Origin of the sequence: Azospirillum brasilense (assembly GCF_005222205.1) — a bacterium.
Taxonomy (GTDB): Bacteria; Pseudomonadota; Alphaproteobacteria; order Azospirillales; family Azospirillaceae; genus Azospirillum; species Azospirillum brasilense_G.
The window spans coordinates 1,238,773-1,422,500 of the sequence record NZ_CP032345.1; the positions used below are offsets into that span (position 1 = coordinate 1,238,773).

Genomic DNA, 183,728 nt, shown 5'->3' on the forward strand with positions numbered 1-183,728 from the left:
GGACGACGATTCCTGGTTCGCCGAGCCGGACGGCCTCGCCCGGACGGTGGCCTACATGGAGACGCACGCCGACGTGGCGGCGGTGGCCTGCAACATCGAGACGCGCGACGGGCTGGTCTATTTCCCGCCGCAGGCCGATCCCTTCGACGCGCCCTGGTACGTCGGCTGCGGCCATCTGCTGCGCCGCAGCGCGGTCGCCGCCACCGGCCTCTACATGCCGGAGCTGTACCGCCAGGGGGAGGAAAAGGACCGCTGCCTGCGGCTGATCGGTGCCGGCCACCGGGTGGTCGCCCTGCCCGGCGTCATGGTCTATCACGACAAGAGCGAGAAGGGCCGCAAGCCGGGGCTGGAACGCTTCTACAACCACCGCAACGACCTGATCCGCGAGATCGCCCGCTGCCCCGCCGGCCTGCTGCCCTGGCGCTTCGTACGGAGCTGGATCGGCAACAGCTGGAAGAACCTGCGCCACGGCCCGCGGCTGACCGACCTCAAGGTTCTGCTGGCCCTGCCGGAGATCCTCCGCATCGGCCTGAAGCACCGCGCCCCCGTCAGCGAGGACGCCTACCGCCGCTGGCTGCACCTGTCCAAGACGGCAGCACCCAATTCCCCTCCCCTGCAAAGCGGGGGAGGGTCAGGGAGGGGGCAAGTGCCCGTCAGCCGCACCTCCCCCTGAAAACACCCCCTACGCCGACGTCCGCGCCAGATGGTGCCCGATCGCCGTGCGCAGCTTGTTCAGGCGGCGCGGCAGCTTGCGCAGCTGGCGCAGCACGGCGGGCTGCGGCGGGTTGATCGGCTCGCTCAGCAGGTCGGGGGCCATGCGGCGGATCAGCTCCGCCTGATGCTGGCTGGAGCGGCGGACGTCCACCGGCATGGCCAGGGCGATCGCCAGGAAGTCCGCGCAGTTGCCGACCTGGAAGAGCTGCCGCCCGGTCAGGTCCACCCCCTGGTCGATGGCCGACAGCCAGCCGGCCACCCGCTGCTCCAGATAGAAGCGGTCGCGCAGGTCCATCGCACCACCCGGCAGGACGTCCGGCGTCCTGACCACCCAGGCCAGCCACTCGCGCAGCGCCTCGCAATGGGACGGCGGGTTGTAGAGCTTGCCGCGGAAGGCGTCGAAGATCCGGGCGGCGGTGTCCTCGCCGTCGGCGGCGAGCCCCGGCGGGATCTGGCCCCAGTAGAAGCAGCGCGCCACCTCGAAGACGCCGCCGTGCAGGACCACGGCGCCCTCCGGCACGCCGTCCCACGCGCCGTTGGCGTAGAACTCCCCGTCCATCGCCGCGGTGTGCCCGCCGGTGTGGGCGGCGTAGTCGCGCGCGCGCTGGGCGTCCAGCGGCGGACAGGGGATCAGGTGATGCTCAACCCCGGCCAGCCGGGCCAGCTTCGGCGGCAGCTTGCGGTCGCCCGGCGTCAGGTCGCGGTGATCGAAGGTGAAGGTGGCGAAGGGCACCTCGGCCTTCTGCGCCGCGGCCAGCAGCAGCCGCGTGTCGTAGCCGGCGGTGAGCTGGAGCATCAGCGGGCGGTTGCCGCCCTCCGGCCCCGACAGGGTGCGGTGCAGGTTGCGGATGGCGGTGACCAGGATGGATTCCATCCGCTCATAGGCGAGTGAATCAGAAAAGCCCGGCGGAATGGCCGGAAAGGGCCGGCGGAAGGTCAGGAAGCCCGGATCGTCCATCGGGCGGGCGGGGTCGAGCACCTGGGTCGGCAGCAGCCGGCGCACCCCCGCCAATCCGGAGCCGGGCAGCGGGTACCAGTCCAGCCCGGCCTCGTGGGCCAGCGGGCGGCGGAAGCTCGCCTCCTCGCCCAGCAGTTCGGCCATCACCCCGGCGCTGGAGGTGAGGGTGAGGGCGCCGTCCACCATCCCGTAGAAGCAGCCGAGCGTCCCGCCGGTGTCCAAGTGGACGGCCCGGTTGTTGAGCAGCAGCCAGCGTCCCGTCCAGGAGCGGCACAGCTCCGCGATGTCCCCGGCGCGCGACGCGGCCAGCGCCTCCGCCGGGTCGGGGCGCGCCGGGTCGGTCTGCACGGGAAGTCCCAGCAGGTGCCAGACCGTCTTGTCGGCGCCCAGCACGCGCCGGACCGGCAGGTCGGGACAATGGGACAGGACGAGCCCGCCGATGTCACGGCTCACCCAATCCGGACGGAGCGCGTGGGTGTTTCTGGACACGATGAATTGCCGCCGGTGCAGCATGCCGACTTCCCCCGGACCTTTCGCGAATGTCAGGGGGTAAACACGCCGCACGGCGGGGGAGGCAGGGCCCTACCCCTTTTCACCCTCCTTTGCGCCACCCTTCTTGCCTTTGCCCATCCGAACGGAGAATATTTCCCACGCTTGGGTGGCAGCGCGTGATTGACTCCGGGGGTCGGTACCTCTATACAGCGGGGCTCATTTTTTGCCCTGAGATCGAGGAGTATGGTGCCGTGAAACGCACGTTCCAGCCCAGCAAAATCGTGCGCAAGCGCCGGCATGGCTTCCGCGCCCGCATGGCGACCGTCGGTGGCCGCAAGGTGATTGCCCGCCGTCGCGCCAAGGGCCGCAGTGTCCTGAGCGCCTGATACGCATGGCGGCGCCGGACCCCAGGGTCGGGCGCCTGAAGCGGCGGCCGGAGTTTCTGGCCGTGGCCGGTACACGGCGCAAGCATGTGGCTCCCGGCCTTATCCTGCAGGTGCGCCGACACGACGAACGGCAGCGGCCCGCCCCTGGCGAGCCGCCGATTCGTCTTGGCCTGACGGCGAGCCGCAAAGTGGGGAACGCGGTCGTGCGCAATCGCGCACGCCGCCGCCTTCGCGAAGCGGCCCGCCAAATTCTGGTCGCCCACGCGGCCCCCGGTCACGATTTCGTGCTGGTGGCCCGCGCCGCGACGGCCGAACGGCCGTGGACGGAGCTTGTGGGCGATCTGATCGCGGCGCTGAAACGCCTCGGTCTATGGCGCGACGTCTCCAAGAGCGACGCGTCCGGAATCGAGGTGAATGGCGGGCCAAACGCCGTCACTCCCAACGGCGGGACCGGCAACGGTTCCGGCGGCGGGGAGGCCGGCGCGTGAGCCCGCTCGCCTATTTTCTGCGCGCGCTCGTGGTCGGCTATCAGTGGACCCTGTCACCCTTCATCGGGTGGCACTGCCGATTTCAGCCGACCTGTTCAAACTACGCGCTGGATGCGCTATCTAAGCACGGAGCGATCCGGGGCAGTTGGCTGACCGTCCGGAGGCTTCTGCGCTGCCATCCCTGGGGCGGGTGGGGATATGATCCCGTGCCCGAACCGGGGCGGTCCACCCGCTGTTCGCACGGGCCGGACGAAGCGGCGCATCGATGCAGCAATTCGCATGCCGGCCTGAAAACCGGCGTTCGGCCCCCTTCTTAACAGAAGGCCCACGGCAACCGGGATGCCATGACCGATCAACGCAACCTCATCCTCGCGATCGCTCTGTCGATCGCCATCCTCCTGGGATTCCAGTATTTCTACGATGGACCCCGGGTGAAGCAGCAGCAGGCTGCGCAGCAGGCCGCCCAGACGGAGCAGTCGGTCACTCCCGGCGCCGCGCCCGCTCCGGGCGCCGCTCCCGGTTCGGTGCCCGGTACGGCGGCTCCCGCCACGGTCCGCGACCGCGCCGGGCTGCTCGCCGAGCAGATGGCCGCCGGAACGCGCGTCAAGATCAACACGCCGTCGCTGCACGGATCGGTCAATCTGGTTGGGGGCCGCATCGACGACCTGACGCTGGCCGACTACCGCGTCACCCCCGATCCCAAGAGCCCGGAAATCGTCCTGCTGGCCCCCGCCGGCACGCCCGAGGCCTATTACGCCGAGTTCGGCTGGGTTCCGGAGGACAAGTCGCAGCCGGTGCCCGGCGCCGACACCCGCTGGACCGCCGCCGGCACCGCGCTGACGCCGGACCAGCCGCTGGTCCTGACCTGGGACAACGGCAAGGGCCTGGTGTTCGAGCGGACCATCGCGGTCGATCCGAACTTCATGTTCACGATCACCCAGAAGGTGCGCAACACCGGCTCCGCCCCGGTCAGCCTGCTGCCCTACAGCCTGGTCAGCCGCGCCGGCACGCCGCACACCGACGGCTACTACATCCTGCATGAAGGCCCGCTCGGCGTCTTCGACGGCAAGCTGAACGAGCACAAGTACGACGATCTGCGCAAGGCCGGCACCATCTCCGCCCAGTCGACCGGCGGCTGGATCGGCATCACCGACAAGTACTGGCTGGTCTCGCTGGTCCCCGACCAGAAGGCCCCGATCACCGCCCGCTTCGTCCACTCCGCCCCCGGCGCCGCCGACCGCTATCAGGTCGACACGCTCGGCAAGGCCGTGGAGGTCGCCCCCGGCGCCACCATCGAGCTGACCGACCGCCTGTTCGCCGGCGCCAAGCAGGTCCGCCTGCTGGACGAGTATTCGGACAAGCTGGGCATCGCCAACTTCGACCTGGCGATCGACTTCGGCTGGTTCTACTTCCTGACCAAGCCGTTCTTCTACGGGCTGGACCTGCTGGGCCGCCTGTTCGGTAACTTCGGCATCGCCATCCTGGTCTTCACCGTGATCGTCAAGGCGGCCTTCTTCCCGCTGGCCAACAAGTCCTATCACGCGATGGCCAAGATGAAGAAGCTGCAGCCCAAGATGATGGAGCTGCGCGACCGCTTCGGCGACGACAAGGTCCGCCTGAACCAGGAGATGATGGCGCTCTACAAGCGCGAGAAGGTCTCGCCGGTGTCGGGCTGCCTGCCGATCCTGATCCAGATCCCGGTCTTCTTCGCGCTGTACAAGGTGCTGTTCGTGACCATCGAAATGCGGCACGCGCCGTTCTTCGGCTGGATCCACGACCTGTCCGCGCCCGATCCGACCACCATCTTCAACCTGTTCGGTCTGATCCCGTGGCAGCCGCCGCACATCCTGATGCTGGGCCTGTGGCCGATCATCATGGGCATCACCATGTACTTCCAGCAGAAGCTGAACCCGGCACCGCCCGATCCGGTGCAGCAGAAGGTGTTCCAGTTCCTGCCGATCATCTTCACCTTCATGCTCGCCAGCTTCCCGGCTGGTCTGGTGATCTACTGGGCCTGGAACAACACCCTGTCCATCGCCCAGCAGTGGATCATCATGCGGCAGGACGGTGTGAAGGTGACCTGAGGGTCCTCTTCACCTGACACCCGGCTTCCCTGACTTCAGGGCATCGACCGCCGGCAAGCGCCTCCCTTGACGGGCGTTTGCCGGCGGTTATGTTTTGGGCCGGTCACGATCATCCGCATCCCGTGTCTTTCGAAAGCGCCGTCCATGACCTCTTCCAGCAGCTCCCCGATCTCCGGTTTCGACGAGGAGGCCCTGGAAGCGGGGCGGCTTCTGTTCGCCAAGGAATGCGATTTCATCTGGGGCGCCCAGACGGCGGAGCAGCTGCCGGAGGCCGACCTGCCGGAGGTCGCCTTCGCCGGGCGGTCCAACGTCGGCAAGTCCAGCCTCGTCAACGCGCTGACCGGGCGCAAGACGCTGGCCCGCACCTCCAACACGCCGGGCCGCACCCAGCAGCTCAACTTCTTCAATCTCGGCAACCGGCTGAAGCTGGTCGACATGCCCGGCTACGGCTACGCCAAGGAATCGAAGGAGAAGATCGAACTCTGGAACGACATGGTCCGCCGCTTCCTGCGCGGCCGCGTCACGCTGCGCCGGGCGCTGGTGCTGGTCGATTCGCGCCATGGGCTGAAGCCCAACGACGAGGAGATCATGACGATGCTCGATCAGGCGGCGGTGCCCTACGTCGTCGTCCTGACCAAGTCGGACAAGGTGCGGTCGCAGGAACTGGCCGAGGTGAGCAAGCGCACCGTGGCGGCGCTGAAGAAGCACCCCGCCGCCTTCCCGGAGATCCACGCCACCAGCTCCGAGAAGGGCCAGGGCATCGCGGAGCTGCGGGCCAGCCTCGCCCAGCTCGCCAGCCTGGGGTGACCCGATGGCCTTCGAGCTGACGCCGGCCCTGCTGTTCCTCATCCAGGCCATCCTGCTGATCGCCGGCCCGTTCCTGCTGTGGCGGTTGTCCGGCCTGAAGCATGTGGTTCCGATGGTGGTCATCCAGATCCTGTTCGGGATCGCGCTCGGCCCGTCGGTTCTCGGGCAGGCCGCGCCGGAACTCTGGCAGCCGCTGTTCGCCAAGGGGTCTCTGGCGCCGCTCTCAGGGCTGGCTCTGCTCGCCGTGGTCTTCTTCGCCTTCCTGACCGGGCTGCATCTCGATCTGGAGGAGTTCAAGGGGCGCGGGCGCGCCTTCGTCGGGATCAGCCTGTCGAGCATGATGGTGCCGACGCTGCTCGGCGGGGCGCTCGGCTGGTGGATCGTCGGCGCCTTTCCCGGGATGGCCGGGCCGAAGGCCGACCCGCTGCTGTTCGCCGCCGGCTTCGGCATCTGCGTCGGGGTGACCGCCCTGCCGGTGCTGGGCGCCATCCTGCGCGAGATGGGCCTGATCGGGGAGCGGGTCGGGCGGCTGGCGCTGGGCTATGCGGCGGTCAACGACGCGCTGCTGTGGATTCTCATCACCGCCGTGCTGGCCCTGGCGGCGGGGGGCAGCGGCGGCTTCGCCGGGGTGGCGTGGATCGCCGTCCTCGGCTTCGCCTATCTCGCCGCGACGGAGCTGTTCGCGCGTCCCCTGCTGACCCGGCTGATGAACCGCATCGCCCCGGACGGCGCGGTCGGCGACATGGTGGTGGTGGTCACCTGCGCCGCTCTGCTGGGCTCTGCCGCGGTGACGGAGCTGATCGGGCTGCACTACATCCTGGGCGCCTTCGTCGCCGGCACGGTCATGCCGCGGCGGCTGGCGGCGGCCATCCTGGACCGGCTGGAGCATTTCGCCACGCTGATCCTGCTGCCCTTCTTCTTCACCCTGACCGGTCTGAAGGTCAATCTCGACCTCGCCGCCGCGGCGCAATGGTGGGTCTTCGCGCTGGCGACGGTGGCGACCATCCTGGGCAAGGTGCTGGGCACCGCCCTGCCCGCCCGGCTGTCGGGCGAGAGCGCCGCCGATTCCTGGCGGCTCGGCACGCTGATGTCCTGCAAGGGGCTGATGGAGGTCATCGTCCTGACCATCCTGCTGGAGGCTGGGGTTCTGTCGGACGCCTGCTTCTCCGCCATGGTGCTGATGGCGGTGGTGGTCACCGCGCTGACCCAGCCGATGACCCTGCTGGCCGGGCGGATCGCCGGCCATCGGACGGGCCACGCCGGCACAGCCTGAACCCGTCAGGCGGGTTTCCTCAGCCGGGCTTGCGCACGTTCCCGGTCACCACCGGATCGGCGCCCGGCCCCTCGGATCCGGCCTTTCCACCCCCGCGCGCCTGCTCCTTCAGCGCCTTGTTAGCCTCCGTCACCTCCTGGGCGTCGGGGGAGCCGTAGATCTCCTCGGCCCGCCGGGCGGTCTCCTCCATCTCGGCCTTGTGGGCCTCGGTGAAGGGGTTGCGCGGCGTCGGCATGATGCGGTCGTTCATGGCGGGGTCCTTGCTGGCTCGTCCTGCTTTGGCGAACCGCCGGGCGCCGCAAGGGTTCCCGGACGCGGCACCTGCCTGAAAAAGCCCCCTAGGCACCCCCGGCGCTTTCCGTTAAAGAGTCGGCGGAATCTCACCCGACTGGCCCACCCCGACGAACGGCTCCATCCCGTGCAGAACACGACCCGCGACGAGTGGCTCGCCAAGGCCCGCACCCTGTCCGAAGCCCTGCCCTATATGCGCCGCTACGCCGGGCGCACCTTCGTCATCAAGTACGGCGGCCACGCCATGGGTGACGACAGCCTGGCGGAGAAGTTCGCCCGCGACATCGTCCTGCTGAAGCAGGTCGGCATCAACCCCGTGGTCGTGCACGGCGGCGGCCCGCAGATCGGACAGATGCTGCAGCGGCTGGCCATCAAGTCCAGCTTCATCGACGGCCTGCGCGTCACCGACAAGGAGACGGTCGAGGTGGTCGAGATGGTGCTGGCCGGCTCCATCAACAAGCAGATCGTCGCCGCCATCAACAACGCGGGCGGCCGCGCCGTCGGCCTGTCGGGCAAGGACGGCAGCCTGATCACCGCGCGCAAGCTGCGCCGCACCCAGCGCGACCCGGACAGCAACATCGAGAAGGTGCTGGACCTCGGCTTCGTCGGTGAGCCCTATCAGGTGAACCCGCAGATCATCACGTCGCTGGCCCAGTCGGACATCATCCCGGTCATCGCCCCCATCGGCTTCGACCGCAACGGCGACACCTACAACATCAACGCCGACACCGCGGCGGGCGCCGTCGCCTCGGCGCTGGGCGCCACCCGCTTCTTCCTGCTGACCGACGTCGCCGGCGTTCTGGACAAGAACAAGGAGCTGGTGCCGCGCCTGTCGCTGGATCAGGCGCGCGCCGCCATCGCCGACGGCACCGCCACCGGCGGCATGATCCCGAAGATCGAGACCTGCATCGACGCCGTCGAACAGGGTGTGGACGCCGCCGTCATCCTGGACGGCCGGGTGCCGCACGCCCTGCTGCTGGAGATCTTCACCGAGGGCGGGGCCGGCACGCTGATCGGCCGCGAGTGACCGCGTAAGCGAAGGGGACCCGCCATGTCCGACGTGCGCAAGGACCTGCTCCGCCAGATGAAGGCCATCCGCGAACGGATGGACCCGAAGCTCCTGGAGCGCGCCAAGCTGTCGGTCTTCGGCAAGGTCCCCTACGACCGCGACTCGGCGAAGGAAGCGGTCGGGCATTTCCTCGACTCCAAGGACGACGGCGGGGCCTTCCGGCGCAAGCTGGAGGCCGCGCTGCGCCAGGACGGCGCGCCCGTCGACCTTCCGGATGGGGACGCCGCGAGCGCCTCCTCTGGCACCGCTGAGGAGCCGCCCCAGCCGCGCAAGCCCCGCCGTTTCGGCCGCCTCCTCTAAAACCCAGGGGGCCGCCATGCTCCACGTCTTCGCCTGCGACGGTGACCGGCTGCGCTGGGCCCGTGAGGCCGAGGGCGTCCGCACCCCGCTGCCCGCCGAGGCCGTCTGGCTCGACCTGCAGAACCCGACCCCGGAGGAGCTGGCCCGCGCCGAGGCGCTGATGGGCATCACGCTGCCGACTCGGGAGCAGATGGCGGAGATCGAGGAATCGAGCCGCCTGCGCATCACCCCCGACGCCGTGCACATGACCGCGCTCGTCCTGATCTGGGCCGACACCGACCAGCCGCGCATCGTCCCGGTCAGCTTCGTCCTGGCCGGCGGACGGCTCGCCACCATCCACGCCGTCGACCCGCAGCCCTTCCTCGCCTTCCGCCGCCGCGTCACCCGCAACGGCGGCGCGGAGTTGACGGCCGAGGCGGTCCTCGCCGCCCTGCTGGACGGGGTGGTGGAGCGCACCGCCGCCGTCCTGCGCCGCGTCGGGCTGGAGCTGGACACCATGGGCAGCCGCGCCTTCCGCGGGCGCGCCCTGCCGGTCAAGGGCGAGCGGCGGAACGACGCCCGCACGCTGAAGCGCATCGGCCACACCGGCCACCTGATCGGCAAGGCGCATGTCAGCCTGTCGACGCTCAACCGCCTGCTGACCTTCCTGGCCCGCGGCGAGGGTTGGACCCCGGCCAAGCGGACCCGGCGCTGGGCGCGCGCCGCCCTGCAGGACGTGACGGGGCTCGGCGAGTACGCCCAGTTCCTCTCGGGGAAGGTCAGCCTGCTGCTGGACACCACGCTGGGCCGGATCAACGTGGAGCAGAACGAGATCATCAAGATCGTCTCGATCCTGACGGTCGCCCTGTTTCCGCCGACCCTGGTCGCCAGCATCTACGGCATGAATTTCGTCAACATGCCCGAGAAGAATTGGACCTTCGGCTACCCGCTGGCGGTGATGCTGATGATCCTGTCGGCGGCGCTGCCGATGATCTATTTCAAGCGGCGGCGCTGGCTGTAAGCGTCACCGCGCTCAGCCGGCATGGGGCGAGGCGGTCTCGCTACCCCGCGCGCCGCCCAGCTTCTCCCGCGTCTCGGAGAACTGCTTGCGGACCTCGACCCACTCCTTGAGGATTTTCCCCAGCGCGAAGACGAGCAGGCCGTGCGCGGTGGTGATTTCCACGCCGATCAGGTCCTCCAGCATGGTGTCGAACAGCTCCAGCAACGCGGTCAGCAGAAGGATCGCGGACAGGGCGATTTGAAGCAGCGAAGGGCAGCGGAAAAAGAGGGTCATCGGTTTCACCGGCAATCGGGCGGCATACGGCGAAATCTATGACACAAGCCGGAGGCGCTGGGGAGCGGGGTTGTGGCAGCCCCGCGTCTTAAACGACGGCGAGCACCAACGCCCAGCCGAGCACGACGAGGTTGACGGTCAACGTGACCGCCATGCCCGGCGCCCGCACATAGGGGTGGATCAGGTAGCCCGCCCAGAACAGCAGGCGGCCCAGCACGAACAGCGCGGTCGCCAGCCGGGCGAAGCCCAGGTCCGGCAGCGGCATCTGCGCGACCAGCGCGGCCAGGGCGGGCACGAAGATCAACGTCTGCTCCACCGTGTTGGTCAGCACGCGCTGGCTGACCCGGTAGAAGCGCGACTCGGCGTCGTCGATGGGGTTCAGGGCGGCGGAGCGGGCGCGGGCGACCAGCACACCGCCCACCGTCAGGAACAGCACCAGCGCCGGCCAGAGGGCGAGCCGCCCCCAGAAGGCCATGCGCGCCCCCGGATCGGCGATGCCGGGCGGCGGCGCGAACAGCGGCGGCAGCAGCCACAGGGCCAGCAGCGCCACGGCCACCGCCGCGAGGTTGACGGTGGCCGCCAGACGCAGAAGACGGGTCTTGGAGGGACGGGTCTCCGGGCCGGCGGCCATGGCGTCTTACCCCAGGCCCTTCTGGCCCATGTCGAGGAACTTCTGGCGGCGCTGGGCGCGGATCGCCTCGCCGTCCAGCCCGTCGAGATCGCCCAGCGACTCCTCGATGGCGTCGCCGAGCGCCTTGACGGTCTCCGCCGGGTCGCGGTGGGCGCCGCCGATCGGCTCGCTCACCACCCGGTCGATGACGCCGAGTTCCTTGAGGTCGTGGCTGATCAGGCGCAGCGCGACGGCGGCCTCACCGGCCATGTCGGGGTTGCGCCACAGGATCGACGCGCAGCCCTCCGGCGAGATGACGGAGTAGATGGCGTGCTCCAGCATCAGCACCCGGTCGGCCGTCGCGATGGCGATGGCGCCGCCCGAGCCGCCCTCGCCGATCACCGCGGCCACCATGGGCACGGACAGGCGCAGGCAGCGCTCGATGCTCTTGGCGATGGCCTCGGCCTGGCCGCGCTCCTCCGCCTGGACGCCGGGGAAGGCGCCGGCGGTGTCGACCAGCGAGACGACCGGCAGCGAGAAGCGGTCGGCGAGGTCCATCAGGCGCTGGGCCTTGCGGTAGCCCTCGGGCTTGGCCATGCCGAAGTTGTGGCGCACGCGCGTTTCGGTGTCGTGGCCCTTCTCCTGCCCGATCACCACGACCGAGCGGCCGCGGAAGCGGCCCAGCCCGCCGATGACCGCGCGGTCCTCGGCGAAGCCGCGGTCGCCGGCCAGCGGCGTGAAGTCGTCGATCAGCCCCTTCACATAGTCCAGACAGTGCGGACGGTTGGGGTGGCGGGCCACCTGCACCTTCTGCGCCGGGGTGAGCTTCGCGTAGGTCTGCCGGAGGAGCTTGTCGACCTTGGTCTGCAGCTTCGACACTTCGTCGGCGATGTTGATGTCGCCGGCGTTGGTCAGGTGGCGCAGTTCCTCGATCTTGCCTTCAAGCTCGGCGATCGGCTTTTCGAATTCCAGGAAGGTTTGCATGCCGGAAGGATCACGGACCGAATAGGATAGGACGCGGACGTCGCGGACCGGCCTTGGTACCACGGTGCGCGGCGGCGATGCCACAGCTTATCGCGCGAATCGCCGGCCAAAACTGACCAGAAGCACGCCCAGGACGATCACCGCCGCGCCGCCCCACACCCAGGGGGAATAGCGCTCGCCGAACAGCAGCGTCCCGGTGCCCAGCCCGACGGAGGTCGCCACGTAGCCGATCTGGCTGAGATAGACCGGCCCGGCGACGACCTGGAGGCGGAAATACAGCACGTAGGTCAGCGCCGTCACCGCGATCTGGAGCAGGGCCAGTCCGGGCGCGAGACCCAGCGCCGGCAGCTCCGCCACCGCCCCGGTGCCGAGCAACGCCAGCGCGACCCAGCCCGCCCCGCCCAGCATGGTGCCCGCGGCCAGCGCCACCGGCTGCCCGCCCGGCGGCCACGCCATGGTGCGGTAGACGTTGCCCGCCGCAACCGCCGCCGGCATGACGAAGGCCAGCGCCATCCAGCCCGCCAGTTCGGGCGAGGGCAGGCTGCCGCGCGGCCCGACAATCATCAGCGCCCCGACGAAGCCCAGCAGGATGCCCGCCACCCGGCCGCGGTCGGGCGTCTCGATCCGCACCGCCACGGCCATCAGCAGCGTCAGGATCGGCGGCAGCGTGTAGACCACCGCCGACAGCCCGGCCCCCAGCCAGGGCATGACGAAGAACAGCACCACGTTGGGCAGCGCCATCGACAGCAGCCCCGACACCGCGAAATAGCGCAGATACCGCCCGGTCAGGGGCATCGCCTGGCCTTTGACGCGCGCCAGCCCGGCCAGGATCACGCCGGCGCCCAGCATCATGGAGAAGGCCCAGGGCAGCGGCGGCACGCCGGCCGCCTGAGCGATCTTGGTGACCGGAAAGATCACCCCGATCAAGCCGCCGACCAGCAGCAGCAGCGCGAGCGACTCGGCCCCGCGCGAGGCCGGCGGGACGGTGGAGGGGGTGGACACGGGAACGGAACCTCTGGCTCAGGACGCGGGCAGGCCAGCGAACATGGCGAAGCCCCCGCCTTTTGCCAAGCCGGTCGGGCAGGCTGGTAACGCGCCTGAGTGTTGCCCCCGCCCCGGCCCCGGCCCTCCCCCGCTTCGCAGGGGAGGGAGATGATCGCGAAGCGGCGGCAGTCCCCTCCCCTGCGAGAGCGGGGGAGGGTTAGGGTGGGGGCCTCACGCCCCCTGCGCGACGATGCGGTCGTAGGCCGGCAGGGTCAGGAAATCCACGAAGTCGTTTCGCTCCACGAGGTCGCGCAGCATCACCGCGGCGTCCTCGTACAGGCCATGGTCGAACATGCGGTCGCCGACGCGGGCCTTCCAGGCGGCCAGCTCCTCGGCGATGGTCTCGTCCACCAGCTCCATGGTCACCGGGCGTCCGTCGTCCAGCGTGGCGCGATGGTGGACCCACTGCCAGAGCTGGGTGCGGCTGATCTCCGCGGTGGCGGCGTCCTCCATCAGGTTGAACAGCGGCACGCAGCCGACGCCGCGCAGCCACGACTCCAGATAGCCGATGGCGACGGCCACGTTGTTGCGCAGGCCGCGCTCCGTCTTCGGCCCCTCCGGGACGGCCAGCAGGTCGGCGGCGGTCACGCTGACGTCGGCGCGCTTGCGGTCGATCTGGTTGGGCTTGCGCATATAGGCGTCGAACACCTCCCGCGCGACGGGGACGAGGCCGGGATGGGCCACCCAGGTGCCGTCATGGCCGTTGGACACCTCCCGCTCCTTGTCGGCGCGGACCTTGGAGAAGGCGGTCTCGTTGGCCGCGGGGTCGTCCTTCACCGGGATGTAGGCGGCCATGCCGCCGATCGCCGGGGCGCCGCGGCGGTGGCAGGTCTTGACCGCCAGCAGGCTGTAGGATTGCAGGAAGGGCGTCGCCATCGTCACCTCCGCCCGGTCGGGCAGGACGGCGGCGGGGTCGTTGCGGAAGGTCTTGATGAAGCTGAAGATGTAGTCCCAGCGCCCGCAGTTCAGCCCGGCGGAATGGTCGCGCAGCTCGTAGAGGATCTCGTCCATCTCGAAGGCGGCGAGGATGGTCTCGACCAGCACGGTCGCCTTGATCGAGCCGTGCGGGATCTTGAGATAATCCTCGGCGACCGAGAACACCTCGTTCCACAGCCGCGCCTCGAAATGGCTCTCCAGCTTCGGCAGGTAGAAGTAGGGGCCGGAGCCGTGGGCCAGCAGCTCCTTCGCGTTGTGGAAGGCGTAGAGGGCGAAGTCGAACAGCGCGCCGGATACCGGTTCGCCGTCGAGCCGGACGTGCTTCTCCGCCAGATGCCAGCCGCGCGGACGGACCTTGAGGACGGCGGTCTTGTCGTTCAGCCGGTACTTCTTCCCCGACACCGGATCGTCGAAGGCGATGGTCCGGCGCACGGCGTCGCGCAGGTTCACCTGTCCCTCGATCAGGTTGGCCCAGGACGGGCAGCTCGAATCCTCGAAGTCCGCCATGAAGACCTTCGCGCCGGAATTCAGCGCGTTGATGATCATCTTGCGGTCCACCGGCCCGGTGATCTCCACCCGGCGGTCGAGCAGGTCGTGCGGCAGCGGCGCGATGGTCCAGTCGGCCTCGCGGATGGCCCGGGTCTCCGGCAGGAAATCCGGCTTGTGGCCCCGCTCGATCAGCGCCCGCCGCCTGGTCCGCACGTCGAGCAGGCGCAACCGCTCCGCCCCGAACCGCCCCTCCAGCTCCGCCAGGAAGGCCAGCGCCTCCGGCGTCAGGATCGTCTCGACGCCCGGCGTGATCGGACCCAGGATCTCAAGCCCGGAGATGGTCGTGGCCATGCGGTTCCCCCTGTTCGTCGCGAGAGCGGTCCGGCGCGGTCGCCAGCCAACCCCATTGGGACAAGGGCTATACCACAGCGGGAGAAGCCGCCATAGCCGGATTGGCATATTTTGAAAGGGACAACCCTTTTGCGCGCAACACTATTGCGTACGAACGGTTTTTCGCCGGGCCAGCGGGTGATGCTCGTGCACCACCTGTTTCAGCCGCTCCGACACCACGTGGGTGTAGATCTGGGTGGTGGCGATGTCGGCGTGGCCCAGCATCTTCTGGACCGAGCGCAGGTCCGCCCCGCGGTCGAGCAGATGCGTGGCGAAGGCGTGGCGCAGCACGTGGGGGCTGACCTTCTCCGGGTCGATGTTCGACTCGATGGCCAGCTCCTTGAGAAGCTGGGCGAAGCGCTGGCGCGTCAGATGGCCGTTGGTGGAGCTGCGCGACGGGAAGAGGAAGGCGATCGGCCCGCTCTCGCGCCCGGCCAGGATGAAGTGGCTGCGCCAGGGCAGATAGGCGCCCAGCGCGGCGGAGGCCGGTTCGGACAGCGGCACCATGCGCTCCTTCCCGCCCTTGCCGCGGACGATCAGCCCGCGCCCGTCGCGCAGGATGGCCGCCATCGGCAGGCCGACCAGCTCCGACACGCGCAGGCCGGTGGCGTAGAGCACCTCCAGCAGGGCGACCAGCCGCAGCCCTTCCGGCCCGCCGCGGGTCTGGGCGGAGTCGATCATGCGGGTGACCTCCTCCACCGTCAGGATCTTGGGCAGCGGGCGGCCCTGCTTGGGGCTGTCGAGCGCCGAGGCCGGGTCGTCCTCCCGCCGGCCTTCCGAGACCAGGAAGCGGTAGAACTGGCGCATCGCCGACAGGCGGCGGGCCAGCGTGCGCGGCGCCGGCTTCTGCCCGCCCTCCACATACTGGAAGGCGAGGTAGGCGCGCAGATCCTCCGTCCCCGCCTTCTCCAGCGGCTGCCCGCGCTGGGCCAGCCAGAGGGCGAGGTCGGCGAGGTCGCGCTCGTAGGCCATGCGGGTGTTGAGCGCCGCGCCGCGCTCCGCCGTCAGCATGTCCAGGAAGGCGTCGACGTGGGGCGAGGCCGCGATCGGGCGCGGTTTGCAGGGACGGCCGCGCCGCTTCGGCTTGGCTTGCGGAAGGAGTGTTTTGGGCATGGGACTCATCCGGCCAGGGCCGCGGCGGCTTCACGGGCGATGGCGCGGGCGTCGCCGTCAAGACCCACGGCGCGCAAGCCCGCCACCACGCGCGCCACCACCGCGGGCGGCGTGCCTGCCGGCCCGGCATTGCCGAGCAGCAGCAGGGCGGCCAGCGCCGTCTCGCCGACGCGCCGGTCGGCGGAGGCCTCGGCCAGCCGCTGCCACAGGGCGGGGTCAGCGGTGGGAGGACGGGCGTCCACGGGCGTGGGGGCCGTCTCCTCGGGGTCGGCGATCTTCCGCCACGCCTCCTCCGGCACGGCGACGCCCATTGCCTGGAGCAGGGCCAGCTGCCCGGCGACGCGGGCGCGGGCCTCCGGATCGGCGCCGTGCAGCGATTCGTCGAGCCAGCCGGCGAGGCCCAGCGCCCCGCCGCCCGGCGGCGGACCAAGAGCGATGACGGCGAGCGGCCACAGCCGCGCCACCTCCGCCGTGGGACGACTGCGCAGGGCGAGGTCGTACCAGCGCTTGCCCTTGTCGGCCCGGCCCAGCGCGAAGCAGAGCCGCGCGGCGGCGGGAGCCAGGGCCGCGGCGTCCGGAGTCGGCGACAGGGTGTCGAGCATGTCCGCCACCACCGCCCCCACCGGCCCGGCCAGCATCGGCGGGTCGAGAAGCTCCAGCGCCAGCCCGGCCAGCTCCACCCGCCGCCCGCCGCCCATGGCGGCGAGCATGGCCTGCTGGACCAGCGCGCGGGTGCGGGCGGTGCGGTCGCGCGCCGCGGCGTCCTTCAGCCGCAGCAGCTCGTCACCCTTGGCCGGGGCGGCGCGGTACGCCTCCTCAAGCCGCCGGGAATCGAGGAACAGGGCGGTGGCGGCGCGCTCCGCCGCGGTCACGCGGGTCGCCGGGTCGGTGCCGATGTTGGACGCCACGGCGGCCAGACGGGCCGGGTCGGTCAGCGACAGCACGTCGGGCGGCAGTCCGGCCTGGAGCGCCCGCAGGGCGGCCAGGGTCAGCGGGCTGGGGTCCCTCAGGCTGCGCAGCCGGGGCGCCGGGCCGCCGGCCATCGCCTCGGCCACCCGCAGGAAATCGGGGTCGCCGCCCGGCTGCTCGCGCAGCATGTCGAAGGCGAGGTCCTCGCCCGCCGGAGCAGCTCCGGCCTCGGTGGGCATTCCACCGCCGATCCGCCCGGCGCGCAGGCGGCAGAACAAGTCCACCCGTTGCCAATAGGGGCCGGAGAAGGGCTTGGCGCGCTCCGCCGCGGCAGCACAATCCAGCGGGCCGGCGAGCAATTCGGCGTCGGTCAGGGCGCGGGCGGCGGCCTCGTCGGCCGTCATCGCCTCGGGCAGCAGCGCGGCGAGGTCGGCGGCGCCCCGAGGGTCGCCCATGGCCGCCAGCTTCTCCACCCGCAGCGCGCCGAAGCGGCGCGCCGGCTCGGGCTCGCCCGGTGCGGCGGCGGGCGAGCCGCGGCTGAGCAGCAGGCGGCGCTGCAGCTCCTTCACGGCGGGCGACGGGGTGAGGGTGGGCAGTTCCGGCAGCAGGGCCAGCACCTCGGCGCGCGGGATGCCGCGCCAGGGGTCGTTGCCCAGCCCGGCGGCCCCCGCCAGGGGACCGGCGCCGTCGGGGTCCAGCGGCCCCAGCGTCTCCACCGCGATGGTCGAGGGCGGCGCCACGGTGGGCACCACGTCGAAGGACGGCGCGCGGTCGGGCGAAGTGAGCGGTAGCGGCGCGGCGGACGGTCCCGGCGACGCCAGCGGATCGTCCAGAACCCGTCCGCTCCCGGAGCCGACGTCGGGGACGGCCATCCTTTCCGGCGGCGGAAACAGGCGGATCGGCGGCCCGGAGGGCACGGCCTGGGCCAGCGCGGGCATGGCCGCACCCGTCAGGGCGCCGGTCAAAGCCAAGCCGAGAGAGGCCACGGCGAACATGGAAACGGCGCCGGCACCGGCCCGTCCGCCCCATGGCGGAGCGGCAAACCGGCGGCGGCGCCCGGCGGCGTCCCCGGCGTCAGCGGGGGAACCGCTCATCCGGAATGACCTTTTCCACCGTCTTGGACGGCGCCGGCATGTCCCAGGAGGCAAGGAAGGCCATGCCACCCCCGATGACGAAGAGGAACAGGACGAAAAGAACGGAGATAACGCGGCTCATGGCGATCGGAGTCGTGTTTCTGTGGAAGGAACGGCGGCGCTGTATCACGGTCTGCGTCCGTGCGGCTTGGGACAAGGGTGCGCTTTCATGCTAATCATCGCACACCGCCCGCACCGCTGGCCCGATGGCCGATGAACGCAGGACGTACCACTTTAGCCACGGGGGCGCCGCTGCGCAACATGCGCAGGCCCCTGCGACCGAATCGAACACCCGCCCTCCGGACCCATATCAGGTCCGGACCCGTATCAGGAAAGTCGACAGCGCCATGACCGCCCGCCCATCACCGCAGGGACAGCCGCCGGACCCGTCGAAGACCCTTCCGAGGACGGTGGTGCTGGTCGGCCTGATGGGCGCGGGGAAGAGCGCGATCGGGCGGCGGCTGGCCACGCGGCTGCACCTGCCCTTCACCGACGCCGACACGGAGATCGAGACGGCGGCGGGCTGCTCCATCGCGGAGATCTTCGCCCGCGACGGCGAGGCGGTGTTCCGCTCGGTGGAGCGGCGGATCATCACCCGGCTGCTGACCGAGCAGCCGGTGCACATCCTGGCGACCGGCGGCGGCGCCTTCATGGACCCGGAAACGCGGGCGGCCATCCGCGCCCACGGGGTGTCGATCTGGCTGCGCGCCGAGTTGGACGTGCTGCTGGCCCGCACGGCGCGGCGCACCCACCGCCCGCTGCTGAACGCCGGCAATCCGAAGGAGATCCTGAGCCGGCTGATGACCGCCCGCTACCCCGTCTATGCGGAGGCCGACCTGACGGTGATCAGCGACGAGCGCCCGCCGGAGGCGACCGTGGAACAGGTGATCGAGGCGCTGGAGGCGCATTTCGGCATCACCCTGCCCCACGCCTCGCATCACCACCATCACCGCCATCCGGCGCACCACCACCATGACAAGCCCTGATCCCGCCATGACCTCCTCAGACATGCCCACCGCCACCGACACCGTCCGCCTCGACCTCGGCCCGCGCAGCTACGACATCCTGGTCGGCGACCGGGTGCTCGACGGCGCCGGGCCGCGCATCGCCGCGATCACCGGGGGCAAGGCGCCCATCGTCGTCACCGACGAGAACGTCGCCCCGCGGCATCTGCCGACGCTGGAGCGCACGCTGCGCGCGGCCGGCATCGAGCCGACCCAGGCCATCGTCCTGCCGGCGGGCGAGAAGACCAAGGACATCGCCCATTTCGAGCGGCTGATGGACGCCGTCCTGGCGCGCGGGATCGAGCGGTCGGCGGTCCTGCTGGCGCTGGGCGGCGGAGTGATCGGCGACATCACCGGCTTCGCCGCCGCCTCGGCGCTGCGCGGCATCGACTTCATCCAGGTGCCGACCACGCTGCTGAGCCAGGTGGACAGCTCGGTCGGCGGCAAGACCGGCATCAACAGCCCGCACGGCAAGAACCTGATCGGCGCCTTCCACCAGCCGCGTCTGGTCATCGCCGACACCGCCACGCTGGACACGCTGCCGCGGCGCGAGGTTCTGGCCGGCTACGCCGAGGTGGTGAAGTACGGGCTGATCCGCCTGCCCGGCTTCTTCGCCTGGCTGGAGGAGAACGGCGAGCGGGTGGTCGCCGGCGACAGCGACGCCCGCCGCCACGCCGTCACGGAGAGCTGCCGGGCCAAGGCCGCCATCGTCGGCGCGGACGAGCGGGAGAGCGGCGACCGCGCCCTGCTCAACCTCGGCCACACCTTCGGCCACGCGCTGGAGGCGGCGACGGGCTTCGGCTCCCGCCTGCTGCACGGCGAGGCGGTGTCGATCGGGATGGTGCTGGCCTTCGACCTGTCGGTGCGGCTGGGGCTCTGCCCGGCGGCGGACGCCGAGAAGGCGCGCGCCCATCTGGCCCGCGTCGGCCTGCCGGTCCGCCCCACCGACATTCCCGGCGTGGAATGGGATGTCGACGGGCTGATCCTGTCCATGGCCAAGGACAAGAAGGTGAAGGACGGACGCATCGCCTTCGTGCTGGTGCGCGCGCTGGGCGACGCCTTCACCCAGCGCGACGTCGATCCGGCGGTGGTCCGGTCGCTACTGGAGGATGCCGTCGCCGGCTGATGCGGTGCACCATAATCCCTTGACCGTTGGGGTGGCAAACTGTCAGAGTTAACGACAGTTCCGATTCGCGTCCAAGATGCGAGGAAAAGCCGCCCCAAAAAGGGAGACTGGACATGCCGAACCGCAAGCTCATCCCCGACGTCATCAAGGACCAGCAGCTCGTCTGCCTGCCACCGGACGCCAGCGTCCGGGACGCCGCCGTTCTGATGGCGGAACGCCGCGTCGCCGCTCTTATGGTCACGCAGGACCGGCCGCAGGGGGGCCGCTCGCTCAAGGGCATCTTCACCGAGCGCGACCTCGCGTCCCGCGTCGTCGCCGCGGGACGGGACCCGGCTGCCACCCGGCTCTCCGAGGTCATGACCACCTCCCCCGATACGCTGGGGCCGGACGCCCACGCCTACGAGGCGCTGGACCTGATGGAGCGCCACCACTACCGCCATCTGCCGGTCACCGCCGACGGCGAATCGGACGGGACGGTGATGGGCATCGTCTCCATCCGCGACCTGTTCGCCGTGGTCCGTGCCCATCTGGAGGACGAGATCCGCGACCGCGAGGCCTTCATCTTCGGGTCGAACTACTCCGCCAGCGTTCCCCCGTAATCACGAGGCGCGTAATGCTGCAATGCGGCGAAGCCGGCTTGACCTGAACGCTGGCCCCACCGATATTCCCGGGTACGCCCCAACAACCCGGCCGTCCGAATTAGGCCGAACGTCAGAGAGTCCCATGCCGCTGTCCGAGCCCGCCGCACGCGAACCGATCCACACCCGGGAAGTCACCTGCCGGGGCTATCGGCGGACCGACGGGCTGTGGGATGTCGAAGGCCATCTGACCGATGTGAAGAGCTACGCCTTCCACACCGAACAGCGCGGCCAGATCCTGCCCGGCGACCCGGTGCACGGCATGTGGATCCGCCTGACGGTGGACAACGACCTGACCGTCCACGCGGTCGAGGCGGTGACGGAGAAGAGCCCCTACCGCACCTGCGGCTCCGTCACCCCCAATTTCCAGCGGCTGGTCGGGCTGAAGATCGGGCCGGGCTGGACCCGCGCGGTGAAGGAGCGGCTGGGCGGCATCCAGGGCTGCACCCATCTGGTGGAGCTTCTGGGGCCGATCGCCACCACCGCCTTCCAGACCATCTATCCCATCCTGGCACGCGAGCAGGCCGAGAAGGCCCGGGCGTCCGGCGGCGGCGAGGCGGGCAGCAAGGAGGACATGCTGCGCACCAAGCGCCCGGTGCTGCTGAACACCTGCCACATCTTCGACAGCAACGGCGAGGTCGTGCGGAAGAACTGGCCCGACCACTACACCGGCGACCGCCCGCGCGACGCCGCGGACTGAGGCGGCGGCGGACGCCGCGGCGGGAACGATCTGCCCGGGACAATGGCAAAGGGCGCGTCCGATGGACGCGCCCCTTTCTTTTCCCGAGTCGGGCTTCTCCCGAACCGGGGCGGTCAAGCCGTCACGCGTCCAGCGCGGACCGCAAGTTCTCACTGGGCCCGATCGGCTTCGCCGGCGGCGGCAGGGCGTCCGCCGTGGTTCCGGCCCCGCTCTCCGGATGCTCCAGCTCGTCCAGCGGCGGCAGGTCGAAAGGCGTGCCGACGAAGGGATCGCCGCCGCCATGCCCGGCTTTGACGTGGCCGTCCTCGGTGCAGGCCCGGCGGAAATAGGCCGCGATGAAGACGCGGACCGCCGAGGTCAGGGTGACCTCCGCGTTGTCCGCGCCCGGCCCGCGCCGCCGGATCTGCTCGTCCAGCCGGTCCTTGATCAGGGTGCAGAGGCCGTTGACCGTCAGGCCTTCGCGGCGGGCGATGTCCTCCAGAGCGTCCCACATGGTCGGCTCCAGACGCATGCTCGTGCGGCGCCCGGCAATCATGATGTTCATGCTCTTCAGCGGTTCCACACACGCGTTCGGATTGACTGTTAACCGCTTCTTCGGCCCGCGCTTCGCCATACGCCGCCCTCTCCACGAACCCGCCGGACGACGCGCGAAAAGTGCATCGCCCACGGCGCATTGATTGGTTGCATGCGCTGCACTCTACTAAATACAGCGAGAATTGCAACCACGGCAGCACTCCAATTATGTTTGAAGACGGAAAAGAACCTCTAGTAGTTGCACGCGTATGTATGCATTTGCAGGTGGCGCTTTTCCCTTGCTGCACGGGCGGCGGCACGGGGTTCTTGTCGGCGTTGCTGTCAGCGAGCCTCTTCCGGGGTCAGCGTGGTCAGGCCGAGAGCGTGAACGCGCTCCGCCATTTCTTGAGCGAGCAGGCCATAGACCAGCCGCTGGCGCTCCACGCGCGACTTTCCGGCGAAGGCGGCGGAGACGATGGTGACGTGGAAATGCGTCTCGCCTTCCGGGTGGGCGCCGCCATGGCCGGCGTGCCGACCGGAGTCGTCCTGGATGTCGAGCCGCTCGGGGGCCAGCGCGTCGGTCAGCTTCCGGCGCATGCGGGTGGCGTATTCCATGAGGGTCCTCATTGGGTCTGGGATGGTCGGGTTTGGGATTGAGGTGACGGCGCGGCACCGTTCCCGTCAAGCCGCCAATGCCGCAGACCGGCCATTTTCCACAGTTCGGCACCGCCCCCTTGCGTGCGCTTGCCAGAAAGGATGCCTCTTCCCATACTTCGCACATGAGCAAGCCACGCACCCGCTACGACTTCAGCCGCTACGACCAGCCGCGCACCGCCGTGCGCGCCTGCGATCATCCGGGCTGTGCCGGCGAGGGCGCGTACCGGGCGCCGAAGAGCCGCCGGCAGCTCAACGACTACTACTGGTTCTGCCTGGACCATGTGCGCGAATACAACCGCGCCTGGGACTATTACGCCGGCATGAAGCCCGAGCAGATCGAGGCCGAGGTCCGCCGCGACACCACGTGGCAGCGGCCGAGTTGGCCGCTCGGCTTCTGGGGGGTGCAGGAGAAGTTCCTGCGCGACCGCGCGATGCACGGCTTCAGCTTCGAGTTCGGGCGCGAGGCCGGCAAGGACCAGTCCGAGGAAAGCAAGCAGCGCCGGCAGGCCGCCCGCAGCGCGGAGGAGGAGGCGCTGGTCGTCCTCGACCTCGCCCCGCCGGTTGATTTCCCACGCATCAAGGCGCGCTACCGCGAGCTTGTGAAAATCCACCATCCCGACGCCAATGGCGGGGACAAGGTGGCCGAAGAAAAGTTGAAGGAGATCAATCAGGCCTACAACACGCTGAAAGCCTGCTATGGTGCGTAACCCCGACGGTTGGCCGGACCAGATTGGCCGGGCGGCCCCGACAACAGACACGTTGGAACGATAAGAACCTCCCATGCCTTCTCAAGGAGCCACCCAGGCCAGCTCGGCCCTGTTCGATCACGTTCCCGACATCACCCTGTCGGTGCGTCAAGTGTTCGGCATCGACAGCGACATGCAGGTGCCGGCCTTCAGCCAGCGCACGGAGCATGTGCCGGACATCGACGAAGCCTACCGCTTCGACCGCGACACGACGCTCGCGATCCTGGCGGGCTTCGCCTACAACCGTCGCGTCATGGTCCAGGGCTATCACGGGACCGGCAAGTCCACCCACATCGAACAGGTGGCCGCGCGCCTGAACTGGCCCTGCATCCGCATCAACCTGGACAGCCACATCAGCCGCATCGACCTGATGGGCAAGGACGCCATCGTCCTGCGCGACGGCGTCCAGGTGACGGAATACCGCGAAGGCATCCTGCCCTGGGCGCTGCAGCACGCCTGCGCGCTGGTCTTCGACGAGTATGACGCGGGCCGCCCCGACGTGATGTTCGTGATCCAGCGCGTGCTGGAGGTGGAAGGCAAGCTGACCCTGCTCGACCAGAACCGCGTCATCCGCCCGCACCCGGCCTTCCGCCTGTTCGCCACGGCGAACACCGTCGGGCTGGGCGACACCACCGGCCTCTACCACGGCACGCAGCAGATCAACCAGGGCCAGATGGACCGCTGGAACATCGTGGCGACGCTGAACTACCTGCCGGTGGACGCCGAGGTGAAGATCGTCGCCTCCAAGGTGCCGGAATATGACAGCGAGGCCGGCCGCAAGACCGTGGCGTCGATGGTGCGTCTGGCCGACCTCACCCGCGCCGGCTTCATCAACGGCGACATCTCCACCGTGATGAGCCCGCGCACGGTCATCACCTGGGCGCAGAACGCCAACATCTTCAACGACATCGCCTTCGCGTTCCGGATCACCTTCCTGAACAAGTGCGACGAGGTGGAGCGGCCGACCGTCGCCGAATACTACCAGCGCTGCTTCGGCACCGAGCTGCCGGAGACGGGGGTCCAGGCCAACCTGGTGTGACGGGGGGTGAAAAATCTGCCCGATTGCGGAGCACTGATTCTTCACGGATTACGCGGATTTGAACACGGATTTCATGGATGAGGGTTGTTCTGGACCAAAGGATTGAAGCCCTGACGGAGCGTGTCATTGGAGCCGGTTTCGAGGTCTTCAACACGCTCGGACAAGGTTTTGTCGAATCGGTCTATCAGAACGCCCTCGTTCATGAACTTCGCAGCCGCAGCCTGGACGTCGGGTTGGAGGTGCCATTTGGCATCTCCTATAAGGGCAGCTGCGTCGGGACCTACTTCGCGGACATCGTGGTCGAAGATCAGGTAATCGTCGAACTGAAGGTCGCCGAGGCCATCGGCCAGCCGCACATCAAGCAGGTGGTGAATTACCTGAGGGCCAGCCGGATGCCGGTCGGGCTTCTGCTGAATTTCGGCACACCAAGCCTGACGGTCCGGCGCGTCCTCCCATAAGAAGAATCCGTGTAATCCGTGCCAGAATCCGCGAAATCCGTGAAGTTTCCGCACTTCCCCAACTCTATCGACAGCCCGCCATGACCGACCGTGAAAACCCCGTCGAGGCCTTCAAGCGCTCCACCGCCGCCGCGGTGCGCGCCCTCTCCCGCCGGGCCGACGTGCAGGTGGGCTTCTCCACCGAGCCGCCCGGCGTCGCCGGACTGCGCGTGCGCATCCCCACCCCGGCGCGCGACCTGAACCCGCACGACGTCGCCACGCTGCGCGGCGCCGCGGACGCGGTGTCGCTGCGGCTGCGCTTCCACGACAACGCCATCCATCTCCAGCGCATGCCGCTGGGCGACAGCGCCCGCGCCGCCTACGACGCGCTGGAGCAGGCCCGCTGCGAGGCGCTGGGCGCCAGCCACATGCCCGGCGTGGCCGCCAACCTGGAGGCGGCGCTGGACGAGCGCTATCACAAGCAGGGCTTCGAGCGGCTGGAGGAGCGCGAGCAGGTCCCCCTGCCCGAGGTTCTGCGTCTGATCGCCCGCGAGGCGATGACCGGCGCCGCCCCGCCCCCCGCCGCCGAGCACGCGGTCAGCCTGTGGCGCGGCTGGATCGAGGAGCGGCTGGGCAAGGACCTGCACGGCCTCGCCGGCCACATGGCCGATCAGGACGCCTACGCCCGCGCCGTGCGCAAGCTGCTGACCGAGCTGGACATGGAGGTCGGCAACGACCCCGACGAGCCGCAGGAGCCGGAGGAGGACGAGCGCGACTCCGGCGAGAACGAGAACGAGCCGAACAAGGGCCAGACCCAGGGTGAGGACGACACCCAGAGCCAGGCCGAGTCGATGACCTCGCAGGAGACGCAGGAGTCCGACCAGGGCGAGCAGGCCGACGAGGGCACCGGCGAAGAAGGCGACACCGAGATGGGCCAGGGCGAAGGGGCGGAGGAGCCCGCCGGCCCCGGCCAGCCCTGGCGCCCGGAGGCGCGCGGCCGCAACGAGCCCGACCCCAACGCCTACAAGCCCTTCACCACCCGCTTCGACGAGGTGGTAGACGCCGCGGAGCTGTGCGATCCGGAGGAGCTGGCCCGGCTGCGCCACATGCTGGACCAGCAGCTCGTCCATCTCCAGGGGGTGATCTCCAAGCTGGCCAACCGCCTGCAGCGCCGCCTCCTGGCCAAGCAGCAGCGGTCGTGGGAGTTCGACCTGGACGACGGCATCCTCGACGCCGCCCGTCTCGCCCGCATCGTCGTGAACCCGGTCCTTCCCCTCTCCTTCAAGAAGGAGAAGGAGATGGACTTCCGCGACACGGTGGTGTCGCTGCTGATCGACAACTCCGGCTCGATGCGCGGGCGTCCGATCTCCATCGCCGCGATGAGCGCCGACATCCTGGCCCGCACGCTGGAGCGCTGCGCGGTGAAGGTGGAGGTGCTGGGCTTCACCACCCGCGCCTGGAAGGGCGGGCAGGCGCGCGAGCACTGGATCTCCTCGGGCAAGCCCGCCAACCCCGGCCGCCTGAACGACCTGCGCCACATTATCTACAAGGACGCCGACCAGCCCTGGCGCCGCGCCCGCAAGAATCTCGGCCTGATGCTGCGCGAAGGCATCCTGAAGGAGAACATCGACGGCGAGGCGCTGATGTGGGCGCACAACCGCCTGATCGGGCGGCCCGAGCAGCGGCGCATCCTGATGGTGATCTCCGACGGCGCGCCGGTGGACGATTCGACCCTGTCGGTCAACGCCGGCAACTATCTGGAGCGGCACCTGCGGCAGGTGATCGAGTACATCGAGACCCGCTCGCCGGTGGAGCTGGTGGCCATCGGCATCGGCCACGACGTGACCCGCTACTACCGCCGCGCCGTCACCATCGTGGACGCCGAGCAGCTGGGCGGCACCATGATGAACAAGCTGGCCGAGCTGTTCGACGAGGACGACCGACGGGGTCGCAGCGGCTGGCGCTGAGGCCGGCCCCCGGACCGGAAACGAAAACGGCGCGGATCACTCCGCGCCGTTTTTTCTTTAATGCCATCCGGTTCGTCCGGTCACTGCAGGCTGCGCTGCATCTCTTCGAAGTTGCGCGAGAAGCCGTTCAGCGGGAAGTCGATGTCGCGCTTGCCGGCGCGCAGGAAGTTCACGCGGACCAGAACCGTGGAGCCGTTGCGGAACTGGTCGACCACGCGACCCGACACGAAGTTCGGGAACATGCACATGTTCAGCGTGGCGATCTGCGTCTCGATGCGCGGCTGGCGGTCGACGCGGATGGCGCAATTGTCGATCATGCCCTGGCTGGTCGTCAGGAACAGGTGGTAGTCGTTGCCGGTCGGGATGACGCTCAGCGCCACGAAGCCGACCTCCTTGCCGTCGTCGAACAGCCGGTAGTTCATCAGCCGGCAGACCTTGGTGTCGGTCATGCGGTCGATCTCGCAGCGGCTGGTCCATGCGCCTTCCGGGCCATACTCGGCGGCGGATTTGGAGAAATCGACGGCGGAGGCCGGCGTGGCGGCCAGCGCGGACAGAAGCGCCGCACCAAAAGCGAAAAGACCTGTCCAACGCATCCTGACGCTCCCCATCTGTCGTCCCGATCGGCCGCTCAAACTTCCGCCCGGCGGCGGGTATCGCGAACGGATTATAGGCATACCCCAAAGACGAACAAGCCTTTACACCTTTGGTTGGCGTGTTGGTCCCGGATGATCGTCCCGCTCCGCATCCTTTCTGAATATTGAGAATCGTTATCGTTCACGCTTGACACCCCGTCCCCCGAATGGTCAAGTCGGCGCATGAGAACGCTTCGCAATTGCGGGCGCCAACAGGCAAGAATTCGGGAGTCACGAGGATGCACATCGGATCGCGCGGCGTCTTTGCCGCCACCTTCGCCGCCACGCTGCTGACCATGACGGGTCTCGCCAGCGCCGCCGAGGTGAACGTCTATTCCGCGCGCCATTACGATGTGGACAAGGACCTCTACGACGCCTTCACCAAGAAGACCGGCATCAAGATCAACGTCATCGAGGGCAAGGAAGAGGAGCTGATCGAGCGGATGAAGACCGAAGGCGGCAACAGCCCCGCCGACGTGTTCATCACCGTCGACGCCGGCCGCCTGTGGCGCGCCCAGGAGGCCGGCCTGCTCCAGCCGACCCGTTCCAAGGTCATGGAAGAGGCCATCCCGGCCCACCTGCGCGAGCCGGAAGGCCATTGGTTCGGCATTTCCAAGCGCGCCCGCATCCTGGTCTACAACAAGGCCTCGGTGAAGCCGGGCGAGATCAAGACCTACGAGGAGCTGGCCGATCCGAAGTGGAAGGACCGCGTCCTCGTCCGCTCCTCGACCAGCGTCTACAACCAGTCGCTCGTCGGCTCGCTGCTCGCCGCCCATGGCGAGAAGGCGACGGAGGATTGGGCCAAGGGCGTCGTCGCCAACATGGCGCGCAAGCCGCAGGGCGGCGACACCGACCAGATCAAGGGCGTGGCCGCCAACGAAGGCGACGTGGCCGTGACCAACACCTACTACTTCGCCCGCATCGCCTCCTCCACCAAGCCGGAAGACAAGGCCATCGCGGACAAGCTGGGCGTGATCTTCCCCAACCAGGACGGTCGCGGCACCCATGTGAACGTCTCCGGCGCCGGCGTCATGAAGAACGCGCCGAACAAGGAGCAGGCCATCCAGTTCCTGGAGTATCTGGTCAGCCCCGAGGCCCAGAAGATGTTCACGGAGAAGAACTACGAGTACCCGATCGTCGCCGGGGCCGAGACCGCGCCGGTGCTGGTCTCCTGGGGCAAGTTCAAGGAAGACCCGCTGAACGCCGCCGTCTACGGCAAGAACAACGCCGAAGCTCTGAAAATCATGGATCGCGCCGGCTGGAAGTAAGCCACCGTCCGGCGTAAAGAAAGGGCGCGTCCCAGCGGTGGAGACGCGCCCTTTTCATTTTTTGCGTTCAGAAAGTCAGAACATTCCTTCCTCGTAGTCGCGGTAGGCCTGCATCACCTCCTCGCGGCTGTTCATGACGAAGGGGCCGCCCCAGGCCACCGGCTCGCCGATCGGACGGCCGGAGAGCAGCAGGAAGCGCGCGCCGGAGGGGCCGGCGGTGATCTCCGCCCGGTCGCCCTCGCCCAGCACCAGCACCCGCGGCCCGCCCAGCCGGACCGAGCTGCCGGGCGCCACCACCGATCCCTCGAAGACCACCAGCGCCGCCGCATGGCCGGCGGGCACCGGTTCGGAGAAGGTGGCACCCGCCGGCAGATTGACGTCGAAGTAGCGGGCCTCCGTCGGGCCGCTGCGCACCGGGCCGGCGGTGCCGTTGCCGGTGGTGCCGGCGATCACCGTCACCGTGGTCCCGTCCTCCCGCGTCTCGACCGGGATACGGTCGGCGGCGAACTCCTGATAGGCGGGCTCCGACATCTTCAGCCGTCCCGGCAGGTTGATCCAGAGCTGGAAGCCCTTCATCAACCCTTCGGTCTGCTCCGGCATCTCGGAATGGATCACGCCGCGCCCGGCGGTCATCCACTGCACGCCGCCGGTCTCGATCACGCCCTCATGGCCGTGGTTGTCCCAGTGGCGCATGCGACCGGCCAGCATGTAGGTGACCGTCTCGAAACCGCGGTGCGGGTGGTCGGGGAAGCCGGCCAGATAGTCCTGCGGCGTGTCGGACCCAAAATAGTCCAGCATCAGGAAGGGGTCGAGCATGCGCAGGCGCGGCGTGCCGACCATGCGGGTCATGCGCACGCCGGCCCCGTCGGACGCCTCCATGCCTTCGACGGCGGTCAGGACGGGACGGACGGTTTCGGCGGTCATCGGACGCTCTCCTCAAGCAACATCGCTGAGAGAGAGGTATTCTTTCCAGGACGCCGGATAAAGCCCCACCGCCGCTCAACACTGTTGCGGCGGGGACAACAGCGTCATTCGTCCGTCTGGCCGGGGCGGGAGCGGCTGATGGACAGGCTGAGCAGGATCACCGGCACGATGCCGACCGCGACGATGGCCAGCGCCCCGGTGGCGGCCTCGGTCAGCCGCTCGTCGGAGGCCAGCGTGTAGACTCGCACGGCCAGCGTGTCGAAGTTGAAGGGCCGGACGATCATCGTCGCCGGCAACTCCTTCATCACGTCGACGAAGACCAGCAGGCCGGCGGTCAGCAGGCTGCCCCACATGATCGGCGCGTGCACCCGGATCAGCGTCCGCCCCGCCGTGTGGCCGAGCACGCGCGAGGCGAAATCCATTGTCGGGCGGATCTTGCCCAGGCTGGCCTCGATCGTGTTGAAGGACACCGCCAGGAAGCGCACCAGATAGGCGAACAGCACCGCCGCGATGGTGCCGCTCAGCAGCAGGCCGGTGGACACCCCGAAGGTCTGGCGCATGAAGGCGTCGACGGCGTTGTCGAGATGGGCGAAGGGAATCAGCACGCCGACCGCGATCACCGAGCCGGGAATGGCGTAGCCCATGGCGGCGACGCGCACCGCGCCCTTCAGCAGCGGCGTCGGGCGCAGCCGCTGCCCGTAGGCGAGGACCAGCGCCAGCGACACCGCCAGCACCGCGGCCAACGCCGCCAGCGTGAAGCTGTTGCGGGCCAGCGTCAGGAACACCGGCCCGAAAGCCTGATCCCCCGCGGTGACCGCCATGCGGACCAGCAGACCGGCGGGCAGCAGGAAGCCGAGCAGAAGCGGCAGCCCGCAGGCCGTCATGGCGGCCGCCGCGCGCCAGCCCTTCAGCTCATGCTTGGGCAGGCGGCGGTAACGGGTGGTGGTGTGGTGGTAGCGGGCCTGCCGGCGCGACCAGCGCTCCATCAACACCAGCACCAGGACGAACATCATCAGCACGGCGGCCAGCTGCGCCGCCGCCACCGGCTGTCCCATGGCGAACCACGTCCGGTAGATGCCGGTGACGAAGGTGTTGACCGCGAAATACTGCACCGTGCCGAAATCGGCCAGCACCTCCATCAGCACCAGCGCCAAACCGGCCACGATGCTGGGGCGGGCCAGCGGCAGCGCCACCGTGAAGAAGCTGCGCCACGGCCCGCGGCCGAGCGTACGGCTGACCTCCAGCACGCAGACGGACTGTTCCAGGAAGGCAGCGCGCGACAGCAGATAGACGTACGGGTAGAGCACCAGCGTCATCATCAGCGCGGCGCCTTCGAGCGTACGGATGTCCGGAAACCAGTAATCCCGCCGCGACCAGTGGAAAACCTCGCGCAGCGCGGTCTGCACCGGGCCGACGAACTGGAGCAGGTCGGTGTAGACGTACGCCATGACATAGGCCGGCACCGCCATCGGGAGCAGCAGCGCCCATTCCAGCGTACGGCTGCCGGGGAACCGGCACATGGTGACCAGCCAGGCGGTGCCCACCCCGATGACCAGCGTGCCCACCCCCACCCCGAAGACGAGGCGCACGGTGTTCAGCAGATACTCCGCCAGCACCGTGTCGACCAGATGCTGCCACACTCCGTCCGTCGGCACGAAGACGCGGCTCATCACCGCCAGCACCGGCAGGGCGACCAGCGCCGCGATCACCAGCGTCGCCAGCGTCCAACCGCTGAAACCGATGCGTTGCCAAAGGGAGGAATGGAAGCCGGCGGCCTGAACCGGGCCGCCCGGCGTCGGGCCGGGGGTTTGAAAGGTGTCCGTCGTCAAGGCCGGTTACGCCCATAGGGATGTGTCGAACGGGAGCCCTATGGTCTCACACTGTGCGAATAACTCGCAATGACAACATGCCGCATCCCTTTCCCGTGAGGGTATGACAGGGATGCGGCCGCCGTTTGTGGTTACTTGGTGCCGAACATGCGGTCGCCGGCGTCGCCCAGGCCGGGGACGATGTAGGCGTTCTCGTCGAGATGGCTGTCGAGCGAGGCGGTGAAGACCTTCACCCGCGGGTGGGCGGCGGCGAAGACGCGCATGCCCTCGGGCGCCGCGACCAGCGCCATGAAGCGGATGTTCTCGTCGTCCACGCCGTGGCGGTTCAGCACATCGCAGGCGTGGACGGCGGAATTGCCGGTCGCCAGCATCGGGTCCACCACGATGAACAGGCGGCCTTCCGCCTCCGGCAGCTTCACCAGATACTCGTGCGGCATCTTGGTGTCGTGGTCGCGGTAGAGGCCGATATGCCCCTCGCGCGCCGACGGCACCAGCTCGTGCAGGCCCTGGGCCATGCCGAGGCCGGCGCGCAGCACCGGCACGATGGCCAGCTTCTTGCCGGCGATGACCGGCGCGTCCATGGGCTGGAGCGGCGTGTCGATCCGCTCGGTCGTCAGGGGCAGGTCGCGGGTGATCTCATAGCCCATCAGCAGCGAAATCTCGCGCAGCAGGGTGCGGAAGCCGCCGGTGGAGCGTTCCTTGGCCCGCATCAGCGTCAGCTTGTGCTGGATCAGCGGGTGGTCGAGGATGAACAGATTGGGAAATTCGGTGTGGGTGCGCATGGATCTCGTGCCGCGGCCTGTCTAGACCCCGATCCTAACCCGGCGGACCCGCTTCGGCCAAGCCGCCCTTAAGCGATGCCGCCGGATGCGCCGCTCGGGAGACGATAATCAGCGGCGGTTGGGAAGCGCCGATCGCTCCGCCGCAACCTCCGGCTGGTCCAACCCATAGCGGACCACGCGGTTGCGGCCGCTGTTCTTCGCCTGATAGAGGGCGCGGTCGGCGCAGACCACCATCTCCTCCACCGGCAGATCCTCCCCGGCCTCGACCAGCCCGAAGGAAGCGGTGACCGCGATCCGCCGCCCGTCCGGCAGCGTCACCGGGGTCCGCGCCAGTTCGCCGCGCAGCCGCTCGATGACCCGGAAGCCCTCGGCGAGGCCGGTTTCCTTCAGGCAGATCAGGAACTCCTCCCCGCCCATGCGGAAGGCCTCGTCGAAGCTGCGGATACCCCGGCTGATGGCGGCGGCGGTGGCGGCCAGGACGCGGTCGCCGATGTCGTGGCCGTAGGTGTCGTTGATGCCCTTGAAGCGGTCGATGTCGCAGATGGCGACGCAAAAGGCCGGACCGTTGCGGCGGAAGCGGTTGTGCTCGCGCTCCAGCGCCTCCTGCATACCGCGGCGGGTGCGCAGGCCGGTCAGCGGGTCCAGCCCGCTCGCCGCCGCACCGAAGGCGCGTTCGACCCGGCGCAGATGCAGGACGAACTCCTCGAAACGGGCGATCACCCCCTCATAGTCGGCCTCGCTGGGGCTCTCGCCGTCGGCCGCCTTCAGCAGAAGCAGCTTGGCCTTGCGGTGCATCTGCTCGTGCAGGGTGACCAGCTTCTCCACGGCGGGCTGGTGGGCCAGATCGTCGGCGTTGACCGCCACGCACCACGCCGCGAAGGAGGCCGGGGCCGACACCCGCTCGCCCCCCTCCCCGCCGCGGAAGAACACGGCGCGGTGCCATTGCCCAATCCATCGCAAATGCTCGTCCAGGACGAGGCCGAGGCTGTCGGATGGCGAGCGTGTGTCGGACGAGTTGGTCATCGGGCTTGCAGGGCTTCCCTTCGGACACATCCACCGGTCGCGCCCGGGGGATGCCAACAGTATCGCACGAAGTCATAACCCGGGTCCGCAACCCGGTCGTGCGATTAAGTTGTGCCCATCCGCCAAAAGGGAAAGACCCCCGGCAACATCAAATTTTATTCAAATACCCCGCCGCGACGCGGTGTCACAGCCCGGCCACGCTGTCGAGGAAGCGGCGGATCAGCTCCGGGTCCTTGTGGCCGGGACGGTCCTCCACCCCCGACGACACGTCGAGCGCCGTGGCACCGGTGGTCCGCACGGCTTCCGCCGCGTTCTCCGGCTTCAGCCCGCCGGACAGCATCCAGGGCTTCGGCCAGCTCCGCCCGGCGAGCAGCGTCCAGTCGAAGGCGATGCCGTTGCCGCCCGGCAGCGCCGACACCTTGGCCGGCGGCTTGGCGTCGAACAGAAGCCGGTCGGCCACCTCGGCGGCCTCCAGAGCGGCGGCCAGATCCTCCGGCCCGCCGACCTTGATCGCCTTCATCACCGGGATGTTGAAGGCGGCCTTCACCTCGGCGATGCGGCGCGGCGTCTCCTTGCCGTGGAGCTGGATCAGGTCGAAGGGGACCTGGCTGACCACATGCTCCAGGAAGTCGTTTTCCGGATCGACGAACAGCCCGACCGTGCGCACGCCCGTGGGGACCAGCCGCGCCAGCTCCGCCGCCATGGACGGCGCGATGGAGCGCGGGCTCGGCGGGTAGAAGACGAAACCGACATAGCGCGCCCCGCCGGCCACGGCGGCGTGCAGCGACAGGGGCTCGGTGAGGCCACAGATCTTCACGCTAACGGGCATGGGGAAGGGTCCTTACAGTTCCGAAACGATGCGTCGGGCGGCGGCTTCGGGGTCGGCGTCGCCGGTGATCGGGCGGCCGATGACCAGATGGTCCGCCCCGGCGGCCAGCGCCTCGGCGGGGGTCATGACGCGCTTCTGGTCGTTGGCGGCGGCCCAGGCGGGGCGGATGCCCGGCACCATCAGGATGAAGTCCGGCCCGCAGGCCTCGCGGATCAGCGCCACCTCGGCGGGGGAGCACACCACACCGTCCACCCCCGACTCCTTGGCGAGCAGCGCCAGCCGCTTCACCTGATCGGCGACCGGGACGCTCTGCCCGACGGCCTGGAGGTCGGCGGCGTCCATGCTGGTCAGCACGGTGACGGCGAGGATCTTCGGACGGTCGGCGCCCGCGCTCGCCGCGGCGTCCGCCGCCGCGCGCATCATCGCCGGGCCGCCGGAGGTGTGGATGGTCAGGAAGGCGGGCTTCAGCGGCAGCGCCGCCCGGATTCCGCCCGCCACCGTGTTGGGGATGTCGTGCAGCTTGAGGTCGAGGAACAGCGGCGGGCCGTCTTCGCCGATCACCGCGCGGATGCCCGCCGGGCCGTGGGCGATGAAGAACTCCAGCCCCAGCTTGATCCCGCCGACCACCCCAGCGATCCGCCGGCCGAGGTCGCGGGCGGTGTCGAGGTCGGTCGTGTCGACGGCGCAGAAGATGCGCGAGGCGGGCGCGATGCTGGGCGTGCTCATGGAAAAACGGCTCTCCGAACCCTGGAAGGTGGTGATGGCGCGCAGCCTAACAAGGGCCGGCGGCAATCACCAGACTTCCGGGGCACGAAGTCGCCTTATCCCTCCCGCAGGCAACCCCACGGGAGGGTCGTGGGCCGCCTGAGGTCAGATCTTCCGGTCCGGGTCGCGGTCAAGTCCACGGTCCACCGGTCGGTCGCCGGGCATACGGTCGCGGTCCGAAGGAAGATCGGCCGGACGGTCGGCGCCGGTGCCGCGGGCGTCGTCGATCTCCACCTCGGTCCGGCGGACCGTGTCGGACACCGTCTGCGCGCGCTCCTCGGCCTCCTTGCGGATCACCACCTCCTCCCGGATCCGCGCGGTCTTTTCGACCACCGCTTCCTCGTCCGTCTCGCTCACTTCGATGGTGCGCTCCTGGAAGGCTTCGGGGGGCAGGTCGCTGACGGGTCGATCCACCGGGCGGCGTTCGACCGTCACCTTTTCATCGCGCAGGCGGACCTGTTCCTCCACCGGTGTCTCGGTCATGTAGCTGCGGACGCGGACGGACCCGCGTTCCACCTCCCGCTTGCCGACGTTCAGCTGTTCCTCGACCACGGGAATGCGCTGCTCCTCGCCCGATCCAACCGCGCCGGCATGGCGGGTGGTTTCGGTGCTGCGGGCCGTGTCGGTTTCGACCCGTCCCACCGTGCCTTCGGTGTTGACGTCACGCAGGGACGCCGCGGCGGCGCCCAAGCCGGAGCTGTAGCGCGTGCGCTCCTCGGTGGCCTGGGTGTGGTCGTAATCCGTGGCGGAGGCGTCGTAGCCGGTCCAGCCGGTCTCCCGATAACTCCGACCGCGGTCGGCGATGTCCACCGGGCCATGCTGCTCGATGATGGCCAAGGCCTCGTCGCATTGCGCGTCCTCGACGCGGCCGACCAGAAGAACGCCGCCGCGGCGTATGCCCTCCGCGAAAATCTCCGCGTCGTCCCGCGTCACTCCCATGCGAGTCAGCATCGACAGGCGCTTGTCGCGGGCGTTGAAGTTCAGGTCCTCCCCGAAATCGGCGGCGTGGCGCCAGCTTTCCAGCCGGCCCTCGGTGCCGGTTCCCAGATTGGCGCTGTCGGCGCCCATCATGGTGAAGTCCTGGCGCAGGTTCCGGGCCTGCAGCTCGCCAAGCACGCGTTCGGCGCTGGACAGATCGTCATACAGCGCGACGATGGTTTTCCTGTTCATCAGCCTACTCCTGTGGAGGCAATGTTTCGGACCGCTGCGCGTCGGCGCGCGCCGCGTCGTCCCTGGTGACGACAGCGTCTTCGGAGCGCAACGTCTCGGTGACGCGCTCGGTGCGCCGGGTCGTCTGTTTGCGAATGTGCAGTTCTTCTTTGAGGACCAGCCGTTTCGTCACGACCAGTTCTTCTTCGAGGATCGGAACGATCAGCACATCGCCCTCGTACCGCGGCTCCGGCGCGGCATCGACCGGGCGACCCACCGGAACGCGAAGGACCTCCACCGCCTCGCTGGAGAGATCCTGTTCCACGGCTTCCTCACGCTCGCGGACGACCGTGGTGATCCGCAAGCGGCCGGTTTCGACCGTGTGCTTTCCGACAGACAGGGTTTCCTCGTAAAGAGGGACGGCTTCCTCGGAGACGGCCCGCTCCGGCGGTGCGCGTTCCTGTGGCATGGCCGCCGCCTCGGCGCTCAGAGGAAGATGAACAGGGCGACGAGGATCACCAGCACGACGAGCGCGATGACCCACCAGTTCATCCCGGTCGAGCCAGCCGGCGCCGTCCGGTTCCCGTCCGTGTCATAGACACCCACTTTCCGCGGTTCATCGGCCATGGGGCTTACTCCCTGTCTGTGTGGATTGGGGCGGTTTGCCTTGGTTGCCCATTTCCAACAGGAGGGACACGGCGCCGTTCCGTGCGTCCGGTCAGCGCCCCGCGGCCCAGAGGGATAGGCCGGCTGCCCGTGCCGGATCGCCGATGGCGGCGGCCAGCGCCTCGCCCAGCGCCGGGGCGAACTTGAAGCCGTGGCCGGAGCAGGCGCTCATCAGCCAGCAGCGGGCGGACAGCGGCTCGACCACGAAGCGCTCGTCGTCGGTCACCGTGTAGAAGCAGGTCGCCGCGTTGGCGAGGCTGTAGCGGTGGCCGTCCGCCAGCACCCGGCGGGCGCGGTCCAGCACGTCGCGCGCCTCATCCGGATCGGGATCGCGGTCGGTGTCCGGGTCGCCGGCGCGCGAGAAGCGGTGGTCGCCCGCCTTCATCGTCGTGCCGGCCACCGGGGGCACGACATAAACCCCGCTCTCCCCGTCCGCGTCGATCAGCATCGGCGCCTTGGCCCAGACGCGGCGCAGGCCCTCCGGCGGCATCAGATAGGCCACGACCTGCCGCGACGGGGTCAGGCGCGCCGCCGTCTCCGGCAGCAGCTTGGTCACCCAGGCCCCGGCGGCGACCACCAGCGCGTCGGCGCCGATGGTCCGGCGGTCGGCGAGCGTCACGGTGGCGCGCTCCGCGTCGATGGCCGTCACGGGGGCACGCGCATGAACCGTCACCCCCAGCGCGTTCAGATGGTGGCTGAGCAGCTCCACGATGCGCCCGGCGAGCAGCACGCCGCCCGACTCCAGATGCAGACCCTCGGCCACGGCGTTGGCGTCGACCAGAGGGAACTCCGCAGCGATCTCCGCCGGGGTCAGGCGGCGGAAGGGATGGGCCAGCGACTCCAGCACATCAGCGCTGTCGGCCAGCCAGCGCCGCCCGTCCTCCGCCGAGGCGGTGCAGAGCGTGCCGCTGGGGACCAGCAGCCGCTCGCCCAGGTCGGCCCACAGCCGCTCCCACGCCTGGAAGGCGGTGTCGGCCATGCGGGCGTAGCCGGCGCTGGCGCCGTAGGCGTGGCGGAACAGCCGGTGCTGGTCGACGGAGCTGCCGAAGGGGTTGGGCACCTGGCCCTGGTCGAAGACCGCGACCTCGTGCCCGGCGCGGGCCAGCGCCCAGGCGGTGCACAGCCCCATGATGCCGGCGCCGACGACGGTGATGCGGAGAGTCATGATGGGAAAACGCCTCAGCGGATCGTGTCGTTGTGGATCACCATCTCCACCGCCAGCTGGGCGGCGCAGAGGTCTTCCAGCGCGGTGCCGACCGACTTGAACAGGGTGATCTGGTCGTAGAAGCGGCGCCCGGCGCGCTGGCCGCGGGTGAGATCGTAGAGGTCGCCGGCGATGTCCGCGTCGGTCAGGATGCCGGCCCTCATCGGCTGGACGATGTCCCCCGCCTCCGTGCAGGCCCCCTCGCGGGTGTCCACGAAGACGCGGGAGCGGCGGATGCAGTCGTCGTCGGCCTCGCGCATCTCCGGGGTGAAGCCGCCGACGAGGTCGAGATGGGCGCCCGGCTGAAGCCATTCGCCACGGATCAGCGGCTCCTTCGCCAGCGTGGCGCAGGAGATCACCTGGGCGCCGCGCACCGCCCCTTCCAGGTCGGCCGTGGCCTCGATGCGGAATTTCGGGCGGTGGAAGCGGCTGGCCACCTTCTTCGCCTTCTCGAGGCTGCGGCCCCAGACCAGCACATGCTTGATCGGCAGGACGGTGGAGAAGGCCTCGATCAGCTCGGGCGCCAGCGCCCCGGTGCCGACCATCAGCAGCCGCTCCGAGTCGGGCCGCGCAAGGTAGGAGGCGGCGAGGGCGGAGGCCGCGGCGGTGCGCCGCTTGGTCAGGGCGGTGCCGTCCAGAACCGCCTGGGGCATTCCCGTCTTGCCGTCCATCAGCAGGTAGAGGCCCTGCACCGCCGGCAGATCCTTCGCCCCGTTGTCGGGGAAGACGGTGACCACCTTGACGCCGATGGACTGGTTGACCTGCCAGGCCGGCATCAGCAGCAGCGTGCCGTCGCTCTGGCCGTAGGTCTCGACCGTGTGGTGGTGCCGCATCGGCACCTCGACCCCGGCGCGGAAGGTGTGCCGCATGCGCTCGATCAGCATGCGGAAGTGCAGGACGGATTTCAGCTCGGCTCCGGTGACGGTGCGCATCGGCGGCTCCCTCCACAGGTCCGGCAAAGCGGAACCCCCCTTCCGCCCCCCGGCCGGACGGGAGGCCGAAGGGGTTACCGGCGGGCGGTCAGTGGACCGTGGTCGCCGGCAGGGCGGCGCCGGACCCGGTCACCGCGGGCAGGCCGGCGGTGCCGGACAGCGGGCGGTTCATCTCGGCCAGACGCTTCTCCGCGGCGGCGGCGCGGGCCTGCGTCTCCTTCAGCTCGCGCTCCAGATAGGACACGCGGTCGGTCGAGCGGCGGGCGCGGCGGCGATGGCGGCGCTGGGCGTTCCAGGCGACAACGCCCCCGGCCAGGAAGCCGATCACCAGCGCCACCAGCGTGGCGAGGTAGACCGGCACCTCCAGCGTGAAGGGCAGCGGCCAGAGCGACAGCGTGACCAGGCCACGGTTGGAGATGGCGAACAGCACCGCGGCCAGCGCGATGGGAACGGCGATGATGAGGGCGATGAAACGCACGGGTGTGGTCCTCGTATCCATGATCGGGTGTCCGTGGTCTGGCGGGGCAACGCCGGGTCCGGGCCGATGATTCAGTGACGGGCTGTCAATGAACGGACATCATTCGTCGGTGTTCAAGCGCTCGCGCAACTGTTTTCCGGTCTTGAAGAAGGGGATCGCCTTCTCGCCCACCTCGACGGCCTCGCCCGTGCGCGGGTTGCGGCCGGTGCGGGCGTCGCGGCGCTTGACGGAGAAGGCGCCGAACCCGCGCAGCTCCACCCGGTCGCCGCGGGCGAGCGCTTCGGAGATCTCGTCGAAGATGGTGCCGACGATCTTTTCGATGTCGCGCTGGTACAGATGCGGATTGCGCTCCGCGAGCCGTTGAATCAGCTCCGATTTGGTCATGGCGATTCCGTTTCCCCCGGTTCGAGCGCCCTTGCACCGCGCTCCTTGACCTGCGCGCAAGCGTGCCACCGGGCCCTGAGACCGTCAAGCTAAGCCTTTCTGGCGGAACCCTTTTCCCGGCGACGCTTCGGCTTGCGCGGGCGGTGCCGGGAAAAAGGACTGAAATGTGATTAATCCGTCTTACGGATTGCCTTAGAGCACACCATTTCCGATGAGATGGTTGGCAACGGTCCCGGTCGCCGGACCCGGTTGGAGGTTCGCCATGACACACGCCCATCACACCGGCCCCTCCGACCCGCTGGCCGGCCTGCCCTACGCGGACCGCGTCCGCACCGTCACCACCGCCCAGGCGCTGGGCTGGCTGCGGGCGGGCTGGGCGGACCTGCGCGCGTCGGGCTGGGTCAGCCTCGCCTACGGCGCCCTGTTCGTCGCCATCGGATTCGCGCTGACCGGTGGGTTGGTCCTGGCCGGGATGGCCTATCTGATCGCGCCGATGATCGGCGCCTTCCTGCTGATCGCCCCGCTCCTGGCGCTCGGACTCTATCGGATTTCCAAGGACGTTGAGGAAGGGCGCCGGCCCAGCCTGTGGCGGGCGCTGACCGCGTGGCGGGCCAACCCCTACCACATCCTGACCGCCGGCCTGATCCTGATGCTCTATGTGATGATCTGGGCGCGGATGAACGTGGTGGCCTTCGCCCTGTTCTTCCCGCACGAGGCCATCGCGCTCGACCATTTCGTGGCGCAAATGTTCAGCCTCGACGGGCTGATCTTCACCGCCTTCATCACGGCGCTGGGCTTCGCCTTCGCCGCCTTCGCCTTCATCACCAACGTCACCGCCCTGCCGATGATGATGGACCGCCCGGTGGACGTCTTCGCCGCGGCGCTGGCCTCGGCCATGGCGGTGCTGCGCAACCCGCGCGTCATGGCTCTGTGGGCCGGGCTGATCGTTCTGGTGACCGGCGCCGGGCTGCTGACCGGCTTCCTCGGGCTGATCGTCGCCCTGCCCCTGGTCGGGCATGCGAGCTGGCACGCCTACCGCGACCTCATCAAGGAGGACGAGGAGGGGTGAGAGCGGTTTGAAAAAGGAAAAAGCCGCCGCGGGGTGACCGCGGCGGCTTTTTCTTTGGCGTAGGTGCGGGAGACGGGCCCCCTCCCCGACCCTCCCCCGCTTTCGCAGGGGAGGGGGAGAGAAATGCCTTACTCGTCGTTCTGCTGCTTGCGCTTCAGAGCCGCACCCAGGATGTCGCCCAGCGAGGCGCCCGAGTCGGACGAACCGTACTCGGCCATCGCCTGCTTCTCCTCCTCCATCTCGCGGGCCTTGATGGACAGCGAGATGCGGCGGGAGCCGCGGTCGATCTGGGTCACCTTCGCGTCGACCTTCTCGCCGACGGCGAAGCGGTCCGGACGCTGCTCCGAACGGTCGCGGGACAGGTCCGACTTGCGGATGAAGCCGGTGTAGCCCTCGCCGACCGTGACCTCGATGCCACCGTCGGTGACCTGGGTGACGGTGCAGGTGACGACCTCGTTCTTCTTCAGGCCGGCCGTGGCAGCCTCGAACGGATCGTTCGCGAGCTGCTTGATGCCGAGGGAGATGCGCTCCTTCTCGACGTCGACGTCCAGGACCTTGACCTTGACGCGGTCGCCCTTCTTGTACTCGGCGATGGCCTCCTCACCCGACTTGTTCCAGTCGAGGTCGGACATGTGGACCATGCCGTCGATGTCGCCCGGCAGACCGACGAACAGACCGAACTCGGTGATGTTCTTGACCTCGCCTTCCAGCTCCGTGCCCGGGCCGAACTTGTCGAGGAAGGTCTCCCACGGGTTGTCCAGGCACTGCTTGAGGCCCAGGCTGATGCGGCGCTTCTGCGGATCGACGTCCAGGACCATGACCTCGACTTCCTGCGAAGTCGACACGATCTTGCCCGGATGGACGTTCTTCTTCGTCCAGGACATCTCCGAGACGTGCACCAGGCCCTCGATCCCCGGCTCCAGCTCCACGAAGGCGCCGTAGTCGGTGATGTTGGTGACGCGACCCTTGAACCGCGAGCTGACCGGGTACTTGGCTTCCACGCCTTCCCACGGATCGGCTTCCAGCTGCTTCATGCCGAGGCTGATGCGCTGGGTCTCCGGGTTGAAGCGGATGACCTGGACCGTGACGGTCTGGCCGATCTGCAGGGCCTCGGACGGGTGGTTGATGCGGCGCCACGCGATGTCGGTGACGTGCAGCAGGCCGTCGACGCCACCCAGATCCACGAACGCGCCGTAGTCGGTGATGTTCTTGACCACACCCTGCAGAACCTGGCCTTCCTTGAGGTTGGCCACCAGCTCCGAACGGGCCTCGGCGCGGCTCTCTTCGAGCACGGCGCGACGCGACACGACGATGTTGCCGCGCGAGCGGTCCATCTTCAGGATCTGGAACGGCTGCGGGGTGCCCAGCAGCGGGGAGATGTCGCGGACCGGACGGATGTCCACCTGCGAACCCGGCAGGAACGCCACGGCGCCCGACAGGTCGACGGTGAAACCGCCCTTGACGCGGCCGAAGATGACGCCGGTGACGCGGGTCTGGTCCTGGAAGGACTTCTCCAGCAGCGCCCAGGCCTCTTCGCGCTTGGCCTTCTCACGCGACAGAACGGCTTCGCCGTTCTTGTCTTCCATGCGCTCCAGATACACCTCGACGGTGTCGCCCGCCTTCAGCTCGGGCGGCTGGCCGGCAACGGCGAATTCCTTCAGCGCGACGCGGCCTTCCGACTTCAGGCCGACGTCGATGGTGACCATGTCGTTCTCGACGGAGACGACGCGGCCCTTGACGACCGAGCCTTCGAGGGACTCGGCCGTGCCGAGCGACTCCTCGAGCAGAGCCGCAAAGCTTTCCTTCTCGCCGGTCCGGGCCATAGCTTGTGCCATTGAAACTCCTAAGGTTGGCCGAAAGCGATCCCGCCATGGTCCGTCCCGCGGCAAAACGGGCCGGCCCCCGATGGGACCACCGCGCCGGGCACCACGCCCGGCGACTTGGTTGACATATGTTCCTTTGGAGGGCCGAAGCGCCCGGACCCTGATGCTCAGACCTTGGGGCCGAAACCGGTTTTCGTTCCGATAAAGGCGGTCGCCGCTGCGAACGCCTGGTCGGCGTCGAGGGCGGAGGTATCAAGCACAAAAGCGTCGGCAGCCGGCAGGAGCGGTGCTACCGTCCTCTGGCTGTCGCGCGCGTCACGGGCCTTCATGTCCTCCAGGACGTCGGACGGTATAGCCGGAATCCCGCGTTCCCGCAACTCCTTGAGTCGCCGATCGGCCCGCACCTCCACCGAAGCGGTAACGAACAGCTTGGCATCAGCGTTCGGGCATACGACCGTTCCGACATCCCGCCCGTCCAGCACCGCCCCCGGCGCGCCGCCGGGCGGGGTTGCGGCGAACTGCCGCTGGAAATCGAGCAGGGCGGCCCGCACCGCCGGCACCGCCGCGACCTTGGAGGCCGCCTGCGCCGCCTCGTCGCTGCGCAGGGCCGGGTCGTTCAGGATGCCGTCGTCCGGCCGCAGCGCGCGGGCGGCCTGTGCCGCGGCCTCCGCGTCCGCCGGGTCGCCGCCGGCGCGCAGGACGCTGACGCCGACCGCGCGGTAGAGCGCCCCGGTGTCGAGATGCGCGAAGCCGTAGACTTGGGCGACCCGCTTGGACAGCGTGCCCTTGCCAGCCGCCGCAGGGCCGTCGATGGCGATCACCAGACCCATCGCCTCAAACCCCCGCGATCTTGGCGCCGACGCCGTTCATCAGGGCGACGAAGCCGGGGAAGCTGGTGTCGATGAAGGCGCCGTCGTCCACCTGCACCGGCTCGGCTGTGGCCATGCCCAGCACCAGGAAGCTCATGGCGATGCGGTGGTCCATGGCGGTGGCGACGGTGGCGCCGCCCTGCGGCGGCTTGCCGGTGCCGTAGACGGTCAGGCTGTCGTCGGCCCCGACCTCCACCTTCACGCCGCACTTGGTCAGTCCGTCGGCGACCATGGCGAGGCGGTCGCTCTCCTTCACGCGCAGCTCCTTGAGGCCGAGCATGACGGTGGTGCCCTCCGCGCAGGCGGCGGCGGCGGCGAGGATCGGGTACTCGTCGATCATGCTGGGCGCGCGGTCCGCCGGGACGACGATGCCCTTCAGCGGGCCGTGTTTCACCCGCAGGTCGGCCACCGGCTCGCCCGCCTCGTCGCGGCGGTTCTCGAAGGCGATGTTCGCGCCCATCTCGATCAGCGTGTCGTAGAGGCCGGTGCGGCGCGGGTTCATGCCGACGCCAGGAAGCAGCAGTTCCGAGCCGGGGCGCAGCAGCGCCGCGACCGCCGGGAAGGCGGCGGAGCTGGGGTCGGCCGGCACGACGATCTCGCGCCCGGTCAGCTCCGGCTGGCCGACGACGGACACGGCGAGCGCACCGTCCTCCATCCGCTCGGTCGTCACGGTGGCGCCGAAATGGCGCAGCATCAGCTCGGTGTGGTCGCGGGTCGGCTCCGCCTCGATCACGGTGGTGGTGCCGGCGGTGTTCAGACCGCAGAGGATGATCGCCGACTTCACCTGGGCGGAGGCCACCGGCAGGCGGTAGGTGATCGGCACGGTGCGGTCGCTGCCGACCACGGCCAGCGGCAGCCGTCCGCCGGAGCGTCCGACGAAGCGCGCCCCCATCTGCTCCAGCGGGCCGGTCACGCGGGCCATCGGCCGCTTGTTCAGCGAGGCGTCGCCGGTGAAGACGCAGGTGATCGGGTGCGACGCGACGAGGCCCATCAGCAGGCGCGCCGCCGTGCCGCTGTTGCCCATGTCGAGCACCTGCGCCGGTTCGCCCAGACCGCCCAGACCGACGCCGCGCACGCGCCACACGCCGTCCCCGCCGCGCTCCGCCTGGGCGCCGAGCAGACGCATGGCGGCGGCGGTGTTCAGCACGTCCTCCCCTTCCAGCAGGCCGTGGATGACGGTTTCGCCCACCGCAACGGCACCCAGCATCAGCGACCGGTGCGAAATCGACTTGTCGCCCGGCACGCGGATGGTGCCGGCCAGCGCGCCGGTGGAGGATGAGCGAAGCGGCTTCGCCTGCAGCATGGGAGGGCTCCCCAGACAAGAATGTGACCAGGGCGGAGTACCTAGCACAGCGGGCAGGGCGATGCGAGCGATGCGCGGCTCCCGCAGGGCGATTGGCTGAAAGCCGCGCGCAGGCAATGCGGGCAAGAATCGACACGGATTTCACGGATTGAAACCGGATTTCCCGGAACCGGGCGGCTGGGCGCGGCGCAGCGTCCCGTGATCGGCGAATATCCGTGAAATCCGTGCCTCGATCCGTGAAATCCGTGTCGAGCTTGTCTGTCAAAGCCGCGACCGAACCGTCCGAACGTGCCCCTGACCGCTCCCGCGATCAGTCGCCGACCGCCACCCCCTCGCGCCGGGTGTCGGCGCCGCCGGACAACCCCGGACCGGTCACCACGATGGCCTGGGTGCCGGAGGTCAGCTCCATCGCCTTGACCGTGTGCCCCCGCGCCTCCAGGGCCGCGATCCATCCCTCCGCCTCGGTGCCCTGCTCCAGCTCGGTCGGGCCGTTGCGGCTGCCGAAATTGGGGGCGTCAACCGCCGCCTGCGGGTCGAGGCCCCAGTCCAGCAGCGCGACCAGCGTCTTGCCCACGTAATTGATGATGTTGCTGCCGCCCGGCGACCCCACCGAGGCCACCAGGGCACCGTCGCGGAAGACCAGCGTCGGCGCCATCGAACTGCGCGGCCGTTTGCCCGGCTCCACCCGGTTGGCGACCGGCTTGCCGTCCTCCACGGGGGTGAAGGCGAAGTCGGTCAGCTCGTTGTTCAGCAGGAAGCCCCGCACCATCAGGCGGGACCCGAAGCCGTCCTCGATGGTGGTGGTCATGGCGACGGCGTTGCCCGCCCCGTCCACCACGGAGATGTGGCTGGTGCCGTGTTCCTCGGCCTCGGCGAACCCCCAGGCGCGGCCTTGGCGGAAGGGCGGCTCGCCCGCCTGCGCCTTGCCCATCGACCGCTCGCCGACCAGGGCGGCGCGGCTCGCCAGATAGCCGCGGTCGAGCAGCCCCTTCACCGGCACCGCCACGAAATCCGGGTCGGCGAGATAGAGCCCGCGGTCGGCGAAGGCGAGTCGCCCGGCCTCCGACATCCAGTGCGCCGCCAGCGCCGGATCGCCGCGGGTGGCCGCCATGTCTCGGCCTTCCAGGACGGCCAGCATCTGCAGCACCGCGACCCCGCCGGAGCTGGGCGGCCCCATGCCGCACAGGGTGAAGACACGGTAGGAACCGCAGACGGGCTCCCGCTCCTTCACCCGGTAGGCCTTCAGGTCGGCCTCGGTCATGTCGCCGGGGTTGGTGGGGTGGCCGGTCACCGCCTTGACGAGGTCGGCGGCGATCGGCCCCTCGTAGAAGGCGGCGGAGCCTTTCTCCGCGATGGCGCGCAGGGTCGCCGCGAACTCCGGGTTCTTCAGCACATGGCCGACCGGCCAGGGCGTGCCGTCCGGCTGGTAGAAATAGGCGCGCGCCGTGGGGTTGGCCGGCAGATGCTTTTCCATCGCCAGCTGGCCGTTCAGCCGCGGGCTGACCGTGAAGCCGTCCTCGGCCAGCGCGATGGCGCGCTCGAACAGCCGGGGCCAGGGCAGTTTGCCGTGTGCGCGGTGGGCGTGCTCCAGCAGCATCACCGTGCCCGGCACCCCGACGGACCGCCCGCCGACCACCGCGTCGTAGAAGGGCATCGGCTTGCCGTCTGCCCCCAGGAAGCGCTCCGGAGTCGCCGCGGCCGGCGCCGTCTCGCGCCCGTCGAGGGACGTCACCGCCTTCGTTGCGGCGTCGTAATGGACCAGGAAGGCGCCGCCCCCGACGCCGGAGCTTTGCGGCTCCACCAGATTGAGGACGAGCTGCACGGCGATGGCCGCGTCCACCGCGCTGCCCCCCGCCCGCAGGATCTCCCGCCCGGCCTCCGCCGCCAGCGGATTCGCGGCGGCCACCATGTACCGCGTGGCGGTGTCGACGTTGCGGCTGCCGCGCCCGGTCGCGCGCTCCGGCGCCACGTCTCCGGCGGCGGAAGGCGCCGTGGAGGGTGACGTCTGGGCCAGGGCCTCCAGCGGCAGCGCCGCCAGCAGGCCGGCGGACAGCAACGCCCGCCAGCGGCGGGACGGCAGGATCGGCATCGGCTTCCTCCCCCATTCTCATGGTATCCTGGTCGGCGGCCCGGAGGACCACCGCAGGGTGAAGTTTGGCACCGGCCGCCGGCCCCGCCAGCTTGCCGGCGACATTCAGCGAACTTTTTTTTGACAAGCGCCCGCTGGCGTGGCAAAGGGCGCGGCTTGTAATTCCCGAATTGGGCATTTCCTAGGAACGTGACGGAGGACGAGGCGTGGCCAAACCCGAATGGGGCGTCAAGCGCATCTGCCCGAGCTGTGGCGCGCGCTATTACGATCTGCGCAAGGACCCGCCGGTGTGCCCGAGCTGCGGAGCGCAGTTCGATCCCGAGGCGTTGCTGAAGTCCCGCAAGGCGCGCCCGGCGCCGGTCGACGACGTCAAGAAGGCCCCGGTGGTCTCCTCGGAGGACGAGGACGTCGAGACCGAGACCGAGGACGAGGAGTCGACGGAACTCGACGAGGTCGAGGACGATGTGTCCGTCGACGACATCGAGGAAACCGACGAGACGCCCGAGGACGAGGACGACGTCCTGATCGAGGACACCTCGGAACTGGGCGAGGACGACATGGACGAGGTCGTCGATGTCGAAGGCGAGGACGAGGAGGAGCGCTGATCGCGTCCCCCCTTGAAAGACGGGGGCGGGTGAGCGGAAAAAAGCGGGGCGGGGCTGAATTTTTCTCTTGCATCGGACCCCCGTCCTGACCAATATCCCGCTCCACCGAGGCAGGCCGCAAGGCTCGCCGCCCAGAGTTTCGGGGCCATAGCTCAGCTGGGAGAGCGCTACAATGGCATTGTAGAGGTCAGGAGTTCGATCCTCCTTGGCTCCACCAAACACCCGAAGGGCCCGCGCAGAACCGCGCGGGCCCTTCGGCGTTTCAGGTTCTTTTTCTGCCCGCTCTTTCCAGCGCCACCGTCTTGACAGGCGTCAAGGAAGGCTCTTTGGTCGGGCGGCACCGTCGGCTTCCGCCGATCCCCCTTCCCTCCCGCTTCGGACACGCCATGGCCGACATCCTGATCGCCAACACCCTGACGGGCGACACCACCCTGGGCGCGCTGAACGCCGTCGATCCCGACGCCGTGGGCCGGCTGGCGCAGATCCACCCGGTCTTCAACCCCGGCGTCGGCGTGCCGGACAGCGCCAGCCTGGGCGATCTCGCAAAGGCCACCGGCATCCCGCTGGACGTGCTGCTGGCCACGGCGCGCGGCGCCATCCACGTCACCGCCCCGGCCGGCGGCTGCGGCTGCGGAAGCGGCGGCTGCGGCACCCCCAGGCACTGAGCATTTCCCCCTCCCATTCGCGGCGCCGGACCCCACCTGTTGGTGGCACCCACCATTGGGACCAGGCTTCGGAAACGGGAGGACAAGCATGACGACGGCCCCAACATCGACCGAGTCTCCGGACGGCTGGCTGGAAACGGTGGTCGTTCCGCGCACCAGCGACATCGGCGGGTTCGAGGTGCGGCGCGCCCTGCCCTCCGTCCGCAAGCGGATGGTCGGGCCGTTCGTCTTCCTCGACCAGATGGGGCCGGCGATCCTGAAGGCCGGGGCGGGCATCGACGTGCGCCCCCACCCGCACATCGGGCTGGCCACCGTCACCTACCTGTTCGACGGCGAGATCCTGCACCGCGACAGCCTGGGCACCGTGCTGCCGATCCGTCCGGGGGCGGTGAACTGGATGACCGCCGGGCGCGGCATCGCCCATTCCGAACGCTCCGCCACCGACGAGCGCGGCCGCGACCGGCTGCTGTCGGGCATCCAGTCCTGGGTCGCCCTGCCCAAGACCCACGAGGAGACCGACCCCGCCTTCGTCCATCTCGGCGCCGACGAGCTGCCGGTGGTGGAGGGCGAAGGCAAGCGGCTGCGCGTCGTCGCGGGCGAGGCGTACGGTGTACGTTCGCCCATGAACACGCTGTGGGACACGCTGTACGTCGATGCCTCGCTGGACGCCGGAGCCCGCCTGCCCATCGACCGCGAAACGGAGGAGCGGGCGCTCTACATCGCCGACGGCACCGTCACCATCCACGGCGACCGCTTCGAGTCCGGACGGCTTCTGGTGCTGCGCCCCGGCGACGCGGTGACGGTGGAAGCGGAGACCGCCGCCCGCCTGATTCTGCTGGGCGGCGCCGTGATGGACGGCCCGCGCCACATCTGGTGGAACTTCGTCTCCAGCCGCCAGGACCGCATCGAACAGGCCAAGGCCGAATGGAAGGCTGGCCGGTTCGACGCCGTTCCCGGCGAGACGGAGTTCATTCCGCTTCCGGAACGGTGAAGCCGAGCGCCGTCAGCCTCTCCCGCACCGCCGGATCGGCCAGCGCCGCCAGGAAGCGCCGGACCGCCGGCCTTTCCCGGCGGTCGTTGGGGATCACGAAGTCATAATGCTCCGCCTGCAGGGGCAGGAAACCCAGCCCGTAGAGGGTGGCGACGCTGTCGATGGCAACGCCCCAGTCGGCGCGGCCCTGGGCCACCGCCACCGCCACGGCGTTGTGCGACTTGGCCTGCGACCAGTAGCCGGTGGGACGCGCCGCCCCGAGCAGCCGGTCGGTCAGGATGCGGGTGCCGCTGCCGGCGTTGCGGTTGACCAGAATGCAGTCAGGGTCCTGCGCCGCCGCCAGACCGGCCTCCTCGGCCGTTCTGCCTTCGAAACGAACATCGCCCTTGCGGAAGACGATGCCCTGAAGACGGCGGTAGCCGGTCACGAGGCCGAGCGCCGGGGTCAGGAAGGGGCGGTTGTACTCGCCGCTCTTCGGGTCCATCAGGTGGATGGCCGCCACGTCGCATTCACCCCGCCGGGCGGCGGCGAGGCCGCCCATCGAGCCGACGTTCAGCGCCTTGACCGTCAGCCCCTCCCCGACCAGCCGGCCGGTGATCGCGTCCAGCCCGACGCAATGGCTGCCGATCACGATCAGGTCGGCGGGGCGGGTGTCGCGCCCGATGCGCTGGACCGACACCGGGGTGCCGGCCTCCACCGCCTCCGCCTGCGGGTCGATGGCGATGAAGCCGTCCGCCGCGCTGAAGGCGGTCACCGCGCCGGAGCCCTTGGACAGCGGATAGGCCGCCAGCGCCCCGTCGCCCGCGCGCACCAGCGAGACCATCACATATTCGGTCCGGCCCCGTTCCGATCCCAGCCGCATCGGCACCGTCGCGTCCACGCTCTCCTTCGCCGCGGGCGGCAGGCCGGCCAGCGCGCGCAACACCGGGGCGACGAACTCGTGGAAGGTGAACATGGCGGAGGTCGGGAAGCCGGGCAGGATCACCACCGGCTTGCCCTTCGTTACGGCCAGGCACAGAGGCTTGCCGGGCTTCAGCGCGACGCCGTGCGCAACGATGCCGGGGTCGGTCAGGCGGCTGACGATGCGGTGGGACAGGTCGCCCGCCCCCTTCGACGTGCCGCCCGACAGCAGCAGCGCGTCGCAGGCCAGACCCTGTTCGATCAGCGGGGCCAGCTCCGCCTCGTCGTCGCGGGCGATGCCCAGCCGGACCGGCTCCCCGCCCAGCTCCTCCACCGCGGCGGCCAGGATGGCGGCGTTCGAATCATAGACGGCGCCGGGCCGGATCGGCTCGCCCGGCGCGACGATCTCGTCGCCGGTGGACAGGATCGCCACGCGGGGGCGGCGGACCACCGACACCTCGGACCGCCCGATGGCCGCCAGAACGCCGATTTCGCGGGAGGTCAGCACCTGCCCGCGCCGCATCACCGTCTCGCCGCGCCCGATGTCCGACCCGGCGGCGGCGACGAAGGCGCCGGGCACCACCGGCTTGCGGACCTCCACGAGGAGGGCGCCTCCCTCCTCCCGGGACTCGGTGTGCTCGACCATCACCACGGCGTCGGCGCCGCGCGGCAGCATGCCGCCGGTGGCGAGCACCGTGGCCGTGCCGGGGGCGACGGTCAGCGCCGGAACGCGCCCGGCCGACAGCACCTCGTCGTTCAGGCGCAGCACGACCGGCGTGTCCTCGCCCGCCCCCAGCGTGTCGGCGGCGCGCACCGCGAAGCCGTCCACCGAGGAGCGGTCGAAGCCCGGAACATCGACCTCCGCCACCACGTCGGCGGCCAGCACGCGGCCCAGCGCGGCGCCCAGCGGCACCGTCTCCGCCCCCTTCGGCGTCAGGTCGAGATGGCGGCGGAACCGCGCCTCGGCCTCGTCGCGGCCGACCACCTCGAGAAACTGCTCCTGCCGGGCCGCCTGGGCGACAAAACGCCGGATGTCCTGGTTGGACACGCCCTTCCCCCCTTACTCGATGCCGTTCAGAGACTTGTACCGTCAAAACAGCGCAGGGTCACGGTCGCCCCGGCGGGGACGCCCTCGCTTTCCGCCGGGATCAGAACGAAGCCGTCGGCCAGCACCGCCCCGGCCAGACCCGGCCGGTGCGGGGAGGCGACCGGCTCGACCATCCCATCCGCCGTCCGGCGCACGCGGTAAAGCTCGGCGCAGCCGATCTCCGACACCAGCTTGCGCACCATCACGGCGGGGACGGCCGGGTGCGGCAGAGCGGGGTCGCGCCCGGCGAGACGGCGCACCGCCCGCCCGGCCAGCAGTTCGTAGGCGGTCAGGCAGGCCATCGGTTCGCCGGGCAGCAGCAGGGCGGGCACGCCGCCGGCCAGCCCCAGCGCCGCCGAATCGCCGGGGCGCAGGGCCACGCCGTGCAGGGCCAACACCCCCGCGTCGGCCAGCGCCAGGGGGGCCACGTCGTCGTCCCCCACCCCAGTGCGCCCGGCGGAAATCAGCAGGTCGGCGCCGGGGGCCGCGTAGGCGGCGGCCAGCGCGGCGCGGTCCGCCGGCAGCGGCCCCACCAGTTCCACCACACCGCCATCGCGCGTCACCAGCGCGGTCAGCATGGCGCCCAGCGTTTCGGGTCCGGACCGCGGCCCCCCGGCCAGCGCGATCCGCACCCGCGGGAGGGCGCCGACACGCACCGTGTCGATCCCCAGCGCGGCGAGCAGCCCGATATCCTGCGGGCGCAAGCGGTGCCCGGCCTTCATCAGGACCGTCCCGGCGCGCAGGCCCTCGCCCCGCCGCTCCACCCCGTCGCCGGGGGCGGCGCTGCCCAGCGCCTCGACGAAGGGGCCATCGGCCTGCATCGCCTCCACGGGCAGGACCGCATCGGTCCCCGGCGGCATCGGCTCGCCGGCCGCGATCGTCACGGCGCCCGGCAGTGGAACCGGGTTGTAGGAGCCGGCGCCCAGCGTGTCGCTGGAAGCCACCGCCACCCCGTCGCGGACGGCCCTGTCGGTGGGCGGCCAATCCCCCGGCGCGTTCACCGGCGCGGCGAGAACCACCCCCTCCGCCAGCGTGGCGGTGAGGTCGGCGAGGGCCGCGGCGCGCGGCGGCAATGGGAGGATGGTCGCGTCGATCCAGTCTTCCATGACCGGCAGGGAAGCCCGGCTGGAAAAGCCGCGCCCGCGCACATCGGGCGGAGTCGCTGCAGAAGGAAGCCGGTTTCCAATCGCGGGGTCGTCTCCGGCTCTGGCCGAACTCATGGCTGCACCCGTGATGCCTCAGGTCGGCCCCTTATACCGCAACCTCCACACCGCCGCTGCACACACGGTTGCGGCCGGCGCGCTTGGCCTCGTAGAGCAGGCCGTCGGCAAGCTGGGTCAGCCGGTCCGGCGTGTCGTCCAGCATCGGCCGGGCGGTGGCGACGCCCAGGCTGATGGTGACATGGTGGGCGACATGGGACACCGCGTGGGGCAGCAGCCGCTCGGCCACCGTCTCGCGCAGACGCTCGGCGACCTGGACCGCCCCGTCCTCGTCGGTTTCGGGAAGCAGGCAGACGAATTCCTCGCCGCCATAGCGGGCGATCAGGTCGCCCGGCCTCATCATCTGCTCGGCCAGGAGCTGGGCCACCGCGCGCAGGCACTCGTCGCCCGCCTGATGGCCGTAATGGTCGTTGTAGGGTTTGAACTGGTCGACATCGAGCATGATCAGCGACAGCGGATGCTGCGCCCGTCCACAGCGCCGCCATTCGCGCAGCAGCACCTCGTCGAATCGGCGGCGGTTGGCGATGCCGGTCAGGCCGTCGTTGAAGGACAGGGTGCGCAGCAGATCGGTCTGCCGCTTCAGCAGCAGATGGTTGCGCACGCGGGCCTTGACGATGGGCGGGCTGATCGGCTTGGAGATGAAGTCGATGGCGCCGACCTCCAGCCCATAGGTCTCATCCTCCACCTCGCTCTTGGCCGAGATGAAGATGACCGGGATGTCGCGGGTGATCGGGTCGGCCTTGATCCGCGCGCAGACCTCGTAGCCGTCCATGCCCGGCATCATGATGTCCAACAGAACGAGATCGGGCAGGCGGGCCTGCACCAGCTCCAGCGCCTTTGCCCCGTCGGTCGCGAAATAGATGTCGTGCTCGTCCTTCAGGATGCGGCTCAGCACATGCACGTTCGACGGGATGTCATCGACCACCAGGATTTTGTGACGGGCATCGGTCATGGTCGGTTCCTGGAGGGTGGTTCCCGGAAAGCGGGGCCCGGAACACGGGTCCCGGAAGGCGGTTGCGGGTGCGGCGCGGGTCAGTCCGCCGGAAGGGACAGGCCGAGATCCAGCATGATCCTGCGCAATATTCCTTGAGCCTTTGTAAAGTCCAGGCCGTCGACGGCCGAGGAAAGCGACTTCATGGCCACCGGGTCGATCCAGTCGGCCAGCGACGGGGCCAGAACGGCGAACTCCTCCGCGGCGGCGAAGTTGCTGTCACGCAGCAGCCGCGCGAAACGCTCCAGCATGGTCTCCAGGGTCTGGATGTCCACCGCCGGCTCGCCAGCGCCATTGCCAGCGCCGCCGGGTGCGCGTCCCGGCGCAACGGCCAGCCGGGCGGCGGAGTCCAGCACCGCCTCCAGCTCCGCACGGAGAACCGGCAACTCCGCCGCCGCCGCCCCTCCATCCCCACGGAAGGCGGCGACCTGCACGGCGTCCGCGGCGGCCGACAACCGGCGGGCGCCGATGTTGCCCGCCAGGCTCTTCAACTCGTGCCCCAGCGCCTTGGCCCGCGGCAAATCCCCCGACGCCAGGGCGACGGCGATTCCGTCCGCCACGCCGTCATAGGTCCGGGCGAAGTCGCAGACGAACTTGCGGAACAGCCCGACGTCGCCGTCGAGCCGATGCAGCGCGTCCTGCACGTCGATGCCCGGCAGCTCGATGGGAAGGGACGCGCGGGCCGCGAAGGGCATGGGCTTGGGCAGGAGCGGCGCCCCCGCCACCAGACCGCCCGCCACCAGACCGCCCGCCGCCAGAGCACCCGCCGGCGGCTGGCCAAGCCAGCGCGTCACCACCGAGAACAGCTGATCCACGTCGATCGGCTTGGCGATGTGGTCGTCCATGCCGCCGTCCAGACAGCGCTGGCGGTCGGACGGCAGGGCGCTGGCGGTCATGGCGATGATCGGCAGCCCCTGCCCGGCGGGCCGCGCGCGCAGCCGGCGGGTCGCCTCGAATCCGTCCATTTCCGGCATCTGCACGTCCATCAGGACGAGGTCGAAGGGCGGGTCCGCCTCCTCGACGCTGGCGATGGCCTCATAGCCGTTGCCGGCCAGGGTCACGCGGGCGCCGGCGCGCTCCAGAATCTCGCGGGCCACCTCCTGGCTGATGCTGTTGTCCTCCACCAGCAGCAGGCGCTGCCCGAACAGCGGGCGCCGTTGCGGCGTCCGCAGCAGCCCGGCGGGGACCGGCGTGCAGGCGTGCAGCGGGATGGTGCCCAGCGCCGCGCCGTCGGCACCGCGCCCATAGGCGTCGATCACCGCGTCGAGCAGGGAGGAGGCGGTGACCGGCTTCACCAGCGCGCCGCTCAGGCCCAGATCCTGCGCGTCGGCATCCCCCGTCTGGGCGCCCATCCGCTCCCGCCCGAAGGCGGACACCACGATGATGACCGGCGCCCTCACCAGCCCGTCGTCGCGGATGCGGCGGGAGGTCTCAAGCCCGTCCATCCCCGGCATCTTCCAGTCCATCAGCACGACGTCGTAGGGCTGCCCCGCGGCGGTCGCGCGCTCCAGCTCGGCGATCGCCTCGGCCCCCGACGCGCAGAGTGCGGTCCGCCAGCCGAAGGAGGCCACCAGTTCGCCCAGCACCTCGCGGGCGGTGAGGTTGTCGTCCACCACCAGCACCGACAGGCCGCGCGGCACGGCGCTGAACCGCGACGGACGCTCCCCGGCGCTCCCCAGGGCGGCCAGCCCGCGGGCGGCGTTCCCGAAAACGGCGGTGAAATGGAAATCGCTGCCGCGGCCGGGCTCGCTCGTCACGTCCATCACGCCGCCCATCAGCGCCACCAGCCGCGTGCAGATGGCCAGCCCCAGGCCGGTGCCGCCGTAACGCCGGGTGGTCGAGCTGTCGGCCTGGCTGAAGGCCTGGAACAGCCGCTCCTTCTGCTCGGCGTCGATGCCGATGCCGGTGTCGCGGATGGAGAAGGCCAGGACCGTCCGCTCCTCCGTCACCTCGACGGCGCGGACGGACACCACCACCTCCCCGGCGTCGGTGAACTTGATGGCGTTGCCGGCGAGGTTGATGAGCACCTGCTGAAGGCGCAGCGGATCGCCGACGAGGTCGAGCGGAACCTCCGGCCCGACCGAAAACAGGACTTCGATGTCCTTGTCCTGCGCCGCCGCGCCGACGATCACCGCGAGGTTCTGCAGCAGGTCGTCCAGGCGGAACTCCACCCGCTCCAGCTCCAGCTTGCCAGCCTCCACCTTGGAGAAGTCCAGGATGTCGTTGAGGATGCCGAGCAGCGACTGCGCCGACACGCGGATCTTCTGGGCGTAGTCGCGCTGGCGCGTCGACAGATCGGTCTGCTGGAGCAGATGGACCAGCCCCAGGATGGCGTTCATCGGCGTGCGGATCTCGTGGCTCATGTTGGCCAGGAATTCGCTCTTGGCGCGGCTGGCCGCCTCGGCCACGGATTTGGCCTGACGCAGCGCCTCCTCGGCCCGCTTGCGCTCGGCGATCTCGTGGAAGACGACGACGGCGCCCTCGACCCGCCCGTCCTCCAGCATCGGCGACGCCGCGAACTCCACCGGGAAGCTCGTGCCGTCCTTGCGCCAGTAGATGTCCTCCGACCCGCCCCGCGCCTCGCCGGTGCGCAGCACCTCGAAGACCGGGCAGTCGATGGTCTGCGCCGGCGTGCCGTCGGCGCGGGTGTGGTGCAGAAGCACATGCAGGCTGCGGCCCAGCATCTCCTCGTTGCTGTAGCCGGTCAGCGCGCAGGCGGCGGGGTTGGCGAAGGTGATCCGCTCGTCCCGGTCGACGCCGCAGATGCCCTCCGACGCGGATTGCAGGATCAGGTTGAGCCGTCGGTTGGCCCCGGCGAAGGCGCGGTTGGCCTGCTCCAGGCTGCGGGCGGTGGCGTCCAGGTCGGCGTTCGTCTCGGCCAGCCGGCGCCGCCCCACCTCCTCGCGCGACAGGCTGCGCGCCGCCGCCATCGCCAGGGCGGCGCAGGCGGCCACCGCCAGCAGGACCAGCAGGCCGCCGTGGATCGTGCGCTCGCGCCAGGGCGTCAGCGCCTCGCCCTGCGACATGCCGACCTGGACGATCAGCGGCAGATCCTGGACCCGCAGGTTGGCGACGATCCGTTCCGACCCGTCCACCGGGGACCGGCTGAAGATCGTGCCGCCGGTGCTCCGCGGCGCCTCGTCCATCGGGGGGAGGACCGGCGGCAGGTTCGACAGCGTCGCAGAGGGCGTCGCGGAGGACGCTGCGGACGGCGACCCGTTGTTTTCCTGGCCGGACAGGCTGAACAGCAGGGTGCCGTCCTCGCGGTACACGGCGACCGCCCCCCCGCGGCCGATGTTCAGCCCCTCGAAGAAGAACCGGAAATAATCGAGGTCCACGGCGATGTTGGCGACGCCCTGGAAATTCTCCACGGTCCCGATGCGGCGGCTGATGGTGAAGGTCGGCTTGCCCGACAGGCGGCCCCGGATCATCCCGCCGATGTGGAACGCCTCGCCGTTCCGGTGGGCCTGGAAGAAGGCGCGATCCGCGTTGTTCATCGGCGGCGCCGGGAACTGGCGGGTGGTCAGCAGCCCGTTGCCGGCGGCATCCTGAATCAAGATGGCGCTGATCTCCGGTATGGCGTCGGCCATCGCGCGCAGTTCCTGCCACAGCGGCAGGTCGCGCGCCACCGAGTCCATCTCCCGCACGCGGAGCCGGTCGTCCACGCGCTGCAGCACGAGATCGCTGGTGGCGACGGTGCGGCGCACATGCTCGTGCAGCAGGCGGGCGGCGTTCAGCGTCCGGTCGCGGGCGTGGCTCACCGCCTCGTCGCGGTCGGCCCAGGTGGCCGCTCCCCACAGGCCGACTCCGAACAGCGTGATCACCCCGACGATGGTCGTCAACAGGGTCCGCAACCGCGTGCGGGGGGCCGCGGCGGACCCCTCCGCCGTCAGGAAAACGTCGTCCATCACCGGTGCCCGCCCAGTCCGGCGCACGCCGGAAGAGAGAAAATTGCCGCGCATGGTAATTATGGCGTCCGGACGATGTCCTTCGCAAGAGACTTGAAAAGGGCTTCCGCCCGGTTGGCGGAGAGGACGTCGCGCAGGGCCCTCTCCCCTTCCTCCGCCGCTTCCAGGACGCTGCCGATCAGCCCCGCCGCCTCGTCCCGGCGGCCCGCGCGGAGCGCGGCGCAAAGGGCGCGGCAGGCGGATGCCAGACGGACCAGCCCCAGAGCCGCCGCCGGCGCGATCAGCGCCTGCGCCTGCGCTGCCGCGTCACCGGGGTCAGCCCTCAACCCGCCGCCGGCCAGGAGGCCCATCCGCTCGGGCAGGTCATCGAGAAAGGCGACGGCCAGACGGACGCAGGCGTCCTCACCCAGGTCGTCGGACAACCGGCGCAGCATCGCCAGGTCGAGCGGCTGGCGGAGCGGAATCGGCGCCACCACGCTCCTCGGCGGAACGCCCGTTCCCGCCGCGGCGACGGGGAATGCGGCGGCCGGGGATGCAACGGCCGGCTCGCCCTCGACGGCTCCGCCCGCCGCGCGATCGCCCGCCGCACGATCGCCTGCCGCGCGATCGATGGCATCCAGCAGAAGGCTGCGGTCCACCGGCTTGGCGATGTGGCCGTTCATGCCGGCGGCGTGGCAGCGCCGAACCTCGTCGGGCAAGGCGCTGGCGCTCATCGCCAGGATCGGGATGGTCCCCACCGGCGGCGGCAGGGCGCGAATCGCCCGCGTGGCGGCGTGACCGTCCATGTCCGGCATGTGCACGTCCATCAACACGAGGTCGTAGACGCCGCGCTGCACCGCCTCCACCGCCTGCCGCCCGTCGGCGACGGTGTCCACCCGGTGGCCGGCCCCCAGCAGCATGGCGACGGTCAGTTCCCGGTTCATCGCCAGATCCTCGGCCAGAAGGATGCGCGACGGACGGCGCGGGACCGGGGGAGCCGCCGCGCAGGGAACGCAGCCCTGGACGGGCGGGGCGGCTTCCGGCAGCACCAGCGACAGCCAGAAGGTGGAGCCGACACCCGCCTGGCTCTGCACGCCGACCGTTCCGCCCATCATCTCCACCAGCCGCCGGCTGATGGCGAGCCCCAGGCCCGTGCCCCCGCGCGACCGGTCGATCTGGCTGAAGCGCTGGAACAGCTGGCCCTGCCGGTCGAGCGGAATGCCGATCCCGGTGTCGGTAACGCTGATCGTCAGGTGGGGGCCGGCGGACGTGTCGGCGATCTTCACGATGGTCAGGCCGACGCCGCCATGCTCGGTGAACTTCACGGCGTTGGCCAGAAGGTTCAGGACCACCTGCCGCAGCCGGTCGGGATCGCCGCTCAGCCAGTCCGGAACGTCCGGCGCGACGGCGGCGTGCAGCGTCAGCCCCTTCGCTTCGGCCTCCAGACGCAGCACCGCCGCGCAGTTGGCGATCAGGTCGCGGATGGCGAAGGGGGTGTCGTTCAACGCCAGCCGCCCCGCCTCGATGCGGGAGAAGTCCAGCACGTCCTCGATCACCGTCAGCAGCGACCGCCCGGCGTCGCGCACCAGGCGGGCGTGGTGGTTCTGCCGCGGCGTCAGGTCCTCGTCCAGCAGCAGGCGGGAGAAGCCCAGGATGCCGTTCAGCGGGGTGCGCATTTCATGGCTCATGGTCGCCAGGAACTCGGCCTTGGCGCGGCTGGCCGCCTCGGCCTCCAGGCGGGCCTGGATCAGCGCCTGCTCGTTGCGCTTGGCCTCGGTCACGTCGGTGACGATGCCGTCCCACACGATGTCGCCGTTGTCGCGCCGCGCGGCCCGGCTGGTGGCGCTGATCCAGCGGATCTCGCCGTCGGACCGGACGATCCGGTATTCAAGGTTCCAAGGCTCCAGCGTCTCCGCCGAGGCGTGGATCGAGGCGTAGAGACGCGGGCGGTCGTCCGGGTGGAGGATGCGGTTCAGCGCCTCCAGCGTCACCGACGCCGTCGGCGGCAGGCCCGTCACCTGGAAGAATCCGGGGCTGCAGTAGGGAAAGCGCAACCGGCCGTCCGCCCCAAGCACCCGCTGATACACGCCGCCCGGCAGGTTCGCCACCGTCGCGGCGAAGCGGCGCTGGCTTTCGGTGAGGGCGGTCTGGAGATCGCAGCGCTCCTGCTCCTTGCGCAGGAAGGTGCCCAGCGCCAGCGTTCCGAAGAAGTTGCCGAGGCTCAGCGGCACCAGCGCGGTGTCCATCAGGCGGCGCGCCAGATCGGGGGGCAGCAGCAGGAAGCTGAAGGGGGCCATCACCGTCACCAGCAGGGCCAGCACGGTCAGATGCCGGTTGCCGAAGCGCCCGCTCCGCCGCGCCGCCGCGCCCACCAGCATGCCGATCAGCCCCGCCCCGACCAGCGACGTGACCCCCGCGACCGCGCCGGGACCGCCCATCCAGAAGCGGAAGGCACCGGACAGCAGCGCCGCCGCAGCCCCGGCCAGCGGACCGCCGAAGGGACCGGCCAGCCCGACCATCACGTTGCGCGCGTCGATGAACAGCCCCGGCGCCACCCGCACCGGATCGGCCATGCCCAGCACCGCCACCCCGCCGAACATCAGGCCCAGCAGGACGTTGGACAGCGGCGCCGGCCAGCCGGCGGCGCGGCTGCGGATCTGCAGGAACACGACCGCCACGACGGCGAACAGCCCGATGTTCTGCACCAGCCCGAGCAGCAGTTCGCTGGAAACCATGGTCATCGCAACCCTCCGGCGCTCCCGTTTTGCAATTTGCCTGCGCGGCGCGACGCGGATTCGCATCGTGCGACGCATTCCCGGCATACGGGAGGATGCCGCTCCGTTTCGTTCCGCCCGCCTGCCCCGTTCACGCAAAGGACGTGCCGGGACGGAGGTGGTCGCCCGTCATAGGCACCCCGGCAGAGGCACCCCACTTGGCATCGCCATCCGGGGTAGCGGCGTGGCGACGCCACGGGGCGGACAAAGGCCCGGCATTCCGCATCGCACCACGCCCTTCGGGGCACCCCGACCGAGCCGGCAATCGTCTCAAATGCCATAGGCCTGTGACGTTCCGGGGATTTCCGCCGGCCGGGCCGGCGCGGCCGGCGCATGACCGGGTTAGTACCGAATTCCGGCGGGGCAAAAGGGCCTTGGCTCCCGTTGGCGAAGCGGGATGCCGGCGGTACCGCGCCGGTGTCGCCCGAGGTCTGCGCTTTCGCCCGAAGGGGTTCTCCGTTGGGTTTCACGCCGTGAAAGCCAACGGCGGAACACCATCGGGCCGGGGGCGCAGACAGGAGGCGGTGACGGGAGAAGGTTCATGCAGCACGCCGTTGCCGGGGCCCCGCGGTTGTCCGTGGTGGTTCCCTGCTACAACGAGGCCGAGGGAATCGGCGAATTGCACCGCCGGGTGTCCGCGGCCTGCCGCGCCGAGGTCGGGGAGAGCTATGAGCTGATCCTGGTGGACGACGGGTCGCGCGACGGCACCTGGGGCCGCGTCGCCGATCTGGTGCGCGACGATCCGGCGGTGACGGGGGTGCGGCTGTCGCGCAACCACGGCCACCAGCTGGCCCTGACCGCCGGCCTTCACGTCTGCCGGGGCGAGCGGATCCTGATCATCGACGCCGACCTGCAGGACCCGCCGGAGCTGCTGTCCACCATGATGGCCCGCATGGACGCCGGGGCCGACGTGGTCTACGGCACCCGCATGGCCCGCGACGGCGAGACGTGGTTCAAGAAAGGCACGGCGGCTCTGTTCTACCGCCTGCTCGACCGGCTGGTCGACATCGAGATCCCCAAGGACACCGGCGACTTCCGCCTGATGAGCCGCCGCGCCCTGGAGGTGCTGAACGCCATGCCGGAGCAGCACCGCTTCATCCGCGGCATGGTGAGCTGGATCGGGCTGAAGCAGGAGCCGCTGCCCTACGACCGGCAGGCCCGCGCCGTCGGCGAGACCAAGTACCCGCTGGGCAAGATGATCCGCTTCGCGGTGGACGCCATCACCAGCTTCTCCATCAAGCCGCTGCGCGCCGCCTCCTACGTCGGCTTCTTCTTCGCGCTGTGCGCGCTGCTGGCGCTGGGCTACGCGCTGGTGAGCTGGTCGCAGCACGCGACGGTTCCCGGCTGGACCAGCGTGATGGTCGTCTCGCTGGTGCTGGGCAGCACGCAACTGCTGATCCTCGGCGTCCTGGGCGAGTATCTGGGGCGGCTCTACATGGAGACGAAGCAGCGGCCGCTGTTCGTGGTGGACCGCATCGCCCGCCATCCGGACGCCATGGCGGCCCAGGCCGCCGCCCAAGCCGCCGCCCGGGCGGCGGCCACCGAAACCGGCGGTCCGGCCGTGCCGGACCCCGTCGTGGTGCATCTGGGAACCGGCATCGCCGCGGCCGCCGGAGCCTTCTCCCGCATCGAGGCCAGAAGCGGGGCCAACAGTTGAGCGGCCAGTTGAGCGGCGCGGAAGGCCGGGGACGGGCCGTTCCCTGGACGGCCATCCGCTTCGCCGTGGTCGGCCTGCTGAACACCGGGGTGGATTTCGCGCTGTTCCTGGCGCTGGTGTCGCTGGCCGGCGTCCCCGTCCTGGCCGCCAACGCCGTGGGCTACGGCGCCGGCGTGCTGTGCAGCTTCCTGCTGAACCGCAGCTGGACCTTCCGGATGCGCCGGGAGGCCGCCCCGATGGCCCGCCGCCTGCCGCTGTTCCTCGCCTTCAACCTCGTCGGGCTGGGGCTGTCGACGCTGGTGATCGGCCTGCTGGTCCCCGCCGTTCCGCCGCTGGCCGCCAAGATCGCGGCGACCGCCGTCACCTTCGCCTGGAACTACTGGTCGAGTCGGCGCTTCGTCTTCACCGCGCCGGCCGCCAGCCCCATCGCCTGACGCCCCGCCCCCGGCGGTCGCGCGGACGAGGCGGGCGCTTTGCCGCAACGGCGAACCTTGACCGCCGGGCGGCCTACCCCAATCTATGACGAAGCGGCGCCGAGCCTCCCCTTTCGGGCCGCCAGCCAGCCGGGCGCCGGAAACGGGCCCAATGTGCAACTCGCTCGCCTCTCGAGGAGGATGCGCCGTGACGACACGTCTTTCGCTCTTCAACAGTCCGCTGCTCCTGGGCTTCGACCAGTTCGAGCGCACGCTGGACCGCATCGCCAAGAATTCCGCGGAAGGCTATCCGCCCTACAACATCGAACAGATCGGAGACGAGGGCCTGCGCATCACGCTGGCCGTGGCCGGCTTCACCTCCGAGGATCTGTCCGTTCAGATCGAGGACAACCAGCTCGTCATCCGGGGCCGCCAGACCGACGACCGCTCGCGCATCTACCTGCACCGCGGCATTGCCGCCCGCCAGTTCCAGCGCAGCTTCGTGCTGGCGGAGGGGATCGAGGTGGTCGGCGCCTCGCTCGACAACGGCCTGCTCAACATCGACCTGAAGCGGCCCCTGCCGGAACCGAAGGTCCGCACCATCAAGATCGAGCAGCCCGCCCAGGCCGCCAGCGGCACCGCCGGACCGCAGACCATCGACGTCGCCCCTGACCGCGGCGACGCCTGACCGGTTCCGGCGCTCAACCAGCGCGATTGCCCGCCGCTTCACACCTCCTCGACCGATTCGTCCAAAGGACTGCGTCATGAACAGCTTCGACATCGACAAGGCCGCGGCCTACCTGCGCCAACTGTCGCCCCAGGACTTCGCCACCTTCGGGCTGGACCATGTGGCCTATGTCCGGCCGGTGACCGTCGACGACGCCCCGGCCTTCTCCGTCCACGCCGCCGACGGCACGCCGCTGACGGTGCTGGCGGAGCGCGACGTGGCCTTCGCCACCGTCCGCCAGAACGACATGGAGCCGCTGAGCGTCCATTGACGCCTGGGGCGTCCGGCCGGCGACACCCTGAGGTTTCGCCGAAAACGCCCCGGAGGTTGCGAAAGGGCCGGTCCGCCGCGGACCGGCCCTTTTCGTTTCTGTACGACCGGTGATATGACATTGCTCCGGGACGCCCCCATCGACCCTTGCCCGCCCCCCTCAACCCGCTATCCTTGTGGGGGACCGCGAAAGTGGCCAAGCGGGCGGATGGACGCCGGCTTGCGGGGAGATGGCATTGAGCGACGGGGCAGACACCAGCGAGGCTGTGGCCGAGGTTGCCGGGGACAAATCGGCACGCCCCCAGGGCGGAGGCCGGCGCAAGCAGTGGGAGGACGAGGCCCGCGACGCGCTGCACATCATGCCGCTGTCGGCCATCCCGCTGGAAACGCCGGGGCTCCAGCACGCCCGGCTGATCAAGAACGTGCGGTTGCAGACCGTCGTCGAGATGTTCCACGACGTCCAGACCGGCAGCGGGCAGGTCTCGCCGCGCCACCTCACCGCCTATTTCGAATCCTACAAGGAGGAGGTGGAGCGCGACCTCGTCAAGATCGAGAAGATCGCCGCCGCCTCCAGCTTCGACGTCTACACCTCCCGCATCGAATTGCGGCGGATGAACATCGACGTCAACAGCGTCGAGTCGCTGACCCTGTCCGATCGCAAGAAGGAGGAGCTGACCAACTACATGCGCGTCTTCACGCGCCCGCTGGTCGAGTATGTCTACGGGTCCGAGGACATGCAGGTCCAGGACGTGAAGGACATCATCGGCATGTTCTCCAACCCCAACCGGGACGAGGCGCTGCGCAACCTGCGCATGATGGCCGACCGGCTGGACATCGAGCTTGGGGAGATCCCGCAGTTCCTTGAGGAATACGGCGACATCTTCCTGTCGCTGGCCTATTTCAAGAAATGCCTGGACGACATCGTCCCGGAGATCCAGCGTTTCCTTTCCTGGATGGCCGAGATCCGCAGCTCCACCGAGGTCAAGCGCGACGCCCGGCAGATGCGCATGCTCGACGAGATCAGCCGCGACCTGACCGACATCTCGACCTCGATCACCGGGCGGTTCGAGAGCTTCGACAACCGGTCCAAGGACTTCTGGCGCGACATCAACGCCGAGACCTTCCATTCCATCCGCGAGCTGATCGCCTCCCACCACGTCACCATCGGCGGCGTGCTGTGCGGTCTGGCGGTGAAGATGGACCTGTGGAAGGCCCGCTTCGCCCGCGGCGGCGGCGGCCCGAACCGGCGCATGGAGTTCGTGAAGTCGGAAATCCTGCCCGGCCTGTCCCACATCAAGTCGCTGGAACAGTCCGCCCGCTCCGCCAGCGCGTGAGGAGCCGTCCACGGCACGGCTCCGGTTGCCCGGGAACGGCGGTTCACTCCGTCAGCGGCACCCTGGTGGTCACCGTCCCCCCGTCCGGCACCACCAGGGCGAAGGCGTCGAAGGCCGGCGGGCCGAAGGCGCTGCCCGTCGCCCCGCCGCTGAAGCCGTAGGGCTCGCGCGGCATGCCCAGCAGGTTGGTGGTGAGCACCGAGTCGCCGTTCCGATCCTGGAACACCGCGACTCCGTAGCGCCCCGCCGGCAGCCCGGCGAAAACCGCCGTCACCTCCGTCCCCGACGCCTCCAGGATTTGCCCGGCGAGACGCCGCTCCGCCTTGTAGGCATCGGCGCCGTCATACAGCGCGACCCACAGCTTGCCCTGTTGGGGCTTGACGTTGCCGATGGTTGCGCGAAGCTCCGCCGAACGGACCCCCGCCGCGGCGAGGGTCAGCGTCATCGCGCCGACCACCCCCAATCCGATCCGACATGCGGCTCCCATTTCCTGTCCCTTTCCTTCGCCGTGGACGAACCGTCGCCCTTCCGACCCGGCCCCTTCCATGCCTGAAGGAGCGGGCGGCGGACCACCACCGCTGCGGGACCGGCGGGGCGTTGCTTCGCGAAACGCTGGAACCGGCGGTTCACGATGCGTGAAACGCCGGTTCCCGCGACGGGGCAGCCACGCACGCCCTACCGCCGCCGGCTGCTGGGCCGGCGCCTGCCGGTGCTGCTGGCCGCCGCGCTGGTGCTGACCCTGCTGGGCCCGTTCGGCACCTTCGCGGATTTGACGCTGGCGCAGCGGCTGGCTTACTGGTGCGGGCTGATCGGACTGGGCGGTCTCGCCTTCGAGCTTCTGACCCTGGCCGCCGGCCATCGGCTGCGGGAGCGGGCGGGGGCGTGGCGCGTTATGCTGGTCGGGGTGATCCTGGCGGTGGCGGCGCTGATGACGCTGACCGTGGCGCTGCTTGAAAGGACGTTGCGCGGGATGGACTTTCTGCGCCCGCTGGGGTTGGCGGAGCTGTTCGTCTACGTCGTCCTCGTCACCCTGCTGGTGTCCGCCATTCCGGTCTGGCTGGAGCTGCGCGACCGCGGGCTTCTCGCCGGCTCCACGCCGCCGCCATCCCCGCCCGTCCCGGACAACGCGCCGGCCCCCCCGGCGCAGCCCACCTTCCTCGCCCGCCTGCCGGCCCGGCTCGGCCGGGACCTGCTGGCGCTGGAGATGGAGGACCACTACGTCCGCGCCCACACGGCGGAGGGCAGCGACCTGATCCTGATGCGGCTGCGCGACGCCATCGCCGAACTGGCCGGGCTGGACGGCATGCAGGTCCACCGCTCCCACTGGGTCGCCGCCGCCGCCGTCGCCGGGGTGGAGCGCAAGCCGGACGGCAAGCTGGTGCTGGTTCTGCGCAACGGCCTGCGCGTGCCGGTCAGCCGTAGTTACGCGACGGCGGTTCGCGAGGCGGGCTGGACGGAGAAGGCGGGGCCGTGATCAGCGCCCCCTTGACATACACAAAGACGCTGTGAAAACCCGAACAGACGCGGACACCCCACGCAATAACGGGTGCTTTCTCTATCCCCATTGGGTGGTCATTACCGTTGAATTCTTGTTAGGTCACTCAAAGTGCCGACACCCTAAGGCTTTCATTCAATAATTCACTTCAACACACCACCACGATACCATACCATCGAAATCACAGGCATTTTCCTATCAAGGGCATCGAAAACAACAAGGCAATGCAAGCGACAAAAACGCTAACCTTGCGCCTATACCATGAAGTCTTTCAGTCTTATTGAATTTCCAGGGAGCGATCTCATCGCTTCCCCTCGTGCAGCCGGGCACTCCCCTACTCCCTAAAGCGGATTGCAATCCGCTTTGGACCGCGACGGCGGCCCCGGCCGCACATGCGGCCGAAGCCCGCCGGCAAGTGAGGCGATGTGAGTCTAAAGCGAACGGAAGTTCGCTTTAGCCGCTCGCCTCCCGCCGCAGAACCGGGTTCGGGACCGCCGCCCCGTGCCTTCGCTCCACCCAAGCATCGCGGGTCCCATGACGTACCGCCCCGACATCGACGGCCTTCGCGCGGTATCGATCCTCGCCGTCCTGCTGTTCCACGCGAAGTTTCCCCTGTTCAGCGGCGGATACATCGGCGTCGATGTGTTCTTCGTGATTTCCGGCTACCTCATCGGCTCCATCGTTCTGAACGATGCGCAGCGCGGCAGCTTCTCCCTCGCCGACTTCTATGTCCGCCGCGTCCGCCGGATCCTTCCCGCCCTGTTCGCGGCGCTGGCGGTCACCGCGGTGCTCGCCCTGTTTCTGCTGTCGCCCCAGGAGCTGAAGAGCTTTTCCCAGAACCTCGCGGCGACCACGCTGTTCTCGTCGAACATCGTCTATTATCTGAAGTCCGGTTACTTCGAGAACGCGGCGGAGATGAACCCGCTTCTCCACACCTGGTCGCTGGGGGTGGAGCAGCAGTTCTACATCATCTTTCCCCTCGCCGTGCTGGCCCTGCTCCCCTACGGGCGTCCGGTGTGGATCGCCGTTCTGCTGGCGGCGGCGGCGGCGTCCTTCGCCTTGGGCGTGTCGCTGGTCCGGGATCATCCGGTGGCGGCCTTCTACCTGCTGCCGCCCCGGCTGTGGGAACTGGTGCTGGGCGCCCTTCTCGCCTTCGGCGCCGTTCCGGACATCCGCGGCCGCGCGGTGCGCGAACTGACCTCCGCCCTCGGCGCCGCCCTGATCCTCGTCAGCGTGTTCGCCTTGACGGAGGCGACGGCCTTTCCGGGCTACGCGGCGCTGCTGCCCTGCCTGGGGGCGGCGCTGGTGATCCACGCGGGGCGGAGCGGTCCGACGGCGGTCGGGAGGGTGCTGACGCTGCGCCCCATGGTCTTCATCGGCCTGATTTCCTACTCGATGTACATCTGGCATTGGCCGCTGATGGTCTTCGCGCGCTTCTACAAAGGGCGGGATCTGACCATTAGGGAAACGCTGATCCTTCTCGCGCTCATCGCCGCGGTGTCCGTGCTGTCCTGGCGGCTGATCGAGGTTCCCTTCCGCAAGCCCAGGGCGAAGTCGGACCGCCGGCCGTCCAAGGTCTTCGCGCGGACCGGCTGGGTCATGGCGGGATTGGCGGGGGTCGGGCTGCTCGGCCATCTGTCCAACGGGCTGCCGCAGCGCTTCGCCGATTACGCGCCGCAGGACATTTCAGGACGGGAACTCTACAAGGAACACACCTGCTTCCTCGAGACCGACCAGCCGCCCGAGGCGTGGCCGGGCCTGGAGAATTGCCGGATCGGGTCGCCGAAGGCGGAGGCACCCACCGCCCTGCTCTGGGGGGATTCCTTCGCCGCCCATTATGTGCCGGGGCTGCAGACGGTCGCCGATACCCTGCCTTTCAACATCGTGCAGTACACGGCTTCCGGCTGCCCGCCCATCAAGGACCTGTCCGTCAACGCCCGCCCGAACTGCCAGGAGTTCAACCGCCGCGTCGATGAACTCATCGACCGCAACGGCATCCGCATCGTCATCATGGCGGCGCGGTGGGAATGGTACATGGACACCAACGCCCTCGACCTTCGCCGCCTGCATGAGACCGTCGGCGCGCTGCTGAGCCGGGGCATCCGCATCGTCGTGCTGGGACAGAGCCCGGTCTTCCGCTTCCGCAACCCCTACGACCACACCTATTTCATGAAGTCGGAGCGGGCCTATTCGATCACCGGCCAAGCCGCCGACCAGCCGGTCATCACGGCGACGCGCGGTGCGCAGTTCGTCGACACCTCCGACTATTTCTGCGACCCCGATCCCTGCAAGGACCTTCCGCTCTGCCGGATCAGGGACGACCAGGGCTTCTATTTCCTGGATCAGGGCCACTTCTCGGCCCATGGCAGCACCCTGCTCGTGCAGAGCATCCAGGAGGTTCTGCGCGCCCCCGACCCGTTCTATGGAGAGTGAGGCCCGGCCGGAACGCCGCGCAGCGGGAGGGCGGAGCCGCCCCCGCTGCGCCGGCATCCGTCACTTCGCCAGGTTGCGCAGGACGAAGTTCAGCACGCCGCCGTTCCGGTAATACTCGACCTCGTCCACCGTATCGATGCGCAGCAGCAGCGGCACCTGCCGCGTCTGCCCGTCGGCGCGGGTGATGGTCATCATCACGTCCTTGCGCGGGCGCAGGTCCTGCTCGATGCCGGCGATGTCGAAGGTCTCCGTGCCGTCCAGCGCCAGATCGTTGCGGGTCAGCCCGTCCTTGAACTGGAGCGGCAGGATGCCCATCCCGACGAGGTTGGAGCGGTGGATGCGCTCGAAGCTCTCGGCGATCACCGCGCGGATGCCCAGCAGCTTGGTGCCCTTGGCCGCCCAGTCGCGGCTGGAGCCGGTGCCGTACTCCTTGCCGGCGATGACCACCAGCGGCACGCCCTCCTGGGCGTAGCGCATCGCCGCGGTGTAGATCGGCAACTGCTCGCCCGAGGGATAGTGCCGGGTCTCGCCGCCCTCCACGCCCGCCAGCATCTCGTTGCGGATGCGGATGTTGGCGAAGGTGCCGCGCATCATCACCTCGTGGTTGCCGCGCCGCGCCCCGTAGGAGTTGAAGTCCTGCGGGCGCACCTGATGGCTCAGCAGATACTCGCCGGCCGGGCTGGTCTTCTTGATCGAGCCGGCGGGCGAGATGTGGTCGGTGGTGATGCTGTCGCCGAGCACGGCCAGCGCGCGGGCGCCCCGCACGTCGCTCACCGCCTCGGGGGTCTTCGGCATGTCGGCGAAGAAGGGCGGCAGCTTCACGTAGGTGCTGCCCGCCTGCCACTCGTAGGTCTGGCCCTCGGCGGTCTGGATGCCGCGCCACTGCGCCGGCCCCTCGAACACGTTGCCGTAGCGGCTGCGGAACATCTCCGCCGACAGCGAGGCGTCGATGGCGTCCTGGACCTCCTGGTTGGTCGGCCAGACGTCCTTCAGATAGACGGGCTGGCCGTCATGGCCGGTGCCGATGGGGTCCTTGCTCAGGTCGATCTTCATGTTGCCGGCCAGCGCGTAGGCGACGCACAGCGGCGGCGAGGCCAAGTAATTCGCCCGCGTGTGCGGGTTCACCCGGCCTTCGAAGTTGCGGTTGCCCGACAGCACCGCGGCGACCACGAGGTTGCCCTCCTCCACCGCCGCGGCGATGGGGTCGGGCAGCGGGCCGCTGTTGCCGATGCAGGTGGTGCAGCCGTAGCCGACGATGTTGAAGCCGAGCTGGTCGAGGTAGGGCTGGAGCCCGGCCTTGGCCAGATAGTCGGTGACCACCTGCGAACCCGGAGCCAGCGAGGTCTTGACCCAGGGCTTGGACTTCAGCCCCTTCTCCACCGCCTTGCGGGCCAGCAGGCCGGCGGCCACCAGAACCGCCGGGTTGGAGGTGTTGGTGCAGGAGGTGATGGCGGCGATCACCACCGCCCCCTGGTCGAGGTTGTAGCCGCAGCCCTGCACGGGGACCGAGCGATCGGCGTCCTCCGCCTTGAAGGTGCCGACCAGATCACCGCCGAAGCTCTGCGCCGCCTGGGACAGCGGCACGCGGTCCTGCGGGCGCTTCGGGCCGGCCAGCGACGGCTCGACCGTCGTCATGTCCAGCTCCAGCGTGTCGGTGAAGACGGGGTCCGGCGTGCCGGCGTCGCGCCACATGCCCTGGGCGCGGGCGTAGGCCTCGACCATCGCCACGCGGTCGGCGTCGCGGCCGGTGAAGGTCAGGTAGCGGATGGTCTCCGCGTCGATCGGGAAGATGCCGCAGGTGGCGCCGTATTCCGGGGCCATGTTGCCGATGGTGGCGCGGTCGGCCAGCGTCAGGTGATCCAGACCCGCCCCGTAGAACTCCACGAACTTGCCGACCACGCCCTTCTTGCGCAGCATCTGGGTGACGGTCAGCACGAGGTCGGTGGCCGTCGTGCCCTCCTTCAGCCGCCCGGTCAGCTTGAAGCCGACGACCTCGGGAATCAGCATGGAGATCGGCTGGCCGAGCATGGCCGCCTCCGCCTCGATGCCGCCGACGCCCCAGCCGAGCACGCCCAGCCCGTTCACCATGGTGGTGTGGCTGTCGGTGCCGACCAGCGTGTCGGGATAGGCGACGAGCTTGCCCGCCGGATCGGTGTCAGTCCACACGCCCTGCGCCAGATACTCGACGTTGACCTGATGACAGATGCCGGTGCCCGGCGGCACGACGCGGAAATTGTCGAAGGCTTTTTGGCCCCAGCGCAGGAAGGCGTAGCGTTCCAGGTTGCGCTCGAACTCCAGCTCGACGTTCTTCTCGAAGGCGGAGGGGTTGCCGAAGTAATCGACCATCACCGAATGGTCGATGACCAGATCGACCGGCACCAGCGGGTTGATCTTCTTGGGATCGCCGCCCAGCGCGGCCATCGCCTCGCGCATCGCCGCCAGGTCGCAGACCGCTGGCACGCCGGTGAAGTCCTGCATCAGCACGCGCGCCGGGCGGTAGGCGATCTCACGGTCGGACCGCTTGTCGTGAAGCCATTGGGCCACCGCCTTCACGTCGTCGGTGGACACCGTGCGCCCGTCCTCGAAGCGCAGGAGATTTTCCAGCAGCACCTTCATGGAATAGGGCAGCCGGGAGAGGTCGCCCAGTCCGGCGTCCTCCGCGGCCTTGATGCTGAAATAATCGTAGCTCTTGCCCCCGACGGACAGGGAGCGGCGGGTTTTCAGCGAGTCCTGACCGGTGAACGTCGTCACGGTACCCCTCCTTCGCGTTATTGGCGGACCGGCCGGGCGGCGGCCGTGGTTTCCGCATGTCTCAACCGCCTGATTTAGTGCCGGTCCCGCCCCCCTTCAAACGGCGCCGTGCAAAGGGCAGACAAGCGGAAGCGTGAGGGCTGCGCTCTCTTCGTGCGAAACGGGGCCGGTCCGTACTAGAATCCCGCGCAACGAGAACCACGCAACGAAAACCATGCGGGCGGGCGGAGCGGCCCGGCGCGCGACGGGTGGAGGAAACGGAATGGCATGGCGCGCCCCGGCTTTGGCGGCGGTGGCCCTGGCGATGGCGGTGCTGTGCGCCCCGGCCGAGGCCGCTTCGGAGTCGCCGCAAGGGGCGCAGTTCTTCCCGCACCTCGTCTACCGCAGCGGCCCCTACGCGCCTTACGGCATCCCGCTGGCCGACGGGGTGGCCGACTATCTGACGCTGATCAACCGGCGCGACGGCGGCATCGGCGGCGTGCCCATCGCCTGGGAGGAGTGCGACACCGGCTACAACACCGACCGTGGGGTGGACTGCTACGAGCGGCTGAAGGCCAAGGGGCCGACCGGCGCCGCCGCCGTGCTGCCGCTGTCCACCGGCATCACCTACGCCCTGATCGAGCGCGGCGGCGCCGACCGCATCCCGGTCTTCTCCTCCGGCTATGGGCGGGCGGACGTGTCCGACGGGCGGGTCTTCCCCTACGCGGTCAACGCCCCGGCCAGCTATTGGACGGGCATCGACGCCGCCATCAGCCACATTGTCAAGGAACTGGGGGCCACGGAGTTGGGCGGAACCGAGCGGCTGCGCGGGCGGAAGATCGCCTATGTCTACCACGACAGCGCCTTCGGCAAGGAGCCGCTGCCCATGCTGGAGGCGCTGCGCGGCCCGCTCGGCTTCGAAATGCGCAGCTTCCCCGTCGCCCCGCCGGGGCTGGACCAGCGCGCCGTGTGGACGCAGATCGCCCGCCACTACCGGCCCGACTACGTGATCCTGTGGGGCTGGGGCGTGCAGAACTCCACCGCCCTGCGCGAGGCCGCCGCCGCCGGCTATCCGGCCGACCGCATGATCGGCGTCTGGTGGGCCGGGTCGGAGCTGGACGTCCGGCCGGTCGGCCCTGCTGCGGTCGGCTACAAGGCGGTCGCCTTCCACGCCGCCGGAGCGGATCTGCCGGTGATCCGTGCCATCCGCGAGCAAGTCCACAACCAGGGGCTGGGGGCCGGCGATCCCGGCCAGATCGGCACGGTGCTCTACAACCGCGGGGTCTTCAACGCCGCCGTCCTGGTCGAGGCCATCCGCACCGCGCAGGGCAAATACGGGCGCCGGCCGCTGACCGGGGCGCAGGTCGCCTGGGGCTTCGACCATCTGGACCTGACCGCCGAACGGCTGGCCGCGCTGGGGCTGGACGGCTTCATGCAGCCGCTGCGCATCACCTGCGCCGACCATGAGGGGATCGCGCCGCTGCACGTGCAGCGGTGGGATGGCGCGCGCTGGCTGGACGTGTCCGGCCCCATCGAGCCCCGCCGCGCCCTGATCCGCAAGCTGGTGGCGGAGTCGGCCCGGCGTTTCGCGGCGGAACGCAAGATCGAACCGCGGGCCTGCGATTAGGAGTCCTTCAGGTCGGGCGCATCGCCACGTAGCGGCAGAAGCGCAACCCGCTGCCCAGCACGCGCAGGCGCGACCACCACAACGCCAGCTCGCGGGCCAGCGCCTTCAGCACGCGGGGTTCGGGAACGGCGGTCTTCAGCGCCTCGCCCAGCCGGCGCACCCGCTCCACGGCCTGCCGGCGGTGGAACTGGGTCAGATCCTCGGAAATGCGCAGGTCCAGGTTGCGCTGGGTCAGCTCGTCGGCCATGCGGGTGGCCGACCAGGGATAGACCTCCAGAGGCTCGGAATCGCGCCAGCCGTTCCAGCTCTCCCAGGAGGACGGGGTGCCTTCGATCACGTAATCGAACAGCAGCACGCCGCCCTTCGGCTTGACGCAGTCGCAGACGCGGTCGAGGAAATTCTCCTTGTCGCGCACCCGGTGCATCACCCGGTCGGCCAGCACGAGGTCGAAGGCGCCCGCCTGGTTGAAATGCTCGGGGTCGTAATGGCCGATCGGCGCCTTCTTCGACACGCCCAGCGCCTTGGAGCGCTCCATCCCCAGCTTGGCCAGCAGGGGCGACATCTCCAGCCCGGTCACCCAGGTGTCGTAGCTGTCCACGATGCCGCGCGCCGGGCCGCCCAGCCCCGCCGAGAGGTCCAGCACGCTCTTGGCCGGGTTCAGCCCGAAGGAGCGGACGGATTCGACCATCCATTGCGAGTCGCCGGGACCGACGCAGTCCGGACCCCACAGCATCTGAGCCCCTTCCGTGCGGGCGACCGACCAGACCGGTTCGCCCTGGCGATCGAGCTGCAGATTCTCCAGCCGCTCCAGGTCGGCATCGGGCCGCGGCGCCTCGGGCGGCAGAGCGCCGGCGGGCGCGGCGGAGCCCAGCGCCGCCACCGGGCCGCGCAGGGGCAGGCGGGAGGCGGGGGCGGTGCGGGCCAGACGGGACAGGGCGGCGAGGTCGTAGCCTTCCCACCAGGCGACGAATTTCGTCCGCCAGTCGGGATTGCGCCAGCGCTCCCTATCCTGAAAATTGTGCCGCATCCGGCGCTGCGTTTCCAAAATTGCTGCCCCACAAAGGACGGCCACCGCCGGCATCCACGGATACCGCACAATATAGAGGTAGACCTCAACAGTCGGGGAGTCAAGTAACCAGCGCGAACAGTTGGAGAGGACTTGCATGAACTGTCGCGAAAATTTTATCTAACTGTGAAATATTTCTGCAACACCCACGGCTTGCGGTTCCGAAGGCGGCGCGCGGCCAGGTGGCCGAAGCGCGCCGCGTTGCAGCATCGGGGCGCAATGCCTATAGTTCCGCCCCAGCACCCCCACAGCCCGTCCCCCACCCCGCGCAAGGAGCACCGGCGTGCCGCACAAGACCGGCAACCCCTGGACCGTCCTGACGACCAAGCCGATCTACGAGAATCCGTGGATGCGGGTGGTGGAGCACGATGTGCTGACCCCGCTCGGCAACCCCGGCATCTACGGCGTCATGCACGCCCAGAATCTGGCGACCGGTGTGGTTCCCATCGACGACCAGGGCCGCGTCACTCTGGTCGGCCAGTACCGCTTCCCCTTGGAGCAGTACAGCTGGGAGATCCCGGAAGGCGGCGGCAAGAAGGGCGTCGAGCCGGTGGAGTCGGCCAAGCGCGAGCTGCTGGAGGAAACCGGCCAGACCGCCCGCCACTGGCTGCCGATCCTGACCATGCACCTGTCCAACAGCATCACCGACGAGACGGCCCACTGCTTTCTCGCCTGGGGGATCGAGCAGGGGCAGGCCGAACCGGAGGAGACGGAGGTCCTGCAGCTGCGCCACGTCCCCTTCGCCGAGGCCTACGCCATGGTCAAGCGCGGCGAGATCACCGACGCCATCGCGGTGGCCTGCCTGATGAGGGTCCGCCTGATGGCGCTCGACGGCGACCTGCCCGAGGACGTCACCCGCCTGATCCTGGGTTGAGGGAAGACGTCATGCAGGCTGTCGCCATCGATTTCGAAACCGCCAACGAGTCACGGACCAGCGCCTGTTCCATCGGCGTCGCCTGGATCGAGGACGGACGCGTGGTGGAGACGGAGGAGCATCTGATCCGCCCGCGGGAGATGCGCTTCAACCCCTTCAACACCGCCGTCCACGGGCTGCGGGCGGAGGATGTCGCCGGCGCGCCGGAATTCCCGGAGGTCTGGCGCCGCTTCGCCCGGCGGCTGGAGGGCCGACTGGTGCTGGCCCACAACGCCTCCTTCGACATCAGCGTGCTGCGCCACACGCTGGACGATTACGGTCTGGACTGGCCGGCCTGCAGCTACCTCTGCACCGTGGTGCTGGCGCGCAAGGCGTGGCCGCAGCTGGCCGCGCACAAGCTGAATTATCTGGCCGACCATCTGGGCATCGCGCTCGACCACCACCGCGCCGGCAGCGACGCCGAGGCCTGCGGGCGCATCGCCCTCGCCGCCACCCGCGTGCTGGGGCTGGAGCGGCTGGCCGACATCGCCGCGGCCACCGGCATCACGTTCGGGCAGCTGGCGCCGGGCGGCTACAGCCCCTGCAAGGGCGGCAATCCGCCGCCCCGGCGGCGGCGTCTGGTGCCGGTGATCTGAAGCTCAGCGCTCGACCAGATAGCGCAGGGTCAGCGTCGTGCGCGTCACCGGCTCGGCGACCGTCAGGGCGGCGTCGGCGTAGCGCGGCGGGCCGAAGCGCATGGGGGCGTCGTTGCTGAAGCCGACTCCCTCCGTCGGCAGGCCGAGGAAGTTGCGGTCGAGTTCGAGATTCTGGTTCTCGTCATGAAAGGACTGCACCGCGTAGGTGCCGGGCGGCACCTTGTGCACCACCACGGTGACGCTGCCCGGCCGCGCCGGCTCCGCCGCGGTGTAGGGGCAGTTGGGTCCCAGGAAGGTCTCCTGGGTGCACACCGCGACCAGCACCTTCCCCTGGGCGTTCGCGACGTTGGCAACGGTGATGGCAAGGTCGCCGGCGATGGCCGGGGCCGTCGCCAGGAGGATCGCCAGAGCGGCCAGCGATCCGACCACCGTGGCGTTGCGGGCGGTCCGGAACTGCCAGTGAATCATGGTGCACCCGTTCGTGAGGTGGACGGATAGGCGCGCCCGCGCCATTCCGCCGGGCGGCCCCGGCGGGCGCGCAGCAGCGCCGACCATTGGATCGCCAGCAGGATCAGGATGCCCACGGGGTGGAGCAGCGCCCCGGCCAGACTCTGGCGGAAACGCAGGGCCAGCAGCAAGCGCAACGACAGACCTGCCGCCACGGCCAGCGCCGCCAGGGCGGCAGCCCCCTCCGGCAGCGGGTCAAGCGCCGCCCAGCCCAGCAGCAGCCAGGGCAGGACATGGCCGCCGAACAGCAGCAGGGTCCAGACCGGCAGGGCGACCGGGGTCGCCATCCCCTCCGTCGCGTTCTTCGAGAAGCCGGACCACACCTCCCGCCAGCCGCGATACATCCGGCAGCGGGCGAGGCCGGTCGCGTCGAACAGGTCGGTCCCCTGCCCCGCCCGGCGGAAGGCCCGCGGCAGCGTCACCCCGTCGTGCAGCGAGGTCGCGATGGCGGCGTGGCCGCCGGCCGTCTGGTAGGCATCCCGCCGCACCGCAATCAACTGGCCGCAGGCGGCGGCGAAGCCCGGATTGCCCGACCAGCGCATCCCGACCATCGGCAGATAGCCGAGCAGCAGGACATGGATCAGCGGGATCACCAGCGCCTCGGCCAGGGTGCCGGTCTCCTGGCGCGGGAAGCCGCTGACCAGCCCCGACCTGCCCGCCAGCAGCGCGCCGCAGGCCAGCCGGGCGGCGTCCGGGGCCAGCCGCACGTCGGCGTCCTGGAACAGCAGCACCGGGTGCCGCGCCAGACCGGCGAGCGCCTGGCAGGCGTGCTGCTTGCCCGACCAGCCGGGCGGCAGCGGCGGCGCCGTCTCCACGCGCAGGCGCGGGTCGCGAGCGGCGATGGCGCGGACGATCTCCGCCGTGCGGTCGGTGGAATGGTCGTCCAGCACCACCACCTCCACCGTCACGCCGCAGCTGGACAGCGCCGCCCGCACCGCGGCGGCGATGGTGGCCTCCTCGTTGCGGGCGGGAATCAGGATGCTGACGGCGGCCCCCGGCGGCGGCTCGGCCCGCGGGCGACGGTAGAGGCACAGATTCACGAGGCCCAGCCCCAGAGGCAGCAGGGCGAGCGCCAGAGCCAGCGCGGCCAGCAGCGTGACGGTGGGCATCAGCGGGGGGTCCCTTTCGTGTCCGGTGCATCACCATGGCTGGCCGTGAAGCGTTGCCCACCGACCCAGGCCCGCGCGCGGCGCCACAGGTCGTAGACGCCGCCAACCCCCACCGTGCCGTCGATCAGCGTCAGGAAGCGCGCCGGGTCGCGGCTCTGCGCGTCGAGCGCCAGCGCGTCCATCGCCGCCTCCAGCCGGCGCTCCAGCGCGGCGGCGATGTCCGGCACCGGCCAGCCGGCGAAGGCGGAGGCATCCACGGGCTCGCCGAAGCGGGCCAGCGCCTCCGGCGTGCTCTCGTCCCAGAACGGGTATTCCACGGCGAGCGGCACGACCACCGCCTCGGGTGCGCGGCGGACCAGATGGGCGATGCCCGGCCGCAGGCTGACGGGCCGGCGGCGCGGATCGGTGAAGGCGCCCTCCGCGGTGATCCACAGCATGGAGCGCGGGTCGGCCAGGATGCGCCGGCCATGGTGCAGAAAGGCGGCGGCCCCGGCCCGGCCCGGCTCGACCCCGAACAGGCCGATGCGCGCCATGAAGCGGTACCGGCGCAGCATCGCCGCCTCGATGGGACCGTAGCCCGGCCGGTCGCGGAAGCGGGTCGTCCCCATCACGATCAGCAAGGCGGGGTCCCACCAGGACGGGTGGTTCAGGCAGACGATCACCGGCCGGTCGGGCGGCAGGGCCGGCCAGCCCGGCCGGGCCAGCCGCACCGCGTGGAAGTCGCGCCGCATCCGCCGCGCCATGACGGCGCCGAAGAAGCGGCAGAGCGCCGGAGAGCGCAACGCGACCGGATCGTCGTTCAGCCAGTCATCCCCCATCCCTGGCCCCATCCCTGGCCCCATCCCTGGCCCCATCCCCACCCCTCAGGCGACGGCGCGCAGGTCGGTGTCGCGCGCCCCGCTCCGGAGGTCCTGGTCCAGGCTGTCGGCGGCGATCCAGCCCGACATCAGCACCATCGGCATGCCCGGCCCCGGATGGGCGGCCCCACCGGCCAGATACAGCCCCTCCACGTCGCGGGAGCGGTTGCCCGGCTTGAAGGCGCCCATGAAGCGACCATGGCTGGCCAGCCCGTAGATGGCGCCGTTCAGCACGCGGTAGCGGTCGTGGATGTCCTGCGGGGTCAGGACGCGCTCGACGCGGATGCGGTCCTCCAGGTCGGCCATGCCGGCGGTGCGCTTCAGCTTGTCGAAGACCACGCGGCGGTAGTCCGGCAGCATCCGCGACCAGTCGTGGTGCGGCCGCAGGTAGGGGGTGTGGACCAGCACATAGAGCGCCTCGCCCCCCGGCGGCGCCACGCCGGGCTCGGTGCGGGCGGGGGCGGCGATGTAACAGGTCGGGTCGGGCGCCGGCTCGCCGCGGCGGTAGATCCATTCGAACTCCTCCGCCGGGTCGCGGGAGAAGACGAAGTCGTGGTGCAGCAGATGGTCGTAGCCGCGGTCGAGCCCGAGATAGAAGACCACGCCCGAGCAGGCCGGCTCGTAGCGGCGGCGCTTGCGGAAGCGCTTGGCCGGGGCGCCGCCCACCAGCTCCTCGTAGGTGCGGACGGAATCCATGTTGGACACCACCGCCGACACCGGGATGCGCTCCCCACTCTCGGTCTCGACGGCGGTGACGCGCTTGTCGGTCACCTCCAGCCGGCGCACGCCGGTGCCGGTGCGGATCTCGACGCCGAGGCGCCGGGCCACCCGCTCCAGCGCCAGCGGAACGGCGCGGGTGCCGCCCATCGGATACCAGACGCCGTCGTTGGTCTGCATGTGCGCGATGGCGCAGAGCACCGCCGGGGAGCCGTAGGGGGAGGACCCGACATACTGGGTGAAATGGTCGAGCATCTGGGCGGCGCGGGCGTCGGGGACGTGGCTGCGGATGGTGCCGGCCACCGTGCTGCCCATGCGCAGCGCCAGCACGTCGGACAGGGTGCTGGTGTTCATGCTGTCGCGGAACTTCAGCGTGTCGCCCAGATCCTCCACCGACTTCCAGAAGAAGAAGCGTTCGGAAATGCCGTGCAGACGCTCCGACAGCGCCTGGAAGCGTCGGTAGCCCTCCCCGGCGCCGCGACCGGGAGTCAGCCGGTCGAGTTCCGCGGCCATCGCGCCGATGTTCTCCGACAGGTCGAGCAGGGTGCCGTCGTCGAAGAAGCAGCGCCATTGCGGCTCCAGCCGGACCAGCTCCAGCTCGCGGTCGAGGTCGCAGCCGGCCTCCGCCAGGATGCGGCGCAGGACGCGCGGCACCGTCAGGATGGTCGGCCCCATGTCGAAGCGGAAGCCACCCTCCTCCAGCACCGCCGCCTTGCCGCCGACCCAGCCGTTCTTCTCCAGAAGCACGACCTTGTGGCCGCGCGCCGCCAGAACCACCGCCGACGCCAGCCCGCCCAGGCCGCCGCCGATCACCGCGATCCGATCCGTCATGCCAATCCCCCCGCTACGGCCCGCTTGGGCAGGCCGGACAGTCCCATGGTTTCGCTGCGCCAGGGCGTCGGCAGGCCCAGTTCCGAGGCCAGCAGCCGCGACGTGATGCGCGCGCCTTCGAAGATCACCGGCAGGCCGCTGCCGGGGTGGGTGCCGCCACCGACGAGATAGACGCCGTCCAGATCCTCGAACCGGTTGTGCGGACGCAGGTGGAGCATCTGGTCCAGGCTGTGCGCCAAGTTGAAGGTGGCGCCGCGGTGCACGGCGAACTGGCGGTCCCAGTCGGCCGGCGTCACCACGCGCTCCACCCGGATGCGGCGCTCCAGATCGCTCAGGCCGAAGCCGGCCAGCCGGTCGAGCACGAGGCGGCGGTAGCGCGGCGCCTCGGCCGTCCAGTCGATGTGGCCGCGCTGGTGGCCGACCGGCACCAGGATGTAGAGGGTGCTGCCGCCGGGCGGAGCCAGATCGGGGTCGCTGACGCAGGCGTTCTGCACGTAGATCGACGGGCGGCGCGGCATCTCGCGGCCATCCTCGATCTCGGCGAGGTTGCGGGCGTAATCCTCCGCCAGATAGACGGTGTGGTGGTCCAGCCCCTCCATCCGCCCCTCGATCCCGAGATAGAGCATGAAGGTGGAGCAGGAGAATTTCTTGGTGGCGATGCGGGCGTCGCTCCAGCGGCGGCGCAGATCGTCGGGCACCAGCGTGGTCATCGCGCGGGCGAAGTCGGCGTTGATGACCAGCGCGTCGGCCGGATACTCGCCGGCCTCCGTCCGCACCCCCACGGCGCGGCGGCCCTGGAAGCGGATGTGGCGCACCGTCTCGTTCAGCCGCACGGTGACGCCGAGGCTCTCGGCTACCCGCCGCATCGCCTCCATCACCGCCTCGGTGCCGCCGCGCGGGTGGAAGACGCCGTGCTCATGCTCCAGGAAGGACAGGATGGTGAACAGGCTGGGGCAGCGGAAGGGCGACATGCCCAGATACTTGCTTTGGAAAGAAAAGGCGAGGCGGACGCGCGGGTCCTGGAAGTAACGGGACAGGTCGCGGTCGACCGAGCGCTGCGGCGAAAGCCGTCCCAGCGCCTTCAGCATCGGCAGCGACGCCAGCGCCCAGGGGCTGGAGAAGTCGGTTTCCAGGATCGGGCGGAACAGCTCCATCTTCGCGCGGTTGTCGGCCAGGAAACGCGGCAGGCCCTGGGCGTCGCGCGGGTCGAGGCGCGCGATCTCCGCCATCAGCGCCTTCATCTCGGCATGGACCCGCAGCTCCCCTCCGGCCTCGAAGACCAGCCGGTAGAGCGGGTCGAGGCGGATCAGATCGACCTCGTCCGACAGGCGGCGCCCGCAGGCCTCGAAGATCTCCTCCAGGATGCGGGGGTAGAGGAAGAAGGTCGGGCCGCTGTCGAAGCGGTACCCGTCGAGCGCGAAGCCGGCCGACCGGCCGCCGACGCGGTCCTGCCGTTCCAGCACGGTGACCTTCGCCCCGGTGAGCGCCAGGAGCATCGCGGATGCCAATCCACCGGGCCCAGCGCCAATGATCACGACTTGCCGTTCCATCCGCTTGTCAAACGCTCCCGAGCTGCCGACTTGTGTGAAGGCAGTTACGAACATGGACCGGAAATGGATCACAGCCACAAAGCCACCTCTCCAGGCGTAACCCCTTGGACAAGCGGGGCCGGCGATCCATTTTCCATTGCGCGCGCGGCGTGGGCCGGCGGCAATACAGGCGAAAGACTGTCCATCATCCGCAAAATCCGCCGCCGCATTGCGGCGGATGCGAAGGAACTCGTGCACACTCTGGCGACCCGCCCCGGACGCAGCGCGGCCGAGAGCCTGAGCGCGGAAATCCTGCCGCTCGCCGAAGCCTGCCGCTTCCTGGAGCGCGAGGCCGCCGCGCTGCTGGCGCCGCGGCGCCTGGGCGCGCGAGGCCGCCCGGCCTGGCTGTTCGGCGTCGCGTCGGAGGTGCGGCGGGAGCCCTTCGGCACCGTCCTGATCGTCGGCCCCTCCAACTACCCGCTGCTGCTGCCGGGGGTGCAGGCGCTCCAGGCGCTGACCGCCGGGAACGCCGTGCTGGTCAAGCCGGCGCCCGGCTGCTCCGCACCGATGGAACGGCTGGCCGACTGGCTGGCCGAGGCCGGTCTGCCCGACGGGCTGTTCCAGCTTCTGGACGAATCACCCGACGCGGTGTCCGACGCGATCGCCGCCGGCATCGACAAGCTGGTGCTGACCGGATCGGCCGGCACCGGCCGGACGGTGGCCCGCCAGCTCGCCGATTCGCTGGTGCCCTCCACCATGGAATTGTCGGGCAACGACGCGGTGTTCGTCCTGCCGGGGGCCGACCTCGGCACGGTCGCCCGCGCGCTGGCCTTCGGCCTGCGCCTCAACGGTTCCGCCACCTGCATCGCGCCGCGCCGGGTCTTCGTGCCGCGCGCCCAGGCGGCGGCGCTGGAGGACGCCTTGACGCGCAGCGCGGCGGCGATCCCGCCGGCGGCGGTGCCCCTGCCGCTGCGGCGCCGGCTGGTCGGGCTGGTCCGCGCGGCGATGGCGGAGGGCGCCCGCCCGCTCGGCCCTCTGCCCGAGGACGCCGACCCGGCGATGGCACCGCTGATCGTGGCCGACGCGCGGCCGGGCATGGCGCTGCTGCGCGAGGAGCTGTTCGCCCCCATCCTGTCGCTGGTGCCCGTCCGCGACATGGAGGAGGCGCTGGAGGCCGCCGCCGCGAGCCCCTACGCGCTCGGCGCCTCGGTCTTCGGGCCGGAAGCGGAGGCCTGCGCGCTGGCCGGGCGGCTGGACGCCGGGACGGTGACGGTCAACGACCTGATCGTGCCGACCGCCGATCCCCGCCTGCCCTTCGGCGGACGGCGCGCCAGCGGCTGGGGCGTCACGCGCGGGGCCGAAGGGCTGCTGGAGATGACGCGGGTGAAGACCGTCTCGGTGCGGCGCGGCCGGCGGCTTCCCCACACCGACCCGCCGCGCGACGGCGACGCGGCGCTGATGCTGGCGGCGCTCCGCCTGCTCCACGGCGGTCCCGGCGCCCGCGCCGGGGCGGTCCGGACCCTGATCCAGGCCCTGCGCGACCGCCGGACCGACTGACCCGGAGACCATCGTGACGACAGCTTTGATTCTCGCCGTCCTGATCGGCGCCGTCGCCGGTTCGCGCACCATGCTCGCGCCGGCGGCGGTTTCCTGGGCCGCCTATTGCGGCTGGCTCGACCTGTCGGGAAGCTGGCTGTTCTTTCTTGGCCACCCGGTCTCGCCCTGGGTCTTCACCGCGATGGCGGTTGGGGAGCTGGTCACCGACAAGTTGCCGAACACCCCCAGCCGCAAACGCCTCTTCCCCTTCGCCAGCCGCATCGCCAGCGGCGCCATCGCGGGCGCGGCCATCGGCGCGGACGCGGGGGCGTGGGTCCCCGGATTGCTCGCCGGCGGGCTCGGCGCGGTCGCCGGCACGCTCCTCGGCTACGAGGCGCGCCGGCGCATGGCCGCCGCCTTCGGCCGCGACCGGCCGGCGGCGCTGATCGAGGACGCGGTGGCGCTCACCGTCGCCCTGCTCGTCGTCGCCGCGGCTTGAGCCGCTGCTCGGAGACGGAGGGCGTCAGCGCGCCGCGGCGCCGCCCCGCTCCGGGAACAGACCCAGCAGACCCTCCCGGCTCGCCGGGCAGACGCCGCGCTCGGTCACCAGACCGGTCACCAGACGGGCCGGGGTGACGTCGAAGCCGTAATTGACCGCCGGGCTGCCGGCCGGGGTGACGCGGACGGTCTCGATCCGCCCGTCGGCGGTGAGGCCGGTCAGCTCGGTCACCTCGCGGGCGTCGCGCTCCTCGATGGGGATTTCCTTCACCCCGTCCGCCATGCCCCAGTCGATGGTCGGCGAGGGCAGCGCGACGTAGAAGGGCACGCCGTTGTCCTGGGCGGCCAGCGCCTTCAGGTAGGTGCCGATCTTGTTGCAGACGTCGCCGGTCGCCGTGGTGCGGTCGGTGCCGACGATGCACAGGTCGACCATGCCGTGCTGCATCAGGTGGCCACCGGTGTTGTCGACCACCACCGTGTGGGGCACGCCGTGGCGGTTCAGCTCCCAGGCGGTCAGGCTGGCGCCCTGGTTGCGCGGGCGCGTCTCGTCCACCCAGACATGCAGGCGGACGCCCTCCTCGACAGCGACATAGACCGGGGCGAGCGCGGTGCCCCAATCGACGGTGGCGAGCCAGCCGGCGTTGCAGTGGGTCAGCACGTTCACCGGCTCGCCCGGGGCCTTGCGGCGGGCGGCCTCGCGGATCAGGGCGGCGCCATGCTCGCCGATGGCGCGGTTGATGGCGACGTCCTCGTCGCAGACCGCGGCGGCCTCGGTGTAGGCGGCCCCGGCGCGGGCGGCGGGCGGCAGCGGCGCCAAGCGGGCGCGCATCCGCTCCAGCGCCCAGCGCAAGTTGACCGCGGTCGGGCGGGTGGCGAGCAGCCGCGCGCCGGCCTCCTCCAGCGCCGCGTCGGATGGGTCGGCCCGCATGGCCAGCGCGACGCCGTAGGCGGCGGTCGCCCCGATCAGCGGCGCGCCGCGCACCAGCATGGCCCGGATGGCGTGGGCGGCCTCCTGCAGGTTGGTCAGCCGCGCGACGGCGAAATCATGCGGCATCCGCGTCTGGTCGATGATCTCCACAGACCAGCCGTCCTGCGCCAGCCAGATCGTGCGATAGGCCGTGCCGTCGATCTTCATACGCCATACTCCCCGCGCTCGATGCTGCTTCGGCCTTTCGGCCCGGCGCGACAATAGGGGGTGGCGCGGCGCGGTTCAACGGGCGTACCCAGGGAACAGGAGCCTGCAAAAAAGTGTTGGTCCGCCACGAAAGCCACCACCGTCCATGCCCCGAAGCACCGTCCCCATGCCCCTCCGCGCCCTGCGATCCAAAGGTTCCCCTCTGCTCTACCGGATGCCGGGATCGGCGCTGGTGCTGATGGTCTGCGCGGTGGCGCTGCTGCTGACGCTCGGCCTGTCGGCCAGCTTCGCGTTGCGCGACCGGTCGGCGGCCCTGCAGCACGCCCAGGACACCGCCGGCAACGCCAGCCTGCTGGTCGCCGAGCATGCGGCCCGGCTGGTGGAGACCAGCGACCTGATCCTGAAGCAGGCGGTCCAGCTCGCCGGACCGGCGGACGCCCCGCTGCCCGGCGACCGGGCGGGGTGGGAGCGTTACGCGGCGCTGGTGCGGGGCACGCCCTATCTGGTGTCGATCTGGCTGTTCGACGCCGAGGGGAACGCCGTCCTGACCACCCGCCGCTTTCCCACCCCGGCGATGAACGTCGCCGACCGCGATTACTTCGTGGCCCAGCGGACCGGCGGCAGCGAGGCGGGCGGCCATCTCTTCATCACCGCCCTGGACAACAGCCGGTACAGCCAGGAGCCGCTGATCCTGCTCGCGCGACCGCTGGCCGCCGCACCGGGTCAATTCCGCGGCGTGGCCCTCGTCGCCGTCTCGCCGCGCTACGTCCGCGACATCTACAAGAGCTTCGACTTCGACTACGCACGTTCCATCACCCTGCGCCGGGCCGACGGCACGGTGCTGCTGCGCGAGACCCAGGGGCCGGACGCCACCGACAGCGCCGCGGCGGAGGCCGCCGGGGAGCCGGAGATCACCGCGCTCCGCCGGGTCGACAGCGTGCCGCTGACCGCGGAGGTGGCCATCCCGGTGAGCAGCGTCATGGAGCGCTGGCAGGGGCAGCTCTGGACCTACATCTCCTACGCGCTGGCGGCGCTGGCCGCGGTGTCGGTGATCGGCGGGATGGCCTTGCAGCGCGCCCGGCGGGAGCGGCAGGCGGAGAACGCGCTCCAGCACGCCTACGACACGCTTGAGGAACGGGTCCACCAGCGCACCGCGGAGCTGGAACAGACCAACGCCCAGCTTGAAACGGCGGTGACCGACAAGGAGGTCCTGCTGAAGGAGGTCCAGCACCGGGTGAAGAACAACCTCCAGGTCATCTGCAGCCTGTTGCGCCTCCAGGCCGCCCGCATCGACGAGCCGGCCCGCCGCGCCTTCGACGAGAGCCTGCGCCGCATCCAGTGCATGAGCCTGATGCAGGAGCTGCTCTACCGCTCCGACCAGCCGGCGCGCATCGATTTCGCCGATTACCTGCGCCAGCTCTGCGACGGGCTGGTCCGCTCGACCAACCCGACCGGGGCGCGGCTGACGGTGAACGCCCCCCAGCCCTGGAGCCTGGACGTCGATCAAGCCACCCCGCTCGCCCTGATCGCCAGCGAACTGGTCTCCAACGCGCTGCTCCACGCCTTCCCCCTCGGCCATCCCGGCACGATCACGGTCACGCTGCTGCCGGAGGGGGAGGAGGGCATGACGATGGTGGTGCGCGACGATGGAACCGGCCTGCCGCCGGATCCGTCGGCCGTCCAGCACCGCGCGACCGACAAGCGTCAAAGCGGGCTGGGGCTGGTCCTGGTCCGGGCGCTGTCCCAGCAGGCCGGGGCGCAGGTGACCATCGAGCGCCAGCCGGACGGCGGGCCGGGCACCCGCTTCATCGTGTCGGTGCCGACCCTTTCGAAAGCCCAGACGAAGGCAGCCTGAGGAACGATCAGGGCCGCGGCGGCTCCAGCCTCAGATAGACCATGGCGGCGGCGAGCGCGCTGGCGTAGGCGTCCTCCCCGGTGCGCGGCGGCAGGTCGAGATCGCGCAGGATGCTGTCCAGCCGCAGGTCGACCGCGTATTTGCCGGGCGCCTTGGCCTTGCGGCCGTAATAGAGGCTGGACACCTCGATGCGCGGGTTCGGCAGGGCCATGCCCACCATCGGCTGCACCAGCCGGTCGAGAAGCCCCACGGTGAAGTCCAGGTAGTAGCCGACCAGCGGCCGGTTGCCGATGAAGGCCAGCAGGCGGGACAGCGCCGGCTCCGCCGGTTCGGTGGGCCAGAAGGACAGGATCAGGCGCTGGCTGGTCAGGACGCGGCTGCCGCGGATGCGCACCGCCGCGATGCTCCGCAGGTCGGCCGTGGCCGCGTCGAAGGAGGTGGCCTCGCAATGGATCGCCACCCGCTCCCCGCTTTCCTCCCCCGACAGCAGAAGGGCGCGGTCGGGATGTTCGGGCACGGCCGGAACAACGGACGGCGCGACCGCCCCGTTGGCCACCACACCGGCAATGGTCTCGGTCGGCATGCCGCCTCCTCTCCCCGCTCCCGGCGGGTCAATGGTTCAGGTGGAAGTGGTAGGCGAGCAGTTCCTTGAACTTCTTCACCAGCGCCAGGCAATCCTTGAACTGGTCGCGGTCGAGCTTGCCCAGGGACTCCGTGCGGACGAGGTTGTCGGTCTGGGTGCCGGACACGCTGCCGTCCAGCCCGGCCTTCAGCCGCAGCGTCGACAGGAAGGTGAAGGCGTCGGCCAGTTCGCCCGCCATGCCGCGGTCGAGAACGCCCTGGTCGGCGAGCGCCCAGATGCGCTCGGTCGTGTTGGTCTCGGCCATGTGCTTCTCCAGCGCCAGCGCGCGGACGCCATGGACGATGGGGAAGATCCCGGCCTTCTTGATGTCCACCGCCTCGCCGCGGCGTCGCTCGAACAGGCCGCCGAACAGCCCCGACGGCGTGTCGAAGGCCAGCGCCGGGCGGGCGAAGGCGGTGAAGAACATCTGGTTGTCCTGAAGCCGGCCGAGCAGGTAGCCCTTCGCCTCGGCCAGCAGGGACGCGTCCCCGGCCACCGCCGCCGCGTCGTAGAAGATGGCGAGATTCATCTGCGCCGCCTCGTCGGGGCGGTGGATCCAGTGGAAGAGGGAATCCTTGTACAGCGCCAGCGGACGCGTCCAGTCCGGGTTGGACACCATGATCCGCCCCGGGCAAGGCGGGTAGCCGAACGCGACCAGATGGCGGGTGAAGGCGTCGGTCACCTGCGCCAGCGTCGGGCAGTCGTAACCGTCGCGCAGGATCAGCCCGTTGTCCTGGTCGGTCTTCAGGAGCTGCTCGCCGCGCCCCTCGCTGCCCATCACGATCAGGCAGGAATTGGCCAGCAGGTCCGGCGGCGCCAGCAGCTCGAACAGGCGGCGGAAGATCTTGCGGTTCAGCTCGGTCACGAGGTCGGCGATGAAGGAGACCTTGACGCCCGTGCCGTGCAGCGTGCGGATCAGCCCGACGATGTCCTGGCTGGCCCGGCCCAGATCCTCCGGCGTCGCGGCGCGCTCGACCTTGAGCGCGACGACCTGGGAATGGTTGGACAGGACGGCCAGCAGGTCGGTCTGCTCCAGCAGGCCGACGACCGCCCCCTGCTCGGTGATGACCAGACGGCGCACCGAATGCTTGGTCATCAGGATCAGCGCGTTGAACAGCAGGTCGTCGCGGTCCAGCGCCAGCAGCTCGTAGCGGGCGAGCGGCCCGACCGGGCTGTCCACCGGCCGCCCCTCCAGCACCACGAGGTCGCGCAGGTCGGTGCCGGTCAGGATGCCGATGCGCCCCCCCTTTTCGGATCGCCATCCCGGACCAGCACGCTGCTCGCCTGCTCCCGCTTCATCGCCGCCGCGGCGTCGCGCAGAGACGCCCCGGCCGCGACGAAGACCGGCGGGTGCAGATAGGCCTGCCGGATGCGCGCCATCGTCAGCGCGGCGGTCTCGCGGTTGGACCGCTCGTTGGCCAGCGCGCTCAGCCGGTCGGCGAACTCCTGCTGGATCACCGCGCCGAAGGCGGCGTTCTCGTGCGCCAGTTCGAGAAGAATCGGACGCGGCACCAGATCGCACAGCGTGTCCTCCGCCGCGACGAAGCTGCGCGCCTGCCCGTCGGAGAACAGAGCCTGGAGGTCGAAGCTGTCGTGGGCGCCGTGCACCGCCACCACCTCGCCGCCCCGGCGTTCGTGGACCAGCCCCTGCCGCACCACGAACAGGCAATCCGCCGGCTCGTCCCGGCTCAGGATCACCCCGTCCCGGGCGTAGACGCCGAGGTCGAGCGCGGCGGCGAGCCGCTGCCGCTGCTCCGGCGTCAGGCGGTCGAAGGGGGAGACGGAGAAATCGAAAGCGTCGGACAAAATCCGCTCCACGAACCGGCGGGTGAATAAAAAAGGCGCCCCAAGACCGTGGTCTTGAGGCGCCTTGAAGATTACACCAGCCCCTTCATCTGCGGAAGGTGGGTGCGACCATTCGCATTAGTGAGCGGAAGCCCCTTCGGCGCCCAGGCCGGTCTGCGACCGGATGTACTGGGCCTTGTAGGCCTCGCGCTCGTCATGCGCCGCCTTGCTGTTGTCGGTGATCGAGAAGAACCAGATCGCCAGGAACGACAGCGGGATGGTGAAGACGCCCGGGTTGTCGTACGGGAAGAGGGCGGCCGGGTTGCCCAGCACCGACTTCCACACGGTCGGGCCCAGGATCAGCAGCGTCACCGAGGAGATCAGGCCGATCCAGCCGCCGAGAACGGCGCCACGGGTGGTCATCCGGCTCCAGAACATCGACATCAGCAGAACCGGGAAGTTCGCCGAGGCCGCGATCACGAAGGCGAGGCCGACCATGAAGGCCACGTTCTGGTTCTCGAAGGCGATGCCGAGGAAGATCGAGACGATGCCGATGACCACGGTGGTGATCTTCGACACGCGGATCTCGTCATGCTCCGACGCGCGGCCCTTGGCGATCACCGAGGCGTACAGGTCGTGCGACACGGCCGAGGCGCCGGCCAGCGTCAGGCCCGCGACCACCGCGAGGATGGTGGCGAAGGCCACGGCCGAGATGAAGCCGAAGAACAGGTCGCCGCCCACCGCGTGCGCGGTGTGGATGGCCGCCATGTTGGAGCCGCCGATGATCATCGACGGGTTGGGCTTTCCGCCCGCCGCCGCCAGCTTGGCCGCGTCGAGGAACGGATAGGCGCCGGTGGCGTCCGGGGCCAGCAGCAGCACGATGGCGCCGAAGCCGATGATGAAGGTCAGGATGTAGAAGTAGCCGATGAAGCCGGTCGCGTAGAACACCGACTTGCGGGCCTCCTTGGCGTCCGACACCGTGAAGAAGCGCATCAGGATGTGCGGCAGGCCGGCGGTGCCGAACATCAGCGCCATGCCCAGCGAGATCGCCGAGACCGGGTCGGTGATGAGGGCGCCCGGCGCCATGATGCCGGTCGCCTTCGGGTGGACCTGCACGGCCGTGGAGAACATCGCCTCCGGGCTGAAGCCGAACTTGGCGAGCACCGCGAAGGCCATGAAGGAGGCGCCCGACAGCAGCAGCACGGCCTTGATGATCTGCACCCAGGTGGTGGCGAGCATGCCGCCGAAGGTCACGTAGGCGATCATCAGGACGCCGACGATCACCACCGCCCACAGATAGTCCATGCCGAACAGCAGCTGGATCAGCTTGCCGGCGCCGACCATCTGGGCGATCAGGTAGAAGGTCACCGTGGCGAGCGAGCCGCAGGCGGCCATGGTGCGCATCGGGGTCTGCTGGAAGCGGTAGGAGGCGACGTCGGCGAAGGTGTACTTGCCGAGGTTGCGCAGGCGCTCAGCGACCAGGAACAGGATGATCGGCCAGCCGACAAGCCAGCCCACCGAGAAGATCAGGCCGTCGAAACCGGAGGTGTAGACGAGGCCGGCGATGCCGAGGAAGGACGCCGCCGACATGTAGTCGCCGGCGATGGCGAGACCGTTCTGGAAGCCGGTGATGCCGCCGCCGGCGGCGTAGAAGTCCTTCGCCGACTTCGTGCGGCGCGCCGCCCAGTAGGTGATGCCGAGCGTGGCCAGCACGAAGACCAGGAACATGACGATCGCCGAGAAGTTCGTCGCCTGCTTCTGGACCGCGCCTTCGACCGCCGCCGCGTGCACCGACGCGGGGATGAGCGCGCCGGCCGCGACGGCCGCGACGCCCACACGATTGACCAGCGAACGCATCACTTCGACTCCTCCATGATCTGCCGGTTCAGCTCATCGAACTCGCCGTTCGCCCGATGCACGTAGATGCCGGTCAGGATGAAGGCCGAGATGATGGTGAAGAGGCCGACGGGGATACCCCAGGTGGTCACGCCATTGCCGATCGGGGTACCCAGGAACCCCTTGCCGAAGGCGACCAGCAGGATGAAGCCGAAGTAGATGACGAGCATGGCGATCGAAAGCGTCCACGCGAATGCGCTACGCTTCTGCACCAGCTCCTGAAACTTGGGATTCGCGAGAATCCTCTGAGCGTTTTCTTTCATAGTGCGTCCCCTCGCGAGTGCCGAGCGATTTTTGCAAGGTCATATTAGACACTCGGACCATATGGTCTTTGTAACGAACTATCCCGTCAACAACTTTGATGCAGGCCAACCGCTAAAAAGCGCCTTGACGCAGCCCGCGGCCGTTGTTCCGGAGGTTCGTTCACTAACCCATGGCAGCGAAAGGGCAATGGGGGCACGAAATATTGTGAAGCGTGGGCTTAAGAATTGGTGCGCGGAAGCCAAGGTATGCGACCAAAAGTCACACCTTCCTCCTTCAACTCCTCCGCTTCCTTGTCGGTGGCCTCGCCATAGATCCCGCGTGGATCGGTTTCGCCATAATGGATGCGCCGGGCCTCTTCGGCAAAACGGTCCCCGACATAGTCGCAGTTCGTTTCAACCGCGCGGCGAACTTCCGTCAACTGGCGCATGACTTCCGCCGCGAAGCGCTCGCGCAGTTCCGCCGGCACGGACGGGGTCGTCGGCGCCGGGGGAGCGGCGGGAGCCGCCGCGCCGCCGCCCGCCGCAGGCGTGCCTTCCGGCGCGCCGCCCTCGCGGGCCGCCTCGTCCTTCGCGCGGCCCCCCTTGGCGATGCGCGGCGCCATGGGCGCCTTGGTGATGTGCGTGTCGCCGCAGACCGGGCAGGCGATGGCCTTGGCGGCGGCCTGCGTCTCGTAGGCGTCGCCGTTGCGGAACCAGGCTTCGAACCGGTGGTCGGCCGTGCATTTCAGAACGAAGAGGATCATGTCCCCGTCGGATGCTCCAAGGTGAGAAGACCGGATGGTCATGATATACGGTCGGTGACCGGTTGCCAGTTCAGCACGACGCCGGCGTCGCGGTCAAACACGCGTCATGAAAGAGCGGGAGCGTCCGTCCCTTGTCCACACCGTCCACCGCAGGATCGCCGCACGCCGCGATCAGTCCGCCCTCCCCCTGGGTCGCGCGTTTCGCGCCGCTGGTGCGGGCGGGCGGCCCGGTGCTCGACCTCGCCTGCGGGTCGGGACGGCACCTGCGGCTGTTCCAGGCGCGCAACCACCCGGTGGTCGGGCTGGACCGCGACCTGCGCGGCGTGGCCGACCTGACCGGGACGGCGGGGGTGGAGCTGGTGGAGGCCGATCTGGAGAGCGGAGCGCCGGTGCCGCTGCTGCGCGACCGCCGCTTCGCCGCGATCGTGGTGACCAACTACCTGCACCGTCCGCTGTTCCCGGCCATCCTCGACGCGCTGGAACCCGGCGGCCTGCTGCTCTACGAGACCTTCGCTCTGGGCAACGCCCGCTTCGGCCGCCCCGCCTCCCCCGCCTTCCTGCTGCGCAGTGGCGAGCTGCTGGAGGTGGCGCGCGGGCGTCTCCAGGTCATCGCCTACGAGCATGGCGAGGTCGCCTCGCCCAAGGCCGCGGTGATGCAGCGGCTGTGCGCGGTCAAGGACCTGGAGGCCGGACACGGCCTGGACGGCGACCCGGAACCCAGGCCCCTGCCGGCCTGACGCCCGCTCAGAAGCCGACCCGGTCCAGCGTGAAGGTCCGGTCATGGCTCAGGGCCGGCACCATGCGGCGGGCCTCCTCGACGCGGGCCATGTCCAACTCGGCCAGGACGAAGCCCACCGCCTCCTCGGCGTCGGCCAGCACCTCGCCCCAGGGGGCGACGATCAGGGAGTGGCCGTAGGTCAGCCGTCCCTGGTCGTGGCTGCCGGTCTGGGCCGGGGCCAGGACGAAGCAGCCCGCCTCGATGGCGCGGGCGCGCAGCAGCGTGTGCCAGTGCGCCCGCCCGGTCGGCACGGTGAAGGCCGCCGGCACCGTCAGGATCGACGCTCCGGCCTGGGCCAGCGCCCGGTAGAGATAAGCGAAGCGCAGGTCGTAACAGACGGTCATGCCGACCCCGCCCCAGGGCGTGGCGGCCAGGACCGCGCGGTCGCCGGGCCGGAAGGTCGCGGATTCGCGGTAGCTCTCCCCGCCCTTCAGGTCCACGTCGAACATGTGGAGCTTGTCGTAATGGGCGACGGCCCGCCCTTCGGCGTCGAACAGATAGCTGCGGTTGGCCACCCGCCCGTCGTCGAGCAGGACGCCCAGCGTCCCGGCAAGCAGCCAGGCCCCGGTCTCCCGCGCCAGATCGGCGAAGAAGGGGATCGCCGGGTGCTCGTCCGCCGTCCTCACCCGCTCCAGCACCTTGGCGCGGCCCTGGACGATCATGCTGACATTCTCGGGCAGGGCGATGAAGTCCGCCCCGGCGTCGCGCGCCCGGCGGACCAGATCGCCCGCCGCCTGAAGGTTCGGAAGGATTTCCGTGCCCGCGTTGACCTGGACGCAGGCGGCCTTCAGGACGCCGCTCATCCCCCGATTCCCAGGATCGGGTCGAGCTTGCCGGCACGGTCCAGCGCGTGGATGTCGTCGGAGCCGCCGTAGGGCTTCCCGTCGATGAAGACCTGCGGCACGGTCATGCGCCCCTCGGCCCGCTGCACCATCTCCTCGCGGCGGCCCGGGTGCATGTAGAGGTCGATCTCCTCATACGCCACCCCCTTGCTGTCGAGCAGACGCTTGGCGCGCGAGCAGTAGGGGCAGAAGGGCGTGGTGTAGATGACGACGTCGGCCATGCGGAGGGCTCCTTGGCTGTTTTGAACGGTTATAAGATCAACCGCCGTACGGCGTCACCCGTTACGTTTTCATGGCTCACACCCACGGCTCACGTCTTGACGACGCGCGCCAGGGTCAACGCGTCCACCCGCTCCGCCCCGGCGCGCCGCAGCACCCGCGCGCATTCCGACAGGGTGGCCCCGGTGGTCAGCACATCGTCGACCAGAACGATGCGCTTCCCGGTCACCCGCGCCTCCAGCCCCGGCCGGACCGCGAAGGCTCCCTGGACGTTCCGCCGCCGCCCCGAGCGGTCGAGCCCGCCCTGCGACGGGGTGGACCGCCGGCGGACCAGCAGGTCGGGAAGCACCGGGCGCCCGGCCTGCCGGCCCGCCGCCTGGGCGAGCAGGGCCGCCTGGTTGTAACGGCGCCGGAACAGCCGCAGCCGGTGCAGCGGCACCGGGGCCAGCAGGTCGGCATCGGCCAGCAGCTCCGCCCCGGCGCGGGCCATCCAGGCGCCGTAGGCCGCGGCGGCGTGGATGCGGTCGCCGTGCTTGAAGCCCAGCACCAGCGGGCGGCTGCCGTCGTCGTAGGCCAGGACGGCGCGGGCGCGGGCGAAGACCGGCGGCTCGGCGATGCAGGCGCCGCACAGCGGCTCCCCCTCCAGCGCGAAATCGAAGGGCGTGCCGCAACAGGCGCAAGCGGGCGGCGCGATGAAGGTCAGGCCGCTCCAGCACGGCGCGCAGAGGCCGCCCTGCCGGTCCACCGCCCCGCCGCAGCACAGGCAGCGCGGCGGCAGCAGCGTGTCGAGAATCCCCGCCAGAACCCTGGTCGCCAGCCGCTGCGGAAGGACCATGGCGGCATGCCCCTCTCAGTTCAGGCCGGCGATCCGGTCGAAGATCACGAAGGTGTAGTCGCGCAGCGCGATGTAGATCGCCGGCCCGGTGATGAACAGGATGGCCAGAGTCGCGAAGATCTTGAGGTCCTGCTGCAGCGTCGATTCGTTGATGTTGGTCGCCTGCTGGAAGATCGTCAGCAGCATGCCGAGCACCGTGGTGACGACGAGGACCGGGGTGGTGATCTTGATGATGACGATCAGCGCCTCGTAAGTGGCGCCGATGGCTTCCTCAATGCCCATGGCAAGCTCCCGCAGGTTCGCGGCCGACCATAGCACGGCGCCGCCCTTTCGCCGATGGTTGTAGCCCGCCGGGGCTGGGCTATATTGCGGGCATGACCACGCCCGACAGCATGACCGTCTTCGACCGCGCGCTCGTCCGCCGCCGCCGCGACCGCGCCGTCCCCGCCTTTGCCGAGCACGCCTTCCTGTTCGAAGAGGTGGCCGAACGCCTCGTCGACCGGCTGGAGGATGTGGCCCGGCCCTTTCCCACCGTGCTCGACCTCGGCGCCCATGACGGGGTGATGGGGCGGACGCTGCGCGGGCGCAAGGGCGTCGAGACGCTGGTCGCCTGCGACCTCGCCCCCGGCTTCGCCCGGCGCGCCGGTCCGCTGGCCGTCGCCGCCGACGAGGAGTTCCTGCCCTTCGTGCCGGAGACCTTCGACCTCGTGGTCAGCAACCTCAGCCTCCACTGGGTCAACGACCTGCCCGGCGCGCTGGTCCAGGTGCGGCAGGCGCTGAAGCCCGACGGCTTCTTCTGCGCGGCCATGCTGGGCGGGGAGACGCTGCTGGAGTTGCGCCGCTGCCTGTACGAGGCGGAGATGGAGGTGGCCGGCGGTGTGTCGCCCCGCGTGTCGCCCTTCGCCGAGATCCGCGACGTCGGCGGGCTGATGCAGCGCGCCGGCTTCGCCCTGCCGGTGGTGGACAGCGACGTCATCACCGTCACCTACAGCGACGCCTTCCGCCTGATGCGCGACCTGCGCGGCATGGGCGAGACCAACGCCGTCCTGGCCCGCCGCAAGGTGCCGGCCACCCGCGCCCTGCTGTTCGACGCCGCCCGCCGCTACGCCGAGCGCTACGCCGAGCCGGACGGGCGCATCGAGGCGACCTTCCAGATCCTTTACCTCGCCGGCTGGTCGCCGCACGAGAGCCAGCAGCAGCCGCTCAAGCCCGGCTGCGGGGAGATTCCGTTGGGCGAGGCGCTGAAGGGATCGGCGGAAAAGCTTCAGTAATCCGGAGCGGGGCGGGAGTCAGCGCGGTTCGGATCGTCACCCGATCATCCGGACCGCCATCCAGCCCAGCACGCCGGCGTTCACCACCATGATGACCGGCGCCGCCCGCGCCACCGCGGACCGCCAGGTGCGCCCCGCCAGATGCCCGGCGAGGCCGACCGCCAGCAGGCTCGGCAGGGTGCCCAGCGCGAAGGCCGCCATGCCGAGCGCCCCGGTCAGCGCGCTGCCGCTCGCCGCCGCCACCGCCACGGCGCCATAGAGAAGACCGCAGGGGATGAATCCCAGCGCCAGCCCAAGCCCGTAGCCGCGCCAGCCCGTGGGGTTGCCGAACAGGGGACGGGCCAGCCTCGACACCCGGTCGCCCCACCAGCGCTGCACCGCGCCGTCGAGCTTCGGCATCCAGGCGGTCAGCCCCTTCACCGCATAGCCGAGGAAGAACAGCGCCGCGAAGGCCAGCAGCGCCACCGACAGCCATTTCAGCCCCGGCAGCGCCCCGACATGGCCGGCGACCATCGCCGCCGCCGCGCCGATCAGCGTGTAGGTGGTGCCGCGCCCCAGATGGTAGGGCAGCACCGCCGCACCGGCCAGTCGGTGGAACTCGCTCATCCGCGAAGCCGGGACCTGCTCCAGCCGGGCGGTGACCTGGGCCAGGACGAAGGGGCCGCACATGCCCGCGCAGTGGGTCGATCCCCCGACCAGCCCGGCGGTCAGCAGCGCCACCAGCAGCCCGCCGTCGCGGTCGATGACGACGGCGCACTGGTTGAGGCCGGCTTCGAGAAGCGTCAGGGCCGAGTGGGTGTCCAAGGCGGACCTCCGGTTGGAAGACCGCCCGTGTATAGGGGAAGCCCGCCGCGAAGGCCATGACCTGAGTCAACGGGCGCCGGCCCGCGCCGGGTCGGCCTTCGGGATCAGGTCTCGGAACCGGACTGCGCCACCTCATGCACCTCGACCGGCTGGGAGGCGTGGCGGTTCATGATCTCCAGCGCCTGCCGCTCGCGCCCGGCGTCGGCCAGATTGACCCACAGCAGGATGCCGCCCTTGTCGAGGTGCTGCAGCATCGGCTCGTTGCGCTTGTCGGTCAGCCAGTTCGACATGACCGAGCCCATGGCGCCGCCGCCCACCCCCGCCGCGGCCGCCGCGGCCGCCGCGGCCAGGGCCGTGCCGCCGGTCGCCAGGACGGCGCCGGTCGCCAGGATCGCCCCGACATAGGCCGGGAACCCCACCGCCACGCCCTTCACGCTGCCGACATCCTCCGGCGAGACGTAGGACTGGCGCGGCGCGTCGGGGTCGTGGGCGATGTCCTCCGCCCGCTCCGGCACATGGCCGAGATGGTCGCGGATGGTCTGGTCGTTGGCGAGCACGCTCAGCTCATGGCGCTGGAAGCCGGCCAGGGTCAGCTCATCGACGGCCTTCTGCAGGGCGTCGCGGCTGGCGAAGATGCCCACGGCCTCGCGCACGGCGCCGCGCAGATGGCCGCCGGAGCGGTTCGCGTTCACATCGTTCTCGAAGGTCATGGCGGTCTTCCCCTGTTGCGCTTCCCGGTCGCTGTTCAACCATGGGCGCGAAGCGGAGGTTCCCGCCGGGACATCGGGCGGCGTCAGGGCGTTCCCGCGGCGGCGGGCGGGGTCACCGTGCCCCGCGGCTCCGGCATGGTGCCGAGGAACCACCACAGGCCCAGCGCGATCAGCGCGGCCTTCACCGCCAGGAACAGGGCGGCGTGGCAGGCGAGCGGGTTGCGGGCGAGCGGGTTGCGGACCATGGGCGGCTCCATTGCAGCGGGTCGCCGTCGCCAAACCGGGCCAAACTGGATAGTATCCCCGGCCGAAAGACGGATCACACACGGATCGCACAAAAGGACGCGCCATGAAACGGTTGCTGATGCTCAGCCTGCTGGCCCTCGGCCTGACCGCCCCCGTCGCCGCGCCGGCCCTGGCCCAGATCAACCTCCTGGAAGGCCCCTCCATGGTCAAGGCGGTGACGTCCAACGACGCCAGCGCGCTGCGGCTGCTGCTGCTGAAGGGGGAGAACCCGAATCAGGTCGACGCCAGCGGACGGCCCGTCCTGCTGGTGGCCATCGGCAACGGCCATCCGGAGCTGGTGCGGCTGCTGCTGGACGGCGGGGCCAACCCCAACCGCGCCGACAAGGCCGGCAACACCCCGCTGCACTACGCGGTGGAGGCCGACGCGCCGGAGGTGGTGGACCTCCTGCTGGCCAAGGGCGCCAAGGTCGACCAGGACAACCGCCAGGGGGTCACCCCGCTGATGACCGCGGCGCGCTTCGGCCGCGTCGATCTGGTGGAGCGGCTGCTGAAGGCCGGGGCGCAGGCCGACCGCACCGACTTCACGGGCCGCACGACGCTGAGCTGGGCGCAGGACAGCCGCAACGCCCGCGTGGCGAACCTGCTGCGCCAGGCCGGAGCGCGCTGAGGCCGCTATGGGCGACGCCCCGCTCACCGCCATTCTCGGCGCCGCCCCCCTGAACGGTCCGGGGCCGCTGTTCCTGCTGCTGCTGGCCCTTGCCATCGACGCCGCAGCCGGCGACCGGATCGGGCGCGTCCTGCCCGACCCGGCGGCGCTGGCGCAACGCGTCTGCGCCTGGGCCGACCGGCGGCTGAACCGGGTGGAGCGCGGCAAGACCGCCCGCCTGCTGCGCGGCGCGCTGGTCGTTCTGGCGCTCGTTCTGGCCGCCGTCGCCGTCGGCCTGATCGTCGAGCGGATCGGCGCGCAGAGCCGCGGCTGGCTGCTGGAGCTGGCGGTGATCCTCGCCACCCTGCGCGGACGGAGCGCCTGGGCGCGGGTGCGCGCGGTGCGCCGCGCCCTGGACAAGGGCGGTGTCGTCCCGGCGCGGGAGGCCGTCGCCCCCCTCACCCGCCGCCACGCCTTCAGCCTGGACGAGCACGGCATCGCCCGCGCCGCCATCGAGGCCGCCGCCAAGGGCTTCGCCCGCAAGCTGGTGGCCCCGGTCTTCGGCTACGCCCTGCTGGGGGTTCCCGGCCTTCTGGTCTGGGCGGTGGTGGACGGCGCCGACACCGCGCTGGGCCACGCCGGCGTCCGGCACGAGCGTTTCGGCCAGACCGCGGCGCGGCTGGACGACGCGCTGAACGCCATCCCGGCGCGGCTGGCGGCGGTTCTGCTGGCGCTGGCCGCGCCCTTTGCCGGGGCGAAGGCCGGCGGCGCCTTCCGCACGATGATGCGGGACGGCGGCAAGGCGGCCTCCCTCAACATGGGCTGGCCGACCGCGGCCATGGCCGGCGCGCTGGGTCTGGCGCTGGGCGGGCCGCACCGCGACGGCGGCGTGGTCATCACCGAAGCCTGGATCGGCGACGGCCGCGCCCGCGCCACCGCCGCCGACATCGGGCGGGCGCTGGCGGTCTACGCCGTGGCCGGGTTGATCCTGGCGCTGCTGGTGGCGCTACTGCTGTGGGGGATCGCGGGGCTATAAAGCGCGGGTGCGGGGGACAAGACTTCACACGGATTGCACGGACGATTTCACGGATTACACGGATTTTTATTTATTTGTCCACTCCATCCCTGTTGCCTCACGCAAGAAAAGCTGGCTTCCGATATATATTATTTAAAAAAATCCGTGAAATCCGCGCGTCGATCCGTGAAATCCGTGTGAAGTCTTGCCCGCCACGCCGCGACCCGCCCAAGAAAAAAGGCGCGATCCCGAGGGACCGCGCCTTTTTCATGTCAGCGGCGAACCGCTGTTACCACTTGGACGCCCGGTGCGCCGGCTTGCCGCCCTGGGAGTCGCGGCGGGCGTGACCGCCGTGCTCGTTGCGGGCATGGTCGCTGCGGCCATGCTCGTTGCGGTTCGCCGGACGGCCCTGCGGACGGCCCGAATTGCCGGCAGACTCGCCACCACCGTTGGCGTTGCGCACCCACGGCTTCTTGTTGTAGCCGCCGCCGTTGCCGCCACCCGGACGGCCACCCGAACGACCCGCCGGACGGCCGCCGCCGCCGGTCTGGAACGGACGCTGCGGCTCCAGGCCCGGAACGACGTGGATGTCGAGGCGGGTGCCGGTGTAGCGCTCGATGCGGAACAGGGCATCGCGGTCGGCGCGGGCGGCGAAGGAGATCGCCACGCCCGAGGCGCCCGCACGGCCCGTGCGGCCGATGCGGTGGACATAGTCCTCCGCCGAGCGCGGCAGGTCGAAGTTGATGACGTGGGTGATGTCGCGCACGTCGATGCCGCGCGCCGCCACGTCGGTCGCCACCAGCAGGCGGACCTGACCGGTGCGCAGGCGCTGGAGCGTGCGGTTGCGCTTGAACTGGTCCATGTCGCCGTGCAGGGCGGCGGCGGCGTGGCCGGCGTCGCTCAGCTCCTCGGCCAGCGCATCGGCGTCGCGCTTGGTGGCGGCGAAGATGATCGCCTTGCCGACCTCGGGCAGGTCCGCGAAGTGCTTCAGCAGGCGGCGCTTATGGTCCATGTCGTCGGCATGGTGCAGGCGCTGCTCGACGTTCACCGAGGTGGTGGCGCTTTCCACGGCGACGCGCACCGGGTTGCGCAGCAGGTTGCCGGCGAGCTGGGCCATGCGGCGGTCCAGCGTGGCGGTGAACAGCAGCGTCTGGCGGTTGTCCGGGCAGCACTTGGCGATGGTCTCCACATCGTCCAGGAAGCCCATGTCCAGCATGCGGTCCGCCTCGTCCAGGATCAGCACCTCGACGGCGCTGAGATCGATGCGGTTGCGCGACACATGGTCGAGCAGGCGGCCCGGCGTGGCCACCATCACATCCACCGCGCGCGACAGCAGGCGGAGCTGGTCGCGGTAGGGCATGCCGCCGACCACGTCCACGATGTTGTACTTCATGAACTTGGCGTACTTGCGGGCGGCGTCGGTGACCTGCTTGGCCAGCTCGCGGGTCGGGGCCAGAACCAGCACGCGCGGAGCGGCCACGCCGAGGCGCGGCAGGTCGACGGTGCGGGTCAGCGCCGGCAGCATGAAGGCGGCGGTCTTGCCGGTGCCCGTCTCGGCGGTCGCCAGGATGTCGCGGCCTTCCAGGGCCGGCGGGATCGCCTCGGCCTGGACCGGGGTCGGGGTGTTGTAGTCGAACGCCTCAAGCGCCTTCACGACGAGCGGGTGGACGCCCAGCCCGGCGAAGGCGTTGGGGGTAACGGTGTCGGTGGTGTCGGTCACGGTCGCGTCGGCGGCGGCAACCTCGGTGACGGCGGTCTCGACGACAGAAGTCTCGGCGACGGCGGTCTCGACAACGAGGGCGTCGGCGGCGGTCATTTCGATGGACGACAAGTAGGGTAACCTTTCCTCAGGACCAAGACGGCGCACGGCCGCCGCACCAGGATGGTGAGCGGTGGAACGCCGGCGTTTTCGCCGGGAGGAGGTCGGAAGAGGGAGAGGCGTCTGTCCGAAGCAACGGGCGACCGGGTCCCAAGGAAGGCCGTCCCGCAATATCAAAGCGCGTCTCGCTCAAGAGACGCGCGAGCCTCCAGCGATCAAGACGCCTTACATAATGGGTTGCGCTGCACAATCCAAGAAGATTCTTTCACGCCCCCGGTCGTGTCGTGTCCCCGGCGGCGGGTGCCTGCCGTGCGCGCAGCGCATCCCGGATCTCCTCCAGCAGAACCTCCTGGCGGGGCGGCGCCTTCGGCTTGGAATCCTGGAGGAAATGCAGGCGGTTGACCTGCCGCACGATGAGGAACAGCGCCCCCGCCACGATGAAGAAGTTGATGAGCGCGTTGATAAAGCGGCCATAGTTGATGGTCGCCGCCCCCGCCGCCTCCGCCGCGGCGAGGCTCTCGTAATGGCCGCCGGACAGGTTCAGGAAATAGTTGGAGAAGTCGATCCCGCCCATGATCCAGCCGATGGGCGGCATCAGCATGTCCTTGACCAGCGAGTTGACGATGCCGGTGAAGGCCGCGCCGATGATGATGCCGACGGCCAGCTCCACGACGTTGCCGCGGCTGATGAAGGTCTTGAATTCCTGCAACATGGCTGCGCTCCCGCTTGTTGACCGGAAGAACGCCACAGCCCAGCCGAAGTTTCCCGGGCCGCAAAAGGAAAGGGGCCGGACCCTGCGGCCCAGCCCCCTCCGAAACGTCCCCGGCGGCGTTCTTCCCGACGGTGCTTACGCCACCTTGCCGTGGCAGTGCTTGTACTTCTGGCCCGAGCCGCAGGGGCAGGGCGCGTTGCGCGGCGTGTTCGCCCAGGCGTTGGGGTCGGCGCCCGGCACCACCGAGGCGGCGGCCTCGCGACGGACCATGCCGGCGGGCAGCGGCGCGTCGGCCGGCGGATAGCCCTGGGCGGCCCCGGCTCCCGCTTCCGCCATGGCCAGCGCCGGATCGTCGCGGCCCTCGTGCATCTCCTGCGGCGGACGGGCGTACAGCTCCTCCGGCTGCGGGGCGATGCGGATCTCGACATGCATCAGCACGGCGGTCACCTGCTCGCGCAGGGTCGTCAGCATGGTCTCGAACAGCTCGAAGGCTTCCCGCTTGTACTCGTTCAGCGGGTCCTTCTGGGCGTAGGCGCGCAGGGAAATGCCCTGGCGGAGATGGTCGAGCTGAAGCAGGTGATCCTTCCATTCCTGGTCGAGGATCTGCAGGAGCAGGCTCTTCTCCACATGGCGCATCGTGTCGGCGCCGTAGGTCTCCACCTTCTCCGCGTATTTGCGGTCGGCCGCCTCGCGGACGCGCTCCTCGATCTCCGGCTCGGCGATGCCCTCCTCCTTGGCCCAGTCGGCCACCGGCAGGTCCATGCCCAGGAGGCGGTTCACCTCCTCGTGCAGGCCGGCGATGTCCCAGGCCTCGGAGTAGGAGTTCGGCGGGATCGCCTTGTTGACCATGTTGGCGATGACCTGATGGCGCATCTCCAGGACGGTCTCGGCGATGTCCTCCGTGTCCATGATCTCGCGGCGCTGCTCATAGACGACCTTGCGCTGGTCGTTCATGACGTTGTCGAACTTGAGCAGGTTCTTGCGGACCTCGAAGTGGTGGGCCTCGACCTTGGTCTGGGCCTTTTCCAGCGCCTTGTTGATCCAGGGGTGGATGATCGCCTCCCCCTCCTTCAGGCCGAGGCGCTGGAGCATGCCGTCCATGCGCTCCGACCCGAAGATGCGCATCAGGTCGTCGTCCAGCGACAGGAAGAACTTGGAGGCACCCGGATCGCCCTGGCGGCCCGACCGGCCGCGCAGCTGGTTGTCGATGCGGCGGCTCTCGTGCCGCTCCGTGCCGACGACATAGAGGCCGCCGGCCTGCTTGACCAGCTCGCGCGCCTCGGCCACCTCGGCCTCGATCTGCTTGATCTTGGCGTCGCGCTCCGGCCCGTCGGGCAGGTTCGCCAGCTCCATCTGGATGCGCATCTCGACGTTGCCGCCGAGCTGGATGTCGGTGCCGCGGCCGGCCATGTTGGTGGCGACCGTGACGGCGCCCGGACGGCCCGCCTGGGCGACGATGTAGGCTTCCTGCTCGTGGTGGCGGGCGTTCAGCACGTTGTGCGGGATGCCGCGCTTCTTCAGCAGCTCGGCGATCAACTCCGACTTCTCGATGGAGGTGGTGCCGACCAGAACCGGCTGCTGGCGCTTGCGCGCGTCCTCGATCAGGTCGATGATCGCGTCGTACTTCTCCGACGCCTTGCGGTAGACCTCGTCGTCCATGTCCTTGCGCTGGACCGGCACGTTGGTCGGCATGTCCACGACCTCAAGGCCGTAGATCTCCGCGAACTCCGCCGCCTCGGTCATTGCCGTGCCGGTCATGCCGGCCAGCTTCGGGTAGATGCGGAAGTAGTTCTGGAAGGTGATGGAGGCGAGCGTCTGGTTCTCGCGCTGGATCGTCACCTTCTCCTTGGCCTCCAGCGCCTGGTGCAGGCCTTCCGAGTAACGGCGGCCCTCCATCATGCGGCCGGTGAACTCGTCGATGATGATGACCTTGTCGTCCTTGACGATGTAGTCCTTGTCGCGCTGGAACAGCGTGTAGGCGCGCAGCGCCTGCTGGGCGTGGTGGACCAGCGCCACGTTCTGGATGTCGTAGAGGCCGCCCGACTTCAGCAGCCCGGCCTCGGCCAGAAGCTGCTCCATATGCTCCTGCCCGGCCTCGGACAGGCTGACCGTGCGGTTCTTCTCGTCCATCTCATAGTCATCCCGCGTCAGCTGCGGGATCAGGCGGTCGACCTGGATGTACATGTCCGACGAATCGGTCGACGGGCCGGAGATGATCAGCGGGGTGCGCGCCTCGTCGATCAGGATCGAGTCGACCTCGTCGACGATGGCGAAGTTGAAGGGCCGCTGGACCATGTCCTCCAGCCGGAACTTCATGTTGTCGCGCAGATAGTCGAAGCCGAATTCGTTGTTCGTGCCGTAGGTGATGTCGGCGGCGTAGGCGGCGCGGCGCTCATCGTCGTCCAGCCCGTGCACGATGCAGCCGGTGGTCAGGCCGAGGAAGCCGTAGATGCGGCCCATCCAGGAGCTGTCGCGCGAGGCCAGATAGTCGTTCACGGTGACGACGTGGACGCCCTTGCCTTCCAGCGCGTTCAGATAGACGGCCAGCGTGGCGACCAGCGTCTTGCCTTCGCCGGTGCGCATCTCGGTGATCTTGCCCTGGTGCAGGACCATGCCGCCCATCAGCTGCACGTCGTAGTGCCGCTGCCCCAGCACGCGCTTGCCGGCCTCGCGCACGGTGGCGAAGGCGTCGGGCAGGATGGCGTCGAGCGTCTCGCCCTGCGACAGCCGGCCGCGCAGCCAGTCGGTGCGGGCGCGCAGCGCGTCGTCGGAAAGCGCCGCCAACTCGGGCTCCAGCGCGTTGATCTGCTGGACGGATTTTTGCAGCGCCTTGACGGTGCGCGTGTTGGCGGTGCCGAAAATCTTGCGGGCGAGAGCACCGAACATGAAAACCTCGGGGGTGGAACGTCGTGAAGCCGGCTTTTTGACCGGTCTCACATAGGCCCGAAGCAAGTTTCTGTCAACGAGACCCGCCCCTTTGCCCGGCCCTTTCAGGCGCGCGTCGCGGGGGTGCCGGCGCTGCATGAAGCGTGGGTCGGCGTGTGGCGCGCCCTGGAAGCACCACCGTTCCGCCGCCATATCGCCTTGAACACGGTCGAAGGAAGGCGCCGAAGGTAGGCGTCACGGCCGCGCATCACGACCGCTTGCCCCGCGCCGCGAACCCATGCTTAATCCCCCGCGGATTCGGGCGCGGGGCCGGATCGTCCGCACAGCCACCGCCAATCAACGGCCGCCGCCAATCATAAGACGTTCTGTCATGCCATTGACCGTGACAAGACACATCCGCCGGAAGGAAAAGACTCCATGGTGAATCGAGTGTTCCGCGCCGCCCTGCTGTCGATGGCCGCCTGCGGCCTCGCGCTGGCCGCCCACGCCCAGACTCCGGCGCCGACTCCGGCTCCCGCGGCCACGCCCGCCCCCGCCGCGCAGGCCGCCCCCGCCACGGCGGACGCCGATCCGGTGGTGGCGCGCGTCAACGGCGAGGCGGTCCACCGCTCCGACGTCCAGCGCATGGTTGCCCAGCTTCCGCCGCAGGTGCAGCAGATGCCGCTGGAGATGATCTACCCGGCGGTGATCGAGCAGCTCGTGAACTCCAAGCTGGTGGCCGAGGCCGGCTACAAGGCCAACCTCGCCGGCACGCCGGAGGTCAAGGACGAGATCAAGCGCGCCGAGGAGCGCGCGGTGCAGCGCGCCTACATCCAGAAGGAGGTGCAGTCGCGCATCACCCCGGCCAAGCTGGACGAGGCCTATCAGGCCTTCCTGAAGCAGAACCCGGCCCAGGAAGAGGTGAAGGCCAGCCACATCCTCGTCGAGAAGGAGGATGAGGCCAAGGCGATCATCGCCCAGCTCAAGAAGGGCGGCGACTTCGCCAAGCTCGCCAAGGAGAAGTCCAAGGACCCGGTGGCCGCCGAGCAGGGTGGCGACCTCGGCTACTTCACCAAGGACACGATGGTCGAGCCCTTCGCCGACGCCGCCTTCGCCATGAAGAAGGGCGAGGTGAGCAAGGAGCCGGTGAAGACGCAGTTCGGCTGGCACATCATCAAGGTCGAGGACAAGCGCACCCAGCCGCAGCCGACCCTGGACGAGGTGAAGCCGCAGCTCGAGCAGCAGCTCAGCAAGGACATCGTGACCAACGTCGTCGAGGACCTGCGCAAGGTCGCCAAGGTCGAGACCTTCCAGCTCGACGGCTCGCCGATGCCGAAGGAAGAGCCGGCCCCGGCCGCGCCGGCCCAGAGCGCTCCGAAGGCCGAAGAGCCCAAGAAGAACTAAGGTCCGGCAGCGGTTGCCCCCACCCTTCCCACGGCTGACGCCGCGGGCCCCTTCCCTCCCCCGCTTCGCAAGGGAGGGACTTGATCCCCTCCCCCGCCCAGCGGGGGAGGGTTAGGGAGGGGGCAAGCGCCCGCACATCAACACCCTCACCCCCGCTCCACCAGCCCCACGAGCCCGTCCCCATGGCCACGACCGTCTCCCCCTTGGCACCCGCCGGCTTCCCGACGCTCCCGCCCGTCGCGGGCGTGCGCATCGCCACCGCCAACAGCGGCATCCGATACAAGGGCCGTGACGACCTGATGCTGGCCGTGCTCGACGAGGGCACGACGGTGGCCGGCGTGCTGACCAAGTCGCTGACCTGCTCGGCCCCGGTGATCTGGTGCCGCGACAGCCTGCCCCGCGGCTCGGCCCGCGCGGTCGTGGTCAACGCCGGCAACGCCAACGCCTTCACCGGCAAGGCCGGCGACGCCACCGTCCAGGCGACCGTCGAGGCCGCCGCCAAGATTGCCGGCTGCGCCACCGACGAGGTCTACGTCGCCTCCACCGGCGTGATCGGCATCCCGCTGGCCGCCGACGCCATCGCCAGGGTGCTGCCGGGCATGGTCCCGGCGCTGAAGGACGACTCGGCGGCGCTGGAGGCCGGGGCGCGGGCCATCATGACCACCGACACCTTCGCCAAAGGCTCGACCCGTCAGGTCGCCATCGGCGGGACGACGGTGACGATCAGCGGCTTCGCCAAGGGCTCCGGCATGATCGCGCCGGACATGGCGACCATGCTGGGCTTCCTCTTCACCGACGCGGCCATCGCCGCCCCGGCGCTGCAGTCCATGCTGTCGGAGTTCACCGAGCGCAGCTTCAACGCTATCACCGTGGACGGCGACACCTCGACCAGCGACACGCTGCTGCTGTTCGCCACCGGCAAGGCCGGCAACGCCCCGGTGACCGACGCCAACGCACCGGAACTGGCCGCGTTCCGCAAGGCGCTGGAGGAGGTGATGCTCGACCTCGCGCTGCAGATCGTGCGCGACGGCGAGGGGGCGACCAAGTTCGTCTCGATCACGCTGGTCGGCGCCGAGAACGATGTGGCCGCCAAGCGCATCGCGCTCACCGTCGCCAACTCCCCGCTGGTCAAGACCGCGCTGGCCGGTGAGGACGCCAACTGGGGCCGCATCGTCGCCGCCATCGGGCGGGCCGGCGAGCGGGCCGACCGCGACCTCATCAAGATCACCATCGGCGGCACGCTGATCTGCGCCGAGGGCATGGAGGTTCCGGGCTACGACGAGGCGCCGGTCGCCGCCCACATGAAGGGCCAGGAGATCGACGTGCACGTCGACCTGGGCATCGGCACCGGCAAATCCCGCGTCTGGACCTGCGACCTGACCCACGGCTACATCGACATCAACGGCTCCTACCGGAGCTGAGATCGAAGCGGAGACCATGACCGGCGCGCCCCTGCCCGACCACCTCGACACGGCGCGGCTGACGCTCCGCCCCTTCCGCCTGGAGGATGTGGAGCGTTTCGCGCCGCTGATCGGGGAGTGGGAGGTGGCGCGCTGGCTCGCCCGTGTGCCCCACCCTTACGGCCTGGAGGACGGGCAAGCCTGGGTCGCCCTGGCCGCCCGCAACCGGGCGGAGCGCGCGTCGCTCGACCTGCTGGCGATCCGTAAGGACGACGGGCAGCCGGCGGGCGGCATCGGGGTGATCCTGGCGGACGGCGAGGTCGGCTATTGGCTGGGCCGGCCGCACCAGGGGATCGGCCATGCCACAGAGATGCTGCGTGCCGTCATCCCCGCTGCCTTCGCGCTGGGCCTGCCCCGTCTGTGGGCGCGGATCGCGCCGGACAACCACCGCTCCCGCCGCGTGCTGGAGACGGTCGGCTTCCTGCCGCTCGACGATGCCGACCACTATGAACTGACCGCCGGACGCTGGCGGTTCCTCACCCCGGAGACCGCCTGATGCCGGCCTGCTTCGATCCCTCCTCCACCCCGGCCCCCGGTTCGCTGCCGACCCTGCTGGTCGTCGCGGTCGCTCTGGTGGACGCCGACGGTCGCGTCCTGCTGGCCCAGCGCCCACCCGGCAAGTCGCTGGCCGGGCTGTGGGAGTTCCCCGGCGGCAAGGTCGACGCGGGCGAGACGCCGGAGGCCGCCCTGGTCCGCGAATTGAAGGAGGAGTTGGGCATCGACACGGCGGCGAGCTGCCTCGCCCCCTTCACCTTCGCCTCGCACAGCTACGAAAAGTTCCACCTTTTGATGCCGCTGTTCGTCTGCCGCGTCTGGGAGGGCGATGTGATGGCGCGGGAGGGGCAGAAGCTCGCCTGGGTCTACCCGAACCGCATGGGCGACTACCCCATGCCCCCCGCCGACGTGCCGCTGGTGGCGATGCTGCGCGACCTGTTGTAGCCGGCCGAAGAGCGCCACAGTTTTTCCCGCATCGCGCGATGCGCCACCCTTGTCCCCGCAGCTCTTCCGGATTGCGTCTTCACGAATCGGGCGATCTGTGCCACATCATAGCCGTTGCGTTCGGGATCGCATCCCGGCCACCAGATTCTGACCCGAACACCAGATTCCAAATCGTCCAGAGACGGACCCGCATCTGAACCGCATCGGCGTGGACTCGCTCTTCAATTTCAAGGCCCCTCCGGCGGAACCGGCCCAGGACCCTGACGGCAACCCCGCCCTGGAGGTGCTTCGGTCGGTCTTCGGCTATTCCGCCTTCCGCGGGCAGCAGGCCGACATCATCGCCCACGTCATCCGTGGCGGCGACGCTCTCGTCCTCATGCCCACGGGCGGCGGCAAGTCGCTGTGCTATCAGGTGCCGGCGCTGGTGCGCGACGGCGTGACGGTGGTGGTCTCGCCACTGATCGCGCTGATGCGGGACCAGGTGACGGCGCTGCGCGAGCTTGGCGTGCGTGCGGCCTTCCTCAACTCCTCCCTCGACGCCGCCGAGGCGCGCGAGGTGGAGCGGGCCATGGTCCGCGGCGAGATCGACCTCGTCTATGTGGCGCCGGAACGTCTGGTCACCCCGCGCTTCCTCGATCTGCTGGACCGCACCAAACTCGCCCTCTTCGCGCTGGACGAGGCGCATTGCGTCAGCCAGTGGGGCCATGATTTCCGGCCCGAGTATCTCCAGCTCTCCATCCTGCACGAGCGGCACCCGACCGTGCCGCGCGTCGCGCTGACCGCCACGGCGGACGCGCAGACCCGCGCGGAGATCAAGGACAAGCTGGGGCTGACCGAGGCCCGCGTCTTCCTGTCCAGCTTCGACCGGCCCAACATCACCTACCGCGTCGTCCCGAAGAAGAGCGAGCGCCAGCAGATGCTGGCCTTCCTGCGGGAGAACCACCCCGAGGACGCCGGCATCATCTATTGCATGTCGCGGGCGAAGGTGGAGGACACCGCCAACTGGCTGAACCAGCAGGGGCGGGAGGCGCTGCCCTACCACGCCGGCCTGCCGCCGGAGGTGCGCGAGGCGAACCAGGACCTGTTCATCAAGGGCGAGGGCATCGTCATGGTGGCGACGGTGGCCTTCGGCATGGGCATCGACAAGCCGAACGTGCGCTTCGTCTGCCACCTCGACCCGCCCAAGAGCCTGGAAGCCTACTACCAGGAGACCGGCCGCGCCGGGCGCGACGGCCTGCCCGCCGACGCCTGGATGAGCTACGGCATGGCCGACGTGGTCGGCCTGCGCCAGATGCTGGAGCAGTCGGAGGCCGGCGATTCCCACCGCCGCGTCGAGCGCTCCAAGCTGGAGGCGCTGCTCGGCTTCTGCGAGACCTCCGCCTGCCGCCGCAAGGTGCTGCTGAACTATTTCGGCGAGACGCTGGAGGCGCCCTGCGGCAATTGCGACACCTGCCTGGAGCCGGTGGAGACCTGGGACGGCACCGTCGCCGCGCAGAAGGCCCTGTCGGCGGTCTACCGCACCGGCCAGCGCTACGGCGCCGGGCATCTGATCGACGTGCTGCTCGGCAACGCCACGGAGAAGGTGGCGCAGCAGGCCCACGACGCGCTGAAGACCTTCGGCTGCGGCAAGGAGCTGTCGAAGGCGGAATGGCAGTCGGTCTACCGCCAGCTCGTCGCCGCCGGCTACCTGACGGTCGATCTGGAGGGCTATGGCGGCTTCCGCCTGACCGACGCGGGCATCCCGGTCATCAAGGGCCAGCAGACGGTGAAGCTGCGCAAGGACCCGGTCGTCGAGAAGCGCCGCGGCGTCCACGACGCGCTGCGCCGCCACGTCTCCCGCGGCGGCTCCGCCTCCTCCAGCGGCTTGGCCGGCGGCCTGTCCGGCGAGGGCGTGTCGCGGGCGGGTGCGCGCGGCGCCCTGTCGCCGGCCGACGACGCGCTGTGGCATGCGCTGAAGGACTGCCGTACGGAACTCGCCCGCGCGCAGGGGGTGCCGCCCTACGTGATCTTCCACGACAGCACGCTGCTAGAGATGGTCGCGACGCGGCCAATGGACCGCGCCGCCTTCGCCCGCCTGCCCGGCGTCGGCGCCCGCAAGCTGGAGCGTTATGCCGACCCCTTTTTGGACGTCATCCGCCAGAAAGGATAATTTTATCCATCTCCCAAAAAAGCGCTTGCGCCGGTCCGCCCCCCCGGTTAATTTCCGCGCCCACGACGCACCGACGTCGACGCCGCAGTAGCTCAGGGGTAGAGCAACTGATTCGTAATCAGTAGGTCCGGGGTTCAAATCCCTGCTGCGGCACCACTCTAAGGCCCTGGAAGGTAACGCCTTCCGGGGCCTTTCCATATGTGGCATGACTCATCGCGCCCTTTTCCCAGCAAGGCCGATGTCCCAACCGTCCACCCTCACCGACCTTGCCGCCGCCTTGCGCCGGCCCGTGACGAGCGGGCACGACCTGAAGGCCATCGAGACGCTCTGCGAGACCTTTCTCGACCGGCCCAAGGCCGAGCGGGCGCGGGCGGCGCGCGAATTGCCCCGGCTGGCGCCGGAGGCCGACACGGTCCTGCTGCTGTCAGCCATGGCCGCCGTCTCCGGCGACCTGCGCTATTACGACGAACTGCTCGACGCGGTGGAGGGCAACATCGCTCAATCCGGGCTGGAGGGGCTGCTGCACATCCACGCCGGCATCGGGCGCCAGCTCTTCCTGATGCGCATGAACCCGGCGAGCCGCCCCGGCTTCGTCGAGGAACGGCAGTTCCCCTTCTACCGCCGCATCCTCGACGAGATCCGCCGCCGTCAGGCCATCGTCCCACCCGCCCGCCGGGCCGGGGGAGCGGACAGCGGGCGGGTCGTGCTGGTGACCAACCAGTTCCTGTCGCTGCGCCACCAGCCGTCGCGCGACCTGCTGTCCTACGCCGCCCTGCTGGAGGACCGCTGCGGGCGGGAGGTGGAGATCCTCAACACCAACATCATGCCGACGGAGGTGCACAGCCTGTTCGTGCCCTCCTTCGCGGCGTCGGTGGAGCCCGCCCTCTCCGGGGATCAGCGGATCGAAGCGGACGGGCGTACCTACCGGATGCTGTCCTCGGTCGAGCCCTGCGTCAGCCCCGGCAAGATCGCCGGGTTCCTGGACGCGATCGCGGCGCTTGATCCCGACGCCGTGCTGTCGCTCGGCGGATCGTGCGTCGTCGCCGACCTGATGGCCGGGGCGCGCCCCACCCTGTGCATCCCCACCACCACCGGGACCACCTTGTCGCTGGCCGACATCGTGCTGGATTTCGGTGGCGGCGCGGCGCCCGACCACGGGCCGCTGGCCCGCTCCTGGCGGCCCTTCCGCTTCCTGCATTCACTGGCCGGGGCCACCCCGACGAAACAAGGATCGCGCGCCGCCTTCGGGCTGGAGGAGGAGGCCCTCGTCTGCGCCGTCGTCGGCAACCGGCTGGACGATGAGGCGGACGGCGCCTTCCTCGCCATGCTGGAGGCGCTGTTCGACCGCGTGCCGCGCGCCGTCGCCGTCTTCGCCGGGCACGCCGAGGCCCTGCCCCGGCGGCTGGCCGCGTCACGCCATGCAGCACGGCTGCGCGGCCTGGGCTATGTGTCGGACATCGGCGCCCTGCTGGCGGTCTGCGACGCCTATGTGAATCCCCGGCGTACCGGCGGGGGCGCCAGCGCCGCCGAGGCCCTGGCCGCCGGGGCGGTGCCGCTGTCGCTCCCCGGGGGCGACGTCGCCAGCGTCGTCGGTCCGCGCTTCGTCCACCCCGACTACGGCGCCTTCGTCGAGCGGCTGGCCGCTCTGGCCGCCGACCCCGCCGCCTTGGCCGCCGCCGCCGCGGAGGCCCGCGTCCAAGGGTCGCGGCGCGCCGGGCCGGCGGAGGCCGCCGCCGACCTGTCGCGGTATCTCGACGAGGCGGCGGCGCTGTTCCGCAGCCGGCGTCCGTCGGAAGAGTGATCCGGGCCGCCGCCGTCAACCGCTTTATCGCACAGGCGGAGCAAACTCCCGGCTTGCTTTGGCGCCGGTGCCTTTCCAATATTCCGCGCTCCCCGACCGGGCGTCCGCTGGGACGCCACGGCGGGTGTCTTATTTTCTGCAACGAGGACCTTTTCATGCGCGCCTTCGACGGCCAGCATTCCGACAACGTCGCCATCAAGCGCACGCGGGAGCAGAAGCAGCTTCAGCTCCAGCAGTTGAAGGAGCAGCTCGCCACCCTGAAGTCCCACGCGGCCCCGGCGATCCGTGAAGCGCTGGTGAAGCGCATCGCCGAGCTGGAGGTGGAGATGCGCCAGCCGCCGAAGCCGCCGCGCGAAGGTCGCGGCGACGGTCCCCGTGGCGAGGGGCGCGGCCCCCGTGGCGATGGTCCTCGCGGTGACGGCCCCCGCGGTGACGGCCCCCGTGGCGACGGTCCCCGCGGCGACCGCCCGCGCCGCGAGGGTTTCTCCCGCAGCGAGAGCTTCCGGTCGGATGGCCCGCGCGGCGACGGGCCGCGCGGTGAAGGCCCCCTTTCGCCCTTCGCCTCCCCGCGCCGCCGCGGCTGAACCGCGGAACCCGCCTTGACGCCTCCAGCCCCCAAAGCGCCCAGCCCAATGAGCCGCCAGCCGTGAGCGACAACGCCTCCCCCGCCCGCCGCCGCCTGTTCGATCAGGCGTGGCTTCTGATGATGTTGCCGCCGCTGTTCTGGGCCAGCAACGCCGTCCTGGGCCGCGCGGTGTCGGGCGAGGTGCCGCCGGTCGGGCTGGCCTTCTGGCGCTGGACGCTGGGGATGCTGCTGGTGCTGCCCTTCGCATGGCGGCACCTGCGGCACGACGCGCGGGCGCTGGCCGCCCAATGGCCGGTCGTGCTGCTGCTGTCGGCGCTGGGCATCGCCGTCTTCAACACCTTCCTCTATGTGGGTCTGCACACCACCACGGCGCTGAACGCGGTGATGATGCAGTCCTCCATGCCGGTGCTGATCGTGCTGATGAGCCTAGCCCTGTTCGGCGACCGCGTGACCCCGCGGCAAGGGGTGGGCATCGCCGTGTCGCTGGCCGGCGCCCTGACGCTGATCGCGCGGGGCGACCCGGCGGTGCTGATCGGGCTGCAGCTCAACGCCGGCGATTTGTGGGTGCTGGCGGCGGTGCTCGGCTACGCCGCCTACACCGCCCTGCTGCGCCGCCGCCCGGCGGTGCATGGGCTCAGCTTCATCGCCGTCACCTTCGCGGGCGGGGCGGCGATGCTGCTGCCCTTCTACCTGTGGGAAAGCATCGGCGGAAACCCCATGCCGATCACCCCGACGGCGTTGGGGGCGGTCGCCTACGTGGCGCTGTTCCCGTCGATCGCCGCCTATCTCTGCTTCAACCGCGCCGTGGCCCTGGTCGGCGCCAACACCGCGGGGATGTGCATCCATCTGATGCCGGTGTTCGGGAGCATCCTCGCCATCCTGTTCCTCGGCGAGCAGCCCCACCTCTACCACGCCGCCGGCATCGGGCTGATCGCGGCGGGCATCCTGCTGGCGACCCGCCGCGCCAAGACCTGAAGGGTTACAGGTAGCCGAGCTTCCGGGGCAGCCAGAGCGCCAGCTCCGGAACGAAGGTCACCAGCACCAGCGCGCCGAGCATCGCCGCGACCATCCACAGCACCCAGCGCACCGTCGATTCCATGCTGATGCCGGCCACCCGCGTGGTCACCATCAGGTTCACCGCCATGGGCGGGGTGAACTGGCCGATGGCGAGGTTCATGGTCAGCATCACGCCGAACCACACCGGGTCCCAGTGGAAGGCGGTCATGATCGGGGTCAGCAGCGGCAGCAGGATCAGGAAGATCGACACCGCGTCCAGCACCATCCCCAGCGCCAGCAGCGCCACGTTCAGCAGCAGCAGGACGAGAACCTCGCTGCCCACCCCGTCGATCGCCAGGGCGGCGACCCGGTCGAAGGCGCCCATCGTGCTGCCCGCCCAGGCGAAGACGCTGGACAGCGCGATGATGAGCAGAACCACGGCGGACATCTCCGCCGCTTCGGCCAGCACCTCGTACAGCTCGCGCCAGGTCAGGCTGCGGTAGACGAAGACGCCGACGGCCAGACCGTAGAAGACGGCGACCACCGCCGCCTCGGTCGGGGTGAAGGCGCCGGTGCGCAGCCCGCCCAGGATGATGACCGGGGCCAGCAATCCCCAGATCGCCTGCCGCAGGCTGCGCCAGAAGGGCGGGCGCGGCCCGGCGTCCTTCAGGCCGAAGCCGTGCTTGCGCGACAGCCAGATCGTCGGCGCCAGCAGCGACAGGCCGGCCAGGATGCCGGGGATCAGCCCCGCCGCGAACAGCGCCGGCACCGACGCCTGGGGCACCAGGACGCTGTAGATGATGAAGGCGACCGAAGGCGGAATCAGGATGGCCGTCGCCGCCGCCGCCGCGATCACGCTGGCCGAGAAGGCCTTGGGATAGCCGGCCTTGTGCATGGACGGGATCATCACCGTGGCAACCGCGGCCGCGTCGGCGGGGCCGGAGCCGGAGATGCCGCCCATCACCATGCAGACCAGGATCGCCACCACGGCCAGCCCGCCGTTCTTCGCCCCGACGATGGAGGAGGCGAAGGTGACGAGCTGCTTGGCGACGCCCGCCCGCTCGAAGATCAGGCCGGCCAGGATGAAGACCGGGATGGCCAGCAGCGGGTATTTGGCGATGCCGGCATAGACGTTGGTCGGAACCGATAGGATGCCGAGCTGCGCGTCGAGGATCGCCAGCGATCCCGCCAGCCCCAGGGCCACCGCCAGCGGCGCGCCGATCACCAGAAGCAGCAGGAAGCCGCCGAACAGAATCGTCAGCGCCATCAGGCGGTCCCCTTCGCCGTGCGGATCAGGCGCCCGATGACGCGCAGGGCGACCACCGCCGACAGCAGCGGAAGCCAGACCGTGTAGAGCCATTGCGGGTTGCCCAGGCCGGGCGAGGTTTCCTCGAACCGCCACTGGTCGTAGGTCAGGCGCCCGCCGTACCAGACGAGCAGGCCGAACATGGCGAGCGCCGCCGTCCAGGCCACCAGTTCCGTCACCCGGCGCACGGGCGGCGGCAGCTTGTCGGCGAGGAAGGTGATGCGGATGTGCCGGTCGGCGGCGGCGGCGACGGCGGACCCGAACAGCGTCATGACCACCAGCAGGAAGATCGAATATTCCTCGGTGAAGGCCAGGGACACGTCGGTCAGGTAGCGCGTCACGACGTTGGCGAAGGTGACGAGGCAGAGGGCGGCCATGGACAGGGCGGCCAGCGAACGCTCCAGCGTCACCGGCACCCGCGTCTTGGGCTGCTCCGTCGCCATGCCGGCTTCCAGCAGATCATTGTTCATTGGGAAATCTCGAATTGGGAACCGGTTGCCCCCACCCTCCCGCTTCGCGGGTCCCTCCCTCCCCTGCGACAGCGGGGGAGGGTCAGGGTGGGGGCAATGGCACGGCGAGCGGCAGGCTTACTTCCGGTCGGCGACCGAGGTCTCGGCGGCCTTCACGAGGTCGGGGCCGATGGTCTTGGCCCACTTGTCGTAGACGGCGCGCGTGGCGGTCTGGAACGCCTTCTGCTGCTCGGGCGTGAGCTGCACGACCTCCACGCCCTGGGCGGCGATGTCCTTGAGCAGGCTGTCGTCCTGGGCGGTGATGCCCTTGCGGGCGATGGCGACCTCCTCCGCGGCGGCCTGGACGGCGGCGGCGCGCACCGCCTCCTGGTCCTCCTTGGACCAGCTGTTCCAAACCTCCTTGTTGACCACGAAGATCAGCGGATCGGCGACGTAGCCCCACAGCGTCAGGTGCTTCTGGCCCAGCGTCGGCAGCTTGCCGGCGACGAAGACGCCGACCGGGTTCTCCTGACCGTCGACGGCGCCGGTAGACAGGGCGGGCTGCGCGTCGGCCCAGCTCATCTGCGTCGGGTTGGCGCCGAGCGCGGTGAAGGTGTCGAGGTAGAGCGGCGAGCCGACGACGCGGATCTTCAGGCCCTTCAGGTCCTCCGGCTTGCGGATGGCGTGCTTGGAGTTGGATATCTCGCGGAAGCCGTTCTCGCCCCAGGCCAGCGGCACCACGTCCTTGGTGGCGAGCAGGTCGAAGAGCTGCTTGCCGACCGGACCCTGGGTCAGCGCGTCCATGGCCTTGTGGTCGGGCATCAGGAAGGGCAGCGAGAAGAGGTTCAGCTCCTTCACCTGCGGCGACCAGTTGATGGTGGAGCCCACCGCCATGTCGATCACGCCCTGGCGCAGCGCGGTGAATTCCTTGGTCTGGTCGCCGTTCACCAGCGCCGAGCCGGGATACATCTTCACATTGATGCGCCCGTTGGTCTTCTCCTTGACCAGCTCGGCCCAGCGGTCGCCGCCGATGCCCCAGGGGAACGGCTTGCCCAGCACGGTGGACAGCTTGTACTCGGCCTTGTAGTCCGCCGCCGCCGCGCCGCTGGCGACCACGCCCGGCAGAACCATGGCGGCCAGCGCCAGACCGGCGAACAGCGCCTTCATCGACTTCATTCTTGTTTCCTCCCGCATACCGCAAACGAAAGATCGGACCGGGATCGTACAGAGGCACGCACGACTGTTCCACGCGGAATTTGACGGCCCGCCCCCAAGCCTGGGACAATGCGGGCATGCAAATGCGGATGTTCCCAACAATCGGGGTTTTGGCCTTAGGGCTTCTCGGGGGGGGCTGGCCCTTCCCGCGGGTGCGGCCCTGGCGCAAGCGGCGGCGGCGCCCGCCGTCCCGCTCGGTCCCAACCCCAGCGAATGCGAGATCCAGGCTGCCCTGTTCGGCGCCGCAGGGCCCGGCTGCCCGCCCATCGTGATGAAGCGCCCGCCGCCCCCGCCCGTCGCGGCGGCGCCCCCGGCTCCGGCATCGGCTTCCGCACCGGCTCCCGCCCCGGTGGCCGTGCCCGCCCTGCCGGGGCCGCCGCCGGACCCGCCCGTCGCGGCGCTGAAGGCCGGGCTGCGCGCCGCCTTCCGGATCGGCTTCGACTTCAACTCGGCGCGCATCCGTCCGGAATCGCGGGCGGTGCTCGACCGCATCGGCGCGGTGATGACGGCGCCGGAGGCGGCGACCGCCCGCTTCCGCATCGTCGGCCACACCGACGCGGTGGGCGGCGACGCGGCCAACCGGGCGCTGTCGCAGCGCCGGGCCGACGCCGTGGCGGATTATCTGGCGGAACGGCACGGTGTGCGCCGCGACCGGCTGGACACCGCCGGGATGGGCGCGCGGGAACCGCTGCTGCCCAAAAAGCCGAAGGCGGCGGAGAACCGGCGGGTGGAGATCGTCAATCTGGGAGGGTGAGCTTTTCTCCGCCCCCTACCCGTCGAGGTCGTCCCAGCCCCGCCGCTCCCAGGCGCCGTCGATGAAGGCGGCGGCGCGGGACGAGCGCGGCAGGCCGCAGCAGGTCAGGACCGAGGGCGGAACCCGCCCGCCGCCGCGGCTCCACCACAGGCTGGCGCGGGGGGGCAGCGGGCCGACGCGCTCCTCGACCACGGTGGCGACAGTGGGGTCGGCGCCGTTCGGTTCCGGACGGCCCAGGATCGCCATGCGGGCGGGCAGAGCGTCCACGTCGGCCCCGGCGCGGCAGGCGTCGGCGGCGATGGATTCCGCGCGGGTGAACCAGTGCAGGCAGGCCACCGGCACCACCGCGAGGTCGGTGCCGTAGGGCAGCGTGCCGACGATGGTGAAGGGGTATTGCCGGCCCACCCGGTCGGCGCTGGGCATCATGATGCCGGCGAGCGGTGGTTCACCGCACAGGCCGGGCGACAGGGCGAAGCGCCAGACCGGGGCCGACTGGAACAGCCGCTCCCAGGGCGAGCCGAGCTGGCGCACCGCCGCGTCCAGAACCTCCGTCAGCCAGGCGTCCCAGGGAAGCAGCACGCCGCGCGGCAGGCCGTAGCCCACGAAATCGCCGCGCGCCGGCACCTTCCCGTGGAAGCCCACCGCGAAACCGGGACTCATCAACCGGCCCCGCCGTTGTTGATCACACGGGGAGCCGGCGAGGCCGGCTGGCCCAGCACGTCGAGGACGCGGGACACCAGCGCCTCGTCCGGCGGCACCGGGGCGAATCCGGCCTCCACCAGCGCGGCCAGATGATCGCCGAGCGCCCGGCGCTCCGCCTCATGGGCGGCGCCGGGGAGCGTGCGCTGCCAGTCGGCGGCCAGCCATTCGGCCAGAACCGCCGGGTCCAGCGGCTCCCGCCCGCCGATCATGGCGTAGGCGCGCAGGCTCTGCCGCAGCAGGTCGGGCCGCGCCCAGCCGGTGCGCAGCTGCTCCTCCAGCCGCAGCACGATGCGCGACAGGAACACGCTGCGCAGCGCCCGCCGGTAGACGTCCTCGGCGGGCAGGCCGACGCGCTCCCCCTGCGACAGCCCGAAGCCGAGCAGGGAGGCCCGCCGTTCCGCCCGCTCGGTCCAGCCGGCCGGCAGGGCGCGCAGCGCGTCGAGCGCCGGCAGGACGGCGAGGAAATCGGAGTCCTCCACCCGCGTCAGCGAGCGCGGCGGTGTGTCGAGGGCGCGCAGCCGCTCCTCCGCCACCGCCACGGCGGCCTCCGCCCGCGCCAGCAGCGCCTCGTTGGCGCGATGGCTGCTCAGCCCGGCCAGCCCGAGCAGCAGGCCCGCCGCCGCCGTCCCGCCCAGCGCCCAGACGTGGCGCCGCCGCCGCGCCCGCTCCAGCGCGCGGTCCACCCCGACCATGTTGGCCTCGGGGAAGACGACCTCGGGCAGCAGGCGTTCCAGGAAGAAGGTCTGGGCCGGCGATTCCGCGGAGGCGCCGGGCTGGGTGGCGCTGGTCAGGTAGATGCCGCGCAGCAGCGGCACCGCCTCGTCGGCCTCCGCGGTGAAGGCGGTGTCGACGAGGTCGGCCAGCGCCGCCTCGAAGGCCGCCATCCGCAGCGGGAAGGCGAAGGCGTCGCCGCGCCGCTGGATGTCCGGCTCCTGGTGCAGCCGTTCGGGAAGCCGCTCCTCCAGCCGGCGCAGCAGCGCCGCGTACTGCGCGTGGAAGCTGGCCAGCGGGCCGGGCGGCAGGTCCTCCACCGGGAAGGTGATGCCCCAGATCTGGGCGCGCTCCGCCCGGTCCAGCGGGTCGAAATAGGTGGTGAAGCCGTCCACGAGGTCGGCCTTGGTGCACAGCAGATAGACCGGCACGCGGATGCCGAGATGGGCGCGCAGCTCGCCCAGCCGCTGGCGGATGGTGATGGCGTGGTTGTGCCGCTCCGCGTCGCTCCAGCCGGCGAGGTCGGTCAGGCTGATGGTCAGCAGCACGCCGTTCACCGGCTGGCGCGGGCGGTGCTCCTTCAGCAGGTCGAGCAGGCCGGACCAGACGCGCCCGTCGATGGCCCGGCGGCTGTCCTGGGTGGTGTAGCGGCCGGCCGTGTCGATCAGCACCGCCTCGTCGGTGAACCACCAGTCGCAGTTGCGGGTGCCGCCGAGATTCTGCACCGGCATGCCGTCCAGCCCGCCGCCCAGCGCCGCGCCCAGCCGGGCGTTGGCCAGCGCGGTGGTCTTGCCCGAGCCGGGGGCGCCGATCACCAGATACCAGGGAAGCTGGTAGAGATACTGGCCGCCCCAGCGCGCGCCGAAGCGCTGCGTCTTCAGCCGGTCGATCACCGCGTCCAGCCGCTCGCGCACCGTGCCCAGCTCGTCCAGCGACGCCTTCAGCTCGGGGTCGCGGGCCGCCGCCAGCGCCTCGACGAAACGGGCGTTGGCGGCGCTCTGCCGGCCGTCCTCGTGCCGGTTCAGCGCGTACCACAGGCCGATCAGGACCAGCGCCGGCAGCAGGCGGGCCAGGCCGCCGAACCCGAGCAGCGGCATCACCGCCCAGCCGAGCAGCCCGACCGACAGGGCGACCGCGAGCGTGGTCCACCAGCGCAGGCGCGGCGCCATCGCCGGATCGGCGCGGCGGACCCTGCCCTGGGACGTCTTGGAGCGGGTGTGCGGAGACGGTTCGCTCATGGACCGCGGCCTATTCGGGGTAGAGGCGGACATCGACGCGCCGGTTGGCGCCCCGGTTGGCCGGCGTGGTGTTGGGGGCCAGCGGCTCGCGCTCGCCCCGCCCTTCGGCGGTCAGGCGCTCGGCGCCCAGCGTGCGCTCCAGGATCTTCAGCACGGCCACCGCCCGCGCCTCGGTCAGCGCCTCCGGCGTCGGCAGCCCGCCGCCGCGCGGGGTCTGGTCGTCGGTGTGGGCGACCACCACGACCCGCCCGGCCTCCGGCCCGAGCGCCTGCCCGACGCGGTCGACCACGGCGCGGTAGCGGGCGCGGATGGCGTCGCTGCCGGTGGCGAACATGCCCGCCCCCTCGATGCGGATGACCAGCGCCCCGTCGTCGCCGGCCAGCACCGCCACGGCGCCGGAGCGGATCTCCGGCTGGAGCAGGGCGGTGACCCGGACGGCCAGCGCCGGACCCGCGCTGGGCGGCGGCGGCGGGACGGCGCGGACCAGCTCCAGCGGCCGGTCGGGGAGCAGCGCGCCCAGCCGGGCCACCACCGCGTCCGCCCGGCCGCCCAGCGAGGCCGACAGGTTCAGGAACAGCCCGCCGAGCAGCGTCGCCACCGCCACCGCGGCCAGCCAGGGCGGCAGGACGTGCCCCAGCGGGCGGAATCGTTCGGCGACGCCCCGCCATTGCGGCGACAGCGCGCGCTCCCGCTCGCCGCGCAGGCGGCGCAGCACGCGGAACAGCTCGTCCCGCAGATGGGCAAGGTCGTGGGCGCCGCGCGGCTTGTCGCGGAACTTGCCCTCGAAGCCCAGCGACAGGCAGGCGTAGAACAGCTCCAGCTCCAGCCGGTGAAGGCGCGGGTCGCTCAGCATGGTGTCGAGCAGGTCGAAGAAACGGTCGGGCCCGCCGGCGCCGGGATCGACCACCGCCGCCAGCCCCTCGCGCGCCCAGCGGCAGCGCGCCCCCCAGGGGGTGGCCCGCACCACGTCGTCCAGCATGGTGCACAGGGCGAAGCGGGCGACGCGCACCTCCTCCGGCGGGACGCCGATGGCGGCGGCCTCCTCCTCGAAGCGGCGGACCTCGGCGAGGATGGCGTCGCGCAAGGCTTCCGGGTTCTCGTGCCCCGAGCGTTCGCGCAGCGCCCCGGCGAGGTCGAGCAACGGCCCGGCGGCGGCCAGCAGCGGGTTCAGCGCCCCGCGCAGCCGCGCCGGCTGGTCCGGCGGCGCCTCCGCCTGCGGGCGGTCCTCCGGGGCCACGGCGGGCCCCGCCGCGAGGAAGGCCGGGAGCGCGCGCGGCCCACCGCCGGACTCCGCGGAAAACTCCCCGCCGTCCCGCAGGCCCGCCCCGCCGCCGAAGCGTCCGTCCGATTCCATGCCCCCGCCGCCGCTCTGCTGTATGATGGTCCGTGTGATGGGAAATCCCCCGCCGGAGGAGGTATAGCAGGCCCGGCCGGATGGGGAAATCGGAGGGTTTGATGCAAATCGCGGAAGAGGTGCGTGGCGACGTGACGATCCTGCGCCCGGTGGGTCCGATCGACAGCGCCGCCGCCCCCCGGTTCGAGGCGCGGCTGTTCGCCGCGCTGGCCCCCGCCACCCCGGACGCCATCCAGGATGAGCCCGCAAAGGCGCCGGCCGGGCTGGTGCTCGACCTGTCGGCGGTGACGCAACTGACCCCGGCGGGGCTGCGCTCGCTGCTGCTGGCGGTGCGGCAGGCGCGGCCGGGCGCGGGAAGCGCGGGGGTGCGGTCCGGCGTGCGCATCGTGCTGGCGGCGGTGCCCGGCCCGATCCGCGGCGTTCTGGAGGAGGCCGGGCTGGCGGCGCTGCTGGAGAGCCACGGCGACCTCGAGGCCGCCGTGCGCGCCGCCTCACGACAATGAACTAATCCATATTGCGAAGACTGGAGTCGTAGAGCTGCTGCGCCAGGATAGTCTTCAGCAGCGCCTCGACGGTAACGCTCATGTAGCGCGCCTGCTGTTCCAGACGCCGATAGACGTCGAGCGGCAGATCAAGCGTCACGTTGACCCTGCTGGCGTGGGGAAACTCGGCCATATCCCCTCTCCATCTCTGTGAACCGCGTCACGCGACGCCGGGCCACAGACGATAGGACTCCCCTTGGGCGCGGTCCATGGCGCAGTCCGCGAAGCGCGCTGTGCGGTTGCGCCGGACCGCTCCCCCAAATTGGAGCCCGTCAGGCCGCGGCCCGCAGCGCCCCATGGACCTCCGCCAGGATCTCGTAGGAGCGCACCCGCGCCGCGTGGTCGTGGATGGCCGAGGCCACCATGATCTCGTCGGCCCCGGTTTCGGCGAGGAAGGAGTCGAGCCCGCGCCGCACCGTCTCCGCCGAGCCGACGAAGGAGCAGGACAGCATGTTCATCGCCTGCGCCTTCTCCAGCGGCGACCAGAAGCTCTCGATGTCGTCGATGGGCGGCGGCAATTGGCCGCGGGTGCCGCGGATCAGACGGGCGAAGCTCTGCTGGGCGGAGGTGAAGAGCCGGCGCGCCTCCGCGTCGGTCTCGGCGGCGACGACGTTCACCCCGACCATGACGTAGGGCCGGTCGAGCTGCGCCGAGGGGGTGAAATTCTCCCGGTAGACCTGAAGCGCCCTCTTCAGCGCGTCCGGCGCGAAGTGCGAGGCGAAGGCGTAGGGCAGGCCAAAGGCCGCCGCCAGCTGCGCGCCGAACAGGCTGGAGCCGAGGATCCACAGCGGCACGTTCGACCCGGCGCCGGGCACCGCCTGCACGCGCTGGCCCGGCTGGACGGGGCCGAGCAGGGCCTGAAGCTCCAGAACGTCCTGGGGGAACTGCTCGGCCACCGACGGGTCGCGGCGCAGGGCGCGCAGCGTCATCTGGTCGGTGCCGGGCGCCCGGCCCAGCCCGAGGTCGATGCGGCCGGGGAACAGCGCGTCGAGCGTGCCGAACTGCTCGGCGATGACCAGCGGCGAGTGGTTGGGCAGCATGATGCCACCGGCGCCGACCCGGATGGTCGAGGTGCCCGCCGCGACATGGCCGATGACGACGGAGGTCGCGGCGCTGGCGATGCCGGTCATGTTGTGGTGCTCGGCCAGCCAATAGCGGCGGTAGCCCAGCCGCTCGGCGTGGCGGGCGAGGTCAAGCGTGTTGCGCAAGGCGTCGCCCGGCGTGCTGCCTTCCGGCACGGGGGCGAGGTCGAGGACGGAGATGGGGAAGCGGGATGTGTCGTCGGTCGGCATGAAAGGGGTATCCAATGAAACGGGAAGATCAGGGGAGGCTTTTACCCCCACCCCGGCCCTCCCCCGCTTCGCAGGGGAGGGAGAACCCAGTCCCCTCCCCTGCGTCAGCGGGGGAGGGTTAGGGTGGGGGCAATACGGAGCTAGAACGCCGCCCCCTCCTCCACCCAGTCCTGAACGCTCCTGGCCAGCGGCTGCCCCTCCGGCAGGAAGGCCAGCGAGACGGAGTTGATGCAGAAGCGCATGCCGGTCGGCGGCGGGCCGTCGGGGAAGACATGGCCCTGGTGGCTGCCGCAACGGGCGCACAGCGTCTCCACCCGCACCATGCCGTAGCTGTTGTCCTGCACCAGCTTCAGGTGGGCGTTCTCGTAAGGCGCGGTGAAGCTGGGCCAGCCGGTGCCGGATTCGAACTTCGTCCCGGAACGGAACAGCGGCAGGCCGCAGAGACGGCAGGCGTAGGTGCCGGGCTTCTTGTTGTCGAGCAGGCCGCCGCAGAACGGCGCCTCCGTCCCGTGGCTGAGAAGGACGTGCCGCTCCTCGTCCGACAGGCGTTCCACCAGCGCCGCGCGCTGCTCCGGCGTCGGCGGCGTCAGGTCGAAGGGTCCGGCGGTCGGGGAACGGTCGGCGGGGGCGGACATCGGGCGGCTCCAGTGACGGGGTGACGGTCCTAGGGGATATGGGCCAGTCGGTCGCGGATGACACCCGGCGTCAGGCTGCTATCTTCCCTGCACGGAACGAATGGAGGGAGAGACCAGCCATGACCGGAACGACCACCGGAAAGACCATTGGCGCGACCGGCGCCTGGACGCACCTGACGGCGTCCGACGGGCACCGGCTGACCGCCTACGAAGCCCGGCCCGTCGGGCCGGAGAAGGGGCGGCTTCTGATCATCCAGGAGATTTTCGGGATCAACAGCCACATCCGCCACGTCTGCGACGACTACGCGGCGGACGGCTACCACACGCTGGCCCCCGCCCTGTTCGACCGGGCGCAGCGCGGGGTGGAACTGCCCTACGACGAGGCCGGCGTCCAGCGCGGCCGCGAGCTGATGGGTGCGGTCAGCGTCGATGACGCGCTGACCGACGTGGCGGCGGGGCTCGCCCATCTCGGCGGGGCGGAGGGGGCGGCCATCGCCGGCTATTGCTGGGGCGGCACCATCGCCTGGGCCGCCGCGTCGCGCCTGCCGGTCCGCGCCGCCATCGCCTATTACGGCGGCGGCATCGGCAACCGGCTGGACGAGGTGCCACGCGCGCCCGTGCTGCTGCATTTCGGCGAGACGGACCACGCCATCCCCCTGTCGGTGGCCGAGGCGGTGCGCCAGCGCCATCCCGCCGCCGTCACGCACCTCTACCCCGCCGGCCACGGCTTCAACTGCGACGAGCGCGCCAGCTACGACGCGGCCAGCGCCGCCCTGGCCAAGCGGCGCACGCTGGGCCTGCTCCAGGCGGTGTTCTGAAAAGAAAAAGGCCCTTCCCCCAGCTCCGGAGGAAGGGCCTTCCTTCAGGTCACGTCGTTACGTGGCGACGTCCGGCTTGGTGCGGCCGGTGTGACGCTCGATGCCGGCCAGTTCCGCCGCCAGATCGGCCAGCGGCTTCAGCGCCACCGGGGCATCCAGCCCGTGCTCGCCGCCGACCGGCTCGTACCGCTCGAAATAGACGCGCAGCGTGGCGCCCGACGTGCCGGTGCCGGACAGGCGGTAGACGATGCGCGAGCCGTCCTCGAAGCCGACGCGCAGGCCCTGCCGCTCCGACCGGCTGCCGTCCACCGGGTCGGTGTAGGCGAACTCGTCCGCCGCCGCGACGGTGCGCCCGCCGAGAGACGTGCCGGCCAGCGAGGGCAGTGTGCCGCGCAGCTCCGCGATCAGGGCGTCGGCGGCCTCCTGCGGGATGGCCTCGTAATCGTGGCGGCCGTAATAGGTGCGGCCGTAGGTGCCCCAATGCTCAGCCATCAGCTCGGCCACCGACAGGCCGCGGGCGGCCAGCACGTTGAGCCACATCAGGACGGCCCACAGCCCGTCCTTCTCGCGCACATGGTCGGCGCCGGTGCCGAAGCTCTCCTCGCCGCACAGGTTGATGCGCCCGGCGTCGAGCAGCGTGCCGAAGAACTTCCAGCCCGTCGGCGTCTCGTAGCAGGAAATCCCCAGCTTCGCCGCCACGCGGTCCACCGCCCGGCTGGTCGGCATCGAGCGGGCGACGCCCGCCAGACCGCCCTTGAAGGCCGGGACGTGGGTGGCGTTGGCGGCCAGCACGGCGAGGCTGTCGCTGGGCGAGACGAAGACGTTGCGGCCGAGGATCATGTTGCGGTCGCCGTCGCCGTCCGAGGCGGCGCCGAAGTCCGGGGCGTCCAGGCCGAACAGCCGCCCGACCAGCTCCTCCGCGTGGGCGAGGTTGGGGTCGGGGTGGTGCCCGCCGAAATCCTCCAGCGGCGTGCCGTTGATGACGGTGCCGGCGGGGGCGCCCAGCCGGCGCTCCAGGATCTCCGTGGCGTAGGGGCCGGTGACCGCGTGCATGGCGTCGAACACCATGCGGAAGCCCGACGCGAACAGCTTGCGGATCGCCGCCATGTCGAACAGCGATTCCATCAGCTCCGCGTAGTCGGCCACCGGGTCGATGACCTCCACCGCCATGCCGCCGAGCGAAGTCTCGCCGAGCCGGTCGAGGTCGAGGTCCGGCGACTCCAGCGTCTTGTACGCGTCGATGGACTTGGAGCGGGCGAAGAAGGCGTCGGTCATCGATTCCGGCGCCGGGCCGCCGTTGGCGGCGTTGAACTTGATGCCGAAATCGCCGTCCGGGCCGCCGGGGTTGTGGCTGGCCGACAGGATCACGCCGCCGATGGCGCCGCGCTTGCGGATGACGCAGGAGGCCGCCGGGGTGGACAGGATGCCGCCGCGCCCGACCACCGCGCGCGCGACGCCGTTGGCCGCGGCCATGCGCAGGATGGTCTGGACGGCGGTGCGGTTGTGATACCGCCCGTCGCCGCCGATCACCAGCGTGGCGCCGGACAGGCCGTCGACGCAGTCGAAGATGGATTGGACGAAGTTTTCCAGATAGCGCGGCTGCTCGAAGACCTTCACGGCCTTGCGCAGCCCCGAGGTGCCGGGCTTCTGGCCGTCGAAGGGCGTGGTCGGACAGGTGACGGGAACCACTGGGCGTCCTTTCTTGATTCGGATCGGGCCGGGGCGGCGCGCCGTCGCACCGCCACCCCGGCCCCGCCACGATGCGCGGCTTTGCGCCGCCGTTCAACCGGGCCGAACGACACCCTACCTTCGGTGGACCATCGTCGATGGACCGAGGCCTTACGCCTCTTCGACCGAGACGGCTTCCGGACCCTTCTCGCCCTGCCGGACGGAGATGCGGACGCGCTGGCCGTCGTTCAGACCCTGCAGGCCGGAGCGCTCCACCGCCTTGATGTGGACGAAGACGTCCTGGCCGCCGCCGTCCTGGGCGATGAAGCCGAAGCCCTTGGTGGCGTTGAACCACTTCACGGTGCCCTCGGTCTGGGTGGCCGGGCCGCCGGCCGCACGGCGCGGGCCGCCGAAGCCGCCCCGGTCGCCCCCACGATCCCCACCCCGATCGTCGAAGCCCCGATCGCCACCGCGATCGTTGAAGCCACGGCTGTCGCCCCGGCCACCGAACCCGCGGTCACCGCCGCGATCGCCTCCCCGATCCCCGCCCCGATCGTTGAAACCACGGTTGCCGAACCCGCGGTCGCCCCCACGGTCGTTGCGGTCGCCGAAGCCACCCCGCTCGCCGAAGGACGGGCGCGGGCCCTGGGCGCGGGCCGGGCGGGCCGGGGCGGCGGTGGAGGTGTCCACGGAATGCAGGGCGGAGACCTGGTTGCCCTTGCGCCCCTCGACGATGTCCACCACGACGGTGGCGCCGTCCGGCAGGGACTCGTGGCCGGCGGTGGCGACGATGGCGGCGGGGATCAGGGCGTCGGGCGACCCGTCCTCGAACTTGACGAAGCCGAAGCCGCGGTTGGGATCGTACCACTTGACGGTGGCCTGAACCTGGGTGCCGAGGACGACGGGCTGGCGGTAGACGTGCTGGCGCGGGGGTTGACGGTGCATGAGACCCACTGAACTCCAAGAGGCGACTCGGCACCGACCTTCGGTGCCGAGAGAAGACATCGCTTTTCCCCGCGCGAATCACAAGACCGCAGGAGCGCCGTTTCGCGCTCCCGCGGCCCTGGTGCCATTTTTCTCCCCGCCGGGCGGTTTCAGGCCAGCCGCTCGGGGTTGGGCGGCGGTTCCTCCGGAGGAACGGGGATGGCGTCCGGCGGCTCCTTGATCGGCGGCCGCGAGGGGTCGCCGGGCATGTCCGGCATGCCGGGCGGCGGCACCGGCATGTCCGGGGTCGGCGGGGAAGGAGGAAGGGGACCGGCGACGCTGAGGTCGGCGGCCATCAGTTCGGCCATCATCCGCGTTGTCGCCATCAGCCGCCCCCGCCCATCGCGCCACCGCCCGGCGCGGCGCGGGTCAGGCCGCGCGCCTTGTCCAGCGACTCCATGCAAAGCTGCTCGTTGCCGTCCTTCGCGGCGGAGCGCGCGGCCGTCACCAGCGATTCGATCTGGGCGTTGCGCGCCGCCTGCCCCATCGACCCGCTCTCCATGGAGGAGCCGCTGTTCGGCGCGGCGTCGGGCCGCACCGCCGGGGCGGTCGGCATGGGAGCGCCGGTGCGCGGCGGCTCGATCACCGCTTGATCGCCCGAGGCCGGCGGCGCCACCACCCCGCCCGAGCGGGCGAGCTGGTCCGGCGTCGTGCCGGAACTGCCACCCAAACCTCCATCGGGCAACGCCCCGTCCCCCGCGGTGGAGCCGGAGCTGCCCGGCGGCATCGCGACCGGCGGCGGGGTGGCCGACAGGTTGTTTTCGGCGGCGAAGCGGTCGACCAGTGCGGCGCAGCTTCCCTGCGCCAGGGCGGGACCGGCGCCGCACAGCACGAGGCCGGCGGCGAGCAATAGGCCCTGTGGGATCGGATGTCGTGCCATCGGTTGCCTCCCCATCAGCAATACCACCCTCAACCGGCGTAGCGGTGCAGCGGTTCCGCCCGCCTTTTTCCCGCCACGGACACCATTGGGTGGTGCCGTTTCGCCCGCTCCTCCTGTTGATGACGCGACGGACAACGGCGGGGGAGAGGGGGTGCGATGGATGGCAACCGAGAAGGCCGTGCGGATGTCTCGGCGGAGGCCGAGGCCTTCTACACGGAGAGTCTGAAGGTCCTGAAGGAGTCCGGAATCCCCTTCCTGCTGGGCGGCACCTACGCGCTCAGCGCCTACACCGGAATCACCCGGCCGACCAAGGACATCGACATCTTCTGCCGGGGCGGCGACTTTCCGCGCATCCTCGCGCATTTCCAGGACCGCGGCTTCGGCACGGAGATCGAGGACGAGCGCTGGATCGGCAAGGTCCTGCACGGCGACCTGTTCTTCGACGTGATCTTCAACTCCGCCGCCGCCATCAACCCGGTCAACGACCGCTGGTTCGAGGAGGATCACCGCGCGCTGGTCTGCGGCGCCGACGTGCAGCTCATCCCGCCGACGGAAATGGTCTTCTCCAAGGCCTTCGTGCAGATGCGGCACAAGTACGACGGCCCCGACGTCGCCCACATGATCCTGAAGCAGCACGCCCACATCGACTGGAAACGGCTGCTCGGCCACATGGAGCAGTATTGGGAGGTGCTGCTGATGCACGTCCTGAACTTCCGCTTCATCTACCCGACGGAGCGCGACCACATCCCCGCCTGGCTGTTGCAGGAGCTTCTGGACCGGCTGAACGAGCGCGCGAAGCTGCCGGTGCCGCAGACCCGCATCTGCCGGGGGCGGCTGTTCTCGCGCGAGGATTATCGGATCGACGTCACGGACTGGGGGTTCGCCGACGTCGTCGGCGAGGAAACGAAGCATGGTTGAACACATTCGGTCTGAAGGAACCATCAAGGTCGCCGCCATCGGCGACATCCATGTGGGGGAAACCTCCACCCATCCCTACCGCGAGCTGTTCCAGGAGATCGCCGACCGGGCGGACGTCCTGGCACTGGCCGGCGACCTGACCAACCACGGCAAGCCGCGCGAGGCTGAGGTTCTGGCCGAGGACCTGCGCGCCATCGGCATCCCGGTGGTCGCCGTGCTGGGCAACCACGACCACGAATGCGGCCACGTCGAGGAGCTTCAGCGCATCCTGGAGCAGGCCGGCGTCCGCTTCCTCGACGGCAACCCGGTCGAGATTCGCGGCGTCGGCTTCGCCGGGGTGAAGGGCTTCGGCGGTGGGTTCGAGAACCGCATGCTCGACGCCTTCGGCGAACCGGCGATCAAGCAGTTCGTGCAGGAGTCGCTGAACGAGGCGATGCGGCTGGAAAGCGCCCTGCGCCAGCTGGAAACGGAACGGACGATGGTCGTCCTGCACTACGCCCCGATCGCCGAGACGGTGCGCGGCGAGCCGACGGAGATCTATCCCTTCCTCGGCTCCTCCCGTCTGGCGGAGACCATCGACCGCTTCCACGTCCAGGCGGTCGTCCACGGCCACGCCCACCACGGCAGCTACGCCGGCAAGACCCTGCGCGGCACGCCGGTCTACAACGTCGCCCAGACCATCGAGAAGGAGTCGGGGAGGCCCTACGCGCTGATCGAGCTGTGATGGCCGCGCCGCGTCAGCCCGGCCGCCGCGCGCCGGCCCACAGCGTGCCCAGCCCGGCCGCGGCGATCAGCGCCCCGCCCAGCAGCACCGCGGGCGACGGGTGTTCGCCCCACCACAGGAAGCCGATGGCCGCCGAGGCGGCGATCCCCAGATAGTCGATGGGCGCCAGAACCGCCGCCGGCGCGCGGCGGAAGGCGGCGGCGTTCAGCAGGATGGCCGCCCCTGCGGCGAGACCCAGCAGCAGGAAGGCCGGCAGGTCGGCCGCATCGGGCAGCCGGAAACCGCTCAGCAGGGCCGCCGGGGCGGTCAGCAGGCACCCGGCCAGCACGAAGACCAGCCCGGTGGCCGCCGGGCCGTCGGCCTGGGCCGTCCGCCGGGTCGCCAGGATGCACACCGCGTTCAGGAAGGCCATGGCCAGCATGGCGAGGCTCCACGGCTCCAGCCGCGTCGGCGGGGCGATCAGGAAGACCCCGGCCATCCCCAGCGCGACGCAGAGGGCGGAGGCCGCCCCCGCCCGCTCCCCGATGGCCCGGCCGGACAGCAGCACCACGAACAGCGGGGCCGCGTAGGACAGGGCGACCAGATCGGCGAAGGGCAGATGCTGGGTCGCCGCGTAGAAGATCAGCGCCGCCCCGACGCCGCTCAGCGCCCGCACCGCGTGGCCGCCGGGCCGGGTGACGGACAGGGCGCGCCGCCCGGCCATCGCGACGGCCGCCGGGACGACCACCAGCAGAGACAGCAGGAAGCGCAGGAACAGCACCTCCGCCGCGCCGTAGCGGGCGCCCAGGTCGCGGGCCAGCGCCCCGGCGGTCAGCACCAGGGCGAGCGACGCCGCCATCAGCAGCGCCGCCCCCGCGATGCCGGATTGCCACCCAGCGCCCGTCCGGATGGTCCGGGCGGGCAGGATGATCCGCTCAGCGGGCGGACCGCTCAAGCGTCGCGCACTCCCTGAGGAACTCCTCGCGCAGCTCGCGCGATTCCAGCATCTCCCCGTGGAAGGAGCTGTTGACCATGCGGCTGTCGTGACCGGCGCGCACGCCGCGGTGGGTCTTGCACATGTGCACGGCGCTGATCCGCACGGCCAGCCCGCGGGGCCGTGTGGCCTCGACGATGAAGTTGCCGATCTGCTTGACCAGCTCCTCCTGGATCTGGAAGCGGGCGGCGAAATGATCGACGATCCGGTCGTACTTGGACAGGCCCAGGATGTTGCCGCCCTTGGCCGGCAGGATGCCGATGAAGGCGGTGCCGTAGATCGGCATCAGGTGATGCGCGCAGGTCGAGCGCACGGCGATCGGGCCGGTGACGATCAGATGGTCGAATTCCTCGGCGTTGCGGAATTCGGTCAGCTCGGGCGGCGCCGTGAAGCGTCCCTTCAGAAGCTCGCGCACCAGCATCTTGGCGACGCGGCGCGGCGTGTCGCGGGTGTTGTGGTCGTTGCGGTGGTCGATCCGCAGCACATCGAGCAGCTCTTCGACCTTCCGCGACGCGGCGTCGATCATGGCAGCCTCGCCCGCGGCGTCCAGCGGCGTGTCGAGCGCCTCGTTCGACCGGCGCGCCTCCATCGCCTCCTGCACGAGGGCGAGAACATTTGCCTGCACCGTCATAAAACCCGATCCCTTCCTTCTTCTTCCCATGGCCGGCGCGTTCGACGCCGGTCCTTCTTCAAAACTGGCTGCCTTCAAAACTGGCTGGCTTCAAAACTGGCTGGCTTCAAAGCTGGCTGGCCGGCTCCGGACGCGGAAGCGGCCCGCCAACCCGTTCCGCCGGGAAATGCAGCGACGCCCGGAGGCCGGCCCCCGCCTCGCCCTCCAGCAGCAGCCGGCCGTCATGCGCCTCCATCAGGCTCTTCACGATGCTGAGCCCCAGCCCCGACCCCTGGAAACGGCGGGTCGCGCCGTCCTCCGCCTGATAGAACGGCTGGGCGGCCTTTTCAATCTGCTCCGGCGTCATGCCGATCCCCTGGTCCTGCACGGCGATGACGAATCCGCCCTGCGGGTCCAGCCACGCCTGCACCTCGATCGGCGACGGAGCGCTGCTGAACTTCACCGCGTTGGACAGCAGGTTCAGCAGCATCTGCCGCACCGCCCGCTCGTCGGCCTGAAGCACCGGCCAGACCGCCCCGGCGGCCGTCCGGATGGTCCGGCCGCGCCCGGCCTGGGTGCCCAGCACCGTGGCGATGGCGGTGCCGACCACCTTGCGCGGGTCCACCGCCTCGAAGGTCAGGTTGGCATGGCCCGATTCCATCTGGGCGACCGTCAGGATGTCGATGACCAGGCTCAGCATGTGCCGGGCGCTGCCCAGGATGTAGCCCGCATACTGGGCGTGTTCCCGGCGGGTGCTCTCCCTGGCGCCTCCGGGCGCCCCGCCGCCGGAGGGGCGGCCTTCGCCCGGCACGCCGCCGTCATCGCGGATCAGCTCCGAGAAGCCGATGATCGCGTTCAGCGGGGTGCGCAGCTCGTGGCTCATGGTCGCCAGGAAGCGGGTCTTGGCCTGGCTGGCCTCCTCCGCCTGGGCGATGGCCGTCTGCAGGGCGCCGGCCATCGCCTCCATCCGGTCGTGCGCCCGCCGGATGGCCCGGTTCTGGATCAGCAGCACGGTGATGAACAGGACGCCGCAGACCGCCAGACCGGCGGCCAGCATGGAGAACAGCCCATGCAGGTGAAGCAGCTGGTCATGCCCCTCGTCCACCAGTTCCCCGCCGAACTGGGACGCGACGGAGGCGAAGGCGTTCAGTTCGCGGTCCACGGGCTCCAGCACCGCCAGGGCGGCCAGCGCCTTCTCCGACGGCGCCAGCGGCCCGGCCAGGATCGCGCCGACGCGGTCCAGCGCCTCCTCCAGCCGGGCCACCGTCTGGCGATGCTGCGGGTAGCGGTCCACGAAGAGGGAGGCCTGCCCCCGCCCCAGCACGGCGATGCGGTTGCGCACGATGTCCAGGCGGAGCTGCACCTCCTCCGCATCGACCTTGGCGCCCGGAAGCGCGCTGGCCAGGATGCGCTGCTCCAGCCGCGTCACCTCGCCCACCGTCTGGCCGGCGGCCCAGGCGAAGTTGTAGGGGGCGGCCCCGCGCAGCGCCTCGCCGTAATTCACCACCAGCAGCGACAGATAGGCGGCGGCCAGACCGAATCCGCCGGTCAGGATGGCCAGCCAGAGCCCCAGGCGGCGCGTGCGGTCCTCCGACGCCCAGCCCAGCAGGCGGGACAGCCGCGTGTTCCCTTTCGGCGCGGTCTCGGTCGGCAAACTCACGGGGGATGCCTTCACTTTACGGTCAGCCGGGCGACCTGCCAGACCGAACGTCCGAAATATTTCTGCCGGTTGGCTTCCGGATCATGGTCGAAATCATAGACGATGAACAGCGGCCCCTTGTCGCTGACCGGCATGTAGGCCCCGTCGCGCTTCAGCGCCAGGATCACCTTGCGGTTCCGCACGTCGTCCATGGGGATTTCGCCGGTGTAGTCGTTCAGAGCCGTCGCGGTCAGCGTTTCGCCGCGCGCCTCCACACGCTCCATCAGGCGGGCCAGCGGCACGCCTTCGAAGGTCACCGGCTCCTTGTACCAGGGGGTGGCGGTGGTGAACGACACCATGCCCAGCGCTTCCAGCATGGGACGGTCGAAGACCGCCGCACCGTCGCGGTTGGTCGCCCCGATCTGCCCCGACACGACCAGAATCGGCTTTTCCGTCGGTTCCGGCAGCGTCCCGGCGCTGGCCGAGCCGGCAAGTACAAACAACGTCAGGGCGACAAGACGGCAAACAATTCTATCCACCATATCGGCTAACCGTCCGCTATTCGGCCATGCAACCTTTATCATGATTGCATTCTACGAACGATCCAACGAAAATTCTGTAAAAATCAGCCGCCGAATTTTCACATACGGAAAGGTGTATCGAAATTCGTTCATATTTGTCCCGTGAAATGATCATCCCGTAACGGACCGGCAGCATCGTTTCCGCCGGGCTTTTCACATCTTTCCCATGCACATCCGACCAACGGACCGCTTATGGATGCATTTATTCCGGTTTCTTCCGCCCCGCTGCCGCTGGACGGCTATATTCTGGGAATCGGAACGAACGTGGAACCCGATCGGAACGCGGCACGGATCACCGCCCGCTTGGCCGATCTGTTCGGTTCCGTCCTGGTCAGCCGCTTCTACCGCACGGCTCCGGTCGGCATGACGAGCGCCCACCCCTTCGTCAACTACTGCGCCTATGTGCCGAGCGCGCTGGACCCCTCCTGCTGCAAGGGGCTGTGCGTGGGGGTCGAGCTGGCGCTGGGCCGCGACCGCGCGCACCCTTGCTGCAAGACGCGTGACCGCCCCGCCGACATCGACCTGATCGGACGGGTGAACCGCTCCTTCCCGGTGGACCGCCTGACGGCCCTGCGCCCGGACGCCTATTTGGCCGCCCCCTTCGCGGAGATCGCCGCTCTGCTCGCCGGGCGCCCCGTTCCGCCGCCGCAGGGCGAGCTGTGCGCCGCCGCCCTGCCGGGTTGCCGCGGCGGCTCCCCCCGGTTAGGCGAGACGCCGGCCACCGTCCACCGCGATGACGGCGCCGGTCTGATAGTGGTTCTGGAGGATGGCCTCCACCGCCATGCCGATAGCCTCCACCCCGCCCTCCTCGCCGAGCAGCGTCTCTGACAGCACGCGCGCCCGCGCCTCGGGACCGTGCCACGCCTTGAACAGGATCGGCCCCGGCTGGACGACGTTGACCTTCACCTTGGGGGCCAGCCGCTTGGCGAAGGACAGCGCGAGGTTCTGAAGCCCGGCCTTGCTGGCGCAATAGGCGTCGAAGGCCGGGTTGGGGTTGTCGGCGTAGATGTCGGTGATGTGGACGATGTCGGCCCGCCGCGCCGATCCGGCGTCCAGCAGCGGCGCCAGCTCGCGGTTCAGCACGAAGGGGGCGCGGACATGCACGGCGTGGAAGATGTCCAGCTGCCGCAGCGCGTCCGCGGTGTCCGCCGCCGTCATCTCGAAGGCCGAGGCGTTGTGGATCACCGCCCGCAGGCTGGCCGCCACGCCCCGCACCGCCGCGGCCAGCCGCGGCCCGCCGTCCGGATCGGCGAGATCGCCCGGCAGGCAGACCGCCCCGGCGGCGCGCAGCCGCTCCACATCCTCGGTAGGGGTCCGGTAATGGGCGATGACGGGGTGTCCCAGCGCCATCATGCGCTCGGCCAGATGCAGCCCGACGCGGCGGCCGGCTCCGGTGACGAGAACGGCGTCCTGCAACAGGGCGGTGGTCATGGGAAGACCCTTCGGCAGAGGGCCGGCCGGCGGACGGCGGAACCGGGGCGCGGAAGGAGGTGGTGACCCCGGCTGGACTCGAACCAGCTGCCTACGGTTTAGGAAACCGTCGCTCTATCCAGATGAGCTACGGGGCCACGGCGCTGAACATAGCGGCTCCGCCGCGACTTGCCAACCATCCGTCTCCGGCCCGTCTCCGGCGGCCCGTTGGGACGGCCGACGGAAAAGGTCACCGCCGGCGGCGGCGCGGCGCATGGCGCGGCCGGCGAATCCGCTGGGCTTGGACACGCCGCTGCGTATACTGCGCCCATGGCACGCATGCTTTACCTGCGCGACATCGAGGTCGATGTGCACGTCCGCTGCCGCGCCTGCGGCCACGAGGGCGTGCTGCCGCGCGCGGACATGAACCGGCGCTTCGGACCCAACTACCCCGTCCTGTCCATCGCCCCCCATTACCGCTGCTCGCGCTGCAATTCCCGCGACACCGAAAGCCGCCCGGCGCCCCCGCCCTTCGCGACGCCGGTAGCGACGATGCCCATGGCGGAGGACGCCCCGTCCTTCGCCGGGCCGCTGGCCGCCCTGCAGGGGCTGCTCGACGCGGCGCGGACCCGGGGCGATGCGATGGACGAGCCGGAGGAGGACGCCGCGCCGGTCCTGCGCCCGCCCGCGCCCGTGCCGGCCGCCGCCCGGCCCGCCGCCGCCGCGCTGGATCTGGATTTGGACCTGGAGTTGGAACGGCTGGCCGCGGACGGTGACGCCGCTCCCGAGTCGGGCCGCCGCCCGCTGTGGGAGCCGGTGTCGCTCGCCGATCTCGCGGGCCAGGACGAAGCGGGCCAGCACGACGATGGCGACGACGCGGCCGGCGACGCCGAGTGGGACGACGACGAGGATTGGAGTCCGCGCCGCTGGACACTCGCGGACCGGGACGCGGATGAAGGTGCCGACGACGAGGAAAATCGGGTCGAGGCCGTGCCGCCGGCCCCGGCCCCGCGGGCAAGCCATCCGGCGGCCACGGACGATCCGGACGACGACGCGTCCCGCTCCTTCGACCGCACCATCGCGGCGCTGCGCAGCATCCTGGACGGCCGCGGCGACGGCCCCCGCGCGGAAGAGCCGGCCGCGCCGCCGCCCCCGTTCCCGCCCCCTGCGTTGGCCACGGTCCCGGCCTTTTCTCTCAAGGACACCGCCGACGCCCGGGACGACGAGACCGAAGCCGACGAGCCGGACGGGGACGATGATGCGGAGCCGTCCAACGACGACATCCTGGGCTTCGCTATCCGCGATCCGGACAAGGCCCCGCCCCCCTGGGAGCGCCCCCGGGAGCGCGACCCCGCGCCCACCGGCAGCGAACCGTTGGATCGCACCATCGCCGCCCTGCGCAGCATGGTCCAGAAGGCCGCCGCCGACCGCGACGAGGACGAGGACGAAAGCAGGGACGACCGCGACGGCGGCGTGGTGACTCCGCTGTTCGGCCGCTCGCGCAAGCCGGCCGACGATCCGGACGACGACGTTGATGTTGAGAACGACGACGGTCCGGACGACGACGAGGACCGGAACGCCGGCGCCGACGATGCCTTCTGGAACCGCAAGGACGCGGACGGGGACGGGGAGCCGGACGAGGACGGCGCCCCCGTGCTGCGCAAGTCCGCCCAGGAACAGGAGATGGAAGAGGCGTTGCGCGCCCTGCGCGCGCTCGTCGAGGCGGAAAGCGACCTGGACGACCCGCCCCACCCGGCCTGGAAAGACGAAGCGCCCACCCGCCCCGACACGGACGCCCTGCCCGGCTTCAAGCCGCTGCCGCGCCGCGCGACTGAACCGGAAGCTGACGAGGATGAGGACGAGGACGGCGAGCCCCTGGATCTGGTGGAGCCGGTCCCGGTGAACACCCCGGAACAGCCCAAGCCCGGCGCCGTCAAACGGGCCGAAAGCACCGAGTCCGGGAAAAAGGCCGCCAAGGACGAGTCGGGCACCCTCGGCAAGACCCTGGCGGCGCTGCGCAACATGCTGGAGTTGGACGGCAAGCAGGGGCGCTGAGGCCCCGCTTGCCCGTCCCATCAAATCAGCCGTTTTCCGCCAGGACCGTGCCCGCCAGATAGAGCGAGCCGCAGATCAGCACGCGGGCCGGCCCGTCGACCCGTCCCTTCAGATCGTCCAGCGCCCCCACCACGTCCGCCGCCGCCGCGCTGTCGGCGATGCCGCAGGCGCGGGTGGCTGCGGCGGTGTCCGCCGCCGTCAGCGACGCCTCCTCGCCGGGGATGGCGACGGTGCGGGCGGCGGTGACGAAGGGCGCCAGCGGACCCAGGAACTCCCGCGGCTCCTTGCTCGCCAGCATGCCGTAGACCAGCAGCAGCGGCCGCTCGGGCTCCTCCTCCGCCCAGCGCGCGGCCTGGACGGCCAGCACCTCGCCCGCCGAGTCGTTGTGGCCGCCGTCCAGCCACAGCTCCCAGTCGGCGGGCAGGCCCTCGGCCAGGGGGCCGCGGGTCAGCCGCTGCAGGCGGGCGGGCCACTCCACGGCGGCAAGGCCGCGGCGCACCGCCGCGTCGTCGACCTTGACCGGCAGATGGTCCAGGCAGGCCAGCGCCACCCCGGCGTTGACGATCTGGTGCGCCCCGGCCAGCCCCGGCAGCGGCAGATCGATGCGGCGGCGGGCGCTTTCGAAGCGGAAACCGCCCTCGGTCGGGGTGACCGACCAGCCATGGACCGGCGCCCCCACCGTCTCGGCGCGGATGGCCAGGGTGCGGGCGGCCTCCTCCGCGGGCTGCGGGAAGATCACGGCGGGAACGCCCGGCTTGAAGATGCCCGCCTTCTCGCCCGCGATGGCCTCCAGCGTGTCGCCGAGGAACTGGCGGTGGTCGTAGGAGATGCGCGTGATCGCGGTGACCGCCGGGCGGTCCACCACGTTGGTGGCGTCCAGCCGCCCGCCCAGCCCGGTTTCCAGAAGCACCACGTCCGCCGGCTCCCGCGCGAAGGCGAGCAGAGCAGCGACCGTCGTCACCTCGAAGAAGGTGATGGGTCCGCCGCCGTTCGCCGCCTCGCATTCCTCCAGCAGGGCGGCCAGACGGTCGTCGTCGATCAGCGTGCCGGCCAGCCGGATGCGCTCGTGGAAGCGCACGAGGTGGGGCGAGGTGTAGACATGCACCCGCAGCCCCGCGGCCTCCAGCATCGCCCGCAGGAAGGCGAGCGTGGAGCCCTTGCCGTTGGTGCCCGCCACATGGACCACCGGCGGCAGGCGCCGCTCCGGATGGCCCAGCGCGGCGAGCAGCCGGTGCACGCGGTCCAGCGACAGGTCGATGACCTTGGGGTGCAGACCCTTCAGCCGGTCGAGAACCGGATCGGCGAGCGACTCAGCGAGCGGCATGGCGGGATCAGGCCGGCTGCTCGGAGCCGGTCCTTTCGGCGCCAGCCTGGGCCGGCGTCTCGTCGGCGGCCTCGGCCTGGCTGCGCGGCTCCTCCGTCTGGACGGCGGCCGGCGCGGCCGGCAGCGCTTCCGTCGCGACGGCCAGGACCGGCTGCATCAGCAGGGTCAGGACGCGCGACAGGGTCGGGCGCAGGTCGCGGCGATGGACGACCATGTCCACCATGCCGTGCTCCTGCAGATATTCGGAGCGCTGGAAGCCCTCCGGCAGGGTCTCGCGGATCGTGCTCTCGATCACGCGTGCGCCGGCGAAGCCGATCTGCGCGCCCTTCTCGGCGATGTGGATGTCGCCGATCATCGCGAAGGAGGCGGTGACGCCGCCGGTCGTCGGGTCGGTCAGCACCACGATGTAGGGCAGGCCCGCTTCCTTGACCATCTCCACCGCGATGGTGGTGCGCGGCATCTGCATCAGCGACAGGATGCCTTCCTGCATGCGCGCCCCGCCCGAGGCCGGGACGACAATCAGCGCCGCCTTCTGGGCGATGGCGGTGCGGGCGGCGGCCAGGATGCCCTCGCCCACCGCGATGCCCATCGAGCCGCCCATGAAGCCGAAGTCGAAGGCCGCGACGACCGCCGGCTGCCCGCCGATCAGGCCGGAGCCGACGACGATGGCGTCATGGCGGCCCGTCTTGGTCTGGGCTTCCTTCAGGCGGTCGGTGTAGCGCTTCTGGTCGCGGAACTTCAGCGGATCGACCACCGACTTCGGCAGCTCGACCGACTGGTAGTCGCCCTCGTCAAACATCGAGGCCAGCCGCTTGATCGGGTCCAGCCGCATGTGGAAGCCGCAATGCTGGCAGACGTTGAGGTTCTCCTCCAGATCGCGGTGGAAGAGCATCGCCTCGCAGCTCGGGCACTTGTGCCAGAGGTTGTCGGGAACCTCCTTGCGGGCATAGAGGGCGCGGATCTTGGGGCGGACGTAGTTGGTAAGCCAGTTCATCGAATTCTTCCTGATATCCCGCTCAGCCGGCGCTCGCAGCCCGGCGATCTAGGCCCGACGCACTCAGACGCGCGCGCCGCGCACGCCGCCGGCCAGTTCCCGGACGAAGCCCAGCACATCCTCGGCCAGACCCGGGCGGGCCTTGCCGTCCGCGTCAAGCCCGCCGGCCAGCCGCGTGACGATGGCCGAGCCGACCACCGCCGCGTCGGCGACGCGGGCGACATCGGCCGCCTGCTCCGGCGTCTTGATGCCGAAGCCGACCGCCACCGGCAGGTCGGTGTGGCGCTTCAGGCGCTCCACCGCGGCGCCCACCGCGGCGTTGTCGGCGCTGGCAGCACCGGTGATGCCGGCGATCGACACGTAATAGACGAAGCCCGAGGTGTTCTGGAGCACCGCCGGCAGGCGCTTGTCGTCGGTGGTCGGCGTCGCCAGCCGGATGAAGTTCACCCCGGCCTTCAGCGCCGGGATGCACAGCTCCTCGTCCTCTTCGGGCGGCAGGTCGACGACGATCAGCCCATCCACCCCGGCCTCGATGGCGTCGGCCAGGAAGCGGTCCACCCCATAGGCGTGGATCGGGTTGTAATAGCCCATCAGGATCACCGGCGTGTCGGCGTCCGTTTCGCGGAAGCCGCGCACGAGGTCCAGCGTCTTGCGCGCCGTCGTCCCGGAATGGAGCGCGCGCAGGCTGGCCGCCTGGATCGCCGGGCCGTCGGCCATCGGATCGGAGAAGGGCAGCCCCAACTCGATCAGGTCGGCGCCGGCGGCGGGCAGGCCGTGCAGGACGGCGCGGCAGGTCTCCAGATCCGGGTCGCCCGCGGTGATGAAGGTGACGAGGCCGGCGCGGCCCTCCGCCTTCAGCGCGGCGAACCGCCGGGCGATGCGGCCATTGTCAACAGCGACACTCACAGCTTCACTCCCAGATGCTGGGCGACGGAGAAGATGTCCTTGTCGCCGCGGCCCGACAGGCAGAGCACCATCAGGTGGTCCTTGGGCAGTTTCGGGGCGCGCTTCACGATCTCCGCCAGCGCGTGCGCCGATTCCAGCGCGGGGATGATGCCCTCGGTGCGGGCGCAGAGCTGGAAGGCGTCCAGCGTCTCCTGGTCGGTGGCCGAGACATACTCGACGCGCCCGATGTCGTGCAGCCAGGAATGCTCCGGCCCGACGCCCGGATAGTCCAGGCCGGCGGAGATGGAGTGGCCTTCCAGGATCTGCCCGTCCTCGTCCTGCAGCAGGTAGGTGCGGTTGCCGTGCAGCACGCCGGGGCGCCCGCCGGTGATCGAGGCGGCATGGGCCAGCGGCCCCTTGTCGATGCCGTGGCCGGCGGCCTCGACCGCGACCATCTGCACCGACGGATCGTCGAGGAAGGGGTGGAACAGGCCAATGGCGTTGGAGCCGCCGCCGACGCAGGCGACGAGGCTGTCGGGCAGGCGTCCCTCCAGCTCCTGCATCTGGACGCGCACCTCATCGCCGATCACCGACTGGAAGTCGCGGACCATGGCGGGGTACGGGTGCGGGCCGGCGGCCGTGCCGATCAGGTAGTAGGTGTCGGCGACGTTGGTGACCCAGTCGCGCAGCGCCTCGTTCATCGCGTCCTTCAGCGTCCGCGCGCCGGAGGTCACCGGGACCACCTCGGCCCCCAGCAGCTTCATGCGGAAGACGTTGGGCTGCTGGCGGGCGATGTCGGTCTCGCCCATGTAGATGACGCAGGGCATGTCGAACAGCGCGCAGACCGTGGCGGTCGCCACACCATGCTGGCCGGCGCCCGTCTCGGCGATGATCCGCTTCTTGCCCATGCGGCGGGCGAGCAGGATCTGGCCGATGCAGTTGTTGATCTTGTGCGCGCCGGTGTGGTTCAGCTCCTCGCGCTTGAAGTAGATCTTCGCGCCGCCGAGCTTCTCCGTCAGGCGTTCGGCGTAGTAGAGCGGGTTCGGGCGGCCGACATACTGCTTGAGCTGCTCGCGGATCGCGCCTTCGAAGGCGGGATCGGCCCGGGCCTCGCGGTAGGCTTTCTCCACCTCAAGGATCAGGGGCATCAGCGTCTCGGCGACGAAACGTCCGCCATAGATGCCGAAATGCCCGCGCTCGTCGGGACCGGAACGGTAGGTGTTGGGTCTGGTCATGGCCTGGGAAACTGCCTGAAGGGGCCGCGCGGCGCCCGGAAGGCGCCACCATAGCGGCGGATCGCCCGGATTTGAAGCGTTCGCCGAACCTTTCGCCGAACATGCCCACAAGATGGGAAAAGCCGCCGCGAAGGCAATCCGGCGGGACGGCATGGCAGAGCGCCGCCCTCACCCGCCCAGCGGCGGGGCGTAATGCAGGCCGCCATTCATCCACAGCCCGTTCATCCCGCGGTCGATGCCCAGCGGCGAGGCGGCGCCGAGATGGCGGTCGAAGATCTCGCCGTAGTTGCCGACCTGAGTGACCGTGCGGAAGGCCCAGTCGTCGTCGAGCCCCAGCCCCCAGCCGACCCCGGCGGTGGCCCCGAGGAAGCGGCGCACCTCCGGGTCCTGGGCCTCCTCCCTCAGGCGCGGGGCGTTGGCGGCGGTGATGCCCTTCTCCTCGGCCAGCACGGTGGCCAGGAACACCCAGCGCACGATGTCGAACCACCGCCGCTCGTCCGGGCGCACCATCGGGCCCAGCGGCTCCTTGGAGATCGCCTCCGGCAGGATGACGTAGTCGTCGCGGTCGGGGGCCTTCAGCAGCCGCTGCGCGTGCAGGCCGATGCGGTCGCTGGTGTAGAGGTCGCAATGGTGGTTGAAGAAGGCCGACAGGGCCCCTTCGGTCGAGCGCACCCGCTTCAGACGGAAGCGCAGGCCGCTGCGGGCCATCCAATCCTCCAGGTTGCGCAGGGTGGTGGTCTGCTCGATCACGCAGACCGAGGCGCCGGCCGGCAGGTCGGACAGGCGGGCAACGCCCTGGGCGCGGTGCGCGATGAATCCCTGGCCGTCGAACAGGTAGACCGCCGGGAAATCGACCCCGAAGGTGGCGTCGCGCTGCAGGGTCCAGGTGGTCCCCTCCATCACCACGTCCACCTCGCCGTTGCGCAGGATGGCGAAGCGGTTCTCGGAGTTGGTCTCGACGAACTCCACCCGGTCGGCGCTGCCCGCGGTGGCGGCGGCCAGCGCCCGGCACATGTCCACGAAGAAGCCGCGCCAGTTGCCGCTGTCGTCCACCGCCGCCAGACCGGCGCCGCTGGACGAGACGCCGCAGCGCAGCAACCCGCGCTCGCGCACGTCCTCCAGTGTCTCGGCCCACGGGGCGCGGAAGGGCACGGCGAAGGCCGCCGCCAGCACCGCGGCGGCCACCGCGGCCCGCGCGAAACACCGCACCAAACCCATCGGCCATCCCCCCTCTGCCACCTGCGGTCAGCTTCGGCCCGGCAACCGGTGCGGGTCAAGCCCACCCGGCACCCCGTCCCGCAGCGTCCAGCCGTGCAGCGTCCGATTGCGGCGCCCGACCGAGACAGGGGGGTGTGAATTGCGCCCGGCCGATTGCCCGTGTTATCTCAAGCGGACGACAAGAAATCGAGGCACGGGCATGCGGCTTCCCCGGCTGGGCGTGGCGTTTCGCATCCTCGCGGGGCTGACCGTGATCGCCGGCCTGACCGCCGCCACCGGCGTGGTGGCCGTGTCCCTGTTCGGCCGCTTCCACCAGGGATTCGAGCAGATCGCCACGGCCAAGGTGCCGGGCCTCGTCAACGCTTCGCAGCTCGCCCAGCAGAGCGGCACGCTCGCCGCCAACGCCCCGGCCCTGGTGGCGGTGCAGAGCCAGTCGGTGCGCGAATCGGTGATGGCCCGGCTGAGCGACCAGATCGCCCTGCTGGAAGACCTGATGACCCGGCTGCGCGAGCGCGGCGCCGACATGGCCGAGGTGGCCGAGCTGCAGCGCCGCAAGAACGAGCTGGTCGCCAACCTGATGACCCTGAACACCCAGGTGGAACGCCAGCTCGCCGCCGCCGCGGAGACGGGCGGGCTGGTCAACCGCCTGATCCAGCTCGCCGAGCGCATCCGCGACGCGGAGGAGGCGTTGCGGGACAAGGCCGCCGTCCCCCGGACCCAGGCGGGCTGGGAGGAAGCCCAGGACACCGAACGGCGGGTCGATCTGTGGACCGCGGAGGCGCAGCACGCCATCCTGCTGATGATCGCCGCCTCCCGCGCCGACCACGAGGCGCGGGTGGACCGGCTGCGGCAGGACTACCGCGCCGCGATGGACCGCGCGGCGGAGGCGGTGTCGGGCCTGCCCCCGGGGCCCGCCTTCGACCTGGAACCGCTGTACCGGGAGCTGGAGGCGCTGGGGCTCGGGGAGCACAACCTGTTCACCAACCGCCTGACGGAAATCGGGCTGGCCCGCGCCATCAAGGGGTCGATCACCCGCAACCAGAACGTTTCGGACCGGCTGGTCGGCGCGGTGTCCGACCATTTCCTGGCCATCGAGCAGGACATCGCCGCCCGCTCCGGCGAGTTCGAGCGGGTGATCCGCGACGGCAAGAACGCCATCCTGGCGATGGCCGTGGTCTCGATCCTGGGCGCCCTCGGCATCTTCCTCTACATCCACCGCAACGTGGTGCGGCGGCTGCGCGTGCTTCAGACGGCCATGACCGCGTCGGCCGCCGGGCGGTCCGTCGCCATCCCCACCCACGGGCAGGACGAGATCGCCGACATGGCGCGCGCCCTGCACTATTTCGTCGCCACCATCCGCTCGCGCGAGCACGCCCTGTCGGACAGCGAGCGCCGGCTGCGCGCGATCCTGGAGCAGAGCCCGGTCGGCGTGTCGATCGGGCGGCCCGACGGCTCCGTGGCCTTCGCCAACGCCCGCGCCGCGGAGCTGGCCGGGCTGCCGCTGGACGCCTTCGTCGGGCGCCGCCACGCGCTGGCCCTGCCCGGCGCCACCCTGCAGGGACGCGCCCTGCCGCAGGACGGCGCAGGGCTGGTCGCCCGCGAGGTCGAGGTGGCGGTGGACCGGCCCGACGGCAGCCGCGTCTGGGCGCTCCAGACCCTCCAGCGCACCGAGTTCGAGGGGGAGCCGGCCATCCTCGCCTGGAGCTACGACATCACCGGCCGCAAGCGCGCCGAGGAGGACCTGCGCCACGCCAAGGACCAGGCGGAGGTCGCCGCCCGCTCCAAGTCGGAGTTCCTGGCGACCATGAGCCACGAGATCCGCACCCCGATGAACGGCGTGCTGGGCATGCTGGAGCTGATCGCCCTGACCCCGCTGGACGCCGAGCAGACCGAACTCGTCACCACGGTGCGCGACAGCGCGACGGCTCTGCTGCGGATCATCGACGACATCCTCGACCTGTCCAAGATCGAGGCCGGAAAGCTCGACCTCGACGAGATGGACCTCGATCCCCGCGACCTGGTGGAAGGGGTGGCGGAGCTGCTGGCCCCGCAGGCCCATCAGAAGGCGCTGCTGCTGGTCTGCGACCTCGACCGCGGGGTGCCGGCGGTGGTGCGCGGCGACCCCGGGCGGCTGCGCCAGATCCTGTTCAACCTGACGGGCAACGCCATCAAGTTCACCGACGCCGGCCGGGTCGTGCTGCGCACCCGGCTGGAGCCCGCCGCCGCCGGGTCGGACCGGCTGCGCCTGCGCTTCGCCGTGGAGGACACCGGCATCGGCATCAGCGGCGCCGGCCAGGCCCGCCTGTTCCAGCCCTTCAGCCAGGCCGACAGCTCGACCACCCGCCGCTTCGGCGGCACCGGGCTGGGGCTGGCCATCTGCGCCCGTCTGGTCGAGATGATGGGCGGGCGCATCGGGGTCGAGTCGGCACCGGGCTGCGGCTCCACCTTCTGGTTCTCGGTCGATCTCGCGCCGGGCGATCCGCGCACGGTCCCCGGCGACGACACCGACCTGTCCGGCCTGTCGATCATCGTGGCCGAGCCCGACCCGGTGCAGCGCGCCGTCCTGATCCGCGCGCTGGAGGACAAGCGCGCCGCCGTCGCCGACGCCACCACGGCGGACGAGGCGGTGGAGCTGCTGACGATGGCCGACGCCGACCTGCTGGTCCTCGCCGACGGGCTGCTGGAGCACCATCCCGAGGACGCGCCCGGCGCGCCCAACCCGCGGCTGTCCGCTCCGGCGGTGCTCGCCCGCATCGCCGCCGCCGGGGTCCGCCCGCCGCCCACGCTGCATCTGGTGGACGGGCGGGAGCAGGCCAGCGACTGCCCGCCGGACAACGGGGAGGACGGTCGGACGGACGCCGGGGAACCGCCGCGCCACGACCATCTCGGCCGCCCGATCCGCCGCGACGCCCTGTTCCGCCGTCTGGCCGCCCTGGCCGGACGCGCCGTTCCCCCGGAGCGCCCCGCCGACCCCGCGTCCTCCGTGGCGGACGGTGGACGAGCCGCCCTCGACACGGCTTCCCCCGACACCGATTCCCTCGGCATGGCGTCGCCCGCCGCGGCTCCGCCGGCGATCCTGGTGGCGGAGGACCATCCGACCAACCAGCAGGTGATCCTGCGTCAGCTGCGTCAGCTCGGCTTCGAGGCCGACCTGACCGGCGACGGGCTGGAGGCGCTGACCGCCTGGCGGGCGCGGCCCTACCGGCTGCTGATCACCGATTGCCACATGCCGCGCATGGACGGCTACGAGCTGTCGCGCCAGATCCGCAGCGCCGAGTCGGCGGCCGATTCGGCGGCCGATTCGGGCGCTGGCGCCGGCCCCCGCCCGCGCACCGCCATCATCGCCATGACCGCCAACGCCCTGGCCGGTGAGATGGAGCGCTGCACCGACGCGGGCATGGACGACTACATCGCCAAGCCGGTGACCCTGCGGCAGCTCGCCGCCGCCCTGAACCGCGCGTTCGGCGAGGGCAGCGCCGCGGCCCCCGACGAGCCGCCCGCCACGGAGGCCGCCGGGGCGGCGGAGAGCGCGCTGGACCTCGACCATGTCCGCACCACCTTCGGCGCGCTCGACGGGATGGCGCTGGACATGCTGGACTTCTTCCTGGAGACCACCCGCCCGCTGCTGGACGAGGCCGCCGCCGCCCTGGACCGTGGCGACCTGGAGGCTCTTCGCGGCGCCGCCCACACGCTGGCCGGGGCCGCCCGCACGGCGGGGGCCGGGGAGTTGGGCCGCAGCGCCTCCGCCCTGGAACTCGCCGCCCACCATGGCGACCGGGACGGGGCGGCGTACGCCCTGACGGCGGTGCGCGCCGCCTATCCGGCGGTCGAAGCGGCGATCCGCGCCCTGCGGGTCGGGGAAGCGGTCTAGCCGGTCGAAAGGGCCGCACCACCCCGAAAGTGGCACCACCGCCGGCCCGCCTTGCTCCGCCGGGAGGCGTGGACTAGTCTCACCCGCGTGAGCGTCCTGACCCGATCATACGCCTTTGCCGCGCTGGGGCTGGCGGTGGGAGTCGGCCTGATGGCCGGGCCCTCCGGCTCGCCCGCCATGCTGGGCTTTGCCGGCGTCCTCGGCGCCGCCGGCTTCGGCGGGCTGTTCTGGACCGGCAAGGAGCGCCGCCGCAGCGACCGGCTGGCGGCCGACGTGGCGCGCCTGGAGGCCCTGCTGGCCGCCTCCCCCCACCCCTGGTGCGCCTGGGACGCCGGTGGCGGCGCCAGCGCGGCGCCGGGCTGCGCCAAGCTGCTCGGCGCGGTTCCGGGACAGGACATCGCGAACGCCTTCGCGGACGCCGACGCCCCCCGGGTCGCCGAAGCCGTCCGCCGCCTGCGCACCACGGGCGGGGACTTCCGGATCGAGGCGACGACCCGCAGCGGGCGGCGCCTGCTGCTGAGCGGGCGGCGGGCGGCCGGGCCGTCCACCGGGGCCGGGGCTGGCACGGGCACCGGCGCCACCGGACACCAGGACGTGGTCTGGCTGGAGGACATCACCGACCGCTGCGCCGAACAGGAGGGGCTGGCCCGCGGGCAGCGCGATGCCGAATCGGCGCTGGCCGAGCTGCGCGCGGCGGTGGACGCCCTGCCGCTGCCGGTGTGGCTGCGCGGCGCCGGACAGACGCTGTCCTGGTGCAACCGCGCCTACGCCCGCGCCGTGGATTCCGACCCCGCCGCGGTTTTGGACAGCGGCCGGGAACTGGCCGCGGACGGCGCCGGGCGCGCCCTGGCGCAGCGGGCGCTGGACAGCGGGGTCGCCCAGTCGGAGCGGGTCTCCGCCGTCATCGGCGCCGAGCGGCGCCTGCTGGAGGTCACCGAGGCCCCCCTGCCCGCCCCGGACGGCGGCGGCACGCTGGTCGTCGGCTACGCGCTGGACGTCACGGCGGTCGAGGAGATGCGCGGCGAGCTGAGCCGCCACCTCGCCGCCCACGGCGAGGTGCTGGAGCGGCTGGGCGCGGCGATCGCCATCTTCGGCGCCGACACGCGGCTGACCTTCTTCAACCAGGCCTACGCCCGGCTGTGGGACCTGGAGGAGTCCTGGCTGCGCAGCCAGCCGACCCACGGCGAGATCCTGGAGGAGCTGCGCACCCGCCGCCGCCTGCCCGAATACGCCGACTACCAGAGCTACAAGCGCGAGCGGCTGAGCCGCTACACCCGCCTGCTGGAGCCGGTCGAGGAGCTGATGCACCTGCCGGACGGCACGACCCTGCGCAGCCTCGCCGCCCCCCACCCGCTGGGCGGGCTGATGCAGATCCTGGAGGACGTGACCAACACGCTGGCCCTGGAGTCCTCCTACAACACGCTGATCGCCGTGCAGCAGGAGACGCTGGACAATCTGGCCGAGGGCATCGCGGTGTTCGGCGGCGATGGCCGGCTGAAGCTGTCCAACCCGGCCTTCGCCCGCGTCTGGGACCTCGACGATGAGGACCTTCTGGGCGAGCCGCACATCTCCAGCCTGTTCGAGCGGATGCGGCCTTTCCTGGAGAACGGCGGCGACTGGGACAGTCTGAAGGACGAGATGATCGGCGCGACGCTGGAACGCGCCGTGCGCTCGGGCCGGCTGGAACGGGCCGATGGGTCGGTGGTGGAGTTCTCCACCCTGCCGCTGCCCGACGGGGCGGTGCTGAACAGCTATCTCGACGTCACCGACAGCGCCCGGCTGGAGCAGGCGCTGCGCGCCTCCAACGCCGCGCTGGAGGCCGCCGACCAGTTGAAGAGCGAGTTCATCGCCAACGTCTCGCACCATCTGCGCAACCCGCTGAACGGCATCATCGGCTTCGCCGAGGTGCTGGCGAACCAGTATTTCGGGGAGCTGAACCCGCGCCAGATCGAGTATGTGAAGGGCGTGCTGAACGCGGGCGAGCGGCTGCTGGAGCTGATCGATGACGTGGTCGACATGACCAGCCTGGGGGCCGGGGTGACCACGCTGGACCGCGGCGCCGTGGACGTGCCCGACCTGCTGGAGACGGTGGGCGAGTTGACCCGCGAATGGGCGCGGCGCGAAGGGCTGCGCCTCGACCTCACCGCCCCCTCGTCGCTGGGCGAGGTGGAGGGCGACGAGCGGCGGCTCAAGCAGGCGCTGTTCACCCTGGTCGTCGGGGCCATCCGCCACCCGCCGGCGGACCGCCGCATCCTGCTGTCCGGGGAGCGGAGCGCCGACTCCCTCGTGCTGACCGTGGGGTGCGGCACCGGGCCGGGCGAGGCCGCCATGCCCTCGCGCTACGACCGCAACGACCCGCGGGGCGCGGCGGCGCTCGGCCTGTCGCTGGTCCGCAACGTCATGGAGCTGCACGGCGGGCGGCTGGAGGTCGAGGAGTGGCCGGGCCACGGCACCCGCTTCCGCTGCGTCCTGCCGCTTCCGCCCGCCTCCTGAGCCAAAGCCTCCTGATCTGCTTCCTCAGCCCTGGCCGCGCCTCGCGTCCCGGAAGGGCTCGGCGCTGCCGCCATGCGGCGAGGTGACGGACTCCGCCGCCGCGACCGGACGGTCGGTGGTGATCAGCCGCGCGCCGCGCTGGTAGGTGGCCCAGCGCCACAGCCACTGCATGGTGACCAGCACCCGCTTGTGGAAGTTCACCAGCAGATAGACGTGGATGATCGCCCACAGCACCCAGGCGAACCAGCCCTTCAGCTTGCGCGTCCCGAAATCGAAGACGGCGGCGCTGCGCCCGACGATGGCGGTGTTGCCGCGGTTGCGGAAGCGGAAGGGCTCCAGCGGCTGACCGCGCAGCAGGCTGGCCTCCAGCCCGCCGCCGAGATGCTCGCCCTGCTGCTTGGCGACCTGGGCCAGACCGGGCAGCGGCTTGCCGTCGTCGCCGGCCAGCGCCGCCGTGTCGCCCAGCGCGTAGACGTCGGGCACGCCCGGCACCGCCATGTCGGCACCGACCGGGATGCGCCCGCTGCGGTCGGTCTCCACCCCCAGCCAGGACCCGGCGGGCGACGCCTTGACCCCGGCGCCCCACACGATGGCTCCCGCCGGGATGAAGCGCCCGCCGACCGTGGCGCCCTCCGGCGTGATGCTCTCCACCGCCTGCCCGGTCAGCACGACGACGCCCAGCTCCTCCAGCTTGCGGCGGGCGTATTGGCCGAGGTCGTCCGGGAAGGTGGACAGGATGCGCGGCCCGGCCTCGACCAGCAGGACGCGGGCGGTGCGCGGGTCGATGCGGCGGAAGTCGCGGGCCAGCGTGAAGCGGGTCAGTTCGGCCACCGCCCCGGCCATCTCCACCCCGGTGGGGCCGCCGCCGACCACGATGGTGGTCATCAGCGCCTTCTGCCGGGCCGGATCCTCGCACATCTCCGCCTGCTCGAAATTCATCAGCAGCCGGGCGCGGATCCGCCGGGCGTTCTCGATGGTCTTCAGGCCGGGGGCGATCTCCGCCCAGTCGTCGTGCCCGAAATAGCTGTAGGAGGAGCCGGTGGCCAGCACCAGCCGGTCGTAGGGGACGAAGCTGCCGTCGGCCAGCTCCACCCGCTTGGCGGCGCGGTCGACGCCGGTCACCTCGCCCATCACCACGTCGACGTTGGGGTGGCGGCTGACGATGCGGCGGATCGGCTCGGCGATGTCGGCGGGCGACAGGGCGGCGGTCGCCACCTGATAGAGCAGCGGCACGAACAGGTGATAGTTGTTCCGGTCGATGATGGTGACGCGGATGTTCGTCCCGCCCAGGGCTTCCGCGCAGGCCAGACCGCCGAATCCCGCGCCGACGATCACGACATGGGGGCGGCTGTCCACGGGCGAGGGGGTGCGGTCGATCTGCGGCACGGCGGCAACCTCCGGTGAAGGCGATCCTGCACCGATAACCGCCAATGCGCCGCCGATGTTGCGGTGCATTCCCGGGTCCAACGGATGCCACCGTTGCCCCCACCCTAACCCTCCCCCGCTGCGCAGGGGAGGGGACTGCCGCCGCTTCGCAGAAATCTCCCTCCCCTGCGCAGCGGGGGAGGGCCGGGGTGGGGGCTGAGCTACCAAAATTGATGCCTATGCCAGGTCCATAAAGCTCACCGCGGCAGGGTCACCGTCACCCGCAGGCCGCCTTCCGGACGGTTGGACAGCGCGATGTCGCCGCCGTGGCCGCGCACCACCGTGCGGGCGGTGGCCAGACCCAGCCCCACCCCGCCGGTGTCGCGCGAGCGCGAGCGCTCCAGCCGGTAGAAGGGGGCGAAGACCTTCTCGAACTCGGCCTCCGGGATGCCGGGACCGCCGTCCTCGATCTCCACCCGCAACTCCCCGTCCGCGGGCCGCAGCCGCACGGTGAAGCCGCCGCCATAGGCGATGGCGTTGTCCATCAGGTTGGCGAAGGCGCGGCGCAGGGCCACCGGGCGCCCGTCCACCGTCGCGTGCGCCGGCCCCTCGTAGGCCGCCGCGTGCCCGGCGTCCACGCGGTCGTCGCACAGGCTCTGCAACAGGTCGGCGAGGTCGAGCGGGCCGCGTGGCTCGTGGTTGGCGTCGTCGCGGGCGAAGGCGAGCGTGGCGTTGATCATCGCCGCCATCTCGTCGAGGTCGGCGAGCATCTTGCGCTGCATCTCCGGGTCCTCGACCAGCTCGGCGCGTAGGCGCAGGCGGGTCAGCGGCGTGCGCAGGTCGTGGCTCATCGCCGCCAGCATCTGGGTGCGGTCGGCGACGAAGCGGGCCAGACGCGCCTGCATCCGGTTGAAGGCGCGGGTGGCGGCGCGCAGCTCCTGGGGGCCGGCCTCCGGCAGGGGCGGCGCCTCGCCGTCCACGCCCAACCGCTCCGCCGCGTCGGCGAAGCGCGCGATGGGGGCGGTCATGCGGCGCGCCGTCCAGACCGAGACCAGAGCCACCGCCCCGACGATGCCGGCCATCCACAGCGCGAAGCGCAGCAGCCGGAACGGCCCCTCCAGCGGGTCGCCGCCGACAAAGGTCAGCCAGGACCCATCCTTCAGCCCCACCGACAGCCGGACGTCGGCGCCCCAGCGGTGCTCGTCCACCGGAAAGGGGCCGGGCATGGGACGCTCCCGCCGGACCTCGACCACCACGGCGCGGTCGGGATCGTCCAGCTCGCCGCGGATGGCGCGGCGCAGCCGGTCGAAGGGAAAGCCCTCGCGCTGGTTGGCGAAGCGCGGCGTCTCGGGATTCCAGTCCACCCGCAGCACCGGGTCGTCGATCGCCTTGACCAGCCGCCGCCGCTCCTGCGGCGGGGTGCTCTCCACGAGCTGGACGATGGCCGTCACGCGCTGGACGAGAACGCGCATGCTGTGGGCCGGCGGCCCCGGGGGACGGTCGGTCAGATAGACCAGCGCGCTGACCGCCTGGGTCAGCAGCAGCGCCAGAACCACGGTCAGCACCAGCCGCGAGGCGATGCTGTCCGGCAGCCAGCGCCGGGCCACCAGCAGGCGGCTCTTGCGAGCAGTCTCCATCTCAGGCCCCCGTCACCGCCGGGGTGAACAGATAGCCGCCGCCGCGCACCGTCTTGATCATGGTGGGGTCGGCGGGGTCGGGCTCGATCTTGCGGCGCAGCCGGCTGACCTGCACGTCGATGGAGCGGTCGAAGGGCACCGCCGAGCGGCCGCGCGCCAGATCGAGCAGCTGGTCGCGGGTCAGCACCCGCTGCGGATGCTCCACGAAGGCGACCAGCAGGTCGTACTCCCCGGCGGAGAGCTGCACCAGCACCCCGTCGGGCGAGCGCAGCTCGCGCTTGGCGAGGTCGAGCGTCCAGCCCTCGAAGCCCAGCGTCTTGCCCACCGCACCGCCGGCCACCGGCGGGCCGGAGGCGCGGCGCAGCACGGCCTTGACGCGGGCCAGAAGCTCGCGCGGGCTGAAGGGCTTCGCCAGATAGTCGTCGGCCCCCATCTCCAGCCCGACGATGCGGTCCGTCTCCTCGCCCATCGCGGTCAGCATGATGACCGGCGTCTGCGCCGTCTCGGGCGTGGCGCGCAGGCGGCGGCACAGGCTCAGCCCGTCCTCCCCCGGCATCATCAGGTCGAGCACGATCAGGTCCACGCGCGCGGTGTCCAGCGTGCGCATCATCTCCACCCCGTCCTTGGCCCCGGTCACGCGGAAGCCGTGCCGCGTCAGGAACTGCGACAGGAGGGTGCGGATTTCGCGGTCGTCGTCGACCACCAGCAGGTGAGGTGTGCGGTCCATGGAACGCATGATCCGACGCGCGGGCGCCGGGGTGAAGAAGAAATGTGTAACGCCACGTTACGGGGAGGCCGGCTGTTACACAGCGTTACCAATTCACGGAAGGCCGGACATCAACCGGATACGTTGCCGGCCCATCATCGGGGTCATCGGGAACGCAAGACCCCGTCGATAACAAGGAGCATCCCCATGAAACGCGCTATGATGACCACCGCCGCGCTGGTTCTCGGCCTCGGCCTCGCCGTGCCGGTCTTCGCCCAGCAGCAGCCGGGTCCCGGCGCCGGCCCTGGCCCCGGTCCGGACGGCGGCCGGCATTTCTCCCGGATGTGCGAGGATCAGGACGCCCGGCTGGCCGGCATGCTGGCCTACGCCGAGAAGAAGCTGAACATCACCGACCAGCAGCGCGCCGCCTGGACCAAGTTCGCCGACGCCGCGAAGGCGAGCCAGAAGCCCACCCAGGACCTCTGCGCCAAGTACAAGGACCAGCCGATGCCCGCCGCGGCGCCGGCCCGGCTTGAGCGGATGGAGGCCATGATGTCGGCCCGCCTCGCCCAGCTCCAGCAGGTGCGCCCGGCGGCGACCGACCTCTACGCCCAGCTCACCCCGGACCAGCAGAAGCAGGCCGACCGCTTCCTCGACCGCGCCGGTCACGGGATGATGGGCGCCGGCATGGGCGGTCCCGGCCCGCGCCATCACGGCCCCGGCCATGGCCCCGGCCCGGGTCCCGACAAGGGCCCCCGCGGCGGCTGATCTCCCTGCCTCCAGGGCTGTCGCATTCGGCCTCTATAACCCTCTCCCCCCTGGGGAGAGGGTGGCCCGGAGGGCCGGTGAGGGGGTTGTGCTTGGCGGCAGGTCCGGCAAAAGCACAACCCCCTCACCCTAACCCTCTCCCCGGAGGGGAGAGGGGACTTCAAATGTCACCCTGTCCTGCCTCCCGTCAGCCGTTGACGGAGCGGGCCGCCGGTTCCCCGGCGGCCCGTTTCCGTTCTTACTCGGCGCCGGGAACGCCCTTGGAGGTCGAATATTCGAAGTGCAGCGCCTCGCCCGGATGGACCAGCGGGTGGATGGCGTGGGCCGCCTGCGCCGCCTCGGAAAAGCCGCAGAGGATCAGCTTCAGCTTGCCGGGGTAGGTGGCGATGTCGCCGATGGCGTAGACGCCGGGGGCGCTGGTGGCGCAGCCGGGCAGGCTGACGCCGATGTGGCTGCGCTCCAGGTTCAGGCCCCACTCGGCGATCGGCCCCAGATTCATCGACAGGCCGAAGAAGGCGAGCAGCGCGTCGGCCGGCAGGTCCTTCTCCTCGCCGTCCAGCGTGGCGACGCGCACGGCGGAGAGCTGGCCGTTCTCGCCCACCAGACCGGAGAGCTGGTAGGGCACCACCATCTCAACCTTGCCCTCGCGGACCAGCGCGTCCATGCGGGCGACGCTTTCCGGGGCGGCGCGGAACTTGGGCCGACGGTGGACGACGTAGACCTTCTCCGCCACGTCGGCCAGCGACAGCGTCCAGTCCACGGCGGAATCGCCGCCGCCGGCGATCACCACGCGCTTGCCGGCGAAATCCTGCTTGCGGCGGACCATGTAGAAGACCGACGTGCCCTCATACTGCTCCAGCCCGTCCAGCGGCGGGCGGTTGGGGCCGAAGGCGCCGCAGCCGGCGGCGATGATCACCGCCTGGGTGTCGATGCGGGTGCCGATGCTGGTCTCCACCAGCCAGCGCCCTTCCTCCGTCCGGGTCAGCTTCTCGACCTGCTGGCCCAGATGATAGGTCGGGTTGAAGGGGGCGGCCTGCTCCGCCAGCCGGTCGATCAGGTCGGCGGCCTCGATGGCCGGGTGGGCCGGGATGTCGTAGATCGGCTTTTCCGGGTACAGCGCGGTGCACTGCCCGCCCACCATGTCCAGCGCGTCCACCACATGGCATCGCATCTTCAGCATGCCGCATTCGAACACGGCGAAGAGACCGACGGGGCCGGCGCCGACGATGACGACGTCGGTGCGATGGACGGTGTGCGACATGGGACGCGCTGCCTTGTGCAAACGGGGGGAACGATGACGCCTTCAATTGTCCGGTTTCGCGCGCCCGGTCAACCCCGCCCTGCACGGGGAGGGCGAACGGCGCGCGCAAAATGGGTGCAGTCCCGCCGATTTCCTTCGGGGCGCGCGGTCGCGGTGGGGTAGGATTTGCGCGTTTTCCCCGTGCCGGAGCGGCCGCAATGAAGGACTGGCGATGAAGGAGCTGCGCTGCCTCGTGTTCACCGACCAGGAGGTGGTGAAGGCCGTGCTCGACCGCCGCCGCCGGATGAAGGAGCCGCTGCCCAGCGGCACGGTCGGCAAGGTCACCTACCGCCCCGGCCAGCCCGGCGGCGGCGGGGTGGAGACGCTGATCCAGGTCACCGGGGACGAGGGCGACGACCGGACGATGACCCTGCACGAGTCCGAGGTCGCGGCGGCGCTGGTGTCCTACTGCATGGGGCGCAAGATCCCCCTGCCCGTCGAGTCCGACAAGATGCTGTACCTGATCAACGGCGCCCTGACGCTGATGATCACCATGAACTTCAAGAAGCCCCCGCGTCTGGTGGAGGGCCGCATCGAAGCGGCGGAGCCCGCGCCCGGTCCCTCCTCCTCCCCCGGCCCGGTGCCGCGCAAGGCCGCCTCGCGACGTTGATTGCCGCCGTTGATTTGACCGCATCCCGTGACATGATCCAGACCAATTCCACCCCGAACACGCGCGCCGTTGCGCTGCCGAGCGAGGAGGCGACCGCCGCGCTGGCCCGCCGCTTGGCCGCGGCGCTGGCGCCCGGCGACCTCGTGGCCCTGCGCGGCGACCTGGGCGCCGGCAAGTCCGCCCTGTGCCGCGCCCTGATCCGCGCCGTGACGGAGGAGGACGCCGAGGTGCCGTCCCCCACCTTCACGCTGGTCCAGACCTACGACACCGACATCGGTCCGGTCTGGCATTTCGACCTCTACCGCCTGTCCGGCCCCGACGAGGTGACCGAACTGGGCTGGGACGAGGCCCGCGCCGAGGCCGTCCTGCTGGTGGAATGGCCGGACCGGCTGGGGCCGCTGCTGCCCGCCGACCGCCTCGACGTCGCGATGAGCTTCGCCGGGCCGACCGAGCGCCGCGCCACCCTGACCGGCCACGGCGCCTGGGAATCGCGCTTGCACACCCTTGACCTCACCGGAATGGAGCGGCCGTGACCGACCGCGCGTCGCAGATCGCCGCCTTCCTCGCCCGCCACGGGCTGGAGGGCGCCAAACGCGAGCCGCTGGCCGGCGACGCCTCGGCACGCCGCTACGAGCGGCTGACGACTCCGGACGGCGGGACGCTGATCCTGGTCGACACCCCCGTCCCGGCGGAGGATCTGGTGCCCTTCATCGCCATCGGCGCCACCCTGGACCGGCTGGGCTTCTCCGTTCCCGCCATCCTGGCGGCGGAGGTCGAGGCGGGGCTGGCCATCCAGGAGGATTTCGGCGACGGCACCCTGACCCGCCTGCTGAACGCCGGGAAGGAGCCGCGCCCGCTCTACGAACTGGCGACCGACGTTCTGATCGAGCTGCACCGCCGCCTCCCGGTGGAGGAGGCGGCCCGCCTGAATCTGCCGCTCTACGACGCGGCCCTGTTCACGCAGCAGGTGGCGCTGTTCGCCGACGTCTACATGCCTGCGGCGACCGGAAAACCGCTGTCCGACAAGGCGCGGTCCGACTTCGACGCGGCGTGGAACGCGGTGGTGCCGGGAGCCTGCGCCGGGCCGCAGTCGCTGCTGCTGCGCGATTACCATGTGGACAACGTGATGCGGCTGCCCCGGCCCGGTCTGCGGGCGGCCGGGCTGATCGATTACCAGAGCGCCGGGCTCGGCCCCGTCGCCTACGATCTGGTGTCGCTGCTGGAGGACGCCCGCCGCGACCTGCCCGCCGGGCTGGAGGGCGTGCTGCTCGACCGCTACCGGGCGGCCTTCCCGGATCGGGACTGGGACGCCTTCCGCCGCTCCTACGCGGTGCTGGGCGCGATCCGGCACACCCGCATCGTCGCCATCTTCGTGCGTCTGGCGTTGCAGCGCCGACGCGGCTATCTCCTTCACCTGCCGCGCGTCTGGCGGCTTCTGGAAGGCCAGCTCGCCAAGCCCGAACTGGCCCCGGTCGCCGACTGGTTTGCCCGTCATCTGCCGCCGGGTACCCGCGCGGAGCTTGTCGTTCCGGAGCCGGATTGATTATGTCGCCTGTCTCGAAGAAGACCCGTACCAAGACGTCGCCTGTGACCACCGTTCCCGCCAAGGCCATGGTGATGGCCGCCGGGCTGGGCCTGCGGATGCGCCCGCTGACCCTGGAGCGCCCGAAGCCCCTGATTCCGGTGATGGGCAAGCCGATGCTCGACCACGCGCTCGACCGGCTGGAAGAGGCCGGCGTGACCGCCGCCGTGGTGAACAGCCATTACAAGGGCGAAATGATCGCCGCCCATCTGGCGGGACGGACCAGCCCGGCCATCACCCTGTCGCCGGAGGACACGCTGCTGGAAACCGGCGGCGGCGTGAAGAAGGCGCTGCCGCTGCTCGGTACCGACCCGGTCTATGTGGTCAACGCCGACATCCTGTGGCTCGACGGCCCCTCCCCCACGCTGGCGCGGCTGGCCCGCCACTGGAACCCGGACGAGATGGACGCGCTCCTCCTGCTGATGGCGACCACCAAGGCGGTGGGCTACGAGGGGCGCGGCGATTACCACATGGACCCGCTGGGCCGGCTGACCCGGCGCGGCGAGATGGAGATCGCCCCCTTCGTCTACGCCGGCGTCCAGATCGTGAAGCCGGAGCTGTTCGGGCAGGACACCCCCGACGGCGCCTTCTCCACCAACCGCGTCTGGGACCGCGCGCAGGAGGCCGGGCGCCTCTTCGGCCTCGCCCATGACGGGCTGTGGTTCCACATCGGCACCCCCGACGCTCTGGCCGAGACGGAGGAGATGCTGTCGATGAGCGACGTGTCGGTGGTCACCACCTGACCGGCCACCCGGCCGGCCCTTTGTGAGAATTTTTGTATTCCTTGACGCTTTGTGGTCTCATTGCCCCACATCTAGTATCCTCGAGCGTCTGACGATACAGCTTCCGGGGCAGGCATGAGCGGCAGGGCTGAGCCCAAGGTCTATTCGATTCCCACCGGCGTGTCCTTCGTGGACCAGCTCGCCGCGGGCATCCTGGACCGTGTGGGGAACGACCCGCTGGCGCTGGCCGGGGTGACCGTCCTGCTGCCGACGCGCCGCTCCTGCCGCTCGCTGCGCGAGGCCTTCCTGCGCCGCTCCGGCGGGCAGCCGATGCTGCTGCCGCGGATGAGCCCGCTGGGCGAGCTGGACGCCGCCTCCCTCAGCCTGACCTCGGCGGAGGAGCTGCCCGGCGTGCCGCTGGAGCTGCCGGACCCGATCAGCGGGCTGAAGCGCCAGATGATGCTGGCCCGGCTGATCTTCCAGGCGACCGGCGTGTCGGCCACCACCGCGCAGGCGGTGCGGCTGGGCGCCGACCTGGGGCGGCTGATCGACGCGGTGTGGACGGAAAACGTCGCCTTCGACCGGCTGGCCTCGCTGGTGCCGGAGGATTACGCCCAGCACTGGCAGGTGACGCTGGAGTTCCTGAAGATCGTCACGGAGCACTGGCCGGCCATCCTCGGCGCCAGCGCCCTGACCGATCCCGCGCAGCGCCGCAACCTCGTGCTTCAGACCCAGGCCGCGCTCTGGCGGGCGGAGCCGCCGCAGGGGCTGGTCATCGCCGCCGGTTCCACCGGCTCCATCCCGGCCTCCGCCGACCTGCTGGCGGTGGTCGCCGCCCTGCCGCAGGGCGCCGTCGTTCTGCCCGGCCTGGACCTGGAGGCCGACGAGGCGAGCTGGGACGCCATCCGCGCCGACGAGGCGCACCCGCAACACGGCCTCGCCCATCTGCTCGACCGGCTGTCGGTTGGCCGCGCCGCCGTCCGCCGCTGGAACGACGCGGAGGAGCCGCGGGCCGCCCGCGCCCGCCTGCTCGCCGAGGCCATGCGCCCCGCCGCCACCACGGAAAGCTGGCGGGAGCTGGACGGGCTGGACGCCGCGGCCCTGGACGGGCTGACCCGCATCGACGCGCCGACCGCGGAGGAGGAGGCGTCGGTCATCGCCCTTCTGCTGCGCCACGCGCTGGAGACGCCGGGCAAGACGGCGGCGCTGGTCTCGCCCGACCGCAACCTCGCGCGCCGGGTCGCCATGGCGCTGACCCGCTGGGGCATCGCGGTCAACGACTCGGCGGGCCAGCCACTGGTCCACACCGCGGTCGGCACCTATCTGCGGCTGACCGCCGAACTGGCCGCCAGCCGCGCCCACCCGCTGGCCCTGCTGGCGCTCGCCAAGCACCCGCTGGCCGCTGGCGGGCACGATCCGGCGGAGTTCCGCCGCTCCGCCCGCGCGCTGGAGCGCACCGTGCTGCGCGGCCCCCGCCCGGCGGAGGGCTTCGCCGGGCTGATCGCCGCGCTGAAGGCCGCCGACCGCTTCGACCACCCGGACCAGCAGGCTGCCCTGCTCGGCTGGCTGGAGAACCTGGAAACGCTCGCCGCCCCCTTCATGGAAGCGCTGTTCAGCGAGGCCCCGCTCAGCGACCTCGTCCGCGCGCACGTCGCCTTCGCGGAGGCGCTGGCCTCGCGCACCGACGCGCCGGGGTCGGAATTCCTCTGGCGGCAGGACGACGGCGAGGAGGCGGCGACCTTCGTCCATGAGCTGCTGGAGGCGGCGGACGGTTTCCCCGCCGTTCCCGGCAAGGACTATCCGGCGCTGCTCGACGCGCTGATGGCGATGCGTCCGGTGCGCCCGCGCTTCGGCCTGCACCCGCGCCTCTACATCCTCGGCCCCATGGAGGCGCGCCTCCAGCATTTCGATCTGCTGATCCTCGGCGGGCTGAACGAGGGGACCTGGCCGCCCGACCCCGACGCCGATCCCTGGATGTCGCGCCCGATGCGCCGCGACTTCGGCCTGCCCAGCCCGGAACGCATGGTCGGCCTGTCCGCCCACGACTTCACCCACGCCTGCGGCGCCGAGGAGGTCGTGCTGACCCGCGCGGAGCGGGTGGACGGCACGCCCACCGTCCCGTCGCGCTGGCTGCTGCGGCTGGAGACGGTGCTGCGCGCGCTGGGTCTGGACGGGCGGATCGAGCTGGCCGGCGAGCCCTGGCTGGCCTGGGCGCGCGGTCTGGACGAGCCGGACGCCGTGCGCCCCGTCGCCCCGCCGGAGCCGCGCCCGCCCGTGTCCGCCCGCCCGCGCAAGCTGTCGGTCACCAAGATCGAGAAGTGGATGCGCGACCCCTACGCCATCTACGCCGAGCATGTGCTGCGCCTGCGCAAGCTCGACCCCATCGCCGCCGACCCCGGCGCCGCCGACCGCGGCCAGTTCATCCACGCGGCCCTGGACGCCTTCGTGAAGGCCTATCCGGGCCAACTGCCCGACGACGCGCTGCACCGGCTGCTGGCGATGGGCCGCGAGTCCTTCGGCCCGCTGCTGCACAGCCACCCCGATGTCTGGGCCTTCTGGTGGCCGCGCTTCGAGCGCATCGCCGAGTGGTTCATCGGGCTGGAGCGCGACCGCCGCCGCAACCTGAAGCCGCTCGCCACCGAGGTGTCGGGCGAGTTGGCGCTGAGCGGCCCCGCCGGCCCCTTCCTGCTGACCGCCAAGGCCGACCGCATCGATTCGGGCGGCGAGGGGCTGGTCCTGATCGACTACAAGACCGGCACCCCGCCCTCGACCCGCGAGATCGAGCTGGGCTTCGCCCCGCAGCTCCCGCTGGAGGCCGCCATGGCCGAGGCCGGCGGCTTCGCCGGGGTTGCGAAGAACCGGGTGGCCGAGCTGGCCTTCTGGCGCCTGTCCGGCGGCGACCCGCCGGGCGAGGAGAAGGCGGTGAAGGGCGACCCGGCGACTCTGGCCGCCGAGGCCCGCGCCGGTCTGGAGGAGCTGATCCGCCATTTCGACGACCCCGCCACCCCCTACCGATCCTGCCCCCGCCCGGCCATGGCGCCGCGCTACACCGACTACGCCCACCTCGCGCGGGTGCAGGAATGGTCGGCGGGTGGCGATGGGGGTGAGGGGTGATGAGTACACGTCATAACCCCCACCCTAACCCTCCCCCGCTTTCGCAGGGGAGGGAATCAAGGCCCTCCCCTGCCCAGCGGGGGAGGGAGGGGACCCATGCGCAGCATGGGGAGGGTGGGGGCAACGCCTCACACATGACGACCCGCCCATGACCGTCCTCGACTTCCCCGTCCGCGAGCTTCCGCTGGACCCCAACGTCGCGCAGCGGCTTGCCTCCGACCCGCTGTCGTCGGTGTGGGTGGGCGCCTCCGCCGGGTCCGGCAAGACGAAGGTGCTGACCGACCGCGTGCTGCGGCTGATGCTGTCCGGCACCGCGCCGGCGCGCATCCTCTGCCTGACCTTCACCAAGGCGGCGGCGGCGGAGATGTCCATCCGCATCAACCGCACGCTGGGCATCTGGGCGACCCTGCCCGACGAGGGGCTGGAGGACCGGCTCGCCGACCTCTGCGGCGAGCGGCCGAGCGCGGAGACGCGCACCATCGCCCGCCGGCTGTTCGCCCAGGTGGTGGATTGCCCGGGCGGCATGAAGATTCAGACGATCCACGCCTTCTGCCAGTCGCTGCTGCGCCGCTTCCCGCTGGAGGCCGGACTCGCCCCGCATTTCGAGGTGATGGACGAGCGCACCGCCGCCGGCCTGCTGACCGAGGCGCGGGACGAGGTGCTGCACGCCGGGCGCGCCGCCCCCGACAGCCCGCTCGGCAAGGCGATGGCCCGTCTGACCGCCGAGCTAAACGCCGAGGAGTTCGCCGACATCCTGGCCGAGCTGGCCAGCGAGCGCGGGCGCATCCAGCGCCTGTTCGAGAGCTTCCACGGGCTGGACGGCGCGGTGGACGCGGTTCACGAGGCCCTGGGTGTGCCGCCCGGCATCACCGAGGCCGCCATCCTGCGCGAGGCCTGCGCCGACCACGCCTTCGACGTTCCGGGGCTGCGCGACGCCTGCCGGGCTCTGTCCACCGGCAGCAAGACCGACGAGGAGCGCGGAGTCGGCATCCAGAGCTGGCTCGACGCCGCGGAAAACCGCGTGCGCGCCTTCCAGATCTACGTCCGCCATTTCCTGACCGCGGAGGGCGGCGCGCGCAAGACGCTGATCACCAAGAAGCCGGCAACCTCCTTCCCCGCTGCCCTGACGGCTCTGGAGCGTGAGGCGGAGCGGCTCGTTTCGCTGATGAAACGGGTTCGCTCGGCCGGAGTCGCCGCCTCCACCACCGCCCTGCTGACCCTGGCCGAGTCGCTTCTGAGCGCCTATGAGGCGAAGAAGAAGGCCAAGGCGCTGCTCGACTATGACGACCTGATCCTGTCGGCCAACGCCCTGCTGCGCGGCAAGGACGGCGTCCCCGCCGTGCCCTGGGTGCTGTTCAAGCTGGACGGCGGGTTGGACCACATCCTGATCGACGAGGCCCAGGACACCAACCCGGAGCAGTGGCAGGTCGTCGGCTCCATCGCCGAGGAGTTCTTCGCCGGCCTCAGCGCCCGGGACGGGGGCGAGACGACGCGCACCGTCTTCGCCGTGGGCGACGAGAAGCAGTCGATCTTCAGCTTCCAGCGCGCCGATCCCGCCGAATTCGCCCGGATGCGCCGCCATTTCCAGACCCGCGCCAAGGCCGCCGAGCGCGACTGGCACGCGGTGGCGCTGGACATCTCTTTCCGCTCCACCGCCACCGTGCTGCAGACCGTGGACGCGGTGTTCGGGCTGGACGGCGCCAAGGATGGTGTCGCTTCCGAAACGAGCCCGGTGATCCGCCACCGCGCCTTCCGCCGCGGCCATGCCGGTCTGGTCGAGCTGTGGCCCCCGGTGAAGCCGGCGGAGGCCGCCGACCCGCCCGCCTGGGCGCCGCCGGTGGAGCGCGAGGCCGCCGATTCGCCGTCGGCCCGGCTGGCCGCGGTCATCGCCGACACCATCCGCGACTGGACCCAGCGCGGCGAGTCGCTCGAGTCGCGCGGCCGGCCGATCCAGCCCGGCGACGTGATGGTGCTGGTCCGCCGCCGCACCGCCTTCGTGACGGAGCTTGTGCGCGCCCTGAAGGACCGCGCCGTTCCGGTGGCCGGTGTCGACCGCATGGTGCTGACCGAGCAGCTGGCGGTCATGGACCTGATGGCGCTGTGCGAGTTCCTGCTGCTGCCGGAGGACGACCTGACGCTGGCCACCGTCCTCAAGGGGCCGCTGGTCGGGCTGACCGAGGACCAGCTGTTCGACCTCGCCCACGGGCGGCGCGGCACGCTGTGGCGGGCGCTGGTGGCGAAGGCGGAGGACGACCCGGCCTACCGCCCGGCCCGCCGCTATCTGGGCGCTCAGCTCGCCCGCACCGACTTCCTGGCGCCCTACGAGCTGTTCGCCGGGCTGCTGGCCGCCCCCTGCCCGGCCGATCCGGACGGGTCGGGCCGCCGCGCCATCCTGAAGCGGCTCGGCCCCGACGCCCAGGACCCGCTGGACGAGTTCCTGGCCGTATGCCTCGCCTTCGAGAAGACCGAGCCGCCGTCGCTGCAGAACTTCCTGGCCTGGCTGGCGGCCAGCGAGGCGGAGATCAAGCGCGAGCTGGAGCAGGGCGGCGGACGCGTACGCATCATGACGGTGCACGGCTCCAAGGGGCTCCAGGCGCCCATCGTCTTCCTGCCCGACACGCTGGGCACGCCGACCCAGAGCCCGCCGATCCTCTGGCCCGACGAGGGCTGCGCCGTGCCGCTCTTCGCCGCTCGCCGCTCGCAGGAGGACGCGCTGTGCGCCGAGGCGCGCGCCCGCGCCAACCGCCGCCGCGACCAGGAGTACAGGCGCCTGCTGTACGTCGCCCTGACCCGCGCGGAGGACAGGCTGTACGTCTGCGGCTACCAGGGCAAGAAGGAGCCGTCCGACACCTGCTGGTACAAGCTGGTCGAGGCCGCGATGGGCGAGATCGGCGTGCCGCACCCCTTCGACTTTTCCACCCTCTGCCCGGACGGCTGGAGCGGCGAGGGCTGGCGGCTGGCCGACCCGCAGACCGCCGTGCCCAAACCGGACGGCGCCGGGGCCGGCCGCGTGCTGGCGGTGCAGGAAGCGCCGCCCTGGCTGACCGCCGCCGCCCCGGAGGAACCGGAGCCGTCGCGCCCCCTCACCCCCTCCCGCCCGGACGGGGACGAGCCAGCGATGCGCTCCCCGCTGGGCGAGGACGACGGCGCGCGCTTCAAGCGCGGCCTGCTGATCCACCGGCTGATGCAGACCCTGCCCGACCTGCCGCCCGACGCGCGGGAGGCCGCCGCCCGCCGCTACCTCGCCCGTCCCGGCCACGAGCTGACGGCGGAGCGGCAGGATGAAATCGCATCCGAAACGATGCGCGTCCTGACCGACCCGCGCTTCGCCCGCCTGTTCGGCCCCAACTCCCGCGCCGAGGTGGAGGTGGTCGGTCTGGTGACCGGGCGCGCCCTGTCGGGCCGGGTCGACCGGCTGGTGATCGAGGACGACGCGGTGTGGATCGTCGACTACAAGACCAACCGCCCGCCGCCCGTCCGGGCGGAGGACGTGCCGCCCGTCTATGTCCGCCAGATGGAGGCCTACCGCGCGGCGCTCCGCGCCATCTACCCGGACAAGGCCGTGCGCTGCGTCCTGCTGTGGACCGACACCCCGGCTTTGATGGAGCTTCCGGAGTGAGGCGCGCGCGATAGTCCGCCTTTGGAACTTTTCACCCCCGGCCGCGTTGCACGGGGCGGCGGATTGGGTTGACGAGACCGCATTCGCGCCCCGGCTTGACCGGCGAGGGGGGTCGGTCATACATTTTGCCAAATTCCACCGATGAGGGATGGGTCCGCCGCCGGTGGAAAATCGGCGCGGCGGTGCCCCTGAACCCAGGCATAGAGGTCACATGAGCGATCCCATCAAGGTCACCGACGACAGCTTCGAGCAGGACGTGCTGAAGGCCGACGGTCCGGTCCTGGTCGATTTCTGGGCGGAGTGGTGCGGCCCCTGCAAGATGATTGCTCCCGCGCTCGACGACCTCGCCAAGGAGTATGGCGGCAAGGTCACCGTCGCCAAGCTGAACATCGACGACAACCCCGGCACCCCGACCAAGTACGGCGTGCGCGGCATCCCGACGCTGATGCTGTTCAAGAACGGCAACGTCGCCGCCACCAAGATCGGCGCCCTGCCGAAGACCGCCCTGTTCACGTGGGTCGACGAAGCTCTCTGAGCCCCGCCCCCCGGACGATCGAAAAGCCCCGCCCCTTCGGCGGGGCTTTTTGTTTGGGCACTGCAAGACCAATTTCCTCTCCCCTCCGGGGAGAGGGTCAGGGTGAGGGGGCAGCGTGGGCATCAAGCCCACGCCAGGGGATTGCCAAGGGGCAGCATGCCCCTTGGCGGTGCGCGGCAAGCGCACCGGCCCCCTCACCCTCCCCACGCCTACGGCGCGGGTCCCCTCCCTCTCCCCAGGGGGGCGAGGGCTCTTTGCTCCGGTGGTTGAGGACATTCCCTTGCAGCCAATACGCCAACACCGCAGACTGCGCGGGCCATGGCCTACCGTCTGCCGCCCCTCAACACCCTGCGCCTGTTCGAGGCCGCCGGCCGCCACCAGAGCTTCAAGGCGGCGGCGGAAGAATTGCACCTGACGCCCAGCGCGGTCAGCCACGGCATCCAGACGTTGGAGGACTGGCTGGGGGTGGAGCTGTTCCTGCGCGGCAACCGCAGCCTGTCGCTGACCCCCGCCGGCCACGCCTACCTGCCCCGCGTGCGCGACGCGCTGCAGTCGTTGGCGCTGGCGACGGAAAGCGTGCCCGGCCGCGCGCCCAGCGGGCGGCTCTCGGTCAGCGCCGCCCCGACCTTCGCCCTGCGCTGGCTGATCCCCCGCCTGCCCGCCTTCCAGGAGCGTCACCCGGCGATCACGGTGGCGCTGGACACCGCCCATCGGGTGGTCGAGTTCCCCCGCGACGGCATCGACGTCGGCATCCGGCTGGGCCGCGGCGACTGGCCCGGTCTGGCCGCGCTGAAGCTGATGGAGGAGGACCTCGTCCCGGTGGCCGCCCCCGCCCTGGCGGCGCGCATCGCCGGCCCCGCCGACTTCGCCACCATTCCGCTGCTCCACGTCGCCGACGTGTCGGAGGACTGGACCGCCTGGGCGGAAGCCGCGGGCCTGCCGCCGTCGGCGCTGGACGACGGGCTGAAGCGCGGGTTGCGGCTGGACGCGATCCACATGGCGGTGGACGCCGCGGTGCGCGGGCTGGGCGTCATCATCGGGCGGCGCCCGACCGTCGATCCGGAGCTGGAGTCCGGCCAGCTGGTCGAGGTGATGGGGCCGCGCCTGCGCGCGAAAAGCGCCTACTGGCTGGTCACCGCCCAAGACAGCCTGCGCCGCCCGGAGGTCGCCGCCTTCCGCGCCTGGATGCGCGCGGAGTTCGCCCAGGGGCGGTGAGCCGCCTCAGGTGAAATCCGCTCACCCGACGATGAAAAGGTCCCGTTTGCGGAGCGGTCGGGGCGGCCCGATGCTGGTGTTCATCGCACACGCCGGAGGCCACCATGACGCTGCACGTCCTCCCCCGCACCACCCATTTGCCTGTCCGCCGTTTCCGCGCGCTTCTGGCCTGGATCGCCCACCTCCGCGACCAGCGCCGCCAGCGCGAGGCCTTGCTCTCCCTGTCCGACCGGGAGTTGCGGGACATCGGCATCACCCGCTACGACGCCGTCACCGAGGCGCAGAAACCGCTCTGGCGCTGAGCCTCAACCGACCAGACGCCGCACCGTCCGCTCCACCGACCCGACGTAGGAGCCGCCGAACAGCCGGACATGCACCAGCAGCGGGTAGAGGTTGTAGAGATCCCGCCGCAGTTCGAAGAAGCCCGGACGGAGGGGACGGATCTCCCCATAGCGGCGGAAGAAGGCGTCCCCGAAGGTGCCGAACAGGGTGGTGAAGGCCAGCTCGATCTCCGCGTCGGCGTGGTGCAGCGCCGGGTCGATGAAGGCCGCCACCCGCCCGCCGCGGGCCAGCACATTTCCGCCCCACAGGTCGCCATGGATCAGCGAGGGCGGCCCCGGCTCGCCGATCAGCTCCGGCAGGCGGGCGGCCAGCCGCTCCAGCCCGGCCATCAGCCCGAAGTCGATCCGCCCCTCCTCCAGCGCCTTGCGGCCCATGTGCAGAAGGCGGCGGTCGCGGAAGAAGGCGATCCAGTCCGCCGTCTCCCCGTTCGGCTGGGGCAGCGGCCCGATCAGCGTGTCGCGCGGGAAGCCGTAGCGCTCCGCCGTGATGCCGTGCAGGGCGGCGACCAGCTCCGCCGCGTGCGCCTCCACCGCCGAGGTGATGCCGCCGCCGGTGTCGATGCGGTCCATCACCAGCAGCCGGTCGTCGGCGTGATGCACCGCCGGCACCGGCAGGGCGGAGCGTTCGGCCAGATGGCGCAGCATGAAGCCCTCCGGCTCCAGCCCCGTCCCGCTTCCGGAGGCGACCTTCGCCACCAGCCGCCGGCCGTCCGCCAGGGTCACGGCCCACAGCGCCGCGTTGTGCCCGTCGGCCAGCCGGTCGAGCGACCGGACCGGGCTGCCCAGAGCCCGTTCCAGTTCGGACGGCAGGTCGGGCAAGCCGGTCACAGCCGGTCCCGCCGGATCGCCTCCAGCAGCCCCGCGGCCCCGGCCTCGCAGAGGTCCAGCACCTCGGTGAAATGCAGCCCCTCGCCGTAATAGGGGTCGGGCACCTCGCGCTTCGGCGCGTCGGGGGCGTAGTCGAGGAACAGCGCGACCGTCGCCCGGCTGTCCGCCGGGGCCATGCGCCGCAACTGCGCCAGATGCCCGCCGTCCATCGCCAGGATGTAGTCGAAGTCGGCGAAGTCCGCCGCGGTCACCTTGCGGGCGCGCAGGTCCGACAGATCCACCCCGCGCACCTTGGCGGCGCGCTGGCTGCGCGGGTCGGGCGCCTCCCCCACATGATAGCTGTGGGTGCCCGCCGAATCGGTGCCGATGCGGTCCGCCAGACCGGCTTGCCGAACCCGGTCGCGGAACACACCTTCCGCGGTGGGCGACCGGCAGATGTTGCCCGTGCACACGAACAGGACCTTGACCATCCCGGTCTCCTCCTTTCTGTTTCCCGCATCCGAGATCTAGCAGCCGTTCCCCGAACCCGCCAGGGCGCCATGACCAACGCCATTATGAGCATCGCCAATCATCTGAAACCGACCGACTCCATCGTCATCCTGACCGGGGCCGGCATTTCCAAGGAATCCGGCCTGGACACCTTCCGTTGCGCCGACGGCATCTGGGCCAAGGTCGATCTGGAGGACGTCGCCACCCCGGAGGGCTTCGCCCGCGACCCGGTGCTGGTCCACCGCTTCTACAACGACCGGCGGCGCGGCCTGCGCGACCCCGCGGTGCAGCCGAACGCCGCCCATCTGGCGCTGGCCGAGCTGGAGCGGCGCTGGAAAGGCGACCTGCTGCTGGTCACCCAGAACATCGACGATTTGCACGAGCGCGGCGGGTCGCACAGGCTGATCCACATGCATGGGGAGCTGAACGCGGTCTTCTGCCGCCACTGCCAAAACAAGGTGGAACACTGGATCATTGACCTGTCGGTGGAGGACGTCTGCCCATCCTGCGCCCGCAAGGGCGGCATGCGCCCCGACGTGGTGTGGTTCGGCGAGATGCCCTACCAGATGGAGCGGATCTACCGCACGCTGGGCGCCTGCGACCTGTTCGTCTCCATCGGCACCTCCGGCAACGTCTACCCCGCCGCCGGCTTCGTGGCCGAGGCGCGCAACGCCGGCGCCCTGACCCTGGAACTGAACCTGGAGCCGTCGGCGGGCGCCAGCCTGTTCACGGACTCCGTCAACGGCCCGGCGACCGAGGTCGTCCCGGCCTTCGTGAACGCGCTGCTGAGCCTGTGACCGACACACTTGAGGAGCTGTTCGAACGGGCCCGCGCCTGCCGGCTGTGCGCGGGGGTGTTGCCGCACGGCTGCCGCCCGGTGCTGCGCGGCAGCCCGTCCGCCCGTCTGCTGATCGTCGGGCAGGCGCCGGGGGCGCGGGTGCATGCCAGCGGCATCCCCTGGAACGACCCGTCCGGCGACCGGCTGCGCCAGTGGCTGGCCATGGACCGTGACGCCTTCTACGACGAGAGCCGGATCGCCATCGTTCCCATGGGACTCTGCTACCCGGGCACGGCGCCGAAGGGCGGCGACTACCCGCCGCGCCCGGAATGCGCGCCGCTCTGGCACCCGCCGCTGCGCGCCGCCCTGACCGGGGTGCGGCTGACCCTGCTGGTCGGCAGCTACGCCCAGGCCCACTATCTGGGAAACCGCCGCCAACGGACGATGACCGACACGGTGGCGGCGTGGCGGGATTACCTGCCGGAATTCCTGCCCCTGCCCCACCCGAGCTGGCGCAACACCGCGTGGCTGAAGAAGAACCCCTGGTTCGACGCGGAGCTGGTGCCCACGCTGCGCCGCCGCGTGGCGGACACCCTGGGCGCCCTGGACGGGTGACTCACCCCTCCATGGCCTCGATGCGCTCCATGTCCTCGTCCGACAGGCCGAAATGGTGGCCGATCTCGTGGATCAGGACGTGGCGGACGATGGCGAACAGGTCCTCGCCGGTCTCGCACCAGTAGTCCAGGATCGGGCGGCGGTAGAGGAAGATCATGTCCGGCCCGCTGCGCAGGTCGGCGACGCTCTGCCGCGTCATATCGACGCCCCGGTAGAGGCCAAGCAGGTCGAAGGGGCTTTCCAGCTCCATCTCGCGCTCGGTCTCCTCGTCGGGGAAATCCTCGACATGGATCGACAGATTGGCGATCGGGGCCAGGAGTTCCCGCGGAATCGTCTCCAGCGCGTCCTCGGCCATCCGCTCGAGGTCGGGGGTGGAGGGGGGAACGGTGTGGGTGTGTGCCGGTTTGCGCATCATACCGGTGAAGGTAGCGTTGCTTGCCGCCCAGGCCAAGCGGCGCTAAACCGGAAGGCGGACCGGAACACCGATTTGATCCACAATCGATCCGTGTCCGTTACGCCTTGCACAGACCAACCAAACAGGCCAACCAACAACGGGGGAAGGAATGTCGGACAAGCTGGTGGGCGCCAAGCGGCAGACCGCGCTGAAGGAACTGCACGGCTGGGCGGAGGTTCTGGAGCGCGACGCGATCCGCAAGACCTACCATTTCCCCGACTTCCCCGCCGCCTGGGGCTTCATGAGCCAAGTCGCCCTGCTGGCGGAGCGGGTGAACCACCATCCGGAATGGTTCAACGACATGGGCCGGGTGGAGATCATCCTGTGCACCCGCAGCGCCGACGGTCTGACCCAGGCCGACGTCGATTTCGCCCACCGCGTGGACCAGATCGCTCCGAACCGCGACCGCTGAAGACTCCCCTCTCCCGTCCCGGGAGAGGGACTGAAACGACATTCACGCCGGTTCCAGAACCACCTTCACATCCGCCGGGCGCCCGAAGAAGGGGGCGGTGGTGACCAGCAGCGGGCAACCGGCGGCGGCGTAGGCCGCCGCGTTGTCCTCGGTCACGCCGCCCGCCGCCGCGACGACCGGCGGGCGCGGCAGGCCGCGCGTCGCCTCGACCACGGCGCGGGCCTCCTCCGGCGGGCGCTTCTCCAGCTGCAGCACGTCGGCCCCGGCCCGGGCGAAGGCGATGGCGTCCGCCACCGTGTCAACCTCCACCACGATCGTCTTTTCCGGCGCCCGGCGGCGCAGGTCGGCGATCCACGCCTCCGGCGGGCCGGACAGGAAGGCGCGGTGCTCGGGGAAGACCAGGATCGTTTCCGACAGGCCCAGCCGGTGCATCACCGCCCCGCCGGCCAGCGCCGCCTTGACCGACAGGTCCTTGGCGCCGGGGAAGTTCTTGCGGGTGCAGGCGACGGTCACGCCGGGGGCGGCCTCGACGATGCGGCGGGCGCGGGAGGCGATGCCGGAGGCGTATTCGACCAGGGTCTGCGCCACCTTCCAGCCGCGGTGCAGGGCGCCCGCCGGGCCGTGGCCCTCCAGGAAGGGCGTCCCGGCCTCGACCGCCGTGCCGCTGGGCCGGACGGACGTCACCGTGCCGCCGGCCTTTTCGATCAGGCGGGCGGCCTCCTCCGTCCCGGCCAGCACCATGGCGCCGCGCGCCGCGAACCGGATGCGCGCCGGGGCGGCGGCGATGCCCAGCAAGTCGGTGGTCAGGTCGCCGTAGGGAACGTCCTGGGCGAGAAGCGCGTCGAGCGCGGCATCGGACAGGACGATCATCGGCGGTTTCCTTTTGTCTGTTAAAGCCACCCGCGGCGGCGGAAATACCAGAGCGGCACCACGGCCGACAGAACCATCAGCAGGATCGCCATGGGATAGCCGAAGTCCCAATCCAGCTCGGGCATGTAATGGAAGTTCATGCCGTAGGCCGAGGCGATCAGCGTCGGCGGCATCAGCGCGACCGACACGACCGAGAAGATCTTGATGATCGCGTTCTGCTCGATGTTGATCAGGCCGAGCGTGGCGTCGAGCAGGAAATTCGCCTCATGCGCCAGGAAGCCGGCGTGCTCGTTCAGGGACCGCAGGTCGCGCGACAGCGTCTTCAGCGCGGCCTTCTGCTCCTTGGTCAGCCGCCCGGCGGCGACGGAGGAGAGGAAGGCGACCAGCCGGTCCAGCCCGGCGAGGCTGTCGCGCACCTTGTGCGTCAGGTCGCCGGCCCGCCCGATGCCGCGCAGCACGTCCTGCAGCTCGTCCGGCTTCTTGGCGGCCCGCCCGCCACCGCTCGTTCCGCCCCCGCCGAGACCGCCGTTGTTCAGCGAGTCGGTGAAGATACGCGCGGACAGCCCATCGATGCGGGCGCCGATCAGCTCCAACACGTCGGCGACCCGGTCGATCACCGCGTCGAGGATGCCCAGCAGCGCGTCCTCGGCGCTGGCCAGAAGCTCCGGCTGGCGGCCGGTCCGCGCGGCGAAGGTGGCGACGGAGCGCGGCTCGGTGAAGCGCACCGTGATCATGTGCCGGGGGGTCAGGACAAAGGTGACCTCGCCCTGCTCCGGCATCGGCGAATCGGCCCGCGCGATCACCGAGGAGGTCAGGTAGACGGCCTCCCCCTCGGTGTAGAGCTGGCTCGACGCCTCGATTTCCTTCATTTCCTCGCGCGTCGGCAGGTCGCAGCCGGTGACGGCGCCGACATGCGCGCGCTCCGCCTCGTCGGGACGGAGAAGATCGATCCACACCGTGTTGGGCGGCAGCGGCTCGCCGAGGGCGAGCGGCTGCTCGACCACGCGGCCGCCCACCCGGGCGTGGACCGTGATCATGCAAGGGCCTCGGCGGGGACCGGGGCGCCGGCGGCGCGGCAGGCGGCGGCCAGCGTGTTCAGCATCAGGCAGGCGATGGTCATCGGCCCGACGCCGCCCGGCACCGGGGTGATGGCCCCCGCGACCTTGACCGCCTCGTCATAGGCGACGTCGCCGACCAGCTTGGTCTTGCCCGGCTCGGTCGGGTGCGCGATGCGATTGATGCCGACATCGATGACCACGGCGCCCGGCTTGATCCAGTCGCCGCGCACCATCTCCGGACGCCCCACCGCGGCGACCAGGATGTCGGCGCGGCGGCATTCGCCGGGCAGGTCCTGGGTGCGGGAGTGGGCGACGGTGACCGTGCAGTCCTGCTGGAGCAGAAGCTGCGCCATCGGCTTGCCGACGATGTTGGAGCGGCCCAGCACCAGCGCCCGCTTGCCCTTCAGGTCGTTGCCCAGCGTGTCGCGGAGCAGCAGCAGGCTGCCCAGCGGGGTGCAGGGCACGATGGCGCCGGCCCCGCCGGTCGCCAGCAGGCCGGCGTTGACGACGTGGAAGCCGTCCGCGTCCTTTTCCGGGACGATGCGGGCCAGCACGCGGGCCGTGTCGATGTGCCTGGGCAAGGGAAGCTGGACCAGGATGCCGTGCACCGCCGGGTCGGCGTTCAGCCGGTCGATCAGGGCCAGCAGCTCCGCCTCGCCGAGGTCGGCGGGCATGTGGTGGTCGAAGCTGTTCATGCCGAGATCGGCCAGGGCCTTTTCCTTGGACCGGACATAGACCTGGCTCGCCGGGTCCTCGCCCACCAGCACAACGGCGAGGCCGGGGGTGACGCCGTGGCTGGCCTTGAGCGCGGCCACACCCTCCGCCACGCGGGCGCGCAGCCCCGCGGCGAACGCCTTGCCGTCGATGATCTTCGCCTCAGCCATCGCTCTTCCCACCATTGCTGCTCACCGGCTCGCCGGTCGCGGTTTCCACCAGCGCCGTCAGCCGGCGCATCAGGTCGGCCGGATCGCCGGCCACATGGACAATCTTGTTCCGGTCGGTGGCGCCGGCCACCACCGTCAGGCTGGTCTTGGGCAGTTTCCACGCCTTGGCCAGCAGTTTCACCACCGCCTCGTTCGCCTTGCCGTTCTCCGGCACGGCGGTGACGGTCACCTTCAGGGCCGTTCCTCCGGACGCCGTGGCGGCCAGCCCGGCGATGGCGTTGCGCGACGCCTTGGGCGTCACCCGCAGCGCCAGCCGGACGCCGTCTGCCACCGCCTCGAAGGGAGCGGCCTCGAAGGGACTTGCCATCAGAAGCGCGGCCAGTATTCCGCCATCAGGTTGCGGATGAAGAAGATCAGCAGGATCAGCGCGATCGGCGACAGGTCCAGGCCGCCCATGTTCGGCAGGACGCGGCGGATCGGGCGCAGCACCGGCTCCGTGATGCGGTAGAGGAAGTCGCCGATGACATAGACCGCGCGGTTGCGGGTGTTCACGACGTTGAAGGCCACCAGCCAGCTCAGCACCGCCGAAGCGATGAGCAGCCACACATAGAGGCTGAGAACGGTGTCGATCAGCAGGTAGAGCGCAATCATGCCCGGCCCGTCCCTTTATTGTCCGATTTTGCGGGGCACCCTAAGCACAAGCGGCGAGTGCTGTCCAGTGCCGCGCGGCGGGCCGCGATCATGCCCTTCGCCATCCCCTTGCGCACCACCGCCGATGCCCGTGGGCGGGCGCGTTCAGGGGGCTTGACAGGCCCTCTCCACATCACCATTATCCGCCGCACGCCGGTGACGGTGTGTGGGGCCGTAGCTCAGCTGGGAGAGCGACGCGTTCGCAATGCGTAGGTCGGGAGTTCGATCCTCCTCGGCTCCACCAATCCCCCCAAGACAATGATGCGACACAGGAATTCGCCCGGAAGCGGCGGAATTCCCCGCGGTGTACACCGCCCTGTCGCACGACGGCTTCGGCCAAATCGCGTCCATCTCTTTTAAAATTCGCCTCCCGTCGCCCTGGACGGCGCCATCCGCCGTGCCGTCCGGGATCGCGGCGCCCGTGAGGCGCCGCCTTCTACTCCACCGCCTGACGCAGGGCGGCGGCGCTCGCCCAGGGGGCCAGCGGCAGGGCACCGGCCAACAGGCCGCCCAGCAGCAGCAGATGCGGGCGCGGGGTCAGGCCATTCAGCGCGGCGTCGATGGCCCCGGCGCCGAAGATCAGCACGGGGATGTAGAGCGGCAGGATCAGCAGCGACAGCAGCACGCCGCCGCGCCGGGCGCCCAGCGTCAGCGCCGCCCCGATGCTGCCGATCAGGCTGAGGATCGGCGTTCCGACCAGCAGGGTCAGCACCAGAATCCCGAAGCCCTCGGCGTCCATGTTCAGCAGCAGCGCCAGCAGCGGGGCGGCGGCGATCAGCGGCAGGCCGGTCACCAGCCAATGGGCCAGCGTCTTGGCCAAAACCACCGCCTCCATCGGCAGGGTGGACAGCGACAGCAGCTCCAGCGAGCCGTCCTCGTAGTCGTTCTGGAACAGCCGCTCCAGCGACAGCAGCGAGGCGAGCAGGGCCGCCACCCAGATCACCCCGGCGGCGATGCGGGCGAGGATGTTCGGCTCCGGCCCGACGCCGAAGGGGAACAGCACGACGCACAGCACGAAAAACATCACGGCGATGCTGGCGTCCGACCCCTGGCGCAGCGCCAGCCGCAGGTCGCGCCCGATCAGGCGCAGGAAGCGGGTCATGCCGCGTCCTCCTCTTCCTCAACCTCGTCGTCCTCGCCCCCGTCGTCCTCGTCATGGGGGACGGGGGTGAATTCGTCGAGGTGCAGCTCGCCGGCGCCGGGCATGGCGATGTCCACATGGGTGGAGACGGCGACCATGCCGCCGCCGGCCCGGTGCTCCGCGATGATCTCCTCGAACAGGGCGATCGCCGCTCGGTCGAGCGCCACGGTCGGCTCGTCGAGCAGCCACAGGGCGGCGGGGGCGGCGATGATGCGGGCGAGGTTCAGGCGCCGCTTCTGCCCCGCCGACAGGTAGCGCCCCGGCACGTTGGCGATGTGCGGCACGCCCAGCCGGTCGAGCGCCTTCAGCGCGTTGCCCCGCGGGTCGGCGGCGCCGCCCAGCGTGGCCCAGAAGGACAGGTTCTCCACCGCGCTCAGCACCGGCTTCACCGCGTCGAGATGGCCGACGTAATGGATGCGGCCGCGGTGGGCGTCGGGATCGTCGGTCACCGGCACATCGTCCCAGGAGAGCCGGCCGCGGATCGGCTTGAGCAGCCCGGCCATGACGCGCAGCAGGCTGGACTTGCCGCTGCCGTTGGGGCCGAGCAGGAACAGCGCCTCCCCCGGCGCGATCCGGAAGTCCAACCCGGTGAAGACCAGCCGGTCGCCACGGAGGCAGGTCAGCGCGGAACCGGCGAAAACGGGCATGGCGGCGGGCGGGCTCTTGCGGTGGGCGGGGCGGGGGGAGCTATAGCACAGCCCGTCCGGGTGCCAAAAAGAAACGGCCTCACAAAAGGTCGGGCCAAACAGAAACGGCCCCAAAAAGAAACGGCCATCGCAAGGGGGTTCTTGCGATGGCCGCCGATCCAGCCGGGGCCTGGCTGGGGACCCCGGAAAACCGGAGCCCTGATCGTCGCTTAGGGGCCGGACCGCAGGGGTTCACAGATCCGGCCAGCCACTTCATGCCCTAAGGCTTCCTCCGGTTTAGGGCCAGAAAGTGGCGAAATTTTGATCCGGGGAATGTCCCTTCCCATTCCAGGGCATTGCCCCGGCAGGAGGGAGCGGGCATTCATAGGCGCCTTCGCCCTTCGCGGCTCAACCGGACCGGGTGCCTGCCATGACCCTGCTGATCGACCTGTTCAACGGCCTTCCCGACATCGCCCGCATCATGCTGATGCTCAGCGTGGTGGCGGCGTCGGGGCTGGCGCTGGGGCAGGTCAAGGTGCGCGGCGTGGGGCTGGGCATCGGCGGGGTGCTGTTCGCCGGGATCGCCGCGGGGCACGTCGCCAAGGCGCTGGGCCTGACCTTCGACCATCACGTCCTGCATTTCATGCGGGAGTTCGGACTGATCCTGTTCGTCTACACCATCGGCGTGCAGGTCGGCCCCGGCTTCTTCGCCGCCCTGAAGAAGTCCGGCCTGACGCTGAACCTGCTGGCCGCCTCCCTGGTCGGGCTAGGGGTGCTGGTGGCGGTGGCGATCCACGAGATCGGTGGGGTGCCGCTGCCGGCGGTGCTGGGCATCTTCTCCGGCGCCGTCACCAACACACCGTCGCTGGGCGCCGCGCAGGAGATGCTGCGCGAGGTCGGGGCCTCGGCGGCGGAGATCAACACGCCCAGCCTCGGCTACGCCGTCGCCTACCCCTTCGGCATCGTCGGCATCCTCATCACCATGGGACTGATCCGCGTCCTCTTCCGCATCGACCCGGCGGCGGAAGCCGAGGCCTTCGAGCGCAAGCGCCGCGCCCAGGTGGAAACCTTGGAGACGCTGGACGTCGCCGTGCGCAACCGGTCGGCAATGGGGCTGCCGCTGCGCGACATGGCGCTGTTCGGCGACCAGGGGGTGATGATTTCCCGCCTGCTGCGCGAGGGGCGCCTCCAGGTGCCGCACCCGGACACCTGCCTGCGCGCCGGCGACGTCGTGCATCTGGTCGGGCCGCGGGTCAAGCTGGAGGCGACGAAGCGGCTGCTCGGCGAGGCGGCGGAGGTCACCCTGACCACCAAGGGCACCGACATGCGCTGGGACCGGCTGGTCGTCACCAACGAGCATGTGCTGGGCAAGGCCATCGGCCAGCTCGACCTCGCCGACGCCTACGACGTGGTGGTCAGCCGGGTCAACCGCGCGGGCGTGGAGCTGGTGCCGAGCCCGGCCCTGCACCTCCAGTTCGGCGACATCCTGACCGCCATCGGCAAGCCGTCGGACCTCCAGCGGGTGGCGGCGCTGATGGGCAACTCGGCGCGGCGGCTCCAGCAGGTGGAGTTCGTGCCGGTCTTCATCGGCATCCTGCTCGGCGTGCTGCTCGGCTCCATCCCCTTCTACATTCCGGGGATGCCGGCGCCGCTGAAGCTGGGTCTGGCCGGCGGGCCGCTGGTGGCGGCGATCCTGCTGGCGCGCATCGGCCACATCGGGCCGCTGGTCTGGTTCATGCCGCCCGCCGCCAACATGGCGCTGCGCGAGATCGGCATCGTCCTGTTCCTGGCGGTGGTCGGGCTGATGTCCGGCGACCGCTTCGTTGAGACTCTGGTGCACGGCGACGGGCTGTTGTGGATCGGCTGCGGCGTGCTGGTGACGCTGATCCCGCTGCTCGTCGTCGGCGTCGTCGCGCGGGCCTGCGCCCGGCAGAACTACCTGACGATCTGCGGCCTGCTGTCCGGCAGCATGACGGACCCGCCCGCGCTCGCCTTTGCAAACGCAATGAGCGCATCGGAGGCTCCCGCCCTCGCCTATGCCACTGTTTACCCTATGGTTATGTTTCTGCGTATCCTTGCACCGCAGTTGATCGTCCTGTTCCTCTGGTAAAGGGGCAACCCTGCGGGAGCGCCTCCCACGGGATCGGCGGACGGTCTGTCCTCGCGTGAGGAGACGCGGCCATGCACGCGCTCATCGATCTCTTCCTGGCCATGCCGCCGATCGCGCGCGTGGTGTTCATGCTGGGCATCACCTCGGCCCTCGGGCTGGCGCTCGGGCACATAAGGCTGCGCGGGGTCGGGCTGGGCATCGGCGGCGTGCTGTTCGCGGGCATCGCGGTCGGCCATTTCGCCAAGCAGGCCGGGGTGACGCTGAACGCCGAGATGATGGAGTTCATCCGCGACTTCGGCCTGATCCTGTTCGTCTACACCATCGGCATCCAGGTCGGCCCCGGCTTCTTCGCGGCGCTGAAGAAGTCCGGGCTGGCGCTGAACGGGCTGGCGCTGCTGATGGTCGGTTCCAGCATCCTGCTGACCGCCGCCCTCGTGCTGTTCGACCTCGTGCCGCTGGGCTCCGGCCTCGGCGTCTTCGCGGGCGGGGTGACCAACGCCCCGGCGCTGGCCGCCTCGCAGCAGGTGCTGAAGGAGGTCGGGGCCGACGCCGCGGTGATGGCCCTGCCCGGCCTGGCCTTCGCCGTCACCTACCCCTTCGGCATCGCCGGCAATCTGCTGGCCATGGCGGCGGTGCGGATCGTCTTCGGCATCGACCCGCAGGAGGAGGCCAGGGCCTTCGAGGCCGCCCGGCGCGCCGAGGTGGCGGCGCTCGACACCATGGACATCGCCGTCACCAACCCGGCCCTGCGCGGGGTGCGGCTGGGCGACCTCACCATGCTGCCGAGCCTGGGGGTCTGCGCGTCGCGGCTGCTGCGCGGCGGCCAGCTCCGCGTGCCCGGCGAGGACACCCGGCTGGAGGAGGGCGACGTGCTGCACGTCGTCGGCCCGCGCCCAAGGCTCGAACAGGTCCGTCTGCTGATGGGGCGGGAGGCCGACGTCCGGCTGACCACCAAGGGCAGCGACCTGCGGTGGGAGCGCATCGTCGTCACCGCCAACCCGGTGCTGGGCAAGTCCATCGCCGCGCTGAACCTCAAGGGGGCGTGCGACGTGGTGGTCAGCCGCGTCAACCGCGCCGGCGTGGAGCTGGTGCCCAACGCCGCGCTGAAGCTGCAGTTCGGCGACATCCTGACGGTGATCGGCAAGCCCGACGATCTCAAGGCGGCGGCCTGCATCATCGGCAACTCCGAACGGCGGCTGCAGACGGTGGAGATGATCCCGGTCTTCGTCGGCATCACGCTGGGGGCGCTGCTGGGCGCCATCCCGCTGTTCCTGCCGGGCATGCCGGCGCCCTTGCGGCTGGGCATGGCCGGCGGACCGCTGATCGTCGCCATCGTGCTGGCGCGCATCGGCCACATCGGGCCGCTGGTCTGGTTCATGCCGCCCGCCGCCAACCTCGCCCTGCGCGAGATCGGCATCGTCCTGTTCCTCGCCGTGCTCGGCATCGCGTCGGGCGACCGCTTCGTCGAGACGATGGCGAGCGGCGCCGGACTGCCCTGGATGGCCTGGGGCGTCCTGGTGACCCTCGTGCCGCTGCTGCTGACCGGGCTGCTGGCGCGCGGCGTCATGAAGCTGAACTTCCTCAGCATCTGCGGCGTGCTGGCCGGGGCGCAGACCAACCCGCCGGGCCTCGCCTACGCCAACGCGGTGGTCGCGTCGGAGGCGCCGGCGCTGGCCTACGCCACCGTCTACCCGCTGGCCATGTGCCTGCGCATCCTGGCGCCGCAGCTTCTGGTGCTGATGCTGTGGTGAAAAACCCGCCGGCTTCCCCCATCGCGCGGTTGCCCCGGGGCCTGCAAAATCCGCGTTGCGGGAGTTTGTCCGGCGGTCTAGCCTAGCGGCACCGTCCAGGGTTGGACGGTCCAGACCGTTCCCCGCCCCGTCCCCCGCCGACAAGCCCCGCATGCACCGACACCCGCCCACGAATCCCCACGCCCCCGAAGCCGTCCTCGTCGAGAATGTCCACAAGCGCTTCGGTCCGCTGGAGGTGCTGAAGGGCGTCTCCCTGACCGCGCGCGAAGGCGACGTCATCACGCTGATCGGCTCCTCCGGTTCCGGCAAGAGCACGCTTCTGCGCTGCATCAACATGCTGGAGGTGCCGGACGAGGGGCGGATCGTCATCGGCGGCGAGGCCATCGGCCTGAAGAAGGGGCGCGGCGGCCAGACCGTACCCGCCGACTCCCGTCAGGTGGACCGCATCCGCACCCGGCTCGGCATGGTGTTCCAGAGCTTCAACCTCTGGACCCACATGACCATCCTGGAGAACGTCATCGAGGCGCCGGTCCATGTGCTGGGCGTCCCGAAGGCGGAGGCGGTGGACCGCGCCCGCAAGCTGCTGGACAAGGTCGGCATCCTGGCCAAGGCCGAGTCCTACCCGGTGCAGCTCTCCGGCGGCCAGCAGCAGCGCGCCGCCATCGCCCGCGCGCTGGCCATGCAGCCCAAGGTGATGCTGTTCGACGAGCCGACGTCCGCGCTCGACCCCGAGCTGGTGGGCGAGGTGCTGCTGGTCATCCGCCAGCTCGCCGAGGAGGGCAACACCATGATCCTCGTGACTCACGAGATGGGCTTCGCCCGCGAGGTCGCGTCGGAGGTGGTGTTCCTCCACCAGGGCCGGATCGAGGAACGGGGGCCGCCCGACCGGGTTCTGGTCAATCCGGAATCGGACCGCGTGCGACAGTTCCTGTCGCGTCACCTGTCCGGCAACGGCTGAATCGGTCGCGCGAGGACGGCCCGCTCAATTCCCTTGACTGGCGCTGTAAAACCGTAAACCTCAGAGCCTGCCCGAGCATAAAAGCCATCCATAAGGGCATCAGAACAGAGGAGGTTTCCCGTGAAGAAGATCGTTGCGGCCCTGGCGCTCGGCGCCATTGTGGCGGTCGCCGGCACCGCCGCCGAGGCCAAGGAGTGGAAGAAGATCCGCATCGCCACCGAGGGCGCCTACGCCCCGTGGAACGCGACGGACCCGTCGGGCAAGCTGATCGGCTTCGAGCCGGACCTCGCCCTGGAACTCTGCAAGAAGATGAAGGCCGAGTGCGAGATCGTCGCCCAGGATTGGGACGGCATGATCCCGGCCATCCAGCAGGGCAAGTACGACGCCATCATGGCGGCGATGTCGATCACCGACGAGCGTGAGAAGGTCATCACCTTCGCCGGCCCCTACGGCACCGAGCCGTCGATGTTCGGCACCATGAAGACGTCGCCGCTCGCCAAGGCGACCTTCCCCGGCGAGCGCTACGACCTGTCCAAGGACGACCCGAAGGCCGCCATCGCCGCCCTGGCCGACGCGCTGAAGGGCAAGACGGTCGGCGTTCAGACCTCGACCATCCAGGCGAACTTCATGGAGAAGCTTCTGCCGCAGGTCGCCGTCCGCACCTACGACAAGCTGGACAACGCCGGCATCGACATGGCCGCCGGCCGCGTCGACGCCATCTTCGGCGACCGTTCGGCGGTGGACGCCATCCTCAAGGCGGACGCCGGCAACAACATGACCCTCTTCGGCCCGGCCTTCGCGCGCGGCGTGCTGGGCAAGGGTGTGGGCGTGGGCCTGCGCAAGGCCGACGGCGACCTGAAGGAGCTGTTCAACAAGGCCATCGCCGAGGCCAACCAGGACGGCACCATCACGAAGCTGAGCACCCAGCACTTCGGCTACGACATCTCGATCAAGTAAGGCCGACCTCCCCCCGCGGAGGAGCTTCGCGCGCCGCCACCCTTCGTCATTCCCGCGGAAGCGGGCGTGGCGGCGGAGCGGCGGTTTTCCGCGAAGCGCCCCGCGGAGGCTTACGCCGGGAACCCATGTTCGAACTTCTCTCCTTCGGCCCGAACGGGTGGGGCGGCCAGCTTCTCGGCGGGGCCGCGATGACGGTCGCCGTGTCGGTGTCGGCCTTCGTCCTCGGCCTCGTCTTCGGCTCGCTCGGCGCGTCGGCGAAGCTCAGCCGCCACCTCGCCCTCACCGGCGTGGCGGAGGTCTACACCACCGTCGTCCGCGGCGTGCCTGAGCTGCTGGTCATCTACCTGCTGTTCTTCGGCGGCAGCGGCGCGGTCATGGCCGTCGGCCGCGTCTTCGGCTACGAGGGCTACATCGAGCTGAACGCCTTCTCCATCGGCGTGCTGGCGGTGGGGCTGATCTCCGGCGCCTATTCGACCGAGGTGATCCGCGGCGCCGTCCAGGCGGTGCCCCACGGCCAGATCGAGGCGGCGCGCGCCTGCGGCATGTCGCGCTGGCTGATCCTGCGCCGCATCCTGGTGCCGCAGACCCTACGCTACGCCCTGCCGGGGCTGGGCAACGTCTGGCAGCTCACCCTGAAGGACACGGCGCTGATCTCCGTGACGGCGCTGGCCGAGATCATGCGCGTGTCGCATGTGGCGGCGGGGTCGACCCGCCAGCCATTCCTGTTCTACACCACAGCGGCGGTGCTCTACCTCCTGCTCACCACCGTCTCGACGGTGGCGTTCGAGCGGGCGGAACGCTACGCCAATCGCGGCGTGCGGAGGGCCTGACCCATGAACTGGGAATTGATGTGGGACAGCGTGCCCACCCTTCTGCGCGGCGTTCCGGTGACCCTGCAGCTGGTCGGGCTGGCGCTGCTGTTCGGCGCGGGCGTGGCCTTCGCGGTGGCGCTGCTGCGGCTGTATGGCAACCGCGTCACTGAGCGGCTGATGGCCGCCTACGTCTTCGTCTTCCGCGGCACGCCGCTGCTCGTGCAGATCTTCCTGATCTATTACGGCATGGGCCAGTTCGAACTGGTGCGCAGCAGCTTCCTCTGGGTCTATCTGCGCGAGCCCTTCTGGTGCGCGATCCTGGCGCTGACGCTGAACACCGGCGCCTACACCAGCGAGATCCTGCGCGGCGCCATCCTGTCGGTGCCGCAGGGCCAGATCGAGGCCGCGCGGGCCTGCGGCATGTCGCGCACGCTGCTGTTCCGCCGGATCGTGATGCCGGTGGCGATCCGCCAGATGCTGCCGGCCTACGGCAACGAGGTGATCCTGATGGTCAAGGCCAGCTCGCTCGCCAGCACCATCACGCTGCTGGAGATCACCGGCATCGCCCGCAAGATCATCGCGCAGAGCTTCGCGGTGTTCGAGGTGTTCATCGTGGCGGGCAGCATCTACCTGCTGCTGAACTTCCTCGCCTCCCGGCTGATCCGCTACGCGGAGTGGCGCATGACGCCGTACCTGCGGGCGCGGGGCTAGGCTGCCGGTCCCTCCCCCGCTGACGCAGGGGAGGGAGATATCGGCGAAGCGGCGGCACTCTCCCCTGTGAGAGCGGGGGTGCGATCCTGATGTTCAGGCGTGGTGTTCAGGGCTGTTTGCCTTCCCACCTCTTGCCGTCGCGGACCATGTCATTCAGGATGACGATCGTCTTTCGCATGGGCGCTCACGCTCTTAGCGGCGCGCCGGCTGGGGTGGGTCGAGCGTTTTGACCGCCGGGAGCCGTCGTGCAGACGGCTTGCAGCCCGGCTACGCCTTCGGTTTTGCAGCGCCCGCACCATTTTCTGATCGTGCCCGGCGAGGCCCGCCGCACCGCAATTTCCCGACCCCGCGGCATCAGTACGGCCCTCCGAAAAGGCTTGAACGTCGCACCTTCAGCTTCCTCGGTTCCGGTCGAATGAACAACCTCCTGAAAGGAGAGGGCCTGCGTCGCCCCCAGGCACAACGAAAAACCGGCGCCTCCCGTTGGGAAAGCGCCGGCTTTTTCGTTCATGAAGCCGATTGCCAAGTTGGTGCGAAGCCTACTGCGTCCACGTCCGGTGTGGTTTGGCGTGTGCCGTGGTGACCTGGCGGCGACCTACTCTCCCACGTCTTAAGACGCAGTACCATCGGCGCTGAGGCGTTTCACGGCCGAGTTCGGAATGGGATCGGGTGTTGGGAGCCTCGCCATGACCACCAGGTCACCAAGGCACACGCGAACCATCCGGACAGGGACGGCAGGTTTCGTTAAGTGAGGACGTATGCGTTCTTGTACTTGCGGTGTTGGCTCGTGCGCCCAGGGCTTGCCGCTGCGCGCGGGCCGCCGGCTGGGAAGGATCAAGCCGATCGAGCGATTAGTAAGGCTCAGCTTCAGGCGTTGCCGCCCGTCCACATGCCTCCTATCGACGTGATGGTCTGTCACGGCTCTCAAGGGAGTTCTGGTTTAGAGGTGGGTTTCCCGCTTAGATGCTTTCAGCGGTTATCCCGTCCATACTTAGCTACCCGGCCATGCCACTGGCGTGACAACCGGTGCACCAGAGGTATGTCCATCCCGGTCCTCTCGTACTAGGGACAGATCCTCGCAAAACTCCGACACCCACGGCAGATAGGGACCGAACTGTCTCACGACGTTCTAAACCCAGCTCACGTACCACTTTAATCGGCGAACAGCCGAACCCTTGGGACCTGCTCCAGCCCCAGGATGTGATGAGCCGACATCGAGGTGCCAAACGACTCCGTCGATATGGACTCTTGGGAGTCATCAGCCTGTTATCCCCGGCGTACCTTTTATCCGTTGAGCGATGGCCCGTCCACATGGAACCACCGGATCACTATGGCCGACTTTCGTCTCTGCTCGACTTGTCTGTCTTGCAGTCAGGCGGGCTTATGCCATTGCACTCGACGAGCGATTTCCGACCGCTCTGAGCCCACCATCGCGCGCCTCCGTTACACTTTGGGAGGCGACCGCCCCAGTCAAACTACCCGCCATGCAGGGTCCCGGCTCCGGATGAACGGAGCGCGGTTAGATGCCAGAGACCTCAAGGGTGGTATTTCAAGGATGGCTCCACCCGAGCTGGCGCCCGGGCTTCCTAGCCTCCCACCTATCCTACACATGAGATCCCTAGCACCACTGCAAAGCTGTAGTA

At 70.5% G+C, this 183,728-nt stretch carries 172 protein-coding genes, 4 tRNA genes, 2 rRNA genes and 1 pseudogene (2 of these 179 only partly in view); 79 read left to right on the forward strand and 100 right to left on the reverse strand.

Annotated features, from left to right (window positions below):
- A protein-coding gene (locus D3869_RS06070; RefSeq protein WP_137139330.1) for a glycosyltransferase family 2 protein crosses the window boundary here: on the forward strand, positions 1-673 show its 3' portion. Its footprint begins 257 nt before the window's first position; only the last 673 of its 930 coding nucleotides appear in the window; its start codon lies off the left edge, out of view; it ends in the stop codon at positions 671-673.
- Positions 674-682: 9 nt separating this feature from the next.
- On the opposite strand, the gene D3869_RS06075 is transcribed toward D3869_RS06070, so the two are convergent.
- A complete protein-coding gene (locus D3869_RS06075) occupies positions 683-2,185 on the reverse strand; it encodes a hypothetical protein (RefSeq protein ID WP_137139331.1) in 1,503 nt (500 codons plus the stop codon).
- A gap of 230 nt (positions 2,186-2,415) precedes the next feature.
- Here D3869_RS06075 and rpmH point away from each other — a divergent pair, with 230 nt between their 5' ends.
- The 6 genes from rpmH to D3869_RS06105 all read left to right on the forward strand — a co-directional run bounded on the left by rpmH (position 2,416) and on the right by D3869_RS06105 (position 7,202).
- Entirely contained in the window at positions 2,416-2,550 is a 135-nt protein-coding gene (gene rpmH, locus D3869_RS06080; RefSeq protein ID WP_014239280.1) for a 50S ribosomal protein L34, read from the forward strand.
- Between the two features lie 5 nt (positions 2,551-2,555).
- Complete coding sequence (rnpA, locus tag D3869_RS06085; protein ID WP_137139332.1) at positions 2,556-3,038, forward strand: ribonuclease P protein component; 483 nt, start codon at positions 2,556-2,558, stop codon at positions 3,036-3,038.
- Positions 2,921-3,355 (forward strand): membrane protein insertion efficiency factor YidD, encoded by a 435-nt coding sequence (gene yidD / locus D3869_RS06090; RefSeq protein WP_349017878.1) that lies wholly within the window; start codon positions 2,921-2,923, stop codon positions 3,353-3,355. Before rnpA ends, yidD begins: the two co-directional genes overlap by 118 nt.
- A 27-nt stretch (positions 3,356-3,382) precedes the next feature.
- Positions 3,383-5,122 carry a membrane protein insertase YidC gene (gene yidC / locus D3869_RS06095; protein WP_137139333.1) on the forward strand — a complete coding sequence of 580 codons (1,740 nt, stop codon included), beginning with the start codon at positions 3,383-3,385 and terminating at the stop codon, positions 5,120-5,122.
- Between the two features lie 144 nt (positions 5,123-5,266).
- The gene (gene yihA, locus D3869_RS06100) at positions 5,267-5,929 is read left to right on the forward strand and encodes a ribosome biogenesis GTP-binding protein YihA/YsxC (RefSeq protein ID WP_137103556.1); all 663 of its coding nucleotides are present in this window, start codon (positions 5,267-5,269) and stop codon (positions 5,927-5,929) included.
- 4 nt (positions 5,930-5,933) lie between these two features.
- Complete coding sequence (locus D3869_RS06105) at positions 5,934-7,202, forward strand: cation:proton antiporter (protein WP_137139334.1); 1,269 nt, start codon at positions 5,934-5,936, stop codon at positions 7,200-7,202.
- Positions 7,203-7,221: 19 nt separating this feature from the next.
- Here D3869_RS06105 and D3869_RS06110 read toward each other — a convergent pair whose 3' ends face one another.
- Positions 7,222-7,452, reverse strand: coding sequence for a hypothetical protein (locus D3869_RS06110; RefSeq protein WP_038525955.1), 231 nt, complete (start codon positions 7,450-7,452; stop codon positions 7,222-7,224).
- A gap of 168 nt (positions 7,453-7,620) precedes the next feature.
- Between D3869_RS06110 and argB the strand changes: the two genes are divergently transcribed.
- From argB to D3869_RS06125, 3 genes are read left to right on the forward strand one after another with little or no spacing between them, the layout of a single operon-like run.
- Complete coding sequence (argB, locus tag D3869_RS06115; protein ID WP_094302012.1) at positions 7,621-8,520, forward strand: acetylglutamate kinase; 900 nt, start codon at positions 7,621-7,623, stop codon at positions 8,518-8,520.
- A gap of 24 nt (positions 8,521-8,544) precedes the next feature.
- A complete protein-coding gene (locus tag D3869_RS06120; RefSeq protein WP_137139335.1) occupies positions 8,545-8,862 on the forward strand; it encodes a hypothetical protein in 318 nt (105 codons plus the stop codon).
- 16 nt (positions 8,863-8,878) lie between these two features.
- Positions 8,879-9,862 (forward strand): magnesium transporter CorA family protein, encoded by a 984-nt coding sequence (locus D3869_RS06125; protein ID WP_137139336.1) that lies wholly within the window; start codon positions 8,879-8,881, stop codon positions 9,860-9,862.
- 12 nt (positions 9,863-9,874) lie between these two features.
- Here the strand turns inward: D3869_RS06125 and D3869_RS06130 are convergent, their stop codons facing one another.
- The 8 genes from D3869_RS06130 to D3869_RS06170 form a co-directional block, all read right to left on the reverse strand.
- A complete protein-coding gene (locus D3869_RS06130; RefSeq protein WP_137139337.1) occupies positions 9,875-10,135 on the reverse strand; it encodes a hypothetical protein in 261 nt (86 codons plus the stop codon).
- Positions 10,136-10,223: 88 nt separating this feature from the next.
- Positions 10,224-10,766: an MAPEG family protein gene (locus tag D3869_RS06135; RefSeq protein WP_137139338.1), complete on the reverse strand. Its 543-nt coding sequence runs from the start codon at positions 10,764-10,766 to the stop codon at positions 10,224-10,226.
- Positions 10,767-10,772: 6 nt separating this feature from the next.
- Positions 10,773-11,729: an acetyl-CoA carboxylase carboxyltransferase subunit alpha gene (locus D3869_RS06140; protein ID WP_137139339.1), complete on the reverse strand. Its 957-nt coding sequence runs from the start codon at positions 11,727-11,729 to the stop codon at positions 10,773-10,775.
- Between the two features lie 87 nt (positions 11,730-11,816).
- The gene (locus tag D3869_RS06145; protein WP_137139340.1) at positions 11,817-12,731 is read right to left on the reverse strand and encodes a DMT family transporter; all 915 of its coding nucleotides are present in this window, start codon (positions 12,729-12,731) and stop codon (positions 11,817-11,819) included.
- A gap of 213 nt (positions 12,732-12,944) precedes the next feature.
- Positions 12,945-14,549: a malate synthase A gene (aceB, locus tag D3869_RS06155; RefSeq protein ID WP_137139341.1), complete on the reverse strand. Its 1,605-nt coding sequence runs from the start codon at positions 14,547-14,549 to the stop codon at positions 12,945-12,947.
- A gap of 141 nt (positions 14,550-14,690) precedes the next feature.
- On the reverse strand, positions 14,691-15,710 hold the full coding sequence (xerD, locus tag D3869_RS06160) for a site-specific tyrosine recombinase XerD (RefSeq protein ID WP_137139342.1): 1,020 nt from the start codon (positions 15,708-15,710) through the stop codon (positions 14,691-14,693).
- The gene (locus D3869_RS06165) at positions 15,707-17,704 is read right to left on the reverse strand and encodes a hypothetical protein (protein WP_137139343.1); all 1,998 of its coding nucleotides are present in this window, start codon (positions 17,702-17,704) and stop codon (positions 15,707-15,709) included. Before D3869_RS06165 ends, xerD begins: the two co-directional genes overlap by 4 nt.
- On the reverse strand, positions 17,685-17,825 hold the full coding sequence (locus tag D3869_RS06170) for a hypothetical protein (RefSeq protein WP_174452031.1): 141 nt from the start codon (positions 17,823-17,825) through the stop codon (positions 17,685-17,687). Before D3869_RS06170 ends, D3869_RS06165 begins: the two co-directional genes overlap by 20 nt.
- Positions 17,826-18,090: 265 nt before the next feature.
- Here D3869_RS06170 and D3869_RS06175 point away from each other — a divergent pair, with 265 nt between their 5' ends.
- The 4 genes from D3869_RS06175 (at position 18,091) to D3869_RS06190 (ending at position 21,211) form a co-directional block, all read left to right on the forward strand.
- Complete coding sequence (locus D3869_RS06175; RefSeq protein WP_137139344.1) at positions 18,091-18,729, forward strand: shikimate kinase; 639 nt, start codon at positions 18,091-18,093, stop codon at positions 18,727-18,729.
- Positions 18,716-19,873 carry a 3-dehydroquinate synthase gene (gene aroB, locus D3869_RS06180; RefSeq protein ID WP_432613409.1) on the forward strand — a complete coding sequence of 386 codons (1,158 nt, stop codon included), beginning with the start codon at positions 18,716-18,718 and terminating at the stop codon, positions 19,871-19,873. Before D3869_RS06175 ends, aroB begins: the two co-directional genes overlap by 14 nt.
- 113 nt (positions 19,874-19,986) lie before the next feature.
- On the forward strand, positions 19,987-20,472 hold the full coding sequence (locus tag D3869_RS06185) for a CBS domain-containing protein (RefSeq protein ID WP_137139346.1): 486 nt from the start codon (positions 19,987-19,989) through the stop codon (positions 20,470-20,472).
- Between the two features lie 124 nt (positions 20,473-20,596).
- Positions 20,597-21,211 carry a DUF2889 domain-containing protein gene (locus D3869_RS06190; RefSeq protein ID WP_137139347.1) on the forward strand — a complete coding sequence of 205 codons (615 nt, stop codon included), beginning with the start codon at positions 20,597-20,599 and terminating at the stop codon, positions 21,209-21,211.
- 121 nt (positions 21,212-21,332) lie between these two features.
- Here D3869_RS06190 and D3869_RS06195 read toward each other — a convergent pair whose 3' ends face one another.
- On the reverse strand, positions 21,333-21,755 hold the full coding sequence (locus D3869_RS06195; protein ID WP_247895741.1) for a ribbon-helix-helix domain-containing protein: 423 nt from the start codon (positions 21,753-21,755) through the stop codon (positions 21,333-21,335).
- Positions 21,756-22,066: 311 nt separating this feature from the next.
- Complete coding sequence (locus tag D3869_RS06200) at positions 22,067-22,339, reverse strand: BolA family protein (RefSeq protein ID WP_014239259.1); 273 nt, start codon at positions 22,337-22,339, stop codon at positions 22,067-22,069.
- Between the two features lie 164 nt (positions 22,340-22,503).
- On the opposite strand from D3869_RS06200, the gene D3869_RS06205 reads away from it, so the two are divergent.
- The 4 genes from D3869_RS06205 to cobT all read left to right on the forward strand — a co-directional run bounded on the left by D3869_RS06205 (position 22,504) and on the right by cobT (position 26,570).
- Positions 22,504-23,088 carry a J domain-containing protein gene (locus tag D3869_RS06205; RefSeq protein ID WP_137139349.1) on the forward strand — a complete coding sequence of 195 codons (585 nt, stop codon included), beginning with the start codon at positions 22,504-22,506 and terminating at the stop codon, positions 23,086-23,088.
- Positions 23,089-23,161: 73 nt separating this feature from the next.
- Entirely contained in the window at positions 23,162-24,166 is a 1,005-nt protein-coding gene (gene cobS / locus D3869_RS06210) for a cobaltochelatase subunit CobS (protein ID WP_014239256.1), read from the forward strand.
- Between the two features lie 77 nt (positions 24,167-24,243).
- The gene (locus D3869_RS06215; protein WP_137139350.1) at positions 24,244-24,624 is read left to right on the forward strand and encodes a GxxExxY protein; all 381 of its coding nucleotides are present in this window, start codon (positions 24,244-24,246) and stop codon (positions 24,622-24,624) included.
- A gap of 80 nt (positions 24,625-24,704) precedes the next feature.
- Positions 24,705-26,570: a cobaltochelatase subunit CobT gene (gene cobT / locus D3869_RS06220; RefSeq protein WP_137139351.1), complete on the forward strand. Its 1,866-nt coding sequence runs from the start codon at positions 24,705-24,707 to the stop codon at positions 26,568-26,570.
- Positions 26,571-26,650: 80 nt separating this feature from the next.
- Here cobT and D3869_RS06225 read toward each other — a convergent pair whose 3' ends face one another.
- Positions 26,651-27,163, reverse strand: a complete 513-nt coding sequence (locus D3869_RS06225; RefSeq protein ID WP_094301712.1) for an invasion associated locus B family protein — start codon at positions 27,161-27,163, stop codon at positions 26,651-26,653.
- 278 nt (positions 27,164-27,441) lie between these two features.
- Between D3869_RS06225 and D3869_RS06230 the strand changes: the two genes are divergently transcribed.
- Positions 27,442-28,470: a Fe(3+) ABC transporter substrate-binding protein gene (locus D3869_RS06230; RefSeq protein ID WP_137139352.1), complete on the forward strand. Its 1,029-nt coding sequence runs from the start codon at positions 27,442-27,444 to the stop codon at positions 28,468-28,470.
- A gap of 75 nt (positions 28,471-28,545) precedes the next feature.
- On the opposite strand, the gene D3869_RS06235 is transcribed toward D3869_RS06230, so the two are convergent.
- The 13 genes from D3869_RS06235 to ihfB all read right to left on the reverse strand — a co-directional run bounded on the left by D3869_RS06235 (position 28,546) and on the right by ihfB (position 39,435).
- The gene (locus D3869_RS06235; protein ID WP_137139353.1) at positions 28,546-29,394 is read right to left on the reverse strand and encodes a pirin family protein; all 849 of its coding nucleotides are present in this window, start codon (positions 29,392-29,394) and stop codon (positions 28,546-28,548) included.
- 104 nt (positions 29,395-29,498) lie between these two features.
- Complete coding sequence (locus D3869_RS06240) at positions 29,499-31,223, reverse strand: ABC transporter permease (protein ID WP_137139354.1); 1,725 nt, start codon at positions 31,221-31,223, stop codon at positions 29,499-29,501.
- 131 nt (positions 31,224-31,354) lie between these two features.
- Entirely contained in the window at positions 31,355-32,005 is a 651-nt protein-coding gene (gene upp / locus D3869_RS06245) for a uracil phosphoribosyltransferase (RefSeq protein ID WP_014239248.1), read from the reverse strand.
- Positions 32,006-32,113: 108 nt separating this feature from the next.
- The gene (locus D3869_RS06250; protein WP_137139355.1) at positions 32,114-33,028 is read right to left on the reverse strand and encodes a diguanylate cyclase; all 915 of its coding nucleotides are present in this window, start codon (positions 33,026-33,028) and stop codon (positions 32,114-32,116) included.
- Positions 33,029-33,212: 184 nt separating this feature from the next.
- A complete protein-coding gene (locus D3869_RS06255) occupies positions 33,213-33,857 on the reverse strand; it encodes a phosphoribosylanthranilate isomerase (RefSeq protein WP_109138558.1) in 645 nt (214 codons plus the stop codon).
- Between the two features lie 12 nt (positions 33,858-33,869).
- Positions 33,870-34,583, reverse strand: coding sequence for an orotidine-5'-phosphate decarboxylase (gene pyrF, locus D3869_RS06260; RefSeq protein WP_137139356.1), 714 nt, complete (start codon positions 34,581-34,583; stop codon positions 33,870-33,872).
- A gap of 144 nt (positions 34,584-34,727) precedes the next feature.
- Positions 34,728-35,792 carry a YsnF/AvaK domain-containing protein gene (locus tag D3869_RS06265; RefSeq protein WP_247895742.1) on the reverse strand — a complete coding sequence of 355 codons (1,065 nt, stop codon included), beginning with the start codon at positions 35,790-35,792 and terminating at the stop codon, positions 34,728-34,730.
- Between the two features lie 4 nt (positions 35,793-35,796).
- Positions 35,797-36,240 (reverse strand): YsnF/AvaK domain-containing protein, encoded by a 444-nt coding sequence (locus D3869_RS06270; RefSeq protein ID WP_137139357.1) that lies wholly within the window; start codon positions 36,238-36,240, stop codon positions 35,797-35,799.
- Positions 36,241-36,257: 17 nt separating this feature from the next.
- Entirely contained in the window at positions 36,258-36,398 is a 141-nt protein-coding gene (locus tag D3869_RS33000) for a hypothetical protein (RefSeq protein ID WP_175426405.1), read from the reverse strand.
- Positions 36,399-36,489: 91 nt separating this feature from the next.
- Entirely contained in the window at positions 36,490-37,602 is a 1,113-nt protein-coding gene (locus D3869_RS06275) for an NAD(P)/FAD-dependent oxidoreductase (protein WP_137139358.1), read from the reverse strand.
- Positions 37,603-37,616: 14 nt separating this feature from the next.
- Positions 37,617-38,573, reverse strand: a complete 957-nt coding sequence (locus tag D3869_RS06280) for an ornithine cyclodeaminase family protein (protein ID WP_137139359.1) — start codon at positions 38,571-38,573, stop codon at positions 37,617-37,619.
- A gap of 88 nt (positions 38,574-38,661) precedes the next feature.
- Positions 38,662-39,051: a lipopolysaccharide assembly protein LapA domain-containing protein gene (locus tag D3869_RS06285; protein WP_114859077.1), complete on the reverse strand. Its 390-nt coding sequence runs from the start codon at positions 39,049-39,051 to the stop codon at positions 38,662-38,664.
- A 99-nt stretch (positions 39,052-39,150) separates the two neighbouring features.
- Entirely contained in the window at positions 39,151-39,435 is a 285-nt protein-coding gene (gene ihfB, locus D3869_RS06290) for an integration host factor subunit beta (protein WP_014239239.1), read from the reverse strand.
- Positions 39,436-39,697: 262 nt separating this feature from the next.
- Here ihfB and D3869_RS06295 point away from each other — a divergent pair, with 262 nt between their 5' ends.
- Positions 39,698-40,504 carry a DUF2189 domain-containing protein gene (locus tag D3869_RS06295; protein ID WP_137139360.1) on the forward strand — a complete coding sequence of 269 codons (807 nt, stop codon included), beginning with the start codon at positions 39,698-39,700 and terminating at the stop codon, positions 40,502-40,504.
- Positions 40,505-40,632: 128 nt separating this feature from the next.
- On the opposite strand, the gene rpsA is transcribed toward D3869_RS06295, so the two are convergent.
- From rpsA to ggt, 4 genes are all read right to left on the reverse strand, one after another.
- Positions 40,633-42,339, reverse strand: coding sequence for a 30S ribosomal protein S1 (gene rpsA / locus D3869_RS06300; RefSeq protein WP_038525887.1), 1,707 nt, complete (start codon positions 42,337-42,339; stop codon positions 40,633-40,635).
- Positions 42,340-42,494: 155 nt separating this feature from the next.
- Positions 42,495-43,157 (reverse strand): (d)CMP kinase, encoded by a 663-nt coding sequence (gene cmk, locus D3869_RS06305; protein ID WP_137139361.1) that lies wholly within the window; start codon positions 43,155-43,157, stop codon positions 42,495-42,497.
- Between the two features lie 4 nt (positions 43,158-43,161).
- Positions 43,162-44,499, reverse strand: a complete 1,338-nt coding sequence (gene aroA / locus D3869_RS06310) for a 3-phosphoshikimate 1-carboxyvinyltransferase (protein ID WP_137139362.1) — start codon at positions 44,497-44,499, stop codon at positions 43,162-43,164.
- 310 nt (positions 44,500-44,809) lie between these two features.
- Positions 44,810-46,588, reverse strand: coding sequence for a gamma-glutamyltransferase (gene ggt, locus D3869_RS06315; protein ID WP_137139363.1), 1,779 nt, complete (start codon positions 46,586-46,588; stop codon positions 44,810-44,812).
- 206 nt (positions 46,589-46,794) lie between these two features.
- Here ggt and D3869_RS06320 point away from each other — a divergent pair, with 206 nt between their 5' ends.
- The 4 genes from D3869_RS06320 to D3869_RS06335 all read left to right on the forward strand — a co-directional run bounded on the left by D3869_RS06320 (position 46,795) and on the right by D3869_RS06335 (position 48,849).
- The gene (locus D3869_RS06320) at positions 46,795-47,193 is read left to right on the forward strand and encodes a TIGR02300 family protein (RefSeq protein WP_137139364.1); all 399 of its coding nucleotides are present in this window, start codon (positions 46,795-46,797) and stop codon (positions 47,191-47,193) included.
- A gap of 141 nt (positions 47,194-47,334) precedes the next feature.
- Positions 47,335-47,410 (forward strand) — tRNA-Ala (locus D3869_RS06325).
- Between the two features lie 169 nt (positions 47,411-47,579).
- Complete coding sequence (locus D3869_RS06330; protein ID WP_109070683.1) at positions 47,580-47,858, forward strand: hypothetical protein; 279 nt, start codon at positions 47,580-47,582, stop codon at positions 47,856-47,858.
- Positions 47,859-47,946: 88 nt separating this feature from the next.
- Positions 47,947-48,849: a pirin family protein gene (locus D3869_RS06335; protein WP_014239231.1), complete on the forward strand. Its 903-nt coding sequence runs from the start codon at positions 47,947-47,949 to the stop codon at positions 48,847-48,849.
- Here D3869_RS06335 and D3869_RS06340 read toward each other — a convergent pair.
- The 5 genes from D3869_RS06340 to D3869_RS06360 form a co-directional block, all read right to left on the reverse strand.
- Positions 48,827-50,797: a molybdopterin biosynthesis protein gene (locus tag D3869_RS06340; RefSeq protein WP_137139365.1), complete on the reverse strand. Its 1,971-nt coding sequence runs from the start codon at positions 50,795-50,797 to the stop codon at positions 48,827-48,829. The two genes, D3869_RS06335 and D3869_RS06340, sit on opposite strands and share 23 nt — an antisense overlap.
- A gap of 26 nt (positions 50,798-50,823) precedes the next feature.
- On the reverse strand, positions 50,824-51,942 hold the full coding sequence (locus tag D3869_RS06345; protein ID WP_247895743.1) for a molybdopterin-binding protein: 1,119 nt from the start codon (positions 51,940-51,942) through the stop codon (positions 50,824-50,826).
- Between the two features lie 145 nt (positions 51,943-52,087).
- The gene (locus tag D3869_RS06350; protein ID WP_137139367.1) at positions 52,088-53,008 is read right to left on the reverse strand and encodes a diguanylate cyclase; all 921 of its coding nucleotides are present in this window, start codon (positions 53,006-53,008) and stop codon (positions 52,088-52,090) included.
- Between the two features lie 80 nt (positions 53,009-53,088).
- Complete coding sequence (locus D3869_RS06355) at positions 53,089-56,955, reverse strand: response regulator (RefSeq protein ID WP_137139368.1); 3,867 nt, start codon at positions 56,953-56,955, stop codon at positions 53,089-53,091.
- 59 nt (positions 56,956-57,014) lie between these two features.
- Positions 57,015-59,675: an ATP-binding protein gene (locus D3869_RS06360; protein WP_175426406.1), complete on the reverse strand. Its 2,661-nt coding sequence runs from the start codon at positions 59,673-59,675 to the stop codon at positions 57,015-57,017.
- A gap of 574 nt (positions 59,676-60,249) precedes the next feature.
- On the opposite strand from D3869_RS06360, the gene D3869_RS06365 reads away from it, so the two are divergent.
- From D3869_RS06365 to D3869_RS06385, 5 genes are all read left to right on the forward strand, one after another.
- A complete protein-coding gene (locus tag D3869_RS06365; RefSeq protein WP_137139370.1) occupies positions 60,250-61,365 on the forward strand; it encodes a glycosyltransferase family 2 protein in 1,116 nt (371 codons plus the stop codon).
- Positions 61,362-61,799: a GtrA family protein gene (locus D3869_RS06370; RefSeq protein ID WP_137139371.1), complete on the forward strand. Its 438-nt coding sequence runs from the start codon at positions 61,362-61,364 to the stop codon at positions 61,797-61,799. The genes D3869_RS06365 and D3869_RS06370 overlap by 4 nt, the downstream gene beginning before the upstream one ends.
- Positions 61,800-61,986: 187 nt before the next feature.
- Positions 61,987-62,466 (forward strand): Hsp20 family protein, encoded by a 480-nt coding sequence (locus D3869_RS06375; RefSeq protein ID WP_014239222.1) that lies wholly within the window; start codon positions 61,987-61,989, stop codon positions 62,464-62,466.
- Between the two features lie 76 nt (positions 62,467-62,542).
- A complete protein-coding gene (locus tag D3869_RS06380) occupies positions 62,543-62,776 on the forward strand; it encodes a DUF1150 family protein (protein ID WP_094301653.1) in 234 nt (77 codons plus the stop codon).
- 235 nt (positions 62,777-63,011) lie between these two features.
- Positions 63,012-64,109, forward strand: a complete 1,098-nt coding sequence (locus D3869_RS06385) for a hypothetical protein (protein ID WP_137139372.1) — start codon at positions 63,012-63,014, stop codon at positions 64,107-64,109.
- A 43-nt stretch (positions 64,110-64,152) separates the two neighbouring features.
- Here the strand turns inward: D3869_RS06385 and D3869_RS06390 are convergent, their stop codons facing one another.
- Positions 64,153-64,596, reverse strand: coding sequence for a DUF2141 domain-containing protein (locus D3869_RS06390; protein WP_175426407.1), 444 nt, complete (start codon positions 64,594-64,596; stop codon positions 64,153-64,155).
- Between the two features lie 144 nt (positions 64,597-64,740).
- Between D3869_RS06390 and D3869_RS06395 the strand changes: the two genes are divergently transcribed.
- Both D3869_RS06395 and D3869_RS06400 read left to right on the forward strand, forming a co-directional pair.
- Positions 64,741-65,583, forward strand: a complete 843-nt coding sequence (locus D3869_RS06395) for a LytTR family DNA-binding domain-containing protein (RefSeq protein ID WP_137139374.1) — start codon at positions 64,741-64,743, stop codon at positions 65,581-65,583.
- 555 nt (positions 65,584-66,138) lie between these two features.
- Positions 66,139-68,037, forward strand: a complete 1,899-nt coding sequence (locus D3869_RS06400) for an acyltransferase family protein (RefSeq protein WP_137139375.1) — start codon at positions 66,139-66,141, stop codon at positions 68,035-68,037.
- A gap of 60 nt (positions 68,038-68,097) precedes the next feature.
- Here the strand turns inward: D3869_RS06400 and acnA are convergent, their stop codons facing one another.
- On the reverse strand, positions 68,098-70,788 hold the full coding sequence (acnA, locus tag D3869_RS06405; RefSeq protein ID WP_137139376.1) for an aconitate hydratase AcnA: 2,691 nt from the start codon (positions 70,786-70,788) through the stop codon (positions 68,098-68,100).
- A gap of 262 nt (positions 70,789-71,050) precedes the next feature.
- Between acnA and D3869_RS06410 the strand changes: the two genes are divergently transcribed.
- The gene (locus D3869_RS06410) at positions 71,051-72,394 is read left to right on the forward strand and encodes an ABC transporter substrate-binding protein (RefSeq protein ID WP_137139377.1); all 1,344 of its coding nucleotides are present in this window, start codon (positions 71,051-71,053) and stop codon (positions 72,392-72,394) included.
- Between the two features lie 7 nt (positions 72,395-72,401).
- Here D3869_RS06410 and D3869_RS06415 read toward each other — a convergent pair whose 3' ends face one another.
- Entirely contained in the window at positions 72,402-73,421 is a 1,020-nt protein-coding gene (locus tag D3869_RS06415; RefSeq protein ID WP_137139378.1) for an SAM-dependent methyltransferase, read from the reverse strand.
- 322 nt (positions 73,422-73,743) lie between these two features.
- Between D3869_RS06415 and D3869_RS06420 the strand changes: the two genes are divergently transcribed.
- On the forward strand, positions 73,744-74,334 hold the full coding sequence (locus D3869_RS06420; RefSeq protein WP_137139379.1) for an NUDIX domain-containing protein: 591 nt from the start codon (positions 73,744-73,746) through the stop codon (positions 74,332-74,334).
- Positions 74,335-74,345: 11 nt separating this feature from the next.
- Positions 74,346-74,969: a 3'-5' exonuclease gene (locus tag D3869_RS06425; RefSeq protein ID WP_137139380.1), complete on the forward strand. Its 624-nt coding sequence runs from the start codon at positions 74,346-74,348 to the stop codon at positions 74,967-74,969.
- Positions 74,970-74,972: 3 nt separating this feature from the next.
- On the opposite strand, the gene D3869_RS06430 is transcribed toward D3869_RS06425, so the two are convergent.
- Genes D3869_RS06430 through crtI form a run of 5 tightly spaced genes read right to left on the reverse strand, consistent with a single transcriptional unit; the run spans position 74,973 to position 80,594 of the window.
- Positions 74,973-75,437 carry a DUF2141 domain-containing protein gene (locus D3869_RS06430; RefSeq protein WP_211114955.1) on the reverse strand — a complete coding sequence of 155 codons (465 nt, stop codon included), beginning with the start codon at positions 75,435-75,437 and terminating at the stop codon, positions 74,973-74,975.
- Positions 75,434-76,585, reverse strand: coding sequence for a glycosyltransferase (locus tag D3869_RS06435; protein WP_137139381.1), 1,152 nt, complete (start codon positions 76,583-76,585; stop codon positions 75,434-75,436). Before D3869_RS06435 ends, D3869_RS06430 begins: the two co-directional genes overlap by 4 nt.
- Positions 76,585-77,403, reverse strand: coding sequence for a lysophospholipid acyltransferase family protein (locus D3869_RS06440; protein WP_137139382.1), 819 nt, complete (start codon positions 77,401-77,403; stop codon positions 76,585-76,587). The genes D3869_RS06435 and D3869_RS06440 overlap by 1 nt, the downstream gene beginning before the upstream one ends.
- A 45-nt stretch (positions 77,404-77,448) precedes the next feature.
- On the reverse strand, positions 77,449-78,990 hold the full coding sequence (locus D3869_RS06445; RefSeq protein ID WP_137139383.1) for a phytoene desaturase family protein: 1,542 nt from the start codon (positions 78,988-78,990) through the stop codon (positions 77,449-77,451).
- Positions 78,987-80,594, reverse strand: a complete 1,608-nt coding sequence (crtI, locus tag D3869_RS06450) for a phytoene desaturase family protein (protein ID WP_432613411.1) — start codon at positions 80,592-80,594, stop codon at positions 78,987-78,989. The genes D3869_RS06445 and crtI overlap by 4 nt, the downstream gene beginning before the upstream one ends.
- Positions 80,595-80,603: 9 nt before the next feature.
- Between crtI and D3869_RS06455 the strand changes: the two genes are divergently transcribed.
- Positions 80,604-82,076, forward strand: a complete 1,473-nt coding sequence (locus tag D3869_RS06455) for an aldehyde dehydrogenase family protein (RefSeq protein WP_137139385.1) — start codon at positions 80,604-80,606, stop codon at positions 82,074-82,076.
- Between the two features lie 13 nt (positions 82,077-82,089).
- Complete coding sequence (locus D3869_RS06460; RefSeq protein WP_137139386.1) at positions 82,090-82,554, forward strand: DUF4126 family protein; 465 nt, start codon at positions 82,090-82,092, stop codon at positions 82,552-82,554.
- Positions 82,555-82,578: 24 nt separating this feature from the next.
- On the opposite strand, the gene mtnA is transcribed toward D3869_RS06460, so the two are convergent.
- Positions 82,579-83,688 (reverse strand): S-methyl-5-thioribose-1-phosphate isomerase, encoded by a 1,110-nt coding sequence (mtnA, locus tag D3869_RS06465; RefSeq protein ID WP_137139387.1) that lies wholly within the window; start codon positions 83,686-83,688, stop codon positions 82,579-82,581.
- 166 nt (positions 83,689-83,854) lie between these two features.
- On the opposite strand from mtnA, the gene D3869_RS06470 reads away from it, so the two are divergent.
- Positions 83,855-85,543, forward strand: a complete 1,689-nt coding sequence (locus D3869_RS06470) for a sensor histidine kinase (protein WP_137139388.1) — start codon at positions 83,855-83,857, stop codon at positions 85,541-85,543.
- A 7-nt stretch (positions 85,544-85,550) separates the two neighbouring features.
- Here D3869_RS06470 and D3869_RS06475 read toward each other — a convergent pair whose 3' ends face one another.
- The 6 genes from D3869_RS06475 to D3869_RS06495 all read right to left on the reverse strand — a co-directional run bounded on the left by D3869_RS06475 (position 85,551) and on the right by D3869_RS06495 (position 90,852).
- Positions 85,551-86,126 carry a DNA polymerase III gene (locus tag D3869_RS06475; protein WP_247895745.1) on the reverse strand — a complete coding sequence of 192 codons (576 nt, stop codon included), beginning with the start codon at positions 86,124-86,126 and terminating at the stop codon, positions 85,551-85,553.
- Positions 86,127-86,154: 28 nt separating this feature from the next.
- Entirely contained in the window at positions 86,155-87,345 is a 1,191-nt protein-coding gene (locus tag D3869_RS06480; protein WP_247895746.1) for a putative nucleotidyltransferase substrate binding domain-containing protein, read from the reverse strand.
- A 44-nt stretch (positions 87,346-87,389) separates the two neighbouring features.
- On the reverse strand, positions 87,390-87,971 hold the full coding sequence (locus tag D3869_RS33590) for a cyclic nucleotide-binding domain-containing protein (RefSeq protein WP_247895747.1): 582 nt from the start codon (positions 87,969-87,971) through the stop codon (positions 87,390-87,392).
- A gap of 117 nt (positions 87,972-88,088) precedes the next feature.
- A complete protein-coding gene (locus tag D3869_RS06485; protein WP_137139389.1) occupies positions 88,089-89,807 on the reverse strand; it encodes a cation acetate symporter in 1,719 nt (572 codons plus the stop codon).
- On the reverse strand, positions 89,807-90,109 hold the full coding sequence (locus D3869_RS06490) for a DUF485 domain-containing protein (protein WP_109070658.1): 303 nt from the start codon (positions 90,107-90,109) through the stop codon (positions 89,807-89,809). The genes D3869_RS06485 and D3869_RS06490 overlap by 1 nt, the downstream gene beginning before the upstream one ends.
- Before the next feature lie 218 nt (positions 90,110-90,327).
- A complete protein-coding gene (locus tag D3869_RS06495; protein ID WP_137139390.1) occupies positions 90,328-90,852 on the reverse strand; it encodes a DUF1178 family protein in 525 nt (174 codons plus the stop codon).
- Between the two features lie 131 nt (positions 90,853-90,983).
- Here D3869_RS06495 and D3869_RS06500 point away from each other — a divergent pair, with 131 nt between their 5' ends.
- Positions 90,984-91,589, forward strand: coding sequence for a class I SAM-dependent methyltransferase (locus tag D3869_RS06500; protein ID WP_137139391.1), 606 nt, complete (start codon positions 90,984-90,986; stop codon positions 91,587-91,589).
- A gap of 7 nt (positions 91,590-91,596) precedes the next feature.
- Here D3869_RS06500 and D3869_RS06505 read toward each other — a convergent pair whose 3' ends face one another.
- The 4 genes from D3869_RS06505 to D3869_RS06520 all read right to left on the reverse strand — a co-directional run bounded on the left by D3869_RS06505 (position 91,597) and on the right by D3869_RS06520 (position 93,808).
- On the reverse strand, positions 91,597-92,433 hold the full coding sequence (locus D3869_RS06505; RefSeq protein WP_137139392.1) for a carbon-nitrogen hydrolase family protein: 837 nt from the start codon (positions 92,431-92,433) through the stop codon (positions 91,597-91,599).
- Positions 92,430-92,693 carry a glutaredoxin 3 gene (gene grxC / locus D3869_RS06510; protein ID WP_114859043.1) on the reverse strand — a complete coding sequence of 88 codons (264 nt, stop codon included), beginning with the start codon at positions 92,691-92,693 and terminating at the stop codon, positions 92,430-92,432. The genes D3869_RS06505 and grxC overlap by 4 nt, the downstream gene beginning before the upstream one ends.
- Positions 92,694-92,782: 89 nt before the next feature.
- The gene (locus D3869_RS06515; protein ID WP_137139393.1) at positions 92,783-93,526 is read right to left on the reverse strand and encodes a ComF family protein; all 744 of its coding nucleotides are present in this window, start codon (positions 93,524-93,526) and stop codon (positions 92,783-92,785) included.
- Positions 93,527-93,541: 15 nt separating this feature from the next.
- Positions 93,542-93,808 (reverse strand): flagellar biosynthetic protein FliQ, encoded by a 267-nt coding sequence (locus tag D3869_RS06520; protein ID WP_035669536.1) that lies wholly within the window; start codon positions 93,806-93,808, stop codon positions 93,542-93,544.
- Between the two features lie 92 nt (positions 93,809-93,900).
- On the opposite strand from D3869_RS06520, the gene D3869_RS06525 reads away from it, so the two are divergent.
- Positions 93,901-94,797, forward strand: coding sequence for a methyltransferase domain-containing protein (locus D3869_RS06525; RefSeq protein WP_137139394.1), 897 nt, complete (start codon positions 93,901-93,903; stop codon positions 94,795-94,797).
- Positions 94,798-94,833: 36 nt separating this feature from the next.
- Here the strand turns inward: D3869_RS06525 and D3869_RS06530 are convergent, their stop codons facing one another.
- The 3 genes from D3869_RS06530 to D3869_RS33005 form a co-directional block, all read right to left on the reverse strand.
- On the reverse strand, positions 94,834-95,601 hold the full coding sequence (locus tag D3869_RS06530) for a sulfite exporter TauE/SafE family protein (protein WP_137139395.1): 768 nt from the start codon (positions 95,599-95,601) through the stop codon (positions 94,834-94,836).
- 104 nt (positions 95,602-95,705) lie between these two features.
- Positions 95,706-96,311 (reverse strand): general stress protein, encoded by a 606-nt coding sequence (locus tag D3869_RS06535; RefSeq protein WP_137139396.1) that lies wholly within the window; start codon positions 96,309-96,311, stop codon positions 95,706-95,708.
- Between the two features lie 83 nt (positions 96,312-96,394).
- On the reverse strand, positions 96,395-96,556 hold the full coding sequence (locus tag D3869_RS33005; protein WP_175426408.1) for a hypothetical protein: 162 nt from the start codon (positions 96,554-96,556) through the stop codon (positions 96,395-96,397).
- A gap of 104 nt (positions 96,557-96,660) precedes the next feature.
- Between D3869_RS33005 and D3869_RS06540 the strand changes: the two genes are divergently transcribed.
- Entirely contained in the window at positions 96,661-97,224 is a 564-nt protein-coding gene (locus tag D3869_RS06540; protein ID WP_137139397.1) for an ankyrin repeat domain-containing protein, read from the forward strand.
- Positions 97,225-97,231: 7 nt separating this feature from the next.
- Complete coding sequence (locus tag D3869_RS06545; RefSeq protein ID WP_137139398.1) at positions 97,232-98,239, forward strand: cobalamin biosynthesis protein CobD/CbiB; 1,008 nt, start codon at positions 97,232-97,234, stop codon at positions 98,237-98,239.
- A 268-nt stretch (positions 98,240-98,507) separates the two neighbouring features.
- Here the strand turns inward: D3869_RS06545 and D3869_RS06550 are convergent, their stop codons facing one another.
- The 3 genes from D3869_RS06550 to secA form a co-directional block, all read right to left on the reverse strand.
- The gene (locus D3869_RS06550) at positions 98,508-100,049 is read right to left on the reverse strand and encodes a DEAD/DEAH box helicase (protein ID WP_247895748.1); all 1,542 of its coding nucleotides are present in this window, start codon (positions 100,047-100,049) and stop codon (positions 98,508-98,510) included.
- Between the two features lie 253 nt (positions 100,050-100,302).
- Positions 100,303-100,749, reverse strand: a complete 447-nt coding sequence (gene mscL, locus D3869_RS06555; RefSeq protein ID WP_137139399.1) for a large conductance mechanosensitive channel protein MscL — start codon at positions 100,747-100,749, stop codon at positions 100,303-100,305.
- Between the two features lie 135 nt (positions 100,750-100,884).
- Complete coding sequence (secA, locus tag D3869_RS06560) at positions 100,885-103,635, reverse strand: preprotein translocase subunit SecA (RefSeq protein WP_137139400.1); 2,751 nt, start codon at positions 103,633-103,635, stop codon at positions 100,885-100,887.
- A 417-nt stretch (positions 103,636-104,052) separates the two neighbouring features.
- Here secA and D3869_RS06565 point away from each other — a divergent pair, with 417 nt between their 5' ends.
- The 9 genes from D3869_RS06565 (at position 104,053) to D3869_RS06610 (ending at position 112,928) form a co-directional block, all read left to right on the forward strand.
- Positions 104,053-105,018, forward strand: a complete 966-nt coding sequence (locus tag D3869_RS06565; protein ID WP_137139401.1) for a peptidylprolyl isomerase — start codon at positions 104,053-104,055, stop codon at positions 105,016-105,018.
- Between the two features lie 182 nt (positions 105,019-105,200).
- The gene (gene argJ, locus D3869_RS06575; RefSeq protein WP_137139402.1) at positions 105,201-106,439 is read left to right on the forward strand and encodes a bifunctional glutamate N-acetyltransferase/amino-acid acetyltransferase ArgJ; all 1,239 of its coding nucleotides are present in this window, start codon (positions 105,201-105,203) and stop codon (positions 106,437-106,439) included.
- Between the two features lie 16 nt (positions 106,440-106,455).
- The gene (locus tag D3869_RS06580) at positions 106,456-106,974 is read left to right on the forward strand and encodes a GNAT family N-acetyltransferase (RefSeq protein ID WP_137139403.1); all 519 of its coding nucleotides are present in this window, start codon (positions 106,456-106,458) and stop codon (positions 106,972-106,974) included.
- Entirely contained in the window at positions 106,974-107,417 is a 444-nt protein-coding gene (locus D3869_RS06585; protein ID WP_051140063.1) for a (deoxy)nucleoside triphosphate pyrophosphohydrolase, read from the forward strand. The genes D3869_RS06580 and D3869_RS06585 overlap by 1 nt, the downstream gene beginning before the upstream one ends.
- A 208-nt stretch (positions 107,418-107,625) precedes the next feature.
- Entirely contained in the window at positions 107,626-109,566 is a 1,941-nt protein-coding gene (gene recQ / locus D3869_RS06590) for a DNA helicase RecQ (RefSeq protein ID WP_137139404.1), read from the forward strand.
- Between the two features lie 81 nt (positions 109,567-109,647).
- Positions 109,648-109,722: transfer RNA gene (locus tag D3869_RS06595), tRNA-Thr, on the forward strand.
- 82 nt (positions 109,723-109,804) lie between these two features.
- On the forward strand, positions 109,805-111,367 hold the full coding sequence (locus D3869_RS06600) for a glycosyltransferase (protein ID WP_137139405.1): 1,563 nt from the start codon (positions 109,805-109,807) through the stop codon (positions 111,365-111,367).
- Positions 111,368-111,522: 155 nt separating this feature from the next.
- Positions 111,523-111,951 carry a hypothetical protein gene (locus D3869_RS06605; protein ID WP_137139406.1) on the forward strand — a complete coding sequence of 143 codons (429 nt, stop codon included), beginning with the start codon at positions 111,523-111,525 and terminating at the stop codon, positions 111,949-111,951.
- A 62-nt stretch (positions 111,952-112,013) separates the two neighbouring features.
- The gene (locus tag D3869_RS06610) at positions 112,014-112,928 is read left to right on the forward strand and encodes a DMT family transporter (RefSeq protein WP_137139407.1); all 915 of its coding nucleotides are present in this window, start codon (positions 112,014-112,016) and stop codon (positions 112,926-112,928) included.
- A gap of 4 nt (positions 112,929-112,932) precedes the next feature.
- On the opposite strand, the gene D3869_RS06615 is transcribed toward D3869_RS06610, so the two are convergent.
- The 3 genes from D3869_RS06615 to D3869_RS06625 form a co-directional block, all read right to left on the reverse strand.
- On the reverse strand, positions 112,933-114,216 hold the full coding sequence (locus D3869_RS06615) for a TRAP transporter large permease (RefSeq protein WP_137139408.1): 1,284 nt from the start codon (positions 114,214-114,216) through the stop codon (positions 112,933-112,935).
- A complete protein-coding gene (locus tag D3869_RS06620) occupies positions 114,216-114,725 on the reverse strand; it encodes a TRAP transporter small permease (protein WP_247895749.1) in 510 nt (169 codons plus the stop codon). Before D3869_RS06620 ends, D3869_RS06615 begins: the two co-directional genes overlap by 1 nt.
- 117 nt (positions 114,726-114,842) lie before the next feature.
- The gene (locus D3869_RS06625) at positions 114,843-115,880 is read right to left on the reverse strand and encodes a DctP family TRAP transporter solute-binding subunit (RefSeq protein WP_175426409.1); all 1,038 of its coding nucleotides are present in this window, start codon (positions 115,878-115,880) and stop codon (positions 114,843-114,845) included.
- A gap of 388 nt (positions 115,881-116,268) precedes the next feature.
- Here D3869_RS06625 and D3869_RS06630 point away from each other — a divergent pair, with 388 nt between their 5' ends.
- A complete protein-coding gene (locus D3869_RS06630) occupies positions 116,269-116,673 on the forward strand; it encodes an OmpA family protein (protein ID WP_247895750.1) in 405 nt (134 codons plus the stop codon).
- A 15-nt stretch (positions 116,674-116,688) separates the two neighbouring features.
- Here the strand turns inward: D3869_RS06630 and tagF are convergent, their stop codons facing one another.
- Genes tagF through icmH form a run of 3 tightly spaced genes read right to left on the reverse strand, consistent with a single transcriptional unit; the run spans position 116,689 to position 120,678 of the window.
- Positions 116,689-117,333, reverse strand: a complete 645-nt coding sequence (tagF, locus tag D3869_RS06635; protein ID WP_014239131.1) for a type VI secretion system-associated protein TagF — start codon at positions 117,331-117,333, stop codon at positions 116,689-116,691.
- Complete coding sequence (gene tssM, locus D3869_RS06640; RefSeq protein ID WP_247895751.1) at positions 117,333-119,324, reverse strand: type VI secretion system membrane subunit TssM; 1,992 nt, start codon at positions 119,322-119,324, stop codon at positions 117,333-117,335. Before tssM ends, tagF begins: the two co-directional genes overlap by 1 nt.
- Before the next feature lie 10 nt (positions 119,325-119,334).
- Positions 119,335-120,678 (reverse strand): type IVB secretion system protein IcmH/DotU, encoded by a 1,344-nt coding sequence (gene icmH / locus D3869_RS06645; protein ID WP_137139410.1) that lies wholly within the window; start codon positions 120,676-120,678, stop codon positions 119,335-119,337.
- Between the two features lie 101 nt (positions 120,679-120,779).
- Between icmH and D3869_RS06650 the strand changes: the two genes are divergently transcribed.
- Positions 120,780-121,181 (forward strand): STAS domain-containing protein, encoded by a 402-nt coding sequence (locus D3869_RS06650; RefSeq protein WP_175426410.1) that lies wholly within the window; start codon positions 120,780-120,782, stop codon positions 121,179-121,181.
- Position 121,182: 1 nt separating this feature from the next.
- Here D3869_RS06650 and D3869_RS33010 read toward each other — a convergent pair whose 3' ends face one another.
- The 3 genes from D3869_RS33010 to msrB form a co-directional block, all read right to left on the reverse strand.
- Positions 121,183-121,353, reverse strand: coding sequence for a hypothetical protein (locus tag D3869_RS33010; protein WP_014239127.1), 171 nt, complete (start codon positions 121,351-121,353; stop codon positions 121,183-121,185).
- Positions 121,354-121,492: 139 nt separating this feature from the next.
- Positions 121,493-122,512, reverse strand: a complete 1,020-nt coding sequence (locus D3869_RS06655) for an LLM class flavin-dependent oxidoreductase (protein ID WP_137139412.1) — start codon at positions 122,510-122,512, stop codon at positions 121,493-121,495.
- A 140-nt stretch (positions 122,513-122,652) separates the two neighbouring features.
- Positions 122,653-123,147: a peptide-methionine (R)-S-oxide reductase MsrB gene (gene msrB / locus D3869_RS06660; RefSeq protein ID WP_137139413.1), complete on the reverse strand. Its 495-nt coding sequence runs from the start codon at positions 123,145-123,147 to the stop codon at positions 122,653-122,655.
- Positions 123,148-123,266: 119 nt separating this feature from the next.
- Here msrB and D3869_RS06665 point away from each other — a divergent pair, with 119 nt between their 5' ends.
- On the forward strand, positions 123,267-123,965 hold the full coding sequence (locus D3869_RS06665; RefSeq protein WP_137139414.1) for a dienelactone hydrolase family protein: 699 nt from the start codon (positions 123,267-123,269) through the stop codon (positions 123,963-123,965).
- Positions 123,966-124,022: 57 nt separating this feature from the next.
- Here the strand turns inward: D3869_RS06665 and D3869_RS06670 are convergent, their stop codons facing one another.
- The 4 genes from D3869_RS06670 to D3869_RS06685 all read right to left on the reverse strand — a co-directional run bounded on the left by D3869_RS06670 (position 124,023) and on the right by D3869_RS06685 (position 127,497).
- On the reverse strand, positions 124,023-125,654 hold the full coding sequence (locus D3869_RS06670) for an alpha-D-glucose phosphate-specific phosphoglucomutase (RefSeq protein WP_137139415.1): 1,632 nt from the start codon (positions 125,652-125,654) through the stop codon (positions 124,023-124,025).
- A gap of 150 nt (positions 125,655-125,804) precedes the next feature.
- Positions 125,805-126,578, reverse strand: coding sequence for a cold-shock protein (locus D3869_RS34400; protein ID WP_137139416.1), 774 nt, complete (start codon positions 126,576-126,578; stop codon positions 125,805-125,807).
- 149 nt (positions 126,579-126,727) lie between these two features.
- Positions 126,728-126,943 (reverse strand): hypothetical protein, encoded by a 216-nt coding sequence (locus D3869_RS06680; RefSeq protein ID WP_114861414.1) that lies wholly within the window; start codon positions 126,941-126,943, stop codon positions 126,728-126,730.
- Positions 126,943-127,497, reverse strand: a complete 555-nt coding sequence (locus tag D3869_RS06685; RefSeq protein ID WP_137139417.1) for a hypothetical protein — start codon at positions 127,495-127,497, stop codon at positions 126,943-126,945. Before D3869_RS06685 ends, D3869_RS06680 begins: the two co-directional genes overlap by 1 nt.
- Positions 127,498-127,653: 156 nt before the next feature.
- Between D3869_RS06685 and D3869_RS06690 the strand changes: the two genes are divergently transcribed.
- Positions 127,654-128,415, forward strand: coding sequence for a nucleotidyltransferase family protein (locus D3869_RS06690; protein WP_137139418.1), 762 nt, complete (start codon positions 127,654-127,656; stop codon positions 128,413-128,415).
- A complete protein-coding gene (locus tag D3869_RS06695; RefSeq protein ID WP_137139419.1) occupies positions 128,408-129,139 on the forward strand; it encodes a metallophosphoesterase family protein in 732 nt (243 codons plus the stop codon). The genes D3869_RS06690 and D3869_RS06695 overlap by 8 nt, the downstream gene beginning before the upstream one ends.
- 13 nt (positions 129,140-129,152) lie before the next feature.
- Here D3869_RS06695 and D3869_RS06700 read toward each other — a convergent pair whose 3' ends face one another.
- The 4 genes from D3869_RS06700 to D3869_RS06715 all read right to left on the reverse strand — a co-directional run bounded on the left by D3869_RS06700 (position 129,153) and on the right by D3869_RS06715 (position 132,864).
- Entirely contained in the window at positions 129,153-130,073 is a 921-nt protein-coding gene (locus D3869_RS06700) for a DMT family transporter (protein WP_137139420.1), read from the reverse strand.
- On the reverse strand, positions 130,054-130,743 hold the full coding sequence (gene folE, locus D3869_RS06705) for a GTP cyclohydrolase I (protein ID WP_175426411.1): 690 nt from the start codon (positions 130,741-130,743) through the stop codon (positions 130,054-130,056). Before folE ends, D3869_RS06700 begins: the two co-directional genes overlap by 20 nt.
- A gap of 106 nt (positions 130,744-130,849) precedes the next feature.
- Positions 130,850-132,382, reverse strand: a complete 1,533-nt coding sequence (locus tag D3869_RS06710) for a sensor histidine kinase (RefSeq protein ID WP_137139422.1) — start codon at positions 132,380-132,382, stop codon at positions 130,850-130,852.
- Positions 132,383-132,393: 11 nt separating this feature from the next.
- The gene (locus tag D3869_RS06715) at positions 132,394-132,864 is read right to left on the reverse strand and encodes a molybdopterin-dependent oxidoreductase (protein WP_247895752.1); all 471 of its coding nucleotides are present in this window, start codon (positions 132,862-132,864) and stop codon (positions 132,394-132,396) included.
- 270 nt (positions 132,865-133,134) lie between these two features.
- On the opposite strand from D3869_RS06715, the pseudogene D3869_RS33605 reads away from it, so the two are divergent.
- Positions 133,135-133,494, forward strand: a pseudogene (locus tag D3869_RS33605) (2-amino-4-hydroxy-6-hydroxymethyldihydropteridine diphosphokinase); the annotation flags it as partial.
- Between the two features lie 150 nt (positions 133,495-133,644).
- On the opposite strand, the gene D3869_RS06725 reads toward D3869_RS33605, so the two are convergent.
- Both D3869_RS06725 and D3869_RS06730 read right to left on the reverse strand, forming a co-directional pair.
- Positions 133,645-134,373: an SDR family oxidoreductase gene (locus D3869_RS06725; RefSeq protein WP_137139424.1), complete on the reverse strand. Its 729-nt coding sequence runs from the start codon at positions 134,371-134,373 to the stop codon at positions 133,645-133,647.
- A gap of 60 nt (positions 134,374-134,433) precedes the next feature.
- Positions 134,434-134,510: transfer RNA gene (locus D3869_RS06730), tRNA-Arg, on the reverse strand.
- Positions 134,511-134,682: 172 nt separating this feature from the next.
- Between D3869_RS06730 and D3869_RS06735 the strand changes: the two genes are divergently transcribed.
- Entirely contained in the window at positions 134,683-136,407 is a 1,725-nt protein-coding gene (locus D3869_RS06735) for a hydrogenase maturation nickel metallochaperone HypA (protein WP_137139425.1), read from the forward strand.
- A gap of 25 nt (positions 136,408-136,432) precedes the next feature.
- On the opposite strand, the gene D3869_RS06740 is transcribed toward D3869_RS06735, so the two are convergent.
- The 5 genes from D3869_RS06740 to D3869_RS06760 form a co-directional block, all read right to left on the reverse strand.
- Positions 136,433-137,731, reverse strand: a complete 1,299-nt coding sequence (locus D3869_RS06740; RefSeq protein WP_137139426.1) for a bifunctional folylpolyglutamate synthase/dihydrofolate synthase — start codon at positions 137,729-137,731, stop codon at positions 136,433-136,435.
- Positions 137,732-137,738: 7 nt separating this feature from the next.
- Positions 137,739-138,725: an acetyl-CoA carboxylase, carboxyltransferase subunit beta gene (accD, locus tag D3869_RS06745; protein WP_137139427.1), complete on the reverse strand. Its 987-nt coding sequence runs from the start codon at positions 138,723-138,725 to the stop codon at positions 137,739-137,741.
- Between the two features lie 63 nt (positions 138,726-138,788).
- Positions 138,789-139,631 (reverse strand): tryptophan synthase subunit alpha, encoded by an 843-nt coding sequence (gene trpA, locus D3869_RS06750; protein ID WP_137139428.1) that lies wholly within the window; start codon positions 139,629-139,631, stop codon positions 138,789-138,791.
- Complete coding sequence (gene trpB / locus D3869_RS06755; RefSeq protein WP_014238652.1) at positions 139,628-140,845, reverse strand: tryptophan synthase subunit beta; 1,218 nt, start codon at positions 140,843-140,845, stop codon at positions 139,628-139,630. The genes trpA and trpB overlap by 4 nt, the downstream gene beginning before the upstream one ends.
- A gap of 168 nt (positions 140,846-141,013) precedes the next feature.
- Complete coding sequence (locus tag D3869_RS06760) at positions 141,014-142,063, reverse strand: amino acid ABC transporter substrate-binding protein (protein ID WP_137139429.1); 1,050 nt, start codon at positions 142,061-142,063, stop codon at positions 141,014-141,016.
- Between the two features lie 199 nt (positions 142,064-142,262).
- On the opposite strand from D3869_RS06760, the gene D3869_RS34405 reads away from it, so the two are divergent.
- Positions 142,263-145,934, forward strand: coding sequence for an ATP-binding protein (locus tag D3869_RS34405; RefSeq protein ID WP_137139430.1), 3,672 nt, complete (start codon positions 142,263-142,265; stop codon positions 145,932-145,934).
- A gap of 87 nt (positions 145,935-146,021) precedes the next feature.
- A complete protein-coding gene (locus tag D3869_RS06770; protein WP_137139431.1) occupies positions 146,022-148,427 on the forward strand; it encodes a sensor histidine kinase in 2,406 nt (801 codons plus the stop codon).
- A 24-nt stretch (positions 148,428-148,451) separates the two neighbouring features.
- Here the strand turns inward: D3869_RS06770 and D3869_RS06775 are convergent, their stop codons facing one another.
- The 3 genes from D3869_RS06775 to D3869_RS06790 form a co-directional block, all read right to left on the reverse strand.
- Positions 148,452-149,813, reverse strand: coding sequence for an NAD(P)/FAD-dependent oxidoreductase (locus D3869_RS06775; RefSeq protein WP_137139432.1), 1,362 nt, complete (start codon positions 149,811-149,813; stop codon positions 148,452-148,454).
- Positions 149,814-150,049: 236 nt separating this feature from the next.
- Positions 150,050-151,429, reverse strand: a complete 1,380-nt coding sequence (locus tag D3869_RS06785; RefSeq protein WP_137139434.1) for an ATP-binding protein — start codon at positions 151,427-151,429, stop codon at positions 150,050-150,052.
- 1 nt (position 151,430) lies between these two features.
- Entirely contained in the window at positions 151,431-152,156 is a 726-nt protein-coding gene (locus tag D3869_RS06790) for a response regulator (RefSeq protein ID WP_137139435.1), read from the reverse strand.
- A gap of 186 nt (positions 152,157-152,342) precedes the next feature.
- Here D3869_RS06790 and D3869_RS06795 point away from each other — a divergent pair, with 186 nt between their 5' ends.
- Positions 152,343-152,903 (forward strand): Spy/CpxP family protein refolding chaperone, encoded by a 561-nt coding sequence (locus D3869_RS06795; protein ID WP_137139436.1) that lies wholly within the window; start codon positions 152,343-152,345, stop codon positions 152,901-152,903.
- A 238-nt stretch (positions 152,904-153,141) separates the two neighbouring features.
- On the opposite strand, the gene D3869_RS06800 is transcribed toward D3869_RS06795, so the two are convergent.
- The gene (locus D3869_RS06800; protein ID WP_137139437.1) at positions 153,142-154,164 is read right to left on the reverse strand and encodes an NAD(P)/FAD-dependent oxidoreductase; all 1,023 of its coding nucleotides are present in this window, start codon (positions 154,162-154,164) and stop codon (positions 153,142-153,144) included.
- A 211-nt stretch (positions 154,165-154,375) separates the two neighbouring features.
- Between D3869_RS06800 and D3869_RS06805 the strand changes: the two genes are divergently transcribed.
- From D3869_RS06805 to D3869_RS06845, 9 genes are all read left to right on the forward strand, one after another.
- Complete coding sequence (locus tag D3869_RS06805; RefSeq protein ID WP_137139438.1) at positions 154,376-154,813, forward strand: hypothetical protein; 438 nt, start codon at positions 154,376-154,378, stop codon at positions 154,811-154,813.
- Positions 154,814-154,845: 32 nt separating this feature from the next.
- On the forward strand, positions 154,846-155,346 hold the full coding sequence (gene tsaE / locus D3869_RS06810) for a tRNA (adenosine(37)-N6)-threonylcarbamoyltransferase complex ATPase subunit type 1 TsaE (protein ID WP_137139439.1): 501 nt from the start codon (positions 154,846-154,848) through the stop codon (positions 155,344-155,346).
- Positions 155,343-156,356 (forward strand): aminoglycoside phosphotransferase family protein, encoded by a 1,014-nt coding sequence (locus tag D3869_RS06815; protein ID WP_137139440.1) that lies wholly within the window; start codon positions 155,343-155,345, stop codon positions 156,354-156,356. Before tsaE ends, D3869_RS06815 begins: the two co-directional genes overlap by 4 nt.
- 2 nt (positions 156,357-156,358) lie before the next feature.
- Complete coding sequence (locus D3869_RS06820; protein ID WP_137139441.1) at positions 156,359-157,138, forward strand: nucleotidyltransferase family protein; 780 nt, start codon at positions 156,359-156,361, stop codon at positions 157,136-157,138.
- A 114-nt stretch (positions 157,139-157,252) separates the two neighbouring features.
- A complete protein-coding gene (gene addB, locus D3869_RS06825) occupies positions 157,253-160,231 on the forward strand; it encodes a double-strand break repair protein AddB (protein ID WP_137139442.1) in 2,979 nt (992 codons plus the stop codon).
- A 148-nt stretch (positions 160,232-160,379) separates the two neighbouring features.
- On the forward strand, positions 160,380-163,850 hold the full coding sequence (gene addA, locus D3869_RS06830; protein WP_137139443.1) for a double-strand break repair helicase AddA: 3,471 nt from the start codon (positions 160,380-160,382) through the stop codon (positions 163,848-163,850).
- A gap of 211 nt (positions 163,851-164,061) precedes the next feature.
- Positions 164,062-164,385 carry a thioredoxin TrxA gene (gene trxA / locus D3869_RS06835; RefSeq protein ID WP_014238663.1) on the forward strand — a complete coding sequence of 108 codons (324 nt, stop codon included), beginning with the start codon at positions 164,062-164,064 and terminating at the stop codon, positions 164,383-164,385.
- A 318-nt stretch (positions 164,386-164,703) separates the two neighbouring features.
- Positions 164,704-165,600 (forward strand): transcriptional regulator GcvA, encoded by an 897-nt coding sequence (gcvA, locus tag D3869_RS06840; protein ID WP_137139444.1) that lies wholly within the window; start codon positions 164,704-164,706, stop codon positions 165,598-165,600.
- Positions 165,601-165,704: 104 nt separating this feature from the next.
- Entirely contained in the window at positions 165,705-165,902 is a 198-nt protein-coding gene (locus tag D3869_RS06845; protein WP_137139445.1) for a DUF1127 domain-containing protein, read from the forward strand.
- Between the two features lie 3 nt (positions 165,903-165,905).
- Here D3869_RS06845 and D3869_RS06850 read toward each other — a convergent pair whose 3' ends face one another.
- A complete protein-coding gene (locus tag D3869_RS06850) occupies positions 165,906-166,769 on the reverse strand; it encodes a fructosamine kinase family protein (protein WP_137139446.1) in 864 nt (287 codons plus the stop codon).
- On the reverse strand, positions 166,766-167,239 hold the full coding sequence (locus tag D3869_RS06855) for a low molecular weight protein-tyrosine-phosphatase (RefSeq protein ID WP_137139447.1): 474 nt from the start codon (positions 167,237-167,239) through the stop codon (positions 166,766-166,768). Before D3869_RS06855 ends, D3869_RS06850 begins: the two co-directional genes overlap by 4 nt.
- A gap of 69 nt (positions 167,240-167,308) precedes the next feature.
- Between D3869_RS06855 and D3869_RS06860 the strand changes: the two genes are divergently transcribed.
- Both D3869_RS06860 and D3869_RS06865 read left to right on the forward strand, forming a co-directional pair.
- Positions 167,309-168,055, forward strand: coding sequence for an NAD-dependent deacylase (locus tag D3869_RS06860; RefSeq protein ID WP_137139448.1), 747 nt, complete (start codon positions 167,309-167,311; stop codon positions 168,053-168,055).
- Complete coding sequence (locus D3869_RS06865) at positions 168,052-168,651, forward strand: uracil-DNA glycosylase family protein (protein WP_137139449.1); 600 nt, start codon at positions 168,052-168,054, stop codon at positions 168,649-168,651. The genes D3869_RS06860 and D3869_RS06865 overlap by 4 nt, the downstream gene beginning before the upstream one ends.
- A gap of 1 nt (position 168,652) precedes the next feature.
- On the opposite strand, the gene D3869_RS06870 is transcribed toward D3869_RS06865, so the two are convergent.
- On the reverse strand, positions 168,653-169,066 hold the full coding sequence (locus D3869_RS06870; protein ID WP_035669725.1) for a metallopeptidase family protein: 414 nt from the start codon (positions 169,064-169,066) through the stop codon (positions 168,653-168,655).
- A 148-nt stretch (positions 169,067-169,214) separates the two neighbouring features.
- Between D3869_RS06870 and D3869_RS06875 the strand changes: the two genes are divergently transcribed.
- The gene (locus D3869_RS06875) at positions 169,215-169,517 is read left to right on the forward strand and encodes a 4a-hydroxytetrahydrobiopterin dehydratase (protein WP_137139450.1); all 303 of its coding nucleotides are present in this window, start codon (positions 169,215-169,217) and stop codon (positions 169,515-169,517) included.
- 42 nt (positions 169,518-169,559) lie between these two features.
- Here the strand turns inward: D3869_RS06875 and modD are convergent, their stop codons facing one another.
- The 5 genes from modD to D3869_RS06900 are packed head-to-tail and all read right to left on the reverse strand — an operon-like array spanning position 169,560 to position 172,980.
- Positions 169,560-170,387 (reverse strand): ModD protein, encoded by an 828-nt coding sequence (gene modD / locus D3869_RS06880; RefSeq protein ID WP_137139451.1) that lies wholly within the window; start codon positions 170,385-170,387, stop codon positions 169,560-169,562.
- Between the two features lie 20 nt (positions 170,388-170,407).
- The gene (locus D3869_RS06885) at positions 170,408-171,424 is read right to left on the reverse strand and encodes a magnesium transporter CorA family protein (RefSeq protein ID WP_137139452.1); all 1,017 of its coding nucleotides are present in this window, start codon (positions 171,422-171,424) and stop codon (positions 170,408-170,410) included.
- On the reverse strand, positions 171,421-172,329 hold the full coding sequence (folD, locus tag D3869_RS06890; RefSeq protein WP_137139453.1) for a bifunctional methylenetetrahydrofolate dehydrogenase/methenyltetrahydrofolate cyclohydrolase FolD: 909 nt from the start codon (positions 172,327-172,329) through the stop codon (positions 171,421-171,423). The genes D3869_RS06885 and folD overlap by 4 nt, the downstream gene beginning before the upstream one ends.
- Positions 172,322-172,696 carry a DUF167 domain-containing protein gene (locus D3869_RS06895; protein WP_137139454.1) on the reverse strand — a complete coding sequence of 125 codons (375 nt, stop codon included), beginning with the start codon at positions 172,694-172,696 and terminating at the stop codon, positions 172,322-172,324. Before D3869_RS06895 ends, folD begins: the two co-directional genes overlap by 8 nt.
- The gene (locus tag D3869_RS06900) at positions 172,696-172,980 is read right to left on the reverse strand and encodes a YggT family protein (protein ID WP_014238675.1); all 285 of its coding nucleotides are present in this window, start codon (positions 172,978-172,980) and stop codon (positions 172,696-172,698) included. Before D3869_RS06900 ends, D3869_RS06895 begins: the two co-directional genes overlap by 1 nt.
- Positions 172,981-173,187: 207 nt before the next feature.
- On the opposite strand from D3869_RS06900, the gene D3869_RS06905 reads away from it, so the two are divergent.
- A tRNA-Ala gene (locus tag D3869_RS06905) sits at positions 173,188-173,263 on the forward strand.
- Positions 173,264-173,455: 192 nt separating this feature from the next.
- Here D3869_RS06905 and ccmB read toward each other — a convergent pair.
- On the reverse strand, positions 173,456-174,121 hold the full coding sequence (gene ccmB / locus D3869_RS06910; RefSeq protein ID WP_114857883.1) for a heme exporter protein CcmB: 666 nt from the start codon (positions 174,119-174,121) through the stop codon (positions 173,456-173,458).
- Positions 174,118-174,807 (reverse strand): heme ABC exporter ATP-binding protein CcmA, encoded by a 690-nt coding sequence (gene ccmA / locus D3869_RS06915; RefSeq protein ID WP_137139455.1) that lies wholly within the window; start codon positions 174,805-174,807, stop codon positions 174,118-174,120. Before ccmA ends, ccmB begins: the two co-directional genes overlap by 4 nt.
- 409 nt (positions 174,808-175,216) lie before the next feature.
- Between ccmA and D3869_RS06920 the strand changes: the two genes are divergently transcribed.
- The 6 genes from D3869_RS06920 to D3869_RS06945 all read left to right on the forward strand — a co-directional run bounded on the left by D3869_RS06920 (position 175,217) and on the right by D3869_RS06945 (position 182,085).
- Positions 175,217-176,896 carry a putative transporter gene (locus D3869_RS06920; RefSeq protein WP_137139456.1) on the forward strand — a complete coding sequence of 560 codons (1,680 nt, stop codon included), beginning with the start codon at positions 175,217-175,219 and terminating at the stop codon, positions 176,894-176,896.
- A gap of 71 nt (positions 176,897-176,967) precedes the next feature.
- A complete protein-coding gene (locus D3869_RS06925; RefSeq protein WP_137139457.1) occupies positions 176,968-178,647 on the forward strand; it encodes a putative transporter in 1,680 nt (559 codons plus the stop codon).
- 151 nt (positions 178,648-178,798) lie between these two features.
- Positions 178,799-179,605, forward strand: coding sequence for an ABC transporter ATP-binding protein (locus D3869_RS06930; protein ID WP_137139458.1), 807 nt, complete (start codon positions 178,799-178,801; stop codon positions 179,603-179,605).
- Positions 179,606-179,725: 120 nt separating this feature from the next.
- The gene (locus D3869_RS06935) at positions 179,726-180,562 is read left to right on the forward strand and encodes a transporter substrate-binding domain-containing protein (RefSeq protein WP_094301562.1); all 837 of its coding nucleotides are present in this window, start codon (positions 179,726-179,728) and stop codon (positions 180,560-180,562) included.
- A 125-nt stretch (positions 180,563-180,687) separates the two neighbouring features.
- On the forward strand, positions 180,688-181,392 hold the full coding sequence (locus tag D3869_RS06940; protein WP_137139459.1) for an ABC transporter permease: 705 nt from the start codon (positions 180,688-180,690) through the stop codon (positions 181,390-181,392).
- A 3-nt stretch (positions 181,393-181,395) separates the two neighbouring features.
- The gene (locus tag D3869_RS06945; protein ID WP_137139460.1) at positions 181,396-182,085 is read left to right on the forward strand and encodes an ABC transporter permease; all 690 of its coding nucleotides are present in this window, start codon (positions 181,396-181,398) and stop codon (positions 182,083-182,085) included.
- A gap of 582 nt (positions 182,086-182,667) precedes the next feature.
- Here D3869_RS06945 and rrf read toward each other — a convergent pair.
- Together rrf and D3869_RS06955 are read right to left on the reverse strand one after the other, a co-directional pair.
- Positions 182,668-182,783, reverse strand: a 5S ribosomal RNA gene (rrf, locus tag D3869_RS06950).
- A gap of 132 nt (positions 182,784-182,915) precedes the next feature.
- A 23S ribosomal RNA gene (locus D3869_RS06955) occupies positions 182,916-183,728 on the reverse strand (it continues 1,934 nt past the right edge of the window).

Excerpts from the sequence above, each read along its gene's own strand:
- D3869_RS06075 (WP_137139331.1), bottom strand. The coding sequence starts at position 2,185 with ATGCTGCACCGGCGGCAATTCATCGTGTCCAGAAACACCCACGCGCTC.
- rnpA (WP_137139332.1), top strand. The coding sequence starts at position 2,556 with ATGGCGGCGCCGGACCCCAGGGTCGGGCGCCTGAAGCGGCGGCCGGAG.
- yidD (WP_349017878.1), top strand. The coding sequence starts at position 2,921 with ATGGCGCGACGTCTCCAAGAGCGACGCGTCCGGAATCGAGGTGAATGG.
- yidC (WP_137139333.1), top strand. The coding sequence starts at position 3,383 with ATGACCGATCAACGCAACCTCATCCTCGCGATCGCTCTGTCGATCGCC.
- yihA (WP_137103556.1), top strand. The coding sequence starts at position 5,267 with ATGACCTCTTCCAGCAGCTCCCCGATCTCCGGTTTCGACGAGGAGGCC.
- D3869_RS06105 (WP_137139334.1), top strand. The coding sequence starts at position 5,934 with ATGGCCTTCGAGCTGACGCCGGCCCTGCTGTTCCTCATCCAGGCCATC.
- D3869_RS06110 (WP_038525955.1), bottom strand. The coding sequence starts at position 7,452 with ATGAACGACCGCATCATGCCGACGCCGCGCAACCCCTTCACCGAGGCC.
- D3869_RS06120 (WP_137139335.1), top strand. The coding sequence starts at position 8,545 with ATGTCCGACGTGCGCAAGGACCTGCTCCGCCAGATGAAGGCCATCCGC.
- D3869_RS06125 (WP_137139336.1), top strand. The coding sequence starts at position 8,879 with ATGCTCCACGTCTTCGCCTGCGACGGTGACCGGCTGCGCTGGGCCCGT.
- D3869_RS06130 (WP_137139337.1), bottom strand. The coding sequence starts at position 10,135 with ATGACCCTCTTTTTCCGCTGCCCTTCGCTGCTTCAAATCGCCCTGTCC.
- D3869_RS06135 (WP_137139338.1), bottom strand. The coding sequence starts at position 10,766 with ATGGCCGCCGGCCCGGAGACCCGTCCCTCCAAGACCCGTCTTCTGCGT.
- D3869_RS06140 (WP_137139339.1), bottom strand. The coding sequence starts at position 11,729 with ATGCAAACCTTCCTGGAATTCGAAAAGCCGATCGCCGAGCTTGAAGGC.
- aceB (WP_137139341.1), bottom strand. The coding sequence starts at position 14,549 with ATGGCCACGACCATCTCCGGGCTTGAGATCCTGGGTCCGATCACGCCG.
- xerD (WP_137139342.1), bottom strand. The coding sequence starts at position 15,710 with ATGAGTCCCATGCCCAAAACACTCCTTCCGCAAGCCAAGCCGAAGCGG.
- D3869_RS06165 (WP_137139343.1), bottom strand. The coding sequence starts at position 17,704 with ATGAGCGGTTCCCCCGCTGACGCCGGGGACGCCGCCGGGCGCCGCCGC.
- D3869_RS06170 (WP_174452031.1), bottom strand. The coding sequence starts at position 17,825 with ATGAGCCGCGTTATCTCCGTTCTTTTCGTCCTGTTCCTCTTCGTCATC.
- D3869_RS06175 (WP_137139344.1), top strand. The coding sequence starts at position 18,091 with ATGACCGCCCGCCCATCACCGCAGGGACAGCCGCCGGACCCGTCGAAG.
- aroB (WP_432613409.1), top strand. The coding sequence starts at position 18,716 with ATGACAAGCCCTGATCCCGCCATGACCTCCTCAGACATGCCCACCGCC.
- D3869_RS06185 (WP_137139346.1), top strand. The coding sequence starts at position 19,987 with ATGCCGAACCGCAAGCTCATCCCCGACGTCATCAAGGACCAGCAGCTC.
- D3869_RS06190 (WP_137139347.1), top strand. The coding sequence starts at position 20,597 with ATGCCGCTGTCCGAGCCCGCCGCACGCGAACCGATCCACACCCGGGAA.
- D3869_RS06195 (WP_247895741.1), bottom strand. The coding sequence starts at position 21,755 with ATGAACATCATGATTGCCGGGCGCCGCACGAGCATGCGTCTGGAGCCG.
- D3869_RS06200 (WP_014239259.1), bottom strand. The coding sequence starts at position 22,339 with ATGGAATACGCCACCCGCATGCGCCGGAAGCTGACCGACGCGCTGGCC.
- D3869_RS06205 (WP_137139349.1), top strand. The coding sequence starts at position 22,504 with ATGAGCAAGCCACGCACCCGCTACGACTTCAGCCGCTACGACCAGCCG.
- cobS (WP_014239256.1), top strand. The coding sequence starts at position 23,162 with ATGCCTTCTCAAGGAGCCACCCAGGCCAGCTCGGCCCTGTTCGATCAC.
- D3869_RS06215 (WP_137139350.1), top strand. The coding sequence starts at position 24,244 with ATGAGGGTTGTTCTGGACCAAAGGATTGAAGCCCTGACGGAGCGTGTC.
- cobT (WP_137139351.1), top strand. The coding sequence starts at position 24,705 with ATGACCGACCGTGAAAACCCCGTCGAGGCCTTCAAGCGCTCCACCGCC.
- D3869_RS06225 (WP_094301712.1), bottom strand. The coding sequence starts at position 27,163 with ATGCGTTGGACAGGTCTTTTCGCTTTTGGTGCGGCGCTTCTGTCCGCG.
- D3869_RS06230 (WP_137139352.1), top strand. The coding sequence starts at position 27,442 with ATGCACATCGGATCGCGCGGCGTCTTTGCCGCCACCTTCGCCGCCACG.
- D3869_RS06235 (WP_137139353.1), bottom strand. The coding sequence starts at position 29,394 with ATGACCGCCGAAACCGTCCGTCCCGTCCTGACCGCCGTCGAAGGCATG.
- upp (WP_014239248.1), bottom strand. The coding sequence starts at position 32,005 with ATGCGCACCCACACCGAATTTCCCAATCTGTTCATCCTCGACCACCCG.
- D3869_RS06250 (WP_137139355.1), bottom strand. The coding sequence starts at position 33,028 with ATGACCAACTCGTCCGACACACGCTCGCCATCCGACAGCCTCGGCCTC.
- D3869_RS06255 (WP_109138558.1), bottom strand. The coding sequence starts at position 33,857 with ATGCCCGTTAGCGTGAAGATCTGTGGCCTCACCGAGCCCCTGTCGCTG.
- pyrF (WP_137139356.1), bottom strand. The coding sequence starts at position 34,583 with ATGAGCACGCCCAGCATCGCGCCCGCCTCGCGCATCTTCTGCGCCGTC.
- D3869_RS06265 (WP_247895742.1), bottom strand. The coding sequence starts at position 35,792 with ATGAACAGGAAAACCATCGTCGCGCTGTATGACGATCTGTCCAGCGCC.
- D3869_RS06270 (WP_137139357.1), bottom strand. The coding sequence starts at position 36,240 with ATGCCACAGGAACGCGCACCGCCGGAGCGGGCCGTCTCCGAGGAAGCC.
- D3869_RS33000 (WP_175426405.1), bottom strand. The coding sequence starts at position 36,398 with ATGGCCGATGAACCGCGGAAAGTGGGTGTCTATGACACGGACGGGAAC.
- D3869_RS06275 (WP_137139358.1), bottom strand. The coding sequence starts at position 37,602 with ATGACTCTCCGCATCACCGTCGTCGGCGCCGGCATCATGGGGCTGTGC.
- D3869_RS06280 (WP_137139359.1), bottom strand. The coding sequence starts at position 38,573 with ATGCGCACCGTCACCGGAGCCGAGCTGAAATCCGTCCTGCACTTCCGC.
- ihfB (WP_014239239.1), bottom strand. The coding sequence starts at position 39,435 with ATGACCAAATCGGAGCTGATTCAACGGCTCGCGGAGCGCAATCCGCAT.
- D3869_RS06295 (WP_137139360.1), top strand. The coding sequence starts at position 39,698 with ATGACACACGCCCATCACACCGGCCCCTCCGACCCGCTGGCCGGCCTG.
- rpsA (WP_038525887.1), bottom strand. The coding sequence starts at position 42,339 with ATGGCACAAGCTATGGCCCGGACCGGCGAGAAGGAAAGCTTTGCGGCT.
- cmk (WP_137139361.1), bottom strand. The coding sequence starts at position 43,157 with ATGGGTCTGGTGATCGCCATCGACGGCCCTGCGGCGGCTGGCAAGGGC.
- aroA (WP_137139362.1), bottom strand. The coding sequence starts at position 44,499 with ATGCTGCAGGCGAAGCCGCTTCGCTCATCCTCCACCGGCGCGCTGGCC.
- ggt (WP_137139363.1), bottom strand. The coding sequence starts at position 46,588 with ATGCCGATCCTGCCGTCCCGCCGCTGGCGGGCGTTGCTGTCCGCCGGC.
- D3869_RS06330 (WP_109070683.1), top strand. The coding sequence starts at position 47,580 with ATGGCCGACATCCTGATCGCCAACACCCTGACGGGCGACACCACCCTG.
- D3869_RS06335 (WP_014239231.1), top strand. The coding sequence starts at position 47,947 with ATGACGACGGCCCCAACATCGACCGAGTCTCCGGACGGCTGGCTGGAA.
- D3869_RS06345 (WP_247895743.1), bottom strand. The coding sequence starts at position 51,942 with ATGGAAGACTGGATCGACGCGACCATCCTCCCATTGCCGCCGCGCGCC.
- D3869_RS06350 (WP_137139367.1), bottom strand. The coding sequence starts at position 53,008 with ATGACCGATGCCCGTCACAAAATCCTGGTGGTCGATGACATCCCGTCG.
- D3869_RS06355 (WP_137139368.1), bottom strand. The coding sequence starts at position 56,955 with ATGGACGACGTTTTCCTGACGGCGGAGGGGTCCGCCGCGGCCCCCCGC.
- D3869_RS06360 (WP_175426406.1), bottom strand. The coding sequence starts at position 59,675 with ATGACCATGGTTTCCAGCGAACTGCTGCTCGGGCTGGTGCAGAACATC.
- D3869_RS06365 (WP_137139370.1), top strand. The coding sequence starts at position 60,250 with ATGCAGCACGCCGTTGCCGGGGCCCCGCGGTTGTCCGTGGTGGTTCCC.
- D3869_RS06380 (WP_094301653.1), top strand. The coding sequence starts at position 62,543 with ATGAACAGCTTCGACATCGACAAGGCCGCGGCCTACCTGCGCCAACTG.
- D3869_RS06390 (WP_175426407.1), bottom strand. The coding sequence starts at position 64,596 with ATGGGAGCCGCATGTCGGATCGGATTGGGGGTGGTCGGCGCGATGACG.
- D3869_RS06395 (WP_137139374.1), top strand. The coding sequence starts at position 64,741 with ATGCGTGAAACGCCGGTTCCCGCGACGGGGCAGCCACGCACGCCCTAC.
- D3869_RS06400 (WP_137139375.1), top strand. The coding sequence starts at position 66,139 with ATGACGTACCGCCCCGACATCGACGGCCTTCGCGCGGTATCGATCCTC.
- D3869_RS06410 (WP_137139377.1), top strand. The coding sequence starts at position 71,051 with ATGGCATGGCGCGCCCCGGCTTTGGCGGCGGTGGCCCTGGCGATGGCG.
- D3869_RS06415 (WP_137139378.1), bottom strand. The coding sequence starts at position 73,421 with ATGCGGCACAATTTTCAGGATAGGGAGCGCTGGCGCAATCCCGACTGG.
- D3869_RS06425 (WP_137139380.1), top strand. The coding sequence starts at position 74,346 with ATGCAGGCTGTCGCCATCGATTTCGAAACCGCCAACGAGTCACGGACC.
- D3869_RS06430 (WP_211114955.1), bottom strand. The coding sequence starts at position 75,437 with ATGATTCACTGGCAGTTCCGGACCGCCCGCAACGCCACGGTGGTCGGA.
- D3869_RS06435 (WP_137139381.1), bottom strand. The coding sequence starts at position 76,585 with ATGCCCACCGTCACGCTGCTGGCCGCGCTGGCTCTGGCGCTCGCCCTG.
- D3869_RS06440 (WP_137139382.1), bottom strand. The coding sequence starts at position 77,403 with ATGGGGGATGACTGGCTGAACGACGATCCGGTCGCGTTGCGCTCTCCG.
- D3869_RS06445 (WP_137139383.1), bottom strand. The coding sequence starts at position 78,990 with ATGACGGATCGGATCGCGGTGATCGGCGGCGGCCTGGGCGGGCTGGCG.
- crtI (WP_432613411.1), bottom strand. The coding sequence starts at position 80,594 with ATGTTCGTAACTGCCTTCACACAAGTCGGCAGCTCGGGAGCGTTTGAC.
- D3869_RS06455 (WP_137139385.1), top strand. The coding sequence starts at position 80,604 with ATGGATCACAGCCACAAAGCCACCTCTCCAGGCGTAACCCCTTGGACA.
- mtnA (WP_137139387.1), bottom strand. The coding sequence starts at position 83,688 with ATGAAGATCGACGGCACGGCCTATCGCACGATCTGGCTGGCGCAGGAC.
- D3869_RS06470 (WP_137139388.1), top strand. The coding sequence starts at position 83,855 with ATGCCCCTCCGCGCCCTGCGATCCAAAGGTTCCCCTCTGCTCTACCGG.
- D3869_RS06475 (WP_247895745.1), bottom strand. The coding sequence starts at position 86,126 with ATGCCGACCGAGACCATTGCCGGTGTGGTGGCCAACGGGGCGGTCGCG.
- D3869_RS06485 (WP_137139389.1), bottom strand. The coding sequence starts at position 89,807 with ATGCGTTCGCTGGTCAATCGTGTGGGCGTCGCGGCCGTCGCGGCCGGC.
- D3869_RS06490 (WP_109070658.1), bottom strand. The coding sequence starts at position 90,109 with ATGAAAGAAAACGCTCAGAGGATTCTCGCGAATCCCAAGTTTCAGGAG.
- D3869_RS06495 (WP_137139390.1), bottom strand. The coding sequence starts at position 90,852 with ATGATCCTCTTCGTTCTGAAATGCACGGCCGACCACCGGTTCGAAGCC.
- D3869_RS06505 (WP_137139392.1), bottom strand. The coding sequence starts at position 92,433 with ATGAGCGGCGTCCTGAAGGCCGCCTGCGTCCAGGTCAACGCGGGCACG.
- grxC (WP_114859043.1), bottom strand. The coding sequence starts at position 92,693 with ATGGCCGACGTCGTCATCTACACCACGCCCTTCTGCCCCTACTGCTCG.
- D3869_RS06515 (WP_137139393.1), bottom strand. The coding sequence starts at position 93,526 with ATGGTCCTTCCGCAGCGGCTGGCGACCAGGGTTCTGGCGGGGATTCTC.
- D3869_RS06520 (WP_035669536.1), bottom strand. The coding sequence starts at position 93,808 with ATGGGCATTGAGGAAGCCATCGGCGCCACTTACGAGGCGCTGATCGTC.
- D3869_RS06525 (WP_137139394.1), top strand. The coding sequence starts at position 93,901 with ATGACCACGCCCGACAGCATGACCGTCTTCGACCGCGCGCTCGTCCGC.
- D3869_RS06535 (WP_137139396.1), bottom strand. The coding sequence starts at position 96,311 with ATGACCTTCGAGAACGATGTGAACGCGAACCGCTCCGGCGGCCATCTG.
- D3869_RS33005 (WP_175426408.1), bottom strand. The coding sequence starts at position 96,556 with ATGGTCCGCAACCCGCTCGCCCGCAACCCGCTCGCCTGCCACGCCGCC.
- D3869_RS06540 (WP_137139397.1), top strand. The coding sequence starts at position 96,661 with ATGAAACGGTTGCTGATGCTCAGCCTGCTGGCCCTCGGCCTGACCGCC.
- D3869_RS06545 (WP_137139398.1), top strand. The coding sequence starts at position 97,232 with ATGGGCGACGCCCCGCTCACCGCCATTCTCGGCGCCGCCCCCCTGAAC.
- mscL (WP_137139399.1), bottom strand. The coding sequence starts at position 100,749 with ATGTTGCAGGAATTCAAGACCTTCATCAGCCGCGGCAACGTCGTGGAG.
- secA (WP_137139400.1), bottom strand. The coding sequence starts at position 103,635 with ATGTTCGGTGCTCTCGCCCGCAAGATTTTCGGCACCGCCAACACGCGC.
- D3869_RS06565 (WP_137139401.1), top strand. The coding sequence starts at position 104,053 with ATGGTGAATCGAGTGTTCCGCGCCGCCCTGCTGTCGATGGCCGCCTGC.
- argJ (WP_137139402.1), top strand. The coding sequence starts at position 105,201 with ATGGCCACGACCGTCTCCCCCTTGGCACCCGCCGGCTTCCCGACGCTC.
- D3869_RS06580 (WP_137139403.1), top strand. The coding sequence starts at position 106,456 with ATGACCGGCGCGCCCCTGCCCGACCACCTCGACACGGCGCGGCTGACG.
- D3869_RS06585 (WP_051140063.1), top strand. The coding sequence starts at position 106,974 with ATGCCGGCCTGCTTCGATCCCTCCTCCACCCCGGCCCCCGGTTCGCTG.
- D3869_RS06600 (WP_137139405.1), top strand. The coding sequence starts at position 109,805 with ATGTCCCAACCGTCCACCCTCACCGACCTTGCCGCCGCCTTGCGCCGG.
- D3869_RS06605 (WP_137139406.1), top strand. The coding sequence starts at position 111,523 with ATGCGCGCCTTCGACGGCCAGCATTCCGACAACGTCGCCATCAAGCGC.
- D3869_RS06615 (WP_137139408.1), bottom strand. The coding sequence starts at position 114,216 with ATGGCGCTGACGATTCTGTTCGGCGGCTTCCTGCTGCTTCTGGTGATC.
- D3869_RS06620 (WP_247895749.1), bottom strand. The coding sequence starts at position 114,725 with ATGAACAATGATCTGCTGGAAGCCGGCATGGCGACGGAGCAGCCCAAG.
- D3869_RS06625 (WP_175426409.1), bottom strand. The coding sequence starts at position 115,880 with ATGAAGTCGATGAAGGCGCTGTTCGCCGGTCTGGCGCTGGCCGCCATG.
- tagF (WP_014239131.1), bottom strand. The coding sequence starts at position 117,333 with ATGAGTCCCGGTTTCGCGGTGGGCTTCCACGGGAAGGTGCCGGCGCGC.
- tssM (WP_247895751.1), bottom strand. The coding sequence starts at position 119,324 with ATGAGCGAACCGTCTCCGCACACCCGCTCCAAGACGTCCCAGGGCAGG.
- icmH (WP_137139410.1), bottom strand. The coding sequence starts at position 120,678 with ATGGAATCGGACGGACGCTTCGGCGGCGGGGCGGGCCTGCGGGACGGC.
- D3869_RS06650 (WP_175426410.1), top strand. The coding sequence starts at position 120,780 with ATGCAAATCGCGGAAGAGGTGCGTGGCGACGTGACGATCCTGCGCCCG.
- D3869_RS33010 (WP_014239127.1), bottom strand. The coding sequence starts at position 121,353 with ATGGCCGAGTTTCCCCACGCCAGCAGGGTCAACGTGACGCTTGATCTG.
- D3869_RS06655 (WP_137139412.1), bottom strand. The coding sequence starts at position 122,512 with ATGCCGACCGACGACACATCCCGCTTCCCCATCTCCGTCCTCGACCTC.
- msrB (WP_137139413.1), bottom strand. The coding sequence starts at position 123,147 with ATGTCCGCCCCCGCCGACCGTTCCCCGACCGCCGGACCCTTCGACCTG.
- D3869_RS06665 (WP_137139414.1), top strand. The coding sequence starts at position 123,267 with ATGACCGGAACGACCACCGGAAAGACCATTGGCGCGACCGGCGCCTGG.
- D3869_RS34400 (WP_137139416.1), bottom strand. The coding sequence starts at position 126,578 with ATGCACCGTCAACCCCCGCGCCAGCACGTCTACCGCCAGCCCGTCGTC.
- D3869_RS06680 (WP_114861414.1), bottom strand. The coding sequence starts at position 126,943 with ATGGCGACAACGCGGATGATGGCCGAACTGATGGCCGCCGACCTCAGC.
- D3869_RS06685 (WP_137139417.1), bottom strand. The coding sequence starts at position 127,497 with ATGGCACGACATCCGATCCCACAGGGCCTATTGCTCGCCGCCGGCCTC.
- D3869_RS06690 (WP_137139418.1), top strand. The coding sequence starts at position 127,654 with ATGGATGGCAACCGAGAAGGCCGTGCGGATGTCTCGGCGGAGGCCGAG.
- D3869_RS06695 (WP_137139419.1), top strand. The coding sequence starts at position 128,408 with ATGGTTGAACACATTCGGTCTGAAGGAACCATCAAGGTCGCCGCCATC.
- folE (WP_175426411.1), bottom strand. The coding sequence starts at position 130,743 with ATGACGGTGCAGGCAAATGTTCTCGCCCTCGTGCAGGAGGCGATGGAG.
- D3869_RS06725 (WP_137139424.1), bottom strand. The coding sequence starts at position 134,373 with ATGACCACCGCCCTGTTGCAGGACGCCGTTCTCGTCACCGGAGCCGGC.
- D3869_RS06735 (WP_137139425.1), top strand. The coding sequence starts at position 134,683 with ATGGCACGCATGCTTTACCTGCGCGACATCGAGGTCGATGTGCACGTC.
- D3869_RS06740 (WP_137139426.1), bottom strand. The coding sequence starts at position 137,731 with ATGCCGCTCGCTGAGTCGCTCGCCGATCCGGTTCTCGACCGGCTGAAG.
- accD (WP_137139427.1), bottom strand. The coding sequence starts at position 138,725 with ATGAACTGGCTTACCAACTACGTCCGCCCCAAGATCCGCGCCCTCTAT.
- trpB (WP_014238652.1), bottom strand. The coding sequence starts at position 140,845 with ATGACCAGACCCAACACCTACCGTTCCGGTCCCGACGAGCGCGGGCAT.
- D3869_RS06760 (WP_137139429.1), bottom strand. The coding sequence starts at position 142,063 with ATGGGTTTGGTGCGGTGTTTCGCGCGGGCCGCGGTGGCCGCCGCGGTG.
- D3869_RS34405 (WP_137139430.1), top strand. The coding sequence starts at position 142,263 with ATGCGGCTTCCCCGGCTGGGCGTGGCGTTTCGCATCCTCGCGGGGCTG.
- D3869_RS06785 (WP_137139434.1), bottom strand. The coding sequence starts at position 151,429 with ATGGAGACTGCTCGCAAGAGCCGCCTGCTGGTGGCCCGGCGCTGGCTG.
- D3869_RS06790 (WP_137139435.1), bottom strand. The coding sequence starts at position 152,156 with ATGGACCGCACACCTCACCTGCTGGTGGTCGACGACGACCGCGAAATC.
- D3869_RS06795 (WP_137139436.1), top strand. The coding sequence starts at position 152,343 with ATGAAACGCGCTATGATGACCACCGCCGCGCTGGTTCTCGGCCTCGGC.
- D3869_RS06800 (WP_137139437.1), bottom strand. The coding sequence starts at position 154,164 with ATGTCGCACACCGTCCATCGCACCGACGTCGTCATCGTCGGCGCCGGC.
- D3869_RS06805 (WP_137139438.1), top strand. The coding sequence starts at position 154,376 with ATGAAGGAGCTGCGCTGCCTCGTGTTCACCGACCAGGAGGTGGTGAAG.
- tsaE (WP_137139439.1), top strand. The coding sequence starts at position 154,846 with ATGATCCAGACCAATTCCACCCCGAACACGCGCGCCGTTGCGCTGCCG.
- D3869_RS06820 (WP_137139441.1), top strand. The coding sequence starts at position 156,359 with ATGTCGCCTGTCTCGAAGAAGACCCGTACCAAGACGTCGCCTGTGACC.
- addB (WP_137139442.1), top strand. The coding sequence starts at position 157,253 with ATGAGCGGCAGGGCTGAGCCCAAGGTCTATTCGATTCCCACCGGCGTG.
- addA (WP_137139443.1), top strand. The coding sequence starts at position 160,380 with ATGACCGTCCTCGACTTCCCCGTCCGCGAGCTTCCGCTGGACCCCAAC.
- trxA (WP_014238663.1), top strand. The coding sequence starts at position 164,062 with ATGAGCGATCCCATCAAGGTCACCGACGACAGCTTCGAGCAGGACGTG.
- gcvA (WP_137139444.1), top strand. The coding sequence starts at position 164,704 with ATGGCCTACCGTCTGCCGCCCCTCAACACCCTGCGCCTGTTCGAGGCC.
- D3869_RS06845 (WP_137139445.1), top strand. The coding sequence starts at position 165,705 with ATGACGCTGCACGTCCTCCCCCGCACCACCCATTTGCCTGTCCGCCGT.
- D3869_RS06855 (WP_137139447.1), bottom strand. The coding sequence starts at position 167,239 with ATGGTCAAGGTCCTGTTCGTGTGCACGGGCAACATCTGCCGGTCGCCC.
- D3869_RS06860 (WP_137139448.1), top strand. The coding sequence starts at position 167,309 with ATGACCAACGCCATTATGAGCATCGCCAATCATCTGAAACCGACCGAC.
- D3869_RS06870 (WP_035669725.1), bottom strand. The coding sequence starts at position 169,066 with ATGATGCGCAAACCGGCACACACCCACACCGTTCCCCCCTCCACCCCC.
- D3869_RS06875 (WP_137139450.1), top strand. The coding sequence starts at position 169,215 with ATGTCGGACAAGCTGGTGGGCGCCAAGCGGCAGACCGCGCTGAAGGAA.
- modD (WP_137139451.1), bottom strand. The coding sequence starts at position 170,387 with ATGATCGTCCTGTCCGATGCCGCGCTCGACGCGCTTCTCGCCCAGGAC.
- D3869_RS06885 (WP_137139452.1), bottom strand. The coding sequence starts at position 171,424 with ATGATCACGGTCCACGCCCGGGTGGGCGGCCGCGTGGTCGAGCAGCCG.
- folD (WP_137139453.1), bottom strand. The coding sequence starts at position 172,329 with ATGGCTGAGGCGAAGATCATCGACGGCAAGGCGTTCGCCGCGGGGCTG.
- D3869_RS06895 (WP_137139454.1), bottom strand. The coding sequence starts at position 172,696 with ATGGCAAGTCCCTTCGAGGCCGCTCCCTTCGAGGCGGTGGCAGACGGC.
- D3869_RS06900 (WP_014238675.1), bottom strand. The coding sequence starts at position 172,980 with ATGATTGCGCTCTACCTGCTGATCGACACCGTTCTCAGCCTCTATGTG.
- ccmB (WP_114857883.1), bottom strand. The coding sequence starts at position 174,121 with ATGACCCGCTTCCTGCGCCTGATCGGGCGCGACCTGCGGCTGGCGCTG.
- ccmA (WP_137139455.1), bottom strand. The coding sequence starts at position 174,807 with ATGCCCGTTTTCGCCGGTTCCGCGCTGACCTGCCTCCGTGGCGACCGG.
- D3869_RS06920 (WP_137139456.1), top strand. The coding sequence starts at position 175,217 with ATGACCCTGCTGATCGACCTGTTCAACGGCCTTCCCGACATCGCCCGC.
- D3869_RS06925 (WP_137139457.1), top strand. The coding sequence starts at position 176,968 with ATGCACGCGCTCATCGATCTCTTCCTGGCCATGCCGCCGATCGCGCGC.
- D3869_RS06930 (WP_137139458.1), top strand. The coding sequence starts at position 178,799 with ATGCACCGACACCCGCCCACGAATCCCCACGCCCCCGAAGCCGTCCTC.
- D3869_RS06940 (WP_137139459.1), top strand. The coding sequence starts at position 180,688 with ATGTTCGAACTTCTCTCCTTCGGCCCGAACGGGTGGGGCGGCCAGCTT.
- D3869_RS06945 (WP_137139460.1), top strand. The coding sequence starts at position 181,396 with ATGAACTGGGAATTGATGTGGGACAGCGTGCCCACCCTTCTGCGCGGC.